A 229,617-nucleotide genomic window follows, 5' to 3' on the forward strand; every position below is an offset into this window, starting at 1 on the left:
GTCCGGCCGGACCGGTGTAGGCGTCGGCGCGTCGGTAGGCCGGGTCGCGCATGGCTTCGTCCAGGCCGATGAAGCGGTAGCCGCGCTTGTGCACCATCTTGACCAGGTCGCCGTAGGCGTCGGCGTTGAGCAGGTTGGCGTGGATCAGCCAGGTCTGCGGCAGGTTGTAGCCGAGCAGGTCGATCGACTGCTGTTCGTAGTAATCGAGTTTCGCGCCCATGTAGGCGACGTATTCGCGGCGCAGCCGGGCCTTGAGTTTGGCAGCGTCCTTGGCGTCGGCCGCATGCAGGTAGGCGCCCGCCCAGATCCAGTCGGAGTTGTCGACCGTGACCGGCGCGATGCGGTAATCGTGCTCGCTCAGAAAGCGCTCCAGCGCGGCCTTGTCCTGCGCGCTGCGTCCGGCGCGCAGATAGGGATGGCGGAACCAGTGCGGTTGTTGGCCGCGCGCCTGCAGCAGCGGTCGCAGCTGCCGTTCGCCGCGCAGGATGTCGTCCTGATACGCCGGCAGACCGACCGCGTGCAGGTCGGCGTGAGCGTAGGTGTGATTGCCCAGGGTGGCGCCGGCGTCGAGCCAGTCGCTGAGCATCGCCAGGCGTTCGGGCTGCAGCTGGCCGTCGTGTTCGAGTTTGCCTTCGTTGACGAAGCCGATCACGGGAATGCCGGCGCGCTTGATCGCCGCGATCAGCCGGCGATGGCCGGGCAGGGCCTGCGCGGTGCTGATGCCGGGCAACTGCACCCAGGGCAGATCGTCGATCGTCATGACGATGCGGCGATCGGGCGTGGCCTTCTCAGGCTCGGCGTTCGCGTTGGTTTTCGGGTCGGCGTTGGGACTGGCGATCGCGGCGCCCAGTGGCTGCGCGGCGAGCAACACGGAGGCCAGCAGCGGCGCCAACAGGCGGCCGGGCAGGCGAGGGAGCGAGGCGGACGGGCGCATGCGCGGTTCCGGGACGGGAAGCGGCGATCATCGCCGCCTGCGCGCCGCCTGCAAACCGCCTTGCGGCCCGGATCGGGCGCGCAAGGCGTGGAGTTGCGACGTCAGTCCAACTTGCGCGAGATGAAGTAGTAGGCCAGATTGCCGAGCCCGACCGCGCCGAGCAGCACCGCGATCGTGCCGGGCGTCGCATCGTTCCAGCCGGTGCCTTCGATGATGCCGAAGCCGACCGCGAGCAGGACCATGACGATGCCCCAGCGCAGGGCGCCATGGCGGCGGCGGATGTCTTCGTCGCGGGCCATCGAGCGCAACAGCTCTTCGGCGCCGCCGGTGGCGAGCAATTTGCTGCGGAAACGCGCGTCGACGACGATCTTGATCGCGAACACGATGCAGACGAACAGGGTGATGGGGACAAGGATCTCAGGCATGGCGGCAGTCTCGGTGGGTTCGGGTCTCGGTGCAATGGATACGGGGCCGCGGCGATCGGTTGCAGCCCGTTGCCGGGGCCGCCGGGACCAGGGGCCGGGGCGTTCCCGGGCCGCCGCGACCCCGGCCCGGCGCCGGCCAGGGCCGGGAAGGGGTGACAGGTATCATTCGCACGCGGGTGCGAGCGCCACTGCAACCGGTTTCGCCTCCGCTGCATCCTCAGTGCGATGACCGGTCCTACACCATGAACGACGACCGCAGCCTGGTTGCTGCCGTGCTCGCCCAGACGCCGGGCGCTTTCGAGCGCCTGGTCCGCGAGTACCAAGGGCTGTGCTGGCACATCATCCAGCGCATGGTCCGCCACCCCGACGACACCCGCGAACTGTGTCAGGAGGCGTTCCTGCGCGTTCACCAGTGCCTGCACCAGTACCGCCACGAAAGCGCGCTCAAGTCCTGGATCGGCCAGGTCGCCTACTCGGTGGCCAAGCGCCATCTGGAACGCAAGCGCATTCCGATCGTGGAAGTGGCCGACGACGAGGACGCGTTGTCGCCGCTGGACATGGTCAGCGACGGCTTCGACCTGGAGGCGGCCTGCGCCGACGAGGAAGTCGCCGCCGGCCTGCATGCCGAGATCGAGGCCCTGCCGCCGTTGCAGCGCACGCTGCTGACCCTGTATCACCTGGAAGAAGTGCCCATCGGCGAGATCGCCGCCATGACCGGCCTGGCCGAGGGTACGATCAAGAGCCACCTGTTCCGAACCCGCGCGCGACTGCGTCAGCGCCTGGAAGCCCGGCTGGGAGAATTCGCATGAACCGCAAGACCTTCGACGACAAGAACGCCAGCGACCGCGCCACCGCGCCGGGCTTCGACGACCCGCGCATGGAACGCGAATGGCAGTTGCAGGAGCGCGCCCAGCGCGAGGAACGCGCCGGCGCGCCGATGGCCGCCGACGATCCGCGCCTGGCCCAGTACCGCCTGCTGACCCGCGCGTTGCGCGCGCCGGTGATGGAGCCGATCCCGTTCGGTTTCGCCGAACAGGTCGCGCGCCGCGCCCAGGCCGTCGCCGCCGGCAACGACCGGGTCGAACGCTATCTGCAGCAGTTGTTGCTCGGCGGGCTGGTCGTGCTCGGCCTGTTCTTCGCCTGGTCGAGCAGTGCCGGCTGGGCGCCGGCGCTGCTGCAGGAGTTGCCGCGCGGGATGTGGTCGTGGGGCCCGGTGGTGGCCGCCTGCTGCGCGGTGACCTGGGGCTGGGACGGGCTGGCGCGCATGACCGGCCTGGATCGCGGCCGCGGCGGACAGGCGGCCTGAGGTCCGCGGTCCGCATCGCCTTGACTGATCGCCGCGGGCCCGCGGGCCCGTAAGCCCGATACGGCCGGACGTTCCGGCTCTTCCATCCAGACGCCTCGCGCGCGGTTCGATCGCCTCGATCGCCGCGTGCGACGGCTGTCGCGCGTTCGCCGCGCCGCGCCGCGCGCGCCGCCTGATCCGCCGCGCAAGCCCCGACACACGAACCGCGACGCACGAACCGCGACAAGCACCGCGCGCGCGTCGCGCGTGAACAGCCGCGCGCTTCGCACACGCGCGCGCAACGCGATAAGGCGCTCGCACAGGACGCGCGCGCGTTCGCGAACGCGCGTGGAGCGGCGAGAAAACCACTTGTATTTCGGTATAGCGACGGGGTGCGCAGTTCGCCGCGCTTAGCCGTCGGCGCGTGTCACCCAAGTAACAGCCATCGTCGGACCCCCTCACCAGACTCGCCTGCACATGCTTCAAAACAGGAGAGACGACAGATGGAACGTCCCAAGATGGATCGCGGCGAGTTCAAGGCCGCCGATGAAATGTTCGCCAACGCATGGCGGGTGAGCCAGCCGGAACTGGAAGCGCGCGCGCGCCGTTTCGCCGAAGGCCAGCGCGATCGCGCCGAGGAATTGCTGGCCAATACCGCGATCAAGGCCTTGCTGTTCATGCGCCGCTCGCCGCAGACCATCACCGACCCGTGCGGGTTCTTGTTCGTGGTGCTGCGGCATGTGTTTCTCGACAGCGTGCGCCGGCGCGGACGCGACCGCGAGGTGTTCGACCATCACCGCGATATCGACAGCGACGGCAACGGTTTCGCCCACGACGGCCTGTCGGCCTTGCAGAAGCTGGAACTCGACCAGCAGCTCGGCCGCGTGATCAACGCGGTCGCGCGCCTGAACCGCGATCAGCGCCGCCTGTTCGCCTACCGCTTCATCGACGACCTGCCGTACCCGGTGATCGCCGAGAAACTGCACATCAACCAGCCGCTCGCGCGCAAGCGCGTGGAGCTGCTGCGCAACCGGATCAAGTCGGCGATGGCGCGCGACTGACGCGGCGTCGCGCCGATCGATTCGCTTCGTATCGGGTCCTCGCGCCGTGGCCGTGGTCGCCAAATCGCGATTCACAACGCCGACAGGACCGCGTTCCACCGTTTACACCGATAACGAAAGCCGCACCGATCAGCGCCAACGGGCGCCGGTGGTGCCGATTCCCTCACCACCGCTTCTTCAAGGACAGGCTCATGGCCGACACACCCGTCAACTCGCAGATCACCGACGCCGTCACACAGACCAACGTCAAGGTGGTCGCCGAAGCGCCCGCGCAGGCCATCGCCTCGCTGTACCAGGTATCGAGCCACTCCACCGGACTGGCCCTGCAGAACGCGGTCCACAGTCAGCAGGTGCTCAACCAGATCTCCAGCGCGGTGGTGTCCAAGGCGGTGCAAATGATCATGGCGGTCGGTGACAAGCCATGACCATCGCGGCGGCATGCGAGCGAACGGGCAGTGAGCGGATGCGTCCGCACGGACGCGCAGGAGCGAGGCGATGAGACGGTTCGGCAGAAGCAATAATCCCACCACGACGGCCGCCGTCAACGCGACCGCGACGCCTGCCGCCGGCGAGCCGGCGAGCGCGGCGCCCGCCGCCACGCCCGCGGCCCCCGCCGCGACAACGGCCGCAGTCGCGCCGGCTGCGCCGAAGGCGCCCGCGACCACGACCACGACACCGAGCGATGCGGACGTAGCCAATACCGCGTCGGCGGCCACCATTCCCAACGACGTCGCCGCCGCCGTGCCGGCGGGTGCGGCTACCGATGCGGCCAATGCCGCGCCGGCATCCTCATCCACGCCCGCCGCGCCTGCCGCGCCAACCGCAACCACCACCGCCGCAGCAGCGCCCGCTTCGCCCGCCGCCGCGTCGACCGCCTCGGATCCGTCGCCATCGTCCGCCGCATCGGCACCGACATCGGCAACGCCGGCCGCCGCCGCGCCCTCGCAACCGCCGCCCTCGCCGCTGGCCGCCTCGCGCAGCATCGCCATGGCTCAGGCCAGCGGCGGCAACGATGCGCCGACCGATGCCTTGAACAAGCAGATCGTGCAGGCGGTGACGTTCACCAACGCCGAGACCGCGTCGTACGCGCCGTCGCAGATCGCGACCGGCCCGGACATGATGATCAGTCAGGCCGCCGGCCTGGTCGCGCAATCGGCGGCGGCGTATTTCGACGGCGTCACCAAGATCGCGCTGGCCAGCCAGGGCGTGCTGATGAAGCAGATGACCCAGGACCTGGTCGAGGGCAACGTCGAGCAAGCCGCCGAAGATGCCCTGGGCATCCTCGCCACCGACATCTTCATGGGCGCGGCCGCGGCCGTCGCCGCCGCGGCCGGCGCAATGGAAGCCGCATCGGCGAGCTTCGCGATCGACCGCATCGACCAGAGCATCGCCAAGTACTCAACGCTGTTGCAGAACCGCAAGAGCCCCTGACCGACTTCGTTCACCCACACAACTCGCCGCAGCGCACGCGCGGGCCTCGCCGGCCCGCGCAATGGCCCGGTGTTGCCGCGATAACCGCAAAGGATCCCGATCATGGCTTATTTCTCGCTGCCGCCGCTCACTCTGCCGAGCTATCGCTTCGACTACCACAGCCACTTCGGCGGCATTCTGCCGGTCGAGGAAGAGGGCTCCGTCGCGACCGACACCGTCCCGCTCGACATCAAGTACCAAGTGCAGGACCAGGGCGTCACGGTCGATACCAAGGTCACCGTCACCGTGACCAAGGGTCAGCAGCTGAGCTTGGCCGGGCTGTTCGGCGGCACGCTCGACGAGCAGCAGCCCGAACGCGGCGGGCTGTCGCTGTTCCTCAAGGCGTTGATGTTGATGGAGGAGAGCAATCCGCTGGCCGCCCTGGCCGCCAGCCGCAACCGTTCGCGTTACGAGCGGGGTGAGTGCATCGCCGAGGACATCTATATCGCCTGCGTCTGCCTGGCGAACCAGCTCAAGCTCGACGCCGTGCGCGATGCCACCGCCACCGATCCGGTGTTGTACAAGACCGTGCGCAGCGCGCTCGAACGGCTGGCCTTGGCGCCGTCGCTCGACCAGAAGCGGCCGATCGAAGCGCTGATGCCGCTGTTGCGTTACTTCAACGACAAGATCTACAGCGCCAGCAAGTACACGCCGTTCGACGATGCGTACCGCATGCGCTCGTTCGCGATGAAGAAGTTGCGCGCCGAGTCCGGCGGCGAGGAGCGCTATCTGCAATGGATCGCGATGAGCCTGCGTTATCTCGAGCAGGAAGGCATCGCGCACGCGCAGCTGGCGATGGGCGAAGACGAAGTGCGCGTCGCCAACGCGGTGCTCAGCGCCTACAACCAGACGCGCGAGACCTGCTACAAGCTGCTCGCGCACACCGCGATGGTGTATGCCGGCGACAATGCGCTCGAGTACGAACTCAACAACAAGATCCTGCCGCTGTTCCAGGACACCAGTTTGAAGGAACTGATCGGCATCGACCTGCTGGGTAGCGAGAACAAGGTCGGCAACTACACCGAGCTGTTTTCCTTCCTCACCACCCAGAAGAACGTCCAGTCCAATCAGCTGACCCAGTTCTTCGGCAACGTCGATCAGTCGCGCGCGCTGCAACTGGTCAGTCACATCCATTGCGGCGAAGGCATGGGCGTGGCGGCCGACAACCGTTCGGCGATCGGTTATGCGATGGCCTATTCGCGGCACCTGCCGGGCCTGCCGTTCTACCGCGCCTACGCCGAGTACGTGCTGGCCTGCCAGACCGCCGCGCAGGGGCGCCGCGCCGACAACACCCGCGGCACTCCAGGCACGCATGCGCACAAGGACAATGGCGTGTCGGGCCTGTTCGACGAAATGTTCCGCAACGATTCGCTGACCATCGACGGCCTGACCCTGCGCCGCTACGACGGCAACAGCGCGCGCACCCAGGAACTGGTCGCCTACTCCGGCAAGCGCAACATGATGGCGCTGTGCGAATCGCTGGATAAGTCCTCGGTGAAGCCCGCCCAGCCCGCCGAAGCCCCGCCGGCGAACTCGAGCTATTACGACGTGCTGACCGCCGACGGCAGCCTGTTCGCCTTCCGCCTCGGTCACGCCTACTACTACCGCAGCTTCGTCGCCGCGCGCTATCCGCGGATCGTTTTCGACACCAACCTGGGCAGCAACTCCATCACCGGCGCCTCCGGACTGTTCGCCTCCGCCGAGGGCTATCGGCTCAATCGCGGCTTCCGCCACCTCGACGGTTATGTCGACACCGATGTGCTCACGACGGTGAGCGACAAGGTGATGTTCATGGGCCCGGAGGTGTTCGATGAGTCGCAGCTCAGCGCCTTGATGACGCTGGCGAGGACTTCCAAGAGCCTGGCTGACCTGCTGAACAATGGCCAGCAGACCCTTTCGGGCCTGATCACCGCGGCAATGCCGCCGGCGATGAAGTCCGCCGCCAACTACGACGCCTTCAAGGCCCTGGTCACCGCGATGGTCGGCAGCAGCACCTCGCCTGCTGTGTGGTTCGCGGCGCTGACGGGGGCGCTCAACGTATTCATCAACTGGCGTTCCTACCTGCTGGGGTCCGATGCGCAAGGCGTCGAACACACCAACGTCCAGGACGAATTCCTGCGCTGCGTGCTGCTGCTGATCTACAACCTGGCGCCGTTCGGTACCTCCCCGGCGGACGCGGTCGCGGTCGGCAAGCAGTTGCAGGCCCTGGTGACCGGCATCTCCGAGACCTATTGGCAGACCACGGTAGGGCCGCTGGCGGGCAATGACAGTGGGCCGCAGACCACCGCGACGATCGCCGGTTACAAGGCGCCGGCCTCGGTCGTCACCGTCACACGCCCCCTCCCCCCCAAGCCCGCTTCGGCCTGATCGGCGGCCGCATTGCGTATCGCATCCCTTGTAAGACCGGAGTTCGCAATGGACGAGAGCCTGCACTATCTGCTGCACGAGGAACTGGAAGGTCTGTTTGATCGGCCGGCCGCCGAAGCCGTGCAGGTCCCGCCGGGCGAGGCCTCGGCGCCCGCGCCGGCATCAGGATCGGCAGCGCCGGCGGCCGGCGAGCCCGCGCCGCCGCCAGCCACGGCGACCGCGGCGACCGCGCCGGTTTCGGACCGCACCTTCGAAGAGTTGATCGCGCGCCTGGCCGATCCGAAGGTGTTGCAGGCGCTGGCGCGTCTGCTGGGGGGGCGTTGAATGTCCGCCACCGCCTCCACGCCCGAGTCCTCATCCACGCCCGCGGCCGCACCCGCGCCCACTCCCGCGCCCGCGCCCGCGCCCGGCACCGACCCGGCCGTCACCGCGCTGGACGCGCAGCTCACCGAGTTCGCGCGCGATTGGCTCGGGATCGAATTGGGCGCGGAGGAACGCGCCCGCGTGCGCGGCGCGATCGCCATGCTCGAAGCGCAGCAGCGCATGCAGGCCAGCCAGGCGGCGCAGGCGTCCGCCGGCGGCGCGGCGCGGCGCCCTGCCGGCAGCGTGATCGACCTGGACCGGCAGCGCATCCAGAACCTGATCGATCACAACCTCAGCCGCACCCAGGCCACCGTGCTGGGCAACGCGCGCGCCGAGCGCGCCGCCGAAACCGCGGTGCTCGGCGCGGTCGAGCGCGCGCAATCGCTCGACGACCTGCGTCCGCCCAAACCCGCGGCCGGCGCGAGCGCCGGCGCCAACCAGGCGTCGCGCACCGATCCGCTGATCGCGCAGATCGCCGATCAGCTGACCGGCCTGATCAAGCGCGAAGTCGATGCCTGTTTCCAGCAACAGTTCGGCCCGCTCGCGAACCAGCTGCAGGCGGTGATCGACGCCGCGCAGGACAGCGGGCTGCTGGCCAGAAAATCCGATTCCGCGTCCTCGGACGAGTCGCGCGGCACTGCGGAAAACAGCGGAAAACCCGCTCAAAAACCCGATCAGAACAACAACCACAACAACGCCGCCACGGCGCCTGCATCGGCTTCACAACGCGATTGATGACTCGTTCTTCAGCTACGTACGGCATCGGCCGTACCCCACTACTCCAAGGAGCTTCACATGGCATTCCCTACCGCTGTCAATGACCAGATCACCGATGCCGTCACCCAGTCCAACGTCAAGGTCATCGGCGAAGCGCCGGCCTTTGCGATGGGTTCGATCTACCAGTCGATGGCGCACTCCACCGGCATCCTGTTCGAGAACGCCGTGTCCGCGCAGCAGCAGCAGAACACGCTGGCGCAGGCCGCGGCCAACCAGGGCGTGATGCAGATCTACAGCCTCGACACCACCGCCGCCGCCGGCGCCACCGAGAAGGTCGCCCAGACCGGCGTGTCCGACAACCTCACCAGCCTGCTGACCGTGCTGCAGGCGTTCAAGCCCTGAGCCGCGCGCGGCGGAGATCCGGCCGCGTCGGTCGGGTCGAAGATGCCGGCTCGCTCATGACCTGAGTCGAGCCCGCATCTCCGCCCGCAGGTTTTCCGATTACCGTAAACGAGGATTTTCCCCATGGCATATCCCACCGCCGTCAACAACCAGATCACCGACGCCGTCACTCAGTCCAACGTCAAGGTCATCGCCGAAGGTCCGGCCTTCGCGATGGGTTCGATCTTCCAGGCTTCGGCGCATTCCACCGGCATCCTGTTCGAGAACTCGATCGCCTCGCAGCAGCAGCAGAACACGCTGGCGCTGGCCGCGACCAACCAGGGCGTGATGCAGATCTACAGCGTCGACACCACCGCCGCCGCGGGCGCCACCGAAAAGATCGGTCAGACCGGCGTGGCCGACAACCTGACCAGCCTGATGACCGTGCTGAAGTCGTTCAAGTCGCCTCCCAATCCGTACGGCCCGTAAGTCGCGCAGCACCCGATGCCGGGCCGCCGCGAGGCGCCGGCATCGTACCGGCTCCGCCGAGACGCGCATCGTGGCAATGCCGCCACAACTGCAGACGAACGCTCCGCTCGCCGGACGTCGCACTCGCCGCAGACCCCGAACGCAGACGTCCACAGGGGGCGTTATGGAACGTGCCACCGGCCGCGGGCGCGGCCGTCATGATCGCCGCGACCGCATCGGTCGCTCTTATTCCACCGCCTGCCGCGGCACGTGGCCGCCGCTATGTGCCTGACATCCGACGACAGCATCGCGGTACGCCGGCGACGTTGGGGCCTGGACCGCTGCGGCTTGTTGCGCGGCCTGCCGTCCACGCTGCTCGATCACGTCGCCCGCCACTGCACCGAATTGAATCTGGAAGAAGGCGATGCGCTGTTCTTCAAGAACGATTCCAGCGACTTCCTCGCCTTCGTCGTGCACGGCCGCATCTACAAGCTGCTGTACGGCCCCGACGGCCAGGAACTGATCGTCGACACCATCGAAAGCGGCGAGACGGTCGACGAAATGCCGCTGCTCGACACCCACGCGCACACCTTCACCGCGGTGGCCTACAGCCCGACCCGGGTGTTGCTGCTGTCGCGCCGGCATTTCGCCAGCCTGATCGCCGACCCGGTGGTGATCGAACGCGCGCACACCTCGCTGTGCGTGCGCCTGCGCCAGGCGGTGGAGAGCCTGGAGACGATGTGCCTGCATCGTCTGGAATCGCGCCTGGCGCGTTATCTGCTGTCGCTGATGCGTTCGCAATCGCGCCAGCGCGGCGACGATTTCGAAGTCGCCCTGCCGCCGACCCAGAGCATTCTGGCGGCGATGGTCAACGCCAGCCGGCCGAAGTTGAACGCGCAGCTGCAGACCTGGCATCGCAGCGGGCTGGTGAGCCGCAAGCGCAACATCCTGCGCATCAACGACATCGACCAGTTCCGCTGCAAGGCGTACCTGGGGCGCGATGCGCAGCGGCCGAACCTGCGCGCGCGCTCGGCGGTGACTCGGCATAACGCTTGAGTTTTACTGGCGCGAAGGTCGGTGCGCCTTCGCGTCGAGGTGCCGGGGTTGGGGCGATTCGGTTTGCGGTCGCTACGCGTGAGGTTGCCGCATTCAGGGGTGGATGATCGTGCAAGCTTTGGTCATGCGGGTCATGCGGGTCATGCAGATCGTATAGATCATGTGGGTCGTGCGAACCATGCGGGTAGCGCGGGTAGCGCGGGTCGTACCCAATGGCCGAGGCCCGATTTACGGCCGGTCTAACCGGAGCATCCCGAAGCACTCCCCCCCCTTTAAAAAAGGGGGGCTAGGGGGGATTAGCTTTTGCTCCTGAAAGAAGCAACAGCAAAAGCAAATCCCCCACGTCCGCTGCGCGGCCGTTCGCTCCCTTTGTCAAAGGGGGCAAAAGCAAGAGCTGTCGCGACAGTTCGGAATCGATGGCTGTCAATGTGCTGTCAGTCTTGATTTCGGCCCGGTCGCGATTACGGCTGCGATTCCAATTTCGATTCCAGCTCCAGCTCCAACTCCAACTCCAACTAGAGCTAGAGCTAGAGCTAGAGCTCCGGTTCCGATTCCGGTTCCAGCACCAATGCATTCGCATCTGCTGTTCCCCCCCTTTGCAAAAGGGGGGTAGGGGGGATTCGCTTTTGCTCCTGAAACAAGCAGCAACAACAACCCTCCCACGTCCACTACACGGCCGTCCGCCCCCTTTCGTCAAAGGAAGCAACCACAAAGGCGAACCCCCGCAGCCAGCGCCGCTGCGCGACTACCGTAAGCGCGATGCGCTCCCGCCGATCTCAAACGCATCCCAACAATCGACGCAAGCTCACTTCAACATCGGCCCAAGCTTCGTCCACACATGATCGCGCAGCTTGGGCTGCGCGCTCGCGATCGGATGCAGGTTGTCGGCCTGGAACGCGGCGCGGTCCATCGCCACCGGCTCGAGCAGGAACGGCAGCAACTGGGTGGCGTACTTCTGCGACAGCTCGCGGTAGTTGCGTTCGAAGCCCTGGGTGTACTCCTTGCCCAGGTTGGGCGGCATGCGCATGCCGACCAGCAGCACCTGCGCCTTCGCCGCCTGAGCGGCCTGGATCATGCGTTCCAGATTGGCCCGGCTCTGCGCCAGCTGCAGGCCGCGCAGGCCGTCGTTCGCGCCCAGCTCGATCACCACCACCGCGGGCCGGTTGCGCTGCAGTTCGCCGGCGATGCGCGAGGCGCCGCCGGCGGTGGTTTCGCCGCTGATGCTGGCATTGACCACACGCCAGCCCGGCTTGGTCTTGGCGATGCGCTCGGCGGTCAGCGACACCCAGCCTTCGGACGCGGCCAGGCCATAACCGGCCGAAAGCGAATCGCCCATGAACAACACCGTGCGCGCGGCCTTGGTCGCCGCCGCCGCGGCGGGCCGGGCAGCGGCCTTCGAGGCCGCGGCGGGCTGCGCCTGCAAGGGGGCCAGAGCGCTCAACAGCAGGGCCGAAGCGAGCACTGCCGCGCCCAGGCCAGGACCGATGGCCCATTGAACCGGGCCGCGCGATGCCGCATATCCTTGTTTCGTGGCCGCGATTGCGCGGCCGCGGGCATGAGCAGGCGAACCTGCGTGGATCGCCGATGCGGATGCGTGGCCCGCGCCATCGCGGCGCCGCAGCGTCGAGTCGCGCAAATCCCGGCTCTTAAAATCCCAGCTCTTAAAATTCATTTAATAACGTCTCCCGACACTACGGCGAGGCAAGCAGAAGGACGATCATGGCAGCTTCCAACCTGGCTGATTCGATCATGGCCGACAGCATCGTGAAAGACCACGACGAACCGCAGGCTGAAGCGCCGGGCGCGAAAGCGCGCGTGGCGATGCTCGAAGTCGAGGGCCTGGGCAAGCACGTGCCCCTGCCGTCGGGCGAACTCGTCATCCTCGATGGGGTCGGTTTTTCGATCGCCAAGGGCGACACCGTCGCCATCGTCGGCGCCTCGGGTTCGGGCAAGAGCACCTTGCTGTCGCTGATGGCGGGCCTGGATTCGCCGAGCACCGGCACGGTCAAGCTCGACGGCGACACCATCTCGGCGCTCGACGAAGACGGCCGCGCGCGCGTGCGCAGCGAGAAAGTCGGCTTCGTGTTCCAGAGTTTCCAGTTGCTGCCGTCGCTGACGGCGCTGGAAAACGTGATGCTGCCGCTGGAACTGCGCGGCGACCGCGATGCGCAGGCGCCGGCGAAGGCAATTCTCAGCAAGGTCGGCCTCGGACAACGCCTGGATCACTACCCGCGTCAGCTGTCGGGCGGCGAACAACAACGCGTCGCGCTGGCGCGCGCGTTCGTGACCCGTCCGTCGCTGTTGTTCGCCGACGAACCCACCGGCAACCTCGACACCCACACCGGCCAGGCGATCATCGAATTGCTGTTCGAACTCAACGCCGACGCCGGCACCACCCTGGTGCTGGTGACCCACGACGAGCACCTCGCCGAACGTTGCCATCGCCGCATCCGCCTCGACAGCGGCCGCCTGGTGCAGGGCTGAGGCATGGGCCGCACTCTCTCGATGGCATGGCGGCAACTGCGCCGCGACCTCAAGGCCGGCGACGTCCGCATCCTGCTCGCGGCGCTGATCCTGGCGGTGCTCGCGGTGACCGCGGTCGGTTTCGTCACCGATCGCGCCGAGCGCGCGCTGGCGATCGAAGCCAACCGTCTGCTCGGCGGCGATGCGGTGATCCGCGCCGATCAGCCGATCAAGGGCAAGCTGCGCGAAGCCGCGTCGGTGCCGCAGCTGCGCCGCGCCGAAGCGACCGAACTGCAGACCATGATCCGGGTCGACGAGCGTTTGCAGCTCGGCGATCTGCGCGCGCTCGGCGCGGGGTTTCCGTTGCGCGGCAGCTTTCGCATCATCGATCGCGCCGGCGCGGCCGAGCGCGACGCGCCCGGCGTGCCCGCGCCGGGCACGGTGTGGATGAGTCAGGTCGGCGCCGATACGCTCGGCGCTCAGGTCGGGCAGGAGATCGCGCTGGGCGACGCGCGTCTGCGCCTGGCCGCGCTGGTGACGCAGGAACCCGATGCCTCGCTGGATTACTTCAACATCGCGCCGAAGGTGTTCCTCAATCTGTCGGATCTGCCGGCGACCGGTCTGATCCAGCCCGGCAGCCGGATCCGCTATCGCATGGTCGTCGCCGGCCCGGCCAACGCGGTCGAACGTTTCGTCGCCGACGCCAAGCCCGCGCTCGGCCGCGGTCAGCGCTTGGAAACCATCGCCGACGCGCGCCCGGAAGTGCGCTCGGCGCTCGATCGCGCCGGCCGTTTCCTCGGCCTGGCCGCGCTGGTGTCGGTGGTGCTCGCGGCGGTCGCGGTGGCGATGGCCGCGCGTCGTCATAGCGAGCGACATCTGTCCGGCACCGCGGTCATGCGTTGCCTCGGCGCGAGCCAACGCACCCTGGTCGGCATCCATGTCGGCGAACTGGTGTTGCTTGGTCTGATCGCGAGCGCGATCGGCGTCGCGCTCGCATTCGGCCTGCAATGGGCGATCGGCGGCTGGCTGGAGCAATCCTTGAAGATGTCGATTCCGGCCGCGGGCGTGATGCCGGCGGTGCAGGGCTTCGGCGTCGGCCTGGTCGTGCTGCTCGCGTTCGGCGCGCCGCCGGTGCTCGCATTGCGACGGGTGCCGGCGCTGCGCGTGTTGCGCCGCGACCTCGGTCCGACCGAACCGAGCGCATGGCTGGTCGCCGCGGCCGGATTGATCGGCCTGGGCGCGCTGCTGTGGTGGAAGGCCGGTTCGGTCACGCTCGGCCTGACCATGCTGGCCGGCATCACCGCGACCTTGGCGGTGCTCGCGTTGCTGGCGTTGTTGATGATCGTGCTGGTGCGGCGCCTGCGTTCGCGCCTGCGCGGCAGCCTGCGTTACGGCCTGGCCAACGTCAGCCGTCGCGCCGGCACCAGCATCGCCCAGGTCTCGGCCTTGGGCCTGGGTTTGATGGCCTTGTTGCTGTTGACCTTCGTGCGCACCGATCTGCTCGATCGCTGGCAACTGGCGCTGGCCGCCGATGCGCCGAACCGTTTCATCATCAACGTGCAGCCCGATCAGCTCACGGACGTGCGCGGTTTCATTGCCGAGCAGAAACTGCCGGCGCCGACCTTGTTTCCGATGATCCGCGCGCGCCTGGTGTCGTACAACGGCAAGCCGGTGACCGGCGAGAGCTATGTCGAACGCGGCGATCGCGCCAAGCAACTGGCCGAGCGCGAGTTCAATCTGTCGGTGGCCGATACGTTGCGTTCGGACAACAAGTTGGTCGACGGGAAATTCTGGGCGCCGCGAAAACTTGCCCAACCGGAAGTGTCGGTCGAAGAAGGGTTCGCTGAGACGCTTGGCTGGAAGCTCGGCGATACGATCGGTTTCGATATCGCCGGACAAAGCTTCAAGGCCCGGATCACCAGCCTGCGCAAGGTCGATTGGGAAAGCTTCAGGCCGAACTTCTTCGTGATCGCCTCGCCCGGGTCGATGGATGGTTATCCGGCCAGCTACATCACCGCGATCAGCGTGCCGGCGCAGCAGACCCGCTTCACTTCGCAATTGGTCGAGCGCTTCCCGAATCTGTCGGTGATCGATGTCGAGGCGGTGCTCAAGCAGGTGCGCAGCACCGCCGATCAGGTCTCGACCGTGGTCGAGGTGGTGTTCTATTTCTCGCTGGTGGCCGGCGTGCTGGTGTTGATGGCCGCGGTGAGCGCCAGCCAGGACGAGCGTCTGCTCGAAGGCGGGGTGATGCGCGTGCTCGGCGGCAGCCGTCGGCAGTTGCGCTTGGCGCAGGCCTCGGAATTCGCCGCGATCGGTTTGTTGTCTGGATTGACCGCGGCGATCGCCGCGTCGGTATTGGCCGGCGTGGTCGCGGTGCAGGTGTTCGTCCTGCCGTGGGAATTCGACTGGCGCATGGCCGCGGTTGGCGGCGGCGCGGGTGTATTCGCGGCGTTGGCGGCGGGCATGTTCGCCACGCGCAAGGTGCTGGATGCGCCGCCGTCGGTGACGTTGCGCGAGTTGCAGGGGTGATGGCTAGCGGCGCGTATTGCATCGGCGCTGCGATCTGGCGTGCCCTCATCCGGCCCTTTCGGGCCACCTTCTCCCGCTCTGCGGGAGAAGGGATCTCTGCGGGAGAAGGGAATCAAACCCAGCGACTTCGATATTTCGCTACTTGAAGCCCCCCTCTCCCACCTGCGGGAGAGGGGTTGGGGTGAGGGCCGCAAGCCGACGTATCAAATCCCCAACTGCGGCTCCGCCTGAAACCTGCGCGCGTACCCGCGCTCCTCGGCCACCCGTTCGACTTCGCCATCGGCCAGCTCCGGCGCGGCATACACCGCATACACCGTGGCGCCCTCGCGCAAACCGATATGGTGCAGGCGATAGCGCGGCTGGCCGCTGCCGGTGTTGGGCGGGTAATGGTGCGGCGGCTCGCCGCCTTCGAGATCGAGTTCGCTGTTGTCGACGGTGCCGCCGATGAAAAGGGCTCGCATCGTGATTCGCTCCTTGGGCTGGACCAGACTCGATCGTCGCCGTTGCGACGTTGCGCGGCGATGAAGCCGATGTTGTCGCGGCGGCAAGCGGCTTCGATCTCCCGCGTGCGTGCCGCCATCGCGAAGGAAACCGCGCCCGCCCGCGCCGTCACTCGCCCGGCGACAGATGCCCGGAAAACACCCGATGACGCGGATGCAGCCGCAGCCACAAGGTCTGCACCAGCACCAACGCGGCGATCGACGCCGCGCACCAGGCCGCGGCCTGCGCGCCGTTCAAAGCCGATTCGGACTGCTTGAGATACACCCCGATCAATCCCCACAGCGCGGCCGCGGCATACCCCAGGTTGCCGCGCATGCGCCCGTTCAACAGCAACACCAGCAGCGCCGCCGCGGCGAACAGGACCAGACTCCAGCCGAGCATGTCGTCGACCGGCAACAGTCTGTACGCGACCACGACCTGGGCGGTGTTCAAGAACGCCGCCAGCGACAGCCAGCCGGCATGCAGCGAAATCGCGAACTTGGCCCACAACGCTTGACCGGGCGCCGGCGTGGGGTCGCGCGACAGCAGCACCGCGCTCCAGGCCATGCAGGCCAGGGCCAGCCAGATCACCGCCAGCGCCAGCCAGAACCATTGCTGGGAGAAGATCGGCATCCACAGCGCGGTCAGGGTGAAACCGGCCGCCGCGGCCGGGCGCAGCCGCTGCAACGTGTCGTCCTCGCGCAAGCTCGAACGCAGCTGCCACAGCGCGAACGCCAGATCGAGCAGGAAGATCACGCCCCAGATCGCGAACGCATAGCCGGCCGCGACCAGCAAGGTGGGATAGCGATCGGAGATCGCGCCGTTGTCGGGACCGAAGTAGCCGCGTTGGGAACACCAGGCCACCACCGGCATCAACACGGCCGCGAACACGACGGGCAGGCGCACGATGAACACTCCGGCATAGCGATACCCACACCCTAACGCGCAGCCGCGTAAAATCGGCGCGATGATCTCCTTCGAGCCCTTCCGCCATGCCCTCTCCCATGCGCGTTGACGCCTCCGACGACGCGCTCGACACCCTGTTCCAACCCTTCGCCGACGGCGTGCTGTCATGGCCGGAACAAGGCGGCGCGCTGTTCCTGCGCGCGCGCGACGGCGTCGGCCTGCGCCAGCGGCCGCGCCCGGGCCTAGTCTGCGAACAGGACTACAAGCCGGCGATCGACGCCCTGCATCGCGGCGGCCTGGACACCGTCGATCTCGACTCGCTGCCGGCCGACCAGCGTTATCCGCTGGTGCTGGTGCTGCCGCCGCGCCAGCGCGACGAAGCGCGCGCGCTGTACGCGCAGGCGCTGGCCCGCACCGCGCCGGGCGGGCGCGTGGTCGCCTGCCTGAGCAACGACGAAGGCGCGCGTTCGGGCGAGGACGACCTGGGCCGGATCGCCGGCAAGGTCGGCAGCCTGTCCAAGCGCAAATGCCGGGTGTTCTGGACCGCGCCGCTGGACGGCCCTGCCGACCCGGCCCTGGCCGCCGCCTGGGCCGGCGGCGACCGGCCGCGCGAGATTCTCGGCGGGCGCTTCCTGAGCCGGCCCGGCGTGTTCGCCTGGGACCGGGTCGATCCGGCCTCGGCGCTGCTGGCCGAGCACCTGCCGGCCGACCTGGCCGGCCGCGCCGCCGACCTCGGCGCCGGTTACGGCTATCTGTCGGCCGAACTGCTGGCGCGCTGCCCGCGCATCACCGCGCTGGACGTGTACGAAGCGCAGGCGCGCGCGCTGCAACTGGCGCGGACCAACCTGCAACGCGTGCCGTCATCGGTGCCGCTGGAGTTCTTCTGGCACGACGTCACCGCCGGCCTCGGCGATCGCGGCTACGACGTGATCGTCAGCAACCCGCCGTTCCATGCGCAAGGCCGCGAGGAGCGTCCTGACATCGGCCGGCGTTTCATCGCCGTGGCCGCGCAGGCGCTCAATCCCGGCGGCCGCCTGTGGCTGGTCGCCAATCGCCACTTGCCGTACGAAGTGGTGCTGGACGAACGCTTCGGCGAGGTCCGCACCGTGGCCCAACAGGGCGGCTTCAAGGTGGTCGAGGCGATCAAGGCCAAGGCCGCGGGCAAGCCTGCCGGCACGACGACCGCAAAGCCTGCCGGCAAATTCGCCGGCAAGCCGGGCGGCAAGGGCGGAGCGCGCGCATGAAGCTGGTCAAGCTGATCGGCAACCTGGGCTACGGCAGCCGCAAGGAAGTCAGCGCGATGTTCCGCGAGGGCCGCATCACCGATCCCGACGGCGAGGTGCTGTACGCCGACGACAAGGTCGAACACGCCGCGATCCGCATCGACGGCGAGCCGCTCGATCCGCCGGCCGGGCTGGTGCTGATGCTGCACAAGCCGACCGGGTACACCTGTTCGACCAAGGACCCCGGCCGCATCGTCTACGACCTGCTGCCGCCGCGGTTCCGCCTGCGTTCGCCGTTGCTGTCCACGGTCGGGCGGCTGGATCGCGACACCAGCGGCCTGTTGCTATTGACCGACGACGGCGGCCTGCTGCACCGGATCGTGTCGCCGAAGGCCAACCTGGCCAAGGTCTACGAGGCGCAGTTGGCCGAGGACCTGCGCGGCGACGAAGCGGCGATCTTCGCCAGCGGCGAGCTGGAACTGGAATCCGAACAAACCCCGCTGGCGCCGGCGATCCTGGAAACGATCGCGCCGCGTCAGGCGCGACTGATCCTCACCGAAGGCCGCTATCACCAGGTGCGGCGCATGTTCGCCGCGGTCGGCAATCACGTGCAGGCGCTGCATCGCAGCCGCATCGGCGGTCTGTCGCTGCAGGATCTGCCGGCGGGTCAGTGGCGAATCTTGAATGCCGCCGACCTGGAGACCTTGTTCCGTGGTTGATCCGGTCGATTCGCGCGGTCCGATTGTGATTGATCCCACGCCGATCGATTTCGTTCCCGCCGCGGTGCTGTTCGACATGGACGGGCTGATGCTCGACAGCGAGCGGGCGATGCTTGGCACCTGGCGCGCGGCGGCGCTGGCCGAATCGATCCAGGCCGACGACGCGCTGTGGCTGTCGATGGTCGGCGTCCACGACCGCGCCAGTTTCGCGATGCTGTCCGAACGCCTGGGCGAAGACGCGGCGACCCGGCTGCGCGCCGCCGGCGATCGCTTGTACGACGCCCAGGTCGCGGCGGGTTTGCCGCATAAAGACGGCTTGATCGCGTTGCTGGATCTGCTCGACGCGCATGGCATCGCCAAGGCCGTGGCGACCTCGACCCGGCGCAAGCGCGCTGTGGCCAAGCTCGAGGCCAGCGGCTTGATCGATCGGTTCGCGGTGATCGTGACCGGCAGCGATGTCGAGCATCCCAAGCCGGCGCCTGACATCTATCTGTCGGCGGCGCGGCAGCTCGGCGTCGATCCGCGCGATTGCCTGGTGCTGGAGGATTCCGAACCCGGCGTGCGCGCCGCGCTGGCGGCCGGCGCGACGCCGATCCAGGTGCCCGATCTGGTCGCGCCCAGCGCGGAACTGCGCGGATTCGGGCATCGGATCGCGGGGTCGTTGGTGCAGGTGCGGGGGATGTTGGAGGCGGTGTTGGGTGAGCGCGGTGGTGTTCGGGCTGTGTCTAGGGCTTGAAGCAAAAGCGAATCCCCCTCAATCCCCCTTTTCCAAAGGGGGAAGCAGATAGGTTGGATGCGTAGCTGTGAACCGACGCGAAGATCACCAAGCCCTGAATCACTTTCCCGAAGGATTCCCCCCTTTGGAAAAGGGGGATTGAGGGGGATTCGCTTTTGCTCTGCTTCTGCGTTGCGCTGCCTCTACCCGCAACCCACCCAGCAGCAACTCACTTAGCCAACAACGCCCGCCACCCCTCGAACCCGAGCTTCTGCAGCGTCTCCAGATTCCGCTCCACGATCACATCCGGGTCCGGAAACGCCGCCACCGCGCGTTCGACGCTGGCTTCGCGCAACAGGTGCAAGGTCGGATACGGCGAACGATTGGTGCAGTTGCCGACCTCGTCGAACCCGGCGCCGGCGAACTGATAGTCGGGATGGAAACTGGCGACCTGGATCTCGCCCTCCAGGTCCAACGCCGCGACCGCGCCGTCGGCGAGGTCGAGGAAATCGTTGAAGTCGAAGAAGTCCTGCAACACCTGCGGATGGATCAGCAAGGTGGTGTCGATGCGCTCGGGGTCGCTTTGTTCCAGCAGCACCAGCTCCGAGGCGAGTTCCTCCAGCAAGGCCTGCGGCGTGCGCGCATCGCTCAGCACGAAGCGCACCTGGCCCTTGGCCAGCACCGCCTTGGCGAACGGGCACAGGTTCAGGCCGATCACCGCGCGTTCCAGCCAGCGCCGGGTCGCGGCGATGGGTTCGGCCTCGTGCGACGAGGCGTCGTTGGGCGAAGCATGGCCGGGCAGGGTATCGCTCATGGTCGCGGGCTCGCTGCGCAAGGGGTGGTCGCGCTGATCAATCGCGGAAATTGTCGAACTGCAAGGGCCGCTCGAATTCCAGGCTCTTGAGCAGGGCGATCGCGGTCTGCAGGTCGTCGCGCTTCTTGCCGTTGACGCGCAGTTTGTCGCCGTTGATCTGGGTGTCGACCTTGAGCTTGGCGTCCTTGATCGCCGCGGCGATCTTCTTGGCCAGCTTCTGCTCGATGCCCTGCTGCACGGTGATCTTCTGCCGCGCGCCGGTCAGGTTGGTGTCGACGTCGCCGAATTCCAGGCAGCGCGCGTCGATGCCGCGGGCGGCCAGGCGGGCGCGCAGGATCTGAGTCATCTGCTCGAGCTGGAATTCGCTCGGCGCGGACTGGCTGATCGCCTTGTCGTCGAGCTCGAACTTGGCCTCGACGTTCTTGAAATCGAAGCGGGTAGTCAGCTCGCGGTTGGCCTGGTCGACCGCGTTGGTGAGTTCGTGGGTGTCGACTTCGGACACGACGTCGAAGGAAGGCATGGCGCACTCGCAGTGAAGGGGGAACGGCGCAAAGGGTAGCGCAAGCGCCGTGGCGATACGCAGCGTTGCAGCGACGCGGGGTCGAAAAGCCCGCCAATTGACCGCGCCGGAACGCCGCATCGATAGAATCGAGCGCTTCCACGCCACCTGGACCCGCCCCCATGCTCAAGACCGCCGCCTACGCTGCCCAAGACGCGCGTTCGCCCCTGGCCCCGTTTTCGATCGAGCGCCGCGAACCCGGCCCGGACGATGTGCTGATCGACATCCTGTATTGCGGTGTCTGCCATTCCGATATCCACCAGGCCCGCGACGAATGGGGCGGTTCCCGCTTCCCGATGGTGCCGGGCCACGAAATCGTCGGCCGGGTCGCCCAGGTCGGCGCCAACGTGCTCGGTTTCCAGCTCGGCGACGCGGTCGGGGTCGGCTGCTTCGTCGATTCCTGCCGCGAATGCCCGCAATGCCATGCCGGCGAAGAGCAGTACTGCGACCAGGGCATGACCGGCACCTACAACTCGCGCGAACGCGGCACCGGCATCGCGACCCAGGGCGGCTATTCGACCCGGATCACCGTCGACCAGGCCTATGTGCTGCGCATCCCGGCGTCGATCCCGCTCGACCGCGCCGCGCCGCTGCTGTGCGCGGGCATCACCACGTATTCGCCGTTGAAGCATTACGGGGTCAAGGCCGGCGACGAAGTCGCGGTGGTCGGCCTCGGCGGCCTGGGCCACATGGCGGTCAAGCTGGCGGTGGCGATGGGCGCGCGGGTGACCGTGCTGAGCACCTCTGAATCAAAGCGCGAAGCCGCGCTGGCGCTGGGCGCGCACGCGTTCGCCGCGACCCGCGACGAGAGCACCTTCAAGACCCTGGCGCGTTCGTTCGATTTCATCATCGACTCGGTGTCCGGCGATCACGACTACAACGCTTACCTGGGCCTGTTGAAGTTCGACGGCACCATGGTGCTGCTCGGGATTCCGGAAACCCCGTCGACGGTCGCGGCCGGCGCGTTGATCATGCAGCGGCGCAAGCTCGGCGGCTCGCTGATCGGCGGCATCCGCGAAACCCAGGAAATGCTGGATTTCTGCGCCGAACACGGGGTCGCATCGGATATCGAGCTGATCGACATCGCGCAGATCAACGAGGCCTACGAGCGCATGATCAAGGGCGATGTGCGCTATCGCTTCGTGATCGATATCGCGAGCTTGAACGAGGCGGCTTGATGCATAGCCGCGGTCGGCCACGATGACGACCGCTGGGCCGCTACGGGGGCCGCAGCTGCTTGTGTGTTTCTTGCAGGCGATCGTGGCGCTGCGGTTTTGTTTGGATACTTTTCTGTAGGAGCGTCGCAAGCCGCGACCAATCGAAATTGCGCGAAGTGAAATGGTGTGCGCAAGGGCCGGAGTAACGCGGTCGCGGCTTGCGCCGCTCCTACAGGCAGCCCACGCGAAATCACCGCTCGGGCTGTTTGCTTGGCCGCCGAGGGCTTGTAAAACCATCCGCGCCTTGGTCCTGGCTGGTCATCCCCAGCTCGTCATCCCCGCGAAGGTTTGGGATCCAGAGACTTCAAAGCTCAGTCGCGGTGAAGCCCTGGATCCCCGCCTTCGCGGGAATGACGAACCAGGGAATGACGAACCGGGGGATGGCGACGTCATGCGATGACGGCAAAACCTGACGCATGAAAACGCGATCGCACTTCCCTGCATCGAGCCTCTTGTCACCGCCATCGCGCGCACCCGCTAAGCTGCGTCCATGCCCCTGCTGCTCCTCATCCCGCTCGCCCTGCTGGCCCTGGTCCTGCTATGGGCCCTGCTGCTGCCGATCGGCCTGATCCAGCGCTACCGTTACGGCAAGGCGCGGCGTCGCGCCCTGCCGTGGGCGGTGCATCTGGCCGCGGCGCTGTCGCTGTTGTCGCTGCTGATCTTCTTCTTCAGCGCCTGGCTGGTCGGCCACTGGATCGACGATGCGCCGCTGTACGCCGGCGGCGGTCTGCTCGCGGGCCTGTTGCTCGGCGCGCTCGGCCTGGCCCTGACCCGGTTCGAGCACGAACCCAAGGGCCTGTATTACACGCCTAACCGCTGGTTGATCCTGGGCCTGACCCTGATCGTCGCCGCGCGCATCGTCTACGGCCTGTGGCAAGGCGCGCAGGGCTGGAGCGGGCACGGCGCATGGTTGCCGCGCCAGGGCAGCCTGTTCGCGGTCGGCGGCCTGTTGCTGGGCTACTACCAGCTCTACACCCTGGGCCTGCGCCGTCGCCTGCGTCGGTTCGCGCTCGCCGCGAACGCATGACGCAGCGCAGATGACGCGCCCGGCGCGGCGCGGCATGATGAACGGTCCAGTTCGCGGCGCCGCCATGACCTTTCCGTGCCAATCCCGCCGAATCATCGTCCGTCACCCGGTTGCGGTTCGCAGCGCGGCGCGCGCGCCATGACCGCGGCCCACCCGCACCGGGGCCGCGCCATCGTCACCATGCTGGTCGCGGTGCTGATGTTCTCGTTGATGGACGCGCTGCTGAAGCTGTTGTCGGATCACTATCCGCCGTTCCAGGTCGCGACGTTGCGCGGCCTGTCGTCGTTGCCGTTCGTGCTGACCTGGGCGCTGGCCAGCGCCGGTTGGCGGCCGCTGCTGCGGGTGCGCTGGCCGTTGCATCTGCTGCGCGGCGTGCTCGGCGTCGGCATGATGGCCAGCTTCGTCTACGGCGTGAATCGCCTGCCGCTGTCGACGACGTATTCGATCTTCTTCATCGCGCCGCTGCTGATTACCGCGTTGTCGGTGCCGATTCTCGGCGAGCGGGTCGGGCCGCGGCGCTGGATCGCGATCGGCATCGGCATGCTCGGCGTGTTGGTGCTGCTGCGCCCGAGCGGCCAGGGCATGCTCAGCCTGGCGGCCTTGGCGGTGCTCGCCGCGGCGTTCGGCTACGCGGTCAGCGCGATCACCGTGCGCCTGCTCGCGCGCACCGACAGCACCCAGGCGATGATGGTGTGGCTGATGGTGATGATCACCGTCGGCGCCGGCGCGCTGGCCTGGTCGGGCTGGGTGCCGCTGCGCGGCGAGGACCTGTGGCTGATCCTCGGCCTGGGCGTCGCCGGCACCATCGGCCAGTACGCGGTCACCGAGGCCTTCCGCCTGGGCGAAGCCTCGCTGATCGCGCCGCTGGAATACACCGCGCTGATCTGGGGCGTGATGCTCGACCTGAGCCTGTGGGGCGTGCTGCCCGACTCGGTGACCTGGATCGGCGCGGCGATCATCGTCGCCAGCGGCCTGTACCTGATGCGCCGCGAGAGCGTTCACGCCGAAGCTGAACATCCCTAGCCAGCACGGCCATTCGCGCGACCAACCCGGCACCTCTCCCGCTCGCGGGAGAGGTCGGCGCGCGCAGCGCGCCGGGTGAGGGCGGGCCCCGCCACACCGCCCCAGCCGACGCCGCATTCATTGGATTCAAGCTTTTCGCCGCAGCGCGCCATGACGACCGGGTTGCCTGCGCGTAGTGTCGAGGCGTAGTCCGCAGTTCAGGGGGAAACGCCACATGACCGCACTCGTCCATGCGCCCGGCGCGCCGTGCTGGTTCGAGCTGGCGACCGACGATCAGCCCGCGGCCGACGCTTTCTACAGCGCCTTGTTCGGTTGGACCATCGAACGCACGCCGATGCCGGCCGGCAGCGCCTACACCATCTTCAAGCTCGCCGGCCGCGATGTCGCCGGCAGCTACCCGCTGGTGCCCGGCGCCGCGCCCGGTCCCGACGGCAACAGCACCTCGCACTGGGGCGTATATTTCCGCGTCGCCGACTGCAACGCGATGACCGCGCGCGCGGTCGCGCTGGGCGGGCGCATGATCGCCGCGCCGTTCGAACTGATGGAGCACGTGCGCATGGCGGTATGCGCCGATCCCGAAGGCGTGGTGTTCTCGCTGGCCCAGCAACGCGCGCATCCCGGGGTGGACGCGATCGGCGTCGACAACGCGGTGTGCTGGGCGGAACTGGCCACCCGCGATATCGCACGCGCCGAGGCCTATTACCAGCGCCTGTTCGGCTGGCGCATGCAGGCGCATCCGACCACGCCATCCGGCTACCGCGTCTTCGTCGATCAGCAGCGCATGCTCGGCGGTCTGTTGCAGATGACGCCGGACTGGGGCAAGTGCGCGCCGCATTGGTCGATCTATCTGCAGGTTGCCGATGTCGACGCCTGCGCCGCGCGCGCGCTCAGGCTGGGCGGCAGCATCGCGTTTCCGCCGTTCGATGCGCCGGGCGTGGGACGGATCGCGCGGGTCTGCGATCCCGGCGGCGCGGCGTTCTATCTGATCAAGTTCATCTGACTGGGATCGGGCGTGGCCCAAAAAACAACGGGCCCCGCGAGGGGCCCGTCGTTGTCGCACGGTGGTTGCGAAGCTAAGCGTGGAACTTAGAAGCGCGCGCCCAGACCGATACCGATGGTCACCGGATTCAGCTCGGCTTCGCCGACCTTGACGCCGTCGAGCTTCACGTCCGGCTTGCCCTGCATGTAGCGCACGTCGGCGCGGGCGAACCAGGTCGGGTTGATGTTGAGATCGACGCCGGCGGTGGCCATCGCGCCCTTGGCGTTCTCGATGCCCAGACGGTTGCCGCTGCTCAGCGTTTCGTTGCTGTAGTTGGCTTCGTAGTAGCCCAGGCCCACGAACGGACGCACGATCGTGTCGGCGCCGCGGAAGTGGTACTGGCCGCTCAGCGCGACCGGCTGCGAATCGACGCTGCCGATCTTGCCGCCGCCGGTGTTGACGCGCTGACCGAGCTTGTCGGCCGCGCCCCACGCTTCGATGGCGATATTGTCGTTGATGTACCAGCTGGCGCTGAGGGTCGGGGCACCGCCGCCGTCCACGTTGGTGCGCACGCCGCCGATCTGCGGATTCTTGGTCGGTTCGCTGAGCGAGTAGCCGCCGACGACGGCGAAGCGCTTGCCGCTGGCGCTGTCGGTGGAGGCATCCTGAGCGAAGGCGGCCGGGGCGAAGGCCAGGGTGCCCAGCAGGGCGAGGGTCAAATGAGAAATGCGGATCATGGAGTGGACTCCTGTTGTTGTGGTGTTGCACGACGCCTTGGGGGAGGCGGAGCGCAAGGTAGCAACGCATGCATGAACCGAACTTGCCGCGCGAATGCGCGTGAAGGAACTTTTCACGGACGACACGTGCTAGACCCGTATTTTCAAGGGGAAAATGAATGAAATGAACGAATGTTGAAACCAACGAATCGAGCGAAATTCGTTCATGCGAGGATGGTTTATGAACGAGCGGAAGAAATTCGTTTTAAGTGGAAGTCGGTAAAAACGCCGTAAAACAAGCGGTATTTGAACTAAGCGGAGAATTTGATCGGATCTCGTGCCGAGTCGATCGAGACGAATGGCGCATCGAAACATAGGCGCGATGCGCGAAGTCGTTCCGCCTGAAGCGGATCGAAATCGCCGGAAAAACCGCGTTTACACCGATGGCGTCATCGATGCGTTCCACTGCCGAAACGTCGATCGCGGTGTTTGCGTCGCGTTTGAGCCGTTGTTGCGCGGCGGTTGAGCACGCGATGCGCGTGCGGCGATCGATTACGGCAGCCGATCGCCCCGCCAGCCGCCCGATTGCGCACGGTCAACCGCCATGACAAAGGTCACGCCACCCATCGGCACACGAAATTCGGACGCCGCGACCGCACTGTGGTCGCCATTGAACCGTCCAGGAACCGACGATGCGCCTGTCCCGCCCCGTACTGATCGCCGCCATGGCCGCCACCGCGCTGGCCAGCGGCCCGGTCTTCGCCGCCAACGTCCATGTCGATGCCAGCTGCGAGATCGACAGCGCCTTCGACCTGACCCTCAACGAGCGCAGCCTGATCCTGACCCGTGAGGACGGCGCGCCCAAGGCGATCGTGATGCGCCAGGGCCGGCTGTTCGTCGACGACCGCTGGGTCGAACTCGGCCGCGACGACGCGCGCCGCATCGCCGAGTTCGAGAAGGGCGCGCGCGCGGCGATGCCCGAGGCCCAGCACATCGGCCGCGAAGCCGCCGATATCGCGTTCACCGCGCTCGGGGAGGTGGCCGCGGTGCTGGGCAACCATCCCGACCGCACCCGCGGCCGCATCGAGCAGATGCGCAAGGACCTCGACAAGCGGCTGAGCAACGTGGTCACTCCGACTCATTTCAGCGGCAAGGTGCTCGGCGACGGCATCGCCGACGCGCTCGGCGAGAACGTGCCGATCCTGGTCGGCGAACTGGTCGGCGGCGCGGTCACCGCCGCGCTCAGCGGCGACGCCGAGCGGCTCAAGCGCCTGGACAGTCTCGACGCCAAGATCGAGGCCGCGGTGCAGCCGCGCGCCGACGCCCTGGGCCGCCGCGCCGACAAGCTGTGCCGGCAGATGGTCGAGCTGGACGCGATCGACAATGCGCTGAGCTACCGCTACGACGGCCGGCCGCTGGAGTTGCTGCGGGTCGAGCTCAAGGACAACAAGTCGAGCGGCGCCGACAAGCCCTGATTCGCCGGGCCCGGACGAATCGGCCAGCCCACGCCGATCGGCGGCCCGCGTCTTGCCAGCGCGGGCCGCGACGTCCATCCCAATACCTGGGCGTACGTAGCGCCTCGTCAGGCCGCCGGCGTTGCCGCTTAGGTCTTTAGTACTGCATGGGCCGCTGTGCGGTTGGCGTGACCGGCCGCAACCGCCACAATAGGGTTTTCGCGCATTGCGGAGCCCCACGAACATGGCTGATCTGAAGGAAGCACGCGTCCCCGACATCGGCGACTACGACGGCGTACCCGTCATCGAACTGCTGGTCGCGGTCGGCGACACGGTGACCCAGGACCAGGGACTGGTCACGCTGGAATCCGACAAGGCCACCATGGAAGTGCCCGCGCCGTTCGCGGGCGTGATTCGCGAACTCAAGGTCAAGATCGGCGATCAGCTGGCCGAAGGCAGCGTGGTGGCGTTGATCGAGCCACTCGAAGGGGACGCAAAGGCAACGCCGGCGAAAGCCGAAGAACCCGCCAAGCCGTCTGCGCCCGCCGCTCCCGTCAAGGCCGAAGCCCCCGCGCCCGCGAAGCAGGAAGCCGCCAAGCCCGAAGCGCCGGCCAAGTCCGAAGCCGCTCCGGCTCCCGCTCCGATCGCCGCCGCCAACGCCGGCACCGACCCCGAAGCATTGCCGCCGCGCACCCCGCCGGTCGCCTTCACCGCCGAAGAGCTGATGCCCGACAAGGTGCCGTACGCCAGCCCGGCGGTGCGCCTGTTCGCGCGCGAGCTCGGCGTCGACCTGAGCCGCGTCACCGGCAGCGAGCGCGGCGGCCGGATCAGCAAGGAAAACGTGCAGGCCTTCGTCAAGGGCGTCATGCAGGGCGGTGGCGGTGGTGGCGCGGCCAACGCCGGCGCGGCGCCGAGCCTGGGCGGCGGCCTCAACCTGTTGCCGTGGCCGAAGGTCGACTTCAGCAAGTTCGGCGAGACCGAAATCAAGCCGCTGTCGCGCATCCAGAAGCTCTCCGGCGCCAACCTCGCGCGCAACTGGGCGATGATCCCGCACGTCACCCAGCACGACGATGCCGACATCACCGATCTGGAAGCGCTGCGCGTGGCGCTCAACAAGGAAAACGAAAAGGCCGGCCTCAAGCTGACCATGCTCGCGTTCCTGATGAAGGCCTCGGTCTCGGCGCTGCAGAAGTTCCCGACCTTCAACGCCTCGCTCGATGCGAGCGGCGAAAACCTGACGCTGAAGAAGTACTTCCACATCGGCTTCGCCGCCGACACCCCGAACGGCCTGGTCGTGCCGGTGGTGCGCGATTGCGACAAGAAGGGCGTGCTGCAGATCGCCAAGGAAACCGGCGAACTCGCGGCCAAGGCGCGCGACGGCAAGCTCGGCCCGGCCGACATGAGCGGCGGTTGTTTCTCGATCAGCTCGCTCGGCGGCATCGGCGGCACCGCGTTCACCCCGATCGTCAACGCGCCGGAAGTGGCGATCCTCGGCGTGTCCAAGTCGGCGACCAAGCCGGTGTGGGACGGCAAGCAGTTCGCGCCGCGCCTGATCCTGCCGCTGTCGCTGTCCTACGATCACCGCGTCATCGACGGCGCCGCCGCCGCGCGTTTCACCGCGTATCTGGCGCAGTTGCTGGCCGACATGCGCCGCGTGTTGCTGTAAGCGCGGTTCGCGGTCGTCGCGGTCGGTTTACCGCCGCGATGACCCGCGCATTGCCGCCGGTGTCGGCGGCGATGCGCGAAACGCACCGATCGCCACGCCGTTGCCTTGCCAGTACGTTCCCTGCCAGTACGCCCCCGACGCCAGCCGCCCACACAGGATCGCCCGCTGCAATGAGCCGCATGCCCTTCGCACGTTCTGGTTCCGCTTCGCGCCGATGCGCATGGTTCGGTCTGGCCTTGATCCTGGCCGCGCCGCTCGCGCAGGCCGCCGACGGCTGCACGTTCGCGCTCGGTCGCGGCTGGCCGCCGGCCACCGAAAACCACGGTTCGGCGGTGGAGCAGTTGCTCGCGGCCAAGGCCGCGCCGCGGTTGAGCCTGACCTATCTGCCGCAGCGCGGCGTGGAAAGCGGCCTGATGCTGATCGCCGGCGAAGGCGACTGGACGGTGCGGCACGCGGTGCCCAATGAGCGCGTGCAGAGCTGGAGTTCCTCGCGCAGCGGCGGCGCCCTGCAACTGCGCGTGGAGCAGGAAGTCGACCAAGAAGAAGCGCCGATCCCGCAAGCACTGGCGGTGCGAGTGGTCAGCGCCTGGAAGCGCGCGCTGACCACGATGGCGCCGGAAGACAAGCCGGCCGAGTTCCACGACAAGGATCAGCTGCTGTTTCTGGTCGACGGCGTCCGCGTCAGCGGATTGCGTCCGGACTGCGGCGTCGGCGAAATCTTGATGGAGCAGGCCGGGCTGATGACCGAGGCCGCCAACGAAAGCATTTCCAAGCGCGAACGCCGTTGGCGCGCGCTGGGCGAATCGCTGGACCAGCTCGACACGCAGCTGGCCCAGGCCGGCGCTGCCTCGGCCGGCGAATGATCGTTCCGGCCGCCGCGCGCATGCCCGCACGCGACGGCCCCGTATCGAACGCGCACGTCGCCCCGACGCACGCGCACCGCACGGCCCCGCCGCGCGACCCCACGACGGATGCGCGCGGCGCGTTCGCCAGAAACAGATCAGAACCGGAGGACACGGCGTCATGGCCAACAGCATCGAAGTAAAGGTTCCCGATATCGGCGATTACGACGGCGTTCCCGTCATCGAGCTGCTGGTCGCGGTCGGCGACACGGTCAAGAAGGACCAGGGCCTGGTCACGCTGGAATCGGACAAGGCGACGATGGAAGTCCCGTCCTCGGCCGACGGCGTGGTCAAGTCGATCAGCGTCAAGATCGGCGACAAGGTGGCCGAGGGCGCGGTGATCGCGATCCTGGAAGCCGCGGGCGATTCCGCCGCCGCCAGCGACACCAAGGCACCTCTCCCGCCTGCGGGAGAGGTCGCCGCGCCTCGCGCGGCGGGTGAGGGCACGCCGGCCGGCGCGCCCCCATCCCAGCCTTCCCCCGCCAGCGGGGGAAGGAGCGAAGCAACGGCAAGCGCGGCGACGAATGCTCCGGCCACGCCCGCGCCCACCGCCGCCAGCGCGAGCGGCCGCAAGGCCGACGTCGAATGCCGCATGCTCGTGCTCGGCTCCGGCCCCGGCGGCTACACCGCCGCGTTCCGCGCCGCCGACCTCGGTCTCGACACGGTGCTGGTCGAGCGCTACGCGAGCCTGGGCGGCGTCTGCCTCAACGTCGGCTGCATTCCGTCCAAGGCGCTGCTGCACGCCGCCGCGGTCATCGACGAAGCCCAGCACGCCAGCGACTACGGCGTCAGCTTCGGCCAGCCGACGATCGATCTGGACGCGCTGCGCAAGTACAAGGAAAAAGTCGTCGGCCAGTTGACCAAGGGCCTGGCCGGCATGGCCAAGCAGCGCAAGGTGCGCGTGGTCGCCGGCACCGGCAGCTTCATTTCGCCGAACGAACTGGAGGTGACGGGCGAGGGCGGCACCCAGCTGATCCGCTTCGAGCAATGCATCATCGCCGCCGGTTCCCAGGCGGTGAAGCTGCCGAACTTCCCGTGGGACGACAAGCGGGTGATGGACTCGACCGACGCGCTGGAACTGGCCGATATCCCGAAGAAGTTGCTGGTGGTCGGCGGCGGCATCATCGGCCTGGAAATGGCCACCGTATACCGCGCGCTGGGCAGCGAAGTCACCGTGGTCGAATTCCTCGACCAGCTGATGCCCGGCGCCGATCCGGATCTGGTCAAGCCGCTCGCCGATCGCCTGAAGAAGCAGGGCGTGGCGGTGCATCTCAAGACCAAGGCCGCCGGCACCGAAGTGGTCAAGGACGGGATCAAGGTGTCGTTCGAAGGCGACAAGGCGCCCGATGCGCAGGTCTACGATCGCGTGCTGGTCGCGGTCGGCCGTTCGCCCAACGGCGGCAAGATCGGCGCCGACAAGGCCGGCGTCGGCGTGACCGATCGCGGCTTCATTCCGGTCGACCGGCAGATGCGCACCAACGTGCCGCATATCTTCGCCATCGGCGATCTGGTCGGTAACCCGATGCTCGCGCACAAGGCCACTCACGAAGGCAAGCTCGCCGCCGAAGTGGCCGCGGGCGAGAAGAAGGAGTGGGTCGCGCGGGTGATCCCGTCGGTGGCCTACACCGATCCGGAAATCGCCTGGGTCGGCGTCACCGAGACCGAAGCCAAGGCCAAGGGCCTGAAGGTCGGCGTCGGCAAGTTCCCGTGGGCTGCCAGCGGTCGCGCGATCGGCATCGGCCGCACCGAGGGCTTCACCAAGCTGATCTTCGACGAAGCCACCCACCGCATCGTCGGCGGCGGCATCGTCGGCGTGCATGCGGGCGACCTGATTTCCGAAGTGGGCCTGGCGATCGAAATGGGTTGCGAAGTCGCCGACATCGGCCACACCATCCATCCACACCCGACTCTGAGCGAGTCGATCGGCATGGCGGCGGAGGTGTTCGATGGGACGATCACGGATTTGTACATTCCGAAGAAGAAAGCCTGAGTCGGAATCCGGCGTCGCGTGTCCCCGATGGACGCGCGGCGCTGGGCGTTCGGCCGGCGGGAGTCTCGAATGACCGGCCTGTTGCCGCTGTTCGAAGCTGAAATGGCGGACCCGGATCATTTCGAGCTCATCGAAGCTGTCGATGAATTGGTCAGTCACATCGGTTGGGCGCTTGTGCAGGCCGAGGCGATGCAGATTCTTGCAAATTCCGAGCTGCTACGGTTCTGGCATCAGGCGATGTGCGTCGTCTTTTGGTCCTCAAGCAGCGAGGTGCGCATCCCGCCCTGTGGCGACGCCATGGACTGCGTTGCACGGCTTTACTTGTGCCTGGAGCGCGATCGTCGATTGGACGAGAACCTCGTTTGGAGCATCGCGCATCAGCTCAAGGGCGTGAGCTACCTGTCGGCGTGGAATCCGCTGCTCGATCGCGAAGTGGTGATGCGCATGGCCGCCATGAGGCTGACGCGTTAGGGATTGGTTTGTCGCAGCGTTCCGATGCGGCGTTGAACTCGTAGAAGCGGTCGTGTCCAAACGAAAGCGCCGCTGTTTCCGGTGGCGTTTCGTTGCCGCGGCATACATCGCCACGGCGTACGTCGATCGGATGCGATGAAACCGCGAGGCAATCGGGTACAAGAGCGTCGGGGCTGAAACCCCTCCCACAAAAGACCTCGGCACGGCGCAGCCAAGTGCGCGCCCTCGCTTGAATGTCTGATCTTGGGGGCGGTGCCTCGATGCGCTGCCTCGATGTGTTGTCTTGACCGGCCCGCTGCGAGCTCTTTTGTGGGCGGGTCTTCAGGCCCGACGCTCTTCGATCAGCCGCGATGAAACTACGCGATCGATCTGTTCCAACAAAAACGCCGCCCTCTCAGGCGGCGTTTTTGTTATCGCGACACAGATCGCCGCGACGTTCTTAGAACGAGAACGTCACACCCGCCATCGGCCCCTTGAAGCGCTGATCCAGCCCGACCGAGGCATCGCCGCCGTTGCGCTTGGCGTCGATCTTGAACCAGTCGTAGCCGACGAAGGCGCCGACCGCCGGGGTGAAGCGGTATTCGACCAGGGCATTGGCGCGGCTGATGTCGCCTTCGTAGTCGCCGAAGTCGCCCCAGTCCGCGTCCAGGTACTGGCCCTGCACGATGAAACGCCACTTCTCGCCCGGCGAGAACTGCAGGCGCGTGCCGACCACCGGCGCGAAGCCGTCTTCGCTCTGCTTGTCGCTGTAGTTGGCGGTGCCGGCCTGGGCGCGCAGCTTGCCTTCGATCTTGGCGTACTCCACGCCGATCTGCAGACCCCAGCTGACCGTGTCGGTCTCGACCACGGCGTAGTCGTACATCACGCTGGCCAGTTCGAACTTGGCCTTGGCGCGGGCGAAGCTGCCGGCCGGAATCGTGGTGTCGTCGAACGAGATGTCCTCGCTCAGCGTGGCGGTCTTGCTCTTGTCGTAGCCGAAGTAGTTGAACAGCAGGCGATGGCGTTCGCCGAAGTGGAACTGGCCTTCGATGCGCGGCACGGTTTCCTTGCTGCCGAAATCGAAGTCCTGGCTGAACTCGTAGGGGCGGCCCTGGAAGGTGGTGCCGGCGGTCAGTTCGCCGCTGGTGTCGACCGACATCGCACCCAGTCGTACCGTGAATCGATCGTCTTCTGCGTGCGCGGGCAGGGCGTAGGCGGCGCTCGCGGCGGCCAGCGCTAGCGTCAAGGGAAGCAGTCTGGAAATCACAGGTGTACTCCGTAAAGGCGGGGGAAAGCAGCACATTCATGTACTGGTGCGTACATGAATGCCGTCTTCGCGGTGGAGTGACCGTGAAAAAATCGGGAGCGACCGATTCGGCAAAGCCAAAACGACTGATGAGTGATGCGTGTCACGAAAAGGCGAAGCCCCGGCGGATCATGCCGGGGCTTCGGGGTGCCCACCGCAGCTTTGCCATTGACGAGGAGAGAGTGGCGGCGGGCGTTCCCAGATACTGACCGGTGCTTTCGCGAAAGGTTCCGCCGTGCGTCAAAGATTTTCGATCACGTCGTCAACGGCGTGCCGGCGACGGCCTGGGCGGCGCGACGGGTTTCGATGCGCTTCCAGACTTTCTCGTGCAGATGGAAGGCCACGGTGTTGCAGGCCGGTTCGACCAGGGCCAGCGCCCCGCCGACCCAGACGCTGCCGGTCATCAGGTAACCGACCAGGAAGGCGACCGAGAAATGCACGCAGGCGAAGCTGAGGGTCTTGCTCATGAGAGGCGGCCTGGATGAGAATTGTTCTCAACAATACGCTTAGCTGTTGCGGAATCAAATCGAATGATCCGACGGTTCCGATAGCTCATGGCTATCGACAGCCGTGTCGGCACGGCGTCCGTTACCTGACGGGTAATTCAGCGCAAGCGCGCCGCGCCGCATAGTTGCGGCCATGAAGTCCCCTGTCGCCGACCCGGCCGCCCGCTCCCGATCGCCCCATGGCAGGTCCGTGACTGCCGCCGGTTGCCGCAAAGTCGCCCGCACTCTATACTTTTGCGGCTCTACCGGGCGCTTTGCGCCAACCCCAGACCGACGAGACCCGCGTGCACGATCCATTGTCCGCAGGCCGCCGGCTGGCGTCGCGCGCGATTGCCTGGCAAGCCGGCGCGACGGCGCTGGTCGCGCTGGCCTTCTACTCCAAGGGCGCGTCCTTCGCGCTCGCGGCTGCGGTCGGCGGCGGCGCGGCGGTAGCTGGCAGCCTCGTGGCGGCCAGGATGGCACTGGGGGGAGGCGTGCAACCGGCCGGGATGGCTGTAGGACGGTTGTTGGCCGGCGTCATATTCAAGTGGGTGGCGGTATTGACGGTATTCGGGCTGGGACTGGCCTGGTGGCGTCTGCCTCCACTCCCCATGCTGGTGGGTTTGCTCGCGGCGACGCTGGCTTTCGTACTGGCTAATCTTTTGAAACAACGATGAAGGTGTCTTTCGTGAGTGAACAGACCGGTTCGGGCGGCCTGAACGAATACATCAAGCACCATTTGACCCACAACACCAGTGAGGTCTTTGGCAGCGAGGCGTTGTCGAAGTTCAACTTCGACTCGTGGATCGTCGCCCTGGTGCTCGGTTTGCTGTTCATCCTGTGGTTCGGCCTGGCGGCGCGCAAGGCCACCGCGGGCGTTCCCAGCAAGGGCCAGGCGTTCGTCGAGATCATCCTCGAGTTCATCGACGGCCAGGTCAAGGACACCTTCCACGGCGACCGCCGCACGGTGACTCCGCTGGCGCTGACCATCTTCATGTGGGTCGTGTTCATGAACACGATGGACCTGCTGCCGCTCGACCTGTTCGGTTGGCTGGTGCACGTCACCGCCGGTCCGGAAGCGGCGCACCACACGTATTTCCGCGCGGTTCCGACCGCCGATCTCAACACCACCTTCGCGATCTCGGCCTCGGTGTTCTTCATCCTGATCGGCCACGCGATCTCGGCCAAGGGCGCCGGCGGCTTCGGCAAGGAACTGGTCACCGCGCCGTTCCACGCGCACGGCGTGATGAAGATCGTGCTGGTGCCGGTCAACCTGGTCATGAACATCATTGAGTGGCTGGTCAAGCCGGTTTCGCTCGCGATGCGACTGTTCGGCAACATGTACGGCGGCGAGCTGGTGTTCATGCTCATCGCCGGTCTGATGGGAAGCATCTACACCTTCGTGCCTGGCGTTCTCGCCAACGCCGCCTGGGCGATCTTCCATATCCTGATCATCCTGTTGCAGGCCTTCATCTTCATGATCCTCACGGTCGTCTACATCGCAGGCGCCCGCGAAAGCCATTGATTCAAGCCGCGTCACCCGCTGCATCCCAGATTTCTAATTCGTTTTCCCTTCACCGCTTAGCACTACCTCTACCAGGAGAAGCACCATGGAGTACATCGCCAACGTTCAGGGTCTGACCGCGATCGCGATCGGCATCATCATCGGTCTCGGCGCGCTGGGCGCCTGCCTGGGCATCGCGCTCATGGGCTCGAAGTTCCTCGAATCCGCCGCGCGTCAGCCGGAGCTGGTGCCGATGCTGCAGGGCCGTATGTTCCTGCTCGCCGGCCTGATCGACGCCGCGTTCATCATCGGCCTCGCCGTTGCTCTGTTCTTCGCGTTCGCCAACCCGCTGATCAGCGTCCTGCAGACCGCTGGCTGATCCGCGTCGGCCCGCGCCCCAGGCGCGGGCCAGGCAATCCGGGCCGGTTCCGGCCGGCCCAACGTAAGTAACGTCGAGGACCCGTCATGAATCCCAACATGACTTTCTTCGGTCAGATGCTCTCCTTCGCGATCCTCGTATGGTTCACGATGAAGTTCATTTGGCCGCCGCTGAACGCAGCGATCGAAGCGCGCCAGAAGAAGATCGCCGAAGGTCTGGCGAACGCCGAAGGCGCCGAAGTTCTCATCCAGCAGGCGCAAGCGCAGGCGGACGAGGTCGTGCGCGAAGCCCGTACCAAGGCCAACGAGGTCATCGAACAGGCCCATCAGCGCGCCAACCAGATCGTCGATCAGGCCAAGACCGATGCAATGGTCGAAGGCACGCGTCTGAAAGCGCTGGCCGATGCCGAGATCGCCGCCGCCGCCGATCGCGCTCGCGAGGAACTGCGCAAGCAGGTGTCCGCGCTGGCCGTGAGCGGCGCCGAAAAACTGCTCAAGCGCGAAATCGACGCCAACGCCCACAAGGCGCTGCTCGACGAGCTTGCCGCAGAAATCTGATCGGATAGCCCAACGCGATGAGCCAGAACCTCACCCTCGCCCGACCGTATGCACGCGCCGCGTTTTCGCTGGCGCGCGATGCCGGCCGTTCCGCGCAATGGTCCGACGCGCTCGCCTTCTCGGCGCGCGTCGCCGCCGATCCGCAGGTGTCCGCGTTGCTCGGTCACCCGCAGCTGAGCGCCGCCGACGCGATCGCCCTGATCGCGATCGACGGTGCGGACGAGTCGGTGCAGCGCTTCCTCGCGCTGCTGGCCGACAACCGCCGCCTCGCGCTGCTGCCGGAAATCTCCGGTCTGTTCGAAGAGCTGCGGGCCGAGGCCGACCGCGTGGTCAAGGCCAAGGTCACCTCCGCCAACGATCTGCCGGCGGCCGAACTCGATGCGATCAAGGCCGCGCTGACCAAGCGCTTCGGCCGCCAGGTCGACATCGAAACGGCGGTCGACGCATCGCTCATCGGCGGCGCGGTGATCGACGCGGGCGACGTGGTGATCGACGGCTCGCTCAAGGGCAAGCTCGCGCGCCTGCAGACGGCATTGGCCGGCTGAAGCCGGGAATAGGGAATCGAGAATAGGGAATCGTCGAAGGCCAGCTCTTCCGACTCCCGACTCCCGATTCCCGACTCCCGAACCAAAAGAAAGCACCCGCGCGTCGCCCCATCGCGATGCAGGACCAAGGAAACGACAATGGCAAGCACCCAGCTCAACCCGTCCGAAATCAGTGAACTGATCAAGACCCGCATCGAGAAGGTCAAGCTGGCCGCCGAAGCGCGCAACGAAGGCACCGTCACCTCGGTGTCCGACGGCATCGTGCGCATCCACGGCCTGGCTGACGTGATGCAGGGCGAAATGATCGAACTGCCGAACAACACCTTCGCGCTCGCGCTGAACCTGGAGCGCGACTCGGTCGGCGCCGTGGTCCTGGGCGATTACGAACACCTGCGCGAAGGCGACATCGCCAAGACCACCGCGCGCATCCTGGAAGTGCCGGTCGGTCGCGAACTGCTCGGCCGCGTGGTCAACGCGCTCGGCGAGCCGATCGACGGCAAGGGTCCGATCGGCGCGGCGATGACCGCTCCGGTGGAGCGCGTCGCCCCGGGCGTGATCTGGCGCAAGTCGGTCGATCAGCCGGTGCAGACCGGTTACAAGACCGTCGACGCGATGATCCCGATCGGCCGCGGCCAGCGCGAGCTGATCATCGGCGACCGTCAGACCGGCAAGACCGCGCTGGCGATCGACGCGATCATCAACCAGAAGGGCACCGGCATTAAGTGCGTGTACGTCGCGATCGGCCAGAAGGCCAGCTCGGTCGCCAACGTCGTGCGCAAGCTGGAAGAAAACGGCGCGCTCGCCCACACCATCGTGGTCGCCGCGACCGCGTCGGAATCGGCCGCGATGCAGTACATCAGCGCCTACTCGGGCTGCACCATGGGCGAGTACTTCCTCGACCGCGGCGAAGACGCGCTGATCGTGTACGACGATCTGTCCAAGCAGGCCGTGGCCTACCGCCAGATCTCGCTGCTGCTCAAGCGCCCGCCGGGTCGCGAAGCCTATCCGGGCGACGTGTTCTACCTGCACAGCCGCCTGCTCGAGCGCGCCGCGCGCGTGTCGACCGAGTACGTCGAGAAGTTCACCAACGGCGAAGTGAAGGGCAAGACCGGTTCGCTGACCGCGCTGCCGATCATCGAAACCCAGGCCGGCGACGTTTCGGCGTTCGTGCCGACCAACGTGATCTCGATCACCGACGGCCAGATCTTCCTGGAAACCGACCTGTTCAACGCCGGCATCCGCCCGGCCGTGAACGCCGGTATCTCGGTGTCGCGCGTCGGTGGCGCGGCCCAGACCAAGATCGTCAAGAAGCTGTCCGGCGGTATCCGTATCGCCCTGGCCCAGTACCGCGAGCTGGCGGCGTTCGCGCAGTTCGCTTCCGACCTCGACGAAGCCACCCGCAAGCAGCTCGAGCGTGGTCAGCGCGTCACCGAGCTGATGAAGCAGAAGCAGTACGCGCCGATGTCGATCGCCCTGCAGTCGCTGTCGATCTACGCGGTCGACAAGGGCTTCATGGACGACGTGCCGGTGAACAAGATCGGTGCGTTCGAAGAAGCGCTGCACGCGCACTTCACCAATACCGCCGGCGAGCTGGTCGACCAGATCAACGCCACCGGCAATTGGAACGACGACATCGAAGGCGCCTTCAAGAAGGGCATCGAAGAGTTCAAGCAGACCGGGACCTGGTGAGAGGCCGGGATTTGTGATTAGGGATTCGGGATTCGGCGCAGCCGATCCCGACACCCGCAGCGAATCCCGAATCCCGAATCCCCAATCCCACGAGCGGAGCGAGCAATGGCCGGCGGCAGAGAAATCAAAACCAAGATCAAGAGCGTGCAGAACACCCGCAAGGTGACGCGCGCGCTCGAAATGGTCTCGGCTTCCAAGATCCGCAAGGCGCAGGATCGGATGAAGACCTCGCGCCCGTACGCGCGGGTCATCAAGCAGGTGATCGGTCATCTGGCCCAGGCCAATTCCGACTACCAGCATCCGTACATGATCGAGCGCAAGGATCCCAAGCGCGTCGGCTATGTGATCGTGTCGTCCGACCGCGGTCTGGCCGGCGGCCTCAACAACAACCTGTTCCGCAAGCTGCTGGGCGAAATGCGCAAGTGGCAGGAGCAGGGCGTCGAGGTCGACGTGGTCACCATCGGCCAGAAGGCCTCGGTGTACTTCCGCCGGGTCAAGGTCAACATGCTGGCCTCGGTCACCCATCTGGGCGACAAGCCGCACCTGGAGCAACTGGTCGGCGTGATCAAGGTGATGCTCGACGCGTACAGCGGCGGCAGCATCGATCGCGTGTTCCTTTGCTACAACGACTTCGTCAACACCATGACCCAGCGCGCGGCGTTCGATCAGCTGCTGCCGCTGCCGGAGCCGGAAACCCAGGTCGCCAAGCACGATTGGGACTACATCTACGAACCCGACGCGGAGACCGTGCTCAACCACGTGCTGACCCGCTACATCGAGTCGCTGGTGTACCAGGCGGTGCTGGAGAACGTGGCTTCCGAGCATGCCGCGCGCATGGTCGCGATGAAGTCGGCGAGCGACAACGCCAGCAAGCTGATCGGCACCTTGAACCTGGTCTACAACAAGGCCCGTCAGGCCGCGATCACCCAGGAAATCTCCGAAATCGTCGGCGGCGCCGCGGCGGTTTAAGCCGGGAATGGGGAATCGAGAATAGGGAATCGACGAAAGCCCAGGCTTTTGACTTCCCATTCCCGACTCCCAATTCCCCATTCCCGACAAACGAATCAAACAAGTTAGCTGGAGTTACAACCATGAGCCAGGGCAAGATCGTTCAGATCATCGGTGCGGTCGTCGACGTCGAGTTCGCACGCGAGTCGGTTCCGCGCGTGTACGACGCGTTGAAGGTCGAGAACACCGCCATCACCCTCGAAGTGCAGCAGCAGCTGGGCGACGGCATCGTGCGCGCGATCGCGCTCGGTTCCACCGACGGTCTCAAGCGCAACCTGGTGGCGATCAACACCGGCAAGGGCGTGTCGGTGCCGGTCGGCGCGGGCACCCTGGGCCGCATCATGAACGTGCTCGGCGAGCCGATCGACGAAGCCGGTCCGGTCGAAGCCACCGAGCATTGGGAAATCCACCGCGCGGCGCCCGATTACGCCGACCAGTCCTCGGGCAACGAGCTGCTGGAAACCGGCATCAAGGTCATCGACCTGATGTGCCCGTTCGCCAAGGGCGGCAAGGTCGGCCTGTTCGGCGGCGCCGGCGTGGGCAAGACGGTCAACATGCTCGAGCTGATCAACAACATCGCCACCGAGCACGCCGGTCTGTCGGTGTTCGCCGGCGTCGGCGAGCGCACCCGCGAAGGCAACGACTTCTACCACGAGATGGCCGAAGCCGGCGTCATCCAGCTCGAGAGCCTGAAGGACTCGAAGGTCGCGATGGTGTACGGCCAGATGAACGAGCCGCCGGGCAACCGCCTGCGCGTCGCGCTGACCGGCCTGACCATGGCCGAGTACTTCCGCGACGAGAAGGACGCCGACGGCAAGGGCCGCGACGTGCTGTTCTTCGTCGACAACATCTACCGCTACACCCTGGCCGGCACCGAAGTGTCGGCGCTGCTCGGCCGCATGCCGTCGGCGGTGGGTTACCAGCCGACCCTGGCCGAGGAAATGGGCGTTCTGCAGGAACGCATCACCTCGACCAAGACCGGCTCGATCACCTCGATCCAGGCCGTGTACGTGCCCGCCGACGACTTGACCGACCCGTCGCCCGCGACCACCTTCGCCCACCTCGACGCCACCGTCGTGTTGAGCCGTAACATCGCTTCGCTGGGTATCTACCCGGCGGTCGATCCGCTCGACTCGACCTCGCGTCAGCTCGACCCGAACGTGATCGGCGCCGAGCACTACGACACCGCGCGCCGCGTCCAGGCCACCTTGCAGAAGTACAAGGAGCTCAAGGACATCATCGCGATCCTCGGCATGGACGAGCTGTCGGAAGAAGACAAGCAGGCCGTGTCGCGCGCGCGCAAGATCGAGCGTTTCTTCTCGCAGCCGTTCCACGTCGCCGAAGTGTTCACCGGCGCCCCGGGCAAGTACGTGTCGCTGAAGGACACGATCCGCGGCTTCAAGGGCATCTGCGACGGCGAATACGACCACCTGCCGGAGCAGGCGTTCTACATGGTCGGCGGCATCGAGGAAGCGGTCGAGAAGGCCAAGAAGATGGGCGTGGGCTGATAGAACCCCACGGTTCCCTCTCCCGCATCGCGGGAGAGGGTTAGGGTGAGGGCGCTTGTTGTTGTTCGTTTGTCCGATCGCAACGACGTTTCGCGCTTCAGCCCCGTGTGCCCTCACCCCTGCCCTCTCCCGCGACGCGGGAGAGGGGGACAATGAATAGAGGCGTTTTTTTATGGCCACCACGTTCCGTTGCGACATCGTCAGCGCCGAGGAAGAAATCTTCCATGGCGAGGCGACGCTGCTCGTCGCCACCGGCGAGATCGGCGAACTCGGCATCGCGCCGCGCCATGCACCGCTGATCACGCGCCTGAAGCCGGGCAAGGTCGTGGTGACCCTGCCCAACGGCGAGCAACTGGATTTCGCCGTGTCCGGCGGCATTCTCGAAGTGCAGCCGCAGGTCGTCACCGTGCTGGCCGACACCGCGATCCGTGCCCAGGACATCGACGAAGCCGCCGTGCGCGCCGCCAAGGAAGAAGCCGAGCGCGCGCTGGCCAACCGCGGTCCGCAGATGGACATCGCCGAGGCCCAGAGCAAGCTGGCCGAAGCGATGGCGCAGCTGCAGGCGCTGGAGCGTCTGCGCAAGAACATGAAGCACTAAGCCGGCCGCTTTACGCCGCTTACGAAAACGCCGGCCTTGCGCCGGCGTTTTTCGTTTTGGCTTCGCGTCATAAGCACGGCAGGTAACGGCTGCGCGCTTGTGCCGTTCCCCCCTTTGAAAAAGGGGCAGGGGGGATTTGCTCTTGCCGGCAACCGCTATGGCTTCCACAAGCAGAAGCAAATCCCCCGGCGCATTCCTGATCAGCCACTCAAGCGATAACGCAGGCGCCAGCCCCCTTTTTCAAAGTGGGCGAATTCTCTGCATTGCGGCGAAGATCCGAATTCGCGCTCGTGCTCGCGCGCCGACCTGGTGCGACTAAGCCGCGGCGCAAGCGCAGTCTGGTTCTCAGCGCCAACGCACCCGACCACGGCGCAAGCGCCGTCGGGTTCTCAGTCCCGATACACCCAACCACGGCGCAAACGCCGCCGAGCTCTCAGCGCCGATACACCCAATGCCGCGACATCACGAACCCGACCCCGCCGAGGATCACCTCGATCACCGGCTTGGCCGCCCAGGTCCATTGCAGGCCGGCATACGCATCGACCGCGCTGATCGCCCAGGTGCTGAGAATCGTCGTGCAGATCCACATGGTCACGAAGCGCGCGAACTGCCGGCGCCCGACCCGGGTGTCTTCGCTGGCGAAGGTGAAGCGGCCGTTGAGCCAGAACCCGAGCAGCGCGCCGCAGATGCGGCCGGTCAGGTTGGCCGCTTCCACCGGCATGCCCAGATGGCTGAGCCCGACCATCACGCCCCAGTCCAGGAAGTACTGCAGGGCGCCGAACAACAGATAGTTGCGGCCTTGCCGGCCCAGGCTCACGCGCGGGTTCCCGGGCGAATGAAGCGCGGGCCATGCGGCCGGACAGGGGGGAGTGCGGTCATCCGCGCATTCTAGCCAAGCCAGGCTGTACCATCGCGGCCATCATCCACCGGCACGACGGAGCGGCGGTTTGCGCAGCGCGGTTCTGATCCCCTGTTACAACGAAGCCCGGACGGTGGCCAAGGTGGTCGCCGACTTCCGCCGTGTCCTGCCGGACGCCCAGATCTGGGTGTTCGACAACGCCAGCACCGACGACACCGCCGCGATCGCGCGCGCCGCCGGCGCGCGGGTGCATCGGGTCCCGGCCAAGGGCAAGGGCAACGTGGTGCGCACGATGTTCCGCGAAGTCGATGCCGACGTGTACCTGATGGTCGACGGCGACGACACCTATCCGGCCGATCACGCGCCGCTGCTGCTCGAGGACATCGTCAACGGCCATGCCGATATGGTCGTCGGCACGCGCCTGGAATCGCACGATTCGGGTTCGTTCCGACGCTTCCACGGCTTCGGCAACCGCCTGGTGCGCTGGAGCATCGGCAGCCTGTTCGGCCAGCCGGTGCGCGACGTGCTGTCGGGCTATCGCGCGTTCTCGCGCCGTTTCGTCAAATCCATGCCGGTATTGTCGCGCGGCTTCGAGATCGAAACCGAGATGACCGTGTTCGCGATGGCCAACGCCTTCGTGCTGAGCGAACGCACCGTGCCTTACGGCGTGCGTCCGGAAGGCAGCGTGTCCAAGCTCAACACCTTCCGCGACGGCTTCCGCGTGTTGCGCACGATCGGGTTCCTGTTCAAGGACCTGCGCCCGTTGCGGTTCTTCGGCATCGCGGCGCTGATCGCCGCCTTGGCCAGCCTCGGCTTCGGCGCGTTCGTGGTCCACGAATTCAGCCTGACCGGCGCGGTGACCCATCCGTCGACCGCGGTGCTGGCCGCGGCGCTCGCGCTGACCGCCTTCATCCTGCTCGCGACCGGCCTGATCCTCGACACGGTGAACCGGCGCAGCAACGAAATCCTGCGGCTGATCACCGACCAAGTGGTGCGCTACAAGTCGGAGTGACCGACGCGTCCGGCCGGGCGCACAGTCGCGCGCGCTCAGGCGACGGTGAGCGCGAATCCATCCGGCAACGTCTCGCGACGTTCCCGCCAGGTCGGCGGAATGCCGTCGCGACCGACGAACAGCGCCACCACGCCGCCGACGATCGCGCACAGCGTGTCGCGGTCGCCGCCGGCCTGGACCGCCAGCCACAACGCGTCTTGGTAGTTGTCCAGCGATTGCCCGCAACACCACAAGGCGTAAGGCACGGTGTCCTGCGCGGACATCTCGCTGCCGTTTCCGAGCAGGGCGACGGCGTGGTCCAGCGAGCCGACTCGCGACAGCGACTGCGCGCGGATCAGCTTCGAGCGCACTTCGCCAGGCGGCAGGGATTCGAGGATCGAGGCGAGAAAGGACGCGTGCTCGGGGCGTCGGCCTTCGCTCCGACACCGCCAGGCCCAGGCCGCGGCCACCGCGACCGCCACCGCGCCGGCGATGCCTTCGGGATGAGCGTGGGTGACTTCGGCCGACGCGCGTGCCTGGGCGACGACCGCGTCCAGGTCCCCGGAAAAATAGCCGCCCACCGGCGCGGCGCGCATCGCCGCGCCGTTGCCGTGCGAACCCTGGCCGCCGAACGAGGAACCGGCGACCTCGCGCCACGGCTCGCCGTTGCCGATGCGTTCGAGCACGCGGTGCATCGACGGTCCGTACGCCCGGTCGTATTCGTAGTGCTTGGCCAGGCGCATCGCGAGACGTTGCTGATCGATGGCGCCGCCGTCGGCGAGCACCGCGACGATCGACAGCGACATCTGGGTGTCGTCGGTGTACGGCCAGGGCCCGGGCGGCACGATGCGCTGCGCGAGCCAGCTGTCCGACAGGGCCGGCTCCTGGAAGAAGCACTGCCCGAAGGCATCGCCGATCGACAGGCCGTCGAGCGCGAGTCGGGCACGCTCGATCGGGGTCGCATCCACACTCATGGTGCCGCCTTGACGCAAATCGGCGCGAACGGCGCGCGCGCCAGCGGACACAGCTCGAGCTTCGCCAGGGTGTTGTGCAACGGCCGGCAGGCGCCGTTGACCGTCAGTCCGTACAAGGCCATGCGTTCGGCGGCCGGCGGGTCCACGCGCACCGGGCGCAGCAGCCACAACGGGCCGGCATTGGTGGCGACGGTGCGTTCGACGCGTTCCTGCAGCCGCGTGCAGCGCTGCGGGTCCATGAAGTTGTTGTGGATCGCCATCGCCGGCACGTCGCGCGGCAGGAACGCGAGCGCGTGCCCGATCGGGTGATTGGTGCTGGTCAGGACCACGCTGTTCTTCGGCAGCGCCGGATAGCTCACTTCGATCATCGGCGAACGAAACGGGTCGCGGCCCCAGCTCGGATGCTTGGTCGGCGCGACCACCAGCACCATCGCGACGAGCATGGCGGTACGCGTCCGGCGCTTGGCGAACAGGACCGACACCACGCCGACGATCAGCATCGAGAACAACAGCTCCAGCGGCAGCAGATAGCGGTAGATGCTGTACATCGCCAGCCAGCCGACATAGCTGACCAGCACGAAGGCCAGCAACGGCCAGCGCAGCGCGAGGCGGATCGAGGCCTCGTCATTCGCGTCGTTGGCATCGCTGGCATCGCTCGCGGTTTGCGCGGCGTGCGCGGACGGCGGCGCGACCGCGTCGCCGCGCGCGCGGCCCCGCCACACCCAGATCGCGAGCGCGATCATGCCCAGCAAGACCCGCGGATCGGCCAGCACCACCTCGGAGAAATCGCGGCTGCGGCGCAGCATGCGCAACGGCGCGTTCAAGTACTGCAGTGCGCCGTCGGGCAGATAGCGCAGGTCGCGCATGGATTCGGGCAGGGCGTCGGGCGATTGGAACCACTGATTGAAATACGGGAACAACGGGTTGCCGTGGTGCTGCCACAGGTACCAGCCCCACGGCCCCCAGCACAGCAGCGCGGCGACGCCGCCGCCGAGCGCCAGCGCGCCGATGCGCGCGGGCAGCTGCCGCGCCGGGCCGGCGAACAGCGCCGCGGCGATGAAGCCCAGGCAGTAGGTCGCGGCGGTGAGCTTGAACCCGGCCGCCGCGCCGGCCAGCAGGCCGATCGGCAGCCAGGTCGCGAACGGTCCGCGCCGCCGCGGCGAGGTGGCCAGCCAATACAGCGCGGCCAGCATCAGGGCGCCGACGATGTGGTCGTTGAAGATCGCCGCCGTGCTCGGATACACCGCCGCGCCGGTGATGGCCACGAAACCGGCGATCCAGGTGCGGGCGCGGCTGCGCTGCGCCGGCATCAGCGTGTCGAGCAGGCGCAGGCCGAAGAACAGCGCCAGCACGCTCGGAATCGCCAGCCACGCGGTGATCGGCACCCCGCCGACCCCGGCGCGGACCATCAGCGCGAACGGGATGTCGACGATCGGGTTGTGCCAGGTCTGCAGCTGCGCCACCGCGATATCGCGGTCCAGCCGCCCCTCCATCCAGGCCAGCGGCGTATACAGGTGATAGTTGCGCAGGTCCCAGTTCGCGTCCTGACGCAGTGCCACGATCGCGATCACGGTAAAGAACAGGGCTACCAGTGCGGCGGTTCGCCGTGCAGCGCGGTCGATGGGCATACAGGGTCCTTCAACGGTGAGTTGCTAAGATTCGTCCTCGACGGGGGGCCCACGTCAAGCAACCGAATGTAAGGAAGATTTCATACATGGCTCATGAGTCGATGAACCAGCTGCACATCGTGATTCTCGCCGCCGGCGAGGGCAAGCGCATGAAGTCGGCGACGGCCAAGGTGCTGCAGAAGATCGCCGGCCGGCCGATGCTGGCGCACGCGATCGAAACCGCGCGGGCCCTGAGCCCGGCCGGTATCCATGTGGTCTACGGCCACGGCGGCGAGCAGGTCCGCGCCGCGTTCGACGGTCAGAGCGATCTGCACTGGGCCGAGCAGGCGCAACGCCTGGGCACCGGCCACGCCGTGCAACAGGCGATGCCGGGCGTGCCACAGGACGCACGCGTGCTGGTGCTGTACGGCGATGTGCCGCTGATCACCGCCGATACCCTGCGCCGGCTGCTCGCCGCGCCGGGCCGACTGGCGGTGCTGGTGGCCGACATGGATGATCCGACCGGTTACGGCCGCATCGTCCGCGACCCCGAGGGCCGGGTCGGCCGCATCGTCGAGCACAAGGACGCCGACGAAGAACAGCGCGAGATCCGCACCGTCAACACCGGCATCCTGGTCGCCGACGGCGAACCGCTGCGGCGCTGGCTCGATCGCCTGGGCAACGACAACGCGCAGGGCGAGTACTACCTCACTGACGTGTTCGCCGCGGCCGCGGCCGAGTACAGCCCGGCCGAGATGGTGCATGTCGCCGATCCGGTCGAAGTCGAAGGCGCCAACGACCCGTGGCAGCTCGCCCAGCTCGAACGTGCGTATCAATTGCGCGCCGCGCGTGGCGTGTGCGTGCAGGGCGCGCGCCTTGCCGATCCGTCGCGCTTCGATCTGCGCGGCACGCTCAGCGTCGGCCAGGACGTGGAGATCGACGTCGACGTGGTGCTCGAAGGCCGGGTCGAACTCGGCGACGGCGTGCAGATCGGTCCGTTCTGCCGGCTCAAGGACGTCAAGCTCGCCGCCGGCACGGTGGTGCGCGCGCATTGCGATCTCGACGGCGTGGTGGTCGAGGGCGCGGCGGTGATCGGCCCGTATTCGCGCCTGCGTCCGGGCACGGTGCTCGCCGACGGCGCGCACGTGGGCAATTTCGTCGAGACCAAGAACGCCCGCATCGGCGTGGGCAGCAAGGCCAATCATCTGACCTACCTGGGCGACGCGGTGATCGGCGCCGGCGTCAACGTCGGCGCGGGCACCATCACCTGCAACTACGACGGCGTGAACAAGTCGGTCACCACCATCGAGGACGGCGCGTTCATCGGCTCGAACTCGGCGCTGGTCGCGCCGGTCACGATCGGCAAGGACGCGACCATCGCCGCCGGTTCGGTGATCACGCGGCCGGCGCCGGCCGGCGAGCTGAGCATCGGACGCGCGCGCCAGTCGACGGTGGAAGGCTGGAAGCGGCCGGTGAAGAAAAAGCCGCAAGACTGATCGGCGGCGGTGCGGGTAAAGCCGGCACAGAGAGTTTGGGAAGCCGGCCGGCTTCCCAAACTCGGATAACGCCCCGCCGATCTCACGGCGGGCGATGCATCGGACCGCTACGAACCGCGGCGATCACATCCCGCCGCGTTCGCAGTCACGGAACGTATTCCACCGACGCGGTGCTGCCGGCCTGGGCCTTGATGATCTGGGTGTAGTAACTGGCGGCGGCGCTGGTGCTGAGGAAGGCGTTGGGCGCCCAGATCATCACGCCTTGGTAGCCGCCGCTGGCGACGTTCGCCGCGATGGTCCGCGCCTGCGTGGCCGAACTGAACTCCGGCGAGATGCCGAGGAACAGGTTGCTCTTGAGCATGCCGTAGCCGACATACGGGGTGAGATAGCTGACGCTGCCGCCGTAGGTCATCTCATAGCCCTCGGTCAGCTTGGTTGCCGCGTTGTAGGGCGCGGAAAAATACTGCGAGTCGGACCAAAGCGCCTTGCTCAGGGTCTTTCCGGAAAAGCCCGAATTGCCGCGGATCGCGCTGAGCACGGAATAGAACGCGCTGGCGTTGCCCGAACAGGTGGAGTACTCATCGTCGACGTTGATGCCGTCGAGCCCGTACCTCACCACCTCGGCGACCATCGCGTTGCCGAGCTGGGCCGCCGCGCTGGCGCTCATGTTGCACGACCAGCCCGCGTTCTGGTGATTGCCCAGGTAGGAGATCTGCACCTTGATCCCCTTCTGCTGCAGTGCCCTGACGATGGCGATGTTGTTGTCCAGGATCGTGCTCATCTGCGAGTTGTAGAACAGCACCGGCGTGTTGGGGGTGCTGCCGTTGATGTTGGCGGCGAACAGCACGAGATCGGAAAAGAACGGCTTGCCGGTGCCTTTGACGATGAAGCGTCCGACATTGCTTACGTCCTGCGGCGAGGGATTGTTCAGAAATACGACGTTACGCGCGTCGGCGGCGGAACTGGCGATAAAGGCCATTAAACCGGCGGCGAAAAGCGTAGATTTGCTAAGCATTGGCGAATCTCCTCTTCCATTGTTTGGAAAACACATTCGATTTGACGGACGCGCACGTGCCGTGCCGATTGAGGTTCGTGGTCGTCGTTTCTAGAAACGAATGCGAAGGCCACTCCCCTACCGTCGCCAAGCATCGTCGTCGCGCTTGCGTCTCGATGTGATCGCGCGAGCAACTTCGAACAGATCGCGAACCAAAGCGCTGTCGATGAAACCCACCGTCGCAGCCATCCGCGCGCCGCGATGCGACAGACATTCTTTTTACGTACGACACAACGCGCAACGCCACGGCTCGAGCCGTGGCGTTGTGCGTTGCTTCGATCGTTCGCCGCGTTCGCGGCGACGCGTCGTCGTTCGCTCGGACTTAGCGCGTACCGCCGCCGGCCAGCAACTGCTCGCCGGTCAGCCAGTACGAATCGTCCGAGGCCAGGAACACCGCGATCGAGGCGATATCGTCGGGCTGGCCGATGCGGCCCAGCGGCGTCTGCGAGACCGCCCAGTTCTGGAAATCCGAACCGATGAAGCCGGCCGAATGGGTGCCTTCGGTTTCGATCATGCCGGGGTTGAGCGAATTGACTCGGATCTTGCGTGGGCCAAGTTCGCGCGACAGCACGCCGGTGATCGCGTCGACCGCGCCCTTGGTGCCGGTGTAGACCGCGCTGTCGGGCGGGGTGATGCGGCTGACCACCGAACCGATGTTGATGATGCTGCCGCCTTCGCCCAGGTGCTTGGACGCGGCCTGGGTGGTCAGCAGCAGGCCGAGCACGTTGACGTTGAACTGCTGATGGAAGCTTTCTTCGGTGATCTCGGCCAGCGGCGCGAACGCGTAGACGCCGGAGTTGTTGACCAGCACGTCGAGGCGGCCGAACTGCTTGACCGTGGCATCGACGATGGCCTGGGCATCGGCGCCTTTGGACACATCGCCCTGGACCGCGATGGCCTTGCCGCCGGCGGCTTCGATCGCCGCGACCACGGCGTCGGCGCCGGCCTTGCTGCTGGCGTAGTTCACCGCGACCGACGCGCCCTGCGCGGCGAGCGCCTTGGCGATGGCCGCGCCGATGCCCTTGGATGCGCCGGTGACCAGCGCGACTTTGCCTGCGAGTTTGTTGCTCATGATCGATGAAGTCCTTGTGGGAGGATGAAGCGGGGGTTAATTCCAGTAGTTCAGAACATATGAACTATAGAACTTGAAGTCAAGGGCCTCTAAGATGGCGGCATGAAACCCCTGGTGCATCCCGCGATCGAGGACATCACCGTGGAGGGCATCCTCCACGCCCTGTCGGACCCCGTGCGCGCGGCGATCTATGCGCAGATGGCCGGCGCGAGCTGCGCGATGAACTGTTCCAATTTTCTCCAGGTCAGCGACCGCAGCATTCCCAAGTCGACCCTGTCCCTGCATTTCCGCGCGCTGCGCGAAGCCGGGCTGATCCGCAGCGAGCGGCGCGGGGTGGAAATGCATAACACCACCCGTTGCGCGGACGTCGAGCAGCGTTTCCCGGGCCTGATCGGCGCGATCGTGTCGGCGCACGGCGCCCAGGCGGTCGAGCGCGCCAAGCTGGCCAAGCGCAAGGCCGCCGCGGCCAGGTCCAAGGCGGTTTAGGCTTACTCGCCCGCAGCGTCGTGCCGGAACGCGGCGCGCGATAAAAAGACGCTTGAAACCATTCGCGATGAGTGTGTGCCGGCGATGATCCGCGCCGCCCGCGGCGGCGTCTATCCGGATCGTGCGCGCTGCCGCCTCACGCGGCGCGGACGGCCCGGCTCAGTCGGGCAACACCATCGACACGCACAGACCGCCGCCTTCGCGATTCAACAACGCGATACGGCCGCCGTGCGCCTCGGCGATTTCCCGCGCGAGCGCCAGACCCAGGCCGGTGCCGTTGCGCTTGGTCGAATAGAACGGCAGCAGCGCATTGGACAGGACCGAGTCGTTCATGCCGGTGCCGCGGTCGAGGATGTCGATGCGCCAGGCGTCCTGCACCCGGCGCAATTGCAGGCGCACTTCCTCGGGCGCCGAACCGGATTCGTGCGCGTTCTTGAGCAGGTTGATCAGGCATTGCTCGAGCTGGGCCACGTCCACGCGCGCGATCGCGTCGCCCTGGATGCCGTCGAAGGCGAAGTCGACCTGGCTGCGCAGTTGCTCGACGAAGCGCGACCATTCGATCGGCTCCAGCCGCGGCGCCGGCAGCTTGGCGAAACGCGCGTAATCGCGAATGAAGCCTTCCAGATGGCGCGCACGGTCTTCGATGGTGGCCAGCGCGGTCGGCAGGCGATCGTACTGGCCGCGGCGCAGCAGCTCGGCGCCCGAATGCGCCAGCGAGGCGATCGGCGCGAGCGAGTTGTTAAGTTCGTGGCTGATGACCCGGATCACTTTCTTCCAGGTCTGCACTTCCTGGCGGCGCAGTTCGGCGGTGAGCTGGCGCAGCAGCACCAGTTCGTGGGCGCGGCCGTTGAGGCGGAACACCCGGCGCGAGAGGTGGTAGATCTCCTCGTTTTCGATATCGCCGACGGTGAACATGCCGTCGCCGCCGCGATCGAAGGCTTCCTGCATCGGCACCGGCGCGCGCGCGAGCAGGGCGGCGAAATCCTGGCCTTCCAGGCGCTTGCCTTCGCCCAGGGCTTTGCGCGCGGCGAGGTTGCCGTGAATGATCCGGCGCGAGGGATCGACCAGCAGCATCGCCACCGGCGTGTTCTGGACCATGGTGTCGAGCAGCAGCTCGCGCTGGACCAGGCTCAGGCGCTGTTCGCGCAAGGTGTCGCCCAGGCGGTTGTGGCTGGCGACCAGTTCGCCCAGATCGCCCTTGCCGTCCCAGTGGAAGCTGATCGAGTAATCGCCGTCGCGGTAGCTGGCGACCGAGCCGGCCAAGGCGCGGAACAGCGAATTCATCGGCGCGAACGCGCGCCGCACGTGATAGACCAGCAACGGCGCCAGCACCGCGAGCACGATCGCCAGCACCAGCCAGCGGTTGCCGATCCACTGCGACAGCCACGCCGTGGCCGCGGCGCCGGCCGCGAGGTAGGCCATCGCGATCGCGCTGAATACCAGACTCAATGGGGGGCGGCGCATGCTCATGTCCTCAGTCGCGCTTGATGCCGAGTCTTTCAAGACGTCGGTACAGCGCCTGACGTGACAGGCCCAGTTCGCTCGCGGCCTGGGCCAGCACGCCGCCGGCGCGTTCCAGCGCGGCTTCGATGGTGGCGCGGTCGAGTTCGTCGCCGCCGATCGCGATCGCCGGCTGCGCCGCCGCCGCGGGCAAGCCGAGGTCGGCCACCCCGATGCTGTCGCCGCGCGCCAGCAGGGCCGCGCGCTGCAGGGTGTTGCGTAGTTCGCGCACGTTGCCGGGCCAGGCGTGCTGCAACAGCGCGCGCTCGGCGTCCTCGCTCAGGCGCTTGCCGGCGGCGAGCGGATTGTCCTGGAGGAAATGCCGGGCCAGCGGCAGCACGTCGTCGCGGCGCTCGGCCAGCGGCGGGATGTCGATCTGGATGGTGTTGAGCCGGTAGTACAGGTCTTCGCGAAAACGGCCGTCGCGGATCATCGCCGGCAGGTCGGCGTTGGTCGCGCTGATCACCCGCACCTTGACCTGACGTTCGCGGTTGGAGCCCAGGCGTTCGAAGCGTCCGGTTTCCAGCACCCGCAGCAGCTTCATCTGCCCGGTCGGCGGCAGGTTGCCGATTTCGTCGAGAAACAAGGTGCCGCCGTCGGCGGCTTCGAACTTGCCTTCGCGCATCTTGTTGGCGCCGGTGTAGGCGCCGGCGTCGGCGCCGAACAGCTCGGCCTCGATCAGTTCGGTCGGCAGCGCGCCGCAGTTCAAGGTCACGAACGGACCGGACTTGACCGAGGAATTGGCCTGCACGATCTCGGCGATCTTTTCCTTGCCGGCGCCGTTGGGGCCGGTGATCAGCACCGGCACGTCGGCGCGGGCGACGTGTCCGGCCAGTTCGACCACGCGCGCGAGTTGTTCGGAACCGAACACCAGCCCGCGCAGGTCGTAACGCGCTTCCAGGTCGCGATGCAGCTTGCGGCGTTGCTCGTGCAGGCGCGAGATCTCGCGCGTGCTGGCGCCCAGTTCGAGCAGGTTCTCGACGCTGGCCAGCAGTTTCTGATCGTCCCAGGGCTTGGCCAGGTAATCGGCGGCGCCGGCCTTGGCCAGGTCGACGGCGATGTCCAGGTGGGTCCACGCGGTCAGCAGGATGATCGGCAGGTCCGGGTGGCGCGCGCGGATCGCGCGGAACAGCGCCACGCCTTCTTCGCCGGAGGTGGTGTCGGCGGTGAAGTTCATGTCCTGCAGGACCAGGCCGATGTCTTCGCGCGCCAGCGTGTCCAGCCCGGCTTCGGGCGATTGCACGGCGATCACCTGGATCTCGCGCAAGCCGAACAGCAGGTCCAGCGCGGTGCCGACCGCCGGGTTGTCGTCGATGACCAGGACCGTGCGCATCTGGATTCCGTTTGCGGTGGGCCGCGGTGACGGCGGCCGAGTGCGGTGAGTATGCCAGCGAGGGCAGGGGACGGTGAATTGCGCGTGGATCGCGCGCTGCGTGGTGTGTGGCGTGTTTGTTGGGGTTGCGGCCCTCACCCCGGCCCTCTCCCGCGGGGCGGGAGAGGGAGAGGTACGCGGTAGCTTGTTGCGATTATTTTTTGCTGTCGGCCTGCGCCGGCACCGAGGCGATCCAGCGATCGATGCGCAGTTCCAGTTCCTTCAAGGGCAAGGCGCCGCCGCCGAGGATCTGGTCGTGGAAGGCGCGGATGTCGAACTGCTTGCCGAGTCTGGCTTCGGCGCGCGCGCGCAGTTCGCGGATCTTCAACTGGCCCATCTTGTAGGCCAGCGCCTGTCCGGGCCAGGCGATGTAGCGATCGGCTTCGGACTGGATGTTGGGTTCTTCCATGTCGGAGTGATCGCGCATCCACTGCACCATCTGCTCGCGGCTCCAGCGCTTGTGATGCACGCCGGTGTCGAGCACCAGGCGATTGGCGCGGATCAGTTCCTCGGACAGGCGGCCGAAATCGCTGTATGGATCCTGGTAGAAACCGATCTCCTTGCCGAGTTCTTCCGAATACAGGCCCCAGCCCTCCATGAAGGCGGTTTGCCCGGTCAAGGTGCGGAATTTCGGCAACGCCGGCAGATCGCGCGCGATCGACAGCTGCAGATGATGGCCGGGCACGCCTTCGTGATAGGCGACCGCTTCGATCCGGGTCAGCAGACGCTTCTCCGGTTCGCCGGTGTTGACCGTGATCAGCCCCGGGCGCTTGCCGTCGGGCGTGCCGGGCATGTACTGCGCGGCCGAGGCTTCCTTCTCGCGCCAGGCCTCGACCGACTGCACCTGCACCTTGGTGGTCGGCAGCTTGCCGAACAGCTCGGGCAGGCGCTTGTCCATCTGCGCCAGATAGTCGCGGTACAACTGCAGGATCTGCTCGCGCGAGCCGGCGTGGCGCTTCGGATCGGCGGCGACCGCGCTGCGCATGCTCTTGAGGTCGGCGTAGCCCAGGCGCTTGGCGATTTCGGTCTGGGCCTTTTCGATCCGCGCCACTTCGCTCAGGCCGAGCTGATGGATCTGCTCGGGCGGTACGTCCAGCGAGGTGAACTGCTCGATCGAGAACCGGTACAGCGCCTCGCCGTTGGGCACCGACCACACGCCGTATTCCTTGCGGCCCTGGGGCGCGTACTCCTTGCTGACGAACTCGGCCAGTTGGCGATACGCCGGACGCACTTCGTCGTTGACCGCGGCGAGGATCTGCTTGCGCAGGCGCTCGCGCTCGGCCGCCGGCACGCTGTCGGGGAACTTCTTCAGCGCGCCTGCGAACACGTTGTCCTCGCCGACGCTGTCGGCGATGCCGTTGCATTGCGCGGCGACCTTCTCCAGCAGGTAGGACGGCTGCATCAGCCCGTCCTTGGCGCCCTGGCGGGCGACCTCGGTGACCTGCCGCAGGATGCGCGGGATCTCGTGCAGGCGCTTGAGGTAATCGTCGTACTGCTGGGTGTCGTTGAACGGGAACGACTTGACCATGATGGTCAAAAACAGATGGGTGCCGTTGAACTGGTCCAGCGGCATTTCATGGAACTTGAGCGCATAGCCGCGCAGGTCGTCCTCGAGCCAGCGCAGCATCAGCCGATGGTTGAGCAGGTCGCTTTCGGCGAAACCGCGGGTGTCGACAGCCTTGAAGCGCGCGAGCAGTTCCTTCGTATCGCGGTTGTGCCTGGCCGCGCCGGCCAGCGAGAAATCGCCCCAGGCGGCGTTGTAGCGGTAGTCGCCGAAGAAGCTGGCCTGTTCGGGCTGCTCGCGCATCAGGCTTTCCCATTGCTCGTCGATCAGTGCGTTGAAGGCCTTCAGGCGCGCGGCGACATCGCTGGCCTGCGCGGCGTCGGCGATGGTGGCGTCCGCGTCGGCGGTCGCGGTGGTCGCTGCGGCCTGCGCGGCCGGCAGCAGCGCGGCGCCGAACAGCGCGGCGGACAACAGCGTCGACAGCGCGGTGCGCGACAGCGAACGACGTGGCATGCGATGCGGGGACGAAGGGCTCATGAAGGGCTCCGTGTGGTGTTGGGGGCGAGACGAGGACACATCGTCCCGATCCCGTCCGGCGCGAAGCCGGACGGGGCGTTAGGTCTTGCAACGTGAGCAGATAAGGCAAGCGCGGAATCGGTGTCGCAGCTTGCCTGAGTCACCCCCGCCGGGCAGCTGACATTTGCGAGCGGCGAGGGGTGACGTTCGTAACGCGCGGCGCGGGCGCTCAGGCCGAGCGCGTCGCCAGCGCCGGCGGCACCATCGCCGCGCGCTTGGCCGGGCCGTACACCGCGATCTGGCCCAGCGCCCACAAACACAGCGCGCCCAGCGGCAGGTACAGCGCGGGCAGGCGCGGCAGTTCGTAGTACTTCATCAGGGCCAGGTTGATCGCGAACGCCATCGCCATGCCGAGCACGATGCCGATGCTGGTCAGCAGGAAGTTCTCGGTCTGGAAGTAACGCAGGATTTGGCCGCGGGTCGCGCCCAGCGCGCGACGCACGCCGATCTGGCGGGTGCGCTGCTGCACCCAGAAACTGGCCAGGCCGACGATGCCGAGCGCGGTGACGATCAACAGGGCGATGCAGACCGCGCTGAGCAGCCAGATCATCGAGCGGTCGGTCTGGTAGAACTTGTCGGCCATGTCCTCGACCCGCGCGTTGCGTTCGCTGAGGATGCGCACCGGGCCGTTCTTGACCAGGGCCTCGCCGGCGCTCTTGAGCACCTGCTCGCGTTGCGAGGGATCGACGCGCAGCAGATAGATGCCGGCGTCGTAGCCCATCTCGATCGGGAAGATCACCGAGAATTCGCCCATGCCTGGCTTGATCCAGTCGTTGGGGCGCAGCAGGTGCTCGACCACGCCGATCACGCGGGTGGGTTCATCGCCCCAGGAATAGAACACTTTGCCGACAGGGTCCTGGCCGGGATAGAGCTTGTCGGCCAGTGCGCGGGTGATGATCGCCGAGGGCACCGCGACGTTCGCGCCCGGCTCGCGCAGCTTGGCGTAGCTGATCATCTCGTCGGCATTGAAGTCGCGGCCGGCGACCAGCTTCAGCCCCAGAGTCTTCACGAATTGCGCGTCGCCCAGGTAGGTGGACACGCTGGCGTTCGGAATCTTCTGGTCGGTGGTCAGATTGATGCCGCTGTTCCAGGACGAATCGCCGTAACGCACCTGGTTGGCGATGCTGACCGACTTGACCCCCGGCAGCGAACGCAGCAGCGCGAGATCCGAACGGGTCAACGCTTCGTTTTCGCCGTGTTCGTTGATGCCGCGCACGCCGACGCGAACGAGTTCGTTCTCGACCATGCCGCTGGGGCTGTTCATGCGTGTGATGCGGCTTTGGATCAGGAACACGGCATTGCAGATGATCGCGCAGGTCAGCGCGACTTCGAACACGATCAGGGCGGCGGCGGTCTTGTGCCGGCGCAACGTGGTCAGGATGGGGCGGATGTCCATGCGTGGTCTCACTGGCTCTTGAGCTGGATGGCGGGCGTGACCTGACAGGCACGCCAGGCGGGCAACAGCCCGGCCAGTACGCTGGCGACGATGGCCAGGGCGAAGGTGGTGAACAGCATGGTCGGGTCCAGATGGGCCAGTGCGGCATAACTGACCGGTTGCTGACGTACCGCCCACAGGCCGAACTGGGCGAGCACGAGGCCCAGCAGGCCGCCGGCCAGACCGATCGTGCCGGCCTCGACCAGGCACTGGGCGAAGATCGCGCGGCGGGTCGCGCCGAGCGCGCGGCGCACGCCGATCTCGCCGGAGCGACGCAGGAACTTCGCCAGCAGCAGGCCGACCGTGTTGAGCAGGCATACCAGCAGGAAACCGAACGCCAGCCACACCTGCAGGCGCACGTCGCCGGGCACCGCGCGCTTGAAGTCCAGCCACTGCATCACGTTGTCGAGCTTGGGCGCGGTCGGGCGTTCGAAGCGGCCGGAGGCGCGCTGCTGGGCGCTGTAATTTTCCAGATACTGCTTGTACGCGGCGACTTTTTCCGGCGTGTCCAGTTCGACCCAGTACTGCAGCCAGGAACATTTGGCGTTGACGCTGCGGTTGCCTTCCTCGTCGAGATTGTTGTCGCCCCAGCAGTCGATGTTGCCTTGCGGGTTCATGCGCACATCGCGCGAGGTGGTGAAAGGTACGAACACTTCCTCCGGTTCGCCGAAGCCGCGTTCACCGGAGGTCAGATCGTAGAAACTGGGCTGCGGATGCCAGTCGTCGATCACCCCGACCACGCGGAATTCGGCCCGGTCCAGCCAGATCGATTTGCCGACGCTGTTGCCGCCGCCGAACAGACGATCGTTGAGCTTGGTGCCGATCACCGCCACCCGCGCGCGACGCTCGTCGTCCTCGCGGCTCCAGGCCGCGCCGTACTTGAACGGCACCTGGAACATCGGGAAGAAATCGGCCGAGGTCAGGCGCGAGTCCTGGCGGAACGGCGGCAGGTTGTCGCGACGCGGCTCGATGGCGATGTTGCCCGACGACATCATCGCCTGACGGTCGCCGCGCGCTTCGCGCAACAGCATTTCGGCGTCGAAGCGGCTCATGTCGTCCTGAGGCTCGTCGCCGGGGGTGTAACCGTTCATGGCGCGGGCGTCCAGGCGCGGATGGAACACCTGATGGCTCTTGCCCGGCAGCGGATCGCCGGAGAGCACGTAGAACACGGTCAGCGTGGTCATCGCCGCGCCGATGCCGAGCGCGATGGCGAGCACCATCAGCGCGGTCAACACGATGTTGCGCCTGAAGCTGCGCAAGGCGAGCTGCAGGTAATAAGCGAACTGGCTGTTGCCGGACATGGCCGCGACCTCAGGCGTGGGTGGTGTCGACGGCGCCGGCGGACGCCGCGTCGTCGGTCGCGTGGTCCATCGTGCTGCTCATCGGCGTGGGCGCGCGGATCAGGCTGGGTTCGGCGGTCAGGTCGGTGGCCATGCCGTCGACGATATGCACGTTGCGCTGCGCGCGCGCGGCCAGTTCCGGGTCGTGGGTGACCATGATGATGGTGGTGCCGGCGGCGTTGATCTCCTCGAGCAGCTCCATCACCCCGCGCGCCATCTGCGAGTCGAGGTTGCCGGTCGGTTCGTCGGCGAGCAGCAGGCGCGGGGTGCCGGCCAGGGCGCGCGCGATCGCCGCGCGCTGCTGCTGGCCGCCGGACAGTTCGGCCGGGTAGTGCTTCATGCGCGAGCCCAGGCCGACCTGGGTCAGCGCCTGCTCGATGCGCTGCTTGCGCTCGGCCGCCGGCATGCGCCGGTAGCGCAGCGGCACGTCGCAGTTGTCGAACAAGTTGAGGTCGGGGATCAGGTTGAAGCTTTGGAAGATGAAGCCGATCTTCTGGTTGCGCAGGCGCGAACGCGCGTCGTCGGACAGGCCGCGCACGTCCTCGCCGTCGAGCTTGTACTCGCCGCCGGTGAAGGTTTCCAGCAGACCGGCGATGTTGAGGAAGGTGGTCTTGCCCGAACCCGAAGGCCCGGTCACCGCGACGAATTCGCCGTCGCGCACATGCAGGTCCAGCGAGCGCAGCGCATGGGTTTCGACGAGTTCGGTGCGGTAGACCTTGGTGACCTGGCGCATGTCGAGCATGAGGGTGGGTTCCTTGAACTTGAAGTAGTGCGGGTAGTGGGTGCTTCGGATTTTTGATGTTGGTTTGCTTTTCGCTCGTCATTCCCGCGAAGGAGGGAATCCAGAGACTTCAGAGTCATACCTCGGTGAAGCCCTGGATGTTCGGCTATGCCGAAGTGAAGCAGGGCCCGCCTTCGCGGGAATGACGAGCTAAAGCAAGAGCGGTGAAGCGATGCGATGCCGCACCCCCTCAACGCACCACGAACATCGGCAACGCGCACGCCGCCAGATAACGTTGGATCCGCGGCGCGCGGCGCGTAACCGTCTCGGCATTGGCGCTGCGCGCATCGCCGGCATCGCGGACCTGATCGAAATCGATCAGCTGGTGCAGGCGCAGCGGCACCGCGTCGGCCAGCTCCTGCGAGCTCCACTGCGGGTTGAAGGCGTCGTTGCGGTCGCTGCGGGTGTCGGTGCTGTGGTTGGCTGCGTTCATGATCATTCTCCAGAGATACGGATGGTTTCGGCGTTGGCGAACTGGTCGCTGCCGGAGACGACGATGCGGTCTCCCGGCTGCAGACCCTCGAGGATTTCCACATTGCTCAGGCTGCTCACCCCGGTGCGGATCGCGCGCTTGGTGGCGATGCCGTTGGCGACGACATAGGCGCTGGTGCCGCCGGACTGTTCCAGGAACGGGCCGCGTTCGACCATCAGCGCGTTGCGGCGGGTGTCGAGCACGATGCGCGCGCTCAGACGCTGGCTCTGGCGCAGGCCCGGCGGCTGCTTGTCCTTGAAGCGCAGGCGGCTGACCACTTCGCCGTTGACCACTTCCGGCGACACCGCGGAAATCTGCGCCGCGAACGGCTGGCCGTTGCCGCTGGTGATCTGCGCCGGGATGCCGATGGCCAGATCGCGGGCGAAGCTTTCGGGCACCTTGATCTCGACTTCGAACACGCCCAGGTCGACCACGCTGAGCACCGGATCGTTGATCGCCACGTTGGCGCGCTGGGCGACCTGGACCTGGCCGACCTGGCCGTCGAACGGCGCGCGCAGGGTCAAGGCTTCGACCTGACGCTGCGCTTCGACCGCGATCGCGCGCTGGCGATCGGCGAGCAGGCGCTTGTTGCGGGTGTCCAGGTTGGCGCTGCGGTCCTGACGATCGATATCGCCGCGCGCCTGATTCAAACCGATGTCGGCCTTCTTCAATTCGTCCTGCGCCTTGGCCACGTCGACCGCGGCCATCGCGCCGCCCTCGAAGGCGCGCTGATAGCGTTCCAGATCGCGCTGTGCGGCGACGCGTTCGATCTGCGCCTGATCGAGTTCCTTGCGCGCGGTGGAGCGCGCCAGTTCGCCGTCGAGTTCGGCGCGGCTGGCCTCGGCTTCCAGGCTGGCCAGGGTGGCCTGCTCCTGGGCGAGCTTGCTGCGCAGCTCGGGGCTGTCGATCTCGGCCAGCACCTGGCCCTTCTTGACCACGTCGCCGGCGACGACCTTCAGATCGACCGAACCGCCGGCGATGGCGTACAGGATCGGGCTGTTGGCGGCGATCACCCGGCCGTCGGCGGCGATGTCGCGGACCAGATCGCCGCGGGTCACTTCGGCGATCCGCAGGCGATCGGCGCCGATCGACTGGCTGCCCGCGCTCCAGCCCGACAGCAGCCACGCACCCGCGCCCAGGGCGATCACGCCGGCGCCGGCGCCGAGCACCCAGCGCCGGCGATTGCGGCCCTGCACGGTGGCGTCGGCGACGCGGTGGTCTTGGGCGGCGGTGTCGCGGATGCTCATGTCGGGTCGGCTCGGCGGTAGGTGCTTGCCTATACCCAAGCACAACCCGTGCCAACTTTAACTTGTTGATTTATATGGGCGGACACCGCCGTCCGGGTGTCCGTCCGGACGGACGCGGTGTCCGCCGGACGTGCCGGTAACCACGCCCGGATAGAATTGGGGTTCCCCCCTGTAGGAGCAGCCCCAGCATGTGCGGAATCGTCGGAGCGATCGCGGATCGCGATGTGGTACCGGTCCTGATCGATGGCCTCAAGCGCCTGGAATATCGCGGCTACGACTCGGCCGGCATCGCCGTGTTCGACGGCGCGCAACTGCGCCGCGTGCGCCGCACCGGACGGGTCAGCGAAATGGAGGGCGCCGCGCAAGCCGAAGGCTTCCGCGCACAGGTGGGCATCGGTCACACCCGCTGGGCCACCCACGGCGGCGTCACCGAGGCCAATGCGCATCCGCACATCAGCTTCGGCGAACTGGCGGTGGTCCATAACGGCATCATCGAAAATCACGAAGAGCAGCGCGAACGCCTGCTCGCGGTCGGCTACGCCTTCGAATCGCAGACCGATACCGAAGTCATCGCCCACCTGATCCATCATCATCAAAAGCAGGGCCTGGACCTGCTGGCCGCGGTCCAGGCCGCGGTGCACGAACTGGTCGGCGCGTACGCGATCGCGGTGGTCAGCAAGAGCGAACCCAACCGCCTGATCGTCGCGCGCATGGGCTGTCCGCTGCTGGTCGGCCTGGGCGAGGGCGAAAACTTCGTCGCCAGCGACGTGTCGGCGATCCTGCAGGCCACGCGCCGGGTGATCTTCCTGGAGGAAGGCGACACTGCCGAGGTCACCCGCGAGCAAGTGCGCGTGTTCGATCAGCACGGCAAGCCGATCAGCCGCGAGGTCCACGTCTCGGACGTGTCGCTGGCGTCGCTGGAACTCGGCCCGTACCGCCACTTCATGCAGAAGGAAATCCACGAACAGCCGCGCGCGATCGCCGACACCATCGAAGCGGTGATGGACAACGGCGCGTTCTCGGCGTCCTTGTTCGGCGACCAGGCCGAATCGGTGTTCGCCGGCATCGAGGGCGTGCAGATCCTGGCCTGCGGCACCAGCTACTACGCCGGCCTGACCGCGCGTTACTGGATCGAAGCCATCGCCGGCCTGCCGTGCCAGGTCGAGATCGCCAGCGAATACCGCTACCGCGCCGCGGTCGCCAACCCGAAGCAGTTGATCGTGACGATTTCGCAGTCCGGCGAAACCCTCGACACGATGGAAGCGCTGAAGTACGCCAAGTCGCTCGGCCACGACAAGACCTTGTCGATCTGCAACGTGCCCGAGAGCGCGATCCCGCGCGCGAGCCAGCTGGTCTATTACACCCGCGCCGGCGCCGAGATCGGCGTGGCCTCGACCAAGGCCTTCACCACCCAGCTGGTGGCGCTGTTCACCCTGACCGCGACCCTGGCCAAGCTGCACGGCAAGCTGTCGCCGGAAAAGGAGGCCGAGTTCATCGACGCGCTGCGCCACCTGCCCGGCAGCGTGCAGCACGCCCTGAACCTGGAGCCGCAGATCATCGGCTGGGCCGATCGTTTCGCGCCCAAGCAGCACGCGCTGTTCCTCGGCCGCGGCGTGCATTACCCGATCGCATTGGAAGGCGCGCTCAAGCTCAAGGAAATCTCCTACATCCACGCCGAAGCCTATCCGGCCGGCGAGCTCAAGCACGGTCCGCTGGCGCTGGTCGACGCGGCCATGCCGGTGGTGGTGATCGCGCCGAAGGACAGCCTGTTGGAGAAGGTCAAATCCAACATCCAGGAAGTGCGCGCGCGCGGCGGCGAGATGTTCGTGTTCGCCGACCTCGACAGCCACTTCGGCGAATCCGAGGCAGTGCACGTGATCCGCACCCCGCGCCACGTCGGCGTGCTGTCGCCGGTGGTGCACGCGATTCCGGTGCAGTTGCTGGCGTATCACGCCGCGTTGGCGCGCGGGACCGATGTCGACAAGCCGCGGAATCTGGCCAAGGCGGTGACGGTGGAATAACGCGGGCGCCGGTCGCGACTATCGGCGCGTCGAACTGGCCGATAGTGCGTCCGGCAACTCGGTGCGGGTTGGGGGACTCTCACCGATGGCGCCTTCGATACGCCGGCTCGCCCATAGCGGGCTCGCCACGACGCGCATGACGAAAGGGCTCTTCGGAGCCCTTTCGTTTGATGGTCGCCGCGGCGAATGCCCCACGGCTTGCGAGCGGGGTTCCTGTTGCTCAGCGATCAGCCGGCGTAATAGCCCGGCTGATCGATATCGGCCAGCAGCTCCGGGCCTTGCGGCGTCCAGTCCAGCAGTTCGCGTGTGTAGGCACTGGATACCGACATGTCCGCGCCGGCCATCATGGCGAACCAGCCGAAGTGCTCGCGGTCGCGCGACTCGACCGGGACGCCCAGGCGTTTGCCGATCGTTTCCGCGATCGCCTTGAAGGCGACGGCTTCGTCGGCGACGGCGTGGTAGACCGGCGAGGTCATGCCGCTCTCGAGCGCCAGGCGATACACGCGCGCCGCATCGCGGCGATGGACGCCGGACCAGCGGTTGCCGCCTTCGCCCAGATACGCCGACACGCCGGTCTGCTTCGCCATGCGGACCAGAATCGGAACGAAGCCGTGATCGCCGAGGCCGTGCACCGATGGGGCGAGGCGAACGGTCGCGGCGCGCACGCCTTGCTCGGCCAATGCGCGCGCGGCGCTTTCCGATTTCCTCGGCGAGGCCGAGTTCGGCAGATCGGTTTCGTGCGCGCCGGGGGCAAGTCCCAACAGACCCGAGGTCACCAGCAGCGGTCGCGCGGAGCCTCGCAATGAAGCGCCCAATGCCTCGATCACGCGCCGGTCCTGCTCGCAGTTTTCCGCGAATCGGGAAAAGTCGTGTTCGAACGCGGTGTGGACGACGGCGTCCGCGGCATCCGCGGCGCGTCGCAGAACCTCGATGTCGGCCAGCGTGCCGCGAACGACACGAACGCCGCTCGCCGCGAGCGCGGCGGCCTTGTCTTCGCTGCGCACAAGGCCGGTCACTTGGTGGCCGGCGCCGATCAGGTCGTCGACCACCGCCGAGCCGACCCAGCCGGTGGCTCCGGTTACGAATACGTGCATGTGCAATCTCCGGACAGGAAAGGGTCAGCGCAGCCGCATCGACAGTTCGACGTCGTCGGCGAACGGCACCGACAGATAGCCGCTGCCCGGCGCGCGCACGCGCTGCAGGTAGTCCGGGCAATAGTCGGCGTTGTCGGCGACGATCATCGCGCCCGGCGCGAGATGCGGCTCGATCAGGTCGAGGATGTCCGAATACAGGGACTTGGCGCCATCGAGCAACAGCAGGTCGATCGACGGCGGCAGATCGATGCTCAACGTTTGCAGCGCGTCGCCCTGGCGAATCTCGATCAGGTCGCCCAGCCCGCTGGCGTCGAAATGCTCGCGCGCCTTGGCGACCTTGGACGGTTCGAATTCGCTGGTGATCACGCGTCCGCCGCCGTTGTCGCGCAACGCCGCGGCGAGGTGCAGGGTCGAGATGCCGAACGAGGTGCCGAATTCGACGATGTTCTTCGCGCGAGTGCCGCGTGCGAGCATGTACAGCAAGGCGCCGGTTTCGCGCGAGACCGGAAGCCACAGGTCTTTCAGGCGACCGTACAGGTCGAGGTATTCGGTCTTGCTGCGCATCAGGCGCTCGCGTTCGTCGCGCGAAATGCCGCTGAAGGCCGTGCTGGTCACGGCATCGGCCTGGTCGAACAACTGCTCCAGCAAAGGCGCCAGAGGGGAAGCGGTCAATGTGCTCATGGGGGTTCTCGGGTCGTGATTGGGCGTCTTGCGGCGCGCCTTGAAAAATGCGACTAATTCGTCGTGTTGATAGAATACGATTGATCCATCGCATTCACTATTCGCATTTCCCCGCCACCATCCGAGCGCCATGACCGACCGACCAACCCCCAGGATTTCCTCGAGAAAACAGCCGAAACAGACCCGCTCGGCCGGGTTGGTGGCGGCGGTGCTCGAAGCGGCCACTCGCGTTTTGGCCGAGGAGGGCGCCGCCCGTTTCACCACCGCGCGGGTCGCCGAGCGGGCCGGCGTCAGCATCGGCTCGCTGTATCAATACTTCCCCAACAAGGCCGCGATCCTGTTCCGCCTGCAAACGGACGAATGGAAGCAGACCACCGACTTGCTGCAACTGATTCTCGAGGACGCCGAACACGCGCCGCTGGTGCGATTGCGCGCGCTGGTGCATGCCTTCATCCGCTCGGAATGCGACGAGGCGCAGATGCGCGGCGCGCTCAACGACGCCGCGCCGCTATATCGCGATGCCCCCGAGGCGCGCGCTGCGCGCGCCTCCAGCGAAAAGACCTTTCAAAAATTCATGCGCGAGGCCCTGCCCGACGCCTCGGCGGCGAAGCGCAAGCTCGCCGGCGATCTGATCACCTCGACGCTCAGCACGGTCGGAAAGCGATTCTCGACCACCGCGCCGACGGCCGCGCAGATCAAGGTTTACTCGGACGCGATGGCGGACATGTTCTGCGCGTATATCGCGAAGATCGCGCGCGACTGAGGTTGCGCGCGGTCGATCCGCTGGCCGGTGCCGGCGGCGATGGCGACCGTTCGGCCATCGGCGATTTCGCCCACAACTCGCCGCATAGGTGACGCCCATGGCGGATTGCGTTAGCTGCGGCGAGCGCGGCGGCTTTTCCCCAAAGGTTTCTGCAAAAATCCGGGCCACGGCGGATGCAAGTCGATTACGTCGCGATCGCGACGTCGGCGCATGCACGGCGTGATCGGCTCATCGTTCGAATGTCGGCGTGTGCGATCGGGCCGGCCGAAACTGCATCGTCCCTCATCGCCGCCGGGCGCCTTCGCGTCGCCGGCTGCATCGCCTGTTTGTTCGAGTCACCCAGGAAGGAGTACGAAATGGAATTTGAATCGACCCTGCAGCGATCGCGCACCTACACCGGTGTGCTCGCGGCGTTGCAGGAACAAGGGATCGACGGACGCAGCCTGGCGACCCTGGAGCAGTCCGGCGCGCGCGACACCGGGCGCGTGCTTAGCCTGCTGCGCGATTTCCCGGGATTGGCGGCGAATGGTCTGGTCGACGCGCCGCGGGTCAGCTTCGCCTTGAGCCGTTCGTTCGGCGGCGCCTATATCCAAATGAACGCCGCGCTGGCCGCGATCGATCTGGAGCCGCGGCGCGACGACAGCCGATTCCGGCGCGGCGCGCGGCCGCCGGCGAATTCGCCGTGGCAGATCGGCAATGCGGTGCCGCTCGACGATGCCGGCGCGACGACGGCGAGCGCCGCGTATCCGCGGGTCGGCCAGATCGCGCCCCTGGATGTGCGCGCCGGTCTGCCGTGGCCGGTGCGCTATCAGGGCAATCGCGGTACCTGCGTCGCGTTCGCGGTGGCGGCTTTGGTCGAACTGGAACGGTGCCGGCGCGGCGAGCGCATCGATCTGTCCGAGCAGTTCCTGTACTGGGCGATCAAGACCCATGGCAACGACGGCCTGCCGAATCAGGACGGCACCTGGCTGCAATTCGCGCTGGCGGTGCTGGCTTCGCACGGCATCGCCGAGGAAGCGCTGTGGGAATACGAGCAGCGCCTGGACCCGGACAACATCAGCCACGGCGGTCCCGACCGGCCGTCGGCCGCAGTGCTGCGCGATGCGCTGACCCGCGCGATCGGCGCCGGCGTGCATGTCGACGCGCCGGTCGCCGCGGCCGTCCCGGTGCTCGACCTGCTGCGGCAGGGACGGGCGGTGGCGGCCAGCCTGCCGGTGTTCGTCGATCCGATGGGGCGCGGGCGCAGCAACTGGGATGCCGCGATCGCAGTCAACCTGGGACAGGTGCTGGACCCGCCGCCGACCGCGGTCATGGACGGCGCGCACGCGGTCTGCCTGACCGGGTTCGCGGCCGATCCGGACGAGCCGGCCGGCGGCTATTTCATCCTGCGCAACAGCTGGTCCGAGCGCTGGGGCGCCAATCTGCCCGCGCCTGGGGTCCACGGACCGGAGCCGGGTTACGGGCAGGTGTCGGCGAGTTATGTCGACCGCTATCTGTTGGAGTACGCTGCGCTCTAGAAGCCGGTTCAGCTTGTCATCTGCCTCGGAGGTAGGATAGGCCGCATGAAAATCGTCAGCGACAGTCTGCTGCACACCACCTCCGACGACCTTGGCGTCAAGGTCGTCGACGAGGTGCTGCACGCGCCTCCGGAGCTGGTCCGGCTGTTGAACCGCATCGGCATCAAGGACGCGGCCTATCTGCCGTCCGTGGTCGAAGACATGCCCAGTCTGTTCGTGCAGGAACTCGGCATCAGCCGCGGCAGCCTGCGTTCGATCCAGGAGGCCTTGTCGGATCAGCTCGAACAACTTACCGGGCCGATTCGCAACGACTTCGTGATGCCGCCGCTCGGGGCGATGATTCACCGGGCGAAGAAAGTCTAGGCGCGGTCCGTCGCGGATAACGCGGTCAAGCGGTGCATGCCAGGGTTCGGATGAACCTTCGCAGCGGGCGTCGCCCTCGCGCGATGCAAGGCATCGATCGCGAATGCAGCTGAGCCGTCGCTGCACGACCCTACATTACCTTCACGCGAGTATTGCCCGACGCTTACGCGCGTCTGGCTAGGCTGAACCATCACCCGTGATGGAGAGCCACGATGCACATCATCCTCGGCGGCACCGGACATGTCGGCTCGGCCTTGGCCGAGACCCTGCTCGAACGCGGCGAAGCGGTCACGGTGGTGTCGCGCAACGCGTCGGCGCGGCCGGCCTGGGAGCGCAAGGGCGCGCACTTCGCGGTCGTCGATGTGCGCGACGTCGATGCCTTGCGTCGGTTGTTCGAACGCGGCCGACGCCTGTTCCTGCTCAATCCGCCGGCCGATCCCGCAACCGACACCGATGCGGTCGAGAAAGCCAACCTGCGCGCGATCCTCACCGCGATCGAGGGCTCGGGCCTGGAGAAGATCGTCGCCGAATCCACCTATGGCGCGCAGGACCGCGAACGCAGCGGCGACCTAGGCATCCTGTACGCCATGGAACAGGCCTTACGCGCGCAGCCGATTGCGTTCAGCGTCATTCGCGCCGCGTACTACATGAGCAATTGGGACGAATCGCTGCGCAGCGCGCGCGAACACGGCAAGGTGCTCAGCTTCTATCCGGCCGACTTCGCCCTGCCGATGGTGGCGCCGCGCGACCTGGGCCGAGTAGCGGCCGATCTGATCACCGCGCCGCTCGCCGATACCGGCATGCACCATGTCGAAGGCCCGCGCGCGTATTCGCCCGCCGACGTGGCCGACGCATTCGCGCAGGCGCTGGGTCGCGAGGTCGACGTCGAGGTGGTGCCGCGCGCGCAATGGGTGGCCGCCTATCGAAAGCTCGGCTTTTCCGAGGCGGCGGCGAAGTCGTATGCCGACATGACCGCGGTGACCCTGGACGAGGACTATCCGATTCCCGGCGAACCGATTCGCGGACGCATCACGTTGCAGGCCTACATCCAGGATCTGGTCGACAGGCGCTGAGGCTGGGCGACGGCTCGCACGCGACCGCGATCCTGCCGTTCGATTCGCATCCCGGCGCCGCATGCACATCGCGCGCGCCGACGACAGCTCATTGCCATGGCGTCGTGGCCGTCGCGCCGGTCCGCGTTCGTTTCAGTCACTAAGGGGGCGCGTCGTCCCGCGCCGGTAGGTCGAGCCATGGACGGCGGAAAACGTGTGCTTGCCGCATCAATCCCGCAACGCACTGGCCCCTCGGTCGCGACGGCGAGAGGTGCGCTCATGCTCAGGGAAAATCGTTCGCAACATCGCCGCCGCGCGTTCCGCGCGCCGCTGGCATCGCCGATCTGAATATCGGGACGCGGCGGACTGGCTTTGCGTTTGTTCGAAGGCTATCGCGGCCCACCGCGGCGGCGATCGTAGCAATTCAGGGGGAAGCATATGGCGAACACAAGCGTTCCGCGCTTCGCATGCGCGGTCATGGTCATCGTGCTGTGCAGCGGTTGCATGAATGCGATCCGCGGCGGGCCCGGGTCGGTGCTGGACGAGAAATTCGCCGACGATTCCGAGCATGTCAGCGATACCGCCAGGGAGTTGAACGAAAAAGGAGACAACAAGGTCGAGCGCAACAAGATCATCCGGCAACGGCTGATGATGATCGACATGGCTTACCACCAGTACGTGCGGAAACTTCAGCAGGAACAGACCACCGGGAATCTGTTCTCGGACATCGCCGACCTGGCGCTGGGCGTGGCCGGCACCTTGACCGGTTCGTCCCAGGAAATGACCCGCTATGCGGGCGCCAGCGCCTTGTTGGCCGGCTCCAGCGCGGCGGTCAACCGGCGAGTGCTGTTCGAACAGACCACCACCGCGTTGGTGTCGGCGATGGATGCGTTTCGTTCGCAGGTCAGGTTGCGCATCGTCGAATCGGCGAAGCAGGAAACCGAGCAGTACCCGCCGCAGGAGGTGTATTACGACCTGGCCGCCTACGAGTTCGCCGGCACCTTGCTGGGCGGAATTTCCTATGTGCAGTCCACGGCCGAGAAGCAGAAGAAGATCAACGAGGCGGACATAGACAGTTCGGTCCGCGAAATCTACGCATTGAATGTCTCGCAGCGCGCGCTCAAGCGCTGCCTGACCGCGAGCCTGGCCGGCAGCAACGCCAATCGGACCCTGGTCGGCCTGAATACCGCCGGCGCCAAGCTGGCTCCGCCGATAACCGCCGATGCCTCCGCCACCGCCGACCAAGTCGCGCAGACCCTGCAGAGCCGGATTCGCGACGCGAAACCCGACGAGCTGGTGCCGATCAAGCAGGCGTTCGTCGACGCCCAGTTGATTTCCGACTGCAAGGAGGAGTGAGGCCATGTACTTCCGAATCATCCCGGGCAATCTGGATCTGGCCGGCATCCGCGACCGGATCAGCGATGAAGAGCTCGGCGCCTCGCGCTTCGTCGAATCGAAAATGGCGCAGGACAAGGAGAGCGGCGCGACCAAGATGGTCAACGTGGTGAAGTTCGTGCCGCTCGCGCCCGGGCAGATTCCGCCCGATCCAACCGTCACGCTCGCGTCCGGCCAGTCCGCGCCGCCGCCGGAATGGCGCGGCGTCATGGTGGTGAAGGGGGAGGCGGTGGTCATCGAGTTGCGTCGCTGACAAGCGCGATGCAGCAGGCCGCGCGCGATCGCGCCGGCACGGCGGACAAAATCTTCGAGCCGGTGGTCAAGCCGCTGGCGGGCGCGATCGGCTATGTGGCCGTGCCGGGGTTTTCAGGCGGCGACGACGCCGGCCGCGACGCGTTCGCGCGCGGGATCGTCGAACGCATCGCCGCGCGCGCGCCGAGCGCGTCCGCGGGCTGGATCGTCGATCTGCGCGGCAACAGCGGCGGCACGATGTGGCCGATGTTGGCCGGCCTGCGGCCGCTGCTCGGCGCCAGCGAGATCGGCGGCAATGTGTCGGCGCCCGGCCAGCCGATGCGGCGGTGGCGGCCGGAACAGCTCATGCCGAACGCGGCGACCTGGCCGCAACCGGATTTGCGCGCGGCCAAGGTCGCGGTGTTGATCGGGCCGCGCACCAGCAGTTCCGGCGAAGCGGTGGCGATCGCGTTCAGCGGTCGCGCCCGCACGCGCTCGTTCGGTCAGCCCAGCGATGGTCGTTCGACCTCCAACGAAACTATCGCATTGCCCGATGGCGGCGCCCTGCTGCTGACCACGGCCGTGTTCGCCGATCGCAGCGGCAAGCTGTTCGGCGGCAGGATCGAGCCGGATGTGGTGGTGCCAGCTGGCGACGGCGACGGCAATTCCGATGCGTCCGATCCGGCGCTTGCGGCGGCGCAGGTGTGGCTGGCCTCCGACGAGTAGGGCGCGCTTTGATGCGACAGTGACTCGGCGGTGACTCGGTACTGATCCCGTATTGACCCGCGTCCGAACCCGCCGTCCGGGACAAAGCGATCGACGCCGAAAGCGACTCGGCGCTTGCGCCGCGCACTCGCACTCACGCCCCCGCCCCCGCCCCCGCCGCGAGCCAGCGAGCAAAAACGTTTCATTCCTGAAATGTCCTGCCCCGCGTTGCACGCTCGTTTACTCGGGGGTGATCGGCGCGGACAGCGCATCGATCCACATCAAGGACCGGACCGGGCGCTGCTGCGTTCGGCCGAACAGCGCGCCGCGCTGAACTTTCAAGGAGAAACGCATGCCGCTGGGTCGACTGCTCAATATCAACCAGGTCCTCGCCGGCATCCGTCCGGCGCCGGCCGCGCAGCCGATCAAGCTGCCCGGCGGGATCGTGGTGCCGGCGCCGGTGACGCCGGCCGTGGTGGTCGCGCCGCCGGCCGCGCCGCCCGCCGCCGCGCCGCCCGTCGCTGCGCCTGCGCCGGCCGTGCGCGTGGCGCCGCCGTTCATTCCCGGCGCGGTGCGGGTGAACCCGGCGATCCTGCGCGCGCAGCCGGCGATCGTCGCGCAACTGGAAGGCCGCACCCTGCGTCCGCGCTTGAACGACCTGCGCCCGGACCTGTTTCCGATCAAGACCGGCGGCGGTTTCGGCCGCGGCGAATCGCAGCATCCGATCAGCCCGACCCAGACCCCGGACGATCGTTGCCTGTATGAAAGCCCGAACAACCCGCAGCAACGCTACTGGCTGCCGCGCTATCGCCTGCGCAACGCCAACGGCCGCTACGAGATCAACGTCGCCGAAGGCCAGAACGGCTTGTGGGCGGTGAGCCTGGGCCTGGAAACCTATCCCGCGCCGGAGATCGCCGATGCCGCGCGCACCGCGCAGATGCTCGAGGTCACGCGCAGCGCATCGGTGACCTATCGCGTGCCCGGCACCGCGATCGAACAGCGCCTGCCCGCCGGCGAAGTGCAGAAGGACGCGACCGGCTGCGTGGTGATGCTGCAGCTCAGCCTGGCCGATCGCGACGGCCTGCTGCGCGCGTTCATGAGCAACGACGCGCAATGCAAGCTGGTGCTGTCGCGCGGCTTCACCGTCGCGGTGCCGTTGCCGGCGGGCACCTCGCCCGACGTGCCCAAGCGCCAGCTGATGATGGTCAAGGGCCAGATGCAACTGGCGCGCGCGCCGCTGGAAAGCGCGCAGCTGATGTCGCGCGCGGCGGTGGTCGATGCGAGCATGGTGGCGAAACCGGCGGTGACGCTCGATCCGGGCATTACCGCCAAGATGACCGCATCGATGGCGCCGATGCGCGCGGTCGGGGTCAAGCCGCCGGTGTCGCGCATTCCGATCTCGACGATCAAGGCGCGCCGTTTCGACGGCACCCCGATCATCGTCCAGCCCGAGCCGATGCCCGACGACGTACCGCCGCCGCCCGCGCCGGAAACGCGTTACGAAATCTCCAACCAGGTGCAGGACTGGGCGGTCGCGTTGTTCTTCGAACCGCAACTGCATCCGTATCTGTACCCGGCCGGCAGCGCCACCGGCCCGCAGGCCAGCCGCTGGGTCGTGCATGCGCTGCGCTATCCGGCCGGCAGCGGCCGCAGCCACGCGTATTTCCAGGACTTGAACGATCCGGCGCGGATCTTCTACCTGCCCGACGCGTTCAAGCTCGCGCGCCGCAGCGAAGCGCCGCACGCGCCGTCGCTGGTGTTCCAGGTCGACCAGGGCGACAACGCCGAACAGGTGATGGTCGATCTGACCTGCGAAGTGCGTCCGGTCACCGACGGCGAGCGCCTGCTCGCCGCGCGCCGCGAGCTGGCCGACAAGGTGCCGGCCAGCGCGGCCAATCCCAATCGCGAATTCGAACTGCGCCTGCTGCGCGCCAAGTCGAGCCTGCAGATGGCGGTGCTGCGCAACGGCGCGGTGCGTTCGGAAACCGTGGCCGCGACGATCGACTGGGACAACGGCTTCACCGTCAACGAGCGCTTCGAGTTCAAGGATTTCCAGGACGTGTTCGGCGTGCTGATGGCCGCGTCCAACTCCAACCTGCTGCAGGGCAGCGTGGTGGTGACCACCGGCATCAACGAGAACGTGATGGTGCCGGTCAAGCTCAACTTCGCCGACATGGAAGGCGAGTTGTTCCAGTCGATCGAAACCCCCGATCCGCAGACCGGCGCGGTCGCGGTCAAGCTGCTCAACGCGACCGAGAGCAAGCTGCGCATCACCCAGTTGCCGACCTGGATCACCCGCGGCGAAGGCCTGGTGGTCGGCCGCATCGAAGGCCTGGACCTGAGCCAGCCGGTCGAGGTCGAGCCCGAACAAAGCCTGCAGTTCACCGTGCAGCCCACCGATACGCTCAGCGGCAACGCGCCGGCCGATGCGATCTTCAACACCGCCTCGGTGCGCAGCATCCCCGACGGCGAGGCGATCCTCAAATACACCCTGGACGACACCATCGATCAGGAAACCTTCCGCGCGGTCACGGTGATGACCGCGCCGGAAGTGCTGGAGAACATCGCCACCGGTTCGTCCGGCGGGCCGATCCTCAACATCATCGTCGAGTTCCGCGGCAACCGCCGGGTGGTGCTGGGCGAGGCCAACCAGAGCGTCGACATCGACGTGCCGGTGCCGTTGATGGACATCCTGTTGCGCAAGGACAGCGAAGGTTTCTACGAATACCGCCAGACGGTGGTGTTCAAGTCCGGCCAGAAATCGCCGACGACGCCGTGGCGCCGCGACGATGCGGGCGTGCTGTTCGTGACCGCGGTCTGAGCCATGTCCTTTTCCGGTCATCCCGATTGGCGCGCGCCGATGCAGATCGGCGAACGCATCGCCTATGCCGCCTACGATCGGCCCGGCGCGTTCGCGCTGCCGCCGACCCAACTGGCGGCGCAGACGCTCGACGAAACCCCGCCGCTGCGCCTGGACATCTTCCAGCAGGACCGCGGCAGCGCCGGGCTGGAGCGTTACTCGATCCTGTCGCTGGCGTTCGCCGCGCAGTTCGGCCTCGACGCCGCGCGCCAAGCCGCGTTCGACGCCGCGCAGAACGTGCGCCTGTCGCCGTTGCCGGTCGAAGGCGGCTGGCTGCGCTTGAACGCGGTGCAGGCGCTGGACTTGCCGGCATCGCTCGGCGAACTGCTGCCGCTGGATGCGGCCAGCCTGGGCTCGATGGGCCTGGCGCTGCGCATGGACAGCGCGGCGACCGATCTGTTCGTCGCCGCCCTGCAGCGCGGCCTGCTCGCGGTCAGCGCGCAAGCCTGGCTGCGCGTGCGCGGCGTCGCCGACCGCCTGCCGCTGACGATGAGCTTCGATCCGGCCGCGTTGCTGGCGGCGATCAAGTCGCTCGGCAACGGCGCGGCCACGGTCGATCATGCGCTGCTGCGGCAACGCCTGATCGACGCGCCTCAGACCTTGGGTCTGGGTCTGGCCGCGACCTCCGGCGACATCCTCAAGCAACCGCTGGCCGATGCGGTGCTCGATCGCATCGTCGCGCGCTTCGCCTCGCCACAGCCGTCCGCGGCCGATGCGCCGAGCGGCGTGCGCCTGGTGTTCGACGAAGCGGCGATGCGCAGCGGCACGGTGCAGTGGAATCTCGCCGAGCCGCTGTTGACCCCGCGCCTGTTCGTGATCGAAGCCGATCCGCTCGGTCCGCTGCGCACCTTGCCCGGCGGCGAACTGCACGACACCGTCGTGCGCCGTCACGACGTGCGCGCGCTGGCCAGCGGCTGGCGCACGGTGACGGTGCGGCCGAACCTGCCGCAGCGGCGCATCGGCGTGGTCTCGACCCAGGTCGAGCTGCAACTGCCGGCCAAACCGCCGGCGCGCATGTTCACGATCAAGACCAGCACGCCGCTGGCCGCGTCGGATCGGCCGATCACGGTCGATCTGCGCCTGAGCCCCAAGGAAGCGCTGAGCTATCAGTGGCAGACCACCGCGGTCGTGCTCAGCGACGGTCGCGCCGAATCGATCAAGGGCCCGGTGCGCAAATCCGAGCGCGAGCATCTGCTGATCGAAGCCGAGGATTTCGGCCTGCGTTTCGTTCCGATCGAAGCCGAGCCGGCGTTTCTGGCCCAGGCCGACGTCGAGGTCGAATGCGCGGGCACACGCAAGGGTCGGGCCTGGTCGGTGCGCGGCGTGCTCGACGATGTGTCGCCGAGCCTGGCGTTCGCGATCCCGGCCGATGTCCAGGACGCGAAGCTGCGCGCGAGCGCGCGTTCGCGCCAGGACGGCCGCGCCTGCGCGATGGCGCCGGTCGATGCCGACAGTCTGCGTCTGGATGCTTTCAGTTTCGAAGGCGCCGGCTCGCGCGAACTCGAAGCGGTCTGCGACTTCGACGACGCCGCGGCGCAGATTCTGATCGAGATCGCGCCGGAAGACGGCACCGAGCAGCCGGCACGACGCCGCCTGCTGAAATTCACCCGCAACACCCCGCGCGCGCATTGGACCTGGCTTGCGCTGTCGCCGTTCCGCTCCGGCTATCGCTGGCGCTGGACCGCGCAGTCGCCCTGGTCGGACGTGCTGCAACCCGATACGCCGCTGCGACTGCGCAGCAGCGATGCCTCAAGGACGAACAACGGAGCAGGGACATGAGCTCGAACGAATCCCCGACCGCCGACACCGGCGCCGGTTACGAAAACCTTCGCGGGGTGCTGGTCGCGCCGGGCGATCAGGCGACGACCTGGTATTACCGCGCCGCCGCGCCGACGCTGGCGACCGATGCGAACGGACGCGTGCAGTTCACCTTGATCAACGCCGGACCGATGACGATGTTCGCCTGCACCGGCATGTGGGGCGTGGCGACCGCGACCTTGGACGCGGTGCGCGCCGATCTGGCCGCGCGCGCCGGCGTGCCGGTGGCGCAGTTGAACCTGCTGCCGGCGCCGGTCGAAGTCGGCGAGGTCAGCCTGATGCTCGGCGACGGGCAGGGAGGATATGTGCAACTGGGCAAGACCCGTTCGTCGGGCGCGCCGCCGTACCACGCCGCGTTCAACATCATGCTCGACGCCGATCAGGCCGCGCGCGTCCGCAAGGCCTTGAGCGGCGAACGCGGCTGGCTGGAGCTGCGTTACGCGATCACCGCCGCCGCGCCGAGCCGGCATACCGCGAGCACGACCACGAGCGACGCGGTCGATGTCGAGGTGTCGCTCCGCGCCGACGGCGAGCAGTCCGATGCCGGCCTGAGCCTGCGCAGTCAGGTCAGCACCTATGCCGAACGCGGCCAGGAACAACAGCAGACACAACACGTATCGGCGGACGCCGCGGACTGGGGATTGCCCAAGCCATGAACGTGGGATCTTGATCGTGTCGCGACCGGGCGCGAGCTGAGCGAACGCCGCCCGCGGCCGCGCTGCGAATCGTAACGGCGCCATCTTGCGCCAGCGGCGCTTGCCGCGCGATGCAACGGAAACGTTCGCGACCGGTGGATCGGTCGCGACGGTAGCCGTCTCTTCGGGAACGACGATGTGGGTCTATCGCAGGCCCGCAGCGGGCGAGTATTGCCTTGTCGTTTTGTTGGAAACAGCTGAAAAATAGCACTTTTAACGTGTCCGGTACGAAGCGGTGGTGGCGTTCTAAAGATTCGAACCGCACAACGTTCGCCGCGGAACATCGTCGCTGTAAGCGCGCAAGCCAACGCGCGAGGCAATCAAACGAACTCAGGATTTATCAGGATAAGGAGCAAGTCCATGCTTAAGATCGACAACGTTGACACCATCCTCGACCACGTGGTTTACGGCGACGATGCCAACGACTTCACCTACTACATCATGCCGAACACGCCGAACTTCGCGCGCATGGCCAGCGGCGGCCTGGCGCTGCGCTTCGTCGAGTACGGCCAGATCCGCGAGGACGGCGGCAAGAAGTTCGGCGGCTTCATCGCCTTCGACACCGAGCTGGCGGTCGCCGCCGACGTGCAGACCAAGATCACCGCCGAACTGCAGAAGAAGCTGGCCGAGAAGTACAAGGGCAAGAACGTGCCCAAGGTCGCGATCGCGCCGGTGACCTGGACCGACGGCACCGTCGAGCTGCTGCTGACCGAGGGCGGCGCGCTGGTCGAGAAGATCCGCGGCGCCGGCAAGCCGTCGATCTACGGCAAGAACGTCGCCTCGTTCATGGTCGAGCTCAGCGAACTGGGCACGGCGATCTTCAAGGAAACCCTGAGCACCGGTTCGGCCTCGGCGGTGCAGGTCGTCTACAAGATGAACTGCTACATGCGCCTGCCGGAAATGAAGGCCTGGGGCACCTGGAACGCGTCGGAGTTCTACAGCTTCTTCCAGGACATCAACACCGAAGACCGGATGTGGCACGAGGACAGCTACACCGAGGTGATCAGCTCCAGCCGCTGGAAGAACGACATCACCAAGACCCACTTCGAGTTCGTGCAGGCGCCCAACCTCAGCGCCGAGGACAACGCCAAGCTCGAGGCCGACATCCGCGCGATCATCAACAAGCAGCTCGAAGCGGCGGTGCAGCGCAACTTGCTCAAGGAAATCGCCGAGGTCGATCCGAACACCAAGGACCTGCGCGAAGAGCAGGACATCGAGGACATCCGCCGCACCATCAACAAGAGCCAGATCGCCAACGTGCGGGTGGAGTGGAGCGAGGCCAAGGCGGTCATCGTCAACCGCAACCCGCAGGGCATGCTGCCGACGATCACCTCGCTGACCGACGACAAGAAGAAGCCGCTGAAGTGGGAGGACTACTACTCCAAGATCAACCTGGACGAGTTCCTCAAGACCGTGCAGGTGGTGATGCGGGTCAACGCCGATTTCGCCAACCTGCCGATCCACAGCGTCGAGGTCAAGATCCGCTACCCGTACGGGCCGAACAAGAAGGTCCAGGAGTTCGTCTTCACCAAGCCCGACGACGTGGCCAAGTTCGAGGCCTTCGTGTTCGAGGGCAAGCGCGACTTTACCTATCAGGTCACGGTCAACTACAAGGGCGCGACGTTCAAGCAGGTGTCGGAGGAGATCAAGACCGACGACACCAACCTGACCATCAACGTCGACGACCTCGGCGTGCTGGCGCTGGACATCGGCCCGGGCGACATCGACTTCGCCCAGGTGCCGCGCACCCAGATCACCGTGCGCTACAAGCACGGCAAGCAGCCGGTCGAAGCCAAGTTCAACATGACCGCGGCGACGCCGAACTTTGCCCTGCGCAAGATCATCGGCACGCCGCGCACCGAGGACATCGACCTGGAGTTCCTGTACACGCTGGCCGACGGCCGCCAGGTCAAGAAGCTGGCCAAGCAGCAGGCCAAGGAACTGTACGTCGACGATCCGTTCTCGGCGTCCAAGACGGTCAGCTTCCGCGCCGCCGGCGATCTGTCCGCCGAGATCGCCTCGATCACGGTCGAGGCCAGCTACACCGACACGGCCAACAAGTACAACCAGAAGACCATCGTGACGCTGTCCAGCGACATGACCTCGTTCGACTGGACCTTCCCGGTGGTCGACGAAACCCTGGGCGAGGTGAAGTACGCGGTCACCACCTTGTTCGCCGACGGCACCAGCAAGGAAGAGAACGAAAAGGTCGCGACCCGCTCGACCATCATGGTCGGCAAGAAGCTCGACGCGCTGGAAGTGGCGGTGGTGCCGGACCTGCTGAACTGGGACGAGCTGAAGATGGTCAGCGTGGCGCTGTCGCACGGGACCAAGCGCATCGATCTGCGCTTCAAGCCCGGCGACGAGGAAAAGAGCTGGAAGCTTCCGCTCACCGACGGCGAAGAGCCCGAGTACAAGGCCACGGTCACCTACTTCCTCACCGACGGCAAGCGCAAGGTCGTGGGCCCGGAAACCAAGACGGATCTGTCGCTGTTCCTGGAACTTCCGGCCTGATTCCGTCGCTACGACCTTAGCCGCAAGCGCGGCGGGCCCGAACCTCGGGCCCGCCGTCGCCGACACTCATCACGCTTGACTCGGAAGGAGTCCGATCATGCTTCTCCTCGACAGCCGCACTCGCGAGATCAACGGCATCTCGGTCTTCCCCGACCATGCCGATCCCGAGCAGTGGTATTACATGCCGCTCAATCCGCACCTGACCACGGTGCGCGACAAGACCCTCGGCGTGGATGTGCCGCAGTTCCTGCTGATCGGTTTCCGCGGCGACGCGGGCACCGGCGGCTTTGTCAACTTCGACTGCAACCTCGGCGCCACCCAGAGCCAGCTCGACGATCTGGCCCGCGAGATCGCCAACTCGGAAAACCTGCGCAACAAGCCGCGGATCGCGCCGGTGCCGCTGGAAGACGGCGGCGTCAAGCTGATGATGCTCGGCAAGGCCACCGGCGATGTCGCGCCGACCGCCGGCCCCGGCCCGCAGTTCGTGCTCAAGATCGATCAGTCGGCCAAGCCGGCGCTGTACGGCGCCAACCAGGCCTCGTTCTCGGTGCGTCTGGACCAGGACGGCTACACGGTGATGGAGCAGTGCCTGGAAGGCGAGATCCTGCCGGTGGCGGTGATCTATTCGCTGGACTTCCTCGGCCTGCGCCCGGCCTACAACATCAATCTGAAGATCGATTGGGACCGTGTGCAAAAGCACATGGACGAAAGCTTCTCCGGCGGCAACATGTTCTTCTCCACCGAGATCGGCAAGGCGGTCGACGAACTGGTCGAAAGTCGCGCGATCGTGTTGGAGGCCGATACGTTTGTTGCCGAAAGCGAGGACACCAAGGGCATCATCGACCGCCGCGACGCCGCCCTGGCGCAGGTGCGCAACATGATCACCGATGCGTTCTTCCAGGCCAGCCTGCCGCCGTGGACGCCGGAGAAGAAGTCCGATTTCGAACGCGGGCTCGATGCGCTGGGCAAGTTCGCCAGCCAGTCCTCGGCGATGGCCGCCGGCGGGCCGATCGGCGCGCTGATGCCGAGCTTCAGCTACAAGCGCATGGACTACACGCGCATCGACAAGAAGAAGCTCAACGTCAATTTCTCCGAGCGCGTCGCGGTCAAGCGGTCGATCTATCCGCAGGGCCATCTGGCGGCGTTGTTCAAGACCATCCGCGAAGGCAACGTGCCGCGCGACCGCCTGGTCAAGCAGATCAGCCTGGACAACGACTTCTTCAAGAAGCGCCGGGTCAAGGTGATTTCGCGCGCCGATCTGGCCGCCGACGACATCGGCAGCCTCAACGTGCGCGTGCGCTACGGCGACAAGGCGCAGAACGCGCTGCTCGGCGCCAGCCAGGGCGACGCCAGTTTCGAATGGCTCAGCCAGCTCGACCGCGGCCAGATGAAGCGCGAGGTGCAGGTCGAGTACGAGGTCAACTTCAAGGGCGTGGACGCGGCCGAGCGGCCGACCAAGCTCAAGTCGAAGGTGCAGACGTTCGATGTGGAAAACGTCGAGATCATCCCGCGCGACCTGTACACGATCAACACCGTGCCGGTGTTCGCCGAGAACTTCCCGTGGGATCGCTACAGCTCGGTCGACGTGTTCCTGCGTTATCGCGATCCGGCCAACAAGATCAACCAGAACGACCTGGTGCGGCTGACCAAGGATGCGCAGACGGGCGCGTGGAAGATGTTCATGCTCGACCAGAGCAAGACCGCCTATGAAGTGCGCATCGTCTTCCATGGCATCAGCGGCGGCGACACGGTCCGCGACTGGACCTCGCTGGACGAGCCGCAGGTGTCGATCCGCAATCCGTTCCAGACCCGGCGGGTGGTGCAGGTGGTGCCGAACTTCAACTGGAACGAGGTGCAGGAAGCCTTCGTCGACCTGCGCTACATCGACAAGGCCAACGGCGTGCAGGAAGAAATGCAGATGTCGTTCCAGGAAGGCGCGGCCGCGCAGACCTTCGCCGTGGATATGCGCAATCCCGAGATCAAGGGCGTGTTCTACAGCGTCAGCATCCTGTACAAGGACGGCCGCGATATCGAGGAGATTCCCGAGTCGGTGACCAACAGCAATCGAATCATGCTCAAGGCCGGCATGAAGGGAAGACGCATCGTCACCGTAAAGCCGCCTTTGGATTTCGCCAAACGGAAAATGCGCAAGGCCAAGGTCTCGCTGCGCTTCGAGGACTTCGCCGGCGGCCTGTCGTTCGCCGAGGACTTCGAGTTCACCGACGGCCAGGCCTCGGGCGAGTTCGAATACGACTACCTCGACCCGGCGCGCATGCGCTACGAGTACAAGGCCAGCTATCTGCTCGAGAACGGCACCAACAAGGCCGGCAACTGGGTGGCCAGCGATGCGACCGATCTGGTGTTGAAGATGGCCTGATGTCCGCCGCCGCTGCCGCGTGCGGGTCGCTGCGTTTTTGCTCGTCATTCCCGCGAACGCGGGAATCCAGCGACTTACGGGCACGGTCGCGATAAGGCACTGGATTCCCGCGTTCGCGGGAATGACGGTGATGTGTATCGCGCAGACGGGTGGACATCAGTCGCGTAAGGAAACGTTTCCGTAGCGCGCGGCACGCCGCGCGCATGGACTCACGATCTCAGGAGTTCGTCATGCTCAGTCTCGAAAAGCCGCTTTCCATCGACGGCATCACCGTGTTCCGCGACCACGCCGACAAGGGCCAGTTCTGGTACCTGCCCGGCCCGGTCACGCTGGCCACGCGTCAGCCCGATGGGCGCAAGGAATTCAGTTTCCTCAAATACCGCGTCGCCGATGCCACCGCAGCCGACAAGGGCGGCGGCTTCGTGATGTTCGTGACCACCTTGCAGCTGTCCTCGTCGATGGAGTCGAAGATCATCGGCCGGCTCAACGCCGAACCGGGCGTGCAGTTGCCGGTGCGGCTGACCTGCGCCACGTTCGAGGAAGGTTCGGTGCAATGCATCGCCTTGAACGCGCAGGGCGGTGGCGGCACCTCGGCGCAACCGGCCGCGCCGGGCACGTTCAACGCGGTCGAACACATTCTCGGCGCGACCGTGCCGTCGATGGACGCGGCCAACCGCGCCGCCTTCAGCCTGAGCCTGTCGGCGGAAGGCGCGACGATTCTCGAATCCGCGCTCAGCGACGGCATGACTCCGATCGGGGTGATCTACGACTTCAAGTACCTGGCCATGCGGCCGGCGTTGAAGGTCACCATCACCGCCGACTTCGAACGCATCTACAACCATTTCAGCGCCAGCCTGGAAGGGCAGTACGCGTGGTTCAAGGCCGGTATCGACGCGGCGTTCGAGTCGCTGGTGCAGAACGGCGTGATCGACATCCAGGTCGAAGCGTTCACCGACAGCGAAGACAAGCGCGACCAGGAAAAGTGGGCGCTGGATTTCTTCAAGGACGATCTGCTGAGCAAGTGGTTCGAACCGACCCTGGTGCCGGGCAAGCTGGCGACCGATGCGGCGCATGCGGGAACCGGCACGGGTACGGGCACCGGCACCAATCCGGGCGGCACGGGCGGCGGTACGGGCGGAACCGGCGGCAGCACGGGCGGCACGGGTGGCAGCACCGGTGGAACCGGCGGCAGCACGGGTGGCACGGGCGGAAGCACCGGCGGAACCGGCGGCAGCACGGGCGGCACGGGCGGAAGCACCGGCGGAACCGGCGGCGGCACGGGTGGCACGGGCGGGAGCACCGGCGGAACCGGCGGCAGCACGGGCGGTACGGGTGGCAGCACCGGCGGAACCGCTCCCGGCGGTTTCAGCGGCACCAGCGGCGCAAGCAGCGGCGGAACATCCGGCGGCACCGGCACCACCACGCCGCCGACCGCGCAGATCCAGCCGGCCGCGCTGACGGTCGAATCGCAATCGCCGACGCCGCTGCCCGCGGGGCAGACGGTCACCCACACCCCGGCCGCGAACGGCCTGGCCGAAACCATCACCGTGACCGGCGCCGGCGCGGTGGTGAAGGTCGACGGACAGACCGTCGCCGCCGACGCGCAGGGCCGGGTCAACCTCACCGTCAATCCGGCTTCGGAAAAACTCATCGAAGTCGAATGGCCGGCGGCGACCCAGGAACAGACCTTCGGCCTGTTCTTCGATTTCGACAAACCCGCCGCGAGCGGCTGGATGATCAATCCGCCGTCGACGCAGTACCGCGCCTATGTCGAGAACACCACCACCGACCCGCGCTATCGCGACGCCTCGGGCACCTTGCGCATCGAAGGCGACGGCAACTGGACCGGCACCGAACGCGGCGCCGATCGTCTGGCCGCGTGGGTGCGCAGCCTGCCCGCGCCGCGCAACGTGCGGCTGGAAGCGTACGCAAGCCACGAGCACGCCAACGGCGCCACCGAGGCGCAGCGCGTGACCTACAACCGCGCGCTGTCGCAGCGTCGTCTCGACGTCGCCGCGGCGGTGGTGCGTCGCGCCGGCGGCAACTTCACCGTCACCCCGGCCAACGCGCACGGCGACGTTCCGGCGAGCAGCCGTCCGGGCACGCATTCCACGATGGGCGGCGATCCCGACAACCGCGTCGTCCACGTGATCGGCCAGGTCGCCGGCACCACGCCGAGCCGTTGGCGCGGCCGTCTGCGTCGTCCCGCGTCGGTTACGCCGACTCCGACTCCGACTCCGACTCCGACGCCTACACCCACGCCGACGCCTACACCGACTCCGACGCCCACTCCAACCCCGACGCCCACACCCACTCCGACCCTGCCCACGCCGCCGACCGCGGTCAGCCTGTCGCTCAAGCTCAAGTTCGTGCACCAGGAAGAGCGCAAGAAACTGACCCTGCGCTACAACCGCGCCGAAGCCACGCGCCGCACTTACGCGCCGCAAGGTTTCTTCGGCCTGATGCTCGGCGATCTGCGCGACAAGTCGAAGTACTTCAAGGAAATCGATCTCGACGATCCGTTCTTCCGCCAGTTCGCGGTCGAGGCGAGCATGCCGATCGCGTTCGAACCGATCGACCTGAAGTCGGCGCAGGTCGCGCTGGACTACGGCGACAAGAAGAAGCCGCGCGATCACAAGCACGCCGACTTCGTGTTCACGCCCGGCGAAACCGGGGTCAAGCGCTTCGAAGCGTTCATGAACGAGACCCGCGATATCGGTTACGACGCCGCGTTCCAGTACCACTTCGATCCGCAGTCCGACTGGGCCGCCGACCGCAGCTCGTACACGATCCCGGCGGCCAAGACCGAAGACCGCACCTTGTTCGTCAATCCCTACGAACACGTCGAGTTCCGCCAGATCACCGCGACCCCGGGCGATATCGATTGGGAAGTGGTCGAATCGATCGACGTGAAGTTGCAGGCGCGCGGCTACACCACGCCCGAGCCCAAGACCACGCTGACCCTGACCAAGACCTCAGGTCCGAAGACCTGGCGTCTGCGCGGCGCCAAGCCGGCCCCGGCCGATCGCGGCGTGACGTATCAGATCGTGCAGCGGCGCAAGGGCGTGAGCCAGGCCGATCCGGCGTCGCCGCCGATCGAAGTCGACGTGCCCGAGTTGATCGTGCACGACAGCTTCGAAGATGCGCTGCAGCTCGAGTTCATCCCGGTGTTCGATCCGGCCATGGTCAAGCGCGTCTACATCGACGTGAAGTACGAGGACGGCGCCTACAAGCGCAACGAACGCATCGAGATGGCCGGCACCCAGGCCGATCCGGTCAAGCTGCGCATCGCCTTGAAGAACGCGGACAAGCGCAAGTTCCGTCGCCGCTTCACCTTCGTCGGCATGCAGGGACAGTTCGATCAGCGCGCCTGGGTCGACGAGACCGAAGAACTGATCGCGGTGCAGTGACATGACGAACGCCGCCTACGTGATGCCGTTCGAAGTCACCGGGGCGTTGCCCGCGCCGGTCGCCGCGACCTTGCGGCGGCTGCGCGCGGTGTTGCCGGCGCAGGCCGATGCGGCGCAGACGATGTTGGGCCGCGTGCTCGCGCCGTTGGCCGAGTCGGTATGGCCGGAGATGGCCTGGCGTTTCAGCAGCCTGACCAACACCGGCGTGCCGGTGGAGTTCGCCTGGACCACGCGCGAAGCGGCGGTGCGATGGACCGCCGAAGTCGCCGCGCCGGAAACCGACGACGGCGAGCGCTTGGCGATCGCCGCGCGCGCGCTGGACTGGCCGCTCGATTCGCCGTCGGCGGATCTGGCGACGTGGTTCGAGCATCAGCGCGATTGCCGCCTGAAGTTCGGCGCCTGGGCCTCGGCGCGTCACGGCGACGGCACCGCGATCAAGTTGTACGCGGATCTGCCGTCGGGCCGTCTGCCGTCGGCATGGCAAGGTCGCCACCCGGTGCTCAACTCGACCTTGTTGTTCTGGCGCATGGCCGGGGTCAATCCGGACGGCAGCGTCGAGTTGTACGCGCGCACTCACGACCTCGACCTGAGCGGATTGGCGTCGTTGGCGCGAACGCTGCTCGGCGATGCGGCGCCGATGATGAGCCAGTTGGCGGCGTTGATGCCGGGCAGCGATCTGCCGCGGCCGTCGGGCCTGAGTCTGGCCTTGTCGGCGAGCGGCGAACCGCGCGCGCTGACCTGGTTCACCTTCGCCAAGGCGATCTACCGCGACGATGCGCAAGTCGCCTCGGTATTGCGCGGCTTCGGTCAAGGTGTTTCGGCGCAGGTATACGCAGCGTTGGCGTCCGGCCCGGACGACGGACGCTGGCGTCACGGCATGATCGGCGTGGGCGGCGATATCGCCGGCAATGCCTGGGTGCAGTGCGGGGTGCGGCCGACGTGAGGTCATGATGCGATGCGCTCGCAAGGCATCGCGGTGCAGCCAAAGATGAAATAACAAGCGCCCGTAGACGATCACAAAGACGAAAGGCCCGGCGCAATGCCGGGCCTTCGTCGTTGCAACTTGCCGCGATGTCGAACAGCGCATCGATCGGCGCGTGCCGGCCGATGCGCGAAACCTCAGTTCTTCGGCGCGTAACGCAGGGTCACGAACCACTCGCGGCCGGGCTGGTTGTAGTACGACACCGTTTCGTAGTCGCGATCGAACACGTTGGCCACGCGCGCCTGCAGGCTCAGCGCGTCGCTGATCGCGTACTCGGCGCGCAGGTCGAAGGTGCCGTAGCCGCCGACGCGGCTGCTGTTGCCCACATCGTCGTAACGCGAGCCGTAACCGACCGCGGTCGCGCCGATGCGGAACTTGCCGAACGCGCGATCCAGGTCGATGCGGCCGCTGCGCTTGGCGCGGCGCGGCAGGTCGTTGCCGCGGTAGAAGCCGACCCGGTTTTCGGTGTCGAGGAAGCTCGCGCTCGCCGCCAGCGTCCATTGCGCGAAGGTGGTGTCGACGCCGATCTCGGCGCCGCGCATGCGCGCGCGTTCGATGTTGTTGGGCAGGTTGATCGCCGAGTCGAAGGTGATCAGCTGATCGACGCGGGTGTCGAAGCCGTCGATGCGCGCGTTGAAGTTGTCGCCGCGGTAGGCCAGGCCCAGTTCCCAGGTCTTGGACTCTTCCGGCTTGAGCTTGGCGTTGCCGAAGAACGGGTAGTACAGCTCGTTGAAGGTCGGCGCCTTGAACGCGGTGCCGTAGCCCACGGTCACGCGCCAGCGCTCGGCGAAGCTCAGGCCCCACGCGGCGCCGCCGGTGGTGTGGCCGCCGAACTGCTCGTTGTCGTCGCGGCGCAGGCTGGCTTCGAACGACTGGTTGCCGAAGCGGCCCTGGTACTGGACGAAACCGGCCTTGTTGTCGCGTTCGAGTTCGTCGTAGACGGTGTCGCTGTCGACGCGATCGCGCAGCCAATCCAAGCCCGCGGTCAACGTGTTGCCTTCGAAAAGATTGAAATCGGCCTGCAAGGTCGCGCTGTCGCGATCAGTATCGAAAAACCCGATCCGCTGCCCCGGAGAAACGCCGCCGGGATAAGCGCCAAATCCCTTGAGATCGTAATTCTGCGAAGCATCGACATTGCGGCCCGCGCTCAGCTGCACATGCACCGTGTCCGACGGGCGCCAGTCGAGCTTGCCGCCGATCACCTGCTGCACCGTTTCGGAATAGTTGCCGAAGTCGCCGTCGTAGTGGTTCTCGCCTTCCACGCGCAGCGCCTGGCCTTCGATGCTCCACTGGTCGCTGATCTCGATGCCGCCGCGCAGCGACAGCGCATGGCTCTCGTAGCCGTCGCGGTCGGGCTCGTCGGTGAAGCAGCCGGCGAACACCGGGAAGCCGCCGCCGCGGCAGGCGTTGATGCCCTGGGTCTTGCGGAAGCTGTAGTCGGCGCCGAACCAGCCGCGGCCGCTGCGGCCGCCGAAGCCGGTGCCGAATTCGATGCTGTCGTTGCTGCCGCCGCCGACATGCACGCGCGGGGCGAAGCCCTGCTGCTCGCGGCGGGTGAACACCTGGATCACGCCGCCGATGGCGTCGGCGCCGTACAAGCTAGAACGCGGGCCGCGCACGATTTCGATCCGGTCGATCAGTTCCAGCGGCAGATCCTGCAGCGCGGCCAGGCCCGAGGTCGGCGAACCGATGCGGATGCCGTCGACCAGCACCAGCACGTGGTCGGATTCGCTGCCGCGCAGGAACAGCGTGGTCAGCTTGCCGGCGCCGCCCTGGTTGGCGAGGGTGATGCCGGCGCGGCCGCGCAGCAGATCGTTGAGATCGCGCGCCTGGCTGCGCTGGATGTCGCTGCGGTCGAGCACCTCGACCGGGGTCAGCAGATCGTTGACGCTGACCGCGGTGCGGTTGGCGGTGACGACCACTTCGTCCAGGTCGGTGGCCTCGCCGGCGGGCGCCGCGGCCGCGACGGTCGGCAGCGCCAGGGCACAGGCGATGGCGAAGGAAAGGTTCAGGGCACGCAGACTTGCAACCGGCATGGGGCTAGCTCCAGCGCGCGCCGTGGCGCGCGCGATTACGACAACGGAATGGGCGGTTGCGGGAGAAGGCGAGCGGGCAGCGGAAGGCGCACGAAGTGCAACAGCCGCCGCGATGCCCTCCGCATCGCAACCTGTAGCACCCCAAGGCCGGTCTCCGGACTCGCCAGCGGGCCGACGCGGGGTCGACTCCGGTCGCGGCGCCTTCCCGTGCCTTGCACAGTGGCGGATGCCGCGATCTGACTGGCTTACCGTTGCGGGGGCAGTGCCGGAATGGCGCCGGCTCGTCCGATCGGAGGAGGGCGTGTCACCGGCTTCCCGTTTCAACCCCGGCGGCGCAAGCCGTGGGGGTCACCTTGAAGCGGTGCGCAGTCTACGCGATGCGGGGGGCAAAGTCCGGGCGTGCCCTCACCCCAACCCCTCTCCCGCAAGCGGGAGAGGGGCCTTGGTAGCGGGAGAGGGGCTTTGTAGCGGTACAGGGGTTTTGTAGCCGGAAGTGGGAAAGGTTCTCTCCCATGGCGCATCAACGAGGTGATGGCCCGCGAAGCGAACAGCAAGCTCCCGGAAGCTCCCTTCTCCCGCCCCGCGGGAGAAGGTGCCCGAAGGGCGGATGAGGGCACTTGCGCTGGCGACTGCGACGAAGGCCGTTGACCAACGCCTCACACCTCAAAGCCACCGAACCGGCCGACCTCAATCGTGGCGTTCTTCGCCGTCCTGATCGCCATGCCGCCAGCACGCTCCCGGAAGCTCCCTTCTCCCGCTGTGCGGGAGAAGGTGCCCGAAGGGCGGATGAGGGCGCTTGTGCTGGCGACTGCAACGAAGGCCGCTGACCAACGCCTCACACCTCAAAACCACCGAACCGGCCGACCTCAATCGTGCAGTTCTTCGCCGTCCTGATCGCCATGCCGCCAGCAAGCTCCCGGAAGCTCCCTTCTCCCGCTGTGCGGGAGAAGGTGCCCGAAGGGCGGATGAGGGCACTTGCGCCGGCGACTGCGACGAAGGCCGCTGACCAACGCCTCACCTCAAAGCCAGCCGAACCGGCCGACCTCAATCGTGCCGTTCTTCGCCGTCCTGATCGCCATGCCGCTCATCGCCGCCGGACGCATCATCGTCGTCATGCGCCGCCGGACCACCGTCGTAGGCCGAAGCGTCGTCATGCCGTTCCTCGGCATGCATGGTCGTATGCACCGGCGCGGCGGCCGGCTTGTTGCGCGGCGCCGGCAGCAGCGCGGTCGCCGCTTCGGCGGCCAGGATCAGTTCCTGGCGGCGTTCGTCGCTGATCTCCTGCCAATGGCAGTCGAGCAGCGCGCCTTCGATCGCGTAAAGCAGGTTCAAGGTCGGCTTGAAGCCGGCGCGCTTGACCCGCATGAACGCCTCGACCGTGCCGATCGCGGCAATATCTTCATGCGTGCGCAAACCCACTTGGCGCAGCCAAGCCGCACTTTTAGGGCCGATGTTGCGCATCTTGGGTGCCGCGGTCATGCCAAAGACTCCAGGTAGACCTGCGCCAGGGCTTCCAGGCCCGCCTGGTCGTCGGCGTCGAAACGGTTCGGTACCGGGCTGTCGAGATCGAACACGCCGATCAGCCGCTCGCCCTTGAACAACGGCACCACCACTTCCGAACGCGAGGCCGCGTCGCAGGCGATATGGCCGGGGAAGTCGTGGACATCGGCGACGCGCTGGGTCTGGCGGCTCGACGCGGCCGCGCCGCACACGCCCTTGTCGAGCGGTATACGCACGCAGGCCGGCAGGCCCTGGAACGGTCCGACCACCAATTCGGCGCCATCGTAGAAATAGAAGCCGACCCAGTTGAGCTGCGGCAGCGCCTGATTGACCAGCGCCGACAGGTTGGCGGCATTGGCGATCGGGTCGCGCTCGCCGTCGAGCAGGCCGCGTGCCTGATCGAGCAACTGGGCGTACTGCTCGGGCTTTCCGCCCGAAAGTGTGGAGGCTGTAAACATTCAGGGAGTGTAACAGCGGGGCCTGCCGCGACTACCATGGCCGGCTGGCATCGCTGGAAAGCGCGAGATGAGTCACATCCACGGTGACTTGAGCGCCCACGCCGCCTGCATCTTGGCCACCTTGCCGCATCGCCTTACCCATCTCCCAGGACCCTGCGCTTCCCGCATGACCGACTCCCTCCGACTTCCGCGCGGCCCGCTTCCCAACGGTGTGTTCGTCACCGGCACCGACACCGGCATCGGCAAGTCGCTAGCCAGCGCCACGTTGCTGCACAGCCTGCGTTCGCTCGGCGCGCGCGCGGTCGGGATGAAGCCGGTCGCCAGCGGCTGCGACGCCACCGCCGACGGCTGGCGCAACGAGGACGCGCTGCTGCTGCAGGCGGCCAGCAGGCCGACGCCGCGCTACGACGACATCAACCCCTACGCGCTGCCGCAACCGCTGGCCCCGGAGATCGCCGCCGCGCAGGCCGGAGTCGAGATCGCGCTCGCGCCGATCCACCAGGCCTATGCGCGGTTGTCGGCGCAGGCCGATACGGTCGTGGTCGAAGGCGTCGGCGGCTGGGCCGCGCCGATCAGCGCCGAGCTCGATCAGATCGACCTGGTGCGCGCCCTGGATCTGCCGGTGGTGCTGGTGGTCGGCGTGCGCCTGGGAGCGATCAACCACGCGCGGCTGAGCGCGCGCGCGATCCAGGCCGACGGCGCGCGGCTGGTCGGCTGGATCGCCAACGGCATCGATCCGCACATGGCGAGCGCCGAGGAAAACTTCCAGATCCTGTGCCGGCGCCTGCCGGTGCCGTGCTGGGGCCGGCTGCCGTATTCGCCGTCGCCCGATCCGGCCGCGATGGCGGGACTGTTGACGCCGGTGTTCTGAAAACGCGGCATTCGCGACGCGGGCCGAGCGAAGTTCGGCGTTGCGAGGGTGGGCGTGGCGTGCGGCGAGTTCGAAAGAGCGGTTCGCGCTTCGGCCACGGAGGCTTGCGGCGACAGCCGCACGGCTCTTTCCATGCACCAGTGAAGACGTGGCAGCGAAGCGGTCGAGGCGAGCGGCCGCGATCGCCGATCCGGCATTCCTCATTGACCCACCCGCGCGACGACTTTCACGCAGACAACAAAAAACCCGACAGCCTGCGCTGCCGGGTTTTTGTATCCGCGTTACCCGCCGGATAGAGAAACGGTTGCGATTACTTCGCAGCGGTCGCCTTGGTCGCGGCCTTGGTGGCCTTCTCGACGTTGGCCTGGGTGGCCTTGGCGGCGGTTTCGATCTGCGACTTGGCCAGCTCGGCGATGGCTTCGTTGGCCTTGATGGTGCGGCCGAACGCTTCCTGACCGGTGCTGACAGCGCGCTCGACGTTTTCGCGAGCGATCTGCACGCCCTTCGGCCACAGGGTCTTGAACGCTTCCGGATCGCGCGCTTCGGCGGCTTCACCGAAGAAAGCGAAGGTCGCGTTGACGCGCTCTTCGATCGCGGCGATCTGCAGACCGAACACGGCGCCGGCGTTGTCGAGGGCCAGGCGGTTGACCTGAGCGGCCGTGTCCGCGAACTGGCGCGTAGCGGCGGCGAACTGTTCGTTGAATTGCTGGTACATGGCTGAGCTCCTGAGTAAGGGTCCAGACGAAGAACGACTGGATTGTGCGGTGCAGCATAGGCCCGACTTTGTTGCGATGCAACATCGACCCGACGAGCGGTCGCCAACCGTTCAGAAAGCTCGCCTATTCAGCTAGTTAGCGCCGAGGCAGCTGTTCAGGCAAAGCGTCGCGACACGGTGGAAACCGGGCCCGAATGCGCCGGTTGGGCGCGCATCGGCCGGCGGTCGCGAGTGCGATCGGCCGACCGTGGGCACCGTGCATGGGCTGGGTTACAGATGGACTATTCGCGGCCCGGTTTGCTGGCGGCGAAAGATGGAATTGCGCGCGCGGTCCAGGAACGCATCCTTGCGTTCCGGCGCAGCAGTCGCGTTTGCGCGAGGTTGCGATGCCGCATGGCGAGCGGACGCCGTCAGGCCTGGGGCCGACGCGCAGACATAACGGCGATACGTTCGCGACCGCGCCGATCGGCGGGCCGTCAGGCCGAATCAGTCCCGGATCCGGGCCGCGGCCTCAGCCGCGATAACGACAACCCGCGGTGCAGGTCTCGTGGACGACGATTTCGCTCAACAGCGGCAGCACCGGCTTGAGCTGATCCCAGACCCACACCGCCAGACGCTCGCTGGTCGGGTTTTCCAGGCCTTCGATGTCGTTGAGGTAATGATGATCGAGGCGGTCGTAGATCGGCTGGAATGCCTTCTTGACGTCGGCGTAGTCCATCACCCAGCCGGTGTGCTCGCCCAGTTCGCCGCGCAGATGCACCTCGATCCGGAACGAGTGGCCGTGCAGGCGCGCGCACTTGTGGCCTTCGGGCACGTTCGGCAGCCGGTGCGCGGCTTCGAGGGTGAAGACCTTGAAGATATCGACGGCAGTCATGGCGGTAACCGGTGGCGGTGCGGACGCGGCGCGGCGTCGGTGAGTGGGGCGGCAGGCGCGTCCGGCGCCGGAAACGAAAAGGCCCGCAGCGCGGGCGGGCCTGGGTCTTGCTGCGCGGGTATCCATGGTGGCTATGGGTGGACTCGAACCACCGACCCCAGCATTATGAGTGCTGTGCTCTAACCGGCTGAGCTACATAGCCATGGGGAACCGCGAATTCTTCATGCCGGACGGGCGCTTGTCAATCGTCTGAGCGCGGCTTTGCCCGACTTGTCGTCTGCGCCACCCCGTGGCAGAGTCGGTCTCAGTGAATTTGGAGTCCGCATCGTGATCGATCCGGACGGCTATAGGCCTAATGTCGGCATCGTGCTCATGCACCCGGACGGCCGCTTGTTCTGGGCCCGGCGCGTGCATCGCGACGGCTGGCAATTCCCGCAAGGCGGGATGAACACCGACGAGACGCCGCTCGAGGCGATGTACCGCGAGTTGCACGAGGAAACCGGCCTGCTCCCGCAGCATGTCGAAGTCCTCGGCTCGACCCCGGGTTGGCTGCGTTATCGCCTGCCGCGGCGGGCGGTGCGTCGCAACGACCGGTTGGTCTGCATCGGCCAGAAACAGGTCTGGTTCCTGCTGCGCCTGACCGGCGAGGAGTCCGACCTGCGCCTGGACCTGACCGACAAGCCCGAGTTCGATCACTGGCGCTGGGTCGATTTCTGGTACCCGGTGGAACACGTGGTCATGTTCAAGCGCGGGGTCTATGCCAGTGCCTTGCGCCATCTGGCGCCGTTCGCGCGCCAGCTCGCCGGTCCCCAGGCGGTTCCCGTGCCCAGCCCGGAAGCGCGTCTGCGCGAGGCGCAGATGGGCGGCTGCGGCCACCCGCCGCGTGCGCGGGCGTTCGGGGGCGGCAATCCGGCCCGCGGCAGCGGGTCCGATTCGGGCGGCTGAGCCGGGTCGGGCCTGTCCGGGCAAGCGTTTGCGGGCTTGTTGGTCGCGGTTAATTGACAATCATTCGCATCCGTGGCGGAATGGCGCTGCAGCCAGTTGGCTGCATGACCGAAGACCTGCGCCGTGTACGTCTGCATCTGCAACGGAGTCACCGACCGCGATATCCGCCAGGCCGCCGAAGCCGGTTGCCGCAGCGTGCCCGAGCTGACCATGCGCACCGGTGCCGGCGCCAATTGCGGCAGCTGCCTGGAACTGGCCAGCTCGCTGCTGGAGCAGGCGCGCAACGTGCGCGAGCTGCCGTTGAACGTGCTGCAACAGGCCGCCTGAGCCGTCGCAGCGTTGTGTGATTCGGGCTGCGCCCGACTTCGAGTTTCCCCCTGTGATCTTCGCCGCGGCCCCGACGCTGCGGCCCGGCCTTGTTCCGCGGGCCGACTCGCCGTTTGATCGCGTCATCGACGCGACCTTCCAGTAACGCCGCGCGCCGCTTGCGAGCGACGCCGTGGCGGCGCCAACGACACTGATTCTCGGCTCCCGTTGCGCACGATTCGCGTTTCGTCATGGCGCGGGCGAAACCGTTAGAGTGCCGCCCATTGCAACGTCGGAGCACGGCCATGAAAGGCGACCCCAAGGTCATCGAATACCTCAACAAGGCGCTCTTCAATGAGCTGACCGCGATCAACCAGTACTTCCTGCACGCCAAGATGCTGAAGAACTGGGGCCTGAAGGAACTGGCCGAGCACGAGTACCACGAGTCGATCGACGAGATGAAGCACGCCGACAAGTTGTCGGACCGCATCCTGTTCCTCGACGGCCTGCCGAACTTCCAGGCGCTGGGCAAGCTGCGCATCGGCGAAAACCCGCGCGAGTTGCTGGCCTGCGATCTGGCGCTGGAACTCGAGGCAATCCCGCTGCTGCGCGAGGCGATCAAGTACTGCGAAACCGTCAGCGACTACGTCAGCCGCAAGCTGTTCGCCGACATCCTGGATTCCGAAGAAGAGCATGTCGACTGGATCGAAACCCAGTTGGCGTTGATCGAGCGTCTGGGCGAGCAGAACTATCTGCTGACCAAGATCGAGGAGTGAGTGGACAGGAGTGAGGAACGAGTGGTTCGGTGTCTGCCGCTTACCTGATTTCGGTTCCAGCCAGCCAGCGACGTGGATGACGTAGCCAGCCCGCCAGGATCGCGATCGGCCGAGCGCTTATGAGCGCCTTTCGTTTCTCGCTTTTACGCTTGCCTTCAATGCAACAAGAAAAAGCCGCCGGCGATGAGCTGGCGGCTTTTTTCGTTGTTGCGATCGCAGTGCACGCTCAGGAATGCGTCGATGACATGAGTGGGAGGGGCGTGATCGAAGCGTCAGCCACGGAGACTTCGTGACATCGCCGTGACGTGCTGGAGCGCTGTGGCCGGCGGCGTTTTCCGACTCGACGCTCTGGGTTCAAATCATCATCGCGGTTCGGCCGAAGAAACAATCCGCGCATCGACGTGGCGAACGATCCCGCCTGTCTGCCGCAACGAGGCCTTACCCCGAAGCCGCGGCCCCGGCCTTCGGTCTGCGACGGAACAGCTTGCGCCACAGCCACCATAGCGCCATCGCGATCACCACGCTGATCAGCAGCACGACGCCGAGCACCACCCACGGGTAGGCGAACACCAGCGACAGGCCGCCGAGCACGGCGACGTCTTCGGTCACCGAGGCGGTCCAGTTGCTGACCGGTTCGGGCGAGGTGTTGAGCACGGCGCGCGAGCCCGACTTCAACAAGTGACTCGTGAGTGCCACACCGGCACCGGTGGCGAGCGCGCCGGCACCGAGCTGGCCGTCGGGCGACATCGCCGCGGCCGCGAGAAAGGCGCCCACCGGCACCCGCAGCAAGGTGTGCAGCAGATCCCAGCCCGAGTCCACGCCGGGGATCTTGTCGGCGAAGAATTCGCCCACCGTCAGCAGGCCACAGACGCCGAGCACCCACGGCGACTGGGTCGCCTGCAGCGCGGTCGGCAGCTCCAGCCAGCCCAGCGCGCCGGCGATGCCGACCCCGAACACGGTCAGATAGACCCGGACCCCCGACAGCCAGGCGAGAACTACGCCAACTGCGAACAGGTGCGCATCGGACATCGTGGCTTTCCCGTTAAGATTTAGGGTTGAGTATAGGTAAAGCCGGCGGTGTGAGCCGTCGTTGTCGAGTATGGCCAAAACCCCGCCGCCGCGTTTCGTCATCGTCCAGCAGCAGCCGGACAAGCGCCCTTATATCTGGACCGCCGTCGGCGTGGCGTGGGCGTTGTCGCTGGTGGTGGCGTGGATGTGGTCGCAGTCGCTGGCCGCGCCCAGGCTGCCCAAGCTGACCGCCGAGCTGGAGACCACCAAGCGCGAGTTGCGCGACCGCCAGAACCAGCTCGACCGGCTGGCCCAGCGCGAGGCCACCTTGCAGCGCTCCGACCAGATCAGCCGCGCCGCCAACAAGCAGGTGCAGGGCTCGCTGGCCCAGCGCGAAGAGGAAATCTCCGATCTGCGCGCCGATGTCGCCTTCTACGAACGCCTGGTCGGCGCGACCGCGCCGGCCAAGGGGCTCAACGTGCACTCGGTCGAGTTCACGCCCGAAGCCGGCGGCACCTGGCATTACCAGATCGTCCTGACCCAGAATCTCAACCGCGGAGCGGTCAGCAGCGGGGGGCTGCAGTTCCAGGTCGAAGGCGTGCGCGGCGGCAAGCTGGCCGCGATCGGCTGGGACGAGTTGCACCAGAAGTCCAAGGCGCCCGCCCAGGACTATTCCTTCCGCTACTTCCAGCAGGTCGACGGCAGCGTGATGCTGCCGGCCGGGTTCACTCCGCAACGCGTGCGCATCTCGCTGCGCGGGGAGAACGCCTCGATCGATCAGCACTTCGCCTGGAAGAGCGGCGTCACCGTAAACGGGGAAACTTAAACACCATGTTCAAGACCAACAGCAAACCGACCCAAATGCGCGAAGGCCAGGTCGATACCATGATCGGCCCGCAGGTGGTGATCCGCGGCGACCTGCACTTCAGCGGCGGGCTGTACATCGAAGGCCGCATCGTCGGCAAGCTGGTGGCGCTGGACGGTCAGCCGGCCAGCCTGACCCTGGCCGAGAACGGCAGCATCGAGGGCGAGGTGCGCGCGCCGGTGGTGATCATCAACGGCGAACTGACCGGCGATGTGTATTCCAGCGAGCGGGTGGAACTGGCGGCCAAGGCGCGGGTCCAGGGTAATGTGCATTACCGGGTGGTCGAGATGACGGCCGGTTCCCAGCTCACAGGCCGTCTGATTCATGCAGAGTCCGCCGCTGCGTTGCCGGCGCCTGAAGCCCTGATTACCGCCGACGCCCTGATGGATTGAGGGCGAACGCCCCAGCCCCCAGACGGTGCGGATGAGCGAAGAATCTTCCCAGTCCGCGCCGAGTTCCGCCGAACCGGCGACCGCCGGCCCGGCGGCGTCCACGGACCAGCCCGCACCCGCCGGCGACGGCCGCCACCCGTGGCGGATCCCGGCCGCCGTGCTGCTGACGGCGGCCCTGGCCTTCGGCGCCTGGGGCCTGTGGCGCAACCTTTCCCAGCCCGAACAGGCCCCGCCGCCGCCGAGCGCGGACGGCGCCGCCCTGAGCCCGCGGCAGATGCAGGCCGAACTCGAGCAACTGCGCCAGCGGGTGACCACCCTGGGCCGCTCCGACGCGATCAGCCGCCAGGCCAACCGCGACCTGCAAAGCGCGCTGGCCGAACGCGACGAGGAAATCGCCGGCCTGCGCGCCGACGTGGCCTTCTACGAGCGCCTGGTCGGCGCCACCGGCCAGCGCCGTGGCCTGACCGTGCACGCGCTGAAGATGCAGCCGCAGGACGGCGTGCCCTCGGCCTGGCACTTCACCACCACCCTGACCCAGAACCTCAACCGTGGCGCGGTCAGCGCCGGCCGGCTGACCCTGGCCCTGGAAGGCACCCGCGCCGGCAAACTCGAAAAACTGGCCTGGGCCGATCTGCGCCAGCAGCCCGCCGCGCCCGGCACGGCGTATTCGTTCAAGTACTTCGAACAGATCGAAGGCGACGTGTTCGTGCCGCAGGGCCTGACCCCGGTGCGGGTCACGGTGCGCCTGACCCCGCAATCGGGGCCGGCGGTCGAGCAATCCTTCAGCTGGGCCGACGCCACCCGCGACACCGCGGGCGCCGGCAACCCCGGCAGCTGATCGCAGTGTTCGCCTGGCGCGCTTGAATGCGAGGGCCGCGGCCCTCATCCTTTCGGCATGGAAACCACCACTCTCACCGCGGCGCCTGGCTACCAGTCGCTGGATCGGCCGTTGCAGTTCAGTTCCTCGGCCGCCGGCAAGGTGCGCGAGTTGATCGCCGAAGAAGGCAACGACGCGCTCAAGCTGCGGGTCTACATCCAGGGCGGCGGCTGCTCGGGCTTCCAGTACGGTTTCGAATTCGACGAACAGCAGGGCGAGGACGATCTGGCCGTGCAGACCGACGGGGTGACCTTGCTGGTCGATCCGCTCAGCCTGCAGTACCTGATGGGCGCGGAAGTCGACTACACCGAGAGCCTGCACGGTTCGCAGTTCGTGATCCGCAATCCGAACGCGAAGACCACCTGCGGCTGCGGCTCCTCGTTCGGCGTGTGAGCACGGCCCCAGCCTTCGCGTTCGTCGAAGCCGATTCGGCCTGGCGCGCGGCGCTGGACCGCGCCGATCATCTGCGCGACCAACCTCAGGCCCTGGCGGCGTTGTGGCCGCAGGCGCGGGTGATCGTGCTCGATGCCTCCGGCCAGGCTTATGCCGACGACGACGACAATCTGCTCGCGCCGCTGGGCCATGAGCTCACCGACGGCCCGGGCGGCACCGGCGCATCGATTTTTCTGGGACTGGCGGCGGACGGACAGGCTTGGTTCGCGATCGAATCCGGGCTGGTCGCGTTCCAGGCGCCGCGTCGGGTCGATCTGCGCCGCGCCGCCGCGCAGTGGTCCTTGCTCGACGCCAGCGTGTTCGCCCAGGCCCGCGCGCTGCAGCACTGGCGCAGCCGGCATCGCTATTGCGGCGTGTGCGGCGGCGAAATCGCCTTCGCCCGCGCCGGCTGGACCGGCCGTTGCGGCCAGTGCGGCACCGAACACTACCCACGCACCGACCCGGCGGTGATCGTCGCGGTCAGCGACGGCGAGCGCCTGTTGCTCGGTCGCCAGGCCGGTTGGCCGGCGCAGCGCTATTCGGTGATCGCCGGTTTCGTCGAGCCCGGCGAATCGCTGGAGCAGACCGTGGCCCGCGAGGTGCTGGAAGAAACCGGCGTGCGCGTGCGCAGTTGCCAGTATCTGGGCTCGCAGCCGTGGCCGTTCCCGAGCGCGCTGATGCTCGGTTTCGCCGCCCTGGCCGAACCCGACGCGCCGCAGGTCGGCGACGAACTCGAAGAAGCGCGCTGGTTCACGCTCGAAGAGATCCGCGCCGCGGCGGCGCGCGGCGAACGCAAGGCGGCCGCGCCGTCGGCCGAGGCCGCTGCGGGCGACGACGACGGTCCGTTGCTGTCGCCCAGTATCTCGATTTCGCGTTGGCTGATCGAACATTGGCGCGTGGCCGCCGAGGCGCGCGCGGGGCGTTGAATCGAGCGAGGGCGCGGTGGTGAATCGCGCTGCCTGGATCTGAGTGGCGACCGCGCCGCGACCTTGATGGCGCTTGGGTGATTAGCTGATCTGCTCGGTTGTGTTCGGAACGATCGAAAACGTCGTGTCGACCCGGGGCTGTGTGAGAGGGCTTCCGCGCCTTTGCGGTTCGATCCGAGGTCGGTGGTGCTCAGTCCGCCTGGCGTTATCGCGAGCCGAGCGGAACGCGTCGGCGCTCAAGCCCGACCACAACCGCAGGCCTCGCACCGGAACGGTCTCGCGAATCCACTCGCCATGCCATGCGCCCGCGACCGCGCCTGCACGCGGTCGCGCTAGAATCGCGAGAGTTTGATGCTTGCCTTCTTCGCCTCGCCAGGAGCGTCGCCCCGATGTCCGTCACGCTGATCGCCGCCGTCGTCGCACTCGTGCTCGGCCATCTCGCGCAGTCGCTGGCCGCGTCGGTGCGTCACTACGGCTGGTACAGCGACTGGCTGCGCTGGATCGACAGCCGCTTTCCCGAAGGCAGCTTCTGGCGCGGCCGCTGGGGCCTGCTGATCGCGCTGGTGCCGCCGCTGCTCGCGGTCGGCCTGTTCCAGCTGGCGCTGGACGAACCCCTGATCGGGCTCGGCGGTCTGGTGTTCGGCATCTTCATCCTGTTCTACGCCTGGGGGCCGCGCGACCTGGATCTCGATGTCGAGGCGTTGGCCTCGGCGCGCGATCCGGCCTCGCGGCGCGAGGCGGCGGCCAAGCTGTGGCCCGAGGGCGTCACCCCGCTGCTCGACGGCGGCTCGCTGGTCGAAGCGGTGTTCCGCAGCGCGTTGCGGCGCTGGTTCGGCGTGCTGTTCTGGTTCCTGCTGCTCGGGCCGATCGGCGCGCTCGGCTATCGCCTGGTCGCGCTGGCCGCCGAGGGCGAAGCCTCGCGCCACCTGCCCGGCGAGACCCGCGCCGGCGCGCACACGCTGCTGGCCCTGCTGGACTGGCCGGTCGCGCAGTTGTTGACCCTGGCGCTGGCCCTGGTCGGCAATTTCGACACCGTGCTCGGCGCCTGGCGCGAGGCCGGCGGCACCCGCTTCAACCTCGACAACCGCTTCCTCGGCGCGGTCGGGCGCGCCAGCGTCAAGTGCGAGCTGGCCGAGGAAGCCGCCGATTACAACGACGAATCCGGGGTCGCCGCGCCGGCCCTGTCCGGCCCGGGCACCGCCCTGGTCGCGGCCGAAGTGCCCGAACTGCGCGACGCGATGAGCCTGGTCTGGCGCAGCCTGCTGGTGTGGCTGGCGGTGCTGGCGCTGTTCGTGATCGCCGGCTTCGTCGCCTGACCCGCCGCGGCGCCTGCGCGCCGCCCGCCCGGCGCCGAACTGAGACCGCCTGAGCGGAAACCCAACGCCGCCGCATGGATGGGGTAGGGAGGCGGCGCGCGAGCTGCGTTAGTAGGGACAGGTTCCGCGCAATCCGCGAGCCGCGCGACTCCGTCCGTCCCCGGCCACCCCGGCGTCGAACGGTTGTCCTGTCGCAGGGGGTTGGACAGGGCCCGCGCGCCGCGGATGTGCCGGAACCGGTTCGCACGCTCGCGCGTGCGTTCGCGTCACAGCAGCCAGAAAGCGGCAATCGCGACGAAGAAGCGCCGGTTACGCATGCACGGGAGTCCAGCGATCAAGAACTGAGCCCCGTGCATCGCGTAAGCGGTCGCCTCGCGTCCATGCGCCATCACGCTTGCGGAGGATTCGATTTGGGCAATCGCTTCACGTCTGTGATCCATGCCAGTTTTGCGCCGGCAATCGCCGCGCATGACGGCCTTGGCTTCGTTCAATCCCCGGCGCCGGCTGGGCTAGTATCGAAGCAGGTGACCGCGACGTGGGCGAAAGTGGACGTAGGCCAGGAATCTTCAGCGGCGAATCAGCCCGCGGCGACGCGCGAGGGCGACGATCATTTCGTCGTGTTCCTGCGCGAGCACCGCGAGCCGTTGATCGCGTTTCTGCGCAAGTCCGCGGCCTCGCACGAGGACGCGCAGGACATCGCCCAGGAAACGATGATGCGCATGCTGCGTTATCGCGATCAGCCTGTCGATGCCTTGAAGATCCTGATGTACCGCATCGCGATCAACGCGCTCAACGATCGCGGCCGGCGTCAGAAGACCCGCCACGCGCCCGAGCACGTGAGTCTGGATGAGGACTATCACGCGTTGCCGTCGCACGAACCGGCGCACGATCAACGCGTGGCCACCGAGCAGGAACTGGCGCTGGTGCGCGCGGCGATCATGCAATTGCCCACGCGCAGCCGGCAGATTTATTTGCTCAATCGCATCAATGGAATGAGTTACACGCAAATCGCTCGCCACTGCGGTATTTCTGTAAAGGCAGTGGAGAAGAATATCGGCCGGGCGCTCGCGCTGTTGCGCGTGCGTATGAAGGAAAGCGGCTACGAGAGCTTGCAAGAACCATGAAGACCACACTGCTCACATCCACGGCCGATCATTCCGCCGATTCCGACGACGAACGCGCGAGCGCGTGGGTCGCGTTGCTGGATTCGCCCGAATGCACCTCGCACGATCGCGCCGAGTTCGACCGCTGGCTCGACGAATCGCCGCGGCACGTTCTCGCCTATGTCGAGGCCGAGCGCGCGCATCAGGCGGCCGCGCAACTGAAGGACGACGAACTGTTGCAGGCCGCCGCGCGCATCGCCTGGCGCGCGACCGGGCGCGACAGTTCACGCACGCGCTGGTGGGTGCCGACCACGCTGGTCGCCTCGCTGCTGGTCGCGACCGTGGTCGGGGTCAGCTGGCTGCGCGCGCCGGGCGAACCGACCGTGCAGCACTACGCCACCGCGATCGGCGAGCAGCGTTCGCTGCGTCTGGCCGACGGCACCCAGGTCATGCTCGACACCGACTCGGCGATCGTCGCGCGCTTCGGCGACGACCGCCGCGAGATCGAACTCGATCGCGGCCGGGTCCAGTTCCAGGTCGCCGCCGACGCGAAGCGTCCGTTCTCGGTCAAGGCCGGCGACGGCGTGATCCGCGACATCGGCACCACCTTCCAGGTCAGCAAGCACGCCGACTCGATCAACGTCGGCCTGATCGAAGGTTCGGTGATCGTGTCCAGCGGCGTGGCCCAGGCCGGCAGCACGCTCAATCCCGGGCAGCAGATCAGCTACGACCGCAGCGGGCGCATGACCCCGGCCGAGCCGCTCGATCTCAACGTCGCCCAGGCCTGGCCGACCGGCGACCTGGTGTTCAAGAACAGCCGCCTGGACACCCTGCTCACCGAGATGAACCGCTACTCGTCGACCAAGCTGTTGCTGGCCGAACCGGCGCTGGGCGAGATCACCATCAGCGGCGTGTTTCACATCGGCGATCAGGCGTCCTTGCTCAAGGCGCTCGAGCAGGGTTGGTCGTTGCGCGCCGAGCAGGGCCAGGGCGGCGAAATCGTGCTCCATCGCAAGTCGGGCTGAGTCCCCTGGCCGCCACGGCGATGCTATGGTTGGACCGCGCCTGCATACAGGGGGCGTATGGGTTCAGCAGTAGCCTGATCGATGCGGTTGGTGGATGGCCAAGATTTCCTATGCGTTCATCGTTTCCGTCGCGCTGACGTTTGCGTCGCAAGCCGGGGCCTTCCCGGCCGCTGCGGACGATTTTCCAGCCGATGGCTACAACATTCCGGCCGGCGCGCTCGACGACGCGCTGAACGAGTTCGCGCGTCGGCATCACCTGCAGATCTCCTATTCCCCGGCCCTGGTCGCGCGTCGGCGCAGCCGCGGCCTGCGCGGCGCCGGCTCGGTCCGCGAAGGCCTGGCCCGCCTGCTGGAGGGCACCGGCCTCACCGCGGTAGCCGTAAAGCCCAATGTTTACTTGCTACAGGCCTCGCCGCGCCCGGCCCGGCCTGAGCCCGCGCCGGTGCCGGCAGCCAAGCCGATGGCCACCGCCAAGCCGCCTGTGCCGACCGAATTGGACACGGTTCATGTGACCGGGACGCGCATTGGACGTGCCGATTTCGAAAGTTCGCTGCCGCTGACCCTGATCACCAACGAACAGATCCGCGCCAGCGGTCACCAGACCCTGTTCGACCTGCTGCGGCTGATGCCGGGCATGACCGGCCACCACCCGCGCAACGTCGCCACCGAGGGCGGCGCGACCCAGGTGCCCTCGGCCGCGGCGGCCTCGGCCAGCCTGTATTCGCTAGGGCCGCGCGCGACCTTGTTCCTGGTCGACGGCCGGCGCATGGCCAACTACGGCCTGGTCTCCACCGACATGGGCGCGCTGACCGATCTCAACGGTATTCCGCTGAGCATGGTCGACCATATCGAGATCGCCCACGGCGGCGCCTCGGCGATCTACGGCGCCGACGCCATGGCCGGCGTGGTCAACATCATTCTCAAGAAGGATTACCGCGGCGCCGAAGTCGGCGGCAGCTTCGGCGTGTCGCAACGCGGCGACGCCGAACAGCAACGCGCCTACGCCAGCTTCGGCGAACGCACGCCCGGCGACGGCAGCATCTTCGTCAGCATCGATCACTACACCCGCAATCCGCTGATCGGCAGCCAGCGCCGCTGGAGCACGCTGGACCAGCGCTTCGACGGCCAGCGCGACCTGCGCGTGCCGTCGGGCTTTACCTTCGGCAATTTCGTCGTGGCGCCGGCGCCGGGTTGCGAGGGCGGCGAAGCGGTGCAGGAAAGCGCCGCCTGCAGCCTCGACATTCCGCGTTACGTGAGCCTGCAGCCGGGCATCACCAGCAACGCGTTCTACACCCACTTCCGCCAGCCGCTCGGCGACAACGCCGAGTTCTACGCCGACCTGCGCGCGACCCGGGTCAGCCTGGAGATGCAGAACGCGCCGTTTTACGCCTCGGTGCAACTGCCCGAGGGCCATCCGGATTCGTTCAAGCCGTTCCCGTTCCTGAACCTCAATTACTGGTTCTCCGAACTCGGTCCCGTGCGCAACCGCAGCGTCACCACCACCCGCGACTACACCGCCGGCATCAAGGGCTATCGCGGCAAGTGGGAGTGGGACGTCAGCCTGTCGCGCCGTCGCAACAAGGTGGTCAACCGCATCGACGGATTGATCGACGAATCGGCGCTGTTCGGCACCGAATCCGATCCGGCGGTCAGCACCTTCCGTTTCAGCAAGACCGAGGAAAACCCGCCCGAGGTGCTCGCCGCGATCTCGCCGCGCACCACCCTGGGCGGCGAAGTGGTGCTCGACACCGTGTCGGGCAGCATCGAGGGGCCGCTGTTCGCGCTGCCCGCGGGCGATCTCAAGGTCGCCGCTGGCTTCGAGGCGCGGCACGAACGCGTGCGCAACCGGCCCGACGACGCCTTCATCAAGGGCAAGATCGCCTTGGCGCAGGAAGCCGACTCGCGCGACGCCAGCCGCAACACCTCGGCGATCTACGCCGAATTCAACGCGCCGCTGCACGAGAAGCTGTGGGTCAACGCGGCCTGGCGCCTGGACCGCGATGCCGGCTACGGCAACCAGATCTCGCCGATGTTCGGCGTGCGCTGGCAGCCGTTGCGTTCGCTGGCCTTGCGCGGTTCCTTCGGCGAGGGCTACCGCGCGCCGACCCTGGCCGAACTGCGCCGTCCGCTGGTGGTCGACAACCAGGCGTTCGTGCGCTCAGACGCCACCACCCAGCCGTGCCTGATCGATTACGGCGATTACTGCCAGGTCGTCCAGCGCGCGGTGATCAATCCCGACCTGCGCCCGGAAACCTCGACCAGCCGCAGCCTGGGCCTGATCTGGACGCCGAACGAAGACTTCACCGTCACCGTCAATCGCTACCGCATCCGCCGCAACAACGAGATCCTGGCGATCGACGCCGCGTCGCGCCCCGACCTGTTTCCGAAGGCCTTGATCCGCGACGCCGACGGCTATCTGGACACGGTCGAGACCTACCTCGACAACGTCGGCAGCACCGAAGTGCGCGGCTGGGAAATCGACGCCGAATACCGTCACCAGACCCAGCGCTGGGGCAACCTGTCGTTTCGCATCAACGGCCACTACATGGACCATCTGCTGCGCCGGTTGCATCCGAAGGAACGCGAGTACGACTTTTCCGGCTACGGCACGCCCAACAACACCGTGCTGGGCAGCGTGCGCTGGAGCTATCGCGACTGGATCGCCACGCTCAACCTGCGCTACATGGGCCACGCCACGGTCGGCATCCAGCCGGGCCAGGACTGCGTGCTGCTGGGCGAGCCCGGGCGTTGCCGCACGCCGAGCGCGACCCTGGTCGGGTTCGACGTCGCCTACGGCGGTTTCGACAAATGGCTGATCGGTTTGAACGTCAGCAATCTCAACGATCGCCGGCCGGTCAATTACGACTACAGCTTCGGCGGCTACAGCATCGTCGACGACGACCCGGTCGGCCGCTATTACCTGGTCAGTGCGGTGTACCGCTTCTGAGATCGCGGCGCGGCCGCGATCGGCCCGACCCGAGCGGCCAGGCGCTCAGCCCGGCGCGAGCCACGAGAACGGCGGCCACGGCAGATTGCGCAGCACCCAGAACGCGCCGAGCCCGATCAGCCAGAGCTTGCCGTCGACCAAGGTGGCGATCGCGCGCCGCGGCAACGGCAGCCGATAGCCCAGGCCGTGCAGCACGATCAGCGGCAAGGTCAGCATCGCCACCGGCAGCAACGCATTCATCGCCAGCATCTGGGCGATATCGCCATGCACCAGCGCGTGCAGCGCGCGGGTGATGCCGCAGCCCGGGCAGTACAGCCCGGTGAAGCTGTGGAACACGCACGCCGGCAACGGACTGCCGGCGGCGTTGGGATCGAAACGGCGCAGCACCCACACGCCCGCCGTCGCCGCCGCGAGCGCGGCGGTGGCGGTCGCCGCGAGGGCGAGATGACGCGGGTGGGTGCCGGGCTGCACGTCGAGCGCTTAGCGCGACTGCGCCTGCTGCAGCTGCTGCAGGAAGTCTTCCGACATGAACGACATGCCGTTGACGAAGAACGACAGGATGTTGAGCAGCAGGCTGATGGCGACCAGGGCGGTGCCGACCCAGCACCAGATCTTGGCGTTCTCCGAAGCCTTGCGCGCGCCGGCATCGTCGCCGGCATTGAACTTGGTGTTGACCTGATTGCCGAACACGATCGCGACGATGCCGGGGGCGGCACCGATCAGGCAGCAGAAACAGGCGCCCAGCACGGTGATGGTGATCGACCAAGCCAGGTAGGTGGGATACGGCGAGGCCGCGGTGGTGATGGGCTGATTCATGGTGTCCTTCCCCAAGACAAACGTCGGCCGCCGACGCGGCGACCGTTCGCGGGCATCCTAGCAGCGCGTCGCGACGAGGGCACGTCGCGGCGATGCGGGCGGACGTGCCGATCGCGGCCGATTACGCCCGGCCGCGGCCGATCATGGGCACCTGAGGCGATCGGCGACGGTTCGCGCCGCCGCCGGCCCGACGCCTCGTGCGGCGATCAGGCGCGGTCGCCGCGCAGCGCGCGGACCTGCGCTTCCAGCGATTGCGCGCTGACGCCGGCGGCGTCCTGCGGCGGATCGGCGACCACCTCGATCGCGGCGCGGAACCGGCGCGGCACCCGCATGCGGTCCAGCCGTCCGCCTTCGGCGCGGTTGCTGCGGCGGCTCCACATGCTGGCCCACATGCCGCGCAGCGCCATCGGGATCACCGGCACCGGATTTTTCTCCAGCACCCGCTCGACCCCGGACTTGAACGCCGCGATCTCGCCGTCCTTGGTCAATGCGCCCTCGGGGAAGATGCCGACCAACTGACCGTCGGCGAGCGCGGCCTCGATTTCCTCGAACGCGCGCTGCATCACCTCGGGGTCTTCCTTGGCCCCGGCGATCGGGATCGCCTTGGCGGTGCGGAAGATCCAGCTCATCACCGGGATGTTGAAGATCTTGTAATACATCACGAAGCGCACTGGCCGCGGGATGCTCGCGCTGAGGATCAGCGCGTCCATGTAGCTGACGTGATTGCACACCACCAGCGCCGCGCCTTCGTCGGGAATCTTCTCGACCCCGGACACGCGCAACCGGTACAGGGTGCGCACCAGCACCCAGCTGAGGAAGCGCATCAGGAACTCGGGCACGATCGTGAAGATGTAGATCGCGACCAGCGCGTTGGCGATCGCCAGCGCCAGGAACACCTGCGGGATGGTCCAGTGCAGGAAGCGCTGCACGACCACGCCGAGCACCGCCGCCGACACGATGAAGGCCGCGTTCTGGATGTTCATGCCGGCGATCACGCGCGACAGCTCGTTCTTCGGCGAGCGGTTCTGGATCAGCGCGAACAGCGGCACCACGAAGAAACCGGCGAACAGGCCGATCCCGACCAGGTCGATCATGATCCGCCACGAACCGGCGCCGCGCACGAACGCGGCCACGTCCAGCCCGGTCGCGGTGGCCGCGCCGGTGCGGGCGAAATACAGGTCGATCATGAAGGCGCTGATGCCGAACGCGCCCAGCGGCACCAGGCCGATTTCGACCGTGCGCGCCGACAGGCGTTCGCACAGCATCGAGCCCACGCCGGTGCCGATCGAGAACAACGCCAGGGCGAAGATGTACAACGTCGGATCGCCGCCGAGATTGGTCAGCGCATAGCCCGGCAACTGCGAAGTCAGCACTGTGCCGACGAACCAGAACCACGACACGCCCAGCACCGAATTGCGCACCGCCGGCTGCCGGCGGGTCATGCGCATGATCTTCACCGACTCGGGAATCGGGTTCCACTGGATCTTCAGGTCCGGCTCGCCCGCATCGGCGCGCGGGATCATCCGGCTGACCAGATTGCCGGTCACCGCCAGCACGATGATCGCGGTCGCCGCGACCACCGGCCCGTGGGTGCCGGCGAGGGTGAAGATCAGGCCGCCGAAGATCATGCCGGTGAGGATCGCGATCGAGGTGCCCATCTCGACCAGGCCGTTGCCGCCGGTGAGCTCCTCGGGCTTGAGTACCGAGGGCAGGATCGAATACTTGACCGGCCCGAACAGGGTCGACTGCAGGCCGGTGCCGAACAGCGCGATCAGCAGGATCGTCATGTTCTGGGTGACGAAGCCTACCGCGGCCAGCGACATGATCGCGATCTCCATCGAGGTCGTGATCCGGATCAGCTTGTGCTTCTCCAGCTTCTCGGCGATCTGCCCGGCGGTGGCCGAGAACAGGAAATACGGCAGGATGAACAAGGCCGGCGCGAGGTTGGTATAGAGCGTGCGCTGCGCGTCGTCGACACCGAGGTAGAACAACAGCCCGATGATCGCCTGCCGATAGACGTTGTCGTTGAAGGCGCCGAAGGCCTGAGTCAGGAAGAACGGCAGGAACCGCCGTTGGGTGAGCAACGCGAACTGGTTGTGCGCCATGCCGTCCTGCTTGTCGGTTCGTGTCCGCGCGTGGATGCGCGGCTCGGGCGAAGGATTCGCGTGGGGAGCCTAACAAAAGCCGACTGGCCGGGTGTAGCGGCATGAGCGAGGTAGCGCAAAAGTAGCCCCGGCAACGCACGCCCCTAGACCATCCGCTCCCGCCGAACCCCCGAACCCATCCAACCGCCGCCACCCGCCGTTGCCTTTAGCCTTTGCTGTTGCTTTTCCCCCCTTTGCAAAAGGGGGGCAGGGGGGATTCGCTTTTGCCCTGTGCATCACCCTGCCGGCTCTCATCCCGACCTAAGCACTTATCCCCAATCCGCCGCACGGACTCTGGTCGCCACCCCAGACGGACACGCCGCATTAGCCACACCTCTAAAACCCTTCTCCCGCTCGCAGCGACCGCGGCAGGCGCAGGCCGAACGATTCGGGGCGTGAGCCGCGCTCGCAGCCTGACGTCCCGCCCTTCAACGCACCGCCGGCTCCTGCCAATCCGATCCATGCGGCCCGTCCGCGGCCTTCTCCCGAGCCGTCCGGCTCCACTCGGGCTCCTCGCGCCAACGCCGCGTACTGCGCTGGAAGAACTGGCTGTTGGGCACCTGCAGCACCGTGTCCTCGCCGCTGGCATGGCTTTCCTGCAGCGTGGTGAAGATGAAATTGATATCGACCACCCGCCCGCGCAGCCCCGGCTTGTCGCCGCCCTCCAGCACCTCGATGTAGTCGTACAGCCGGAACGGCCGCGTGGTCAAAATCAGCAACGCGCAGAAAATATTCGACAGCACGCTCCACGCCGCGAAGAACGCCACCGCGCCGACCGCGACGAACCCGGTCAACGTCGTCCACACCACCGAGCCCTCGATCCCCAAGCGATTGAGCAACAACAGCAACGCCGCGATATAGATCAGCGTGTTCAATACCCGCCGCACCCCGATCGCGAACGCCGGCGCCAGCTCGTAACGCGTCGACAGCCGCCGCAGCAGATGCCGCAGCAGCGTGGTCAGCAGCCACGCCCCGGCCAGAATGGCCAGCGCTTCGCCGAGTCTCGCGGCGATGTAGGCGGCGTGGGCGATGGTGGGGGACATGCGGGTTCGGCCTTTGACTGCGGATACGGCCGAGCAGTGTACGAAGCCGGGAGTTAGCGCGCCGTGCCGGAGTGGGCAGGAGCCTGATGGCGACGCGTCTGCACCTGAGCGCCGTCTTCGTGTCGCCAAGGCGGCGCCGATGGCCTATGAGTCGCTCGGCCGTTTAGCCTGGACCCGGCGACCTATCGGCAGCGTCATGCGGATGCTGGTTCATTGCCCGCATGAAACCCGCGGCCCGCCATGGCGCGAGCTGCGCCGGATGGCTATTGGTCGATACGTTGATAGGCATCCAGAATCGCGTCCCTGAATTCCGCAGGCAGGGCGTCATAGTCCTGGGCGCGGTCCGCCAGCTTCTGGTCCAAGTCGGTATGCGTATCGAGCCCCGAAGCCACCGCGCGCAGCACCAGCAGGGTGCAGGCGGTGAATTCTCGTTCGTGCCCTGGTTTCAATGACTGCGCGCACAGCTCGATCACCTCGTAGGGATGCCAGTGCTGCCCCCGCGTCAGGACACCGTGTTGTACGTCGATAAGCTGTTTCAGCGCGTCCCGATGCCGCTCGACATCGCTGCCGTAGTCGCTTTCGGCAATGAAGCTGAGTTCGGCGTGGTTGAGCGATTTCAAGAGGTCGTCGAGCATGGTTTCGAACGTCTGTGTCCAAGGTCAAGCGGTTGATGGCACGGCATCGGATCAAAGCAAGGCTCAAAGCTGGTTTGTCGTTACCAAGCCATGTTGAGCGAACGCTACTCGATCCTGCAAAAATTAACCGATGCAACCCTCATTCGAGCCGAGGCGTTTGCGCGGGTCGATGGCGGACCGGGTACGCGGCGGCGGGCGGATGGTTCGCGTGCCGGCCGCGGCGCACGGGCCTTTACGACTCATGGCCCGGCACCCGAACGTCCAGGTAGTGCAGCAGATCGCCGGCCGCGTCGTTCGCATGGCCTCGCACATAGGCGCTCTCGTCCTGCAGCGCGGCGGCTATCAGGGGAACGACGGTTGCCGCGTCGATGCGGCGGCAAGTACGCGCGAGATGGCCGAATCCCAGGACGGCGTTGCCCCTGACATTGACATGCGGATGCGATGCCAACGAGATGCAGATCGCCTGAGACCACTGGAAGTCCGGCGGGTCCATGCTGATCACGATGGGCACGTACAAAAGTTCATCGGGTACACCGCGCGCGATCACTGCGGCGACGTCCTGCTCCGTCCATCCGTCTTGAAACGGGCCCATTGTTCGATCGCGTCCTGATGCGGGACCGAGAGGTCGTTTGGTCTCAGGTGCTTGTGAGCATTCTGGCATGGGTCGGATCCGGCGTTCGACATTGTCGGCGCCGAGTGAAGATTCGGCGTTTATCCCATGCGTGCTGCGCGGCGTATTTCAGGTCCAGCTAGCTTTCCTTCGATACCCTGGGACCAACCTTGCGAAGTGGAGGTCTGTATGTCCGCCGACACCAAGACGCCGTTGGATCATGTCAACGCGACGCTGAATCAGCTCAAGGAAATGCGGCATTACTCCAAGAACTATGTGGAGCAGTTGACCGCGCAGTGGCTGCTGTTCGATGGGGAACTGTCGAAGTTGAAGCAGGCCGAGCGGATCGAGGAACTGATGACGCGCCAGGGCGAGTTGTACGACGCGCTGGAGGCGGAGATCGCGGAGCTGGAGGAAGTCGCGGTCTCATTGCAGCCGATGGCTGAGGACGCGGCGGGGACGGTGCATTAACAAGCCCCGCGCTTGCTTGCCTCGGTGGCTAAGCCATGCCTTTGGATCGAAACCACGACGGCCGGAACAGCGCGAGCTTTTCCGGCCGTCCTGATGTGGGCCAAGCGGGCGCGGGATCCGGACTTTTGGTTAGCGTCGATACGCTCACGCATCGGCCGAGCTCGGCGCCACGCAAGCCGCATCGGCGACCGCATCGGTAAGTTTGGGAGTTCGCCCGGATCGAGTGAGTCGCCGTTCGCGGCGCTCCGGGGCTGCGCGGCAGCCTGTTCATCCGGGCTGGGCGAACCGAGAAGAAAAACATCGGTCCCTGCCCCTACCAACATCTTACTCCCCTGGGGGCTTGCGGCAAGCCCCGGGGCGTGGTGCTCAATCGCCCACCTGACTTGGCCGGTGGATCGGGAGGGTGCGATGAACAGGTTGTCGTTGAAGTACGGGCCGCGTGGGTGGGTTGAGGTCGCGGCGGGAGGAGTGCGACGGTCGCGGGCGGTCGACGCCGTGGCTTGCGAGGTTCGGGCGGCGCGCGCCGCGCTGTTTACGGGAGCGTCGCGATGAACGTGCATGCGGTGGTGATCGTGGGCGGCGGCCCGACCGGGCTGATGCTGGCGGGCGAGTTGGCGCTGGCGGGCGTGGATGTCGCGGTGGTCGAGCGGCGCGCCACGCAGGAACTGGCCGGGTCGCGCGCGGGCGGGCTGCATGCGCGCACGCTGGAGATGTTCGATCAGCGCGGCATCGTCGATCGGTTTCTCGCCGAAGGGCAGAAGGCGCAAGTCGCGGGGTTCGCCGGGGTCAAGCTGGACATCAGCGCGTTTCCGACCCGGCACAATTACGGGCTCGGGCTGTGGCAGAACCATATCGAACGCATTCTCGCCGGCTGGGTCGGCGAGTTGCCGGTGACGTTCTATCGCGAACGCGAGGTACTGGGGTTCGCGCAGGACGACAGCGGGGTCGACATCGTCATGTCCGACGGCAAGTCCTTGCGTTCGCAGTACATGATCGGTTGCGACGGCGGACGCAGCCGCGTGCGCAAGATCGCCGGCATCGATTTTCCCGGTTGGGACCCGACCATCAGCAGTCTGATCGCCGAGGTCGAGATGACCCAGACGCCGGAATTGGGCGTGCATCGCAGCGAACTGGGCGTGCATGCGTTCGGGCGGACCGAATACGAGATCCGCGACGGCCAGGTGATCTACAAGGACGAGGGGCCGATCAAGGTGATGGTCACCGAGGCGAGCGTCTCGGCGACGAACGATGAGCCGACCTTGGACGATCTGAGCCGGGCGTTGATCGCTGCATGCGGGACCGATTACGGCGCGCACAGCCCCACCTGGATTTCGCGTTTCACCGACGTGAGCCGGCAGGCGGCGACGTATCGCAGCGGACGCGTGCTGTTGGCGGGCGATGCGGCGCATGTGCATGCGCCCGATGGCGGTCATGGCTTGCAGACCGGCGTGCAGGACGCGATGAATCTGGGCTGGAAGCTGGCTCAGGTGATCAAGGGTACGTCGCCGGACAGTCTGCTCGACAGCTATCACGCCGAGCGGCATCCGGTCGCGGCGCGGGTGCTGCGCAATACGATGGCCTCGACCGCGTTGCGCCCGGCGGATGCGCGCACGACGGCGTTGCGCGACACGGTGGCCGAACTGCTCGGCATGGATGAGCCGTACCGGCGATTCGCCGCGATGATGACGGGGCTGGATATCCGCTACGACTTCGGCGAGGGGCATCCCTTGCTTGGGCGGCGCATGCCGGATCTGGATCTGGTGACTGCCGGGGGGCCGTTGCGTGTTTACCGCTTGCTGCACGGTGCGCGACCGGTGCTGATCAACTTCGGCGAGGCCGGTGGTTTCGATAGTTCGGGTTGGGCCGATCGGGTGCAGGCGATCGATGCCGGGTACGCGGGGGCTTGGGAGTTGCCCGCGCTTGGCGTGGTCGCCGCGCCTACGGCCGTGTTGGTTCGACCGGATGGGTATGTGGCCTGGGTAGGCGAGGGAAGTTGGCGGGGGCTGGCGGATGCGTTGACCGCGTGGTTTGGGGCGCCTGCGGCCGTTTAGTGAGATCGGTCTGGCCGATGCGTGCGGTTGTTGAGATGCGTGTCGCTGCAGGCTAGATCTCATGCATAGGGCACAGTTCCGACTGTAGGAGCGGCGCGAGCCGCGACCGCGACATCGCGCTTACGTCGCATCTGTGGTGTCGCGGTCGCGGCTCGCGCCGCTCCTACAGGGGGAAACGAAACGGCCGGGAACGTGGAGGTGCTTCCGGCCGTGCGGGCTTGAGGTTCTCGGTAAAAGTTGAGGCCATGGTGCCGACTGTAGGACGGCGTCTTATTGGATTTCTTCGGTCATTAGCCGCGAGCGGACATCGCGCCTACGTCGTATTTGTATTGTCGCGGTCGCGGCTCGCGCCGCTCCTACAGGGGGAAACGAAACGGCCGGGAGAGCGGGGCTCTTCCGGCCGTTTTTTTGTCGCGATGGATGGGGCTCAGGATTTCGCGGCTTGTTGCTCGCGTTCGATCGCGCGCCAGCCGATGTCGTTGCGGTGGAACTCGCCATCCCAGCCGATCTTCGCCAATGCGGCGTAGGCTTCGCGCTGCGCCTGAGCGACGTCGTCGCCCAGCGCGCACACGCACAGCACGCGGCCGCCGGCGGTCAGCACTTCGCCGTTCGGGCCGAGCTTGGTGCCGGCCTGGAAGACCTTCGCGTGGGCGGGCTGCGCCGCGTCCAGGCCGTGGATGACGTCGCCGGCCTTCGGGGTGTCCGGGTAGTTCGCCGCGGCCATCACCACGCCGAGCGAGGGACGCGGGTTCCATTGCGCTTGCGTGGTGTCGAGCTTGCCGTCGAGCGCGGCTTCGACCAGGTCGAGCAGGTCGGAGTCCAGACGCAGCATCACCGGCTGAGTTTCCGGGTCGCCGAAGCGCACGTTGAATTCGATGACTTTCGGCGCGCCGTGCGCGTCGATCATCAGGCCGGCGTAGAGGAAACCGGTGAACGGCACGCCGTCGGCGATCATGCCGTCGACGGTCGGCATCACCACTTCGCGCATCACGCGCGCGTGCACTTCGGGCGTCACCACCGGCGCGGGCGAGTAGGCGCCCATGCCGCCGGTGTTGGGGCCGGTGTCGCCGTCGAACACGCGCTTGTGGTCTTGCGAGGTCGCCATCGGCAGCGCGTGCTTGCCGTCGACCATGGAGATGAAGCTGGCTTCTTCGCCGTCGAGAAATTCCTCGATCACCACGCGCGCGCCGGCGGCGCCGAAGGCGTTGCCCGAGAGCATGTCGGTGACCGCGGCTTCGGCTTCGTCCAGGGTCATCGCCACGATCACGCCCTTGCCGGCGGCCAGGCCATCGGCCTTGACCACGATCGGCGCGCCTTTCTCGCGAACATAGGCCAGCGCGGCGTCGACGTCGGTGTGCACGGCGTAGTACGCGGTCGGGATGCCGTGGCGGGCGAGGAAGTCCTTGGCGTAAGCCTTGCTGCCTTCGAGCTGGGCGGCGGCGGCGGTCGGTCCGAAGATGCGCAGGCCGGCGGCGCGGAAGCGGTCGACCACGCCAGCCACCAGCGGGGCTTCGGGGCCCACTACGGTCAGCGCGACGTTTTCGTCGGCGACCAGCTGGAGCAGGCCGTCGATGTCGGTGGCGGCCACGGCGACATTGCGGCAACGTCCCTCGTGCGCGGTGCCGGCGTTGCCGGGCGCGACCAGCACTTCGTCGATGCGCGGCGACTGGGCGAGCTTCCAGGCCAGCGCGTGTTCGCGCCCGCCGGAACCGATGACGAGGACTTTCATGGATGCTCCTGGCCACGACGGGCCGCGATGGCGTGGGGTACGCGGATTGGAGATTTTACGCGAGTGTGGGTGGGGTTGAGTGTCGGGCATCGGGAATGCGATGTGGGCGAGGTGGCGCGGTCGCGGCTTGCGCCGCTCCTACAGGGGGCGGTTGTAGCCGCGAAGTCCGACTGTAGGAGCGGCGCGAGCCGCGACCGCGACACTCGCCAGCGACGCGATCAGGATGTCGCAGCCGCAACTTGGATTACCGGATCGTCGACCCGGACACGATCACGCCATCCTTGCGCATCCGCCCGATCGCCAGATCCGCCAGGCTGTCCCACAACGGCGGCGGCAGCCGGTTCTTGCGCAGATGCCACAGCAAGGCGATGGACTGCGAACGACCTTCGCGCCAGGTGAGCGTCGCGCGCCAGGACGGTTGCAGGGTTTTCGGGTCCAGCAGTTCGACCCGGTAATGCTGCTCGCTGACGCTGCGGCCGTCGTACTGCAGGTCCTGCAGCGCGACCCGCAGCACCGGCGCGTTGAATTCGCGCAGGCGCTGCATGGTTTGCGCCTGGTACTGCGCGGCGGCATCGCGATCGGCGGCGCGGGTGGTCTGGCCGAAACGTTCTTCGTCGCTGCGCGCGGCGAATTCGCGGGTGGTGTAGCCCAACTGGTCGAACCGTCTGGCCAGCGCGCGCGCGACCTGCACGGTGTAGTCGCGGCGCAGGCCGGCGCCGATTTCCAGCGACACGTCGGGTTCGACCACCAGCACCGCGACCGACGATCCATCGATGCGATAGTCGCCGAGCGTTTCGCTGTCGACCGCCTGCCGGCGCGTGTACTGCCATGCGCCCCAGATCGCCATCACCGCGAGCAACACCGCGATCACCGTGAGCTTGCGCGCGATCGAACGGCCGAGATTGCGGCCCAACGACGGCCGCTCGCTCAGGCCGGTCGCAGCATCGAGCTCGGCCCTGGGCCCGGCGGCGCCCGACCTGGACGCGCCGGGCTTGGAGGAGTCGGAATCAGAAGGATCGGACATAAGCGATCAAGCGCCGCCGCGAGCGCCGAAGCGATCGCGGCCGCGCCAAGCTTCAACCTCAATGACGGAAATGACGCACGCCGGTGAACACCATCGCCAGCCCGTGCTCGTCGGCGGCGGCGATCACTTCGTTGTCGCGCATCGAGCCGCCCGGCTGGATCACCGCCTTGATGCCGGCCGCGGCCGCGGCGTCGATGCCGTCGCGGAACGGGAAGAACGCATCCGACGCCATCACCGAGCCCGGCACGACCAGGCCGGCTTCCTCGGCCTTGAGCGCGGCGATCTTGGCGCTGACCACGCGGCTCATCTGGCCGGCGCCGATGCCGATGCTGCGGTGATCGCGCGCATAGACGATGGCGTTGGACTTGACGAACTTGGCGATGCGCCAGGCGAACAGCAGGTCGCTGAGCTGGGCCTCGGTCGGGGCGAGCTTGCTGACCACTTTCAACTCGTCGCGGCCTACTTCGCGCAGGTCGGCGCTCTGCACCAGCAGGCCCGAGCCGATGCGCTTGATGTCCTGCAAGTTGCGGCCGGCGCCGTGCGGGATGCGCAGCACGCGCACGTTGGCCTTCTTCCTGGCGTAGTCGATCGCCGCGTCGTCGTAATCCGGCGCGATCAGCACCTCGACGAACTGGCGGTCGAGGATGACCTTGGCGGTGGCCGCGTCGAGCTTGGTGTTGAAGGCGATGATGCCGCCGAACGCCGAGGTCGGGTCGGTCGCATACGCCAGCTCGTAGGCGTCGCCGCAGGCCACGCCCTGGGCCACGCCGCAGGGGTTGGCGTGCTTGACGATCACGCAGGCCGGGGTTTCGAACTGGCGAACGCATTCCCAGGCCGCGTCGGCGTCGGCGAGGTTGTTGTAGCTCAGCTCCTTGCCCTGCAACTGGGTGAAGGTGGCCAGGGTGCCGGGCAGCGGGTTGACGTCGCGGTAGAACGCGCCGAGCTGGTGCGGGTTTTCGCCGTAGCGCAGGTCCATGACCTTGACGAAGCTGGCGTTGTGCTGCGCAGGGAAGGCCTGCGCGCTGCCGTCCTCGGCGATCGCCGAGAGGTGATTGCTGATCGCCGCGTCGTACTGGGCGACGCGGTTGAACGCGGCCACCGACAGGGCGAAGCGGGTCTTGCCGCTGAGCGCGCCGTCGTTGCCGTTCAATTCCTCGATCAGGCCGGCGTATTGCGCCGGGTCGGTCGCGACCGCGACCCGGGCGAAGTTCTTCGCCGCCGAGCGCAGCATCGCCGGGCCGCCGATGTCGATGTTCTCGATGATGTCGTCGAAGCTGCTGGCGGGGTTGGCGGCGACTTTCTCGAACGGGTACAGGTTCAACACCAGCAGGTCGATCGCGGCGATGCCGTGCTGGGCCATCACTGCGTCGTCGGTGCCGGCGCGGCCGAGCAGGCCGCCGTGGACCAGCGGATGCAGGGTCTTGACCCGGCCGTCCATCATTTCCGGGAAGCCGGTGACCTCGGACACGTCGCGCACGGCCAGGCCGGCGTCGCGGATGGCCTTGGCGGTGCCGCCGGTGGACAGCAGTTCGACCCCGCGCGCGGCCAGGGCCTGGGCGAGTTCGATGAGGCCGGTCTTGTCGGACACGGACAGCAGGGCGCGGCGGATGTGAACCGGCGTGCCGGTCGAGGTATCGGAGGTCATTCGGGGAAGGGGGCAGCGGAAGGCGCGGGAATTATAGCGGGGGTGGGCCGCCGGGCCGGCCCGTTCAGGCCCGGATCGCGCATCTTCGGCCACCGTGGCCCGGCAATCGCGACGCCGACGGCGCCGCGCGGCCGGCGTCGGCACCGCCACGCTGATCCGGCGGGCCAGTATTTCGATACCGCGCGCATCCGTGGGCACGGGGACCGCGATCGTTGTCCGCAGCCGCTAAGCTGATCGGCGATGCCCGCGAGGGCTTTGGGAACGCACAGGGAATGGCTTCGATCTACGCTTTGAAAGGACGCTTCCAGGGGCTGCTGCGGCCGCTGGTGCGACGCCTGCACGCGCTGGGCGTCACCGCCAATCAAGTCACCACCGCGGCGGCGGCGGTCTCGCTCGGCGTGGCCGTGCTGGTGTACTGGGCCGCGCCGGCGCGGCCGTGGCTGTTCGCGCTGCTGCCGTTGTGGATGTTCGCGCGCATGGCGATGAACGCCATCGACGGCATGCTGGCGCGCGAGTTCGGCCAGCAGTCGCGGCTGGGCGCTTACCTCAACGAACTGTGCGATGTGGTGTCCGACAGCGCCTTGTACCTGGCCTTGTTCGCGGTCGCCGGCCTGCATCCGGCGCCGTTGCTGGCGTTCGTGCTGCTGGCGGCGTTGACCGAATACGCCGGCGTGCTCGGGCCGATGATCGGCGCGCCGCGTCGCTACGACGGGCCGATGGGCAAGAGCGACCGCGCGTTCGTGGTCGGTTTGCTAGGCGTATTGCTCGCGCTGGGCTGGATCGGCGCGCGCGGTACGGAACTGATGTTGATCGTCGCCGGTCTGCTGTGCGTGTTGACCGTGGTGCGCCGCGTGCGCGCCGGTTTGCGGCATGATGCCGCGCAGGACGCCGCAGTACCGCAACAAGGAGAAGGTTGATGAGGGAAGTACAGGAACGCCAGTTCGCCAGTTTCGACGGCACTTCGTTGTTCTATCGCTATTGGCCCGCGAGCGCGCCGGCCGCCGGCCAGCCGCGCCGCGCGATCGTGCTGCTGCATCGCGGCCACGAACATTCCGGCCGGGTCCAGCATCTGGTCGCCGAGTTGGGCATGGAGGACGCCGATTTCTTCGCCTGGGACGCGCGCGGCAACGGCCGTTCGCCCGGCGAGCGCGGCGATGCGCCCGGTTTCGATGCGCTGGTGCGCGACCTGGACCGCTTCGTCGCCCATATCGGCGCCAGCCACGGCATCGCGGTCGAAGACACCGCGCTGATCGCGCAGAGTGTCGGCGCGGTGGTCGCCGCGACCTGGGTCCACGACTACGCGCCGCGCCTGCGCGCGCTGGTGCTGGCCTCGCCGGCGTTCAAGGTCAAGCTGTACGTGCCGCTGGCGGTGCCGGGCCTGAAGCTGATGCAGAAGCTGCGCGGCAATTTCTTCGTCAACAGCTATGTCAAGCCGCAGTGGTTGACGCACGATCCGGAGCGGGTCGAGAGCTATCGTACCGATCCGTTGATTACCCGGCCGATTTCGGTGCGGGTGTTGTTGGGGCTGTACGAGACTTCGGACCGTATCGTGGCCGATGCGCAGGCGATCACGGTGCCGACGCAACTCTTGGTCTCGGGTTCGGATTTCGTCGTCCACCGCGGCCCGCAGGACCGGTTCTACGAGCGGCTGGGATCGGAAATCAAGGAACGCCACCTGCTGCAGGGCTTCTATCACGACACCCTGGGCGAGAAGGGCCGGGTCGCCGCGATCAACCGCATCCGCGCCTTCGTGCAGGCGCGTTTCGCCGAGCCGCTGCGCCGCGCCGATCTGCTCGACGCGCACCGTCACGGCCCGAGCTTCGAGGAATCGGAAAAACTCTCGTGGCCGCCGGAACGCTGGTCGCTGGCGGATCTGCGCTGGCGCTTCACCCGCGCCGGGCTGCGCTTCGGCGGCAAGTTCTCCGAGGGCATCAAACTCGGCCTGGACACCGGCTTCGATTCGGGCAGCAGCCTGGACTACGTCTACCGCGACGAGGCGCGCGGCAAAGGGCCGCTGGGCCGGATGATCGATCGCAATTATCTCGACGCGATCGGCTGGCGCGGCATCCGCGTGCGCCGCACCCATCTGCACGAGCTGTTGCGCGAAGCGATGCGGCGCCTGCGCGCGGCCTCGTTGCCGGTGCATGCGGTCGATATCGCCGCCGGTCACGGCCGCTATGCGCTCGAAGCGCTGGCCGGCGGCACCGAGCGCGCCGATTCGATCCGTCTGCGCGATTACAGCGAGCTCAACGTCGACAAGGGCCGCGCCTTGATCGACACCCTCGGCGCCCGCGCGCTCGCGCGCTTCGATCAGGGCGACGCGTTCGACCGCAACGCGCTGGCCGCGCTCGATCCGCGCCCGACCCTGGCGGTGGTGTCGGGCCTGTACGAACTGTTTCCCGACAACGCGCTGGTGCGGCGCTCGCTCGAAGGCCTGGCCGCGGCGGTGCCGCCGGGCGGTTTCATCGTCTACACCGGCCAGCCCTGGCATCCGCAGCTGGAGTTCATCGCCCGCGCGCTGACCAGCCACCGCGGCGGCGAGGCCTGGGTGATGCGCCGGCGCAGCCAGCAGGAAATGGACGATCTGGTGCGCGCGGCGGGTTTCGTCAAGATCGATCAGCGCATCGACGCCTGGGGCATCTTCACCGTATCGCTGGCGCAGCGGGTCGACGCATGACCGCTGCGACCGCGCGGCGTCCGTGGGGGCGGGCGCTGCTGTGGCTGATCTTCCTCGGGCCGCTGTTCTTTCTGAGCTACGGCTACGCCAACTCGGTCGCGGCCGCGCGCGTCGTCGTGCCCAGCATCGTGTTCGACTGGGAACGGGCGATGCCGTTCTGGGCCTGGACCATCGTGCCGTACTGGTCGATCGACCTGTTCTACGGGATATCGCTGTTCGTCTGCCGCGACCGGCGCGAGCTCGATACCCAGGCCTTGCGCCTGCTGAGCGCGCAGGTCGTCGCGATCTCGTGTTTCCTGTTGCTCCCGCTGCATTTCAGTTTCACCCGTCCGGAGACGGGCGGCGTGTTCGGTTGGTTGTTCGATGTGCTGCTGGGCTTCGACAAACCGTTCAATCAGGCGCCGTCGCTGCACATCGTGCTATTGATCGTGCTGTGGGTGCGTTTCGCTCAGCACCTGGGCGGCGTGTGGCGCTGGATGTTGCACCTGTGGTTCGCGCTGATCGGCTTGTCGGTGTTGACCACCTATCAGCATCACTTCATCGACCTGCCCACCGGTGTGCTGGCCGGTTGGCTGTGCGTGTGGCTGTGGCCGGAACGCGCCGTCGCGCCGTGGCGGCATGCGGCGCTGACGCGCGATCCGCAGCGCTGGAAGCTCGCGCTGATCTATCTGGCCGGCGCCAGTGCCTGTGCGTATGCCGCGATCGCGCTGGGCGGGGCCGCGTTGTGGCTGCTGTGGCCGGCGCTGTCGTTGCTGCTGGTGGCGCTGAACTACGCGGTCCTCGGCGCGGACGGCTTCCAGAAACGCGACGACGGCCGTCTGAGCACGGCCGCGTGCTGGCTGTATGCGCCGTACCTGCTGGGCGCGTGGCTCAATTCGCGCTGGTGGACGCGCAACGCGCCGCAGCCGGTGTGGGTGATCGACGAAGTCTGGCTGGGTCGGGTGCCCGGCCGCGACGAACGCGATGGCTATGCGCGGGTGATCGATGTCAGCGCGGAACTACCGTTGCGGTCGTGGCGATCGGGCGACGTGGTCAGGCCGATGCTGGATCTGGTCGCGCCGAGCGCTGAGCAGTTGCGCCAAGCCGCCATCGATATTGAATCGCTGCGGGGGCACGGCGAGATTTTGGTCTGCTGCGCCCTGGGCTACTCGCGCAGCGCCGCCGCGGTCGCGGCGTGGCTGCTGCACAGCGGACGCGCGGCCACGGTGGACGAAGCGATCGCGATCCTGCGCAAGGCGCGGCCGGCGATCGTGCTGCGCGACCGGCATCGGCGCGCGCTGGGATTGATGACGCGCGCAGCGGCGACGGCGCGTACGCAGGTTCCAGACGGACACATCGCATGAGCGATCCGCAAACGCCGCCGCCTTCGAGTGGCGATCCCATCGCGACGACGGCTTTCGACCTGCGCGCGATGGCCTCGCTGCTGGCGCAGGGGCGGCATCTGCGCAACGTCTCGCTGATCGTGCTGGCGGCCACGCTGCTGGGTCTGGTGTGGCCCGACGCGGGCGCGGATGCCATGCCGGCGTGGTGGCTGCTGAGCCTGTGCGCCGGGCTGGCGCAGTTGTATTACGCGGTGCGGGTGGATTTCGACGCGAGGTTGCTGGCCGCGTTGGCCGATCACGGCGATGACGCCAACGCCGACCTGCACGCCGCGCGACGCCTGGACGCGAGCTTGATCGCGCTGGAGCTGTTGCCGCGCGACCGCGCCGGTCGCGACTGGCCGGCGCGCTGGCGCGGCGCGCGCGGCCTGCTGCGCAATCAAGCGTTGTGCCTGCTGGCCCAATTGGCGATGCTGGTCGCGGCCTATGGGCGAGTGTGGCTATGAGCGAAACGGGGATGGACGATAACGTGTGGACCGCGCCGCGGCGCGCGCTGTGGCAACGCCTGCACCAATACCAATTCGGCGGCGAACACCACGAAGCCTTTCTGACCTGCGTCGCCCACGCCTGCCAGACCACGCGCGAGGGCGCGCAGGCGGCGCTGGAGGAATACCGGCGGTTCTGTTTTCTGGCGATTTCCGCCGGCCATCCGGTCACGCCGAGCGAGCTGATCGATCAGGTCTGGCACGCGCATATGACCGACACCCGCGACTACTGGCAACGCTTTTGTCCGCAGGTGCTCGAACAATCGCTGCACCACGCGCCCTCGCTCGGCGGCGCGCAGGAACAAGAACGGCATCAACAGCAGTACCGCGAGACCTATATCAGCTACGAGCGCTTCTTCGGCGATCCGCCGGCGGCGCAATGGCCGTATCCGACGCTGTCGCGCGCGGCGCAGGTCGCCACTCACGAGCCGCAATCGGGCCGGCGCACGCCGTTGCGGTTCGTCACGCCCTGGACCTTGCCGCCTCGCGGGGTCGGCCGGTGGGCATGGATATGGAGCGGCGCCTGCGCCGCGGCGTATGTGTGGGGTGTATCGGTGTCGGCGGACTACGACCCGCTGCAATGGCGCGGCTATCAGTTTCTCGCGTTCTACATCGCCGCGATCGGCTGCGTGTTCGCGGTCGGCGGTGCATTGGAGCGACGCGTGCGCGGCGCCAACCGGCGCGGCAGCGTCCAAGGCGGCGACCCGGTCGAACTGGGTTTTCTTGCCGCGGGCACCGAACGCGCCGCGGACGTGGCGATCGTCGAACTGCTCGACCGCGATGCCTTGCGCCTGGATTTCGCCGGTCACGCCCGCGATGCGGCGCGCACCGGCGCCTGGCTGCGCGCGAACCCGGACGGCGGCAAGCAGCCTCTTCCCGAATCGCTGCGCGAGGCGATGTGGATCGTGCAGCGCCGGCAGAATCTCGACGATGCCCTCGGCGCGCTCAAGCAGCATTACGACGGACTGGGCGAGCACCTGCAGCGCAAGGGCTGGTGGATGAGTTCGGGGCAGGCCTTAGGCGCGCGACTGGTCGGCACGCTGCCGATCATCGCCTTGGCCGGGTTCGGCCTGTGCAAGATTTTTATCGGCGTGGAGCGCGGCAAGCCGGTGGGCTTCCTGGTGGTACTGACTGCGTTCGCGGGTGTGTTGGCGTTGGTCCGCTGGGCCTTCGCCAAGCGGCGTTCGCGCGCCGGTGATTGGGCGCTGCACGATGCCGACCGCGCCTTGGCCAAGCGCCGCGAATCCAGCGACGTCGAGGCCGGCGCGCGGGTCGCGTTGATGGGCACGGCGGGCCTGCTCGACAGCGCGCTGGCCGATTACCACATCCTGCGCACGCCGGTGTCCAGCAGCAGCGACGGCAGCGGCGGCAGCAGCAGTTGCGGCAGCAGTAGCAACAGCAGTAGCAACAGCAGCGACAGCGGCGGCAGCAGTTGCGGGTCCAGCGGCTGCGGCGGTTGCGGCGGCGGTGGCGATTGAACGGAGCGACAGCATGAGCGACCCCCACGATCCCCGGCCGTCCGATGACGTCGCGCCGTTGCCGACCGCGCCGGGCGAACCGGCGCGGCCCGACTGGCGCATACGCCTGGCCGCGCGGCTGCGTTCGCGCGGTGCCACGCCCAATGGCATTTCTTTGTTCGCCATCGGTCTGGCCGCATTGGCCGGGCTGTCGTTCTTCTTCGCCCTGCGCGATCCGCCGCTGGCCGGCGTGGTGCTGCTGTTGTTCGCGGCCGTTTGCCTGCAAGGGCGGATGCTGTGCAATCGGCTCGACGGCCTGCTCGCGCGTCGCGGCGGCATGGTCGGCAAGGCCGGCGAGGTCTATAGCGATGCGCCCGATCGGCTCGCCGACACGCTGATTTTTCTCGGCGTCGGCTACGGCCTGGCGCCGTGGCTGAGCTGGGCCAGCGACTTGGGCTGGGCCGCGTCGCTGCTGTCGGTCGGTACCGCTTACGTGCGCGTGCTCGGCTTGGCCTGCGGCTTGCGCGAACATGCGCAGGGCCCGATGTCGCGGCGCATGCGCATGATCGCGATGAGTCTGGCCGCGCTGCTGTCGGCGATCGGTCTGGCGTTGGGATGGACCCAGTGGGTCGAGGCCTTGCTCGCCGCCGCCCTGGCCGCGGTCGCGCTCGGCGCGGCCGTGACCATCGGCTTGCGCCTGCGTTCGATCGTGCGCGAATTGGAGGCCAGATGATTTCGAACTTGCTCGCCAGCAGCTTCAGCGGCGCGATCCGCGCGCTGACCGGCGCGCGCGCGCTGTGGCGCTGCTCGCCGTCGTCGGATCACCGCGTGTACTACGGCAACCACGTCAGTCACGGCGATTTCGTCATGATCTGGTCGGCCTTGCCGCCGGCATTGCGGCGTCAGGTGCGGCCGGTGGCCGGCGCCGATTACTGGCAGCGCGATGCCTTGCGTCGCTATCTGATCCGCGAAGTCTTCAACGGCGTGTTGATCGAACGCGACCCGGCCCAGCGCAAGCGCGACGCCATCGATACCTTGTGCGACGCGGTCGACGGCGGCAGTTCGCTGATCCTGTTCCCCGAGGGCACGCGCAACCAGGGCGACGAGCCGCTGCTGCCGTTCAAGAGCGGGCTGTATCACCTCGCGCATTGCCGTCCGGAGCTCGAATTCGTGCCGGTATGGATCGACAACCTCGCCCGGGTCATGCCCAAGGGCAAGGTCTTGCCGCTGCCGTTGCTGTGTACCGCGACCTTCGGCGAGACCTTGCGCCTGCATGCCGACGAAGACAAGCAGGCGTTTCTCGATCGCGCGCGCAACGCCTTGCTGGCCTTGTCCGAGCACGGCTCGGGCCATGCCGCGGGCAACGGTACGACGGGCGGCGCGAACCCCGGCCACGGAGCGGCGGAATGAACGATTTGATCGGTTTCGTGCGCGAATGGCCGCACTCGGTGCTGCTGTTCGCCGGCGTGGCCTGCGTGTTGGTGATCGCGACCGTCATCGCCGAATGGCTGCGCTGGAAGACCCGCGATGCGCCCAGCCAAGTCGTGGCCAATCTGGTCGCGCGCATTCGCGCCTGGTGGGTGATGGCGATCGTGGTCGGGCTCGCGTTCGCGATCGGCCGGGTCGGCATGATCGTGTTGTTCGCGATCGTCTCGCTGTTCGCGCTGCGCGAGTTCATAACGCTGACCCCGACCCGGCGCAGCGATTACTACGCCTTGCTCGCGGCGTTCTACCTGGCGCTGCCGTTGCAGTACTGGCTGGTCTATATCGACTGGTACGGGCTGTACACCTTGCTGATCCCTGTCTACGCGTTCCTGCTGTTGCCGATCCTGTCGACCATCGGCGGCGACACCACGCGTTATCTGGAACGCACGGCCAAGGTGCAGTGGGGGCTGATGATCTGCGTGTTCAGCATTTCCCATGTGCCGGCGCTGATCAATCTGCATATTCCTGGGTACGAAGGACGCAATCTGCTGCTGATCGCGTTCCTGGTGATCGTGGTGCAGTCCTCGGACGTGTTGCAGTACGTCTGGGGCAAGCTGTGCGGCAAGCGCTTGATCGCGCCGAAGCTGTCGCCGTCGAAAACCGTCGAAGGCTTCGTCGGCGGCGTCGCTTCGGCGACCGCGCTGGGCGCGGCGCTGTGGTGGATCACGCCGTTCACGCCGTTGCAGGCGGCCGCGCTGGCGCTGGTCATCAACCTGATGGGCTTCTACGGCGGCCTGGTGATGTCGGCGATCAAGCGCGATCGCGGAATCAAGGATTGGGGCCACATGATCGAAGGCCACGGCGGCGTGCTGGACCGTCTGGACTCGGTGTGTTTCGCCGCCCCCGTCTTCTTCCATTTGATTAGGTATTGGTGGGTCTAGCCGGACCGCTCTGCGCGCACTGCGCGCAGGTCCGGCTAGACGACCGGCCAAGGATGGCCGGGCCGGGCAATCCGAAGCCCGCGCATGTCTCGCCATGGATGGCAACGCGTTCTGGAAAGAAGCGCCGTACGCGCGCACCACGCACGCGAGCAGGTCCGCCTACACGACCGGCCAAGGATGGCCGGGCCGGGCAATCCGAAGCCCGCGCCAGTTGCGCCATGGATGGCAGCGCGAAGTCGAAAGAAACGCCGTACGCGCGCACTGCGCGCAGGTCCAGCTACACGCCCGACCAATCCGAAACCCGCGCACATCACGCCACGGACCGCAACGCGATAATCGCAAACCCGTCGTACGCTAGCTGCCCGCCCGAGCCAGAAACGCGGACCGTTCCTCCGGCGTTACACCCACCCAACAGCACCCCGCAGAGCCCCCAATGACCTCACCCCCACTACAAATGGACGACGCCGTCTACGAACGCCTGAGCCGGCTGTGCGAGGCGGGCAACGCGTTGGTCGCCGAGAAGCGCTTCGACGCCGCGGTGACCCGCTTCAACGACGCCTGGGAATGGGTGCCCGAACCGAAGAAAGATTGGGAAGCGTCGACCTGGATCCTCACCGCGATCGGCGATTGCTATTTCCGTCTGCGCGACCTCAAGTCCGCGCGTCCGGTGCTGGAATACGCGTTGCGCTGCCCGGGCGGGCCGGGCAATGCCTTCATCCATCTGCGTCTGGGACAGGTGCTGCTGGAAGCCGGCGAGCACGATGCGGCCGCCGACGAATTGATGCGTGCCTACAAGGGCGGCGGCGCGGACCTGTTCGCCGAAGACGATCCCAAGTATCTGGCGTTTCTGGCGACCCGCGCGCAGCTGTGACCGCCGACGGGCCGAGACGAGCGGCGCCGCTTATTCCGACTCGGACTCGCGCAGCTTCTTGCGCGGACTCGCGCGATGAATGCCGAGCATCGCCGTAGCTGTGGTTGCCGTCGCGATGCCGAAGCACTTCGGCGAATAACGGAATCAGCGATTCGCGCAGCGCGATCGAAAGCCGGCAAGCGAACCGCGCGATGCAGCCCGCACGCTCAACTCCAATCGAAGGTCAACAACGCCAGCTGTTCGACCGGTTCGTAGAACAGCACGATCAAGTCCGCGCCGGTATGCCGGTAGTGCCAACCCGGCACCGAGGCCACGTGTTCGAAACGACGGCCGCTCGGACTCAGCGGCCACACCGCGTCCTCGCCGTTGTCGCCCGCGCCGACGCCGTGCTCAAGCGGGAACTCCACCGTTTCTTCCCAGTTGTAGCCCGACTCGGCGACGCCACCGAACTGAGTAACCAGTTGCTGCGGCGTCGCGTCTCTGGACGGGCCGTTGCCGAACCGGTTGAGCCGTACCAGCCGACCGTGCTCGCGGTAGTAATCGCGCGATGCCTGGTAGGCGCGGTTTTCGATTTCGTAGTGCCGCTCCAGTTCGGCGCGTTCGGCGTGCAGCTCCGCGGGTGTCTGTTCGAGGCTGCGTTCGAGCAGGAAATAGCGCGGGTCGCCGAGCAGGCGATAACGTCCGTCTTCGACCGCGAAACCGATCCAGTTGCTGCGCAGCAGCGGTGCGTGGAATTCGTCTTCGGTGTACTGACCGACCAGGCCATCGCAGGGCTCCAGCGGGCTGAGCAGATGCAGCCAGCCCGACCATTGCGGCCGCACCGCGGCCAGGTCGATCGATACCAGCGGGTGCAGGTGCCGGGCCAGGTTTTCCTGGCCGGGCGCGAACACGTCCTCGGTCGCCGGAAACGGGCGCAGCACGCTACCGGGCTGGGTGAGATCGCGCATCGGCAGGCATTCCACGGGACGAAGTCGTGGCGATGATCGCATGCGACCGATGACCTGAGCCGTGGTGCGCCGCCGCCAGCGAAACAAGGCGGGTTCGGCAAAGCGAACGGCGCGTCGCGGCGTGTGCCTGGGTGGAAACGATGTGGACTTCGGCGCAGGCAGCGAAGTCGGACGGGCGCTTATTCCAGCCCGTACTCACGCAGCTTCTTGCGCAGGGTCGCGCGATGGATGCCCAGCATCGCCGCGGCGCGGCTCTGATTGCCGTCGCAATGCTGCAGCACTTCGGCGAACAGCGGGATTTCCAGTTCGCGCAGCGCGATTTCGTACAGGTTTTCGGTGCCGCTGCCGTTGAGGTCGCCCAGGTAACGACGGATCGAAGTCGCGACATGATCGCGCAGCGGCACCCGGGGTCCGGTGCGGGCGGCTTCGTTGCGGTCGTTGAGTGCGTTCAAGTGCTTCCCCGTAGCAGGTTTCCGTCGGCCGGGATGTGCCAATTGCGCACTGCGCGCAGTGACGACGGGATCGGGAGTCTAGCGCGCCGGGGTCGCGGCAGACAACGCGACGGCGTTAATTTCAACGGAAATCGAAGGTGAACGCGACCACGTGCGGGGCCGGTTCGAGCACGTCGAACTGCACCGCGGCGCTTTGCCCCGGCGCGATCCGTTCCTCCGCCCGATACCCCTTGCGGTAGTCCTCAGGAGAGAACGCGCGCTGGCCGACCCGGCGGCCATCGACGTCCTCCAGGCTCAGCACCAGCGTCGGCCACGGCTGCGCCCAGCGCGCGTCGTTGCGGAAGCTAGCATTGACGCGCAATACCCCGGCGCGGTCTGCGACCGGCAGCACGTTGCGGTTGAGCATGGTCAGCGCGGTCGGTTCGTGCCACGGCGGAATCTCGCAGGCGAGCACGCCGCACAGTTGCGCGAGCAGCGGCCGCCAGCGCGCGTCGGCGGCGAGTTCGTCGCGCTGCGCGAGCAGCAATTGCAGGACCAGCGCGATCGTCAACACGCCGATCAGTAGCGGGCCGCTCCAATGCAGCCGCGCCGGCGCCGCGGCCGCGCGCGCGTGCTGACGGGCGAAGCTCGGCGCGCGTCGGGCCGAGGTCACCGCGGTTTCGGATTTGCCGGCGCGCTTGGCCGGTCGCTTGCGCGCGATCGGCACCGCGGCGTTGAGCGGGGTCAGCGCGGCGTCGGCCGGTGGCGACGCGGCAGCCGGCGTTGCCGGTTGCGTGGACGCAATATCGTCCGCGGCGATGTCGCTGCCCGGCGCGGCGTCGGTGCTCGCATCGGTAACGGAATCGGTAATGGAATCGGCGGTTTGATTACCGACCTCGACCGCGGCCGGAGCATCGATCGCGCGCGTCGATGCCGAAGGCGCAGCGGGACTCTCGACAGGACTCTTGTGCGGCTTCTTGCGCAACACGCTGGCGATGTCGTCGATGTCGGTAGCGGCGACAGTCGTTGCGGCCGCGATCGATTTGCTCTCCGCCGCGACGGCGTGCGTTTCTTCGTTCGACGTCTGCGCCGCATTCGCCGTGTCGTCGCCGCCGTTCGCCGCGCCCTGCGATTGCAGCGCGCCGGCGCAGCGCGGACAGGTCCGGGTCGGACCGTCCTGAGCCACGACCAGCGCAACCAGATAACCGCAGTGAGGGCAGGCGACGAACATTGGCCTTATTCCATCATGCCGTCGCGCTCAGCGCCGACGCATGCCTGTGACGCGCATCCAGTCTTCGAGACGGTCGGCGCGCAATTGTTCGAAGTCGGCGGCGTAACGCGCGAGCACCTCGTCTTCCTGGCCGGCGAGGATGCCCGACAAGGCGATGCGGCCGCCCGGCGCGACCCGCGCGGCCAGGGTGTCGGCCAGCGCGATCAAGGCCGAGGCGAGGATGTTGGCGACCACCACCGGGTACTGCGCGAGCGGTTCGTCTTGCGGCAGATGCACCTCGATGCGCTCGGCCACGCCGTTGCGCTGCGCGTTGTCGTCGGTGGCGAGCAAGGCCTGCGGGTCGTTGTCGACGCCGACCGCATGCGCGGCGCCGAGCTTGAGCGCGGCCAGGGCGAGGATGCCCGAGCCGCAGCCGAAATCGAGCACGCGCCGGCCGTCGAGTTCGCCTTCGTCGGCGAGGCCGTCGAGCCAGCCCAGGCACAGCGCGGTGGTCGGATGGGTGCCCGAACCGAACGCCAGGCCCGGGTCCAGCCGCACCACCGCGGCGTCGGCCGCGTCGGCGCCGTCGGGCAGGTCGTGATTCCACGGCACGATCCAGGTGCGGCGGCCGAACTGCAGCGGCACGTACTGGTCCATCCACGCGCGTTCCCAGTCCTGGTCCTCGACCTGACGGAAACGCACCTGGGTCCATTCCAGGCCCGGGTCGAACGACTCCAGCGCGGCCAGCAGCACCAGCGCGTCGGCGTCGTGCGGGAACAGCGCGCTGAGCACCATCGACTGCCACAGCGGGATTTCGCCGACGCCCGGTTCGAGGATGGCGTGCTCGTTGCTGGTGTCGGCATCGGCGTCGAGCATGGTCACCGCGAGCGCGCCGACGTCGTCCAGCGCGGCTTCGTAGCGCGGTTGTTCGGCTTCGCTGCAGCGCAGGGTCAGTTCAAGAAAGGGCATCGAGCGGGCGGCGGATGAAAGCGGCGGCCATTATTGACCCGTTTCGCGGCGATCAGATAGCGTGCGCGCACATTCAAGGAGCAATGCGCCATGGAATCCACGCCGATTCGCCGTTCGTTCGCCGCCGCCGGGCGTGTTGTGCCGTCGCCGCGGCCGCTGGCCTGGGCCGTGGCGGCGCTGATCGCGCTGGGCGGGTCGGCCTGCAATCGCGAAGGCGCGGCGACTCCGGCGGCGCCCGCCCCGGCCGCACCCGCGACGCCAACGCCCGCGACGACGCCCGCCGCCACGCCGCCGGCCGCCAAGGCGCTGACGGTCAAGGGCGAGGTCGGCAGCCTGCGCCTGCGCCTGATCGACGCGCTGCCGCCGCTGCCCAAGGCCACGGCCGACAGTGGCGAAGCATCGGGCGATTGCGCGCAGGCGCCGGTCTCGGCCGAGGCGCGCGCCGCCGATGCCGCCGGCTGGACCGTATTCGGCGAGCGCGACTGGGCCGGTTACCGCGCGGTCGGCGTGGCCCGGGTCGGCACCCATCTGGCCGGCATGGGTTGCGTGTTCCCGGACGGACAGGTGCTGCTGTTCCGCGACGGCCGGCCGGTCGCGCAGGTGGTCGACAGCCATGCGGGCAAGGAGGATTCCGATGCCGGCCTGCAGTCGCTGGAGGACGGCGTGCCCGCTCCTTCGGCCGAACCGAGCCAGTTGGCCCGACGCGACGGCGCCGATGCCGAACTGCGGCTCGGCGACTGGAACGGCAGCCAGCTCGCGCGCCTCGTGGTCGGCGCGGACGGCGGCCTGGAGCTGGCTGCGCTGCCGGCGATCGACAGCTACTGCGGTCAGCGCGCGAAATTGCCGCGGCTCGAGGCGATGGCGCTGCCGGCCGCGCGCGAGCGCCTGCTCGCCCAGGGCTGGCAGGGCCGCCAGTCCGATCCCGACGCCGACGAAGGCGAGGACGGCATGCGCGACGCTCTGCGCAAGCTCGGCTTTCCCGAGGTCGAAGGCTGCTCGGGCACCGGCATGGGCTACTGCAATTACCACTATCGCAACGCCGCCGGCGACGCGCTGCAGCTGACCAGCGCGGGCGAGTACGTGCCGCCCGGCGTCGACCAGGCCGAGGCCAACTGGCCCCGGGTGGCCGGTTACAGCGTGCGCTGCGCCGCGCCGAAGGCCGACTGAGCCCTGTTCAGGTGGTCGGGCATCGGTCCCGGCCCGTGCCTGGGCGGGTCGAGTGCCGGGCATCGCGAATGGTGATTGAAGTCACGGTTCGAGTGGCCGTGGGCATCTACGCGGCGCTTGACTTATCATCGACGCCTTAACGATGCGCCGCCGGCGCCGGACAGGTCCTCGCGACCGGTCCGACGGGGCGGGCATCGCGTCCGCGACGCGGACGATCGGCATCGCGCCGGTCGCTCGCGCCATGGCTACGCCAACCCGGGTCGCGAGTCACGCACTTGATGTCCGATACCTACACGTCCGGCTACAAGCAAGATCCGCGCGGGCCGCGTGCGGTCTGGCGCGTGGGCGGGCGTTCGCTGGTCGCGATCCTCGGCCTGACCTTGCTGGCCGGCGCGTTCGTCTATGCCAGCCGGCGCGGTCCCGACGAGGGCGCCGGCGTCGAGTCCACGGCCGACGCGCGCGTCCACGCCGCGCCGACGCCTTCGTCGGCGCGCGCCCGCGATGTCGGCCGCGACGATTCGATTCCGGTCGCCGGCCCGCGGCGCGCGCCGCAGGGCATCGCGCAATCGCCGTTGCGTCAGCAGTTCGAGCAGGCGCGCGATCTGTACTCGTTCGCGCAATCGCTGCGTTCGCGCGCCGATGCCGGCGAGCCCGAGGCGATCTGGCTGCTGACCCGGGTCTACGACTACTGCGCGAATTACGCCAACGCGCCGGTCGATTACGGCAACGACACCCGCGCGATCGAGGCGATGAAATTGCGCACCTCGGCGGCGATGGTCGCCGCGCGCAGCCGGGTGAGTTCGCGCTGCGCGCGCTTCGTACCCGAGGACGAGCTGAGTTTCTCGATGATCCTGGTCAAGCGCGTGGAGGCGGCCAAGAGCGGCAGCCTGCCCGCCGAAGCCTCGCTGCTCGCGGCCGGCAAGCCGTTGGAGAAGACCGAGGAATACCGCAACGACCTGGTCGAACGGGTCGTGCGGTCGAAAGACCCGGAAGCGTATTCGGCGCTGTCGCCGGGCATGGGCATCGCGTCCAGCGGTCGCAGCGCGGGGTTCACCCGCGCGGCCGGTACCCAGTTCGCCGAACTGGCGTGGCAATTGGCCGCGTGCAGGCTCGGCCAGGATTGCAGCGCGAAGGGGTCGTTGATGACCTCCTATTGCGCCAACGGCGGCATTTGTTCGCAGGACCCCGAGCAGGATTTCGCCGGGTTCGTATACGACGCGGCGATCCCGCGTCAGGGGGCACAAGTGGTTGAAGAAATGGTCGATTCGCTGACTGGCGAAAAGAGGATGGTGCAATGAAACGCGAGCACTTCATGAAAACGGCCAAGATCGGCTTCTGGGCGCTGTTGTTGAGCGCTTACTCGGTCGGCGCGGCCGGGGTGATGATCGACGTGTTCGGCGAGGAGTATCGCGACCTGTCGCAGGTGGCGGTGACCTCGGTGGACTCCAAGGCCGAACAGCGCTCGTTGAGCGCGGCGCAGATCGCGGCGGTCTATCGAGCGCGCAGCGGCGCGCCGTTCTCGACCTTGCCGCCGGGCAGCACCTTCAAGGTGATGTGGCCGGACGGTTCGAGCGAGTACGTGATGGTCGTCAGCGCCTCGTCCACCGGCGGCATCCAGCCGATTCCGGGCACCCAGGTGCCGGCGCCGGGCAAGGCCAAGGGCAAGACGGCCACGACCGCGCACCGCAACGTGCCCGGCGCGGCCGAGCTGACCGAAGCCGACGTGCTGGAGATGGCGGCGTGGGTCGAGCCCACCTTGCGTTGAGGCGGGGCGCGCGGCTGTCGTGCGTGCGCCGGTGGGCGCTGCGCGGCGGCGGTGCGCGCGCGGGTCGCGTGTAGCGCGGGCGTCGCGTGGAAGGTCGCTGCGCGGCCGAGTGGTTGAATCAGTCAAAACCCGCGTCGACGACGTGGGTTTTTTTGTGGCCGGCGATGCCTGCGGTTCATTGCGAGGCGCCGGTGCATGCGGCGCGGTTGCCAGGTGTGTTGGTCGTCCGCGGGGGTTCCCGGAGCATGCTTTGGCATCGGACGTTCGCCGGGGGTTGAGGTTTCGCGGTCGCGGCTTGCGCCGCTCCTGCATGAAGCGGTATTCGTGCGTTGTTGAAACGACGAAGGCCTGCGTGGTCGACGCGGGCCTTCGTGTTGTTGCGGCGGAACTCAGACGATCGAGATCGTCGGCACAAGGTCTCAGACGATCGAGATCGTCTTCTCCTTCTGCTCCTTGAGCCGCTTTTCCAGGTAGTGGATGTTCATGCCGCCCTGCTGGAAGCCGGCATCGGACAGGATGCGCTGCTGCAGCGGGATGTTGGTCTTGATGCCGTCGACGACCATTTCGCTCAAGGCCACGCGCATGCGCGCGATCGCGGTGTCGCGGTCGGGGCCGTGCACGATCAGCTTGCCGATCATCGAGTCGTAGTTCGGCGGCACGCGATAGCCTTCGTAGATATGGCTGTCGACGCGCACGCCGGGACCGCCCGGGGCGTGGAAGTGCTGGATCAGGCCCGGGCAGGGCATGAAGGTTTCCGGGTCTTCGGCGTTGATGCGGCACTCGATCGCGTGGCCGTCGAGCACGATGTCGCTTTGCTTGATCGACAGCTTGCGGCCGGCGGCGATCATCAGCTGCTCGCGCACCAGATCGATGCCGGTGACCAACTCGGTGACCGGATGTTCGACCTGGATGCGGGTGTTCATTTCGATGAAGTAGAAGCGGCCGTTCTCGTACAGGAACTCGAACGTGCCCGCGCCGCGATAGCCGATGCGGATGCAGGCCTCGACGCAGACCTTGCCGATTTCCGCGCGCTGTTCGACGGTGATGCCCGGCGCCGGCGCTTCCTCGACGACTTTCTGGTGGCGGCGCTGCATCGAGCAGTCGCGTTCGCCCAGATGGATCGCGTTGCCCTGGCCGTCGGCGAGCACCTGGATCTCCACGTGGCGCGGGTTTTCCAGGAATTTCTCCATGTACACCATGTCGTTGCCGAACGCGGCCTTGGCTTCGGACTTGGTGGTCTGGATCGCGGCGTTGAGATGCGCTTCGGTGTGCACCACGCGCATGCCGCGACCGCCGCCGCCGCCGGCGGCCTTGACGATGATCGGGTAGCCGATCTCGCGCGCGATCTTGATGTTGGCGGCGTTGTCGTCGCCGAGCGGACCGCCGCTGCCGGGTACGCAGGGCACGCCGGCTTCCTTCATCGCGCGGATCGCCTCGACCTTGTCGCCCATCAGGCGGATGGTCTCGGCGCGCGGACCGATGAAGATGAAGCCCGATTGCTCCACGCGCTCGGCGAAGTCGGCGTTCTCGCTGAGAAAGCCGTAGCCCGGATGGATCGCCTGGGCGTCGGTGACTTCAGCCGCGGCGATGATCGAGGCCATGTTGAGGTAGCTGTCGGACGACGGCGCCGGCCCGATGCAGACCGATTCGTCGGCCATGGCCACGTGCTTGAGGTTGCGGTCGACGGTGGAATGCACCGCGACCGTGCGGATGCCGAGCGCGTGGCACGCGCGCAGGATGCGCAGCGCGATTTCGCCGCGGTTGGCGATTACGACTTTATCAAGCATGAGGTGGCCGGTCGGGAATGGGGAATTGGGAATCGGGAGTCGGAAGAGCGGGGTTGCGGGCTCTGGATGATTCGTCGCGCTTCTCGAGTACGTTCATCAGGCCCGTCAGCTTCGCGAACACTCGATCGATGAGGTCGTTGAGCGGCGAAGACGGTTCGGTGAATCCCAGGCGCACGGCGATTTGTTGCTGGGTGTCCAGCTCGGCCAGCGAGCCGCGCGCGATCGAGAGAAAGCGCAGGTACTCCCGGGTCGAGCGCCGCGCGGCGCCCTCGGCGATGTTCGACGGCACGCTCGCGGCGGCTTTGCGCATCTGGGCGGTCAGTCCGAATCGTTCGGCTTCGGGAAACGAGACAGAGAACCGATAAATCGCCACGACGAGATCCATGGCATCGCGCCAGACCTCCAAGCCCTCGTGGGGCCGCTTTGACGATTCCCGATTCCCCATTCCCGATTCCCGTCGTGATCGGCAATCAGCCGATCACGAACAGCGGCTGATCGAATTCGATCGGCTGGCCGCTCTCGGCCATGATCTTGAGCACGGTGCCGGACACGTCGGCTTCGATCGGGTTGAACATCTTCATCGCCTCGATCACCGCCAGGGTGTCGCCGGCCTTGACCGACTGGCCGACCGCGACGAACGGCGGCTTGTCCGGCGCGGGCGAGGAGTAGAAGGTGCCGACCATCGGCGCGCGCACGACGTGGCCGTCGGGCAGGTCGCTGGCGGGCTTGGCGCTGCCGCCGGTGGCCGCTTCGGTCGGCGAGCTCATCGGCATGGCCTGAGCCGTCGGACGCTGTTCCGGCGCCGGCGCGTACATCGGCTGCGGCTGGGGCATCGCATAGCCGCCCTTGGGCGTGCGGGCCAGGCGGACGGATTCTTCGCCTTCCTTGATCTCGATCTCGGCGAGGTTGGATTCCTCGAGCAGATCGATCAGTTTCTTGATTTTGCGCAGGTCCATGGAGCGGGCCTCTGATGTGGAGCTTGGTTTGCAGGTCGCGCGGACGCGGCCCGGACGGATACGGGTAGGGCGGTGGCCGCTCGCTAGCGTGCCAGGCGCTTGATTGCGGCTTCGAGTGCGTAGCGGTAACTGTCGGCGCCGAAGCCGCAGACCACGCCGAGGGCCAGATCGCTGAAATAGCTGTGGCGGCGGAAGTCTTCGCGGGTGTGCGGGTTGGACAGGTGGATCTCGATAAAAGGGATCGCCACCGCCGCCAGGGCGTCGCGGATCGCCACGCTGGTGTGGGTGAAGGCGGCCGGGTTGATCAGGATCAGCGCGGTGCCGTCGCCGCGGGCGGCCTGGATGCGGTCGACCAGGACGTGCTCGGCGTTGGACTGCAGGCTCTCCAGGGCGTGGCCGGCCGCCTGCGCGCGCTCGCCCAGATCGGCGTCGATCTGCGCCAGGGTGGTGCGGCCGTAGACCTCCGGCTCGCGGGTGCCGAGCAGGTTGAGGTTGGGGCCGTGCAGGACCAGGAGCTTGGCCATCGGGACCGCGCGGTTGCCTTCAAAGGGCGGCAGTTTGCGCGATGGCCGCTCAGCTGTCCAGAAGTTGGCCGCCAAATCGGCGAAGTTGTCGCGATTTAAGCGGTTGTTTGAGTGGCGGCTCTAGAAATGCGGCCGCGGGACGGTCTTGTCGCGTTTTTAAGCGCAGCTCGGCGCCTGTAGCCGGACGATAGCAACTTCGCGTTGCATCGTTCAGGGCTGGCGGTGACCGGGTCTGCGTTCGCAGGATGAACCAGGCCCGACAGTCCTGCGAACTCTTGGCTACGCGGCCGGCGACCTGGCGTGGCCTTGGAGTGGTCGATCCTCGCCTGTCGGAGCCGCTGGGGAAAGCCGGTGCCGTCACGCATCCGCTGCGCGTCGGACCACGGGTCCGATGGATCGTCGGGGTTGTGATGAAGGGCTGCGCGGTTGGCTGAACGCGGTCGCGGCTTGGAACTGTGCGCTGGTGCGCAGGTGGCGGCGGCATGACGCGATCCGCCGCAGCGGGCACCTCGTCGCGCCGCGGTCAATCCACCCAGCCGTCGAGTTCACCAGCCTCGAACGGCCCGATCCGTTGCTTGAGCAGCTTGCCGTCGGCGCCGATCAGCACGGTGTAGGGCAGCACGCCCTTGGGGTTGCCGAGCTGGATGCCGGCGTCGCGCGGGCCGGGTCGGTCGAGCAGGATCGGGTAGCCGACCGGCACGCGCTGCAGGAACGCGGCGACGTCTTCGGCATTGTCCAGGGCGATGCCGACCACCTGGGTGCCGGTGGCGCCCTGCGACTGCGCGTAACGGTTGAGTTCGGGCATTTCCTTGATGCACGGGCCGCACCAGCTGGCCCACAGATTGATCAGGATCGGCCGGCCGGCGAAGGCCTGCGGCAACTGCATCGGCTTGCCGTCCAGGCCCGGCAGTTGCAGCGGCGGCATCGCCGCGCCGCGGCTGGCGACGACCAGATCGGCCGGCGGCTTGGGCGCTTCACGCGCCATCTGGTCCTGCAGCACGCGCTGGCCCAGTTCGGTGCGCATCAGCCAGCCGCCGCCGCCGACCAATTGCCCGGCGAGCACGCCCAGGGTGCCGGCGGCTACCGCGATCAACACGATTTTGAGCGTAGACGACCAGGCCATCGGTGCTGTCCTTAGCGGTGGGCGGCGCGCGCGCGATCGATGCGCGCGGCGAACGCGGGGGCTTTCTCGAAACCGAACAGACGCAGCTCGCGGCGTTCGGCGCCGTTGCTGTAATAGAGCGTCGCCGGCGGGCCGATGATGCCCAGCCGCTTCATCAGCGCCTGATCGAGTTCGTCGTTGGCGGTGACGTCGGCCTTGAGCAGGACGAAGCCGTCGAGCGCGCGCTGCACCTGCGGTTCGGGGAAGGTGTACTTCTCCATTTCCTTGCAGGCCACGCACCAGTCGGCATAGAAGTCGAGCATCAACGGCTTGCCGGCGGCCTGGGCCGCGGCGAGTTCGCGGTCGAGGTCGGCGCTGGACTTGATCGTGCGGAACGGCAGCTCGGCCGGATGCGCCGCGGCGCCGCCGCGCAGACCGGCGAGCGGGCGCAGCGGGTCGCTGCCGCCGGCCAGGGCGCCGAACAACTGCGCCGCGCCGAGCACGCCGAACAGCAAGGCGCACAGCCAGCCGATCGCGCGCGCGCCGTCGCCGCGCGCGGCGCGCAGCGACAGCGCGATCAGCACCGCCGCGCCGAGCGCCAGCGCGCCCCACAGGGCGAGGGTGACCGGGCCGGGCAGGATGCGCGACAGCATCCAGATCGCCATGCCGATGAAGATCAGGCCGAACACGCGCTGCACCGCGACCATCCACGGCCCGCTGGTCGGCAGGCCCTTGCCGGCGGCGACGCCGAACACCAGCAGCGGCACGCCCATGCCCAGGGCGAGGGTGAACAGCACCAGCCCGCCGAACAGCGGGTCGCCGGTCTGGCTGATGTAGAGCACCGCGCCGGCCAACGGCGGCGCCACGCAGGGGCCGACGATCAGCGAGGACAACGCGCCCATCGCCGCCACCCCGAGCCACGAGCCGCTGCGCTGGCGGTTGCTGACTTCGCTGAGCCAGTTGCGCAGGCCCGACGGCAGCTGCAGTTCGTACAGGCCGAAGCTCGACAGCGCCAGGGCGACGAACACCAACGCGAACACGCTGATCACCCACGGGGTCTGGAACAGGATCTGCACGTTCGAACCGGCGCCGAGCAGGCCGACGATGACCCCGGCGACGGTGAACACCGCGGCGTTGGCGAGCACGTAGATCAGCGACAAGGTGAAGGCGCGGCGCGCGCTCAGGCCCGGGCCCTGGCCGACGATCAGGCCCGACAGGATCGGGATCATCGGCAGCACGCAGGGGGTGAAGGCGAGCAGCAGGCCCAGGCCGAAGAAGGTCAGCAGGGCGAGGTAGCGGTTCGGGCCGGCCAGCGAGGCGGCGAGCAGGCTGTCTTCGGCTTGCGGCGCGGCGGTGTCGGCCGCTTGGTCGGCGGCATTCGGCGAGCCGGCGACGCTTGCGCCGGCCTGGGTGGTGCCTGGGTCGGCGCTGGCGGCGCCGGTGGCGGGATTGGTGGAGTCGGTGGACGCAGCCGGGGTGCCCGCGGCGGTATCGGCGTTGCCGGCAGCGGCCGTTGCGGCGGCGGCCGCGCTCGCAGCGCTCGCAGTCGTAGCCGCGGCGGTGTCGGCCTTGCTCGCATCAATTGCGGCGGTCACCGTGCCGCGCGCCAGATCGATCGTCACCTTGCGGGTCATCGGCGGATAGCAGATGCCGTCGGTCTGGCAGCCCTGAAAACCGGCGGTCAGGGTGATTTTGGCGGCGTCGGCGGTCTTGCGGATCAGCGGCAGCGGCACGTCGATCTGGTCGAAGAACACCGTGACCTGGCCGAAGTGTTCGTCGCGATGCGCGGTGCCGCGCGGCCATTGCGGCTTGCCGGCGGCGATGGCCGCGTGGTCGGTCTTGAGCGAGGTCTTGTCGCGATACAGGTAATAGCCGCGCGCCGGGGTGAAGCGCAGCAGCAGGCTGTCGCCGTCGCGGGCGATGGCTTCGAAACCGAAGGCCTGTTCCGGCGGCAGCGGCAGCGCGTCGGTGGCGCCGGCGCTGGCGGCGCTGGGCGCGCTCAGCGGCGAACCGCCGCCGAGCAGCGGATTGCTGGCGCCGCCGCGCGGTCCGAACTGGACCAACGGCGCGGATGCCGGCGCCGGGTCCATGGCCGGTCCGCTCGCGGCCGCGACGGCGGCGGCGGGCAGGGCGACGTTGAGCGTGCGGGTCTGCGGCGGGTAGCAGATGCCGGCGTCGGCGCAGCCTTGGTACTTGACGGTCAGCTTGACGCTCGCGCCCTGCGCGCTGCCCGGCAGGCTGGCGCTCAGGCGGTCGCGGTAGGTCTCCACGTCGCCGAAGAATTCGTCCTTGTGCGCCTCGCCCTTGGGCAGTTGCAGCGGCCGCGCGGCGTAGCCGGCGTCGGTCTTGACCGAGATGCGGTGCTTGTAGAGGTAGTAGCCCTTGGCGATCTTCCAATCGATCGCGATGCGCTCGGCGCTCGGCGCGCTGGCGCTGACCGCGAACGCATCGTCGACCGGCAGCAGGTCCTTTTCGTCGACCGCCAGCGCGGGCGCGGCGAATACGGCGGCCAGGCCGGCGGTCGCCAGGGCGAGGGCGAAGGCATGGCCGGCGCGTCGGCGCCGGCCTGGAAGCAGGTCGTCAGTCATCGTTCTCGGGTCTGTTCGGCGATCCAGTGCAGATACGGATCGAGGCCGTCGCGGACTTCGACCACCAAGGCTTCCGGCAGTTCATACGGATGCAGCGCTTGAATGCGTGCGAGCACCGCGCCGACCCGGTCGGGCTGGGTCTTGATCATCAGCTGGACTTCGGTGGCGTGCTCGACCCGGCCCTGCCAGCGGTAGGTCGAACGCACCCCGGGCCAGCGGCTGACGCAGGCGGCCAGGCCGTCCTCGACCAGCGCCAGCGCGATCGCGTCGGCCGTGGCTTCGTCGGGGCAGGTGCTGAAGATCAGCCGGGGCAGGGGCGCGGGGTCGGTCGGGGGCATCGCCGCAAGTGTAATGCGCGCTCATGGCCCGCGACCCGGCCGGGTCGGGCCGGAACGTGCCGAATTGGGGGATGCAGCGTTGCGGCGGTCGCGGAACGTGGCGTGTGTCGCCGAACCGGAAGGGATCGCAGCGTGGCGGCGGGGCGGCCTCGGCTCCGACGCTCGGCGGTCCGACGCGGCGATCCGGGCCGAAGGCGTCGGGGCTGAGGCTTCCCCACAACGGCAGCCCGCGTCGTCGCGACCAGCGCCAGAAGGCCGATCAGCTCAGCCGGTCGATGCGCGCGCCGACGATCGCGCCTGCTCGCGCAAGAAATCGACGAACACCCGCAGCGGCTCCGGCAGCTGGCGCCGGCTCGGGTAATACAGATAGAACCCGCGCAAGGCCGGGGTCCACTCCGGCACCAGCTGCAGCAGGCGGCCGGCGGCGAGGTGCTCGCGCAAGCGGAAGTCGAGCAAATACGCGATGCCGCCCCCGTCGAGCGCCGCGCGCATCGCGACCTCCGGCTCGGTCACGATCAACGGCCCGTCGACCGCCGCTTCGAGCTTGTCCGCGCCGCGTTCGAATTCCCAGTGATACAGGCTGCCGTCGGTGGGCCGACGGAGGTTGATGCAGCGGTGCTCGCGCAGCGCGCGCGGGTCGGCCGGGCGGCCGTGGTGTGATGTTCGGGGGCGAAGATGCCGGTGCGTGGGTAGGTCGATGTTGGCGCGGCATGCGGTGCGGCAAGCGGGCGCTGTGGGGTTGGTTGGATGATGTCAGCTAGATGGCATGGGCCGGAGGTGTGAGGCAGGCATCGTGAGACCGACGGTGTCAGACCGTGGACTGAGGTCACGGTGAAGCCCTGGATCCCCGCCTTCGCGGGGATGACGAGCAAGAGCGAGACGCGCGGTTTATCAGCCCACGCGAGTCATCGACCTGCCGGATAGTCGCGAATCTTTCCTGCCGTCATCCCCGCGAAGGCGGGGATCCAGAGACTTCAGCGTCATATCTGGATGAAGCCGCGCATCGACGGCGCCGCGCGGGAATAACGAGAAAAGCGGCCCAAGCCGTCGCCCCTCCCACCTCGCGCGTTCCCACCCGAAGCGTTCCGCCTTTGCAAAAGGAGGCAGGGGATTCGCTTTTTTGCTTTTTGCTTTCGCATAGACAACAACGCACCCGACGCATTCTCTGCACGCCGACCCAGGTATAAGGTGGCGCATCGAGGAGACCTTATGCGCGTTTCGATTCTGGGTGGTGCGGTGGTCGCGGGCTGCTTGTGGGCCGCGTGCGGGCCGGTGTTCGCGGCGTCGGCGGCGGGCGCTTCCGATGCGTCGCTGCGGTTAGCCAGCGAAATTTCCCACGGCCGCTTCCAGCGCACGCCGGTGCGCCTGCCGCAAGGCGAGGTGAAGCGCTTCGTGCTGTGGTTCGCCGACGGCGTCGATGCCGCGCAGCGCAAGGCGCGCGTGGATGCGCTGGTCGCCGACGGCGCGATGGTCGCCACGGTCGATGTCGCGGCATTGGAAACGCTGCTGCGCAAGGACGGCGGCGCCTGCAATTTCTCCTCCGGCGATGTCGAGAATTTCTCGCGCTACGTGCAGGCCTACTACCGCCTGCCGACTTATCACTTGCCGCTGCTGCTCGGCGACGGCGAAGGCGCCGCGCTGACGTACGCGATCGCCGCGCAGGGCGATTCGACCCTGTTCGCCGGCGCGGTGTCGAACCGGTTCTGCCCGACCCTCGAACTGCCGCGTCAGCTGTGCGCGTCGGCTTCGCTCAAGCTCAACATCGACGGCAAGCTCGCGCGCCTGCAACCGGCGCCGTTGAAAGTGCCGTGGCTGGTCGCCGCGCCGCAGGCCGACGAACGACGCTGCGAGGCATCGGCGGCGCAGGACTTCGTCAAGGCGATTCCACAGGCGCGCAGCTTCGCCCGCGATGCGAACGGCGACGCCACGCCCGGCCTGCGCGCGGCCTTGAACGTGCTCGGCGCGCAACGGCATGCGAGCCTGCCGCCGCCGCCGTCGGACCTGCAGGGCCTGCCGATCACCGAAGTCGCCGCGATGCCCGGCGGCAACGCCGACACCTTCGCGATCTTCGTTTCCGGCGACGGCGGCTGGGCCGATTTCGACAAGAGCGTCGCCGCGCGTCTGGCCAAGGCCGGCGTGCCGGTGGCCGGGGTCGATTCGCTGCGTTATTTCTGGACGCCGCGCACGCCGCAGAGTTTCGCCGGCGACCTCGACCGCATGGTGCGTTACTACCGCGCCCACTGGCATCGCGACAACGTGGTGCTGATCGGTTTCTCGCAGGGCGCCGACGTGTTGCCGGGCGCGTACAACCGCTTGCCGCCGGCCACCCGCGGCACGGTGCGGCTGACCGCGCTGATTTCGGCCGGGCAGAAGGCCGAGTACGAATTCCATCTGTCGAACTGGATCGGCGGCAGCGGCCGCGGCCTGCCGATCGCGCCGGAAGTGCTGCGCATGCCGCCGGCGCGCACGCTGTGCCTGTACGGCAGCGACGACGGCGATGCGCTATGCCCGCACTTGCCGGCGAAAGCCGCCGGCATCGACAAGATGCCCGGCGACCATCACGTCGGCGGCGATTACGACGGGGTCGCGGCGCGGGTGTTGTCGGCGGCGGGAATCGCCTCGCGTCCCTGAGTCGCCGCGACCGGCATCGGCGGCGCCGACACCGGGAACCTGGCGACGTGGCGTTCGCTTTCTTCGTTGCGGTGCGGGTCGAGCGAGATCAGCCGGGTCACGTCGATCAACGCGCTCGGCAAATGCATGCCGCCGGGCGCGGCGAGATAACGGGTGCGCCAGACCGGGTCGTACTTGGCCTTGAACCGGCGCAGGCCGACGAAACCGTAGAAGCGTTCGCCGTGACGCGCGATCAGATTGGCGAAGCGGTTCCAGCGGCCGGCCAGGCGATGCTGCGACAGCCCCGACAGCGGCGCCATGCCCAGCGAGAACCGTTCGAAGCCGTTGGCGCGGCCCCACAGCATCAACTCGGCGAACAGGAAATCCATCGTGCCCTTGGGCGCGTCGCCGCGATGACGCATCAGATCGACCGACAACTCGCGGCCGTTGGTCGCGTTCCACAGGTTCGCGAACGCGACGATGCGGCCTTCGTGTTCGATCAACGCCACTGGCAGGCGGCGCAGATACTCGGGGTCGAAATTGCCCAGCGAAAAACTCTTCTCCTCGCCGGCCTTGTGTTCGAGCCAGTCGTCGGAGATCGCTTCCAGTTCGGGCAGCAATGCGTCGATGTCTTCGCTCGGCGCGATGCGGAAGCTCAGACCCGAGCGCTTGCCGCGGTTCCAGGCCTGACGCAGGTCGGCGCGGGTCGGGCCTTGCAGGCTGAAATCGGTCAGCGGCACCAGCGCTTCCTCGCCGAGCTTGACCAGGGTCAGGCCCATGTCGAGGTAGGTCTGCCAGTACTGCTCGCCGACCTGATAGAACACCGGGCGCATGCCGAGGCGATCGGCTTCCTCGCGGAACCGCCAGATCAGCGCGCGCGCGACTTCGGGCGGGCCGACCGGATCGCCCATCGCGATCAGCGAACCGCCGTAGCGCTGCATCATCGTGAAGCCGCGGTTTTCGCTGTCCAGCAGCAGGGCCTTGTCGCCGGTCAGGGCCAGATGCGCCTGACTGTCGTCGGCGCCGGCGAGGATCGGTCGGATCGCCGCCAGCTGCGCTTCGTCGGCCGCCGGCAGCGGCGCGCGCGCGGCGTGCAGCAGGCGCGCCAGGCCGAACGCGATCACGGTGACGCTGACCAGCAGCATCGCCCGCAACGCGCGCGGCGCGTTGCCCGAGACCAGGAATTCCCACCACAGCTCGTTGCGGTATTCGACGTGGCTGTAGGCGAAGAACATCAGCCAGATCGCCGCGATCAACACCAGGCCGAGGTTGCGCAGCCAGCGCCACGACCAGGCTTCGTCGAGCAGCGCGCCTTCGCGGTAGAACTCGCGCCGCGCCGCCCACAACGCGACCGCGACCAGCGGCGGCATCAGCGACAACACCCAATGCCCGCCGCGCAGCCAGGCCGGCAGCGGCAGCAGCAGGCATACGCCCAGCGCCAGCGCCCAGGCCGCGTGGCTGCGTCGCTGCAGGCCCTGGCCGATCAGCAGCAGGCCGACACCGCCGAGGCTGGCGAGCAGTTGCGAGGTTTCGATCAACGGCAGCGGCGCGCCGACCAGGCGATGCTTCGGCTTGGGCAAGGTGCCGTCGAGAATCAGCGCGGCGCCGAGCACGAACGCGGCCAGCGCGATCACATGCGGCAACCACGGGCGGATCGCCAGCCACGCGGTGCGCAGCGCGCCCGCGCGCCGCGCCACCGGCCCGCGCACCGCGCCGAACAGGCCCAGCACCGTCGCCAGCACCAGCGGCAGCGCGTAGTAGGTGATGCGATAAGCGACCGCGGCCGCGAGCAGACTGGCCGGCGCGACCCCCGGCAGCAGCTTGAGCAGGCTCCATTCGAACACGCCGATGCCGGCCGGCACGCTCGACACCAAGCCCGCCAGCACCGCCACCAGATACAGACCGACGAAGCCGATGAAACCGGTGCCCGATTCCGGCGGAATGGACGGCGCCAGCAACACGTACAGGGCGCCGCCGGCCAAGGCCAGTTCGACCACGCTCAACGCGGTCACGCTGAGCACGGTGCGGCGATCGGGCAGCCACAGCGCATGCCCGCGCAGGCGCAGGGTGCGGCCGTCGCGGCCGACCGCGAACAGCAGGCCGAGGAAGCCGATCGCGATCGCCGCGCCGATCGCGCGGATCGCGCTTGCGCTCAGCGGCAGCAACAACGTCGCCGGCGCGGGTTCGAACATCAGGGCGCAGGCCAGCAACACCCAGGCGCCGAACACGAAGCCCAGCGTGCTCATCAACACGACCTGGCCGATGTCGGCCAGCGACAACCCGGCCGCGCCGTAGCCGCGCAGGCGCACCGCGCCGCCGGTCAGCGCGGCGAAGCCCAGGGTGTGGCCGACCGCGTTGGCGAGGAAGGCGGTGACGATCAGCCGCAGCGGCTTGACCTTGCTCGCGTTGCGGCGCAGGCCGATGGCGTCGAATCCAACCAGGCAGGCATAGCTGGCGAGGGCCAGCACAAACGCCAGGGCGATACGAACAGAATCGATCTGCGCGAAGGCGTGCTTGATCGACCGATACCCCTGCTCGCTGAACTCTCCCGCGAGCGCATGCAGCGCCAGCGCGAGGATCGCCAGGCTGGCGAGCATCGACAAGGCGCGGCGCCACGACGGCGACGGGCGCTCGGCGGCGGACGATGGGGTGGACGTCGGGGTGGTCATGCGGCGCTGCGTGTGGGGGACGGGGAAGCTTTCAGCAAGCGATGCGAAAGCGGAATGAGGGTGGGCGGCGGCATTTTAGGCGACGGGCTTGGGTGAGGGGCGTGGGTGGCAAGAGCAAGAGCAAATCCCCCCTGGCCCCCCTTTTTCAAAGGGGGGAAGTCCTCGGGTTGGTGGAGCGCAAGTTTGCGGGCGCGACGGCTTGGGTGGGGCGGCGTGCTTTTCGACGCGAGAGTGCGAGGTGGGCCTGCGGAACGAGGTGACTGCAGACTGCGCAGTCAGAAGTGTCCCGCGTTCAAAAGCCGCGTTCAAAAGCGTCGCTCAAAAGCCTCGGCTGGTCTCCCATCGTCACCAACCCGATCCGTCTAAACCAATCGAACCCCATGCCCACTTTGGATAGGGGGACAAGCGCCCGGCGCAACCTTGAAGCATGTACATCGCCCAGCGCGGGGGATCGCTTTGCTCTCAATCCCCCGCCACCCCACCCACCCCGGCCCCGATCACCCGATCCCACACCGCCGGCTGCCCGATCGTCTCCTCGACGAAATCGATGAACGCCTCGACCTTGCGCGGCCGGTACTCGCGTCCGGGGTACACCGCGTAGATCCCGATCGGCACCAGGCTCCAGTCCGGCAGCACTTCCACCAGCTGCCCCGAGGCCAGTTCCTGCGCCACCGCGAAGGTCGCGCTCTGCACGATGCCGCCGCCGGCCACCGCCGCTTCGACCAGCGGCACGCCGTAGTTCGCCTTCAAGCGGCCGCGCACCGGCACCCGCAGCGGCTCGCGCTCGCGCTGGAACTCCCAGGTCGGGGTATCGCGGAACAAGGTGTAGTGCAGGCAGTCGTGCTCGATCAGCTCGGCCGGCGTGGACGGCGCGCCGCGGCGGGCGAGGTAGTCGGGCGAGGCGACCAGGATGCGCCGGGTCTGGGCGATGCGCCGCGCCACCAGCCGCGAATCGGTCAGCGCGCCGATCCGGATCGCCGCATCGAAGCCGTCGCCGATCAAGTCGACGAAGCGATCGTCGAACTGCAGGTCCAGGTCGATGCCGGGATGGCGTTCGAGAAACGCCGACACCCGCGGCATCACATACAGGCGGCCGAAATTCATCGGCAGCGACACCCGCAGTTCGCCGCGCGGCTGCAGCGACAGGTCGTGGACGCGTTCGCCCGCGGCCAGGATCTGCGCCAGCGCCGGCGCGACCTCGGCGTAGTAGTGGCGGCCGGGTTCGGTCAGGCTCAAGCGCCGGGTCGAGCGGTTCAGCAGCTTGGCCCCGAGCCTTGCCTCCAGGGTGTTCAGCCGGCGCGTGATCGCCCCCGGCGTGACCTGCAGCTGCCGCGCCGCGGCGGTGAAACTGCCGTGCTGGAGGATGGCCTCGAAGGCTTCGAGTTCGGAATACAGTCCACCGATCATTATTGAGCCATCCTCAATGATGAGTTGCCGGTCCGATCCTATATCAATGAATGGCGCAACAATAGTCTGGGCTCCCCGAACCAGCCGGTCCGCGCGACGGACCTCAGGAACCCCGATGGACGCCTTCCAATTGCAGGGCCACGACCTGGACAGCCTGCGCCGTGTCGAATTGCCCGAGCCCCGCCCCGGTCCCGGCGAAGTACGCATCCGCGTCGCCGCGGCCTCGGTCAACTACCGCGACTACGCCCTGGCCACCGGCCGCTACCAGCCCGAATTGCCGCGGCCGTTCGTGCCGCTGTCCGATGGCGTCGGCCGCATCGACGCGCTCGGCGAGGGCGTGGAGGGCTATGCGCTCGGCGAACGGGTGATCGGGCACTACACGACCAAGTGGATCGACGGCCCGTTCCAGTCGGCCAACCACGCGAGCAAGCTCGGCGGCCCGCTCGACGGTTGGCTGGCGCGGCAGATCGTATTGCCGGCCAGCGCGATCGCGCGCGCGCCCGAGTTTCTCGACGATGCCGCCGCCTCGACCTTGCCGGTGTCCGGCCTGACCGCCTGGGCCGCGTTGCAGCGCATGGCCCTGCCGGCCGGCGCGAGCGTGCTGGTGCAGGGCACCGGCAGCGTTTCCTTGATGGCGCTGCAACTGGCGGTCGCGCGCGGCCTGGACGTGATCGCGACCACCGGCGATGCGGGCAAGGCCGACTGGCTGCGCTCGATGGGCGCGCGCGCGGTGATCGATTACAAACAGCGCCCCGACCTGTCGGCCGCGGTGCGCGAACTGACCGGCGGCCGCGGCGTGGACGGCATCGTCGACGTGGTCGGCGGCCCGCAGTTCCTCGACCTGCTTGGTGCGGCGGCCGACAACGCGCATATCGCGGTGATCGGGTTCCTGCACAGCATGCAGGTCGACGGCAATCTGATCGGCCCGATCATGGCGCGCCAACTCAACATCCACGGCGTCAGCGTCGGCAGCCTGCGCGATCTGCAGGCGTTCCTGGCCGAGGTGGATGTGCGGCGCATCGTGCCGATCGTGGGGGCGCGGTTTTCGTTCGAGCAGGGCGCGCGGGCGATTGCGTCGATTGCGCAGCAGCGGCAGGTGGGCAAGCCGGTGGTGATTTTTGATTGACCGTGCAGTGATGCGATGCGCAGGGACGCAGTGATGTGAGTCGTGGACGTTGGGCAAAGGGCGAAAATGCGAGCCGGCAGGATGCTTCGCACTTTCAAGACGTCATCCCCGCGAAGGCGGGGATCCAGAGACTTCACAGTCATGCTTCGGTGAAGCCCTGGATCCCCGCCTTCGCGGGGATGACGGTAGGGCAGTGACGCGGATGTTGGTTGGTCTCGCGCCGGTCGATGGTCTTTCGCTCAAAGTCGCTGGATTCCCGCGTTCGCGGGAATGACGGTAGGAGGAGGCGTGGCTGTGTGGGCTGTGTTGGTCGATGGTCTTTCGCTCAAGTCGCCGGACTCCCGCGTTCGCGGGAATGACGCGCAAAAGCGGGGCATGCAATTCGCCGGCCGAAGAAATAGTCATGAACCCTTCCGGTCGTTGCGAAGCCTTCCTACCGTCATTCCCGCGAACGCGGGAATCCAGCGGCTTTCGCCCCGGCCGCGTGAATCTGCATTTCAGGCGAATGCGAACCAAGCAGCCAAACCAGACTGCATCGAATCGCACACATCGCAGCCACAGCAACGCGTCACATCGAGTCGCAGCCGCCGCACCACACCGAATCGCAGCCACCGCATCTCACCGAATCGCACGCACAACACAGCCCATCACACGCCGCACCACACCGCGCCACATCGAGCTTCATCTCTCAAAGCCCCATCGCCAAACCCCGAAAAAACAAAGGCCCGCATCCGCGGGCCTTCGTCTCGAAACACTAAAACGCAATCAACCAGCGCTTACGGAATCAACTGACAACTAGCCGGCTTGACCGAATTGAACAACGAAGCCGTCGCCCATTCCGGATGATCGATGAACGGGTTGCGGTTGCCCTGGAAGCTGTAGATCACCTCGTTGCGCGCCTTCTCGGCCGCGTCCGGCGGATCGGCCTGGTGCCACGACAGCAGCGTGGTCAGCAGACCCATGTAGGCCGGCGAGGAGGAGGTGATGACGATCTTGCTGCGGTCGTCGGTCAGTTCCAGGTCCGGCTCGCTCTGTCCGGTGTTCGGATCGGTGCCGCCTTCGTAGCGGATCGCCATGTACAGCACCGCGCGCGCCATGTCGCCCTTGCGCTTGCCCCAGACCTGGAACGAACCGGCGTTGCCGTCGGGCGTCTTGAACCAGTTCGAATTGCCCGGGTACACGCCGCTGCCGCCGCCCTGGCCGTTGTTGACCTCGGTGACGCGCTCGCCGCAACCGCTCGACAGCGAGCAATCGGCGAACGGCTTGTTGCCGCGGTCGGCGTTGTAGGCCGAGTCGGTGAGATACAGCATGTGCGTGTCGGTGTACGGCGCGTACGGCAGGCCGAGGTTGCCGGTCGCGGTGCCGAAGCCCAGCGAGTTCGGCCAGGTGTGTTCGCGGTTGTACTTCACGCCGCTGCCGCTGCCCGCGCGATCGGTGACCTTGAGGTAGCTGCGGTTCTTGTACGCATCGAGGATGCGGCCGGAGTTGTTCGGATCCTCGTCGGCGATTTCCAGGATCGTCCAGGTGTTGGTGGTGCCGCCGCTGTACGGGTACGCGGTGTGGCCCTTGATCGTGGAATGCAGCGAGCAACGCAGCTGGCTGGCGCTGCTGGTGTTGACGTGCGAGTAGTAACCCGTCGGCGTGCCGCCGCCGCTGGCGACGTTGAAGTTCACCACCGTGTTCGCGGCCGGGGTCGCGCCGCCGGCGTCGGTGACCTTGCTGGCGACGACGGTGAAGGTGCAGCTTTCGCCGGCGTGCAGCGCGGTGCCGGTCGATGCGGTGATCGCGGTGCCGCTGGACGGGTAGCTCAGCGCGACCGTGCCCGAGGTGGCGCATTGCAGGGTCAGCGCGCCGCTGGCCAGGGTGACCGCTTCGCTGAAGTTCGCGATCAGGTCGCCCGCCGCCGGGAAGGTGCTTGAGCCGTTGGCCGGGGTGGTCGAACTCACGCTCGGCGGGGTATTCGGCGAGGAGCCGGTGAAGGTCTGGCCGTTGTTGCAGGCGCCGAAGGTCTGGGTCGCCGAGTTCTGCCAGGTGAACTGCGAATACGCGCTGCCGCTGCCCGACAGCTGCAGCGAGGTGCCGGCCGCGGTCGAACCCGATTCGGACACCGGCAGGTTGACGCTGGTCTGACCCGCGGCCGGGCCGCCGCTGGCGGTGATCTGGCCTTCGTAGCTCAGGAACTGGACCACGTTGCCGCTGCCGTCGACCAGGGCGAAGCCGTCGTTGGAGCCGTTCTGGATGCCGTTGGTGGGGTAGCTCAGGGTGGCGATGCGCGCGCTGCCGCTGCCGCAGCTGACCACGCTGCCGGCCGGGACCAGGTCGTTGTCGTAGCTCACCGCCGACGACGGCGAGCTGCCGTTGTACAGATAGATGCGGTAGTTGCTGAGGGTTTCGCCGGCGGTGGCGACGACTTCGATCCGCTCGCCGGTGTCGCCGGCCGAGGTGGCGTCGTCGTAATGGAATTCGTTGATGAACACCGCGGCCGAGGCCATCGACGGCAACAGCGCGGCGATGGCGAGCGAGAGAACGGCGGCGCGGCGCACGCGGGGCGTGCTTGCGAACAGCATGGCGGAACAGTCAGTGACTGACTTGCGCATCGAAACGACTCCTTGTGAGTGGCGTGGCGTCCGGCCGCATGAAAGCGCGAGGCCGGCGCAGCTCAGGCGCCCTCCCCGGGCGCACCGGTCGAGTCTAGACGCGGTTTGTGACCACGCCGGGCATGCGCCGGCGAATGGAGGGGCCAAATAGAGACGTTGGTCGCGGTTATGCGGGTTATCGCCGTAGATCGGCTGCGTTGCGGTCGCGAGACGTCATGGCGGGCCGACGGTCGCGGTGGCGATCGGCCTGTGAGAGGACGCTTCCATGGGGCGGGTTTGTGCCGGCGACTTCAGCCCCGAGGCATTCCGATCGGCTCGTCTGGAAGCCGCTACCTGCTTCGGCGCTCAGCCCTGAGCCTTGCCGCCGCCGCGGGTCTTGCCGGTACGCAGCTCCGCCAGTTGCTCGGCGACTTCCACCAGCGGCGCCTTGGAGCGGGTCGGCGCCTCGCGGAACGCCGCGATCAGACGCAGCTCCAGCGGGTCGTCGATCAGCAGCGCGTCGGCGGCGGCGACCGAGTCCATCGCCGTGTCCAGCGACAGCCCCATCTTGCCGCGCCCGGTCGCCAGCCATTCGAACTGCACGCCGGTGACCAGGGCCAGTTCGCGCAGGTGGGCCATGCTCGGGAATTTGCCCTGGGCGGCTTCCCAGTGCCCGACTGCGCTGCGTTGTACGCCCACCGCCGCGCCGAGGGCGGCCTGGGACAGGCCGGCGTGGCGGCGTGCGAGTCGAATGCGCTGTTGGGGCGTCATAGGATGGTTTTGGCACTTTTATAGCGGAAAAACCGGCAAATGCTACCTATAGTCACCTAGTGAGCGATAGACGCCGTACCTAGTGCGCTTTAGCTAGCGTCGAGCGCTTTCGCTTGCAATAACTACAGCAAGTTATGTGATCGAACAAGCGTTCGCGATACCGAAAGTGGCGGCATCCGGCCGGCCGACATGTGGCAACCGTCGCAAGGACTTCGCAAGATGCTCACACGCTGATATGGACTTCGGCTGGACACGAGGTCGGTTCGGGGGACGGGCGCTGGATTGCGCCGTGCGTAGGACGGCCATCTCCGTACCAAAGAGCGCGTTCCACGGGACGCGCTCTTTCTTTTTGTGCGGGCCGTCGAGCCCGAGCCGCGCAATGGCCGAGGGGCCGCGCGCTCAGGCCACCGGACGCAATTGCTCGTCGAGCGAACGGGTCTTGTCGGTGACCACGTCCCCGGTGTGCCGGGTGCTCTTACGTTCGATCAGCAGGATGTGGCATTCCTCGTTGGCGACCGGGTTGTGGCGTACGCCCTTGGGCACCACGAACAACTCGCCCGCGCCCAGTTCGACGGTGCGGTCCTCCATCTCGATCGCCAGCCGGCCCTTGAGCACCATGAACAATTCGTCCTCGTCGGCATGGCTGTGCCAGGCCAGCGTGCCGTGCACGCGCGCGACCTTGATATAGGCGTCGTCGACTTCGGCGATCACCCGCGGCGACCACAGTTCGGTGAGCGTTGCGGCGATCTGGGCGGGTGAGGTCACGGACGACATGCGAAATCCTGGCGACGGCTGGGAATCCCAGTCTAGTACGCCGGTTGGCACGCCGCTGATGCGGCGTGTCCGGTCATCCAGATGCCGCAAGCGCGTCGCAGCGCCGCGCGCGTCAACTCAATGATTCGATCCATGCGCGCAGCCTGGCATCGCGAATCTCCAGCACCTCGAACAAACCCACCGCGCGCAAGGCGGGCAGCGCTTCGCGGATGTGCTGTTCGGCCTCGGCGCGCATGGCGTCGTCGGTCCGCGGATCGCTCAGGCTGCGGGCGTTGGCCAGGAACGCGGCGACCGAGCCTTTGCGTACGGCCACGCCGTCGATCCGGGCTTCGTCGAGGTGGTCGGGCAGGATGTCGTGAGCGCGCATCGGAAACTCCATCGGGACGGTCGGAAAGGTGCGTCCATGCTGGGTGGGCCGGGCCGGCTCTGCTACGTTGCCCCGGCCATCCCATCGCGCGTTCCGGCCATGTCCGATCCTTTGCTTGCTCCGGCCCGCGCCGATTCGGATGCGGGGCCGTTCGTGATCGCGGTGACCCTGGCCGCCGACGGCGTGCGCGACACCGCGCCGCACCAGCACGCGCGCGGGCAATTGCTGGGCGCCCATCGCGGCCTGCTGTCTGTCGGCACCGGGCGGGGACGCTGGCTGGTGCCGGCGACCGATGCGGTGTGGCTGCCGCCGCACGCGCCGCATTCGCTGCGCTCGCACGGCGAGGCGTTTTCCGGCTGGAGCGTGTATGTCGCGCGGGCCGATTGCGCGACGTTGCCGGCGCAGCCGTGTGCGCTACGGGTGTCGGCGCTGCTGCGCGAAGCGATCGCCCGAGCCGCGAGCTGGCCGGCGTCGCAGCCGTTGGACCCGGCCCGCGACCGGCTGGCCCGGGTGCTGCTCGACGAGATCGTCGATTGCCATGCGCACAGCCGGGCCGGCGAACGCATCGGCCTGCCGATGCCGGGCGACCCGCGCGCGCTGCGCGTGGCCCAGGCCCTGATCGACGACCCGGCCGATCCGCGCGGTCTGGCCGAGTGGGCGGCCTACGCGCATTTGTCCCAGCGCAGCCTGAGCCGCCACTTCAGCGCCGAGACCGGCTACAGCCTGCTGCAATGGCGGCAACGCGCGCGGCTGATGCGCGCGCTGGAGCGGCTGGCGGCCGGCGAACCGGTGACCACGGTCGCGCTGGAGATGGGGTACGACAGCGTCAGCGCGTTCACCGCCATGTTCCGGCGCCACCTCGGCGCCGCGCCGACCCAGTACCTCAAGCCCTCGCGGGGCTGAGCCGGCTGGACGTGGCAGGCCTGGCCTGGCGTTCGGCCGTGCCCAGCGTCGACCCCTTCGGCCCAGGCGTCGCTGACCTTCAATGAGCTTTGCCTCGCGCGTGAGGCATCGGCGCCGCGAGTCCGCGCCGGGCGGCATCGAGAATTTCTTCGCCCCGCCCCTTGAAAGGCGATCAGGACGCCTCATCTTCCGTCCAGTCCCGGTTCGCCCGGGCGCTTTTGTCCCCGGCGTTGGCACTCGACGGGGGCGACTGCTAAAATTCCCGTTCTTTCTCCACCCATTCAATCACTTACAGAGGGTCGCCATGAATCTCAAGCCGCTTTACGACCGCGTTGTGGTCAAGCCGATCGAAGCCGACGAAGTCTCCGCCGGCGGCATCATCATCCCCGACGCCGCCAAGGAAAAGTCGACCAAGGGTGAAGTCGTCGCCGTCGGCGAAGGCAAGGCCCTGGACAACGGCAGCCTGCGCGCGCCGAAGCTCAAGGTCGGCGACAAGGTCATCTACGGCCAGTACTCGGGCAGTTCCTACAAGCAGGACGGCGTCGAGTACAAGATTTTGAAAGAAGACGACGTGCTGGCGATCGTCGGCTGATCGGGCCGGGAATCGGGAATGGGGAATCGGGAATCGTAGAGCGCTTGCGCTGACGGACCCGCCCCGACCGATTCCACCCGCTTTCGCTCTTCCCATTCCCTATTCCCCATTCCCAATTCCCGGAGTTTCACCATGGCTGCCAAAGAAATTCGTTTCGGTGAGGACGCACGCGCCAAGATGGTGCGCGGCGTCAACATTCTCGCCAATGCCGTAAAGGCCACCCTCGGTCCGAAGGGCCGCAACGTCGTGCTCGAGAAGAGCTTCGGCGCGCCGACGATCACCAAGGACGGCGTGTCCGTCGCCAAGGAGATCGAGCTGGCCGACAAGTTCGAGAACATGGGCGCGCAGATGGTCAAGGAAGTCGCTTCCAAGACCTCCGACAACGCCGGCGACGGCACCACCACCGCGACCGTGCTGGCGCAGGCGCTGATCCGCGAGGGCATGAAGGCGGTCGCCGCCGGCATGAACCCGATGGACCTCAAGCGCGGCATCGACAAGGCCGTGGTTGAAGCCGTCGGCGAACTCAAGAAGCTGTCCAAGCCGTCCTCGACCAGCAAGGAAATCGCCCAGGTCGGCGCGATCTCGGCCAACTCCGACGCCGACATCGGCAACCTCATCGCCCAGGCGATGGACAAGGTCGGCAAGGAAGGCGTGATCACCGTCGAAGACGGTTCGGGCCTGGAGAACGAGCTCGACGTGGTCGAGGGCATGCAGTTCGACCGCGGCTACCTGTCGCCGTACTTCATCAACAACCAGCAGTCGATGTCGGCCGAGCTGGACGACCCGTACGTGCTGCTGTACGACAAGAAGATCTCCAACGTGCGCGACCTGCTGCCCGTGCTGGAAGGCGTGGCCAAGGCCGGCAAGCCGCTGCTGATCGTCGCCGAGGAAGTCGAAGGCGAAGCGCTGGCGACCCTGGTGGTCAACACCATCCGCGGCATCGTCAAGGTCTGCGCCGTCAAGGCGCCGGGCTTCGGCGACCGTCGCAAGGCGATGCTGGAAGACATGGCCGTGCTCACCGGCGGCACCGTGATCTCCGAGGAAGTCGGCCTGCAGCTCGAGAAGGCCACGATCAAGGATCTGGGCCGCGCGAAGAAGGTGCAGGTCTCCAAGGAGAACACCACCATCATCGACGGCGCCGGCGACGGCGAGACGATCCAGTCGCGCATCAAGCAGATCAAGGCGCAGATCGAAGAGACCTCGTCGGACTACGATCGCGAGAAGCTGCAAGAGCGCGTGGCCAAGCTGGCCGGCGGCGTCGCGGTGATCAAGGTCGGCGCGTCGACCGAGATCGAGATGAAGGAAAAGAAGGCACGCGTTGAAGACGCGCTGCACGCCACCCGCGCTGCCGTGGAAGAAGGCATCGTCCCGGGCGGCGGCGTCGCGCTGCTGCGCGCCAAGGCCGCGATCAGCGGTCTGAAGGGCGCCAACGAAGATCAGAACCACGGCATCCAGATCGCCCTGCGCGCGATGGAAGCGCCGCTGCGCGAGATCGTCACCAACGCCGGCGAAGAGCCGTCGGTCATCCTGAACAAGGTCCAGGAAGGCACCGGCGCGTTCGGCTACAACGCCGCCAACGGCGAATATGGCGACATGCTCGAGTTCGGCATCCTGGACCCGACCAAGGTCACCCGCACCGCGCTGCAGAACGCCGCGTCGATCGCCGGTCTGATGATCACGACCGAAGCGATGGTCGCCGAGCTGCCGAAGAAGGACGAGCCGGCGATGCCGGGCGGCGGCGGCATGGGCGGCATGGGCGGCATGGATTTCTGATCCCCCGATCGCCGTGAAGCAACACAAGGAACCCCGCCGAAAGGCGGGGTTCTTTTTTGGGCGTGGCTTGCGGCGCCGATCTTTCGCGGCGCCGATCGCGCCGTCGTGGATGCGCGATTGCGGCATGGATTTGTGAGCCGACGTTCGCCGTCGCGCGAACGAAAAACCTCGCCGGGAAGCGGGTTTTTTTGTGTCGATCCGGGTCGCGGCGCGCGCGAACGCAGATTAGAGAATCGCGCCCAGCAGATCGCGATTGAACGGCGTCACGTAAGCGGCCATGTCCAGCACCGTGTGCTCGGCACTGGCGCCGGAGCGGGCGAATTGATCGATCACGCTGACGCAGCGGTCGCGTTGCCGCGGCGGCAGGAAGCGCAGGATCGGCACCAGCCGGCGATGGCCGATGGTTTCCCACAGTTCCACCGCGTCCAGTCCGGCCATCCATTCCAGGGCCCGCTCGTCCGACAGGCCCAGCGCCGGATGCCCGCCGATGGTGCGGATGCTCTGCTCGCGCAATTGGCGGATGTGGCGGTGCGTGGACAGTCGGCTGTCGCCGCGCGCGTAGCCGATGTCGCCGCTGGCCGGGCCGAAACGGGTCGGCACGTCCTTCGCGGCGGCGCCGAAACCGAACCCCGACAGCAGCTGCTCCTGTTCCTGCAGGTCTTCGCTGATCGTGCTGAGCGTGCGCATGCGGGTGCCGCCGAGCAGCGACTCGCACGGGAAGAAATAGCCGAAGGCGGCGAACACGCGCTCGTGCAGCGCTTCGTATTGTCCGGCCCGGCCGGGTATCGCCAGCGCGCGGTCGACCGCTTCGACCAACTCCGGCGCGACCTCCAGGTCGGTGTCGGGATCCAGCATCAGCACGACCTTGGGCGCGATCATCTCGTCGACCAGATGGATCGCGGTGACTTCGTTGCGCCGCAGGCGTTCGAGGTCGCGACGGAAATCCGCGGCCAGGCCGAAGCCGTTGACGCCGCCGCCGGCGTTGGCGTTGTGGATGCTGCGCGTGTGCAACTCGTGCAGCACCCGGCTGGCGGTGGCGCTGATGGTCCAGCGCGAGGTGAACGAGACCCCGCCCGAATGCGGCGGCCGCTGGGGATGCCGATAGATCACCGGCGAACGCGGCGAGCGCGCGCCGAACAAGGCGTCGTTCGGCGCGGGGCCGAAACGCAGGCCGCGGTCGAGCCGGCGCGCGGCGAACAGCGCCTGCACCGTCGCCAGCGGCAGCGCGGTGAATTCGTCGGGCGTGCGCACGCTGAACCCGGCCAGCCGGCCCTGCAATTGCGCCAGCAAGTCCGGCGTTTCGTCTTCGCCGCGCAATCCCCAATTCGCTTCGCCGGGCCGCGCCGTGGGCGCGGTCGGGCGCAGCGCCGGGCGTGGCGGCGCGGGCGCCGGTGTCGGCTCGGGCTCGGGTTCCGGCTCAGGCTGAGGTTCGGGCGCGCGCGGCGGCGGGCGCACGCTGAGCACGCCGTCCTCGCTGATCACTTCCTTGAGTTTGGTGTCGGCTTCGATCGACGGATCCATGCGGACATTGCCGAAAAGGAAGCGATCCGCCGGCGCCATCGCGTCCAGGGCCGCGAGTTGTTCGCGAACCTGGCGCAACGACGCGTCCGGCTGCAGGCGCACGACGAGGTTGCGGTCGGGTTCGCCGGCGAATGCGATGGTGACGAGCATGCTGAGCCCTCGGTTGCGCGATGAAGCGGGCGCGGCGCGCGGCCGCTCAATCCGGATCGACGACGAAAAAATGCACGCGCAGCTGCGCGGAGAAGTCCCGATCCGGATCGTCTTCGGCCTGTACCTGGATGCGCTCGAAGGTCTGCTCGGCGCTGCCGTCGGCCCAGATCACCCCGGCGTTGACCTGCAGCGTCGCGCCGCCGATCGCGTCCAGCGCCGCGCCGCGCCGGGTAGGCACCGGCCCGGCGGGCCGCGTCGGCGCGAAGCGCGGGTGGTTGCGGGTATAGACCCGCGCGCTGATCGGGTCGAGAAACTGATGCACGTCCCAGATGGTGATGTCGCAGGTCCACAGCTGTTGCAGCGCGTCGAGCCGGTGCGAATGGCCGAGCCGCGCGCGCATCAGGTCGATGGTGATCAGATTCGCATCGCGCTGGAACCGGCGCACGGTGACGTTGCGAAAGCCCCACGCATCGGCGCGGTGCACCGCGTACAGGCGATCGACCACCGGCTCGGCGCCGGTGGCGATGCGGAAACCGAAGCCCAGCGGCCCGCGCGGCCGCGCGCGGATCTGGATCGACAGCGCCGCGCCGCGGCTCACCGCGACCACATTCGGAAACACCCGATCGGGCGCGACCCGCGGCAGGCGCGCGTCGGTGAACATATGCACCTGCGCGCCGCGATTGCGATGGCGCGCGTCGGCATCCTCGTCGTTGAGGCCGAAGCGGACCAGCAGATCCTCGTTGTCGCTCAGCCAGTCGGCCGGTTGGCCTTCCAGCGCGTGGGACGTGGCCATGGACGGATGCCTCAGATGCGGTTGACCGAGAAACTCAAGGTAGTGCCGCGCACGCTGAAGGTCGCGGTGTGGCCGTTGGGCGCAAAGGCCACCGACGGGCCGTCGCGGCGCGTCCCGCCGATCGCGCGCGCGCGGATGCGCACGCGGTCGCCCACGTCCAGCGCGTGGCCGTGGAAGCGCAGCGCGGACAGATCGACGCTGCGGGTCTGCCCGGCCGCGAATGCGCCGCCGGCCGGGGTCTGGCTGATCACCCGGTCGCCGTCCAGGCGCTGGACGACGAAACGCAGGACGAACGCGGCGTTGTTGACGCAGGCGACGTGCTGGACGTGCAGTTCGGGCTGGCCTGACTCTGCGGGATTTCCGAGCGGGTGCATGGTGGGGCGCCTCGTGCGCGCAAGAAGGAAAGCGGAAGGGTCGACACGGAAAACGCGCGGATGAGCCTGGTGTGAAGACGCGTTGGTGTTTACGTCTGGGCGGGCGCGCTCGACAATGCCAACGGTTTCCGCCCGGTGGATAGGACATGCGTGGTTTGGTCGGCTTGTTGGCGGCACTGGTGTTGCTCGGCGGCAGCGGTTGCGCCGTGGTCAAGGTCAAGGAACGCGCGTTCGGCGATATCGCCGCCGAGCGCAATCTCGATGCGCTCAACGGCGGCAAGCTCAGCACCGCGTCGGCGACCGCGCTGGGTTCGGCCGGGCTCGACCCGGAGCTGTGCGCGCGCGACCCGGCGCCGTGCATCGAACAATTGCGGCCGCTCGCGTCGAGCGAATCGTGGCTGGCGACGGCGTCGGAACTGCAATTGCTGCGCATGAACGCCGCGCCGGCGACGGTCAGCAAGGCCGCCGAGAGCGCGGGCCTGTCGCGACGCAAGGCCGCGGCGGTCGAAGCCGGCGAAGGCGACGCCAACGCGGCCGCCGCGAGCCAGGTCGCCACCGACGAGCGCACCCGCGCCGCGGTCGAAACCGCGCGCTACGCCTACGCCTATCTGTTCCTGACCGCGCGCACGCCCGAGCAGCGCGTGTTCGAAGCGCGCCAGCAACGCGTGCTGCAGTACTACAACCGCGCGGTCGACGTCGTCGCCCAGGCCGCGTTCGAAGCCAGCCGCGGCCAGGTCGGCGCCTCGCCGCTGCGGGTCGGCGGTTTGAATCTCGGCATCGGCCTGCATGGCTACGAAGCTTCGGAGATCAGCCTGCAACCCGAGGCCTTGCTCGCCTCCGACACGCTCGGCTTCGACAACCTGCGCGCGGTGTATCGCCGCGACGGCTTCGGTACCGGCCTGGTCGCGGTGTTTCCGCGGCGCGCGCCGTCGCCGGCGCCGATCACGCCGGCCGATGAAGCCAGCGCGGACGACACGCCGTATCGCGACACCCGCTATCTGCCGGTGACCGCGACCCTGCGCTTCGACGGCGACAGCCTGGACGCGGTGCTGGCGAGCGATCAGGCCAGCATGGACGTCTACAACCCGTATCGCATCGACAGCGAAACCATCGGCGGGCGCAAGGTGCCGCTGGCGGCGAATTACTCGGCCGCCTACGGCGTGTGGCTGGCGCGTTCGGAACTGGCGCGCTTGAGTCTGTCGAGCCTGCTGCGGCCCAAGCAGGCGCGCGCGTTCAAGCCGCGCATCTACCTCAACCAACCTTACGATCCGAACAAGCGGGTGATCGTGCTGGTGCATGGCCTGGCCAGCAGCCCGGAGGCCTGGGTCAATCTCGCCAACGAGATCCTCGGCGACGAGGCGCTGCGCAAGCACTATCAGCTGTGGCAGGTGTTCTATCCGACCAACATCGGCATCCTGGCCAATCGCGCGGCGATCGCGTCGGCGCTGGACAAGACGTTCAAGCACTACGATCCCGAAGGCGACGATGTCGCCAGTCGGGATGCGGTGTTGGTGGGGCATAGCATGGGTGGAGTGATTTCGCGGCTGTTGGTCAGCGACAGCGGCGAGCAGGTGCTCGACGAAACCCTCAAGGCCTTCGATCCGGCGGTCGCGCAGCGCTTGCGCAAGGAACCGCTGGTGCGCGCGCTGACCGTGTTCCAGCCGATGCCGCAGTTCGGCCGGGTGGTGTTCCTGGCCTCGCCGCATCGCGGCGCGGTGGTCACCGACGGCTGGCCGCTGCGGATGGTACGCAAGCTGATCCGCCTGCCGTTCGATGTCTTGCGCGAGGCCGCCGAACTGGCGCAGCGCACCAAGGTCGATCAGGACGAGTTACAGAAGGTCGGTTTCCGCAAGGGCCGCCCGCCGACCGGCCCGGACGATCTGAGTCCGAATTCCTTGTTCATGCGCAGCACCGAGAAGTTGCCGATCGAAGCCGGCCTGCCGTACCACACCATCGTCGGTCAGCGCGATCCGAAGATCGCGCTGCTGCAATCCAGCGACGGCGCGGTGCCGTACCGCAGCGCGCATCTGGATGGCGCCTTGTCGGAGAAGGTGATCGTGTCCGGCCACAGCGTGCAGGAAACGCCGCAGGCGATCCTGGAGTTGCGGCGGATTCTGCGCGTCGATATGGCGCAGTACGGGAAGAATGCGAAGCGGTAACGGCGCGGTTGGCGAGGTTGCGCGGTCGCGGCTCGCGCCGCTCCTACAAGGGGCTGTCGCGTTATCGCTGTGGGCTGGGGGTGTCGCGTTTCCGACTGTAGGAGCGGCGTGAGCCGCGACCGGCGAGGTTGGCGGAGTTGCGCGGTCGCAGCTTACACAGCTCCTACAGGGAGCCATCGCGTTATCGCTGTGGGCTGGACGTCGCGACGTTTCCGACTGTAGGAGCGGCGCGAGCCGCGACCGCCATGCCCGACTAACCGCGCGATCGCGGTTCGGACGTCATCGCCGAATGCGGCCCACCGCTGCCACGGCAGGCCGCATCTTCAACCTTAGTGGTGGCTGGTGGTCGAAATCCCGCCGCCCTTGCCGTCGGGCACCAGCACGCGCACGTTCTGCATCATCCCCTGGTCCTCGTGATCGAGGATGTGGCAATGCAGGACGTATTCGCCGATATAGCGCTCATAACGGGTGCGCACGTACAGGTTGTAGCCGTCCTTGACGAACAAGGTGTCCTTCCAGGTGCCTTGCAGGTTGGCGTACTGCGGATCGGTGACATTGCCGTCCTTGTCGAGGTCGCCGGTGACGCTGACTTCCTTGCCGTTCTTGTCGAGGATGCTGACGATCTGGAACGGATTGACGTGAATGTGGAAGGGGTGGCCGCCGCGCTGCGACGTCAGGTGCCACTCCTCGGTCTGGCCGAGGATCAGATCGCGCGCGGCGCTCGGATCGTAGGGCTTGCCGTCGACCAGGTAGATGTCGCCCACCTTCTTGCCGTCGACGATCTTGTCCTTGATGTCGAACACCACCGTCTGGCCTTTGCCGTTCACCTCGCTCTTGGTAATGGTCTTGTGCGGGACGAACGCATCCAGGCGCAGATGATCGCGCAAGCCGGCGACGATCGAATCGCGCACGCCCTCGGGCATGCGCTTGTGCGCCGAGGCGACCAGCGCATCGGTCACGTAGGCTTCGACATCGGCGACCTTCGCATCGCCGGTGACGTCGGCGATACCGAGCAGCTGACGGTCCTCGGCGGCGTTGGTGATGCTGGCGCTGGCCGGCGCGAAGGCGTCGAGCACGCAGTACCGGCCGGCCTTGGGAAACACCACCAGCGCATCGCTGCGGTAACCGGGCTGCAGCATGTTCTCGCTCTTGACGATGGTCTTGGCGTGGGTCAGGCCGTCGCTGGCGACTTCGAACTGCTTGAGCGGCGCGCCGGTGCAGTTCTTGGTTACCCAGTTGTCGAGGGCCTTGCCGGACAGACCCTCGATGCTGGCCGAGGCCGCCTTCATTTCGCGGAACTGCAGGTTGACGGTGTCGCGCACGCCGGCATGCAGCAGGCGCCAGCGTTCGATGCGGCCGGCGACCAGGTCGTCGAAGGTCGGCAGCACGGTGCCGTTAATGCTGGTGTGGCGACCGGATTTCTGCCACACGCCGAAGCCGAACTGGTCGTCGTATTTCTCTATCTCGCCGACGTCGTTCTCATCGCAGGTCCAAAAGCCGGTCTCAACATCGGTCCTGATCTTGCCTTTGCTGTCGCGGCAGGCATACGCGACCTGCTGGAAGATCAGCAGCCGTTCGTGCATCGCCGCGCCGTCCGGATCGCGCAGCAGGGTGTCGATGTCGCCGGTGCGGTCGCTGGCGGGCAGGCGCTCGCCGCGTACCAGCAGCGCGCCGGCCATGCCGCTGGACACCTGCAATGCAGTGGAGCCGTGCAGATGTGGGTGATACCAGAAGGTGCCGGCCGGATGGTCGGCGGGCAGGTTGTATTCGTATTCGAACTTCACTCCGGGCCGCAGCGTCAGCAGCACGTTGTCGCTGTTGCCGGTCGGGCTGACCCACAGGCCGTGCGAATGCAGGTTGGTCGAGTTGAAGCAATGCGGGACGTTGATGTCGGCCGGATGGCAGTCGGGCTGCGGCGGCAATTGATTATCGAGCGCGATGCGCACGGTTTCGCCGGGCGAGGTGACGATGGTCGGCGCGAGGAACGGCACCTCGGGATTGGTGCCCGGGCTCTGGTAGGAACGCAGCTTGACCGTGTCGAACTTTTGGCCCTTGGGATCCCAGATTTTCGAGGTGGTGAAAGCGATGCGCAGGTCGAGCTTGGCTTCGCGCGTGTCCAGCGGCTTGGCGCCGGCCTCGGTCAGGCTCAGCAGCGGTTTGGCGCTGTCGCCCGAGCGCAGCATGCGCGCGAACACTGGCTGTTCGAGTTCGCGCGGGGCGGGTTTTTCCTGCGCCGGCGCGGTCATGGGCGCGGCGATGAGCACGCACAGCGCGAGCGCGAGCGGACTGCGCGGACGCGATCGCGATTGAACGGCGGGAATCGAAGAAAGGCGTTCCATGCTGGGCTCCTGATGGATTGAGAGGAATGCGGTGACGGCGCCGGCGATGGCCGCGCGTGAATGACACGCGCCTGCGCGCGCCGCGCCGTCGCGTGCGGCTCGGATGTTGCGGTTCGGTCATGGCCCCTGTTGCCCGTCGTCTACGGCTGCCCGATCGCGGAAAACCGCGCGGCGGCCGCTTCGACGGTGCTGCTGATGATTCGCTCCGTTCGCACGGCGGCGGGATCGCTCGAACTGAGAACGCGATCGCGCTGCGCCGTGCTGCCGGATCGGCATTGAGAACGGCGTCTCCTTCGCGGAGTCGGCGTGCTCGCTTGATCAACGGCGAAAGCCCGCGCGGCAGGCCAATGCGGCGCAAGGCACGGCGCCCCGCGTCGCCGCGGGGGCCGAGTGAACTCAAAGCAATTGCGATGCCGGCTTAGTGCTGCATCGTCTTCGCGGCTTGCGGCGCGGCCTGCGTCGGACCGGCCGGACCGATCGCGTCGAGTTGGCGCAGCGATTCTTCGGTCGCCGGCGCCTGTTGCGGCGAGGCGCTGACCCGCGTGTGCGAGGGGCTGTCGAGTTCGCCCTTGACCAGGAACACGGTCTTGCCGACTTCCTTGGTCGCCGGGTCGACGCTCAACACCACATGGTCGCCGCTGCCGATGCCGGCGGTCTTGCCTTGCACCGCCAGGGCCGCCGCGACCCGCTCCGCGTCGGGCTCGGACAATGGACTGCCGTGACGCGCGAATTCGGCCTGGACCTTGTCGCGGATGTCGCCGATCAGCGCTTGATCGCGATGGCCCGCGCTCGCCGGCGCGGCGCGTTCGGCTTGTGCCGTCGCCGTCGCCTCGACGCCCGGCGCGATCGGATCGCGCACCGGCAGATGAGTATCGATGGTGTGGTGGAACCGGGCCTGGGTCGGCGGCGTGGTGCTGGTGTCGTAATACGGCTGCACGGTCGCGGCCGCGCCGAGGTTGAGGCCGTTGGTCTCCATGATTTCGCGATCCAGGTGCAGCGCTTTCATGTCGATGTGGACCTGCGGCTTGCCGCCTTCGGCGGTGCGGCCGTGCGCCTGCTCCCATTGGCTGATCATCGGCACGTAGATCGAGCCGTGATAGTTGGGGTAGTCGGAGTTGCCGCCATGGCCCAGCCGGGTCTGCGCCGGCGGCAGGTCGTAGAAATGCTTGGCCATGCCGGCGGTGTTGGCCGGATTGACCGCGATGGTCAGGTCCGCGCTCAAGGTCAGGCCGTCGCGCGCGGCGTAGGCGTAGTTGGGCGCGGTGCCGGTGCGGGCGATGAAGTCCGAGGCGCGGCCGGGCTGCAGGTTGTAGACATCGCCGAGGGTGGCGGTGGGCTTGGCTTCCTTGGCCGCGCTGACCAGCGCGTTCCAGCCGGCGATGTTGGCGGTGGATTCGTTGACCCGGTCGCCTTCGATCACCTTGTTCAACAGCGGGGTGTAGTCGTGCACCGCGGCCGGGTTCTTGGCCAGCGCTTCGGCTTCGGTGTAGAAGGTCGAGCGCACCGCGTCGCGCGCGCCGCGGTTGTAGCCGTGCTGCACTTCGTGGCCGAGCACGAAGGTGATTTCGCCCTTGTTGAAATTCGCGTCGAGCCCGGCGACCGGCAACGACATGGCCTGGGTGCCGCCGTTGTACGAGCCGCCCATGTTCGGGTCGGTCAGGGCCTTGAACGATTTGAGATGGCCCGCGGCGACCGCGCCGTTCAACTGGTCGGTCAACACAGGCGAGCCCTTGATGGTGTCGCTGAGGTTCTTCACCGCGTTGGCGCTGACGCCGGGCTGCTTGCCGAAATCGTCGATCAGTTTCTGCAGATCGGCGCTGATGGGTTTGGGCGACATGGCGGCCTCCTGGCCTGCGGACCGCTGGTCTTATTCGACGGTGATGGTTTTGACGCAGCGATGGCCGATCGCTTCGGGCGAATCGTTGGACTCGCCTTCGACGAACACGCGCAGCGTGACCGGGCCGCGGAAGTTCCAATAACTCAGACGGCCGTGCTCGGCGTAGGTCGGGCTGTCCTGAAAGCCCATGTCCTTGAGCGCGCGCGCGTACGCGTCGAAATCCAGCGCGCATACCGCGGTCATCGGCGCGGCCGGGTCGCCGGTGCGGGCGAAATCGAAGGTCAGTTGCTGGCGCGGTTCGCCCAGCTTGGGACTGACGAGCAGGTTGTACGACCAGTTGGCGTCGATCGCCGCGCCGGCGCCGAACGAGCCGTCGCCGCTGTCGGCGCGCTGCATGCGCAGGCCGGTGTGCCGCTCCAGGTGCTCGGCGGTCAGGTCGGCGTTGGACCGCAGGCTGCCGATCAGCTTCAACACGCGCCGGCTGACGTCTTCGCCGGACAGCGGGGTCGATGGAGAGGCGGTGGTGGTCATGGGGAACTCCTGGGTGGATCGGGTGTTGGCGTCGGTAGTGGCGTCGGACGGAGCCGGCAGGCTGGCGCAGGCGCTCAGCAGGCCGCCGCACAACGGCAGCCACCACGCGCGGCGAGGGAGGGAATGCGACGGACGGGGCATGCGTCTCCTCCTTGGAACGCTGGGGCGGCCGCGGGGGCGGTTCGCTCCGTTGGGGTCGCGCTTGTGTGGCGGCTAGCGAGTTAACGCAGCCAGCATGCCGCTCAGGCCATCGCGGCCACAAGCGCGGGCCGGTGATGTGCGCGTCGTGGGCGGCGTTCGGCGCAAACCGGGGTCGGCTTCGCCTGTTCAGTTTTCTCGCGGCGAACGTGGCGAGCCGGCGCCGCGTCACAGCGGCGAATTCGATGTCATCGGTAACAGCCCTGCCGTTATTAGCTTTCGGCATAAGCGCCCGGGATCGGCTCAGGGCGTTTCAAATGAACCGGTTAGTTCTGTTTTGCAGTGCAGCGTGCAAAGGGGATAACGCTTCCTTCACGATCGCCCCGCATCCCGACGTGGGGGAGGGAGCAAAGCCCGCTACCGGTTCTACCGGAAGCGGGCTTTTTTATTGGCTGGGGTTTTGTGCTGGGTTTTGGCGTGTGCGGCGTGAGGGTCGCTCGGTCATTGAGCGCGGCGTCGCAATCGCGGTAGCGCGGTCGCGGCTTGCGCCGCTCCTGCAGGAAGCGACTGTAGGAGCGGCGCAAGCCGCGACCACGACACGACGACTGCGTCGAAACACCATCGCAGCCGCGTCCGCATCAGCCGCCACCAGCGTCATGCGATCATCCATGCACACCCGCATCCGCATCGTTGATGGCTTCTCCCGACCGCACCATTTTCGAATCCGCCCACGTCGAACGCGCCGTCGCCCGCTTGCGCGCCGCATCGCCGCGGATCTCCGCCGCGCTCGATGAGCCATCGTTGCTCGCGCGGCTCGCGCGCATCGCCGTGGTCAGCGATTTCGCCATCGACACCTTGGTGCGCCAACCCGAGTTATTGCTGGCGCTAGCGGCCGACGACGGCGCCACGCCGCTGCCGCCACCGCGACTCGATACAGAACATCGCGCCGACTGGGGCACGCGCCTGCGCCGTTACCGCAGCGCCGGTTCGACCCGCTTGATCTGGCGCGACGCGCTCGGCCTGGACAGCGTCGAGGACACGCTCGAGGGCAGCACGCATCTGGCCGAGGTTTGTCTGCGCACCGCGCTGCGGGCATTGGAGGACGAATTCGCCCAGCGCCACGGCGTGATCCGCACGCCCGATGGACAACAGGTGGGATTGGTCGTGTTCGGCCTGGGCAAGCTCGGCGGCGGCGAACTCAATTTCAGTTCCGACGTCGACCTGGTCTACGCCTACGAACACGATGGCAGTACGCAATTCGATGGCCGTGATCCGGCGCGCGCGCTCGATGCGGAAACCTATTTCGCCAAGCTCGGCCAGCAGCTCGCGCGGTTGCTCGACGAACTCACCGCCGAAGGCTTCTGCCATCGCGTGGATCTGCGTTTGCGCCCGTACGGCAATGCCGGCCGCGTGGCCTGGTCGTTCGCGGCGATGGAGCAGTACTTCCAGCGCGAAGGCCGCGATTGGGAACGTTACGCCTGGCAGAAGGCGCGTCCGGTCGCCGGCGATGCGCAGGCCGGCGAACGTTTCCTCGATAGCCTGCGTCCGTTCGTGTACCGGCGTTATCTGGATTTCGGCGCGCTCGACGGCCTGCGTTCGATGAAGGCCGCGATCAGCGCCGAGGTCGCGCGCAAGGAACTGGCCGACGACATCAAGCGAGGGCCCGGCGGCATTCGCGAAATCGAATTCCTGGTCCAGGCCTTGCAGCTGATCCGCGGCGGGCGCGAGGCCGAACTGCGGGGCCGAAGTCTGCTGCCGGCGCTGCGCGAACTGATCGCGCAGCGGCAGATCAGCGACGAGGCCGGCGCGGCGCTGGGCGAGGACTACCGTTTCCTGCGTCGCCTGGAAAACCGCCTGCAGATGCTGCGTGATGCGCAGACCCACGCCTTGCCGAGCCTTCAGGCCGATCGCGAACGCATCGCCGCCGGCCTGGATTATGCCGACTGGGCCGCGTTGCTGAGCGATCTGGAACGCCGCCGCGAACGCATCACCACCGAGTTCGACGCCTTGCTCGCGCCGCGCCGCCGTCGCGCCGCGCCCGATGCGCTGACCGCGTACTGGAACGCGCTGCCCGATGCCGGCGACGCGACGATACTGGCCGATGCCGGGTTCGACGCCGCCGCCGATGCCGATGCGGTCTTGCGCGACTTCGCCCGCAGCCCCGGCGTGCGCGGCCTGTCGGATGCGGCGCGCACGCGCCTGGACCGGGTGTTGCCGGCCTTGCTGCAAGGCACCGCGTCGTCGTCGCAACCGATGCTCGCGCTCAAGCGGCTGCTCGCGCTGCTGCACAACGTCTTGCGCCGCAGTGCTTATCTGGCCTTGCTCGACGAACAGCCGGCGGCGTTGTCGCGCCTGATCGAAGTGGTGTCGCGCAGCGCGCTGTTGGCCGAGCGCCTGGCCTCGCATCCCTTGTTGCTGGACGAATTGCTCGACGCGCGCGTGGTCGGCCCGTTGCCGCGACGTGAGGAGTTGCTGGCGGCCTGCGCCGAGGTCGATGGCGACGACGACACCGAACTGACCTTGCAGGCGCTCAACGAAGTGCGCCAGTCGCTGAGTTTCCGCATCGCGATGGCGCTGCGCGACGGTCGCCAGTCGGCCCAGGACAGCGCGCGCCAGTTGGCCTGGCTCGCCGATGGCGTGGTCGCGCGGGTGTTGCGCCTGGCCGAACAGGAAGTCGCCGCCGCTCACGGCCGGGTGCCGGGCGCGCGTTTCGCCGTGCTCGGTTACGGCAGCCTCGGTGGCGAGGAGCTGGGCTTCGGTTCGGATCTGGATCTGGTGTTTCTGTACGAAGTGCCCGCGGCCGAGGACGGCGCCGAAGCGGCAAGCTCCGACGGCGCGCGCGCCCTCGACGCGCCGCGCTGGTTCGCGCGGCTGGCGCAGAAAATCGTCGCCTTGCTCGGCGCGGTGACCGCGGGCGGGCGTTTGTTCGATATCGACGTGCGGCTGCGCCCGGATGGCGCCAAGGGCCTGCTGGTGTCGTCGCTGGCGAGTTTCGCCGACTACCAGCGCGAGCGCGCCTGGACCTGGGAACATCAGGCCTTGGTGCGCGCGCGTTTCGTCGCCGGCGATGCGGCCCTGGGCGAACGCTTCGAAGCGGTGCGCGCGCAGACCCTGGCGAGCGCGCGCGATCCGGCCAAGGTCTACGAGGACGTCGGCGCGATGCGCCGGCGCATGCGCGCCGAACTCGATCGCAGCGATGCGGCGGCGTTCGACTTGAAACAGGGCGAAGGCGGATTGGTCGATCTGGAGTTCCTGTTGCAGGCGCTGGTGCTGCGCGATGCGCGGCGGCACGCGGCGCTGCTGGGGCCGCGCGATACCGCTGGGTTGATTGGCACCGCGCACGCGATCGGCGCCTTCGACGACGCGGTCGCGGCATCGCTGCTGGCCGCGCACGCGACCTTGTTGTCGCGCGGATTGGATTGCACCCTGGATCGGCGCGCGCGGCGGATTGCGCCGGATGCGGCGGTGGAAACGGCGCGCGCGGCGATTGGCTCGGCGGTGGCAGGGCAGGGGCTGGTGTTCGAGTAGGCATCGGATTCGCACAGGCATCGCGGCTTCCGCCGCCACGCCGCCACCGCGCGGATCGCGATCGATGCCGCGGCGATGCTAAGGTCACGCCGCCCGAGCCCCAGGACCCAAGCCATGATCGACGACACCACCCGCGGCGTGATTTCGGTCTGGATGGGGACCTCCACGCAGTCGCTCGCGGCCTTCAACCGCTACACCGAAGGCATGGAGTCGCGCGGCTCGGGTTGCCCCGCGCACCGCGATTTCGGTTGCGACTTCATCGACTCGGATTTCTTCGTCGCCTGGCGCACCGCCGGCGACAAAGTGATTCCGGTCGAACAGCTGGTCAAGGAAGTGGGCGTCAACGCGATCGAGACCGAACAGGCGATCCTCGCGCGCTGCCATGCGCTGGGCGTGACCGAAGGCAATGCGCTGTACTACTACGATCACTGCAGCTTTCGCGAAGACGCGCCGGGCCGGCTGTACAACGAATTGCGCTTCATCGGCAGCTTCGCCGACCCGCGCCGCCGGATCGGTTGAGCCACCCCGATGGCGTAACTACGTACGCCCCCTGTAGGAGCGGCGCGAGCCGCGACCGCGAAACCACGCATTCGACGCAAGCATGTTTCGCGGTCGCGGCTCGCGCCGCTCCTACAGGGGGCTTCGTGACGTTGTCGATTAGCCGGTGGGTTGTTCGATCGACAAGCCGCGATCAATCCTGCAGCGCGAGCCGTTGCCGAACCTCCTGCGCCACCCGCGCGGTCTCGCGCAGCGGCACCACCGGATAGGCCAGCAGCGACTGATCGAACACCCGCACCCGGCCCAGGCTCAGCAGGCTGTCGATGAAACGCCGCGGCCGGCCATCGACGCGCTCGACGCCGAAGGCGAACACCGGCGCACAGGTGGCCGCGGCCTCCGACAGCATGTTGACCGAGTCGGCGGTGCAGACGATGCGGTCGGCCCAGCCGAGCAGGCCGGGATAGGGATTGGTGCCTTCGCCGGGCTCGTACCACGACACCCGCGGCAGCCGCGCCAGGCGTTCGCGCAGGCGCGCGCGGATTTCGGCCGGGGTGCGCCGCGAGGTCGTCGCCAGCAGGCTGCCGCCTTCGCGTTCGAGCAGCGCCTGCAACTGCACGGCCAGGGTGTCGAACGCGGCCTGGTCGAACGCGGCATGCGCGCTCGGGCCGCCGAGCAGCAAGGCGGTGCGCGGACCGGGCAGGGCGCCGAACGCCGGAAACGCCTTGCGCGCGCCGGCCAGCCACAGGTCGTCGACCGGATTGAGGCTGCCGAGCAGGGTGATGACGTTGCTCCCGCGCAGGCCGTCGTGTTCGGGCGCGATCACCAGGTCCCAGTGCGCGGGGTCGATGCGCGGATCGAGGATCTGCACCGCCGCGCAGCCCGGGCCGCGCAGCAGCCGGGTGGCCAGCGCGGCCTGGCGGCCGCAGCCGATCGCCAGGCGCGGGCGCGCGCTCAGGGCGCTCACGAAGTCGGGACCGAAGGCGCGCTCGGCGCCGATCAGCTGCCGCGGCGCCAGCCAGCGCCAGGGCGCGCGCGGGTGCAAGGTCCAGTCGGTGGCCGCCCGCCCCAGCGCCTGGGACAGGGCGCTGGCCTGGCGTTGGTTGCCGGCATGGCCGTCGGTCAGGATCCAGGTTGCAGAAATGGGGTCAGTCTTCGCAGAAAAGCCGTTTCGTTGCACAGATGCAGTCAATCCGTTCCGGGAGTGGCGGTCTAGCGGTCCGATCGAGACTCTACACTTCCGACTCCCGACCACTTTGCCAAGCATGGCAGCCCCACGGAGAAGACGATGTCCAAGGCTCTTGACGACCAGACGCTCGATCAGCTGTTCCGCACCGCCCGCACCCACAACGTGCTCGGCGGCGAGGTCAGCGACGAGACGCTGCGCCAGCTCTACGATCTGGTGAAGTGGGGCCCGACCAGCGCCAACGGTTCGCCGGCGCGCTTCGTCTTCGTCAAATCCCAGGAAGCCAAGGAAAAGCTGGCCCCGGCCCTGTCGCCCGGCAACCTGGCCAAGACCCTGGCCGCGCCGGTCACCGTGATCGTCGCCCACGATCTGGAGTTCTACGAAAAGCTGCCCTACCTGTTCCCGCACGACGATGCGCGCAGCTGGTTCGCCGGCAACGACGCGGCGATCAACATCACCGCGTTCCGCAACGGCAGCCTGCAGGGCGCGTACCTGATCCTGGCCGCGCGCGCGCTGGGTCTGGACACCGGCGCGATGTCGGGCTTCGACAACGCCAAGGTCGACGAGGCGTTTTTCGCCGGCACCAAGATCAAGTCGAATTTCCTGATCAACCTTGGCGCGGGCGATCACGCTCAGTTGTTCCCGCGTTCGCCGCGCCTGCCGTTCGACGAGGCCGCGCGCATCGACTGAGGCGTGCCGCCGGACACGGTTTCGCGGCGCGGACACTTCGGGTTCGCGCCGTTTGCGCGATAGTGCCGCCGGCGAATGTTCATCCGATGTTTGTTGGTTTTTTCAGCGACACACCCCGAGCAAGTCCCTTCCCAAACCCAGATCCAGGAGTTCCCTCATGAAGCGTATCCTGCTCGCCGCCGCCCTCGGCCTGGCTTTCGCCGGCACCGCCAGCGCCGCCGCACTGACCTACAAGATCGATCCTAACCACACCGACGTGGTCGCCAGCTGGAGCCACTTCGGCTTCTCCAACCCGGTCGCGCATTTCGGCAAGGTCGACGGCAGCATCACCTACGATCCGGCCAAGCCGGCGGCTTCGAAGGTCGAAGTGACCATCCCGCTCGACGGCCTGGATTCGCACGTCGCCGACTTCGACGAGCACCTCAAGAGCGCGGACTTCTTCGACGCCGCCAAGTACCCGACCATCACCTTCAAGAGCACCAAGGTCGAAGCGGCCGGCGCCAAGAAGCTCAAGGTCACCGGCGATCTGACCGTGCACGGCGTGACCAAGCCGGCGGTGCTGGACGTGACCGTCAACAAGATCGGCGAGCAGCCGATGGCCAAGCGCGCGGCGGCCGGTTTCGACGCCACCACCACGCTCAAGCGCAGCGATTTCGGCATCGCCAAGTACGTGCCGAACGTCAGCGACGAGATCAAGATCCGCATCACCACCGAAGCGATCGTGCCCAAGCCCTGAGCCGTCGCCAGGCCGAACCGATAAACTGTTCGGCATGATCATCGAACGACCCTCCAGCGCCCGCGGCCGCGTCCAGGCCGGCTGGCTCGACAGCCGCCACACGTTTTCGTTTGGCGGCTATTACGATCCGGCCTGGATGGGCTTCGGCTGTCTGCGGGTGATCAACGAAGACCGCGTCGATCCCGGCGCGGGCTTCGCGCCGCACCGCCACGCCAACATGGAAATCCTCAGCTACGTGCTGAGCGGCGCGTTGGCGCATCGCGACAGCAGCGGCGGGGGCGGCGTGATCGGCCCTCGCACCTTGCAATGGATGAGCGCCGGGCACGGCGTGGAGCACAGCGAGTACAACGCCTCGCAGGCCGAGCCGGTGCATTTTCTGCAGATATGGGTTCAATCCGACCGCTTGAACGCGCAGCCGGCGTACGCGCACAGCGATGCGTCGGTGGAACGCGACGGCGAGTTCGTGCTGCGCGCATCGCGCGATGGCGCGCGCGGCGGTCTGCCGATTCGTCAGGATCTGTTGCTGTATTCGTTGACGCTGGGCGCTGGCGTCAGCGCGCGGCGCACGCTCGACGGCGGGCGCTGGTATTGGCTGCAGGTTGCGCAAGGGCGGGTCGAGGTCGACGGGCGCGTGCTCGAAGCCGGCGATGCGTTGGGGTTCCGTGAGGAATCCGGCGAGCGGGTGCTGACCGGGCTGGGCGATGCGGCGGCGGATGTGCTTTGGTTTGATTTGCCTGCGGGTTGAGTGAAGGCAAACGCAAAAGCAAAAGCAAAAGCAAAAGCAAAAGCGAATCCCCCTGGCCCCCCTTTTGCAAAGGGGGGAACCCGGTAGGTGGGGGCAGCGTTGCTGAGAGTTCGCCAGGATCCGCAACCACCTCATTGGCAACCATCTCATCGAAATAGCGGCCATCGACCCGTAACACGGCCCGTCGCCACCATCCCGACCGCTCCTGCTATGGCTTTTCCCCCCTTTGGAAAAGGGGGGCAGGGGGGATTCGCTTTTCACCCCACTCCCCAGCGAACCCACACACCGCCTGCACCCGGCCCAGCCCCCCAACACTGCTAAACTGCCCGCCCGCGTCGCCATCCGTAGTCCCCCCATGACCACCGCAGCCAACGCCCATCCCACCCAGGCCAGCGCCGATCTGCGCTACACCGTCACCCGCGCCGATCTACCGCTGAGCTGCCCGCTGCCGTCGATGGCGCTGTGGAACTCGCATCCGCGCGTGTACCTGCCGATCGAAGCCGAGCGCGAATGCCTGTGCCCGTACTGCGGCTCGCATTTCACCCTGGTCGACGACTGACCCAGCGGCCATGACGCCCGAGCAGCCGACCCACGCGCGCCGGCTGACGGTGATGCAGTTGCTGCCGGCGCTGGAATCGGGCGGGGTCGAACGCTCCACCCTGGAAATCGCCGACGCGCTGGTGCGCGCCGGCCATCGCGCCATCGTCGTGTCCGCCGGCGGCCGCCTGGTGCCGCGGTTGCTCGAATCGGGCGCCGAACACATCGAACTGACGATCGGACGCAAGTCGCCGTCGACCTTGCTGCACGTGTTCACGCTGCGCCGGTTGTGGGCGCAGCTCGGCGTCGACCTCGTACATGCGCGCTCGCGCCTGCCGGCTTGGATCGGCCTGATGGCCTGGCGCGGCCTGCCCGAATCGGCGCGGCCGCATTGGGTCACCACCGTCCACGGCTTGAATTCGCCGTCGCGCTACAGCGCGGTGATGACCCGCGGCGAGCGGGTGATCTGCGTATCGAACACGGTCCGCGACTATGTGCTGCAGCATTACCCCGACACCGATGCCGACACGCTGCGGGTGATTCCGCGCGGCATCGATCCGGCCGCGTTCGCGCGCGCGCCAATGCCCGATCCGCAGGCGCGCGCGTGGGCCGCGTCCCTGCATCCGGCCCTGGCCGGCGACGGCCCACTGCTGCTGTTGCCCGGCCGAGGCACTCGCCTGAAAGGCCATGCCGATGCGCTGGCGCTGCTGGCCACGCTGCGCGCCGACGGGCGCGATGCGCGCCTGTGGCTGCCGGGCGCGCGCGCCAGCGGACGCGAGGCCTACATCGCCGAGCTCGAAGCGCAGGCGCAGGCCTTGGGTATCGATGCGGCGATCGCCTTGACCCCGCCCACCGACGCGATCGCGCGCGCCTACGCCGCCAGCGATCTGGTGCTGCAGCTGTCGCGCAAACCCGAAGCCTTCGGCCGCACCGTGATCGAAGCCTTGTCGGTCGGTCGGCCGGTGCTGGGCTGGAACCACGGCGGCGTCGGCGAATTGCTCGCGCGTCTGCAGCCGCGCGGCGCGGTCGCCGCGTTCGATGAGCGCGCCTTGCGCGAGGCGGCTTGCGAATTGCTAACGCAAGCGCCCGCGGCAGTGGATACGATGGCGTTTTCCCTGCGGGCGATGCAGGAGGCCACGCTTGCCGTCTATGCCGAACTCGTCGACACCCCCTGACGCGGCCGTCGCGGCCGCGACCGGCGAGAGCGTGGCCGATCCAGTGCATTGGGCCGGATCGCGGCCGCCCGAACTGCCGCCGGCGATCGTCGGTTGGCGTTGGGCGCCGGCGTGGATCCTGGCCTATGTCGCCTTGTTGTTCGCGCCGGGCATCGCCGAGACGGTACTGAGCCTGGGCGCGATCACCATGCTGGTGAAGCTGGTGCTGGCGCGCTTCAACACCGGCGCGCGTCTGCTCAGCGATCCGGCCTGGGCCTTGACCAGCGTGTTGTTCGCGGCCTATTGGCTGCCCGAACTGATCTCGGCGATCGATGCGGTCGATCCCGCCCGCGCCCTGCGCGAAGCGGCGGTGGACCTGCGTTATCTGCCGTTCCTGTGGCTGGTCGCGGCCGCGGTCGCCTCCGCGCAGGGACGGCGCACGACCTTCGGCGGGCTGGCGATCATCGTCGGTGTCTGGACCGTGGACGCGCTGCTGCAGGCCATCAGCGGCACCAGCCCGTTGTTCTTCGCGATCGACTCGCTCAAGGTCGCGATCAGCGGCCATCGCACCTGCAGCGCCGAGGAAATCGCCGCGGTCGATCGGCTCGGCGGCATTCTCGGGCCGTGCAATCTCAAGCTCGGCCAAGTGATTGCGAGTTTCTCGCCGTTCGTGCTGTACGCGGTCGGTCGGCGTTTCGGCCGCGGCGGCTGGATCGCCGCGACCGCGGCGGTCGGCATCGTGGTGGTGTTGGCCGGCTCGCGCGCGTCGTGGATCACCTTCGCCCTGGTGCTGTTGCTGTCGGGCTGGCGCATGCTCGGCTGGAAGCGGCTGCTCGGGCTGTTCGCCGCGGGGCTGCTGGCCCTGGTGATCTTGAACCAGACCTCGACCCAGGTGCATCAGCGCCTGGAGCGCACCGCGCAGATCGTCGGCGCCGACCTGGCCGGCGTCGATACCGCGCTGTCGGGACGCACCCGGATCTGGCGCGCGGCGCTGTGCATGGTCGCCGAGCATCCGGTCAACGGCGTCGGCGCGCGCGGTTTCCGCGAAGCGTTCCCTGCCTGCGATCCGCAGCCCGGCGTGACCACGTCCTGGGGTTACGGCCCGGCCTTGCACGCGCATCAACTGCTGTTGGAAGTGCTCAGCGAGACCGGCGCATTCGGCTTGCTGATGTGGCTGGCCGGCGCGGCGCTGGCCTGGCGCGCCTGGACCTTCGCCGACGGCGCCGCGCGCGAACGCGCCCGGCCGGCGATGGTGGCGTTGTTGGTGACGGTGTTTCCGTTCAACACCCACCTGGCGTTCTATTCGACCTTCTGGGGCGGGCTGACCTTGTTGTTGGCGGCGCTGTATACCGGCAGCTTGCTCGCGCAACCGCCGCGGGATGGAACGGTGCTCGACAGCCGTTAGCGTTGTGCGAAGTCAATCAGCGATAGTCGCGGGCGCCCCCTGTAGGAGCGGCGCGAGCCGCGACCGCGAAACCTCGTTTACGTCGAAGCGATGAAGTCCTGATCGAGAATCGGCATTTGCGCCGTAGACGCGATGTCGCGGTCGCGGCTTGCGCCGCTCCTGCAGGGGGCGGTCGCGGCTTTCTATGGGCTCAGGGCTGTTTCTGATACGGCGACACCATCCCCGCCGGCCGCCGCTTGAAACGGCGATGAATCCACAGGTACTGGGTCGGCGCCTGACGCACCATCGCTTCGATCTGCGCATTGACCCGCGCGCTGTCCTGCGTCGCATCGCTGGACGGAAACTCGGGCAACGGCGCGCCGACGCGCAGGATGTAATCGGCGCCTTCGCGACGATGGAAGAACGGCACCACCGCGCAGCCGCTCAGGCGCGCGAACTGGTGGGTCGCGGTGATCGTCGCCGCCGGCACGCCGAAGAACGGCGCGAACACGGTGTCCTTGCCGCGCATGTCCTGGTCCGGCGCGTACCACAGGAAGCCGCCCTGCTTGAGGTGGCGCATCGCCGGGCGGATTTCCTCGTTGGTGAACATCGCCGCCGCGTAGCGCAGACGTCCGCGCTTGACCGCCCATTCCATTACCGGATTGCGGTGCTTGCGGTACATGCCGGCCAGCGGCAGGTGATCGCACATCAGCCGGCCGCACATCTCCAGGGTCATGAAATGGCCCGAGATCATCAGCACGCCGCGTCCGGACGCGCGCACCTCGTCGAGCAGTTCCAGCCCTTCGATCCTGACCGTGCGCCGCATCGGCGCGACCTCGCCCCACCACGCGCGGGCGAATTCGAAGAAACCCACGCCCAGGTCGCGAAAGCTCTCGCGCAGCAGGACCTCGCGTTCGGCCTCGCTTTTCTCCGGGAAGCACAGCTTCAGGTTGATCCGCGCCGCGCGCCGGCGCTGGCTCGCCGCGCGCAGCGCGAACGCGCCGATCAGCGCGCCCAGCGCGCGTTGCAGGCCCCAGGGCAGGCGCGCGCCGGCGCACATCGCGGCCAGCGCGAGCCACATGGGCCACAGGCGCGGCGAGAGCAGGGACGGACGTGGGGGCAGGGTCGATTCGGCCATGGCGCTAGTTTATGCGGTGAGGCGATGAATGCCGCGGTATCGGCGCAAGCCGCGCGCCCGGCCGCTTCGGGCCGCATTGGCCCAGGCCGACGCGCGCGCGGCGCAGTGGGCCGTGGTTCGCCTTCTCGCCCTCGCGGTCACCGCATCGCCGCCGCAGCCTTTATCCTTACGCCCATGCGGAAGGATTTGATCGAGCGCCTGTTGCGCGGCCTGTATTCGGTCGCGCTGTACCTGTTGGCCCCGGTCACGGTGTATCACCTGATCTGGCGCGGTTTCCGCCAGCCGGCGTATTTCCAGCGCTGGCTGGAGCGTTACGCGATCTACCGCGGCCCGGCGCAGACCCGCACCTTGTGGCTGCACGCGGTCTCGGTCGGCGAGGTCAACGCGGCGATTCCGCTGGTGAACGCCTTGCGCCGCGGCCGTCCGGACCTGCGCCTGCTGGTCAGCACGATCACCCCGACCGGTTCGGACCGCGCGCGCGCGGCCTGGGGCGATTCGGTCGAACACGTGTATCTGCCCTACGACCTGCCCGGCGCGGTCGGGCGTTTCCTGCGCCATCACAAGCCATGCGCGGCGCTGATCATGGAAACCGAGTTGTGGCCGAACCTGTTGTTCGGCTGCCGCGATCGCGGCATCCCGGCCTACATCCTCAATGCGCGGCTGTCGGAGCGTTCGCTGCGCGGCTATCGCGCGCTGGCGCCGCTGGTGAGCCGCGCGCTGCGCACGGTGCGCACGGTCGCGGCGCAGTCGCGCGCCGACGGCGAGCGTTTCATCCAGCTGGGCGCGCGGCCCGAGCAGGTCATCGAGACCGGCAACTTGAAGTTCGACGTCAACGTGCCCGATGCGCTGGAGGAGTTCGCGCTGGAATGCCATCGCCACACCGGCGAGCGGCCGGTGTGGATCGCGGCGAGCACCCACGAGGACGAGGAAGCCGCCACGGTCGGCATGCACCGGCGTCTGCGCGAGCGTTTTCCGGGTTTGTTGCTGCTGTGGGCGCCGCGTCATCCCGAACGCTTCCGGGTGGTCGCCGAGACCGCGCGCAGCGCCGGCTGGCAAGTGTCGACGCGTTCGCGCGCGCGCTGGCCGCAACCGGGCGACGACGTGTTCGTGATCGACACGCTCGGCGAATTGATGAGTTTCTACGCCTGCGCCGACGTGGCCTTCGTCGGCGGCAGCCTGCAGGCGATCGGCGGGCACAACCTGCTCGAACCGGCCGCGACCGGCACGCCGATCGTCACCGGCCCGCATCTGCACAACTTCGTCGAGATCGCGCAGCGGCTGGAAGATGCCGGCGCCTTGCGTATCGGCCTGGATGCGGACGCGGTCGAGGCGGCGGTCGAGCGCTTGCTCGACGATCCGATCGAACGCGCGCAGATGATCGACGCCGGTCGCGCGCTGGTCGAACTGGGACGTGGCGCGCTGGCGAGGACGATGGCGTTGTTGCAGCCGGCGTTGCCGCCGTTGGGGCCGTAGCGCTGGGTTTCGGCGCTTGCGTTGCGGTCTTCGTCTTCTTTTCTGCTTTTCTCGTTGCTGTTGCCTTTCCCCCCTTTGGAAAAGGGGGGCAGGGGGGATTCGCTTTTGCTCTGCTTAATGCCTTGCCCTTTCGAACAGCAACAGCAACAGCAACAGCGCAAAGCAAAAGCGAATCCCCCCCAACCCCCCTTTTCCAAAGGGGGGAACAGCGAAGGCGCGGCAAGACCAAGCGAACGGAACTCAGCAAAACAAGCCGACCCAACAAAGCCGACCCAACAAAAAACCGCCGGACATGCCGGCGGTTTTTCGTATCGCGAATCCGTCGCGAGCGTCAATCCGTCGCGAACGTATCGGAATCTGTCGCGGACCTATCCGACCAAGCGTTACCCAATCACTGCATCCCCGGCGGCGGCGCGAGGTTGGTCGCGGCGTCGGCGGTCAGCAGGCGATTGATGTCCTGCACGTCGGAGACGTCGAGCGAACCGGCCGACTGCTCCAGCAGCAGGCGGTTCTGCAGGAAGTTGTACTTGGATTGGGCGTAGGCCTGCTGCGCCTGCAGCAAGGTGCGCTGGTTGTTCAACACGTCCAGCACGGTGCGGGTGCCGACTTCCAGGCCGACCTGCGAGGCGTCGTACGCGGCCTGCGCCGAGACCACCGCCAGGCGGCGCGCTTCGACTTCGCTGATGCCGGCGACCAGGGTCTGGTAGGCGTTGCGGGTGTTGCGCACCAACAGGCGCTTCTGCCGTTCGAGTTCGTCCTGCGCGGCGTCGCGGCGGGCCAGCGCCTGACGCACGCCGGACTGGATCGCGCCGCCGGAATACAGCGGCACCGACAAGGTCAGGCCGATGCTCGGGCCATGGCTGGCGCTGCCGCTGAGCGCCTGGGTCTGGCCGCCGAAGGTGCGGTCGCCCCAGCTCGCGTTGTCGCCGTAGCTGCCGCTCAAGGTCAGGGTCGGCCAGTGGCCGGCGCGCGCGGTTTCCACGCCGATGTCGGCGGCGCGCACCGCCAGCTCCTGCGCGCGCAGCGAGGGATTGCCCTGCACCGCGTTATTGACCCAGGTCTCGACCTGCTGCGCTTCGGGCAGCGCCGGCTTGAAGTCGGCCGGCAGCGCCTTGAGCGTGCGCACCGGCTGGCCGGTGATTTCGCTCAGCGCCTGATACGAGTCTTCGACCGTGTTGCGGGTGGTGATGGTGCGCGCGCGCGCATCGTCGTACTGGGCGCGCGCTTCGTGCACGTCGGTGATCGGCGCCAGGCCGACTTCCAGGCGCTTGGAGGCGTAGTCGAACTGCTTCTGCAGCGCGGTTTCGGCCGCCTCGGCCGCGGCCAGGTTTTCCAGCGCGACCAGCACGTTGAAATAGGCCTGCGAGGTGCGGGTGATCAGCGCCTGGCTGGTCGATTCCAGGGTGAAGTCGCTGGCTTCGCTCAGCGCGTTCTGGCTTTGCAGGTTCTTGATGCTGGCGCGGTTGTAGATCGCCTGGCTGGCGCTGATCGAATAATTGCGCGAGGTGGTGTCCGAACGCACGTTGGTGCCCGGCGCGATGCCGGACGTGGGATCGGTCGGGTCGACGAGGCCGTTGGCTTCGCTGTCGTTGCGGCTGCGGGTCAGGCGCGCTTCGCCCGACAGCGACGGCAGCAGCCGGGCGCGGGCCTGGATGCGGTCTTCCTGGGTCGCCAGCCGGTTGGATTCGGCCGCCGACAGCACCGGGTCGCCCTGGCGCGCGAGCTCATAGGTCTGCAACAGATCTTCCGCCGACGCGGCGGCCGGCAGCAGGACGAGAGCCAGGGCAAGAGCGAGCGGACGGCGGATCATGCGGCTTCCTTGGACTTGCTGGTATTTGAGAACCCGCATGCTGGCACGCGGGTTCTTACGAGGGACTGACGGTTGACTGACAGGATCGTCAGAACTCGAAGGCCGGCGCGGGCGCCGCGCCTTCGAGGTAAGGCAGATCGGTTTCGAACAACGATTGGATGCGCGAAGCGTTGACTTCGTTGCGCTCGGCCGACGCGGTGACCACGATGCCTTCCATCGCCGGCGAGCGGCCGCGCATCACGAACAGGCGTCCGCCCGGCTGCAGCCACTGCAGCCACTGCTGCGGAATCTGGTAGACCGCGCCGGTCACGCAGATCGCGTTGAAGCGGCGGTCGGTGCTGTAGTTCAGCGCGTCGGCCTGAATCACCTGGGCGTTGAGCACGTTCTGCGCGGCCAGGCGCGCGCGCGCGGTCGCGGCCAGGTCGGCATGGATTTCCAGGCTGACCACTTCGCGCGCCAGGCGACCCAGGCAGGCGGTGAGATAACCGCTGCCGGCGCCGATCTCGAGCACGTCGTCGGTCGGGTCCACCGCCAGCGACTGCAGGGTGCGGCCTTCCAGCACCGGCTTCATCATGAACTGACCATGCGCCAGCGGCAGCGAGATGTCGGTGTAGGCGAGGTTGCGATGCGCGTCGGCGACGAAGGCCTCGCGCGGCACGGTCGCCAGCACATCGAGCACGCGAGGGTCGAGCACATCCCACGGCCGAACCTGTTGTTCGACCATCGTTTCGCGTGCCTTGGCGTAATCGATCGTAATCATGAGCAGTCTTCTGAATCGTGCGCGGGAACCGCGAATTCTACCGGGACCGCACGGCCCCCGGCGGAAAAAGAATCAACCACGGCGGGGGCCGGGCTTAGTGCCGAAAGTCACCGGAACTCCCGGCACCGTGCCGTTTGGCGGCGCGTTCGCCGCGTCGGCGCGGGCGGCCAGACCCGGCGCAGTCATGGCTCGCGCCGGGCATAGGCGCGCAGGAACATCGCCACCGAGGCCTCGATGTGGACGGTCAGCTCGGTTGGCGCGGTGACGCCGCAGCCGAACATCAGCATGGCGTGCGGCTCGCCCTTGATCAGGGCGAAGAACTGGGTCGCGGCGCGGGCCGGGTCGTTAATCTCCAGTTCGCCGGCCTCGACCCGCCGCTGCAGCAGCGCGGCGAATTCGTCGTGCAGGCGTTGCGGACCGGCGTCCCAGAACATCTTCGACAGCGGCGATTCGGCCAGTTGCGGCGAGCACAGCAGGCGGTGGATCTGGATCGCCTCGGGCGTGCTGATCATCTCGTAGAAGGCGGTGGCGATCTCGATCAGGCGCTCGCGCAGCGCGGTGGCCGGGGCCGGCTCGAACAGCGGCGGCGGCAGATGCTGCTCGCAATAGGCCTGCACGGCCGCGCTGAACAAGGTCTCCTTGTCGCCGAAATGGCTGTAGACGGTGAGTTTGGAGACCCCGGCGCCGGCCGCGATCTGGTCCATGCTCACGCCGTCGTAGCCGTCGCTCAGGAACAGACGCTTGGCGGCTTCCAGGATCGCGTTGCGCTTGCTGAGGTCTTTCGGGCGGCCGGGGCCGGCGGGCTTGGTCGAAGCGGCCGGCGGTGCGGACGCAGCCGATTTGTCCGCGGTGGCGCTCGCGGTGGGCTTGGGCGGGTCCTGGGCTGCTGTGGATGGGGGCACGGTGGGCTTGGGCTGGTCTGTGGCGGCGGGTGTGGTGGGCTTCGGCTGGTCCTGCGCTGCTGCGGATGGCCCCGCGGTCGGCTTCGGCTGGTCCACGGTGGCGGGTGGGAGCGCGGTGGACGTGGTGTCAGGCGTCGGCATAGTTGCAATACTGGACTACGTGGTTCGATATTTATACAGTACTGCCAAGTACATTAATTCCCTATGAGGCCATCCGCAATGCGTAGCCGGATTTTTTCCGCCTCCACCCCGGTACCGGCGCTGCTGGCCGCGGGCCTGGCCCTGAGCCTGGCCGCCTGCGGCGACGGCAAGCCGGTGGTCGAGGCGCCGCGACCGGTGCTGGTCGCCCAGCCCAGCGGCGCGATCAATGCGGTCTCGGCGTACGCCGGCGAGGTGCGGGCGCGCGAAGAGAGCCCGCTGTCGTTCCGGGTCGCCGGCAAGCTGATCGAGCGCAAGGTCGATGTCGGCGCGCACGTCGCCGCCGGGCAGGTGCTGGCGGTGCTCGATCCGGGCGATCTCGACGCCCAGGCGCGCGCGGCCCAGGCCCAGTACGCGGCCGCCGAGGCCGAATACGCGCGGGCCCGCGCCGATCAGCTGCGTTTCGCTCAGCTGGCCAAGGACCAATTGGTCAGCCGCTCGGCCCAGGACGCGCAGGACGCCGCGGCCAAGGCCGCGCAGGGCCAGCTCAATTCGGCCCGGGCCAATCTCGAAGTGGCCAAGAATCAGTCGGCCTACACCCAGTTGCGCGCGCCCAGCGCCGGCGTGATCGCCTCGCGCAACGCCGAAGCCGGGCAGGTCGTCGCCGCCGGCCAGCAGGTGTTCGCGCTGGCCGCGGACGGCGCGCGCGAAATCGCCTTCGCCGTGCCCGAAGGCGCGATCGCGACCTTCAAGCCCGGCCAGGAGGTGTTGATCGAACTGTGGTCGCAGGCCGGCAAGCGCTGGCCCGGCCGGGTCCGCGAGGTGTCGCCCGCGGCCGATCCGGCCTCGCGCACCTACGCGGCGCGGGTCACCGTCGACGCGCCGGACGGGACCCTCGAACTCGGCCAGAGCGCGCGCATCTACCAGGCCGACGCCGCCGCCTCCGGGCTCAGCGTGCCGCTCGCGGCGGTGCAGCGCACCGGCAACGGCACGGCGGTGTTCGTGGCCGATATCGGCCGTGGTGTGGTGAAGCTCAAACCCATTGTCGTCGGACCTTACGGCCAGGAGCGCGTACCGGTCATCAAGGGACTGGGAAGCAACGACTGGGTCGTCACCGCCGGCGGCCATCTGCTGCGCGACGGACAGAAGGTGGTCGCGGTCGATCGCGAAAACCATCCGGTCGGGAAGTGATCGCGGTGCGCGGGGCCGGACGGTCCGCGCATCACTGAATTCTAGTTTGCCGGCGCTTGCGCCCTCACCCCTGCCCTCTCCCGTAAACGGGAGAGGGGGACAATGAAGTGGGTTTATTTATGCGCTTCAACCTTTCCGAATGGGCCCTGCGCCATCGCAGCCTGATCGTCTACGCGATGCTGGTGCTGGCGATCGCCGGCGCGATGTCGTACCTGCGCCTGGGCCGCAGCGAAGACCCGGCGTTCACCTTCAAGGTCATGGTCGTGCGCACGCTGTGGCCGGGCGCGACCGCCGAGGAAGTCTCGCGCCAGGTCACCGAGCGGATCGAGAAGAAGCTCATGGAAACCGGCGAATACGAGTTCATCCGCTCGTACTCGCGGCCGGGCGAATCGCAGGTGATCTTCGCCGCGCGCGACTCGATGCATTCGGGCGATATCCAGCCGCTGTGGTATCAGGTGCGCAAGAAGATCGGCGATATCCGTCCGACCTTGCCCAGCGACGTGATCGGCCCGTTCTTCAACGACGAATTCGGCGACACCTTCGGCAACATCTACGCCTTGACCGGCGAAGGTTTCGATTACGCCGTGCTCAAGGACTACGCCGAACGCGTCCAGTTGGCCCTGCAAAGCCAGACCGACGTGGGCAAGATCGAACTGATCGGCGTGCAGGACGAAAAGATCTGGGTCGAGCTGTCGAACGTGAAGCTCTCGACCCTCGGCGTGCCCGCGCAGGCGGTGCAGGACGCGCTCAACCAGCAGAACGCGTTGGCCCCGGCGGGTTTCTTCGAAACCGCGTCGAGCCGCGTGCCGCTGCGGGTAGGCGGGCAGTTCACCTCGGTCGAACAGATCAAGCAGTTCCCGATCCGGGTCGGCGACCGCACCTTCCGCCTGGGCGATGTCGCCGAGGTGCGTCGCGGGTTCTCCGATCCGCCGCAGCCGCGCATGCGTTTCATGGGCGAGGACGCGATCGGCATCGGCGTGTCGATGAAGCAGGGCGGCGACATCCTCAAGCTCGGCAAGACCCTGGAAAGCGAATTCGCCGCCCTGCAGAAGACCCTGCCGGCCGGCATGCAGCTGCGCAAGGTCGCCGATCAGCCCGCCGCGGTCGAGGAATCGGTCGGCGAGTTCGTGCGCGTGCTGGCGGAGGCGGTGGCGATCGTGCTGCTGGTGAGCTTCTTCTCGCTGGGGTTGCGCACCGGCCTGGTGGTGGCGCTGTCGATTCCGCTGGTGCTGGCGATGACCTTCGCGGTGATGGATTTCTTCGGCGTCGGCCTGCACAAGATTTCGCTCGGCGCGCTGGTGCTGGCGCTGGGGCTGTTGGTCGACGACGCGATCATCGCGGTGGAGATGATGGCGATCAAGATGGAGCAGGGCTTCGATCGCCTGCGCGCGGCCGCGTTCGCCTGGGACAGCACCGCCTTCCCGATGCTGACTGGCACCTTGATCACCGCGGCGGGCTTCCTGCCGATCGCGACCGCCGCATCGAGCACCGGCGAATACACCCGCTCGCTGTTCCAGGTGGTGACGATCGCGCTGTGCGTGTCGTGGATCGCCGCGGTCGCGTTCATCCCGTTTCTCGGCGACAAACTGTTGCCCGATCACGGCGCCGCGGCCGCGTTGCCCAAGCCCGGTTCGCTCGCCGCCCGCTGGCGCGATGCGCGTAGCCGCATGGCCAGGCGCTTGCCGATGTTCGAAAGCGTGCTCGCGCCGAAGGAGCCGGTGGGCCACGCGCACGATCCCTACGAAACCAAGTTCTATGTGCGCTTCCGCGGCTGGGTGACCTGGTGCGTGCGCCGGCGCTGGCTGGTGATCGGCATCACCATCGCCGCGTTCATCGGTTCGATCTTCCTGTTCCGTTTCGTGCCGCAGCAGTTCTTCCCCGACTCGGTGCGTCCGGAACTGATGGTCGACATGGAACTGGCCGAAGGCAGCTCGCTGCGCCAGACCACCGAACAGGCCAAGCGCCTGGAAGCGATGTTCAAGCAGCGCAAGGACCTGGGCAATTACGTCGCCTACGTCGGCACCGGTTCGCCGCGTTTCTACCTGCCGCTGGATCAACAGCTGCCGGCGGCGAACTTCGCCCAGTTCGTGCTGATGCCCAAGACCCTGGCCGATCGCGAAGTCCTGCGCACCTGGATCATCAACGACGTGGTGCCGCATTTCCCCGAGCTGCAATTGCGGGTGACGCGCCTGGAGAACGGCCCGCCGGTCGGTTACCCGGTGCAGTTCCGCGTGTCCGGCGAACACATCGACGTGGTGCGCAAGATCGCCTACCAGGTGCGCGAAAAGATCCGCGCCAACGCGCACGTGGCCAACGTCAATCTGGATTGGGACGAACCCAGCAAGGTGGTGCGCCTGCAGGTCGATCAGGAACGCGCGCGCGCCCTGGGCATCAGCTCGGCGCAGTTGTCGCAGTTCCTGTCCAGTTCGCTGTCGGGCTCGCACATCAGTACGTATCGCGAGAGCAACGAGCTGATCGAGATGCTGCTGCGCGGGCCAGACCAGGAACGTCTGCAGCTGGACATGCTCGGCAGCCTGATGGTGCCGACCAGCAACAACCGCAGCGTGCCGCTGACCCAGATCGCGACCCTGGAGTACGGCTTCGAGGAAGGCATCATCTGGCATCGCGATCGCCTGCCGACCATGACCGTTCGCGCCGACATCTACGACGGCACCCAGCCGGCCTCGGTGATGGCGCAGATCTCGCCGACCCTGGACGGTCTGCGCGCGAAGCTGCCCTACGGTTACTCGATCGAGGTCGGCGGCAGCGTCGAGGACTCCGCGCGCGGGCAGAAATCGATCAACGCCGGCATGCCGCTGTTCCTGTTCGCGGTGTTCACCTTGTTGATGCTGCAGCTGCGCAGCTTCTCGCGTGCGTTCATGGTGCTGTTGACCGCGCCGCTGGGGCTGATCGGCGTGACCTTGTTCCTGCTGATCTTCCGGGTGCCGTTCGGTTTCGTCGCGATGCTCGGCACGATCGCGCTGGCCGGCATGATCATGCGCAACTCGGTGATCCTGGTCGATCAGATCGAACAGGATCGCGGCGAAGGCCATGAGCCGTGGAAGGCGATCGTCGATGCGACGGTGCGACGATTCCGTCCGATCGTGTTGACCGCGCTGGCGGCGATCCTGGCGATGATTCCGTTGTCGCGCAGCGCCTTCTTCGGGCCGATGGCGGTGGCGATCATGGGCGGGTTGATGGTGGCGACCCTGCTGACCTTGTTGTTCCTGCCGGCGTTGTATGCGGCGTGGTTCAAGGTGAAGGTGCCGGAAGAAACCTGAGCCTGAGTTTGTCAGCCTTGCTTGTCTCCCTCTCCCGCGCAGCGGGAGAGGGCCGGGGTGAGGGCACGTGGCATCGCAGAGGCGGCGTCGTCTTGAAGTCGCGCGCGCCCTCACCCCAACCCCTCTCCCGCACGCGGGAGAGGGGCTCAGAGCGGCTTTTTAGTCACGCGTGCTCGACGCTGAAAGCCAACGTCGCCTCGATCGCCCGCTTCCAGCCGGCATACAACCTCTCGCGCTCGTCCGCGAGCATCCGCGGCTCGAAACTGCGTTCGACCTGCCACTGCTGCGCGATCTGCTCGCGGCTTTCCCAGAACCCGACCGCCAACCCGGCCAGATACGCCGCGCCCAGCGCGGTGGTTTCGTTGACCCGCGGACGGTTCAACGGCACGTTGAGAATGTCGGCCTGGAACTGCGCGGTGAAATCGTTGGCGATCGCGCCGCCGTCGGCGCGCAATGCCTTGAGTTCGATCCCGGAATCGGCCTGCATCGCGCTGAGCACGTCGCGGGTCTGGTAGGCCAGTGATTCAAGCACCGCGCGAATGAAATGCTCCTTGCTGGTGCCGCGGGTCAGGCCGAACATCGCGCCGCGCACGTCGCTGCGCCAATACGGTGCGCCCAGGCCGACGAAGGCCGGGACGAAGTACACGCCCTCGGTCGAACGCGCGCGTTCGGCGTAGGCCTGCGAGTCGCCGGCCTTGCCGAGCATGCGCAGCCCGTCGCGCAGCCACTGCACCGCCGAACCGGCGACGAAGATGCTGCCCTCCAGCGCGTACTCGACCTTGCCGTCGATGCCCCAGGCGATCGTGGTCAGCAGGCCGTTGTCCGAACGCACCGCTTTCTCGCCGGTGTTCATCAGCAGGAAACAGCCGGTGCCGTAGGTGTTCTTGGCCATGCCGGCCTCGAAGCAGGCCTGGCCGAACAGCGCCGCCTGCTGATCGCCGGCGACGCCGCAGATCGGCACCGAGTTGTTGAAGAAATGACGCGCGCCGGTGTGCGCATAGACCTCGCTGCTGGAGCGGACCTCCGGCAGCATCGACGCCGGCACCCCGAGCATCTCCAGCAGTTCCGGACACCACTGGCGCTTGTGGATGTCGTACATCAGCGTGCGCGAGGCATTGCTGTAGTCGGTGACGTGGGCCTTGTTCTCCGACAGGTTCCAGATCAGCCAGGTGTCGATGGTGCCGAACAGCAGATCGCCGCGCTCGGCCTTTTCGCGCGCGCCCTCGACGTTGTCGAGAATCCACTTGACCTTGGTCCCGGAGAAATACGCATCGATCAGCAGGCCGGTGCGTTCGCGCACCATCTGCGAATAGCCGTCGGCCTTGAGCTGATCGCAGATCGCCGCGGTCTGCCGCGATTGCCAGACGATCGCGTTATGCACCGCCTGGCCGGTGTGGCGGTCCCACACCACCGTGGTCTCGCGCTGATTGGTGATGCCGATGCCGGCGATCTGCGAGGCGCTGATCTGCGCCTTGGTCATCACCTCGATCGCGGTGGTCTGCACGCTGGCGAGGATCTCGCGCGGATCGTGCTCGACCCAGCCCGGCCGCGGAAAGATCTGTTCGAACTCGCGCTGCGCCACGCCGACCACCGCGCCGCTGCGATCGAACAGCATCGCGCGCGAACTGGTGGTGCCTTGGTCGATGGCGAGGATGTATGACTTGTCCATGGGAGTCTCTCGGAATCGGGAATCAAGGGGGCCAGGATGCTGGGATTCGCTGGTCAGGAGCCGTCGCGACGAATTACGACTCCCGATTCTCGATTCCCCATTCCCGGCTTTTAGCCGTAAACAGCCACGAACGCGAACGCCCCGATCAGTGCGCCAATGATCGGCGCGACCACGGGCACCCACGCATAGCCCCAGTCCGAGCCGCCCTTGCCGGCGATCGGCAGCAGGGCGTGGGCGATGCGCGGGCCGAGATCGCGCGCGGGGTTGATCGCATAACCGGTCGGGCCGCCGAGCGACATGCCGACGACGACCACCAGCAGGCCGACGCCGAGCGGCCCCATCCCGGGCGCCAGCGAATTGGCGCCGACCGCGAGCGCGCCGAAGGTCAGGGCGAAAGTGCCGATGACTTCGGTCAGCACATTGGCCTTGGTATCGCGGATCGCCGGCGCGGTGCAGAAGATCGCGAGCTTGGCGGCGGGATCGTCGCTGACTTTCCAATGCGCGAGATAGGCGAGCCAGACCAGGGTCGCGCCGGCGAAGGCGCCGGCGATCTGCGCGACGACGAAGCCGGGCACCACCGCCCACGACAGCTTTCCGATCGCGCCCAGGGCGATGGTGAGCGCGGGATTCATGATCGCGCCGCTGGTCGGGCCGGCGATGAAGATGCCGATCAACACCGCCAGGCCCCAGGCCGCGGTGATCACCCCCCAGCCGGCGCCCTGCGCCTTGGATTTGTTCAACAGCGCGCCGGCGACCACGCCGTTGCCGAGCAGGATCAGCATGCCGGTGGCGATGAATTCGCTGAGGTATTGCGACATCGGTGTGGCCATTGCGGTGGATCTCCCTGGTGCTGGGTGGTGCTTATTGTTTTGGGTGCTGCTGGGTGGTACTGGGTAATGCGAATGCCGGTGGGTTGTTCTATTTTTCTTATCGCTTATCGCTTATCGCTTATCGCTTATCACCCGACACGCGCGAATCCCCCCAGCCCGTCATTCCCGCGAACGCGGGCTCAGCCTTACTTCGGCGCAGCCGAACATCCAGTGCCTTTCGTGCGAGAACGCATGAAGTCTTGCAGTACAAAGTCGCTGGATGTTCGGCTGCGCCGAAGTAAGGCTGAGCGCGTCTTCGTGGGAATTACGGACAATTGGTCGATACATTGGCGGGGATATTGAAACACCCGGCATTCCGGCAGGTTCGTATCGACCTGTAGGAGCGGCGCAAGCCGCGACCGCGACATCACGGTTACGACGCAATCGCGAGGTCGCGGTCGCGGCTCGCGCCGCTCCTACAGGGGATGACCGTGGCTGGCGTGGAAGCGGGTTCATGCGTCGCCAACGCGTTGCGCCACGTAGCGCTGCAAGGCTTCGCCTTGCGCCGGGCTGAAGCGCAAACCAAGCTTTGACCGGCGCCACAAAATATCCTCCGCCGTCCGCGCCCACTCGCAATCGATCAGGTAATCCACCTCGGCGCGATACAGATCCGCGCCGAAGCATTCACCCAACTCCTCCAGACGCACGCAACTCTCGACGATGCGCAACGCGCGGCTGCCGTAGTTGCGGCACAGCCGCAAGGCCAGCGCATCGGGCAGCCACGGGCGGCGCAGGCTGAAATCCTCATGGAAGGCTTCGAAGTCCGCGCCGGGCAGATCGCCGCCCGGCAGCGGCGCGTCGCCGGTCCAGGCCGCGCGCGGCGCGCCGAACAGCGGCGACAAGGTGTCGCAGGCTTCTTCGGCGAGCTTGCGCGAGGTGGTCAGCTTGCCGCCGAAGATATTGAGCAGGGGCGCGCCCTCGCGGTCGAGCAGCAGCAGGTAGTCTCGGGTGATCTCCGAGGCCTTGTCGCTGTCGTCGTCGAGCAAAGGACGCACGCCGCTGTAGGTCCACACCACATCGCTCGGCTGGATCGGCTGCTTGAAATAGCGCGAAGCCGCCTCGCACAGGTAGGTGGTTTCGCTGTCGTCGATGCGCGGCGCCGACGGATCGGCCTGGTAGTCGACATCGGTGGTGCCGATCAGGGTGTAGTCGTGTTCGTAGGGGATCGCGAACACGATGCGCCGGTCGGGCTGCTGGAAGATGTAGGCGTGATCGTGATCGAACAGCCTGGGCACGACGATGTGGCTGCCCTTGATCAGGCGCAGGTTGTGCGAATGCGCGACGTGCGCGACCTGGTCGAGGAAGCTCACCGCCCACGGGCCGGTGGCGTTGACCAGGGCGTGCGCGCGCACGCGGCGGGTCGCGCCGTCGGCGCCGCGCAGTTGCACGTCCCAGTGGTCGGCGCCGCGTTGCGCATGCACGCAGGCGGTGCGGGTCAGCACGCGCGCGCCGCGTTCGCTCGCGTCCATCGCATTGAGCACGGCCAGGCGCGCGTCCTGCACCCAGGCATCGGAATAGACGAAACCGCGGAAGAATTCGTCGCGCAGCGGCCGTCCGGCGATGTGCTTGCGCAGGTTGACCGAGCGCGAACCCGGCAGGTCGCGTCCGCGCCGGCCGCCGAGGCGGTCGTACAGGAACAGGCCGATGCGGATCATCCACGCCGGGCGCAGATGCGGCTGATGCGGCAGCACGAAGCGCAGCGGCCAGATGATGTGCGGCGCCATCCGCAACAGCCGCTTGCGTTCGGCCAGGGCCTTGCCGACCAGGGCGAACTCGAACTGTTCCAGATAGCGCAGGCCGCCATGGATGAGCTTGGTGCTGGCGCTGGAGGTGTGCGAGGCGATGTCGTCGCGTTCGCACAGCAGCACCGACAGACCGCGGCCGGCGGCGTCGCGCGCGATCGCCACGCCGTTGATGCCGCCGCCGACGATCAGCAGATCGACTTCGGGCAGATCGACAACGGGCTCGACGGCGCCAGGCTGGTCAACAGCGGGCGGGTCGACGCCGGATACTTCGTGCTCGGTCATGCGCTCCCGCGACTGGCTGCGGGTCGCGCGTCGCCGACCCAGGACACATCAGGATGATGGCATACGGTTACCGCGCGATTGTTGCCTGGGTTCACATCAATGGCGGGTGAGGGGATTGTGTCGGATGCGCGGGACGCGACGCCGCGGGCCAGGCAAAAAAATCCCGGTGCCTCTCGGCACCGGGAAGGGGTATACCACTGCATGGATCGCTCTTATGACGTGCTTGTTTTACAGCGGGGCACTCACGGGGTTTGCTTTTCGATAACGGCGCGGTCGCGTGGTCTGCCGGGCCGGCTCAGTCGCGCAACTCGGCGATCTGGCACGGCAATTCCAGCTGGGCCAGCACCGCCGCGGTGACGTCCGCGGTGGTCGCGGCCTGACCGGCGGGCGCCAGGTCGGCGGTGAGCACGCCGGCGTCCAGGACCGCGGCGACCGCCTGCTCGATGCATTCGGCTTCGGCCTGCAGGCCCAGCGAATGGCGCAACAGCATCGCCGCGCTGAGGATGGTGCCGCAGGGGTTGGCGATGCCGCGGCCGGCGATGTCCGGGGCCGAGCCGTGGATCGGTTCGTACAGGCCGACCTTGCCTTCGCCCAGCGACGCCGACGGCAACAGGCCCAGCGAACCGGCCAGCATCGAGGCCTCGTCGGTGAGGATGTCGCCGAACATGTTCTCGGTGACGATCACGTCGAACGCGCGCGGCTTGGCGATCAGGTGCATGGCCATCGAGTCGACCAGCTGATGCTCCACGGTGACATCGGGGAATTCGTCGCGCGCCAACCGCGTGGCGACTTCGCGCCACAGCCGCGAGGTTTCCAGCACGTTGGCCTTGTCGACCGAGACCACGTGGTTGCGGCGTCCGCGCGCGAGTTGGCAGGCGCGGCGCACGACCCGTTCGATTTCCTCGACGCTGTATTCGCACAGATCGCTGGCGGTGGTTTCGCCGCGCTGCTTCTGGCCGAAATAGATGCCGCCGGTGAGTTCGCGCACCACGATCAGGTCGACCCCGGCCAGCAGGTGCGGCTTGATCGGCGAGGCGCCGAGCGTCGCGGCATGCGGCTGCACCGGGCGCAGATTGGCGTACAGGCCCAGCCCCTTGCGCAGCGCCAGCAGGCCTTGCTCGGGACGCACCTTGGCCTTGGGATCGGACCACTTCGGCCCGCCGACCGCGCCGAGCAGCACCGCGTCGGCGCGGCGGCAGGCATCCAGGGTGGCCGCCGGCAGCGGTTCGCCGGTGGCGTCGATCGCGGCGCCGCCGATCGCGTGTTCGTGCAGATGGAATTGATGGCCGTAACGGGTCGCGACCGCGCGCAGCACTTCGACCGCGGCGGCGGTGACTTCCGGACCGATGCCGTCGCCCGGCAGAACGACGATGTCAGCGCGCATGGGTTTGCTCCTGTGTAGTGTTCCGCGCCGCCTCGCGACGCTGTTCGAAATGGTGGATGGCGTCGATCTGACGCAGCAGATAACCGAGCTGATCGACGCCTTCGATCAGGCAGGTCTGGGCGAAGGCGTCGAGCGGGAACTCGACCGCGCGGCCGTCGGGCAAATGCAGGCTGCGCGTGCGCACATCGATGCGCAGTTCGATCCCGGGTTGGTCCAGCAGCTCATCGAGCAGGTCCTGCGCGACCACGATCGGCAGCAGCCCGTTCTTGAGCGCGTTGCTGCGGAAGATGTCGGCGATCTCGCTGCTGATCACCGCGCGCAGGCCGAGGTCGGTCAAGGCCCACGGCGCGTGTTCGCGCGAGGAGCCGCAACCGAAGTTGCGCCCGGCGACCAGGATCGCGGCGCCGGCGTTGTGCGGTTTGTTGAGCTCGAACTCCGGATTGGGCGAACCGTCGGCGAGGTAACGCCAGTCGTTGAAGGCGAACCGGCCCAGGCCCTTGCGTTCGGTGGTGGTCAGGAAACGCGCGGGAATGATCTGGTCGGTGTCGATATTGCGTTCGCGCAGCACCGCGGTGCGCGAGATCAGTTCGACGAAGCCGGCCTCGGCGGACGCGGCATGGATGGATGCGGACATCACGCGACCTCCTTGATCGACGGGTTGAACGCTGGGTTGAGGTAATCGCGCGGATCGACCACGTGCCCGGCGACCGCGCACGCGGCGGCGGTCAGCGGCGAGGCCAGCAAGGTGCGCGCGCCCTTGCCCTGGCGGCCTTCGAAGTTGCGATTGCTGGTGGACACCGCCAACTGGCCGGCGCCGACCAGATCGCCGTTCATGGCGATGCACATCGAGCAGCCCGGCTCGCGCCATTCGGCGCCGGCCGCGCGCACCACCGCATCGATGCCTTCGGCCTCGGCGTCGCGCTTGACCTGCTCGGACCCGGGCACCACCAGCATGCGCACGCGCGGATGCACGTGGCGGCCGCGCAGCACCTCGGCGGCTTGGCGCAGATCGGACAGGCGCGAATTGGTGCAGCTGCCGACGAACACCACATCGACCGGTCGACCGGCCATCGCCGCGCCGCCGTCGAAGCCCATGTAGGCCAGCGCCTTGGCTTCGTCGGCGTCGCGTCCCTGCGGCAGGCGCGCGTCGATCGCCGCGACCTGGCCCGGATGCGTGCCCCAGGTCAGGGTCGGCTTGATCGCGCTGGCGTCGATATGCACTTCGCGATCGAAGCTGGCGCCGTCGTCGGTCTTGAACTCGCTCCAGCGCGCGACCGCGCGGTCCCAGTCGGCGCCGCGCGGCGCGCGCGGGGTCTTGGCCAGATAATCGAAAGTGACTTGATCGGGCGCGATCAGGCCGGCGCGCGCGCCGGCTTCGATCGACATGTTGCAGACGGTCATGCGTTCGTCCATCGACAGCGCGCGGATGGTCGAGCCGCGGTATTCGATGACGTGGCCGGTGCCGCCGTTGACGCCGATCTCGCCGATGACGTGCAGGATCAGATCCTTCGCGCCGACGCCGGGCGCGAGTTCGCCTTCGACGTTGATCGCCAGGGTCTTGGCGCGGCGTTGCAGCAGGCACTGGGTCGCCAGCACGTGGCCGACTTCGCTGGTGCCGATGCCGAACGCCAGCGCGCCGAACGCGCCGTGGGTGGCGGTGTGGCTGTCGCCGCAGACGATGGTCTGGCCGGGCTGGGTCAGGCCCAGTTCGGGGCCGATCACGTGGACGATGCCGCGGTGTTCGCTGTCGAAATCGAACAGCTCCACGCCATGGCGTTCGCAGTTGCGGCGCAGGGTCTCGACCTGATGCTCGGCCTCGGCGGTGTAGTAGGGCAGACGGCCGTCGTTGCCGGCGGGCAAGGTCGGGGTGGAGTGATCGAGGGTGCCCTTGGTCAGCTCGGGCCGGCGCGGCGACAGGCCGCGCGCTTCGAGTTCGGCGAAGGCCTGCGGCGAGGTGACCTCGTGGATCAGGTGCAGATCGATGTAGAGCACGGCGGGCGCGGCGTCGCTTTCGGGCGCGACCAGGTGCGCGTTCCACAGTTTTTCGAACAAGGTGGTGGGTGTGGTCATGAGTTGAGTTAGTTCGCTTTGGCGTTCGGCTTGAGCATGGTTTGGCTGTTGTCTTTGGCTCCTTCTCCCGCTTGCGGGAGAAGGCTGGGATGAGGGCGCTTTGGCTGTCGCGTTGTTGGATTCGCGGCGATCCTTAGGCCCTCACCCCAACCCCTCTCCCGCAAGCGGGAGAGGGGGCTCGATCAGGCGGTTGCGGCTAGTCGCTTCTGCGGTGCCTGTTGCGTGCGATGCATCCGATTGGCCAACTCCAGCCAGGCCAGCGCGCTGGCCTCGATGATGTCGGTGCTGGTGCCCGAGCCGGTCAGTTCCACGCCGTCCACGCGCGCGGTCACGCTGGCCTGGCCCTGGGCGTCGTCGCCGGTGGTCACGCTGGACACGTTGTAGCTGTCGATGCGCAGCGCCACGCCGGTCGCGCGCGCCAACGCGGCGAACAGCGCATGCACCGGGCCGTCGCCGACCGCGGCTTCGCTGACCGTCGCGCCTTCGGGATCGACCAGTTGCACGCTCGCGGTCGGCAGGCTGCCGTCGGACACGCCGGTGCTGACATGCGCGCGCACCAGGCGATAACCGCGCGCGGCCTTGGCGTCGGCGCCGAGCACCAGCGCTTCCAGGTCGGCGTCGAATACTTCGCGCTTCTTCTCGGCCAAGGTCTTGAACGCCGCGAACACCGCGTTCAAGCGCGCTTCGTCCAGGGTGAAGCCCAAGGTCTGCAGGCGATCGCTCAATGCGGCGCGGCCGCTGTGGCGGCCCATCACCATCTGCGACTGCGCCCAGCCGACGGTTTCCGGATGCATGATCTCGTAGGTGCCGCGATGCTTGAGCATGCCGTGCTGATGGATGCCCGACTCGTGCGCGAACGCGTTCTGGCCGACGATCGCCTTGTTGCGCTGGACCACCATGCCGGTGATGCGCGACAGCAGACGCGAGGTCGGCACCAGACGGCGCGTGTCGATGCGGGTGCCGACGCCGTAGTAGGCGTTGCGCACGCGCAGCGCCATCACCAGTTCTTCGAGCGCGCAGTTGCCGGCGCGTTCGCCGATGCCGTTGACGGTGCATTCGACCTGACGCGCGCCGCCTTCGATCGCGGCCAGGCTGTTGGCCACCGCCAGGCCCAGGTCGTTGTGGCAGTGCGCGCTGAATACGGCTTGGTCGGCATCGCGGACGGTGGCGCGCAGGTATTCGAACAACGCGCGAATTTCGCTCGGGGTGGTGTAGCCGACCGTGTCGGGGATGTTCAAGGTGCGCGCGCCGGCGGCGACCGCGGCGCTGCAGATTTCGGCCAGATAGTCGTGTTCGGTGCGCAGCGCGTCCTCGGCCGAGAACTCGACATCGTCGACGTACTTGCGCGCTTGTTCGACCGCCGCGACCGCGCGCTCGAGCACCTGCTGCTTGTCCAGGTTCAACTTGTGCTGGCGGTGCAGCGGGCTGGTCGAGATGAACACGTGGATGCGCGGCTTGGCCGCGCCTTCGAGCGCGCGCGCGCAGGCTTCGATGTCGCCCGGGTGGCAACGCGCCAGAGTGGCAAGGGTGGAGCCGCGCACTTCGCGCACGATCGCGCGGGTGGCTTCGAGGTCGGCTTCGGAACTGGCGGGAAATCCGGCTTCGATCACGTCCACGCCGAGTTCGCTGAGGGCGTGCGCGAAGCGGAGCTTCTGCGTGGCGCTCATGCTGCAGCCGGGCGACTGTTCGCCGTCGCGCAGGCTGGTGTCGAAGATCGTGACGTGGGGCTGGGCGTCGGTAATGGGCGTTACCGGGCCGGACGGATCGTTCATGCGGGCAGTTCCTCTGTTGCGTCTGAATGCTGCGGGGAAGGGCTTGCTGTGTGCGTCCGCGCCGGTTGGGCCGCGGAGTCGAAGGAAAGATTGGCGAGCTTGTAAATGTCCGCCTCGACGGCGGTGTCGCGGCCGAGCGCTTCGCGGGCGCGGCGGCGCGGACGGCGCGGCGCGCGCGGACGCACTTCCGACAGCAGGCGCGCGAGCACGCCGGCATCGAGATTGCCGCCGGAGACCACCGCGCATTTGCGCTTGCCGGCGATGCGCCGGCCGGCGGCCAGCGCCAGCGCGCCGGCGCCTTCGGCGATGATGTGTTCTTCCAGGGCCAGACGGACCAGGGTTTCGCGCAGTTCGGCTTCGCGCACGATCACCACGTCGTCGAGCAAGGTGCTGAGCACGCGTTCGGTCAGTCGGCCGGGATCTTTCACGCGCACGCCGTCGGCCAGGGTCGCGGCCGGTTCGATCAGGCGGCGATCGCCGCGCAAGGCGCGCGCCATCGAGTCGACGCCTTCGACCTGCGCGCCGATCACCCGCACGCGCCTGGCCGCGGCCGAACCCGACAGCAGTTCCGACTTCAGCGCGATCGCGACGCCGGCGGCCAGGCCGCCGCCGCCGATCGGTACCAGCATCACGTCGGGCGCGAACGCGGCCAGTTCCAGCGCGACCGTGCCTTGTCCGGCGATCACGTCGGGGTCGTCGAACGCCGACAGCAAGCGGTAGTCGTGCTGATCGGCCAGTTCGATCGCGAAGGCCTTGGCTTCGTCGTAGGTGTCGCCGTGCAGACGCACGGTCGCGCCCCAATGGGCGACACCGGCGATCTTGGTCTGCGGCGCGCAGCGCGGCATCACCGTGATCACATTGACGCCCAGGCGGTACGCGGCCCAGGCCAGGCCTTGCGCGTGATTGCCGGCCGAGGCGGCGATCACCGTGCGGTGATCGCCGCGTTCGCGCGCGGCCAGCAGCGCGTTGAGCGCGCCGCGCACCTTGTACGAACCGGTGCGCTGCAGGTTCTCCAGCTTCAGCCAGCAGCCGAAGCGCTCGGCGTGGTGCAGCGGCGTGGGGTCCAGGTAACGGCGCAGCCGCGCCTGCGCCGCCAACAAGTCGGCGGCGCTGATCTGGGCCAGGCTGGCTACGTCGCAGTCCATGATCAGACCGGGGTCAGCCAGGAGGCGTAGCGGCTTTCCTGTCCGCGCACCACGCGCGCGTACAGCGCGGCCAGTTCGCGGGTGACCGGGTTGTCGCCGAATTCGCGGCGGTCCAGCACCGCGATCGCGGTGGCTTCGGCGGCGGTACCGCAGACGAACACTTCATCGGCGTCGAGCAGTTCGTGCAGGGTCACTTCGCGCGATTGCGCCCCGGACAGTTCGATCATGGTGTCGCGGGTGATGCCGGGCAGCGCATCGCGATGATCGACCGAGGTGATCACCGAGTTCTTGACCATGAACACATTGGCGCCGGTGCATTCGACCACGAAGCCCTTGTCGTCGGTGAACAGCGCTTCGTCGAAACCGCGTTGCTTGGCTTCGCGCTTGGCCAGGATCGAATTGACGTAGGCGCCGCTGAGCTTGAGCGGAGGCATCGAGGTGGCGGGATTGCGCTTCCACGGCGAGACGGTCAGGCGGGTGCGCGCGCCGCCCAGATGCACGACCTTGGCCAGGGTCGCGATCATCAGGTGCTGGGTCAGCGGATCGACGTCCAGGCCGATGCTGCCGGTGCCCATCCAGGTCAGCGGACGGATGTAGGCGTCGCGATGGCCGTTGGCGCGCAGCGTGGCGAGCGTGGCCTGGGTCGCGCGTTCGATATCGAAGTCGATGCCGAACATGTCCGCGCCCTTGCGCATGCGCTCCATGTGCTCGGGCAGGCGGAACACCGCCGCGCCGGCGTCGGCGGTGGCGTAGCTGCGGATACCTTCGAACACCGCGGTGCCGTAGTGCATGGCGTGGGTGGTCAGCGGGGCTTCGGGCGCGTCGCCGGCGATGAAGCGGCCGTCGAACCACACCAGGGGTTGATCCGTGGCCGCCGGGATTTCGCCACGCGCGCGGGACTCGGAACGCTCAGTCGCGGTCGAAGCCGTTTCATTGCGCGAAGGCGTGTAGCTGCGTTCGCGAACCGCGGCGGCCGCGAAGCCGCCATGCGCCGCTTCGGTAGCGGCCGGTTGATTGACGATTTCGGTGGTCAGCTGCATGGAGAAACCTCAACGGCAAGACAGTCGTAAAGCTTGGCGAGCTGGCTTTGCAACGCGGTGTCGGCGCGATCGCCTTCCACCGTCATGCGCAGATGCCAGCGATCGCCGTCGGGTTGCGCTTCGCCGTCCACCGACAGGGGACGGAAACCGCGGCGTTCGGCGGCGCCCAGTACGCGAGCCAGCGCGCCTTCGGCCTGGCGCAGGGTCAGTTCAAGCTGGTATCGCATGGGCGTCCTCCTTTTCGGCGGTGGTGGGTGGCGTGAGACTCGTGATGGCATCGGCATCGCCCGCTTCCGGGTCGAGCATCTGCGCGTTGTTGTGATTCGGCGGAACCAGCGGCCAGACGTTGGCGGCCTGGTCGATGGCGACGTGCAGCAGCACCGGACCCGGGGTCTGCAGCATGTAGTGCAGCGCTTCCTCGACCGAGTCGGCGCGGTCGACGTACATCGCCTTGACTCCGAACGCGGCGGCCAATGCGCAGAAGTCCGGGTTGTCGGACAGGTCGACTTCGGAATAGCGGCGTTCGAAGAACAGTTCCTGCCACTGCCGGACCATGCCCAGCGCCTGGTTGTCGAGTAGCACGATCTTCACCGGCAGGCGGTAGCGCGCGATGGTCGCCAGCTCCTGCACGTTCATCAGGAACGAGCCGTCGCCGCTGACGCAGATGACCTGCGCGTCGGGGCTTTCCAACTGCGCGCCCAGCGCGGCCGGAACGCCGAAGCCCATCGCGCCCAGCGCGCCGCTGGTCAGATGCTTGCGCGGGTTGTTGAACTGCCAGTGCTGCGCGACCCACATCTGGTGCTGGCCGACATCGCACGAGACGATGGCGTCCGGCGCCAGTTCCGACAGGCGCCGCAGCAGCGCCGGCGCGTACACGGTTTCGCCGGGCGCGTCGTAACGCGGCGCGCAGTCGCGCTTGCGTTGCAGGCAGGTGTCGCGCCAGGCGCGGCGCGCGCCGCCGTTGCGGGCCTGCAGTTGCGCGGTGACCGGCGGGGTCAGCGCATCCAGCGAACGGCGCAGGTCGCCCTGCACCGCGGCATCGGCATAACGCAGCTTGCCGATCTCGCAGGCGTCCAGGTCCATATGCACCACGCGCGCGTTCGGCGCGAACTCGGCCAGCTTGCCGGTGGCGCGATCGTCGAAACGCGCGCCGACCACGATCAGCAGATCGCATTCCTGCACCGACAGATTCGCCGCGCGGTTGCCATGCATGCCGAGCATGCCCAGGTTCAAGGCGTGCTCGGCCGGCAGCGCGCCCAGTCCCTTCAAGGTCAGCACCGACGGGATCTGGCTGCCCTCGACGAAGGCGCGGAACGACTGCACCGCATCGCCCAGCGCGATGCCGCCGCCGCCGTAGATCAGCGGCTTCTTCGCATGCGCGATCAAGGCCGCGGCTTCGTGATAGGCCGCGTCCGGCGCGGACGCAACCGGGTCGGTCGGCAGCGGCACGTGCGCGGCCAGGTGCGAGGCATCCTGGTTCTGCACGTCCTTGGGCAGATCGATCAGCACCGGACCGGGACGGCCCGAGCGCGCCAGGCGGAAGGCTTCGGCGACGATGCGCGGCAACTCGTCGACGCTGCGAGCGAGGAAGCTGTGCTTGACGATCGGCATGGTCATGCCGAACACGTCCAGTTCCTGGAACGCGTCGGTGCCCATCAGCGAGGTCGCGACTTGCCCGGTGATCGCCACCATCGGCACCGAGTCCAGCATCGCGTCGGCGATGCCGGTGACCAAGTTAGAGGCACCCGGTCCGGAAGTGGCTACGCACACGCCGACTCGCCCGCTGGCACGGGCGTAGCCGTTCGCCGCGAAAGCCGCGCCTTGCTCGTGACGGACCAGAATGTGTTTCAGGTCCGACCCGTGCAGGGCATCGTAGAAAGGCATGATCGTGCCGCCCGGATAACCGAACAGCACGTCCACCCCTTCTGCGGCCAGTGCTTGCACCAGCCAGCGGGCACCGTTCATCAGGCAGCCTCTTCCTGTCGTTCGCCCTGGGTCGCGGCGGGAGCGGCCTGCGCGGCCGCCGGTGTTTTCGGCGCGTTGTCCAGCCACTTCATGTTCGCGCGCAGCTTCTTGCCGACCGCTTCGATCGGATGTTCCAGATCGCCTTGCTTGAGCGCCTTGTAGTTGGCGTTGCCGGCGGCGTATTCGGCGATCCACTGTTTGGCGAAGGTGCCGTCCTGGATCTCGGTCAGGACTTTGCGCATCTGCGCCTTGGTGTGATCGTCGACGATGTAGGTGCCGCGGGTCAGCGCGCCATACTGCGCGGTCTCGCTGATGAATTCGTGCATGCGGGTCACGCCGCCTTCGTAGAACAGGTCGACGATCAGCTTCAGTTCGTGCAGGCATTCGTAATAGGCGACTTCCGGCTGATAGCCGGCTTCGACCAGGGTTTCCCAACCGGCCTGGACCAGCTTGGTCGCGCCGCCGCACAGCACGGCTTGCTCGCCGAACAGATCGGTTTCGGTCTCTTCCTTGAACGTGGTCTTGATCGCGTTCTGACGCGCGCCGCCGATGCCGCCGCAGTAGGTCAGGGCGAACTCTTCGGCGCGACCGGTCTTGTCCTGATGCACGGCGTAGACGCTGGGCACGCCGCGGCCGATTTCGTATTCGCGGCGCACCAGCGCGCCCGGACCCTTCGGTGCGACCAGTACGACATCGAGATCCGCGCGCGGGGTGATCTGGCCGTAATGCACGTTGAAGCCGTGCGCGAACAGCAGGCAGGCGCCTTGCTTGATGTTGGGTTCGATCACGTCGCGATACAGCTGCGGCTGGACCATGTCGGGGGTCAGCACCGCGACCAGTTCGGCTTCGGCGACGGCTTCGGCCGGGGTCTTGACGGTGAAGCCGTCGGCCTTGGCCTTCAGTTCGGTCGGGCCGCCCGGACGCAGGCCGACGGTGACGTCGAAACCCGAATCGCGAAGGTTGAGCGCGTGCGCGCGGCCCTGGCTGCCGTAGCCGACGACGGCGATCTTGGGGCGGGAGGTGGTAGCGGTCATGTCGATGGTCTCTGGGGAGGTGAGGTTTTGCTTTTGGGGTAGGAGCGGCGTGAGCCGCGATTCGTCGTTGCAGAAGTCGTGAATGTCTGGTGGCCTTCGCGTTCGCGGCTTACGCCGCTCCTACAAGGGCGGGTTCTTCGATTAACGTGGCTTCGATCTTTTTCGCCGGCGGCGATTGCAGCGGGCCGGGCGCGGTGACCGCGCCTTGCGAGGCCGAACCAACCAGCTTCGCGTACTTGGCCAGCACGCCGGTGGTCACGCGCGGCGCGATGCGCGCGGGTTCGCGCGTGGACAAGTCGGCGGCGACGTTCAACGCGCGCGTCTTGACGTCGATGCTGACCCGGTCGCCTTCGCGCAGACGCGCGATCGGACCGCCGTGCGCGGCTTCCGGCGAGATGTGGCCGACCATGAAACCGTGGGTGGCGCCGCTGAAACGGCCGTCGGTGATCAAGGCGACGTCGTTGCTCAGGCCCTGGCCGACCAATGCCGCGGTCACCGCCAGCATCTCGCGCATGCCCGGGCCGCCGGTCGGGCCTTCGAAGCGGATCACCACGATGTCGCCGGCCTGGATCTGCCGCGCCTGCACCGCGGCGAACGCGGCTTCTTCCGAATCGAACACCCGCGCCGGGCCTTCGAAATATTCACGGCCGTGGCCGGCCAGCTTGAGAATGCAGCCTTCCGGCGCGAGGTTGCCGTAGATGATCGAGTAACCGCCGCGCGGCTTGATCGGATCGGCGACCGGACGCACCACGTCCTGTTCGTCGGCCATCACCGCTTCGGACAGCTCGGCGAAAAAGGAACGGCCGGTGACCGTCGGAATATCCTCGATCAGACCGGCCGTCTTCAGCTCGCGCGCCACCAGCGCCGCGCCGCCGAATTCGAACATTTCCGCGGCGGTGTAGCGTCCGCCGGGTTTCAGGTCGGCGATCACCGGCGTGCGCGCGGCGGCTTCGAACTCTTCCAGGTCGAAGGCGACGCCGGCTTCGTGCGCGATCGCCAGCAGATGCAGCGCGGCATTGGTCGACCCGGCAGTGGCCGAGACCGCGCGCGCGGCGTTGCGCAGCGCGTTCGGGGTCAGCAGCGTGCGCGGCGTGGGACCGCCGTTGCGCAGCTGCTGCATGACCAGTTCGCCGCACAGGCGCGCGGCTTCGGGCTTGTCGTCGTGGATCGCGGGGATGTCGTTGTAGCCCAGCGGCGACAGGCCCAGGAAGGTCAGCACCATCGCCATGGTGTTGGCGGTGAACTGGCCGCCGCAGGCGCCGGCGCCGGGACAGGCGTGCGATTCGATGCGATGCAGTTCGCTGTCGTCGATGCGCCCGGCCGAATGCGCGCCGACCGCTTCGAACACGTCCTGCACGGTCAGCGGCTTGTCGTCGCTGGCGCCTTTCTTCGACGGGCAATGGCCCGGCATGATCGTGCCGCCGTACAAAATCACGGTCGGGATATCCAGGCGCGCCGCCGCCATCGCCGCGGCTGGGATGGTCTTGTCGCAGCCGACCAGCAGCACCATCGCGTCCAGGCAATGGCCGGACACGGCCAGTTCGATCGAATCGGCGATGGTTTCGCGCGAGGCCAGCGAGGCGCGCATGCCGTCGGTGCCCATCGCGATGCCGTCGGTGACGGCGATGGTGTTGAACTCGATCGGCGTGCCGCCGCCGTCGACGACGCCGCGACGCACGTGCTGGGCCAGGTCGCGCAGGGTGATGTTGCACGGCGACACGTCGGACCAGGTGTGGACGACGGCGACCAGCGGTCTGGCGATGGCCGCGTCGTCCAGACCCGTGGCGCGCAGCATCGCGCGCGCGGGGGCTCGGGCCGGGCCTTGCTTGATGGCGTTGCTTCTCACGAACGGTGATTCCTTGGCCGCGAATCCTTCGCAGTGCCCGCACGTCCGCGTGCGGTGTTTTCAGGAACCCGAGGCCGTAAAACGAAAAACCCCGCGCCTTTTGGGCGCGGGGTTGAGGTTCTTTCGACCTTGGATTGTGTGGTTTTCTACACGAACCCGACTCCCGCGCTGGTAAGCCCGGTAATAAGTACGAGGACGAGAATAATCGTGGCGATCAAAGGCGCGGAGCGAAGCGCGACGCGCGCGGCGTCGTTCGAGGCCGGAGCCTGGAGCGAAGTCGTCTGCGAGTGGTTGTTGCGCTGCGTCATGGGGTCGAGAAGAGCATGCCCGTTTGCGGCTTGTCAATAGTTTCTGAAAAAACCATCGCGAACTGTGGCCTGCGCCTCCGCTTGGGCGCGGATCGAAGGCGCGGGCATGCGGCGCGCCTTCGGGCTTGCCTGTGCGGCGGCGGCCGGCCGCGCGGGATCGATCAGGACGGCGCCATCCTGAATTGAAATATTTCTCCGATATGAGATCGTGTCCTCCTTTTTAACCGGGGCAACCGGATCGCACAGGGACGCGGCATTCGATTCGGGCGCGAGGCAGCGGGGTCGGCCCTGGGTGCCGCGTGTTTCGACCTGGATGCCGCGCGCGCCGGATGCGCCAGCAGGGGGGAAACACAGATGCACGGCTCGAGCAGCAACTGTCTTGGCGCGCTGTCGTCGCGGCGGGCGGATGTCCGGCGCGCGGTCCGCCGGGGTGCCTTCGCCTTGCTCGCCTGGGCGGGGCTGACCTGGTTCTCACCGAGCGTGTTCGCCCAGGCCGGTTCGCGCGTGATCGTCAACGGCGACCTGGAGTTCGGCGTGGCGAACGGCTCGGGGGCGATGGTGGACACCGATTTCGGTATCGGCGCCACGTTCGACGGCGGCGCGAACGCATCGAATCCCTGGTTCACTTCGCACCCGACCCAGGCCGGGCAGTGCGATCCGGCTTTCGGGGTGGTCGGCGTCTGTCATCCGGTCGAAACCTGGGTATCCAACAACAACCCGGACCTCACCGGCCCGGTCGCGGCCAACACCGGGAACAACTTCGTCGAACTCAACGCGTTCGTCGGTTCGATGATTTACCAGAATGTCTGCCTGGTCGCCGACGAGACCTTGACCTATCGCTTCGCCCACCGTCGCCGCGTTCTCGGGGGCAGCAGAAGCAATCCCGACAGCGCGGCGTTGCGGATCAAGGATCAGGCCAACGGGCTGGTGCAGACCGTCACCACCTCCAGCGTCACCGGCAGCAGCTGGAACATCCGCAGCGGCAGCGCGACGATCGGCGCGGGCGTTTCCGGCATCCTGCGCCTGGGCTTCGAGGCCATCTCGACCTCGACCGGCAACATCAGCGCCGGCAACTTGCTCGACAGCGTCAGCATCAGCCTGCGTCCGCTCGTCGATCTCGGGGGCACGACCTCGTCGGGTCCGCAACCCGAAGGGCAGGACCTGGGCGATATTTTCATCCGCCTCAACGGCACCTCGCAGGCCGGCGGCACGGTGATCGCGCTGCAGCGCGTCGCGCCGGTCAACGGCGACGCGGCGGCGCTCGATAGCGATTTCATCCTCACCGTCGGCGCGGGCGCCAGCATGACGCATACCGCCGGCAGCGATATCTGGCTGATCGCGATCCCGGCGGGCGCGGAATTCGACGGCGGAATCGCGCCGGGCGCCGCCGGCGCGAGCAATCCGCCCGACGGCATCAGTATCGATGTCGATGCCGCGACCGATGCGTTGATCGAGCCGCGCGAATCGTTCCGCTTCCAGATCGTGAATCCCGGCGCCTCGGGTTCGAGCAACAACTGGCTCAGCAGCGCGCCGACCTGCGGCACCCAGACCACCGCCAGCGCGGATTTCGTCATCGTCGGGCAATCGCAGGTGCGGCTGGCGAAGATCAGCGACGGCGCCACCGGCAGCTTCGACTACGTCTTCGGCAATGCCGATACCGATCTGCTCGCCGCCGGCACCCAGAGCGCCGCCGTCGTCACCACCAGCGCGAGCGGCACCGCGGCTTTCCACGACGCCGATGCCGGCGCGGCCGGCGCGCAAGGCAGCGCCGTCGTCGTGCCGGGCGCGGCCGTCACGATCGCCGAAACGATCCCGGCCGGGTGGGTGCTGGATTCGGCCACCTGCGTGGACGCCGCCAATGCGCCGGTGGCCGGCACCAGCGTCGCCGGAGGCACGCTGACCATTCCGGGCGCGGCCACGGCGGCCGGCGCGTCGCTGACCTGCACCTTCCGCAACGGCCGCTCGCCGATCGTGCGCCTGGGCAAGCGCCTGCCGAACGGACGCTTCGCCGCCGCCGACCAGTTCGTGTTGAGCATCGCGCCGCCGGGCACGGGAGCGGCGGCGTTCACCACCACCGGCAGCGGCGACGCCGCGGCGGGGCAGGCGGTGGTCGATCCGGCCGTCGCCGGCACGAGTTATACGCTGTCGGAAACGGCGGCGGCGGGGGCCGATCTGGCCAACTATGCGAGCAGCTATGCGTGCACGAACGCCAACGCGTCCGGCACCGCGGGACCGTCCGGCACCGCCGCCACGTTCGACCTGGTGCCGGCGGCCGGCGACGATTTCACCTGCGCGTTCGTCAACACGCGCAATCCCTTGTCCGCGTTGTCCATCACCAAGACCAATACGCCGGCCGCGGGCGCGCTGGATCAGGCCGACGATGTGGTGATGCGCGAAACCAACACGGTCTATCGCATCGTCGTGACCAATCACGGTCCCGATGCCGTGACCGGCGCGCTCGTGCGCGATCCGGCCTCGGCCGGCCTCGATTGCACCGCGGTGACGTGCTCTGGCGCCGCGTGCCCGGGCGCGGTGACGGTGGCGTCGCTGCAAGGCGCGGGGATCGCGCTGGGTCCGTTGGCCGACGGCGAAGCGGTGAACTTCGACCTGACCTGCATGCCGCGATGACGAACGCCGGTGCCGCGATCGGATCGCGATGACGCGTGCGAACATCGGCTCCGGGCCGGTCGCTTCATGACCGGCGGCTCGGGCACAGCTCAGGCCAGCAAGCGCGCGCGCAACGCCGCATAGTCCGCCGCCATCGGCTCGGCCGAGGCCGGCCGCGCCAGCGATTCGGCCAAGGCCGGCGGCGGCTGCACCGCATGTCCGATCAGCGGCTCGACGATGCTGTCGAACTTGGCCGGATGCGCGGTGGCGACCACCGCCCACGGCCGCTCGTCGCCTTGCGCGCGCAGCGTTTCCAGCACATGCAGGCCGGTCGCGGTGTGCGGGCAGGGCACGATGCCGTGGCGTTGCGGCGCGGCGCGTATGGTGTCGACGATGGTGGCGTCGTCGACGCCGTCGGCGCGGATCGCCGCGCGCAGTTGCGCATCGTCGCGATGCCAGTGGCGCAGGCGTTCGAAGTTGCTCGGCGCGCCGACGTCCATCGCGTTGGCGAGGGTGGCGCGGGTCGGCTGGGCGGCGTATTCGGCGCCGGCGAAGTAGCGCGGCAAGGTGTCGTTGGCGTTGGTCGCCAGGCGGATCTCGCCGATCGGCAGGCCCATGCGCTTGGCCACGAACGCGGCGCAGGCGTTGCCGAGGTTGCCGGTCGGCACGATGAAGTTGAGCGGCTCGCCGCGCTGCGCGTAATGACGCGACGCGGCGTGCGCGTAGTAGGCCGCCTGCGGCAACAGACGGCCCAGGCTGATGCTGTTGGCCGAACTCAGCGGGCGTTGCGCGCGCAGGTCTTCGTCCGACAAGGCCTGTTTGGCGAGACGCTGGCAGGCGTCGAAATCGCCGTCGACGCGCAGCGCCTGCACGTTGTCGCCCCAGCAGCCCAGGCCGTGCGCCTGACGCGGCGAGACCCGGCCGTCGGGGTAGAGAATGATCACGTTGAAGCCCGCGCGGCGATGGAACGCGGCGGCGACCGCGGCGCCGGTGTCGCCGGAGGTGGCGACCAGGATCGTGGTGGCTGCCTCGGACTGCGCCTTCAGTCCGGCCAGCGCTTCGGCCAGAAAGCGCGCGGCGTAGTCCTTGAACGCGGCGGTGGGGCCGTGGAACAGCTCCAGCAACCAATCGTCGGCGCGCGCGAGCGGGCGCAGCGGCGCGTCGAACGAATACGCGCGCGCGCAGATCTCGGCGAGGTCCGGCTTCAGCGCGGAGTGTTCGAAGTAGGGCGCGAGCACGGCGTGCGCGGTGTCGGCGAGGGTGTCGGTGTCGAGCGGTTGCGCCAATGTCGCGAATCGCTCGGGGACATACAGACCGCCGTCCGGCGCGAGGCCGGCCGACAGCGCCGCGTCGATGGCGGTGGGCGGCGTTCGTCCGCGGGTGCTGAGGAAATTCATGGTCGGTCTCTTGGGGGAGGCGGCGTTGGGGTGGGGGCTTGGAGCTAAGAGCTAAGAGCAAAGAGCAAATCCCCCCCTGGCCCCCCTTTTTCAAAGGGGGGAAGCGTTAGGTGGGGTGGTGATGATGTGCCGTTGCGCAAATGCGCTTGCGGCGTGGAGTGCGGCGTCAGATAGCTGAGGAACTCCAGATGCGCGCAGAGCCGTTCCCCCCTTTGAAAAAGGGGGGCGAGGGGGGATTTGCTTTTCCCCCAAGCCACCGCGCCCCACCCACATCAACCGATCACATCCGCGCGCGGCCCGCTCACCGCCGTGACATAAGCGCGCGAATCGAAGCCGGCCTCGGCGAACGCGGCGCGCATCGCCGGCGCGGCGACGCTGGCCTGCGCCCTCGATGCGAACCAGGCGAAGCAGCTCGGACCGGCGCCGGAGATGCTCGCGCCGAGCGCGGCGTGATCGAGCGCGGCGGCCTTGACCGCGGCGAATCCTGGAATCAACGGCGCGCGGCGCGGTTCGACCAGCAGGTCGACCAGGCCTTCGCGCAGCAGTTGGGTATCGCCGCGCTGCAGACCGGTCAGGAACAAGGCCAGATGCGCGCTTTGCCTGACCACCAGCGACAGCGGATACGGGTCGCTGAGCACGGCCCGCGCGCGGCGCGTTTCCAGCACCTGATCGGGATGCACCACCACCGCGTGCAACCAATCGGGCACCGACAACGGAATCATCCGGGTCGAGGTCGCCATCACCACGCCGCCGAGCAGCATCGGCGCGACGTTGTCGCCGTGACGGCTGCCGCTGGACACCGATTCGCCGTCGAGCGCGAATTCGTACAGCGCATCGCGCGACAGCGGCTTGGCGAGCAAGGCGTTCGCCGCGACCAAGGCCGCGACGCACGACGCCGCGGAACCGCCAAGCCCCGAACCCAGCGGAATGCCCTTGTCGAGTTCCAGCTCGAACCCATGCGCAAGCCCGAGCTTGGCGCGCAGGCTGATCAAGGCCTGGCCGGCGGTGTTGCGTTCGGCCTCCAGCGGCAGCGAATCGGCGCCGGGCACATCGCCGCGGATCGCGCGGATGCGCACCACCGGCTCGTCGATGCGCCGCACCGTGGCGATATCGCGCGGCCCATCGATCGAATGACCGAGCACATCGAAGCCGACCCCGATGTTGCCGACGCTGGCGGGCGCGAACGCGCGCGCCTGCTGGGCGCCGTCGGCCGCGGCATCGGAACGGGCGGGTGAAGCGGGCGAGGCTGCGCTCATGCACGGGCTCCGAGGGTTTGCGCGATCGTCAACAGGTCGCCGAACACGCCGGCGGCGGTGACATCCGGGCCCGCGCCGGGGCCCTGCACCACCAGCGGATTATCCGCGTAACGGCGGGTGCGGAACTGGATCAGGTTGTCGGTCAGCGCGCCGTGCAAGGAGGCATGCCCCGGCGGCGGCGAGACCACGCCGACGCTGGCGCGGCCGTTGCGATCGAGCCGCGCCAGATAGCGCAGGCTCAGCCCGGCCGCGCGCGCGGCGTCGAAGCGCTGCTGCAGCGGCGCGTCGAGTTCGTGCAGGCGTTCGAAGAACTCGTCCTTCGATACCTCGCGCAGCGATTCGGGCACCAGGCTTTCGACCTCGATCTGATCCAGCGACAGCGAACGCCCGGCCTCGCGCGCCAGGATCACCAGCTTGCGCGCGACGTCGGTGCCGGACAGATCGTCGCGCGGATCGGGTTCGGTGTAGCCCAACGCATGCGCCTCGCGCACCAGTTCGGAAAACGCGGTCTGGCCGTCGTAGCGGTTGAACAGCCACGCCAGCGTGCCCGACAGGATGCCTTCGACCTCGGTCAGCTCGTCGCCGGTGTCGAGCAGCGAACGCAGGGTCTGGATGATCGGCAGGCCGGCGCCGACCGTGGCTTCGTAGCGGAACTGGCCGCCGTTGCGCGAGGCCTCGCGGATCGCTTCGTAGCGTTCCAGTGGGCCGGCGCCGGCGTGCTTGCTCGGGGTGACGATGTGGATGCCGGCGGCGATCCATTGCGGGTAATACGCGGCGACCGCGTCGCTGCCGCTGCAATCGACGATCAACGCATGCGGGATGTGCTCGGCGCGGACGTGTTCGGCGAAGCGTTGCAGGTCCAAGGCTTCGGCGTCGGCGGCGAAGTGCTCGCCTGCTTCGTCGAACGGCATCGCGCGCGGCGCCAGATGCATGCGGCGGCTGTCGGCGAGCGCGCGCAGGCGCAGGTCCAGACGCGAATCGCGCTGGAAACGCGGCTGCGCCGCGGCCAGTTGCGCGAGCAATGCGCGCCCGACCTTGCCCGGCCCGATCAGGCCGAGCGAAATGCATTGCGGCGACAGCCAGAACGCCGAGTGCGCCGCGCGCAGCGCGCGGGTCGCGTCGCGCGCGCCGATCGCCACCGAGATGTTGCGTTCGCCCGCGCCCTGGGCGATCGCGCGCAGGTTGATGCGCGCCTTGGCCAGGCCGTCGAACAACTGCGCGGCGACACCGGGCAGGCCGACCATGCCGTCGCCGACCGCGGCGAGCACGCAGATGTCGGGGGTGATGGTGACGTCCTGCGCCTGGCCGTCGGCCATCGCATCGGCGAACGCGGCGAGGATCGCGGCGCGTCCGCGCTGCGCTTGATCGGCGCGCACCGCGCAACAGATCGAATGCTCGGACGAGCCTTGCGAGATCATCGTCACCGACACGCCCGCGCCGCGCAGCGCGCCGAACAGACGTTCGGCGGTGCCGGGCACGCCGACCATGCCGTTGCCGACCAACTCAAGCACGGCCAGGTCGTGCACCAGACTCAAGCCCTTCACCGGCGCGCCGTCGGCCTGCGAGTGCAGGCTGATCAGCGTGCCCGGCGAATGCGGGTTGCGGGTGTTGCGGATGCGCAGCGGAATGCCGCGCTGCTGCACCGGCGCGAGCGTCTGCGGATGCAGCACCTTGGCGCCGAAATAGGCCAGTTCGCAGGCTTCGGCGTAAGACATCGACGGTAGGCAGACCGCGTCGGGCACCAGTCGCGGATCGGCCGACAGCACGCCGTCGACATCGGTCCAGATGGTCAGCGCGTCGGCGTCGAACAGGTTGGCGAAGATCGCCGCGGAGTAATCGCTGCCGTTGCGGCCCAGGGTGGTGTCGCGGCCGTGGCTGTCGCGGGCGACGAAACCGGTGACGACGACGTTGCGGCCGGCGTGTTGTTTGCGCCACGCATCCAGGCGTTCGCGGCTCAGTGCCCAGTCCACGCCGACGCCCATTTCGCCGGGATGCACGACCAATACCTCGCGTGCGTCGAGGCGGGTCCAGCCGGCCGCTTCGCCGCCGAGCGCGGCCAGCATCAGATGCGACGACAACACTTCGCCCAGTCCGGGCAGGGCGGCGGCGAACTGATCGTCGGCTTGCGCCGCGACCCGTTCCAGCGCGCCACGCAAGGCGTCGAATTCGGCTTCCAGCACCGCGCGGGTGCCGTGGCGGCGATGCGGGTCGAGCGAATCGGCGGTGTCCAGATGACGGCGGCGCAACGCGGCCCAGGCCGGCGCCCAATCCTGGCCGTCGCGCGCGGCCGCGACCAGCGCGACCAGCGCATCGGTCACGCCCTGCATCGCCGAGACCACGGCGATGCGATGCGGCGAACCATCGTCGAGCAGGCCGACCGCGACCCGGTAGCGATCGGCATCGGCGAGGCTGCTGCCGCCGAATTTGTGGGTGTGACGCGCCGGCGCCAATGCGGCGGTGGATGCGAACGGGGCGACGGCCGCGGCGGCGGGCGTCAGGGCGGCGGAAAGCTCGGACTGGGCTTCGGACGGATCGGCCTCGACCACGTCGGGCTGGGCATCGAAAGCGGCTTGGTGCGGTGCGGACGACATGGAAAGCTCCTGGTGGAGCTCCGCGTCTCGACTCGGGTGAGGCCAGCGGCCCGCACCCTGGTCGGGTGCGGAGCGGCGTGGTCTGTTAGCTGGACACGCCCGTCCGCACCCCTGTGGGAGTGGTACCGGTACCGGTGGTGGTAATCGACATCGACGCTACGCGCGATACCCAGCCGCAGGGCTGGGTCGAGGCGTTGCGGTCGATGGCGAAGGCGGGGTGCATGGGCTAGCAATAACCCGCCGTTGTGCGGCGCGTCAAGAGGCAATCGAGAGGAATGTGGCGGGCGGCGGGTTCGGCGGTCGATCGGCGGATCGGGCCGTGGCGCGGGCCGATCCGCGTTGGGAGGTCGATACGGGACTGGTGCCGGGCGATGGGTGCGATGCGCCGTAGTCGCGGTGTCGCGGTCGCGGCTTGCGCCGCTCCTACAATCGCTCCCTGTAGGAGCGGCGCAAGCCGCGACCGCGCCATCTCGCTTACGACGAAATCAACCGATCAATCGTCACGCACGCGCGACCGCCTCGCGCACGCGACTTATCCGCACGTTCGCCCATGCCTCAACGACTGTAAGTCGCCGTGATCTTCGCCTGCCCCAACGCATTGCCCTTGATCATGAAAGCCGCCAGCGCGGCATTGGCTTTCGCGTCGATCTTGAGCTTGTCGCTCTTGAGCGCCCACACCGAAAACTCGTAGCGATGGGTCTTGCCCGGCAGCGAGCACGGGCCGCCGTAACCGGGGCGGCCGTAGTCGTTGCGGGTCTGCACCGCGCCGGCCGGCAGGCCGGCGGCGCCTTCCTTGAGCTCGGTGGTTGCCGCCGGCAGATTGACCACGATCCAGTTCCACGCGCCGTTGCCTCCGGGCGCGTCGAGGTCCTGCACGGTGACCGCGAAACTGCGCGTGCCGGCCGGCGGATTGCGCCACATCAGCATCGGCGCGAGGTTGCCGCCGCTGCAACCCAGCTCGGCATAGGCATGGCGGATGCTGATGCGGTCGCCTTCGTGGATGTCGACGCTTTCCAGCACGAAGTCGGCGGCGTGTACGAACGGCGACAGCAACAACAGCGACAGTGGAAGTACGAGACGGCACAGCGATTTCATGGCGATCCGATCCGTTGGAAGGTAGGGGGAACAGCGCGCGCGGGCAGGGCGCGAGGGGCGGATTATGCCGGGCCCGCCCGCGGTTTCGACCCATCGCGGCGACGCGGCGCCGGTCCGCTGTGACCCGCGCATCCATCGAAAACCGACGCGGCGAATGCGCGAGCGGTGAATTTCATACTGAATTTATGTGGTTTATCAACCCGACATCGGCATGTGTCGATGCCGCCGCGGATTCCATCCCGCGGCGAATGTTGCAGCGGGATGTCAGAACTGGAGAAACAGTCTCACTTGAAACCATCGGAACGGACCTGCGTCGCGCGACACGGCATGCCCCCGCCTCCAGAGTTTTCGCTGCTCGCATCACCACAGAGCGACGGATGCGAACGATCGACCACCACGCGACCCGACCCGACGACGATTCGGAGCGGCGCGCGACGCTCGCTCATTCAATCATCGGGAGCTAAGGCAATGAAGGCGATTTCGGGAGCAAGAATCACGCTGTTGGCCGGTTGCGTGTTGATCGCGATCTGCGGCGGGGCGGCAGCGGCGGAGCGCGGCGGGTTGTCGGGCGAGGATCTGGTCTATTCCTACGACGAGATGTTCGACTTCGACACCGACACCTATCTGGCCAAGCACGCGCCGCATCTGCGCAAGCATTCGGAAGAGATTTCGCATTGGGCCGGCTACAGCGGGATCAGCCCGAAAGTGCTGATCGCGTTGATGGAGCAGCAAAGCGGCGCGGTCAGCGCCAAGCGCGCGTCGAACCGTCCGTTCGGCAAGCTGGCCCGCGCCGACGGCTTCGGCGCGCAGACCCGCGAAGTCGCGCTGGCGCTGCGCGAGTCGTTGTACGAGCGCGATCCCGACGGCGCCAAGGGGCCGGTGACGCTGGCCCGCGCCAACCCGTTGCAGGCGCTGTTCGAACGCGCCGGCGACAGCGAGCCGGCGGCCGCGCTGCGCGGCGACGGCGAATTCCAGCTGATTTACGGCCGTTTGTTCAACGAACCGCGGCAGGCCCGGCCGACCTCCGATCGCTTCGCCAAGGCCGGTCCGGACGTGCAGCCGCTGTCGCCCAACGGCCTGCTGCAGTTCCCGTTCCCGCGCGGCGCGCGCTGGCACGTCGGCGGCGCGCATACCAACACCGGCTCGGGCAATTACCCGATGTCCTCGCTCGACATGTCGCTGGGCGGCGGTTGGGGCAGCAACCAGAGCGGCACCTGGGTGTCGGCGTCGGCGGCCGGTTCGTTCAAGCGCCACTCCTCGTGCTTCGCCGAAGTCGTGCATTCCGGCGGTTGGTCAACGACCTACTACCACCTGATGAACATCCAGTACAACACCGGCGCCAACGTGTCGATGAACACCGCCATCGCCAACCCGGCCAACACCCAGGCGCAGGCGCTGTGCAACGGAGGCAGCTCGACCGGTCCGCACGAGCATTGGTCGCTCAAGCAGAACGGCAGCTTCTACCACCTCAACGGCACCTACCTGTCGGGCTATCGCATCACCGCGACCGGCAGCAGCTACGACACCAACTGCAGCCGGTTCTACCTGACCAAGAACGGTCAGAACTACTGCTACGGCTATTACACCAACCCAGGCCCGAACTGAGGTCGGCGCGTATCGCCCGCGTCCTCAGTCGCCCCACGGCGGCGGAGGCGCGGGCACCGGCCGGGTCAGGTCGAATTCGACCCGGAACAAGCGCCCGGGACGGGCGAGTTCGTAGACGAAACGTTCATCGTCGATCTCGATCGCCCATACGTTCGCCATCGAGACTTCGCGACCAAGATCGCGAAACATGGCCTTGCTGTAATCGTCGCCCGGGAATTCGTAGCGGCCGCTGTGCTCGCCGAGCCTCAGATCGCCGCCGTACATCGTCATCGCATCGGAGCTGCCGTCGCGGTGGCGATGATCGTGCTTGAGACGCGCGCCGTCGGACAGGCGTTGAAACACCCAAGTGCGCGAGTGGTCGTCGCCCACGTGGAACGGGACGCGAATGGTGTCTGGTTGCGTGCAGTCGCGCACATGCATGACCAACTGGCGACCTTGGAAGGTATCGTCGGTATTCGCCGGCGTATCGGCGACGATACGGCCGGCGAAGGCCTTGCCGCATAACGGCCTCAAACGTCCGAGAAGTTCCGCGCCCTGAGCGGCGGTGGCTTCGGTGCCCGGCGCGGGTGGGTCGAGCGGTGGGTGACTCATGGTGGCGCAGCTCCCGAGCATGAAGGTAAGGGCGAATGCGGCGAACGCACAGGGCGGACGATTTGTCATGCCGGCACGCTAGCCGCTCGACGCGCGCGCGGCAATGACGGACGGGTCAAACCTGATTAGCGCGTCTGATTTCGGTAAGCGCTGCACGCTGGCTCGCGACCGCACCGGGTAAATCCGCGTCTCGGGGGCTTTTGCGCAAAGGGCTTGAGCCCCGATGCGACCGGTCGGATCACAGCGATCTGAACGAAAGGCGCCGGGGCCAGAGCCCTACCCGCAAAAGATGCCGCGACTTCGTTCGCCGCCGCCTGCCGCCGCGATCCCCGGCCGAATTGGCGCCCACGCCCGTTTCCATGTCTAATGTGCCTTGAAGCGGGGGTACCGCGGCCCAGGGCCGGCGGTTGAGACAGTCCCTTCGAACCTGATGCGGTTGACACCGCCGTAGGGAAGCTTCGCCGGACACGGCCTCGCCGTGGCCGTGCGCCGCCCGCTTCGTCCCTGCTCGCCAGAGCGCGCTCATGAGCCCACGCCATGAGTTTTTACCAGGACGAATGCCAATGAATGCGGTGCCCTCGAGCAAGCAAGACCTGATCCAGCAAGCCGAGAAGCTGTCGGCCGACGTGACCCGCCCGATTCCCGGGTCGCGCAAGATCCACGTGCAAGGTTCGCGCCCGGATCTGCAGGTGCCGATGCGCGAGATCGAACTGGCGCGCACGCCGACCATCTTCGGCGGCGAAGACAACATGCCGCTGGCGGTGTACGACACCTCGGGCATCTATACCCAGACCGGCGCGAACATCGATCTGGTCGCCGGGCTGGCGCCGCTGCGCGCGGCCTGGATCGCCGAGCGCGGCGACACCGAGGCGCTGAGCGGGCTGTCGTCGGAATTCGGCCGCAAGCGCGAGCACGACCCCAAGCTGGCGCACGTGCGCTTCGGCAACCGGCCGCTGCCGCGCCGCGCGATCGGCACGGCCAACGTCACCCAGATGCATTACGCGCGCCGCGGCATCGTCACCCCGGAAATGGAATACATCGCGATCCGCGAGAACCAGCGGCTGGAGTCGATCCGCGAAGCGCATCTGCTCAGCCAGCATCCGGGCCAGAGCTTCGGCGCCAACATCCAGAAGATCATCACCCCCGAATTCGTCCGCGACGAAGTCGCGCGCGGCCGCGCGATCATTCCGAACAACATCAACCATCCCGAAAGCGAGCCGATGATCATCGGCCGCAACTTCCTGACCAAGGTCAACGCGAACATCGGCAACTCGGCCGTTTCGTCCGGCATCGCCGAGGAAGTCGAGAAGCTGGTGTGGTCGATCCGTTGGGGCGCGGACACGGTGATGGACTTGTCGACCGGCAAGCACATCCACGAAACCCGCGAATGGATCCTGCGCAATTCGCCGGTGCCGATCGGCACGGTGCCGATCTACCAGGCGCTGGAAAAGGTCGATGGCCGCGCGGAAGAACTCACCTGGGAAATCTTCCGCGACACCCTGATCGAACAGGCCGAGCAGGGCGTGGATTACTTCACCATCCATGCCGGCGTGCTGCTGCGCTATGTGCCACTGACCGCCAAGCGGGTGACCGGCATCGTTTCGCGCGGCGGTTCGATCCTGGCCAAGTGGTGCCTGGCGCACCACAAGGAAAATTTCCTCTACACCCACTTCGAAGACATCTGCGAGATCATGAAGGCCTACGACGTGGCCTTCTCGCTCGGCGACGGTCTGCGTCCGGGCTCGATCGCCGACGCCAACGACGCGGCGCAGTTCGGTGAACTCGAAACCCTCGGCGAGCTGACCAAGATCGCCTGGAAGCACGACGTGCAGACCATGATCGAAGGCCCCGGCCACGTGCCGATGCAGTTGATCAAGGAGAACATGGACAAGCAGCTCGAGGTCTGCGGCGAAGCGCCGTTCTACACCCTCGGGCCGCTGACCACCGATATCGCGCCGGGCTACGACCACATCACCAGCGCGATTGGCGCGGCGATGATCGGCTGGTTCGGCACCGCGATGCTGTGTTACGTGACCCCGAAGGAACACCTGGGCCTGCCGAACAAGGAAGATGTGCGCGAAGGTTTGATGGCGTACAAGATCGCCGCGCACGCGGCCGACCTGGCCAAGGGTCATCCGGGCGCGCAGGCGCGCGACAACGCGATGAGCAAGGCGCGTTTCGAGTTCCGCTGGGAAGATCAGTTCAACCTGGGCCTGGACCCGGAACGCGCTCGCGAGTATCACGACGAAACCCTGCCGAAGGACGCGCACAAGGTCGCCCACTTCTGCTCGATGTGCGGCCCGCACTTCTGTTCGATGAAGATCACCCAGGACGTGCGCGACTACGCCAAGGAGCACGGCGTGGAAGAGGTCGCGGCCTTGAGCGAGGGCATGGCGGAGAAGTCGGCGGAGTTTTTGGCGCAGGGCGCCGAGGTTTATCGGCGGGCTTGAGTCGTGGCGGACAGGGCGCTGCCTTCGAGGCGGCGCCCGGTGGGTTTGCTGTCTGCGTGTTGTTTACGTTGGGTCGTGCAGCAAAGAGCAAATCCCCCTCGATCCCCCTTTTGCAAAGGGGGAAGCGCTTCGGGTTGCGGCACCGGTGACGGGCAGCGGTGATGCGTAAGCGGGCATCATGGGTCGCCGATACGCCGATACGCCGATACGCCGATCACGCCGATCACGCCGATCACGCCGATGTGCCGATGTGCCGATGTGCCGATATAGCGTTCAAGCTACCCGTGACCGTTGCCTCACAGGCGACAACTCAACAGCGTTGACTCGATAACCCGGCGAAGCCGCTTGTCTTCCCCCTTTGTAAAAGAGGGATTGAGGGGGATTCGCTTTTCGCGACGGGACGACTGCCGCCACCTGTCCGTCGCCTAGGCATGCAGGGAGCCGTCGGAGAAGGCCAAGGACCGAGCGAAGAAAATCGAAGAGTGAGAAATGCCCCAAACCAAGGCATGCTTGCCTCGCTTTTACTACCTCCTCACTCCTCTCCACTCACTCCTCGCCTCCACCCATGCCCCAATACGCCACCCTGAAATGGCGCGTCATCGCGCGCAGGCATCCGTCCGCGTTCCTGCTCGCGGCGCAGTTGCTGAGCATGCTGGCCTATCCGCTGTTCGATCCGGTCGGCGGCGGGCGCGTGGTGTTCGGCGCGTTCGGCGTGCTGGTGCTCGCGTTGGCGGTGTGGGTGGTCAATCGCAGCCCGGCGATCAAGTGGATCGCGTGGCTGATCGCGGTGCCGGCGTTCGCGCTGTCGATCCTGTCGGTGGTCTACGCCAGTCCCGGCCTGCTGGTCCTGTCCTCGGCGCTGGAGGCGGCGCTGTATTTCTATGCGGCCTTCGCCCTGATCGGCTACATGATGAGCGACCACAAGGTCACCGCCGACGAGCTGTTCGCGGCCGGCGCCACCTTCACGCTGCTGGCCTGGGGCTTCGCCTATGCGTTCCTGGTCTGCCAGGCGTGGTACCCGGGCAGCTTCGTCGGCACCGAGCGGCCGGGCGAGCCGCGGACCTGGATCGAGCTGCTGTTCCTGAGTTTCACCAACCTGTCGGCGGTCGGCCTGGGCGACATCCTGCCGATGAGCCCGGCGGCGCGGGTGCTGACCATGTTCGAGCAGTTCGCCGGGGTCGGCTATATCGCCGCGGTGGTGTCGCGGCTGATCGGCCTGACGATTCTGCGGCATGAACGGCGCTGAAACGATGCATGGCTTTGTTACAGATAAACACGCCTGTGGCACAGTCTTTTGGAACGATACGTTTCGGCGTTTTGGCGCCTGAAACCGCCCGCGCGACGTTCCGACAGGTCCGACCCCGGCCGGCGGGCGCTAGAATGGGCGGCTAAAACACCCAGCCGCGGCGCGCTTTTCCGATCGCGCCACCGCGCCGTGCCGGATTTGTCGGTTAGTCATTGGTGTGCCCTATGCGTTCAGGCACATGACCGGCATCGCGCCATTGCGCACCATCCACAGGATTCATGCCCCGCATTCACGACCCAGCGACCTCGCCTCTGCCCGCCGAACATCTGCGGGTAGGCGATTGCGTGGTCGATATCCCGTTGCGCGAGATCCGCGCGCCGGGCGCGCGGCGGCCGCGCCGGATCACGCCGAAGACCATGGGCGTGCTGCTGGTGCTGGTCGACCACGCCGACCGGGTGGTCAGTCGCGATGCGCTGCTGGCCGAGGTCTGGCCGGACACGCTGCCGACCGACGACGTGGTGACCCAGGCCATCACCCAGTTGCGCAAGGCCTTCGACGAAGACCGCGGCAACCCGCGCTACATCGAAACCATCGCCAAGAACGGCTACCGGCTGCTGGCCCAGGTCGAGTGGCTGGTCCGCGAGAGCGCGCCGCGCGAGGCCGAGGCCGCCTCGGCCGGCGACAGCGATGCCTTCGCGGCCACGGCCGCGCCGACCCCGGCGCCCGCGCCGCTCGCGCCGGTGCCGCTGCCGTTGCAGCCGCAGTCGCGCGGCACCCTGGGGTCGATGATTGGGGTGATCGCGGCGGTGATCGTGCTGGTCGGCGGCCTGGTCTGGTGGTCGCTGGCGCGGCCGCCGCGTTCGGCCGATGCCGCCGCGCCGGCGGTCGACCCGACCCGGGTCGCCAGCACGGCTCGCCCGTACCGGTTGATCACCTCGATGCCGGGCTTCGAACTGGCGCCGACCCTGTCGCCCGACGCGGCCATGGTCGCCTACGTGGCCGTCCCCGACGGCCAGCGCGGCACCGCGATCCTGGTCCAGACCACCGATCAGACCCCGCCGCGTCAGCTGACCCGGCCGACCGGCCTGGCCGAAGACAGCGCGCCGGCGTGGTCGCCCGACGGCCGCTCGATCGCGTTCCTGAGGGTCGAGCCCGGGGTCGATTGCCAGGTGCTGATGATCGCGGCCAACGGCGGCGCCGAACGCGAGATCGGCCAATGCGACCCGCGCAGTCCGCCGACCTTCGAATGGACCCCGGACGGGCGCGGCCTGATCTTCGGCAGCATGCTGACCGCGCAGGGCATGGTCGGCATGCGCGTGCTCGACCTGGCCAGCGGCGAGTGGCGCGCGGTGCCGTACCGGTCCGGCACCGGCAATCTCGACCTGTCGCCGCGGTTCTCGCCCGACGGGCGCTGGATCGTGTTCCTGCGCAACAACCCGCAAGGCGATTTCTGGCGTCTGCCGGCCGAGGGCGGCACCGCCGAGCGGATGAGCCAGCTGAGCGCCGACGTGCGCGGCTGGGACTGGCTGCCGGACAGCCGCAGCATTCTGTTTGGCCGCATGATCGACGGCGATACCCGCATGTTCCGCCTGGACCTGGAAACCGGTCAGGCCCGCGACCTGGGCATCGAGTCGGCCCAGGCGCCAGCGGTCGCGGCCTCGCGGCCGGCCGCGGCCTTCGTCCAGCGCAAGCCGTACTTCGGCCTGTTCCGGGTGGTGCTCGGCGATACCTCCAAGGGCGCGGTGCACGTGGTCGACCCGCTGTTCCCGTCCTCGGCGCGCGACATGCTGCCGATGGTCGCGCCGGACGGCCGCCAGATCGTGTTCTTCTCCGACCGCTCGGGCAGCAACCATCTGTGGTGGGCCGACCTCGACCAGCCCGACTCGCTGCGCATGCTGCCGGGCGTGCAGCCGGGCACGCGCTATGCCTCATCGTGGTCGGCCGACAGCACCCGGGTCACCGTGGTCGGGCCCGACAGCGACGGCCGCAACGTGATCCACGAGATCGTCCCGGCCAGCGGCCGGGTGACCCGTCTGGCGGTGCCGGTGACCGAGCCGATCCAGGCGGTGCAGCTGCCCGATCCGGACCGGCTGATGGTCCTGGCCAGTGTCGGCGACGGCCGCCTGCGGCTGAACCTGTTCGACCGCCGCCGCTCGCCGTGGAAGCTGCTCGGCGCGATCGAGGACGTGTCCGAGGTTCGGGTCGACGGCGCGCGCAACCGGCTGCTGTTCACCCGCCAGACCCAGACCGGCCTGTGGCAGGCCGATCTGGCCCTGACCCCGGCCAGCGTGCGCCGCATCGACGACCGCGAACCGGTCGCCGAGCGCTACCGGCTGTGGGACGTGGCCACCCAGACCGGCGAATTGCGCTACCTCGACCAGCAGCCGACCTGCCTGGCGCTGCTGCGCCGGATCGCCAGCCCGGAGCTGCCGCCGTCGGTGCTGTGCCTGGACCAGAGCCGGCGCTCGGCGATCAACGGATTCAGCCTGAGCCCGCGCGGCGACACCGTGTATCTGTCGCTGGCCAAGTGGGACGGCGCTGATATCGGTTACATGGACCTGCCGGAAGAGCCGAAGACCTTCGTGCCGGGCTGGCTCAACTGATTGAATAAGAACGAAAAACCTCTTTCGGAAAAGCTTCGGTTGTGACGTCGTTCCGATTTCGGGTAACTCTCCGTCAAATTTCCGGCGCCGGCAGTCGTTGCGTAGGCAAATAAAAACCTCATTACCTGCAAATGAGGTGGACCAATGGAGCAAGCATTGTGGGCGGATCGTGGACAGCTGGTGCAGCTGGACGCGCAGGACCCCGCCATCCAGGCCAGTTGCGTCGGCGTCTCGCGGCTGGGCAGCGCGCAGCTGTCCGGTAGTCATTTCTCGATCTGGGTCCAGCTGCGCGGCAGCTCCTGGGTCGAAGCCAAAGAAGGCAAGTTCCGGCTCAAGCGCGGCGACTGGATCGCGTTCGAGCGCGACTCCAAGCCGGTCCTGCAAGCCGACCGTTACGGCGTGTGCATCGGCCTGAACCTGACCGCCGACGCGATCAAGGCCATGGCCCGTCTGGCCGACGCCAGCCTGTATGCCGGCCGCGGCCGCATGAGCCGTCACGACGCCCGCATCGCCCTGCGTCTGTGGCGCCAGGCCCATACCCGCAACGGCGAGGCCGACCTGGGCTTCGATTTCAACGCCCTGCGTCCGATCCTGCTGCACCTGGCCGGCGTCCAGCGCGAGCTGACCGCGCGCATCCAGCGTTGCCCGGGCCGCTCGCGCAGCCGCAAGCGCCAGGTGTTCGGCCGTCTGCAGCGCGCCCGCCTGTACCTGGAAGGCAACTGCGACCGGGTCGTGCGGATCAGCGAACTGGCCGAGCTGACCAGCTTCTCCAGCTGGTACTTCTCCAAGACCTTCCACAGCCTGTACGAGGAAAGCCCGCAGGCCGCTTCGGCGCGGATGCGTCTGGAGCACGCGGCCGACCTGTTGAAGAGCACCTCGATGATGGTCGGCGAAGTCGCCGCCGCCAGCGGCTTCGACAACTGCTGCAGCTTCGCCCGCGCGTTCCGCGCCCGCTTCGGCACCTCGGCGACGCGTTACCGCAGCGCCGCGGCCAACGCCAAGCTCGAAGCGGTTCGCGCGGCGGCGCCGGTGCACAAGCTGGCGGCTTGATGGCTGGCGGCGCGGTTCTTCGTCGCCGGGCATCGAGATTCGTCGGGCCGTCGGGTCTGCGAGGACCGAGCCGCTTGAAGTTGCGCCGATCGCCGGCGTTGGTGTCGCGGATGCAAGCGTTGTAAAGCGAAAGGTCGTAAAGCCAGACGTCGTAAAGCGAAACGTTACAGAGCAGTACGTTGCAGGCGGCCACGGCCTTTGCCGTGGGTACACCGCCGTACCGGCGCCGTTGGACGGAACCGCTTCGCAGTCGCGAGGTTCCGCCGGCGCCAGGCAGGCCGTGGCAACAGACCCACGCGAGCGCGGTTGCGGCGGCACCCTCGAACAACCCGCCCTCTCCCACGCAGGCAAGGTTCCGGCTTCATCCCACGCAGGCACCCCGCGTCGCGCATGACACGCCGAGGTTTCGCAAGCGCCGCTGGCGCTGTGAACCTCGGCGTTGTCGTTTGTGGGATGGGGTTGCGGGGTGGTTGCCTCGTGTTTCTCGCGTTTGCCGTGCGACGGCCGACCGCCATGCGCAGCCATGCCATCGCGACTGTCTCCCACGGCCGTCATTCCCGCGAACGCGGGAATCCAGCGACTTTGCTCTAGGCGCCGACCTCTCCGGGGGGCGGCTGTCACATCGGACCGAAAGCCACTGGATTCCCGCGTTCGCGGGAATGACGGTGTGAGAGTGCGCGGACGCGTGAGGGTGGGCGTCGGCATGCGCGAAAGTCGAAGCAAAGCGAAGCGTAAGTGGCTGCGCGCGCAGCAGCGGTGCCGATCACGATTCGATCGCCGTCCCATGTGGCTGCTCGAGTGGATTCCATGGCTCGCGACCACTGCGACCATCGCGACCATCGCGACCATCGCGACCATTGCGACCATTGCGACCATTGCGACCATTGCGACCATTGCGACCATTGCGACCATTGCGACCATTGCGACCATTGCGACCGCGCACGCATCCGCCGCATCAGCGAATTCCACGCTCGCGCAACTTCACGACTTCATCAACCTCGCATCCATCGCAGCGCATCCAGGCATGCAGCCAAATCCACGCAACCCATCGCGGGAATGAACGACCACATAACGCGTCATGCAAGTTCCAGCGAAAAATATCGACTCGTTTAAGTGCTATTTACGCTGGCTAACGAATACGCATGCGCGCGATGAACGCACTCGCGCGCCATCGCAAACGATGAAGTCAGATTCGGCAAAGCCGGCGATGAATTCGCCGATCGTCGCGCACGCGTATCGCAAAAACAAAAATTATTTGCAAGTCGCAACACGCGAATGCAACGCGATGCGTATCGACATTTCATGACGCGTATGCAGTGCGTTGCTAGGGCCGATTCGGCAAATTTTCCCGGCCCTCACCGCAAAGCAGCATCGACGCTTCGAACGTAATTTTGCTGGGCGTTTTAACACGCTCATAACGAGATCACTGGAGAGAGATAGATGAACCATCGCAGTCTGCGCCCGACGGCGCGGTACGGCTTGCTGCCGTCCGCTATCGCTGCGGCGTTAGTGTCGGCCTTCGTCCCCGCCATCGCGGGCGCACAGGAAGCCGACGCCTCCAATCAGGCGACCACCACGCTCGATCGCATTGAAGTCACCGGTTCGCGCATCCGCCAGGCCAGCCTGGAAACCGCGCAGCCGGTCGTCACCATGTCGCGCGCCGAAATCCAGAAGCAGGGTTTCACCAGCGTCGCCGACATCGTCCAGAACATCACCGCCAGCGGCTCGCCGGCGATCTCGCGCGCCGACGCGCTGTCCTCGGGCGAAGAAGTCGGCGGTCAGTACGTCGACCTGCGCAACCTCGGCCCGCAGCGCACCTTGGTGCTGATCGACGGCAAGCGCATGGGCATCAGCTCGGCTGGTTACTCCGACCTGGCCGCGATTCCCAGCTCGATCGTCGAGCGCATCGAAGTGCTGACCGACGGCGCGTCCGCGCTGTACGGCTCCGACGCCATCGCCGGCGTGATCAACATCATCACCCGCAAGCGTTTCGACGGCCTGGAAGCCAGCGCCTACCTCGGCCAGTACGGCCAGGGCGACGGCAACAAGGAGATCTACAACTTCGTCATCGGCCAGACCGGCGAGCGCGGTTCGATCACCTTGGGCGCGGAATACAGCAAGGAAGATCCAGTCCTGGCCAAGGACCGTTCGATCACCCGTTACCCGAATGGCCCGCGCCATCCGTTCCCGACCGCCGACGACACCAACGGTTGGAGCCCGATCAACCAGTGGGGCACGCTGTTCGATTCGGCCGGTAATCCGCTGACCGCCAACCGCGGCACGACCGACACCAAGAACCCGAACAACTTCCACCCGACCGACGCCATCCTCGACCAGGCCAACGCCAACGAGCAGATGTACCTGTCGACCGGTCTGGAGCGTCGCTCGGTGTTCGCGAACGCCGAGTTCGACATCACCGACAACGTGCGCGCCAAGGCCGACGTGCTGTACACCGATCGCGAAGCGACCCAGCAGATCGCCGGTTATCCGTTCCGCTCCAACGGCTTCAGCAGCCGCTACGCGGGTGACCTGCGCCTGGACGGCAACAGCGCGTTCAACCCGCTGGGCTACGACGCCGACTTCTACCGCCGTGGCTGGGAAGTGCCGCGTCAGACCAAGTCCGAGCTGACCACCTACCGCTTCAGCGGCGGCCTGGAAGGCACGTTCGAGTTCGCCGGCAAGCCGTGGGATTGGGACATCGGCTACGTCTACAACCAGAACAAGGGCGTCAAGACCCAGACCGGCAACCTGTTCCTGCCGAACGCCGAGAAGGCGCTGGGCCCGTCGTTCATCGACGCCAGCGGCGTCGCGCGCTGCGGCACCGCGGCGGCTCCGATCGCCGGCTGCCTGGCCTGGAACCCGCTGCTGGGTCCGGACGTCAACGCGCCGGGTTCGATGAACAACAAGGAACTGCAGAAGTACCTGTTCCTGCCGACCCACGACACCTCGACCACCGAAACCCAGGTCTACAGCCTCAACCTCAGCGGCGTGCTCGCCACGCTGCCGGCGGGCGACCTCGGCATCGCGGCCGGTTATGAACACCGCAAGGAATCGGCGCATTACTCGCCCGACGCGCTGCTGCAGTCCGGCCTGAGCACCAGCCTGGCCGGCAGCGAAACCCAGGGCGGCTACTCGCTCGACGAGTTCTACGTCGAACTGGCCGTGCCGTTGCTGTCGGACGTGGCCTTCGCGAAGGAACTGTCGTTCAACATCGCCGGCCGTTACTCCGACTACAACACCTTCGGCGACACCACCAACGGCAAGTTCAGCCTGAAGTGGAAGCCGATCGACGACCTGCTGATCCGCGGCACCTACGCGACGGGCTTCCGCGCCCCGACCGTGGCCGACCTGTACGGCGGCGTGGGCGAGAGCTTCGACAACTACACCGATCCGTGCGACACCGTGTTCGGCGCGGTCCGTGGCAACGCGCGTTGCGCCGCCGCGGTGCCGGCGAACTTCCGTCAGGCCGCTTCCGGCGGTTCGGCGGCGACCGGTCCGAACGCGCAGTCCAACACCGCGTTCCTGTCGGGTTCCAACCCGAACCTGATCCCGGAAACCTCCAAGTCGACCACGATCGGTTTCGTCTACAGCCCGAGCTGGGTCAGCGGCCTCGACGTCAGCCTGGACTGGTGGAAGATCAAGATCGACGACGTGATCGCGGCCGAGACCGTGACCTCGCTGTTGAACAACTGCTACGTGCTCGGCATCGACGAAGCCTGCAGCCGCTTCGTGCGCAGCACCAACCCGCGCAGCCTGGGCCAGGTGGTGGGCGTGACCCGCACCCTGATCAACGGCGGCTACCAGGAAACCGCGGGTTACGACCTGGGCATCTCCTACCGTCTGCCCGAGACCCGTTTCGGCAACTTCGCGTTCAACTGGAAGACGACCTACGTCGACTACCTGGAATACAAGCGCGACAGCGAGTCGACCACGCCGGTCGAGCAGCGCACCAGCTGGGTCGCCAACGACAGCGCCAACTTCCGCGTGCGTTCGAGCTTCAATGCCGACTGGAGCATGGGCGACTTCGGCGCGAGCTGGAACGTGCGTTACTACTCCGGTCTGAAGGAAGAGTGCGCGTACGACCTGGACGGCGGCCCGGAATGCGACATCCCGGATTACCGTTCGGCGTACAAGGGTCAGGTGGGCGTGCGTGAAGTGGGTTCGAACACCTTCCACGACATGCAGGTCCGCTACAACACCCCGTGGAACGCCACCGTGGCGGTCGGCGCGAACAACGTGTTCGACCACCTCGGCCAGACCATGTACAGCCAGCCGAACAGCAGCTTCAGCTACAACGGCAGCTTCGACATCGGCCGCTTCGTGTACATGAAGTACACCCAGCGTTTCTGATTTCGAATCAGGCGGTAATGTTGTGAGAACTACGGCTCCGAAAGGGGCCGTAGTTTTTTGTTGTTCGGGGTTTGAGTCCGGGAAGCCAAGACTTGGATCGTTAGCTGCGGCGTTATATCGACGCGCACGAATCGCAAGGTGATGTCGTGCGATCGATACCTGAAGTGTCGGACTTTTTTCTCCCTCTCCCGCTTGCGGGAGAGGGCCGGGGTGAGGGAAGCGCCGCAGGCACGAGTGCTCTCGACGCAGTGCGAGGCCCAGCGCCCTCACCCCAACCCCTCTCCCGCAAGCGGGAGAGGGGCTCTGAAGGGCCGTCGCGATCTGTTCGCTCAACCGCTCAACGCCGCGATGCCGTAAATTCGCAAAAGCAAAAGGCCGCCCTGAGGCGGCCTTTCGCGAATCGCGATACCTACGCAGCGATCAGAAATTCGGCTTCTCGACCTCAGCCGCATACCGCTCGATCGACTCGACCAGGATCTTCTTGGCCTCTTCGGCGTTGCCCCAACCGTCGAGCTTGACCCACTTGCCCTTCTCCAGGTCCTTGTAGTGCTCGAAGAAGTGGCCGATGCGCTCGAGCCAGTGCGGGCTGACCTGGTCGATGTCGTGGATGTGGCTGTAACCGGCGAACACCTTGTCGACCGGCACGGCCAGGATCTTCTCGTCGCCGCCGGCCTCGTCGACCATGCGCAGCACGCCGACCGGACGGCAGCGGATCACCGAACCGGGGATCAGCGGCAGCGGCAGCACCACCAGCACGTCGGCCGGGTCGCCGTCGCCGCAGACGGTGTGCGGGACGTAGCCGTAGTTGCACGGATAGCGCATCGGGGTCGAGAGGATGCGATCGACGAAGATCGCGCCGGAGGTTTTGTCGACCTCGTACTTGACCGGCTCGGCGTCCTTCGGGATTTCGATGATGACGTTGAGCTCGTGCGGCGGATTATTGCCGGTGGGAACGAGGTCCAGACCCATGTGTGCTCCGACTGCTGAGGCCCGCGCAGGTGCGGGCCGTGAAAGAAAGGGGTGGGGCATTCTACGCGGCTGGGTGTTGCATTGCAGCACACGCGATCGGCGGCGCCCGGCCCGGCCGGGACCCGGCGTAAATGTCCAATCGTCGGCAAAGCCACGGCTTCGTGCATCGATCTGCGGTGAACCGCGGGCCAGCGGCGCAGCAGCGCCGGCCCGTCCAGGGCGCGTCCAAAAAACGCCAAGTCGCCGTCCAATGTGCGTCCGGTCCGGTGGCCGCGTCCGCCTTGCCGGCGCCCGCGGTCGGTGTTAATCCTGCATTTAGATCGATACAAATGCAGGGGCCGCGATGCAGTGGTGGCAGCACGTACAACACGAGGTGATCGGTTTCTTCGGCCTGGGGGCCTTGCTGCAGTTGCTGGCCGAACACGGTTACCGGGCGCTGCTCAGCGCCGACGGCGCCGCGGCGCTGCTGTACCCGGTCATCCCCTTGCTGCTGGTGTACGAGCTGCTGCGCACCGTGGCCGCGCGCCGGTTCAAGCTGGAGGACTACAAGCTTCCGTTCCTCACGATGCTGGCCAACCGGCTGATCGCCGGGTTTCTGACCTTCGGCGTGGTGACCTTGTGCATCGGCCTGTTCCAGCCGTATGCGCCGTTCCAGGTCGGCATCGGCGTGGTCGGGCTGATCTACGGCTATCTGGTGTGGGAGTTCGCCCACTTCGTCTACCACTTCCTCGCCCACAAGGTGCGGCTGCTGTGGTGCCTGCATTCGACCCACCACGCGCCGACGGCGATGAACCTGTCGGTCAATTACGCGCATTTGTTTTTGGAAGCGCCTTACGCCGATCTGGTGCGGACTACGATCTGCATCCTGGCCGGGGTCGAGCCGCCGCTATTGCTGCTGATCATGTTCATCGACGGACTGTGGGGGCAGTTCATCCATCTGGGCGAGCACGCGCTCAAGGACGGACGGCTGGGCGCGCTGCACCGGATCATCCTGACCCCGGCGCACCATCGTGTGCATCACGCGCGCAACGTGCTCTACATGGACACCAATTTCTGCAATCTGCTCAATGTCTGGGACCGCGTGTTCGGCACCTATCAGCCGCAGCGCGACGATATCCGCATCGAGTACGGCATCACCCGGCCGATGAAGCCCGGCAGTTTCCTCGATGCCTATGTCGGCGAGTTCCACGCGCTGGGGCGCGACATCGTCAAGGCGCCCGGATGGCGCAACAAACTGCTGTACCTGGTGATGCCGCCGGGCTGGAGCCACGACGGCGAACACAAGACCGCGCAGGCCAGCAAACGCGCCTGGCTGGCGCAGCAGGAGGCGTCATGAAGTCGCGGATCACGTTGGTCGCGATGCTGTTGTGCGTAGCGTCGTTGCCGGTCGCGGCGGCCACGGCCGCGGACGCGGCGCCGGTCAATTTCGCCCTGCATCGTCCGACCACCGGTTCGGCGATCTGCAAGCCCGGCGAAGAGGCCGAGAAGGCCGTCAACGGCCTGCTCGCCAGCAAGACCCACGACAAGTTCTGTTCGCTGGCGCGGCCGGCCTGGCTGCGCGTCGATCTGCAATCCGAACGCAAGCTGCGTGGCTTCACCGTCAAGCACGCGCAAGCGGGCGACGAGCCGGCGTCGATGAACACCCGCGCCTTCGCGTTGTCGGTGTCGCGCGACGGAGTGAACTGGCGGCAAGTGGTGAACGTCGACGGCAACATCGAAGGCGTCAGCGTGCATCGCATTGCGCCGGTGCGGGCGCGTTATGTGCGCCTGGACGTAAGCCAGCCCGCGCAGGACCCGGCCGATCCGGCCACGCGGATCTACGAGCTGGAAGCGTGGTGAAACCGCGCGGCTGACCCCGCGAGGGGCGCATGACCGGGCCTGGGGCCGACCCTAGCGTGGGGTACGCCCTAGCTTGGACGGGCTACATACCGTGGCGTATCTAAGCCATTCGATCCCGTCAACGCAGGTCTGCCATGTCCGCTTCGCTCGACGCCGCCCGCTCCGCGACTTCCAACCCGACCGAGCAGTACTGGGACAACCCGGCTTCGACCGATCCCAACCGTCTGGCCGATCCGTCCTCGCCCATCGCCCCGCTGCGGGCCATGGCCGAGCCGCAGCGCGAGGCGATCGACGACGCGGTCGCGATCAACGGCGGCGATACCAATCCGCAGCAGCGCACCCAGGGCCAGACCCCCGACGGCAAGACCATCCAGATCGACCCGCTGCATCAAGGCGCGGAAGTCAGCATCGCGCGCGAGCAGACCCTGGCCGATGCCGGCCTGGGCCGCACCTACGTCAGCACCGATCAGGTTGTGCTGACCACCGGCGCCAAGAACGACGACGTGCAGATCAGCCAGCGCGACGACGGCACGTTGGATG

At 67.5% G+C, this 229,617-nt stretch carries 196 protein-coding genes, 1 tRNA gene, 1 pseudogene and 2 riboswitches (2 of these 200 running past the window's edge); of the genes and pseudogenes, 108 read left to right on the plus strand and 90 right to left on the minus strand.

Annotated features, from left to right (window positions below):
- Together IEQ11_RS03250 and IEQ11_RS03255 are read right to left on the minus strand one after the other, a co-directional pair.
- Positions 1–934, minus strand: the 5' portion of a protein-coding gene (locus IEQ11_RS03250) for a polysaccharide deacetylase family protein (protein ID WP_191821759.1). 113 nt of this gene lie to the left of the window's left edge; only the first 934 of its 1,047 coding nucleotides appear in the window; the start codon lies at positions 932–934; its stop codon lies beyond the left edge, outside the window.
- 101 nt (positions 935–1,035) lie between these two features.
- Entirely contained in the window at positions 1,036–1,359 is a 324-nt protein-coding gene (locus tag IEQ11_RS03255; protein WP_096412679.1) for a DUF6249 domain-containing protein, read from the minus strand.
- A 242-nt stretch (positions 1,360–1,601) separates the two neighbouring features.
- On the opposite strand from IEQ11_RS03255, the gene IEQ11_RS03260 reads away from it, so the two are divergent.
- From IEQ11_RS03260 to IEQ11_RS03310, 11 genes are all read left to right on the plus strand, one after another.
- Positions 1,602–2,168, plus strand: a complete 567-nt coding sequence (locus IEQ11_RS03260; RefSeq protein ID WP_036109036.1) for an RNA polymerase sigma factor — start codon at positions 1,602–1,604, stop codon at positions 2,166–2,168.
- Positions 2,165–2,665: a hypothetical protein gene (locus IEQ11_RS03265; RefSeq protein WP_191821760.1), complete on the plus strand. Its 501-nt coding sequence runs from the start codon at positions 2,165–2,167 to the stop codon at positions 2,663–2,665. Before IEQ11_RS03260 ends, IEQ11_RS03265 begins: the two co-directional genes overlap by 4 nt.
- Positions 2,666–3,147: 482 nt before the next feature.
- The gene (locus tag IEQ11_RS03270) at positions 3,148–3,705 is read left to right on the plus strand and encodes an RNA polymerase sigma factor (protein WP_198338971.1); all 558 of its coding nucleotides are present in this window, start codon (positions 3,148–3,150) and stop codon (positions 3,703–3,705) included.
- A gap of 191 nt (positions 3,706–3,896) precedes the next feature.
- Positions 3,897–4,130 (plus strand): RebB family R body protein, encoded by a 234-nt coding sequence (locus IEQ11_RS03275; protein ID WP_036109032.1) that lies wholly within the window; start codon positions 3,897–3,899, stop codon positions 4,128–4,130.
- A gap of 562 nt (positions 4,131–4,692) precedes the next feature.
- Positions 4,693–5,136, plus strand: a complete 444-nt coding sequence (locus IEQ11_RS03280) for a hypothetical protein (protein WP_096412687.1) — start codon at positions 4,693–4,695, stop codon at positions 5,134–5,136.
- Positions 5,137–5,238: 102 nt separating this feature from the next.
- A complete protein-coding gene (locus IEQ11_RS03285; RefSeq protein WP_191821761.1) occupies positions 5,239–7,542 on the plus strand; it encodes a hypothetical protein in 2,304 nt (767 codons plus the stop codon).
- A gap of 48 nt (positions 7,543–7,590) precedes the next feature.
- Entirely contained in the window at positions 7,591–7,866 is a 276-nt protein-coding gene (locus IEQ11_RS03290; RefSeq protein ID WP_191821762.1) for a hypothetical protein, read from the plus strand.
- Entirely contained in the window at positions 7,867–8,640 is a 774-nt protein-coding gene (locus tag IEQ11_RS03295; RefSeq protein ID WP_191821763.1) for a hypothetical protein, read from the plus strand.
- 60 nt (positions 8,641–8,700) lie between these two features.
- Positions 8,701–9,024: a RebB family R body protein gene (locus IEQ11_RS03300; RefSeq protein WP_036109022.1), complete on the plus strand. Its 324-nt coding sequence runs from the start codon at positions 8,701–8,703 to the stop codon at positions 9,022–9,024.
- Between the two features lie 123 nt (positions 9,025–9,147).
- Entirely contained in the window at positions 9,148–9,492 is a 345-nt protein-coding gene (locus IEQ11_RS03305; RefSeq protein ID WP_036109018.1) for a RebB family R body protein, read from the plus strand.
- Between the two features lie 261 nt (positions 9,493–9,753).
- The gene (locus IEQ11_RS03310; protein ID WP_051547506.1) at positions 9,754–10,527 is read left to right on the plus strand and encodes a Crp/Fnr family transcriptional regulator; all 774 of its coding nucleotides are present in this window, start codon (positions 9,754–9,756) and stop codon (positions 10,525–10,527) included.
- 805 nt (positions 10,528–11,332) lie between these two features.
- Here IEQ11_RS03310 and IEQ11_RS03315 read toward each other — a convergent pair.
- A complete protein-coding gene (locus IEQ11_RS03315; RefSeq protein WP_228464596.1) occupies positions 11,333–11,968 on the minus strand; it encodes an arylesterase in 636 nt (211 codons plus the stop codon).
- Between the two features lie 278 nt (positions 11,969–12,246).
- Here IEQ11_RS03315 and IEQ11_RS03320 point away from each other — a divergent pair, with 278 nt between their 5' ends.
- Together IEQ11_RS03320 and IEQ11_RS03325 are read left to right on the plus strand one after the other, a co-directional pair.
- The gene (locus tag IEQ11_RS03320; protein WP_425477361.1) at positions 12,247–13,011 is read left to right on the plus strand and encodes an ABC transporter ATP-binding protein; all 765 of its coding nucleotides are present in this window, start codon (positions 12,247–12,249) and stop codon (positions 13,009–13,011) included.
- 3 nt (positions 13,012–13,014) lie between these two features.
- Positions 13,015–15,519: an ABC transporter permease gene (locus IEQ11_RS03325; protein WP_191821765.1), complete on the plus strand. Its 2,505-nt coding sequence runs from the start codon at positions 13,015–13,017 to the stop codon at positions 15,517–15,519.
- A 203-nt stretch (positions 15,520–15,722) separates the two neighbouring features.
- Here the strand turns inward: IEQ11_RS03325 and IEQ11_RS03330 are convergent, their stop codons facing one another.
- Together IEQ11_RS03330 and IEQ11_RS03335 are read right to left on the minus strand one after the other, a co-directional pair.
- Entirely contained in the window at positions 15,723–15,980 is a 258-nt protein-coding gene (locus IEQ11_RS03330; RefSeq protein ID WP_191821766.1) for a hypothetical protein, read from the minus strand.
- A 148-nt stretch (positions 15,981–16,128) separates the two neighbouring features.
- Positions 16,129–16,905 carry a hypothetical protein gene (locus tag IEQ11_RS03335; protein WP_191821767.1) on the minus strand — a complete coding sequence of 259 codons (777 nt, stop codon included), beginning with the start codon at positions 16,903–16,905 and terminating at the stop codon, positions 16,129–16,131.
- A gap of 98 nt (positions 16,906–17,003) precedes the next feature.
- Here IEQ11_RS03335 and IEQ11_RS03340 point away from each other — a divergent pair, with 98 nt between their 5' ends.
- Genes IEQ11_RS03340 through IEQ11_RS03350 form a run of 3 tightly spaced genes read left to right on the plus strand, consistent with a single transcriptional unit; the run spans position 17,004 to position 19,583 of the window.
- Positions 17,004–18,149 (plus strand): class I SAM-dependent methyltransferase, encoded by a 1,146-nt coding sequence (locus tag IEQ11_RS03340; protein ID WP_096412712.1) that lies wholly within the window; start codon positions 17,004–17,006, stop codon positions 18,147–18,149.
- On the plus strand, positions 18,146–18,847 hold the full coding sequence (locus IEQ11_RS03345) for a pseudouridine synthase (RefSeq protein ID WP_036109004.1): 702 nt from the start codon (positions 18,146–18,148) through the stop codon (positions 18,845–18,847). Before IEQ11_RS03340 ends, IEQ11_RS03345 begins: the two co-directional genes overlap by 4 nt.
- A gap of 25 nt (positions 18,848–18,872) precedes the next feature.
- Complete coding sequence (locus IEQ11_RS03350) at positions 18,873–19,583, plus strand: HAD family hydrolase (protein ID WP_281439942.1); 711 nt, start codon at positions 18,873–18,875, stop codon at positions 19,581–19,583.
- Positions 19,584–19,791: 208 nt separating this feature from the next.
- Here the strand turns inward: IEQ11_RS03350 and IEQ11_RS03355 are convergent, their stop codons facing one another.
- Entirely contained in the window at positions 19,792–20,376 is a 585-nt protein-coding gene (locus IEQ11_RS03355) for a DUF1415 domain-containing protein (RefSeq protein ID WP_191821769.1), read from the minus strand.
- Between the two features lie 37 nt (positions 20,377–20,413).
- Entirely contained in the window at positions 20,414–20,896 is a 483-nt protein-coding gene (locus IEQ11_RS03360) for a YajQ family cyclic di-GMP-binding protein (RefSeq protein ID WP_191821770.1), read from the minus strand.
- A gap of 161 nt (positions 20,897–21,057) precedes the next feature.
- Between IEQ11_RS03360 and IEQ11_RS03365 the strand changes: the two genes are divergently transcribed.
- The 4 genes from IEQ11_RS03365 (at position 21,058) to IEQ11_RS03380 (ending at position 25,202) form a co-directional block, all read left to right on the plus strand.
- On the plus strand, positions 21,058–22,113 hold the full coding sequence (locus tag IEQ11_RS03365; RefSeq protein WP_046659992.1) for an NAD(P)-dependent alcohol dehydrogenase: 1,056 nt from the start codon (positions 21,058–21,060) through the stop codon (positions 22,111–22,113).
- Positions 22,114–22,642: 529 nt separating this feature from the next.
- Positions 22,643–23,179: a CcdC protein domain-containing protein gene (locus IEQ11_RS03370; RefSeq protein WP_191821771.1), complete on the plus strand. Its 537-nt coding sequence runs from the start codon at positions 22,643–22,645 to the stop codon at positions 23,177–23,179.
- 138 nt (positions 23,180–23,317) lie between these two features.
- Positions 23,318–24,202, plus strand: coding sequence for a DMT family transporter (locus IEQ11_RS03375; protein WP_228464597.1), 885 nt, complete (start codon positions 23,318–23,320; stop codon positions 24,200–24,202).
- A gap of 214 nt (positions 24,203–24,416) precedes the next feature.
- Entirely contained in the window at positions 24,417–25,202 is a 786-nt protein-coding gene (locus IEQ11_RS03380; protein WP_096412728.1) for a VOC family protein, read from the plus strand.
- Positions 25,203–25,288: 86 nt separating this feature from the next.
- On the opposite strand, the gene IEQ11_RS03385 is transcribed toward IEQ11_RS03380, so the two are convergent.
- Positions 25,289–25,918, minus strand: a complete 630-nt coding sequence (locus tag IEQ11_RS03385; protein WP_191821772.1) for an OmpW/AlkL family protein — start codon at positions 25,916–25,918, stop codon at positions 25,289–25,291.
- Positions 25,919–26,589: 671 nt separating this feature from the next.
- Here IEQ11_RS03385 and IEQ11_RS03390 point away from each other — a divergent pair.
- From IEQ11_RS03390 to IEQ11_RS03410, 5 genes are all read left to right on the plus strand, one after another.
- The gene (locus tag IEQ11_RS03390; protein ID WP_096412731.1) at positions 26,590–27,372 is read left to right on the plus strand and encodes a DUF2884 family protein; all 783 of its coding nucleotides are present in this window, start codon (positions 26,590–26,592) and stop codon (positions 27,370–27,372) included.
- A gap of 223 nt (positions 27,373–27,595) precedes the next feature.
- Positions 27,596–29,017, plus strand: coding sequence for a dihydrolipoyllysine-residue acetyltransferase (locus IEQ11_RS03395; protein WP_191821773.1), 1,422 nt, complete (start codon positions 27,596–27,598; stop codon positions 29,015–29,017).
- A 170-nt stretch (positions 29,018–29,187) separates the two neighbouring features.
- Positions 29,188–29,880 (plus strand): hypothetical protein, encoded by a 693-nt coding sequence (locus IEQ11_RS03400; protein WP_191821774.1) that lies wholly within the window; start codon positions 29,188–29,190, stop codon positions 29,878–29,880.
- 160 nt (positions 29,881–30,040) lie between these two features.
- Positions 30,041–31,909, plus strand: a complete 1,869-nt coding sequence (gene lpdA / locus IEQ11_RS03405; RefSeq protein WP_247024713.1) for a dihydrolipoyl dehydrogenase — start codon at positions 30,041–30,043, stop codon at positions 31,907–31,909.
- 69 nt (positions 31,910–31,978) lie between these two features.
- The gene (locus IEQ11_RS03410; RefSeq protein ID WP_191821776.1) at positions 31,979–32,380 is read left to right on the plus strand and encodes a hypothetical protein; all 402 of its coding nucleotides are present in this window, start codon (positions 31,979–31,981) and stop codon (positions 32,378–32,380) included.
- Positions 32,381–32,819: 439 nt separating this feature from the next.
- On the opposite strand, the gene IEQ11_RS03415 is transcribed toward IEQ11_RS03410, so the two are convergent.
- Together IEQ11_RS03415 and IEQ11_RS03420 are read right to left on the minus strand one after the other, a co-directional pair.
- Positions 32,820–33,662: a hypothetical protein gene (locus IEQ11_RS03415; protein WP_191821777.1), complete on the minus strand. Its 843-nt coding sequence runs from the start codon at positions 33,660–33,662 to the stop codon at positions 32,820–32,822.
- Between the two features lie 257 nt (positions 33,663–33,919).
- Positions 33,920–34,132 carry a DUF2061 domain-containing protein gene (locus IEQ11_RS03420; RefSeq protein ID WP_046660003.1) on the minus strand — a complete coding sequence of 71 codons (213 nt, stop codon included), beginning with the start codon at positions 34,130–34,132 and terminating at the stop codon, positions 33,920–33,922.
- A gap of 323 nt (positions 34,133–34,455) precedes the next feature.
- Here IEQ11_RS03420 and IEQ11_RS03425 point away from each other — a divergent pair, with 323 nt between their 5' ends.
- The 9 genes from IEQ11_RS03425 (at position 34,456) to IEQ11_RS03465 (ending at position 41,938) form a co-directional block, all read left to right on the plus strand.
- Positions 34,456–34,827: a hypothetical protein gene (locus tag IEQ11_RS03425; protein WP_036109156.1), complete on the plus strand. Its 372-nt coding sequence runs from the start codon at positions 34,456–34,458 to the stop codon at positions 34,825–34,827.
- Positions 34,824–35,675 carry a F0F1 ATP synthase subunit A gene (atpB, locus tag IEQ11_RS03430; protein ID WP_096412750.1) on the plus strand — a complete coding sequence of 284 codons (852 nt, stop codon included), beginning with the start codon at positions 34,824–34,826 and terminating at the stop codon, positions 35,673–35,675. Before IEQ11_RS03425 ends, atpB begins: the two co-directional genes overlap by 4 nt.
- 85 nt (positions 35,676–35,760) lie before the next feature.
- Positions 35,761–36,033 (plus strand): F0F1 ATP synthase subunit C, encoded by a 273-nt coding sequence (gene atpE / locus IEQ11_RS03435; protein WP_036108959.1) that lies wholly within the window; start codon positions 35,761–35,763, stop codon positions 36,031–36,033.
- A gap of 86 nt (positions 36,034–36,119) precedes the next feature.
- Positions 36,120–36,590, plus strand: a complete 471-nt coding sequence (locus IEQ11_RS03440) for a F0F1 ATP synthase subunit B (protein ID WP_036108956.1) — start codon at positions 36,120–36,122, stop codon at positions 36,588–36,590.
- A 17-nt stretch (positions 36,591–36,607) separates the two neighbouring features.
- Positions 36,608–37,135: a F0F1 ATP synthase subunit delta gene (locus IEQ11_RS03445; protein ID WP_036108953.1), complete on the plus strand. Its 528-nt coding sequence runs from the start codon at positions 36,608–36,610 to the stop codon at positions 37,133–37,135.
- 138 nt (positions 37,136–37,273) lie between these two features.
- Positions 37,274–38,824 carry a F0F1 ATP synthase subunit alpha gene (gene atpA, locus IEQ11_RS03450; RefSeq protein ID WP_036108950.1) on the plus strand — a complete coding sequence of 517 codons (1,551 nt, stop codon included), beginning with the start codon at positions 37,274–37,276 and terminating at the stop codon, positions 38,822–38,824.
- 105 nt (positions 38,825–38,929) lie between these two features.
- Entirely contained in the window at positions 38,930–39,793 is an 864-nt protein-coding gene (gene atpG / locus IEQ11_RS03455; protein ID WP_036108947.1) for a F0F1 ATP synthase subunit gamma, read from the plus strand.
- A 122-nt stretch (positions 39,794–39,915) separates the two neighbouring features.
- Positions 39,916–41,340: a F0F1 ATP synthase subunit beta gene (gene atpD / locus IEQ11_RS03460; protein ID WP_046660007.1), complete on the plus strand. Its 1,425-nt coding sequence runs from the start codon at positions 39,916–39,918 to the stop codon at positions 41,338–41,340.
- A 172-nt stretch (positions 41,341–41,512) separates the two neighbouring features.
- Positions 41,513–41,938: a F0F1 ATP synthase subunit epsilon gene (locus IEQ11_RS03465; RefSeq protein ID WP_036108942.1), complete on the plus strand. Its 426-nt coding sequence runs from the start codon at positions 41,513–41,515 to the stop codon at positions 41,936–41,938.
- A gap of 433 nt (positions 41,939–42,371) precedes the next feature.
- Here IEQ11_RS03465 and IEQ11_RS03470 read toward each other — a convergent pair whose 3' ends face one another.
- Positions 42,372–42,755 (minus strand): GtrA family protein, encoded by a 384-nt coding sequence (locus IEQ11_RS03470; protein ID WP_046660010.1) that lies wholly within the window; start codon positions 42,753–42,755, stop codon positions 42,372–42,374.
- 130 nt (positions 42,756–42,885) lie between these two features.
- On the opposite strand from IEQ11_RS03470, the gene IEQ11_RS03475 reads away from it, so the two are divergent.
- On the plus strand, positions 42,886–43,809 hold the full coding sequence (locus tag IEQ11_RS03475) for a glycosyltransferase (RefSeq protein ID WP_096412758.1): 924 nt from the start codon (positions 42,886–42,888) through the stop codon (positions 43,807–43,809).
- 35 nt (positions 43,810–43,844) lie between these two features.
- Here IEQ11_RS03475 and IEQ11_RS03480 read toward each other — a convergent pair whose 3' ends face one another.
- Together IEQ11_RS03480 and IEQ11_RS03485 are read right to left on the minus strand one after the other, a co-directional pair.
- A complete protein-coding gene (locus IEQ11_RS03480; RefSeq protein ID WP_191821778.1) occupies positions 43,845–44,762 on the minus strand; it encodes an ADP-ribosylglycohydrolase family protein in 918 nt (305 codons plus the stop codon).
- Positions 44,759–46,390 (minus strand): hypothetical protein, encoded by a 1,632-nt coding sequence (locus tag IEQ11_RS03485; RefSeq protein ID WP_191821779.1) that lies wholly within the window; start codon positions 46,388–46,390, stop codon positions 44,759–44,761. Before IEQ11_RS03485 ends, IEQ11_RS03480 begins: the two co-directional genes overlap by 4 nt.
- 101 nt (positions 46,391–46,491) lie before the next feature.
- Between IEQ11_RS03485 and glmU the strand changes: the two genes are divergently transcribed.
- Positions 46,492–47,865 carry a bifunctional UDP-N-acetylglucosamine diphosphorylase/glucosamine-1-phosphate N-acetyltransferase GlmU gene (gene glmU, locus IEQ11_RS03490; RefSeq protein ID WP_191821780.1) on the plus strand — a complete coding sequence of 458 codons (1,374 nt, stop codon included), beginning with the start codon at positions 46,492–46,494 and terminating at the stop codon, positions 47,863–47,865.
- Between the two features lie 145 nt (positions 47,866–48,010).
- On the opposite strand, the gene IEQ11_RS03495 is transcribed toward glmU, so the two are convergent.
- On the minus strand, positions 48,011–48,880 hold the full coding sequence (locus IEQ11_RS03495; protein WP_148650189.1) for a glycoside hydrolase family 18 protein: 870 nt from the start codon (positions 48,878–48,880) through the stop codon (positions 48,011–48,013).
- A gap of 361 nt (positions 48,881–49,241) precedes the next feature.
- Positions 49,242–49,991 (minus strand): glucose 1-dehydrogenase, encoded by a 750-nt coding sequence (locus IEQ11_RS03500; RefSeq protein ID WP_046660015.1) that lies wholly within the window; start codon positions 49,989–49,991, stop codon positions 49,242–49,244.
- Between the two features lie 102 nt (positions 49,992–50,093).
- On the opposite strand from IEQ11_RS03500, the gene IEQ11_RS03505 reads away from it, so the two are divergent.
- Positions 50,094–50,477 carry an ArsR/SmtB family transcription factor gene (locus IEQ11_RS03505; RefSeq protein WP_036108924.1) on the plus strand — a complete coding sequence of 128 codons (384 nt, stop codon included), beginning with the start codon at positions 50,094–50,096 and terminating at the stop codon, positions 50,475–50,477.
- Between the two features lie 159 nt (positions 50,478–50,636).
- Here the strand turns inward: IEQ11_RS03505 and IEQ11_RS03510 are convergent, their stop codons facing one another.
- The 8 genes from IEQ11_RS03510 to IEQ11_RS03545 form a co-directional block, all read right to left on the minus strand.
- A complete protein-coding gene (locus tag IEQ11_RS03510) occupies positions 50,637–51,941 on the minus strand; it encodes a sensor histidine kinase (RefSeq protein ID WP_425494660.1) in 1,305 nt (434 codons plus the stop codon).
- Positions 51,942–51,951: 10 nt separating this feature from the next.
- Positions 51,952–53,310, minus strand: a complete 1,359-nt coding sequence (locus tag IEQ11_RS03515; RefSeq protein WP_191821782.1) for a sigma-54-dependent transcriptional regulator — start codon at positions 53,308–53,310, stop codon at positions 51,952–51,954.
- A 193-nt stretch (positions 53,311–53,503) separates the two neighbouring features.
- Positions 53,504–55,390 (minus strand): DUF885 domain-containing protein, encoded by a 1,887-nt coding sequence (locus IEQ11_RS03520; RefSeq protein ID WP_228464599.1) that lies wholly within the window; start codon positions 55,388–55,390, stop codon positions 53,504–53,506.
- Positions 55,391–55,598: 208 nt separating this feature from the next.
- On the minus strand, positions 55,599–56,825 hold the full coding sequence (locus tag IEQ11_RS03525) for an ABC transporter permease (protein WP_191821783.1): 1,227 nt from the start codon (positions 56,823–56,825) through the stop codon (positions 55,599–55,601).
- A gap of 8 nt (positions 56,826–56,833) precedes the next feature.
- Positions 56,834–58,165, minus strand: a complete 1,332-nt coding sequence (locus tag IEQ11_RS03530; RefSeq protein ID WP_191821784.1) for an ABC transporter permease — start codon at positions 58,163–58,165, stop codon at positions 56,834–56,836.
- Between the two features lie 10 nt (positions 58,166–58,175).
- Positions 58,176–58,946, minus strand: a complete 771-nt coding sequence (locus IEQ11_RS03535; protein ID WP_051547498.1) for an ABC transporter ATP-binding protein — start codon at positions 58,944–58,946, stop codon at positions 58,176–58,178.
- Positions 58,947–59,175: 229 nt separating this feature from the next.
- Positions 59,176–59,418: a hypothetical protein gene (locus IEQ11_RS03540; protein WP_157753783.1), complete on the minus strand. Its 243-nt coding sequence runs from the start codon at positions 59,416–59,418 to the stop codon at positions 59,176–59,178.
- 2 nt (positions 59,419–59,420) lie between these two features.
- Entirely contained in the window at positions 59,421–60,704 is a 1,284-nt protein-coding gene (locus IEQ11_RS03545; RefSeq protein ID WP_096412784.1) for an efflux RND transporter periplasmic adaptor subunit, read from the minus strand.
- A 188-nt stretch (positions 60,705–60,892) separates the two neighbouring features.
- Here IEQ11_RS03545 and glmS point away from each other — a divergent pair, with 188 nt between their 5' ends.
- On the plus strand, positions 60,893–62,725 hold the full coding sequence (gene glmS / locus IEQ11_RS03550) for a glutamine--fructose-6-phosphate transaminase (isomerizing) (protein WP_191821785.1): 1,833 nt from the start codon (positions 60,893–60,895) through the stop codon (positions 62,723–62,725).
- 227 nt (positions 62,726–62,952) lie between these two features.
- Here the strand turns inward: glmS and IEQ11_RS03555 are convergent, their stop codons facing one another.
- Complete coding sequence (locus tag IEQ11_RS03555) at positions 62,953–63,819, minus strand: SDR family oxidoreductase (protein WP_191821786.1); 867 nt, start codon at positions 63,817–63,819, stop codon at positions 62,953–62,955.
- Between the two features lie 24 nt (positions 63,820–63,843).
- Positions 63,844–64,500: an O-methyltransferase gene (locus IEQ11_RS03560; protein WP_191821787.1), complete on the minus strand. Its 657-nt coding sequence runs from the start codon at positions 64,498–64,500 to the stop codon at positions 63,844–63,846.
- Positions 64,501–64,630: 130 nt separating this feature from the next.
- Here IEQ11_RS03560 and IEQ11_RS03565 point away from each other — a divergent pair, with 130 nt between their 5' ends.
- From IEQ11_RS03565 to IEQ11_RS03630, 14 genes are all read left to right on the plus strand, one after another.
- Entirely contained in the window at positions 64,631–65,263 is a 633-nt protein-coding gene (locus tag IEQ11_RS03565; RefSeq protein ID WP_191821788.1) for a TetR/AcrR family transcriptional regulator, read from the plus strand.
- A gap of 356 nt (positions 65,264–65,619) precedes the next feature.
- A complete protein-coding gene (locus tag IEQ11_RS03570; RefSeq protein ID WP_191821789.1) occupies positions 65,620–66,780 on the plus strand; it encodes a C1 family peptidase in 1,161 nt (386 codons plus the stop codon).
- Between the two features lie 45 nt (positions 66,781–66,825).
- Entirely contained in the window at positions 66,826–67,143 is a 318-nt protein-coding gene (locus tag IEQ11_RS03575) for a hypothetical protein (RefSeq protein ID WP_036108894.1), read from the plus strand.
- Between the two features lie 212 nt (positions 67,144–67,355).
- Positions 67,356–68,216: an NmrA family NAD(P)-binding protein gene (locus IEQ11_RS03580; RefSeq protein WP_191821790.1), complete on the plus strand. Its 861-nt coding sequence runs from the start codon at positions 67,356–67,358 to the stop codon at positions 68,214–68,216.
- A gap of 483 nt (positions 68,217–68,699) precedes the next feature.
- Entirely contained in the window at positions 68,700–69,551 is an 852-nt protein-coding gene (locus IEQ11_RS03585; protein ID WP_191821791.1) for a hypothetical protein, read from the plus strand.
- Positions 69,552–69,555: 4 nt separating this feature from the next.
- Positions 69,556–69,843, plus strand: coding sequence for a hypothetical protein (locus IEQ11_RS03590; protein ID WP_191821792.1), 288 nt, complete (start codon positions 69,556–69,558; stop codon positions 69,841–69,843).
- A gap of 8 nt (positions 69,844–69,851) precedes the next feature.
- Complete coding sequence (locus tag IEQ11_RS03595) at positions 69,852–70,547, plus strand: S41 family peptidase (RefSeq protein ID WP_191821793.1); 696 nt, start codon at positions 69,852–69,854, stop codon at positions 70,545–70,547.
- Between the two features lie 331 nt (positions 70,548–70,878).
- A complete protein-coding gene (locus IEQ11_RS03600) occupies positions 70,879–73,347 on the plus strand; it encodes a hypothetical protein (RefSeq protein WP_191821794.1) in 2,469 nt (822 codons plus the stop codon).
- Between the two features lie 3 nt (positions 73,348–73,350).
- Positions 73,351–75,165, plus strand: coding sequence for a hypothetical protein (locus tag IEQ11_RS03605; protein WP_191821795.1), 1,815 nt, complete (start codon positions 73,351–73,353; stop codon positions 75,163–75,165).
- Entirely contained in the window at positions 75,162–75,860 is a 699-nt protein-coding gene (locus IEQ11_RS03610; protein ID WP_191821796.1) for a hypothetical protein, read from the plus strand. The genes IEQ11_RS03605 and IEQ11_RS03610 overlap by 4 nt, the downstream gene beginning before the upstream one ends.
- Positions 75,861–76,259: 399 nt before the next feature.
- The gene (locus IEQ11_RS03615) at positions 76,260–78,413 is read left to right on the plus strand and encodes a hypothetical protein (RefSeq protein WP_096412832.1); all 2,154 of its coding nucleotides are present in this window, start codon (positions 76,260–76,262) and stop codon (positions 78,411–78,413) included.
- Between the two features lie 97 nt (positions 78,414–78,510).
- Complete coding sequence (locus tag IEQ11_RS03620; RefSeq protein WP_191821797.1) at positions 78,511–80,790, plus strand: hypothetical protein; 2,280 nt, start codon at positions 78,511–78,513, stop codon at positions 80,788–80,790.
- A gap of 230 nt (positions 80,791–81,020) precedes the next feature.
- Positions 81,021–84,200 carry a hypothetical protein gene (locus tag IEQ11_RS03625; RefSeq protein ID WP_191821798.1) on the plus strand — a complete coding sequence of 1,060 codons (3,180 nt, stop codon included), beginning with the start codon at positions 81,021–81,023 and terminating at the stop codon, positions 84,198–84,200.
- A 1-nt stretch (position 84,201) separates the two neighbouring features.
- Positions 84,202–85,143, plus strand: coding sequence for a hypothetical protein (locus tag IEQ11_RS03630; RefSeq protein WP_191821799.1), 942 nt, complete (start codon positions 84,202–84,204; stop codon positions 85,141–85,143).
- Positions 85,144–85,319: 176 nt separating this feature from the next.
- Here IEQ11_RS03630 and btuB read toward each other — a convergent pair whose 3' ends face one another.
- The 3 genes from btuB to IEQ11_RS03645 all read right to left on the minus strand — a co-directional run bounded on the left by btuB (position 85,320) and on the right by IEQ11_RS03645 (position 89,176).
- A complete protein-coding gene (btuB, locus tag IEQ11_RS03635) occupies positions 85,320–87,218 on the minus strand; it encodes a TonB-dependent vitamin B12 receptor (RefSeq protein ID WP_191821800.1) in 1,899 nt (632 codons plus the stop codon).
- A 128-nt stretch (positions 87,219–87,346) separates the two neighbouring features.
- Positions 87,347–87,589, minus strand: a riboswitch (cobalamin riboswitch).
- A 673-nt stretch (positions 87,590–88,262) separates the two neighbouring features.
- Complete coding sequence (locus IEQ11_RS03640) at positions 88,263–88,697, minus strand: TfoX/Sxy family protein (protein WP_046660049.1); 435 nt, start codon at positions 88,695–88,697, stop codon at positions 88,263–88,265.
- Positions 88,694–89,176, minus strand: coding sequence for a GAF domain-containing protein (locus IEQ11_RS03645; protein ID WP_191821801.1), 483 nt, complete (start codon positions 89,174–89,176; stop codon positions 88,694–88,696). Before IEQ11_RS03645 ends, IEQ11_RS03640 begins: the two co-directional genes overlap by 4 nt.
- Positions 89,177–89,342: 166 nt before the next feature.
- Here IEQ11_RS03645 and bioD point away from each other — a divergent pair, with 166 nt between their 5' ends.
- Entirely contained in the window at positions 89,343–90,047 is a 705-nt protein-coding gene (bioD, locus tag IEQ11_RS03650; RefSeq protein ID WP_191821802.1) for a dethiobiotin synthase, read from the plus strand.
- A 310-nt stretch (positions 90,048–90,357) separates the two neighbouring features.
- Here the strand turns inward: bioD and IEQ11_RS03655 are convergent, their stop codons facing one another.
- The 3 genes from IEQ11_RS03655 to IEQ11_RS03665 form a co-directional block, all read right to left on the minus strand.
- Positions 90,358–90,762 (minus strand): phasin family protein, encoded by a 405-nt coding sequence (locus IEQ11_RS03655; protein ID WP_036108864.1) that lies wholly within the window; start codon positions 90,760–90,762, stop codon positions 90,358–90,360.
- Positions 90,763–91,273: 511 nt separating this feature from the next.
- Entirely contained in the window at positions 91,274–91,636 is a 363-nt protein-coding gene (gene queD / locus IEQ11_RS03660) for a 6-carboxytetrahydropterin synthase QueD (RefSeq protein WP_036108861.1), read from the minus strand.
- Positions 91,637–91,761: 125 nt separating this feature from the next.
- Positions 91,762–91,838 (minus strand) — tRNA-Met (locus IEQ11_RS03665).
- A 125-nt stretch (positions 91,839–91,963) separates the two neighbouring features.
- Between IEQ11_RS03665 and IEQ11_RS03670 the strand changes: the two genes are divergently transcribed.
- The 4 genes from IEQ11_RS03670 (at position 91,964) to IEQ11_RS03685 (ending at position 93,956) form a co-directional block, all read left to right on the plus strand.
- Positions 91,964–92,581 carry an RNA pyrophosphohydrolase gene (locus IEQ11_RS03670; protein WP_036108860.1) on the plus strand — a complete coding sequence of 206 codons (618 nt, stop codon included), beginning with the start codon at positions 91,964–91,966 and terminating at the stop codon, positions 92,579–92,581.
- A gap of 123 nt (positions 92,582–92,704) precedes the next feature.
- Complete coding sequence (locus IEQ11_RS03675; protein WP_036108858.1) at positions 92,705–92,908, plus strand: (2Fe-2S)-binding protein; 204 nt, start codon at positions 92,705–92,707, stop codon at positions 92,906–92,908.
- Between the two features lie 284 nt (positions 92,909–93,192).
- On the plus strand, positions 93,193–93,663 hold the full coding sequence (gene bfr, locus IEQ11_RS03680) for a bacterioferritin (RefSeq protein WP_036108857.1): 471 nt from the start codon (positions 93,193–93,195) through the stop codon (positions 93,661–93,663).
- Between the two features lie 119 nt (positions 93,664–93,782).
- The gene (locus tag IEQ11_RS03685; RefSeq protein WP_191821803.1) at positions 93,783–93,956 is read left to right on the plus strand and encodes a hypothetical protein; all 174 of its coding nucleotides are present in this window, start codon (positions 93,783–93,785) and stop codon (positions 93,954–93,956) included.
- 145 nt (positions 93,957–94,101) lie between these two features.
- Here IEQ11_RS03685 and IEQ11_RS03690 read toward each other — a convergent pair whose 3' ends face one another.
- The gene (locus IEQ11_RS03690; protein WP_096412851.1) at positions 94,102–94,692 is read right to left on the minus strand and encodes a DUF4126 domain-containing protein; all 591 of its coding nucleotides are present in this window, start codon (positions 94,690–94,692) and stop codon (positions 94,102–94,104) included.
- Positions 94,693–94,762: 70 nt separating this feature from the next.
- On the opposite strand from IEQ11_RS03690, the gene IEQ11_RS03695 reads away from it, so the two are divergent.
- The 9 genes from IEQ11_RS03695 (at position 94,763) to IEQ11_RS03735 (ending at position 104,554) form a co-directional block, all read left to right on the plus strand.
- The gene (locus tag IEQ11_RS03695; protein ID WP_036108853.1) at positions 94,763–95,497 is read left to right on the plus strand and encodes a DUF6776 family protein; all 735 of its coding nucleotides are present in this window, start codon (positions 94,763–94,765) and stop codon (positions 95,495–95,497) included.
- A 35-nt stretch (positions 95,498–95,532) separates the two neighbouring features.
- Positions 95,533–95,928, plus strand: a complete 396-nt coding sequence (locus IEQ11_RS03700; RefSeq protein WP_096418144.1) for a bactofilin family protein — start codon at positions 95,533–95,535, stop codon at positions 95,926–95,928.
- A gap of 31 nt (positions 95,929–95,959) precedes the next feature.
- Positions 95,960–96,766, plus strand: a complete 807-nt coding sequence (locus IEQ11_RS03705; protein ID WP_191821804.1) for a DUF6776 family protein — start codon at positions 95,960–95,962, stop codon at positions 96,764–96,766.
- 57 nt (positions 96,767–96,823) lie between these two features.
- On the plus strand, positions 96,824–97,198 hold the full coding sequence (gene erpA / locus IEQ11_RS03710) for an iron-sulfur cluster insertion protein ErpA (protein WP_036108848.1): 375 nt from the start codon (positions 96,824–96,826) through the stop codon (positions 97,196–97,198).
- Positions 97,195–98,163 carry an NAD(+) diphosphatase gene (gene nudC, locus IEQ11_RS03715; RefSeq protein ID WP_247024716.1) on the plus strand — a complete coding sequence of 323 codons (969 nt, stop codon included), beginning with the start codon at positions 97,195–97,197 and terminating at the stop codon, positions 98,161–98,163. The genes erpA and nudC overlap by 4 nt, the downstream gene beginning before the upstream one ends.
- Before the next feature lie 389 nt (positions 98,164–98,552).
- Positions 98,553–99,479, plus strand: a complete 927-nt coding sequence (ampE, locus tag IEQ11_RS03720; RefSeq protein ID WP_036108845.1) for a regulatory signaling modulator protein AmpE — start codon at positions 98,553–98,555, stop codon at positions 99,477–99,479.
- A gap of 410 nt (positions 99,480–99,889) precedes the next feature.
- Complete coding sequence (locus IEQ11_RS03725) at positions 99,890–100,603, plus strand: RNA polymerase sigma factor (RefSeq protein WP_343226524.1); 714 nt, start codon at positions 99,890–99,892, stop codon at positions 100,601–100,603.
- Positions 100,600–101,607: a FecR family protein gene (locus IEQ11_RS03730; protein ID WP_096412863.1), complete on the plus strand. Its 1,008-nt coding sequence runs from the start codon at positions 100,600–100,602 to the stop codon at positions 101,605–101,607. Before IEQ11_RS03725 ends, IEQ11_RS03730 begins: the two co-directional genes overlap by 4 nt.
- Positions 101,608–101,701: 94 nt before the next feature.
- Complete coding sequence (locus IEQ11_RS03735; RefSeq protein WP_191821805.1) at positions 101,702–104,554, plus strand: TonB-dependent receptor; 2,853 nt, start codon at positions 101,702–101,704, stop codon at positions 104,552–104,554.
- 45 nt (positions 104,555–104,599) lie between these two features.
- Here IEQ11_RS03735 and IEQ11_RS03740 read toward each other — a convergent pair whose 3' ends face one another.
- From IEQ11_RS03740 to IEQ11_RS03765, 6 genes are all read right to left on the minus strand, one after another.
- Positions 104,600–105,025 (minus strand): DUF2752 domain-containing protein, encoded by a 426-nt coding sequence (locus IEQ11_RS03740; protein ID WP_057920693.1) that lies wholly within the window; start codon positions 105,023–105,025, stop codon positions 104,600–104,602.
- A 9-nt stretch (positions 105,026–105,034) separates the two neighbouring features.
- Entirely contained in the window at positions 105,035–105,370 is a 336-nt protein-coding gene (locus IEQ11_RS03745) for a CD225/dispanin family protein (RefSeq protein WP_036108842.1), read from the minus strand.
- A gap of 206 nt (positions 105,371–105,576) precedes the next feature.
- Positions 105,577–107,475 (minus strand): MFS transporter, encoded by a 1,899-nt coding sequence (locus IEQ11_RS03750; RefSeq protein ID WP_191821806.1) that lies wholly within the window; start codon positions 107,473–107,475, stop codon positions 105,577–105,579.
- A 467-nt stretch (positions 107,476–107,942) separates the two neighbouring features.
- Positions 107,943–108,557 carry a mechanosensitive ion channel domain-containing protein gene (locus tag IEQ11_RS03755; RefSeq protein WP_082723579.1) on the minus strand — a complete coding sequence of 205 codons (615 nt, stop codon included), beginning with the start codon at positions 108,555–108,557 and terminating at the stop codon, positions 107,943–107,945.
- 263 nt (positions 108,558–108,820) lie between these two features.
- Positions 108,821–109,192, minus strand: a complete 372-nt coding sequence (locus IEQ11_RS03760; protein ID WP_191821807.1) for a hypothetical protein — start codon at positions 109,190–109,192, stop codon at positions 108,821–108,823.
- Between the two features lie 232 nt (positions 109,193–109,424).
- Positions 109,425–109,784, minus strand: coding sequence for a hypothetical protein (locus IEQ11_RS03765; protein ID WP_191821808.1), 360 nt, complete (start codon positions 109,782–109,784; stop codon positions 109,425–109,427).
- 207 nt (positions 109,785–109,991) lie between these two features.
- Between IEQ11_RS03765 and IEQ11_RS03770 the strand changes: the two genes are divergently transcribed.
- Together IEQ11_RS03770 and IEQ11_RS03775 are read left to right on the plus strand one after the other, a co-directional pair.
- Positions 109,992–110,273, plus strand: a complete 282-nt coding sequence (locus tag IEQ11_RS03770) for a hypothetical protein (protein ID WP_191821809.1) — start codon at positions 109,992–109,994, stop codon at positions 110,271–110,273.
- Positions 110,274–110,821: 548 nt separating this feature from the next.
- Entirely contained in the window at positions 110,822–112,324 is a 1,503-nt protein-coding gene (locus IEQ11_RS03775) for an FAD-dependent monooxygenase (protein WP_191821810.1), read from the plus strand.
- 427 nt (positions 112,325–112,751) lie between these two features.
- Here the strand turns inward: IEQ11_RS03775 and purD are convergent, their stop codons facing one another.
- From purD to purH, 3 genes are all read right to left on the minus strand, one after another.
- A complete protein-coding gene (gene purD, locus IEQ11_RS03780; RefSeq protein ID WP_046660070.1) occupies positions 112,752–114,053 on the minus strand; it encodes a phosphoribosylamine--glycine ligase in 1,302 nt (433 codons plus the stop codon).
- 244 nt (positions 114,054–114,297) lie between these two features.
- Positions 114,298–115,077, minus strand: coding sequence for a hypothetical protein (locus IEQ11_RS03785; protein WP_191821746.1), 780 nt, complete (start codon positions 115,075–115,077; stop codon positions 114,298–114,300).
- 58 nt (positions 115,078–115,135) lie between these two features.
- Positions 115,136–116,722, minus strand: coding sequence for a bifunctional phosphoribosylaminoimidazolecarboxamide formyltransferase/IMP cyclohydrolase (gene purH, locus IEQ11_RS03790; protein WP_191821745.1), 1,587 nt, complete (start codon positions 116,720–116,722; stop codon positions 115,136–115,138).
- 272 nt (positions 116,723–116,994) lie between these two features.
- Between purH and IEQ11_RS03795 the strand changes: the two genes are divergently transcribed.
- The 9 genes from IEQ11_RS03795 (at position 116,995) to IEQ11_RS03835 (ending at position 125,957) form a co-directional block, all read left to right on the plus strand.
- Complete coding sequence (locus IEQ11_RS03795; protein ID WP_191821744.1) at positions 116,995–117,639, plus strand: CDP-alcohol phosphatidyltransferase family protein; 645 nt, start codon at positions 116,995–116,997, stop codon at positions 117,637–117,639.
- The gene (locus tag IEQ11_RS03800) at positions 117,639–119,399 is read left to right on the plus strand and encodes a bifunctional alpha/beta hydrolase/class I SAM-dependent methyltransferase (RefSeq protein WP_191821743.1); all 1,761 of its coding nucleotides are present in this window, start codon (positions 117,639–117,641) and stop codon (positions 119,397–119,399) included. The genes IEQ11_RS03795 and IEQ11_RS03800 overlap by 1 nt, the downstream gene beginning before the upstream one ends.
- Complete coding sequence (locus IEQ11_RS03805) at positions 119,396–120,742, plus strand: phosphatase PAP2/dual specificity phosphatase family protein (protein WP_191821742.1); 1,347 nt, start codon at positions 119,396–119,398, stop codon at positions 120,740–120,742. Before IEQ11_RS03800 ends, IEQ11_RS03805 begins: the two co-directional genes overlap by 4 nt.
- The gene (locus IEQ11_RS03810) at positions 120,739–121,224 is read left to right on the plus strand and encodes a hypothetical protein (RefSeq protein ID WP_191821741.1); all 486 of its coding nucleotides are present in this window, start codon (positions 120,739–120,741) and stop codon (positions 121,222–121,224) included. The genes IEQ11_RS03805 and IEQ11_RS03810 overlap by 4 nt, the downstream gene beginning before the upstream one ends.
- Positions 121,225–121,235: 11 nt before the next feature.
- The gene (locus IEQ11_RS03815) at positions 121,236–122,741 is read left to right on the plus strand and encodes a TIGR04222 domain-containing membrane protein (RefSeq protein ID WP_191821740.1); all 1,506 of its coding nucleotides are present in this window, start codon (positions 121,236–121,238) and stop codon (positions 122,739–122,741) included.
- Between the two features lie 13 nt (positions 122,742–122,754).
- Positions 122,755–123,453, plus strand: a complete 699-nt coding sequence (locus tag IEQ11_RS03820) for a CDP-alcohol phosphatidyltransferase family protein (RefSeq protein ID WP_191821739.1) — start codon at positions 122,755–122,757, stop codon at positions 123,451–123,453.
- On the plus strand, positions 123,450–124,130 hold the full coding sequence (locus IEQ11_RS03825; protein WP_191821738.1) for a lysophospholipid acyltransferase family protein: 681 nt from the start codon (positions 123,450–123,452) through the stop codon (positions 124,128–124,130). The genes IEQ11_RS03820 and IEQ11_RS03825 overlap by 4 nt, the downstream gene beginning before the upstream one ends.
- Positions 124,127–125,086, plus strand: a complete 960-nt coding sequence (locus IEQ11_RS03830) for a phosphatidate cytidylyltransferase (protein WP_046660082.1) — start codon at positions 124,127–124,129, stop codon at positions 125,084–125,086. The genes IEQ11_RS03825 and IEQ11_RS03830 overlap by 4 nt, the downstream gene beginning before the upstream one ends.
- A gap of 433 nt (positions 125,087–125,519) precedes the next feature.
- Positions 125,520–125,957: a tetratricopeptide repeat protein gene (locus IEQ11_RS03835; RefSeq protein WP_191821737.1), complete on the plus strand. Its 438-nt coding sequence runs from the start codon at positions 125,520–125,522 to the stop codon at positions 125,955–125,957.
- Between the two features lie 206 nt (positions 125,958–126,163).
- On the opposite strand, the gene IEQ11_RS03840 is transcribed toward IEQ11_RS03835, so the two are convergent.
- The 4 genes from IEQ11_RS03840 to prmA form a co-directional block, all read right to left on the minus strand.
- Positions 126,164–126,904, minus strand: a complete 741-nt coding sequence (locus IEQ11_RS03840; protein WP_191821736.1) for a hypothetical protein — start codon at positions 126,902–126,904, stop codon at positions 126,164–126,166.
- Positions 126,905–127,083: 179 nt separating this feature from the next.
- Positions 127,084–127,356 carry a DNA-binding transcriptional regulator Fis gene (fis, locus tag IEQ11_RS03845; RefSeq protein ID WP_036111375.1) on the minus strand — a complete coding sequence of 91 codons (273 nt, stop codon included), beginning with the start codon at positions 127,354–127,356 and terminating at the stop codon, positions 127,084–127,086.
- Positions 127,357–127,477: 121 nt separating this feature from the next.
- Entirely contained in the window at positions 127,478–128,566 is a 1,089-nt protein-coding gene (locus IEQ11_RS03850) for a DUF3426 domain-containing protein (RefSeq protein ID WP_191821735.1), read from the minus strand.
- Between the two features lie 27 nt (positions 128,567–128,593).
- Positions 128,594–129,514, minus strand: a complete 921-nt coding sequence (gene prmA, locus IEQ11_RS03855) for a 50S ribosomal protein L11 methyltransferase (RefSeq protein WP_191821734.1) — start codon at positions 129,512–129,514, stop codon at positions 128,594–128,596.
- A 90-nt stretch (positions 129,515–129,604) separates the two neighbouring features.
- On the opposite strand from prmA, the gene IEQ11_RS03860 reads away from it, so the two are divergent.
- The 3 genes from IEQ11_RS03860 (at position 129,605) to IEQ11_RS03870 (ending at position 132,446) form a co-directional block, all read left to right on the plus strand.
- Positions 129,605–130,681: a hypothetical protein gene (locus tag IEQ11_RS03860; RefSeq protein ID WP_191821733.1), complete on the plus strand. Its 1,077-nt coding sequence runs from the start codon at positions 129,605–129,607 to the stop codon at positions 130,679–130,681.
- A 278-nt stretch (positions 130,682–130,959) separates the two neighbouring features.
- Complete coding sequence (locus tag IEQ11_RS03865; RefSeq protein ID WP_228464589.1) at positions 130,960–131,979, plus strand: hypothetical protein; 1,020 nt, start codon at positions 130,960–130,962, stop codon at positions 131,977–131,979.
- Positions 131,976–132,446 (plus strand): hypothetical protein, encoded by a 471-nt coding sequence (locus IEQ11_RS03870; protein ID WP_310980286.1) that lies wholly within the window; start codon positions 131,976–131,978, stop codon positions 132,444–132,446. The genes IEQ11_RS03865 and IEQ11_RS03870 overlap by 4 nt, the downstream gene beginning before the upstream one ends.
- 419 nt (positions 132,447–132,865) lie before the next feature.
- On the opposite strand, the gene accC is transcribed toward IEQ11_RS03870, so the two are convergent.
- The 8 genes from accC to IEQ11_RS03910 all read right to left on the minus strand — a co-directional run bounded on the left by accC (position 132,866) and on the right by IEQ11_RS03910 (position 140,440).
- Positions 132,866–134,233, minus strand: a complete 1,368-nt coding sequence (gene accC / locus IEQ11_RS03875) for an acetyl-CoA carboxylase biotin carboxylase subunit (RefSeq protein WP_036111370.1) — start codon at positions 134,231–134,233, stop codon at positions 132,866–132,868.
- Entirely contained in the window at positions 134,226–134,678 is a 453-nt protein-coding gene (locus IEQ11_RS03880) for a four helix bundle protein (protein ID WP_191821732.1), read from the minus strand. Before IEQ11_RS03880 ends, accC begins: the two co-directional genes overlap by 8 nt.
- A 25-nt stretch (positions 134,679–134,703) precedes the next feature.
- Complete coding sequence (gene accB, locus IEQ11_RS03885; protein WP_191821731.1) at positions 134,704–135,189, minus strand: acetyl-CoA carboxylase biotin carboxyl carrier protein; 486 nt, start codon at positions 135,187–135,189, stop codon at positions 134,704–134,706.
- Positions 135,190–135,272: 83 nt separating this feature from the next.
- Positions 135,273–135,713: a type II 3-dehydroquinate dehydratase gene (gene aroQ, locus IEQ11_RS03890; protein WP_036111361.1), complete on the minus strand. Its 441-nt coding sequence runs from the start codon at positions 135,711–135,713 to the stop codon at positions 135,273–135,275.
- A gap of 523 nt (positions 135,714–136,236) precedes the next feature.
- Positions 136,237–136,836 carry a TlpA family protein disulfide reductase gene (locus tag IEQ11_RS03895; protein ID WP_191821730.1) on the minus strand — a complete coding sequence of 200 codons (600 nt, stop codon included), beginning with the start codon at positions 136,834–136,836 and terminating at the stop codon, positions 136,237–136,239.
- 11 nt (positions 136,837–136,847) lie between these two features.
- Positions 136,848–139,403, minus strand: coding sequence for a protein-disulfide reductase DsbD (locus tag IEQ11_RS03900; protein ID WP_191821729.1), 2,556 nt, complete (start codon positions 139,401–139,403; stop codon positions 136,848–136,850).
- A complete protein-coding gene (gene cutA, locus IEQ11_RS03905) occupies positions 139,400–139,741 on the minus strand; it encodes a divalent-cation tolerance protein CutA (protein ID WP_191821728.1) in 342 nt (113 codons plus the stop codon). Before cutA ends, IEQ11_RS03900 begins: the two co-directional genes overlap by 4 nt.
- A gap of 264 nt (positions 139,742–140,005) precedes the next feature.
- Positions 140,006–140,440 (minus strand): LysR substrate-binding domain-containing protein, encoded by a 435-nt coding sequence (locus tag IEQ11_RS03910; RefSeq protein WP_191821751.1) that lies wholly within the window; start codon positions 140,438–140,440, stop codon positions 140,006–140,008.
- Between the two features lie 510 nt (positions 140,441–140,950).
- Here IEQ11_RS03910 and IEQ11_RS03915 point away from each other — a divergent pair.
- Positions 140,951–142,372 (plus strand): virulence factor family protein, encoded by a 1,422-nt coding sequence (locus IEQ11_RS03915; RefSeq protein WP_191821727.1) that lies wholly within the window; start codon positions 140,951–140,953, stop codon positions 142,370–142,372.
- Between the two features lie 62 nt (positions 142,373–142,434).
- Here IEQ11_RS03915 and mprF read toward each other — a convergent pair.
- Both mprF and IEQ11_RS03925 read right to left on the minus strand, forming a co-directional pair.
- Positions 142,435–145,020: pseudogene (mprF, locus tag IEQ11_RS03920) on the minus strand (bifunctional lysylphosphatidylglycerol flippase/synthetase MprF); the annotation flags it as partial.
- Between the two features lie 462 nt (positions 145,021–145,482).
- A complete protein-coding gene (locus tag IEQ11_RS03925) occupies positions 145,483–146,427 on the minus strand; it encodes a LysR family transcriptional regulator (RefSeq protein ID WP_191821725.1) in 945 nt (314 codons plus the stop codon).
- Between the two features lie 115 nt (positions 146,428–146,542).
- On the opposite strand from IEQ11_RS03925, the gene IEQ11_RS03930 reads away from it, so the two are divergent.
- Entirely contained in the window at positions 146,543–147,553 is a 1,011-nt protein-coding gene (locus IEQ11_RS03930; protein ID WP_191821724.1) for a zinc-dependent alcohol dehydrogenase family protein, read from the plus strand.
- Positions 147,554–148,329: 776 nt separating this feature from the next.
- Here IEQ11_RS03930 and IEQ11_RS03935 read toward each other — a convergent pair.
- The 4 genes from IEQ11_RS03935 to IEQ11_RS03950 form a co-directional block, all read right to left on the minus strand.
- Positions 148,330–150,120, minus strand: coding sequence for an endonuclease (locus IEQ11_RS03935; protein ID WP_191821723.1), 1,791 nt, complete (start codon positions 150,118–150,120; stop codon positions 148,330–148,332).
- A 375-nt stretch (positions 150,121–150,495) separates the two neighbouring features.
- The gene (locus tag IEQ11_RS03940) at positions 150,496–150,900 is read right to left on the minus strand and encodes a helix-turn-helix domain-containing protein (protein ID WP_096412979.1); all 405 of its coding nucleotides are present in this window, start codon (positions 150,898–150,900) and stop codon (positions 150,496–150,498) included.
- A 399-nt stretch (positions 150,901–151,299) separates the two neighbouring features.
- A complete protein-coding gene (locus tag IEQ11_RS03945) occupies positions 151,300–151,674 on the minus strand; it encodes a cupin domain-containing protein (protein ID WP_036111344.1) in 375 nt (124 codons plus the stop codon).
- 112 nt (positions 151,675–151,786) lie between these two features.
- Entirely contained in the window at positions 151,787–152,041 is a 255-nt protein-coding gene (locus tag IEQ11_RS03950) for a hypothetical protein (RefSeq protein WP_191821722.1), read from the minus strand.
- A 99-nt stretch (positions 152,042–152,140) separates the two neighbouring features.
- Between IEQ11_RS03950 and IEQ11_RS03955 the strand changes: the two genes are divergently transcribed.
- From IEQ11_RS03955 to groL, 3 genes are all read left to right on the plus strand, one after another.
- Positions 152,141–152,944 (plus strand): AraC family transcriptional regulator, encoded by an 804-nt coding sequence (locus IEQ11_RS03955; RefSeq protein ID WP_191821721.1) that lies wholly within the window; start codon positions 152,141–152,143, stop codon positions 152,942–152,944.
- A gap of 304 nt (positions 152,945–153,248) precedes the next feature.
- Positions 153,249–153,536 carry a co-chaperone GroES gene (locus tag IEQ11_RS03960; RefSeq protein WP_036111336.1) on the plus strand — a complete coding sequence of 96 codons (288 nt, stop codon included), beginning with the start codon at positions 153,249–153,251 and terminating at the stop codon, positions 153,534–153,536.
- Positions 153,537–153,668: 132 nt separating this feature from the next.
- A complete protein-coding gene (gene groL / locus IEQ11_RS03965) occupies positions 153,669–155,309 on the plus strand; it encodes a chaperonin GroEL (protein ID WP_036111334.1) in 1,641 nt (546 codons plus the stop codon).
- 225 nt (positions 155,310–155,534) lie between these two features.
- Here the strand turns inward: groL and IEQ11_RS03970 are convergent, their stop codons facing one another.
- From IEQ11_RS03970 to IEQ11_RS03980, 3 genes are read right to left on the minus strand one after another with little or no spacing between them, the layout of a single operon-like run.
- Positions 155,535–156,980: a hypothetical protein gene (locus tag IEQ11_RS03970; RefSeq protein ID WP_191821720.1), complete on the minus strand. Its 1,446-nt coding sequence runs from the start codon at positions 156,978–156,980 to the stop codon at positions 155,535–155,537.
- Between the two features lie 46 nt (positions 156,981–157,026).
- Positions 157,027–157,773 carry a hypothetical protein gene (locus IEQ11_RS03975; RefSeq protein WP_191821719.1) on the minus strand — a complete coding sequence of 249 codons (747 nt, stop codon included), beginning with the start codon at positions 157,771–157,773 and terminating at the stop codon, positions 157,027–157,029.
- Between the two features lie 11 nt (positions 157,774–157,784).
- The gene (locus IEQ11_RS03980; RefSeq protein WP_046660106.1) at positions 157,785–158,147 is read right to left on the minus strand and encodes a hypothetical protein; all 363 of its coding nucleotides are present in this window, start codon (positions 158,145–158,147) and stop codon (positions 157,785–157,787) included.
- 146 nt (positions 158,148–158,293) lie between these two features.
- Between IEQ11_RS03980 and IEQ11_RS03985 the strand changes: the two genes are divergently transcribed.
- Positions 158,294–160,306 carry an esterase/lipase family protein gene (locus tag IEQ11_RS03985; protein ID WP_191821718.1) on the plus strand — a complete coding sequence of 671 codons (2,013 nt, stop codon included), beginning with the start codon at positions 158,294–158,296 and terminating at the stop codon, positions 160,304–160,306.
- 329 nt (positions 160,307–160,635) lie between these two features.
- On the opposite strand, the gene IEQ11_RS03990 is transcribed toward IEQ11_RS03985, so the two are convergent.
- From IEQ11_RS03990 to IEQ11_RS04000, 3 genes are all read right to left on the minus strand, one after another.
- Positions 160,636–162,645 carry a multicopper oxidase family protein gene (locus IEQ11_RS03990; RefSeq protein WP_191821717.1) on the minus strand — a complete coding sequence of 670 codons (2,010 nt, stop codon included), beginning with the start codon at positions 162,643–162,645 and terminating at the stop codon, positions 160,636–160,638.
- Between the two features lie 418 nt (positions 162,646–163,063).
- Entirely contained in the window at positions 163,064–164,482 is a 1,419-nt protein-coding gene (locus IEQ11_RS03995; RefSeq protein WP_191821716.1) for an XVIPCD domain-containing protein, read from the minus strand.
- A gap of 30 nt (positions 164,483–164,512) precedes the next feature.
- Entirely contained in the window at positions 164,513–165,154 is a 642-nt protein-coding gene (locus IEQ11_RS04000; protein ID WP_191821715.1) for a hypothetical protein, read from the minus strand.
- Between the two features lie 690 nt (positions 165,155–165,844).
- Between IEQ11_RS04000 and glnE the strand changes: the two genes are divergently transcribed.
- Both glnE and IEQ11_RS04010 read left to right on the plus strand, forming a co-directional pair.
- Complete coding sequence (gene glnE, locus IEQ11_RS04005) at positions 165,845–168,679, plus strand: bifunctional [glutamate--ammonia ligase]-adenylyl-L-tyrosine phosphorylase/[glutamate--ammonia-ligase] adenylyltransferase (protein ID WP_191821714.1); 2,835 nt, start codon at positions 165,845–165,847, stop codon at positions 168,677–168,679.
- 114 nt (positions 168,680–168,793) lie between these two features.
- On the plus strand, positions 168,794–169,198 hold the full coding sequence (locus tag IEQ11_RS04010; RefSeq protein WP_046660111.1) for an immunity 22 family protein: 405 nt from the start codon (positions 168,794–168,796) through the stop codon (positions 169,196–169,198).
- A 172-nt stretch (positions 169,199–169,370) separates the two neighbouring features.
- On the opposite strand, the gene IEQ11_RS04015 is transcribed toward IEQ11_RS04010, so the two are convergent.
- Positions 169,371–170,318 (minus strand): mitochondrial fission ELM1 family protein, encoded by a 948-nt coding sequence (locus tag IEQ11_RS04015; protein WP_191821750.1) that lies wholly within the window; start codon positions 170,316–170,318, stop codon positions 169,371–169,373.
- A gap of 144 nt (positions 170,319–170,462) precedes the next feature.
- Here IEQ11_RS04015 and IEQ11_RS04020 point away from each other — a divergent pair, with 144 nt between their 5' ends.
- From IEQ11_RS04020 to IEQ11_RS04045, 6 genes are all read left to right on the plus strand, one after another.
- Positions 170,463–171,050 carry a malonic semialdehyde reductase gene (locus IEQ11_RS04020; protein ID WP_191821713.1) on the plus strand — a complete coding sequence of 196 codons (588 nt, stop codon included), beginning with the start codon at positions 170,463–170,465 and terminating at the stop codon, positions 171,048–171,050.
- Positions 171,051–171,207: 157 nt separating this feature from the next.
- Positions 171,208–171,786 carry a YceI family protein gene (locus tag IEQ11_RS04025; RefSeq protein ID WP_036111306.1) on the plus strand — a complete coding sequence of 193 codons (579 nt, stop codon included), beginning with the start codon at positions 171,208–171,210 and terminating at the stop codon, positions 171,784–171,786.
- Between the two features lie 34 nt (positions 171,787–171,820).
- Positions 171,821–172,531: a pirin family protein gene (locus IEQ11_RS04030; protein WP_191821712.1), complete on the plus strand. Its 711-nt coding sequence runs from the start codon at positions 171,821–171,823 to the stop codon at positions 172,529–172,531.
- Between the two features lie 355 nt (positions 172,532–172,886).
- Positions 172,887–173,090 carry a zinc-finger domain-containing protein gene (locus IEQ11_RS04035; protein ID WP_036111296.1) on the plus strand — a complete coding sequence of 68 codons (204 nt, stop codon included), beginning with the start codon at positions 172,887–172,889 and terminating at the stop codon, positions 173,088–173,090.
- A 10-nt stretch (positions 173,091–173,100) separates the two neighbouring features.
- Complete coding sequence (locus tag IEQ11_RS04040) at positions 173,101–174,243, plus strand: glycosyltransferase (protein WP_191821711.1); 1,143 nt, start codon at positions 173,101–173,103, stop codon at positions 174,241–174,243.
- Positions 174,209–175,627, plus strand: coding sequence for an O-antigen ligase family protein (locus tag IEQ11_RS04045; RefSeq protein ID WP_228464587.1), 1,419 nt, complete (start codon positions 174,209–174,211; stop codon positions 175,625–175,627). The genes IEQ11_RS04040 and IEQ11_RS04045 overlap by 35 nt, the downstream gene beginning before the upstream one ends.
- A gap of 190 nt (positions 175,628–175,817) precedes the next feature.
- On the opposite strand, the gene lpxL is transcribed toward IEQ11_RS04045, so the two are convergent.
- Positions 175,818–176,744, minus strand: coding sequence for an LpxL/LpxP family Kdo(2)-lipid IV(A) lauroyl/palmitoleoyl acyltransferase (gene lpxL / locus IEQ11_RS04050; protein ID WP_191821710.1), 927 nt, complete (start codon positions 176,742–176,744; stop codon positions 175,818–175,820).
- A 174-nt stretch (positions 176,745–176,918) separates the two neighbouring features.
- Here lpxL and waaA point away from each other — a divergent pair, with 174 nt between their 5' ends.
- Positions 176,919–178,217, plus strand: coding sequence for a lipid IV(A) 3-deoxy-D-manno-octulosonic acid transferase (gene waaA / locus IEQ11_RS04055; protein ID WP_036111287.1), 1,299 nt, complete (start codon positions 176,919–176,921; stop codon positions 178,215–178,217).
- Between the two features lie 391 nt (positions 178,218–178,608).
- On the opposite strand, the gene IEQ11_RS04060 is transcribed toward waaA, so the two are convergent.
- From IEQ11_RS04060 to IEQ11_RS04070, 3 genes are all read right to left on the minus strand, one after another.
- Positions 178,609–180,027, minus strand: coding sequence for a TolC family outer membrane protein (locus IEQ11_RS04060; RefSeq protein ID WP_057920732.1), 1,419 nt, complete (start codon positions 180,025–180,027; stop codon positions 178,609–178,611).
- 88 nt (positions 180,028–180,115) lie between these two features.
- Complete coding sequence (locus IEQ11_RS04065; protein ID WP_036111431.1) at positions 180,116–180,784, minus strand: protein-L-isoaspartate O-methyltransferase family protein; 669 nt, start codon at positions 180,782–180,784, stop codon at positions 180,116–180,118.
- A 185-nt stretch (positions 180,785–180,969) separates the two neighbouring features.
- Positions 180,970–181,689 carry a TetR/AcrR family transcriptional regulator gene (locus tag IEQ11_RS04070; protein WP_247024718.1) on the minus strand — a complete coding sequence of 240 codons (720 nt, stop codon included), beginning with the start codon at positions 181,687–181,689 and terminating at the stop codon, positions 180,970–180,972.
- 219 nt (positions 181,690–181,908) lie between these two features.
- On the opposite strand from IEQ11_RS04070, the gene IEQ11_RS04075 reads away from it, so the two are divergent.
- Complete coding sequence (locus IEQ11_RS04075; protein ID WP_046660118.1) at positions 181,909–183,018, plus strand: efflux RND transporter periplasmic adaptor subunit; 1,110 nt, start codon at positions 181,909–181,911, stop codon at positions 183,016–183,018.
- 119 nt (positions 183,019–183,137) lie between these two features.
- Positions 183,138–186,299, plus strand: a complete 3,162-nt coding sequence (locus tag IEQ11_RS04080) for an efflux RND transporter permease subunit (RefSeq protein ID WP_191821708.1) — start codon at positions 183,138–183,140, stop codon at positions 186,297–186,299.
- Positions 186,300–186,462: 163 nt separating this feature from the next.
- Here IEQ11_RS04080 and glpK read toward each other — a convergent pair whose 3' ends face one another.
- The 14 genes from glpK to IEQ11_RS04150 form a co-directional block, all read right to left on the minus strand.
- On the minus strand, positions 186,463–187,968 hold the full coding sequence (glpK, locus tag IEQ11_RS04085; RefSeq protein WP_096413049.1) for a glycerol kinase GlpK: 1,506 nt from the start codon (positions 187,966–187,968) through the stop codon (positions 186,463–186,465).
- A gap of 110 nt (positions 187,969–188,078) precedes the next feature.
- Positions 188,079–188,798, minus strand: a complete 720-nt coding sequence (locus IEQ11_RS04090) for an MIP/aquaporin family protein (protein ID WP_228464585.1) — start codon at positions 188,796–188,798, stop codon at positions 188,079–188,081.
- Positions 188,799–189,289: 491 nt separating this feature from the next.
- Positions 189,290–190,864, minus strand: coding sequence for a glycerol-3-phosphate dehydrogenase (gene glpD / locus IEQ11_RS04095; RefSeq protein WP_281439903.1), 1,575 nt, complete (start codon positions 190,862–190,864; stop codon positions 189,290–189,292).
- A gap of 295 nt (positions 190,865–191,159) precedes the next feature.
- Positions 191,160–192,248 carry a 3-isopropylmalate dehydrogenase gene (leuB, locus tag IEQ11_RS04100; protein ID WP_191821707.1) on the minus strand — a complete coding sequence of 363 codons (1,089 nt, stop codon included), beginning with the start codon at positions 192,246–192,248 and terminating at the stop codon, positions 191,160–191,162.
- Entirely contained in the window at positions 192,238–192,882 is a 645-nt protein-coding gene (gene leuD, locus IEQ11_RS04105) for a 3-isopropylmalate dehydratase small subunit (RefSeq protein ID WP_046660125.1), read from the minus strand. The genes leuB and leuD overlap by 11 nt, the downstream gene beginning before the upstream one ends.
- Positions 192,882–194,318, minus strand: a complete 1,437-nt coding sequence (leuC, locus tag IEQ11_RS04110) for a 3-isopropylmalate dehydratase large subunit (RefSeq protein WP_191821706.1) — start codon at positions 194,316–194,318, stop codon at positions 192,882–192,884. Before leuC ends, leuD begins: the two co-directional genes overlap by 1 nt.
- 182 nt (positions 194,319–194,500) lie before the next feature.
- Positions 194,501–196,090 carry a 2-isopropylmalate synthase gene (locus IEQ11_RS04115; protein ID WP_191821705.1) on the minus strand — a complete coding sequence of 530 codons (1,590 nt, stop codon included), beginning with the start codon at positions 196,088–196,090 and terminating at the stop codon, positions 194,501–194,503.
- Entirely contained in the window at positions 196,087–197,235 is a 1,149-nt protein-coding gene (locus IEQ11_RS04120; RefSeq protein WP_082124833.1) for a threonine dehydratase, read from the minus strand. The genes IEQ11_RS04115 and IEQ11_RS04120 overlap by 4 nt, the downstream gene beginning before the upstream one ends.
- Positions 197,236–197,237: 2 nt before the next feature.
- Positions 197,238–198,275, minus strand: coding sequence for an aminotransferase class IV (locus IEQ11_RS04125; RefSeq protein WP_191821704.1), 1,038 nt, complete (start codon positions 198,273–198,275; stop codon positions 197,238–197,240).
- The gene (locus IEQ11_RS04130) at positions 198,266–198,502 is read right to left on the minus strand and encodes an ACT domain-containing protein (RefSeq protein WP_036111253.1); all 237 of its coding nucleotides are present in this window, start codon (positions 198,500–198,502) and stop codon (positions 198,266–198,268) included. Before IEQ11_RS04130 ends, IEQ11_RS04125 begins: the two co-directional genes overlap by 10 nt.
- Positions 198,486–200,240: an acetolactate synthase 2 catalytic subunit gene (gene ilvG, locus IEQ11_RS04135; protein ID WP_191821703.1), complete on the minus strand. Its 1,755-nt coding sequence runs from the start codon at positions 200,238–200,240 to the stop codon at positions 198,486–198,488. Before ilvG ends, IEQ11_RS04130 begins: the two co-directional genes overlap by 17 nt.
- Positions 200,240–201,274 (minus strand): ketol-acid reductoisomerase, encoded by a 1,035-nt coding sequence (ilvC, locus tag IEQ11_RS04140; RefSeq protein ID WP_191821702.1) that lies wholly within the window; start codon positions 201,272–201,274, stop codon positions 200,240–200,242. The genes ilvG and ilvC overlap by 1 nt, the downstream gene beginning before the upstream one ends.
- Before the next feature lie 109 nt (positions 201,275–201,383).
- Positions 201,384–203,120, minus strand: coding sequence for a dihydroxy-acid dehydratase (ilvD, locus tag IEQ11_RS04145; protein ID WP_191821701.1), 1,737 nt, complete (start codon positions 203,118–203,120; stop codon positions 201,384–201,386).
- Between the two features lie 341 nt (positions 203,121–203,461).
- The gene (locus IEQ11_RS04150; protein WP_191821700.1) at positions 203,462–203,788 is read right to left on the minus strand and encodes a hypothetical protein; all 327 of its coding nucleotides are present in this window, start codon (positions 203,786–203,788) and stop codon (positions 203,462–203,464) included.
- An 81-nt stretch (positions 203,789–203,869) separates the two neighbouring features.
- Between IEQ11_RS04150 and IEQ11_RS04155 the strand changes: the two genes are divergently transcribed.
- Entirely contained in the window at positions 203,870–206,056 is a 2,187-nt protein-coding gene (locus IEQ11_RS04155; RefSeq protein ID WP_191821699.1) for a prealbumin-like fold domain-containing protein, read from the plus strand.
- A gap of 89 nt (positions 206,057–206,145) precedes the next feature.
- Here the strand turns inward: IEQ11_RS04155 and thrC are convergent, their stop codons facing one another.
- The 4 genes from thrC to IEQ11_RS04175 form a co-directional block, all read right to left on the minus strand.
- Complete coding sequence (thrC, locus tag IEQ11_RS04160; RefSeq protein ID WP_191821698.1) at positions 206,146–207,432, minus strand: threonine synthase; 1,287 nt, start codon at positions 207,430–207,432, stop codon at positions 206,146–206,148.
- Between the two features lie 272 nt (positions 207,433–207,704).
- Positions 207,705–208,688, minus strand: a complete 984-nt coding sequence (locus IEQ11_RS04165) for a homoserine kinase (protein ID WP_191821697.1) — start codon at positions 208,686–208,688, stop codon at positions 207,705–207,707.
- On the minus strand, positions 208,685–211,279 hold the full coding sequence (thrA, locus tag IEQ11_RS04170; RefSeq protein WP_191821696.1) for a bifunctional aspartate kinase/homoserine dehydrogenase I: 2,595 nt from the start codon (positions 211,277–211,279) through the stop codon (positions 208,685–208,687). Before thrA ends, IEQ11_RS04165 begins: the two co-directional genes overlap by 4 nt.
- 555 nt (positions 211,280–211,834) lie before the next feature.
- On the minus strand, positions 211,835–212,374 hold the full coding sequence (locus tag IEQ11_RS04175; RefSeq protein ID WP_191821695.1) for a YbhB/YbcL family Raf kinase inhibitor-like protein: 540 nt from the start codon (positions 212,372–212,374) through the stop codon (positions 211,835–211,837).
- 468 nt (positions 212,375–212,842) lie between these two features.
- On the opposite strand from IEQ11_RS04175, the gene IEQ11_RS04180 reads away from it, so the two are divergent.
- Complete coding sequence (locus IEQ11_RS04180) at positions 212,843–213,979, plus strand: M23 family metallopeptidase (protein WP_191821694.1); 1,137 nt, start codon at positions 212,843–212,845, stop codon at positions 213,977–213,979.
- A gap of 24 nt (positions 213,980–214,003) precedes the next feature.
- Here IEQ11_RS04180 and IEQ11_RS04185 read toward each other — a convergent pair whose 3' ends face one another.
- Positions 214,004–214,570, minus strand: coding sequence for a hypothetical protein (locus tag IEQ11_RS04185; protein WP_191821693.1), 567 nt, complete (start codon positions 214,568–214,570; stop codon positions 214,004–214,006).
- A gap of 370 nt (positions 214,571–214,940) precedes the next feature.
- A riboswitch (TPP riboswitch) is annotated at positions 214,941–215,042 on the plus strand.
- 91 nt (positions 215,043–215,133) lie between these two features.
- Between IEQ11_RS04185 and thiC the strand changes: the two genes are divergently transcribed.
- The 6 genes from thiC to IEQ11_RS04215 all read left to right on the plus strand — a co-directional run bounded on the left by thiC (position 215,134) and on the right by IEQ11_RS04215 (position 226,269).
- Positions 215,134–217,020, plus strand: coding sequence for a phosphomethylpyrimidine synthase ThiC (thiC, locus tag IEQ11_RS04190; RefSeq protein WP_191821692.1), 1,887 nt, complete (start codon positions 215,134–215,136; stop codon positions 217,018–217,020).
- A gap of 565 nt (positions 217,021–217,585) precedes the next feature.
- Positions 217,586–218,266, plus strand: coding sequence for a two pore domain potassium channel family protein (locus IEQ11_RS04195; RefSeq protein ID WP_191821691.1), 681 nt, complete (start codon positions 217,586–217,588; stop codon positions 218,264–218,266).
- 278 nt (positions 218,267–218,544) lie between these two features.
- Positions 218,545–220,869 carry a winged helix-turn-helix domain-containing protein gene (locus IEQ11_RS04200; RefSeq protein WP_191821690.1) on the plus strand — a complete coding sequence of 775 codons (2,325 nt, stop codon included), beginning with the start codon at positions 218,545–218,547 and terminating at the stop codon, positions 220,867–220,869.
- A gap of 144 nt (positions 220,870–221,013) precedes the next feature.
- Positions 221,014–221,919, plus strand: a complete 906-nt coding sequence (locus tag IEQ11_RS04205) for a helix-turn-helix domain-containing protein (protein ID WP_036111228.1) — start codon at positions 221,014–221,016, stop codon at positions 221,917–221,919.
- Between the two features lie 784 nt (positions 221,920–222,703).
- Positions 222,704–222,979, plus strand: coding sequence for a hypothetical protein (locus IEQ11_RS04210; protein ID WP_247024721.1), 276 nt, complete (start codon positions 222,704–222,706; stop codon positions 222,977–222,979).
- 380 nt (positions 222,980–223,359) lie between these two features.
- Positions 223,360–226,269: a TonB-dependent receptor plug domain-containing protein gene (locus IEQ11_RS04215; protein WP_057920754.1), complete on the plus strand. Its 2,910-nt coding sequence runs from the start codon at positions 223,360–223,362 to the stop codon at positions 226,267–226,269.
- 420 nt (positions 226,270–226,689) lie between these two features.
- Here the strand turns inward: IEQ11_RS04215 and ppa are convergent, their stop codons facing one another.
- On the minus strand, positions 226,690–227,238 hold the full coding sequence (gene ppa / locus IEQ11_RS04220) for an inorganic diphosphatase (RefSeq protein ID WP_036111222.1): 549 nt from the start codon (positions 227,236–227,238) through the stop codon (positions 226,690–226,692).
- A gap of 343 nt (positions 227,239–227,581) precedes the next feature.
- Between ppa and IEQ11_RS04225 the strand changes: the two genes are divergently transcribed.
- The 3 genes from IEQ11_RS04225 to IEQ11_RS04235 all read left to right on the plus strand — a co-directional run.
- Positions 227,582–228,574, plus strand: coding sequence for a sterol desaturase family protein (locus tag IEQ11_RS04225; protein ID WP_191821688.1), 993 nt, complete (start codon positions 227,582–227,584; stop codon positions 228,572–228,574).
- A complete protein-coding gene (locus IEQ11_RS04230; RefSeq protein ID WP_191821687.1) occupies positions 228,571–229,077 on the plus strand; it encodes a discoidin domain-containing protein in 507 nt (168 codons plus the stop codon). The genes IEQ11_RS04225 and IEQ11_RS04230 overlap by 4 nt, the downstream gene beginning before the upstream one ends.
- A 134-nt stretch (positions 229,078–229,211) precedes the next feature.
- Positions 229,212–229,617: the start of a M91 family zinc metallopeptidase gene (locus IEQ11_RS04235; RefSeq protein ID WP_191821686.1), read on the plus strand. The gene runs 1,130 nt beyond the window's last position; only the first 406 of its 1,536 coding nucleotides appear in the window; its start codon is at positions 229,212–229,214; its stop codon lies beyond the right edge, outside the window.

Source organism: Lysobacter capsici, assembly GCF_014779555.2.
Classification (GTDB): domain Bacteria; phylum Pseudomonadota; class Gammaproteobacteria; order Xanthomonadales; family Xanthomonadaceae; genus Lysobacter; species Lysobacter capsici.

Excerpts from the sequence above, each read along its gene's own strand:
- IEQ11_RS03255 (WP_096412679.1), bottom strand. The coding sequence starts at position 1,359 with ATGCCTGAGATCCTTGTCCCCATCACCCTGTTCGTCTGCATCGTGTTC.
- IEQ11_RS03260 (WP_036109036.1), top strand. The coding sequence starts at position 1,602 with ATGAACGACGACCGCAGCCTGGTTGCTGCCGTGCTCGCCCAGACGCCG.
- IEQ11_RS03265 (WP_191821760.1), top strand. The coding sequence starts at position 2,165 with ATGAACCGCAAGACCTTCGACGACAAGAACGCCAGCGACCGCGCCACC.
- IEQ11_RS03270 (WP_198338971.1), top strand. The coding sequence starts at position 3,148 with ATGGAACGTCCCAAGATGGATCGCGGCGAGTTCAAGGCCGCCGATGAA.
- IEQ11_RS03275 (WP_036109032.1), top strand. The coding sequence starts at position 3,897 with ATGGCCGACACACCCGTCAACTCGCAGATCACCGACGCCGTCACACAG.
- IEQ11_RS03280 (WP_096412687.1), top strand. The coding sequence starts at position 4,693 with ATGGCTCAGGCCAGCGGCGGCAACGATGCGCCGACCGATGCCTTGAAC.
- IEQ11_RS03285 (WP_191821761.1), top strand. The coding sequence starts at position 5,239 with ATGGCTTATTTCTCGCTGCCGCCGCTCACTCTGCCGAGCTATCGCTTC.
- IEQ11_RS03290 (WP_191821762.1), top strand. The coding sequence starts at position 7,591 with ATGGACGAGAGCCTGCACTATCTGCTGCACGAGGAACTGGAAGGTCTG.
- IEQ11_RS03295 (WP_191821763.1), top strand. The coding sequence starts at position 7,867 with ATGTCCGCCACCGCCTCCACGCCCGAGTCCTCATCCACGCCCGCGGCC.
- IEQ11_RS03300 (WP_036109022.1), top strand. The coding sequence starts at position 8,701 with ATGGCATTCCCTACCGCTGTCAATGACCAGATCACCGATGCCGTCACC.
- IEQ11_RS03305 (WP_036109018.1), top strand. The coding sequence starts at position 9,148 with ATGGCATATCCCACCGCCGTCAACAACCAGATCACCGACGCCGTCACT.
- IEQ11_RS03310 (WP_051547506.1), top strand. The coding sequence starts at position 9,754 with ATGTGCCTGACATCCGACGACAGCATCGCGGTACGCCGGCGACGTTGG.
- IEQ11_RS03320 (WP_425477361.1), top strand. The coding sequence starts at position 12,247 with ATGGCAGCTTCCAACCTGGCTGATTCGATCATGGCCGACAGCATCGTG.
- IEQ11_RS03325 (WP_191821765.1), top strand. The coding sequence starts at position 13,015 with ATGGGCCGCACTCTCTCGATGGCATGGCGGCAACTGCGCCGCGACCTC.
- IEQ11_RS03330 (WP_191821766.1), bottom strand. The coding sequence starts at position 15,980 with ATGCGAGCCCTTTTCATCGGCGGCACCGTCGACAACAGCGAACTCGAT.
- IEQ11_RS03340 (WP_096412712.1), top strand. The coding sequence starts at position 17,004 with ATGCGCGTTGACGCCTCCGACGACGCGCTCGACACCCTGTTCCAACCC.
- IEQ11_RS03345 (WP_036109004.1), top strand. The coding sequence starts at position 18,146 with ATGAAGCTGGTCAAGCTGATCGGCAACCTGGGCTACGGCAGCCGCAAG.
- IEQ11_RS03355 (WP_191821769.1), bottom strand. The coding sequence starts at position 20,376 with ATGAGCGATACCCTGCCCGGCCATGCTTCGCCCAACGACGCCTCGTCG.
- IEQ11_RS03360 (WP_191821770.1), bottom strand. The coding sequence starts at position 20,896 with ATGCCTTCCTTCGACGTCGTGTCCGAAGTCGACACCCACGAACTCACC.
- IEQ11_RS03365 (WP_046659992.1), top strand. The coding sequence starts at position 21,058 with ATGCTCAAGACCGCCGCCTACGCTGCCCAAGACGCGCGTTCGCCCCTG.
- IEQ11_RS03370 (WP_191821771.1), top strand. The coding sequence starts at position 22,643 with ATGCCCCTGCTGCTCCTCATCCCGCTCGCCCTGCTGGCCCTGGTCCTG.
- IEQ11_RS03375 (WP_228464597.1), top strand. The coding sequence starts at position 23,318 with ATGACCGCGGCCCACCCGCACCGGGGCCGCGCCATCGTCACCATGCTG.
- IEQ11_RS03380 (WP_096412728.1), top strand. The coding sequence starts at position 24,417 with ATGACCGCACTCGTCCATGCGCCCGGCGCGCCGTGCTGGTTCGAGCTG.
- IEQ11_RS03385 (WP_191821772.1), bottom strand. The coding sequence starts at position 25,918 with ATGATCCGCATTTCTCATTTGACCCTCGCCCTGCTGGGCACCCTGGCC.
- IEQ11_RS03390 (WP_096412731.1), top strand. The coding sequence starts at position 26,590 with ATGCGCCTGTCCCGCCCCGTACTGATCGCCGCCATGGCCGCCACCGCG.
- IEQ11_RS03395 (WP_191821773.1), top strand. The coding sequence starts at position 27,596 with ATGGCTGATCTGAAGGAAGCACGCGTCCCCGACATCGGCGACTACGAC.
- IEQ11_RS03400 (WP_191821774.1), top strand. The coding sequence starts at position 29,188 with ATGAGCCGCATGCCCTTCGCACGTTCTGGTTCCGCTTCGCGCCGATGC.
- lpdA (WP_247024713.1), top strand. The coding sequence starts at position 30,041 with ATGGCCAACAGCATCGAAGTAAAGGTTCCCGATATCGGCGATTACGAC.
- IEQ11_RS03410 (WP_191821776.1), top strand. The coding sequence starts at position 31,979 with ATGACCGGCCTGTTGCCGCTGTTCGAAGCTGAAATGGCGGACCCGGAT.
- IEQ11_RS03415 (WP_191821777.1), bottom strand. The coding sequence starts at position 33,662 with ATGTGCTGCTTTCCCCCGCCTTTACGGAGTACACCTGTGATTTCCAGA.
- IEQ11_RS03420 (WP_046660003.1), bottom strand. The coding sequence starts at position 34,132 with ATGAGCAAGACCCTCAGCTTCGCCTGCGTGCATTTCTCGGTCGCCTTC.
- atpB (WP_096412750.1), top strand. The coding sequence starts at position 34,824 with ATGAAGGTGTCTTTCGTGAGTGAACAGACCGGTTCGGGCGGCCTGAAC.
- atpE (WP_036108959.1), top strand. The coding sequence starts at position 35,761 with ATGGAGTACATCGCCAACGTTCAGGGTCTGACCGCGATCGCGATCGGC.
- IEQ11_RS03440 (WP_036108956.1), top strand. The coding sequence starts at position 36,120 with ATGAATCCCAACATGACTTTCTTCGGTCAGATGCTCTCCTTCGCGATC.
- IEQ11_RS03445 (WP_036108953.1), top strand. The coding sequence starts at position 36,608 with ATGAGCCAGAACCTCACCCTCGCCCGACCGTATGCACGCGCCGCGTTT.
- atpA (WP_036108950.1), top strand. The coding sequence starts at position 37,274 with ATGGCAAGCACCCAGCTCAACCCGTCCGAAATCAGTGAACTGATCAAG.
- atpG (WP_036108947.1), top strand. The coding sequence starts at position 38,930 with ATGGCCGGCGGCAGAGAAATCAAAACCAAGATCAAGAGCGTGCAGAAC.
- atpD (WP_046660007.1), top strand. The coding sequence starts at position 39,916 with ATGAGCCAGGGCAAGATCGTTCAGATCATCGGTGCGGTCGTCGACGTC.
- IEQ11_RS03465 (WP_036108942.1), top strand. The coding sequence starts at position 41,513 with ATGGCCACCACGTTCCGTTGCGACATCGTCAGCGCCGAGGAAGAAATC.
- IEQ11_RS03480 (WP_191821778.1), bottom strand. The coding sequence starts at position 44,762 with ATGAGTGTGGATGCGACCCCGATCGAGCGTGCCCGACTCGCGCTCGAC.
- IEQ11_RS03485 (WP_191821779.1), bottom strand. The coding sequence starts at position 46,390 with ATGCCCATCGACCGCGCTGCACGGCGAACCGCCGCACTGGTAGCCCTG.
- glmU (WP_191821780.1), top strand. The coding sequence starts at position 46,492 with ATGAACCAGCTGCACATCGTGATTCTCGCCGCCGGCGAGGGCAAGCGC.
- IEQ11_RS03495 (WP_148650189.1), bottom strand. The coding sequence starts at position 48,880 with ATGCTTAGCAAATCTACGCTTTTCGCCGCCGGTTTAATGGCCTTTATC.
- IEQ11_RS03500 (WP_046660015.1), bottom strand. The coding sequence starts at position 49,991 with ATGAGCAACAAACTCGCAGGCAAAGTCGCGCTGGTCACCGGCGCATCC.
- IEQ11_RS03505 (WP_036108924.1), top strand. The coding sequence starts at position 50,094 with ATGAAACCCCTGGTGCATCCCGCGATCGAGGACATCACCGTGGAGGGC.
- IEQ11_RS03510 (WP_425494660.1), bottom strand. The coding sequence starts at position 51,941 with ATGCGCCGCCCCCCATTGAGTCTGGTATTCAGCGCGATCGCGATGGCC.
- IEQ11_RS03515 (WP_191821782.1), bottom strand. The coding sequence starts at position 53,310 with ATGCGCACGGTCCTGGTCATCGACGACAACCCGGCGGTCGGCACCGCG.
- IEQ11_RS03520 (WP_228464599.1), bottom strand. The coding sequence starts at position 55,390 with ATGAGCCCTTCGTCCCCGCATCGCATGCCACGTCGTTCGCTGTCGCGC.
- IEQ11_RS03525 (WP_191821783.1), bottom strand. The coding sequence starts at position 56,825 with ATGGACATCCGCCCCATCCTGACCACGTTGCGCCGGCACAAGACCGCC.
- IEQ11_RS03530 (WP_191821784.1), bottom strand. The coding sequence starts at position 58,165 with ATGTCCGGCAACAGCCAGTTCGCTTATTACCTGCAGCTCGCCTTGCGC.
- IEQ11_RS03535 (WP_051547498.1), bottom strand. The coding sequence starts at position 58,946 with ATGCTCGACATGCGCCAGGTCACCAAGGTCTACCGCACCGAACTCGTC.
- IEQ11_RS03540 (WP_157753783.1), bottom strand. The coding sequence starts at position 59,418 with ATGAACGCAGCCAACCACAGCACCGACACCCGCAGCGACCGCAACGAC.
- IEQ11_RS03545 (WP_096412784.1), bottom strand. The coding sequence starts at position 60,704 with ATGAGCATCCGCGACACCGCCGCCCAAGACCACCGCGTCGCCGACGCC.
- glmS (WP_191821785.1), top strand. The coding sequence starts at position 60,893 with ATGTGCGGAATCGTCGGAGCGATCGCGGATCGCGATGTGGTACCGGTC.
- IEQ11_RS03555 (WP_191821786.1), bottom strand. The coding sequence starts at position 63,819 with ATGCACGTATTCGTAACCGGAGCCACCGGCTGGGTCGGCTCGGCGGTG.
- IEQ11_RS03560 (WP_191821787.1), bottom strand. The coding sequence starts at position 64,500 with ATGAGCACATTGACCGCTTCCCCTCTGGCGCCTTTGCTGGAGCAGTTG.
- IEQ11_RS03565 (WP_191821788.1), top strand. The coding sequence starts at position 64,631 with ATGACCGACCGACCAACCCCCAGGATTTCCTCGAGAAAACAGCCGAAA.
- IEQ11_RS03570 (WP_191821789.1), top strand. The coding sequence starts at position 65,620 with ATGGAATTTGAATCGACCCTGCAGCGATCGCGCACCTACACCGGTGTG.
- IEQ11_RS03575 (WP_036108894.1), top strand. The coding sequence starts at position 66,826 with ATGAAAATCGTCAGCGACAGTCTGCTGCACACCACCTCCGACGACCTT.
- IEQ11_RS03580 (WP_191821790.1), top strand. The coding sequence starts at position 67,356 with ATGCACATCATCCTCGGCGGCACCGGACATGTCGGCTCGGCCTTGGCC.
- IEQ11_RS03585 (WP_191821791.1), top strand. The coding sequence starts at position 68,700 with ATGAATGCGATCCGCGGCGGGCCCGGGTCGGTGCTGGACGAGAAATTC.
- IEQ11_RS03590 (WP_191821792.1), top strand. The coding sequence starts at position 69,556 with ATGTACTTCCGAATCATCCCGGGCAATCTGGATCTGGCCGGCATCCGC.
- IEQ11_RS03595 (WP_191821793.1), top strand. The coding sequence starts at position 69,852 with ATGCAGCAGGCCGCGCGCGATCGCGCCGGCACGGCGGACAAAATCTTC.
- IEQ11_RS03600 (WP_191821794.1), top strand. The coding sequence starts at position 70,879 with ATGCCGCTGGGTCGACTGCTCAATATCAACCAGGTCCTCGCCGGCATC.
- IEQ11_RS03605 (WP_191821795.1), top strand. The coding sequence starts at position 73,351 with ATGTCCTTTTCCGGTCATCCCGATTGGCGCGCGCCGATGCAGATCGGC.
- IEQ11_RS03610 (WP_191821796.1), top strand. The coding sequence starts at position 75,162 with ATGAGCTCGAACGAATCCCCGACCGCCGACACCGGCGCCGGTTACGAA.
- IEQ11_RS03615 (WP_096412832.1), top strand. The coding sequence starts at position 76,260 with ATGCTTAAGATCGACAACGTTGACACCATCCTCGACCACGTGGTTTAC.
- IEQ11_RS03620 (WP_191821797.1), top strand. The coding sequence starts at position 78,511 with ATGCTTCTCCTCGACAGCCGCACTCGCGAGATCAACGGCATCTCGGTC.
- IEQ11_RS03625 (WP_191821798.1), top strand. The coding sequence starts at position 81,021 with ATGCTCAGTCTCGAAAAGCCGCTTTCCATCGACGGCATCACCGTGTTC.
- IEQ11_RS03630 (WP_191821799.1), top strand. The coding sequence starts at position 84,202 with ATGACGAACGCCGCCTACGTGATGCCGTTCGAAGTCACCGGGGCGTTG.
- btuB (WP_191821800.1), bottom strand. The coding sequence starts at position 87,218 with ATGCCGGTTGCAAGTCTGCGTGCCCTGAACCTTTCCTTCGCCATCGCC.
- IEQ11_RS03640 (WP_046660049.1), bottom strand. The coding sequence starts at position 88,697 with ATGACCGCGGCACCCAAGATGCGCAACATCGGCCCTAAAAGTGCGGCT.
- IEQ11_RS03645 (WP_191821801.1), bottom strand. The coding sequence starts at position 89,176 with ATGTTTACAGCCTCCACACTTTCGGGCGGAAAGCCCGAGCAGTACGCC.
- bioD (WP_191821802.1), top strand. The coding sequence starts at position 89,343 with ATGACCGACTCCCTCCGACTTCCGCGCGGCCCGCTTCCCAACGGTGTG.
- IEQ11_RS03655 (WP_036108864.1), bottom strand. The coding sequence starts at position 90,762 with ATGTACCAGCAATTCAACGAACAGTTCGCCGCCGCTACGCGCCAGTTC.
- queD (WP_036108861.1), bottom strand. The coding sequence starts at position 91,636 with ATGACTGCCGTCGATATCTTCAAGGTCTTCACCCTCGAAGCCGCGCAC.
- bfr (WP_036108857.1), top strand. The coding sequence starts at position 93,193 with ATGAAAGGCGACCCCAAGGTCATCGAATACCTCAACAAGGCGCTCTTC.
- IEQ11_RS03685 (WP_191821803.1), top strand. The coding sequence starts at position 93,783 with ATGAGCGCCTTTCGTTTCTCGCTTTTACGCTTGCCTTCAATGCAACAA.
- IEQ11_RS03690 (WP_096412851.1), bottom strand. The coding sequence starts at position 94,692 with ATGTCCGATGCGCACCTGTTCGCAGTTGGCGTAGTTCTCGCCTGGCTG.
- IEQ11_RS03695 (WP_036108853.1), top strand. The coding sequence starts at position 94,763 with ATGGCCAAAACCCCGCCGCCGCGTTTCGTCATCGTCCAGCAGCAGCCG.
- IEQ11_RS03700 (WP_096418144.1), top strand. The coding sequence starts at position 95,533 with ATGCGCGAAGGCCAGGTCGATACCATGATCGGCCCGCAGGTGGTGATC.
- IEQ11_RS03705 (WP_191821804.1), top strand. The coding sequence starts at position 95,960 with ATGAGCGAAGAATCTTCCCAGTCCGCGCCGAGTTCCGCCGAACCGGCG.
- erpA (WP_036108848.1), top strand. The coding sequence starts at position 96,824 with ATGGAAACCACCACTCTCACCGCGGCGCCTGGCTACCAGTCGCTGGAT.
- ampE (WP_036108845.1), top strand. The coding sequence starts at position 98,553 with ATGTCCGTCACGCTGATCGCCGCCGTCGTCGCACTCGTGCTCGGCCAT.
- IEQ11_RS03730 (WP_096412863.1), top strand. The coding sequence starts at position 100,600 with ATGAAGACCACACTGCTCACATCCACGGCCGATCATTCCGCCGATTCC.
- IEQ11_RS03735 (WP_191821805.1), top strand. The coding sequence starts at position 101,702 with ATGGCCAAGATTTCCTATGCGTTCATCGTTTCCGTCGCGCTGACGTTT.
- IEQ11_RS03745 (WP_036108842.1), bottom strand. The coding sequence starts at position 105,370 with ATGAATCAGCCCATCACCACCGCGGCCTCGCCGTATCCCACCTACCTG.
- IEQ11_RS03750 (WP_191821806.1), bottom strand. The coding sequence starts at position 107,475 with ATGGCGCACAACCAGTTCGCGTTGCTCACCCAACGGCGGTTCCTGCCG.
- IEQ11_RS03755 (WP_082723579.1), bottom strand. The coding sequence starts at position 108,557 with ATGTCCCCCACCATCGCCCACGCCGCCTACATCGCCGCGAGACTCGGC.
- IEQ11_RS03760 (WP_191821807.1), bottom strand. The coding sequence starts at position 109,192 with ATGCTCGACGACCTCTTGAAATCGCTCAACCACGCCGAACTCAGCTTC.
- IEQ11_RS03765 (WP_191821808.1), bottom strand. The coding sequence starts at position 109,784 with ATGGGCCCGTTTCAAGACGGATGGACGGAGCAGGACGTCGCCGCAGTG.
- IEQ11_RS03770 (WP_191821809.1), top strand. The coding sequence starts at position 109,992 with ATGTCCGCCGACACCAAGACGCCGTTGGATCATGTCAACGCGACGCTG.
- IEQ11_RS03775 (WP_191821810.1), top strand. The coding sequence starts at position 110,822 with ATGAACGTGCATGCGGTGGTGATCGTGGGCGGCGGCCCGACCGGGCTG.
- purD (WP_046660070.1), bottom strand. The coding sequence starts at position 114,053 with ATGAAAGTCCTCGTCATCGGTTCCGGCGGGCGCGAACACGCGCTGGCC.
- IEQ11_RS03785 (WP_191821746.1), bottom strand. The coding sequence starts at position 115,077 with ATGTCCGATCCTTCTGATTCCGACTCCTCCAAGCCCGGCGCGTCCAGG.
- purH (WP_191821745.1), bottom strand. The coding sequence starts at position 116,722 with ATGACCTCCGATACCTCGACCGGCACGCCGGTTCACATCCGCCGCGCC.
- IEQ11_RS03795 (WP_191821744.1), top strand. The coding sequence starts at position 116,995 with ATGGCTTCGATCTACGCTTTGAAAGGACGCTTCCAGGGGCTGCTGCGG.
- IEQ11_RS03800 (WP_191821743.1), top strand. The coding sequence starts at position 117,639 with ATGAGGGAAGTACAGGAACGCCAGTTCGCCAGTTTCGACGGCACTTCG.
- IEQ11_RS03805 (WP_191821742.1), top strand. The coding sequence starts at position 119,396 with ATGACCGCTGCGACCGCGCGGCGTCCGTGGGGGCGGGCGCTGCTGTGG.
- IEQ11_RS03810 (WP_191821741.1), top strand. The coding sequence starts at position 120,739 with ATGAGCGATCCGCAAACGCCGCCGCCTTCGAGTGGCGATCCCATCGCG.
- IEQ11_RS03815 (WP_191821740.1), top strand. The coding sequence starts at position 121,236 with ATGGACGATAACGTGTGGACCGCGCCGCGGCGCGCGCTGTGGCAACGC.
- IEQ11_RS03820 (WP_191821739.1), top strand. The coding sequence starts at position 122,755 with ATGAGCGACCCCCACGATCCCCGGCCGTCCGATGACGTCGCGCCGTTG.
- IEQ11_RS03825 (WP_191821738.1), top strand. The coding sequence starts at position 123,450 with ATGATTTCGAACTTGCTCGCCAGCAGCTTCAGCGGCGCGATCCGCGCG.
- IEQ11_RS03830 (WP_046660082.1), top strand. The coding sequence starts at position 124,127 with ATGAACGATTTGATCGGTTTCGTGCGCGAATGGCCGCACTCGGTGCTG.
- IEQ11_RS03835 (WP_191821737.1), top strand. The coding sequence starts at position 125,520 with ATGACCTCACCCCCACTACAAATGGACGACGCCGTCTACGAACGCCTG.
- IEQ11_RS03840 (WP_191821736.1), bottom strand. The coding sequence starts at position 126,904 with ATGCGCGATCTCACCCAGCCCGGTAGCGTGCTGCGCCCGTTTCCGGCG.
- IEQ11_RS03850 (WP_191821735.1), bottom strand. The coding sequence starts at position 128,566 with ATGTTCGTCGCCTGCCCTCACTGCGGTTATCTGGTTGCGCTGGTCGTG.
- prmA (WP_191821734.1), bottom strand. The coding sequence starts at position 129,514 with ATGCCCTTTCTTGAACTGACCCTGCGCTGCAGCGAAGCCGAACAACCG.
- IEQ11_RS03860 (WP_191821733.1), top strand. The coding sequence starts at position 129,605 with ATGGAATCCACGCCGATTCGCCGTTCGTTCGCCGCCGCCGGGCGTGTT.
- IEQ11_RS03865 (WP_228464589.1), top strand. The coding sequence starts at position 130,960 with ATGTCCGATACCTACACGTCCGGCTACAAGCAAGATCCGCGCGGGCCG.
- IEQ11_RS03870 (WP_310980286.1), top strand. The coding sequence starts at position 131,976 with ATGAAACGCGAGCACTTCATGAAAACGGCCAAGATCGGCTTCTGGGCG.
- accC (WP_036111370.1), bottom strand. The coding sequence starts at position 134,233 with ATGCTTGATAAAGTCGTAATCGCCAACCGCGGCGAAATCGCGCTGCGC.
- IEQ11_RS03880 (WP_191821732.1), bottom strand. The coding sequence starts at position 134,678 with ATGGGGAATCGGGAATCGTCAAAGCGGCCCCACGAGGGCTTGGAGGTC.
- accB (WP_191821731.1), bottom strand. The coding sequence starts at position 135,189 with ATGGACCTGCGCAAAATCAAGAAACTGATCGATCTGCTCGAGGAATCC.
- aroQ (WP_036111361.1), bottom strand. The coding sequence starts at position 135,713 with ATGGCCAAGCTCCTGGTCCTGCACGGCCCCAACCTCAACCTGCTCGGC.
- IEQ11_RS03895 (WP_191821730.1), bottom strand. The coding sequence starts at position 136,836 with ATGGCCTGGTCGTCTACGCTCAAAATCGTGTTGATCGCGGTAGCCGCC.
- IEQ11_RS03900 (WP_191821729.1), bottom strand. The coding sequence starts at position 139,403 with ATGACTGACGACCTGCTTCCAGGCCGGCGCCGACGCGCCGGCCATGCC.
- cutA (WP_191821728.1), bottom strand. The coding sequence starts at position 139,741 with ATGCCCCCGACCGACCCCGCGCCCCTGCCCCGGCTGATCTTCAGCACC.
- IEQ11_RS03915 (WP_191821727.1), top strand. The coding sequence starts at position 140,951 with ATGCGCGTTTCGATTCTGGGTGGTGCGGTGGTCGCGGGCTGCTTGTGG.
- IEQ11_RS03925 (WP_191821725.1), bottom strand. The coding sequence starts at position 146,427 with ATGATCGGTGGACTGTATTCCGAACTCGAAGCCTTCGAGGCCATCCTC.
- IEQ11_RS03930 (WP_191821724.1), top strand. The coding sequence starts at position 146,543 with ATGGACGCCTTCCAATTGCAGGGCCACGACCTGGACAGCCTGCGCCGT.
- IEQ11_RS03935 (WP_191821723.1), bottom strand. The coding sequence starts at position 150,120 with ATGCTGTTCGCAAGCACGCCCCGCGTGCGCCGCGCCGCCGTTCTCTCG.
- IEQ11_RS03940 (WP_096412979.1), bottom strand. The coding sequence starts at position 150,900 with ATGACGCCCCAACAGCGCATTCGACTCGCACGCCGCCACGCCGGCCTG.
- IEQ11_RS03945 (WP_036111344.1), bottom strand. The coding sequence starts at position 151,674 with ATGTCGTCCGTGACCTCACCCGCCCAGATCGCCGCAACGCTCACCGAA.
- IEQ11_RS03950 (WP_191821722.1), bottom strand. The coding sequence starts at position 152,041 with ATGCGCGCTCACGACATCCTGCCCGACCACCTCGACGAAGCCCGGATC.
- IEQ11_RS03955 (WP_191821721.1), top strand. The coding sequence starts at position 152,141 with ATGTCCGATCCTTTGCTTGCTCCGGCCCGCGCCGATTCGGATGCGGGG.
- IEQ11_RS03960 (WP_036111336.1), top strand. The coding sequence starts at position 153,249 with ATGAATCTCAAGCCGCTTTACGACCGCGTTGTGGTCAAGCCGATCGAA.
- groL (WP_036111334.1), top strand. The coding sequence starts at position 153,669 with ATGGCTGCCAAAGAAATTCGTTTCGGTGAGGACGCACGCGCCAAGATG.
- IEQ11_RS03970 (WP_191821720.1), bottom strand. The coding sequence starts at position 156,980 with ATGCTCGTCACCATCGCATTCGCCGGCGAACCCGACCGCAACCTCGTC.
- IEQ11_RS03975 (WP_191821719.1), bottom strand. The coding sequence starts at position 157,773 with ATGGCCACGTCCCACGCGCTGGAAGGCCAACCGGCCGACTGGCTGAGC.
- IEQ11_RS03980 (WP_046660106.1), bottom strand. The coding sequence starts at position 158,147 with ATGCACCCGCTCGGAAATCCCGCAGAGTCAGGCCAGCCCGAACTGCAC.
- IEQ11_RS03985 (WP_191821718.1), top strand. The coding sequence starts at position 158,294 with ATGCGTGGTTTGGTCGGCTTGTTGGCGGCACTGGTGTTGCTCGGCGGC.
- IEQ11_RS03990 (WP_191821717.1), bottom strand. The coding sequence starts at position 162,645 with ATGGAACGCCTTTCTTCGATTCCCGCCGTTCAATCGCGATCGCGTCCG.
- IEQ11_RS03995 (WP_191821716.1), bottom strand. The coding sequence starts at position 164,482 with ATGTCGCCCAAACCCATCAGCGCCGATCTGCAGAAACTGATCGACGAT.
- IEQ11_RS04000 (WP_191821715.1), bottom strand. The coding sequence starts at position 165,154 with ATGCCCCGTCCGTCGCATTCCCTCCCTCGCCGCGCGTGGTGGCTGCCG.
- glnE (WP_191821714.1), top strand. The coding sequence starts at position 165,845 with ATGGCTTCTCCCGACCGCACCATTTTCGAATCCGCCCACGTCGAACGC.
- IEQ11_RS04010 (WP_046660111.1), top strand. The coding sequence starts at position 168,794 with ATGATCGACGACACCACCCGCGGCGTGATTTCGGTCTGGATGGGGACC.
- IEQ11_RS04020 (WP_191821713.1), top strand. The coding sequence starts at position 170,463 with ATGTCCAAGGCTCTTGACGACCAGACGCTCGATCAGCTGTTCCGCACC.
- IEQ11_RS04025 (WP_036111306.1), top strand. The coding sequence starts at position 171,208 with ATGAAGCGTATCCTGCTCGCCGCCGCCCTCGGCCTGGCTTTCGCCGGC.
- IEQ11_RS04030 (WP_191821712.1), top strand. The coding sequence starts at position 171,821 with ATGATCATCGAACGACCCTCCAGCGCCCGCGGCCGCGTCCAGGCCGGC.
- IEQ11_RS04035 (WP_036111296.1), top strand. The coding sequence starts at position 172,887 with ATGACCACCGCAGCCAACGCCCATCCCACCCAGGCCAGCGCCGATCTG.
- IEQ11_RS04040 (WP_191821711.1), top strand. The coding sequence starts at position 173,101 with ATGACGCCCGAGCAGCCGACCCACGCGCGCCGGCTGACGGTGATGCAG.
- lpxL (WP_191821710.1), bottom strand. The coding sequence starts at position 176,744 with ATGGCCGAATCGACCCTGCCCCCACGTCCGTCCCTGCTCTCGCCGCGC.
- waaA (WP_036111287.1), top strand. The coding sequence starts at position 176,919 with ATGCGGAAGGATTTGATCGAGCGCCTGTTGCGCGGCCTGTATTCGGTC.
- IEQ11_RS04060 (WP_057920732.1), bottom strand. The coding sequence starts at position 180,027 with ATGATCCGCCGTCCGCTCGCTCTTGCCCTGGCTCTCGTCCTGCTGCCG.
- IEQ11_RS04075 (WP_046660118.1), top strand. The coding sequence starts at position 181,909 with ATGCGTAGCCGGATTTTTTCCGCCTCCACCCCGGTACCGGCGCTGCTG.
- IEQ11_RS04080 (WP_191821708.1), top strand. The coding sequence starts at position 183,138 with ATGCGCTTCAACCTTTCCGAATGGGCCCTGCGCCATCGCAGCCTGATC.
- glpK (WP_096413049.1), bottom strand. The coding sequence starts at position 187,968 with ATGGACAAGTCATACATCCTCGCCATCGACCAAGGCACCACCAGTTCG.
- IEQ11_RS04090 (WP_228464585.1), bottom strand. The coding sequence starts at position 188,798 with ATGGCCACACCGATGTCGCAATACCTCAGCGAATTCATCGCCACCGGC.
- glpD (WP_281439903.1), bottom strand. The coding sequence starts at position 190,864 with ATGACCGAGCACGAAGTATCCGGCGTCGACCCGCCCGCTGTTGACCAG.
- leuB (WP_191821707.1), bottom strand. The coding sequence starts at position 192,248 with ATGCGCGCTGACATCGTCGTTCTGCCGGGCGACGGCATCGGTCCGGAA.
- leuD (WP_046660125.1), bottom strand. The coding sequence starts at position 192,882 with ATGTCCGCATCCATCCATGCCGCGTCCGCCGAGGCCGGCTTCGTCGAA.
- leuC (WP_191821706.1), bottom strand. The coding sequence starts at position 194,318 with ATGACCACACCCACCACCTTGTTCGAAAAACTGTGGAACGCGCACCTG.
- IEQ11_RS04115 (WP_191821705.1), bottom strand. The coding sequence starts at position 196,090 with ATGAACGATCCGTCCGGCCCGGTAACGCCCATTACCGACGCCCAGCCC.
- IEQ11_RS04120 (WP_082124833.1), bottom strand. The coding sequence starts at position 197,235 with ATGGACTGCGACGTAGCCAGCCTGGCCCAGATCAGCGCCGCCGACTTG.
- IEQ11_RS04125 (WP_191821704.1), bottom strand. The coding sequence starts at position 198,275 with ATGCAGCTGACCACCGAAATCGTCAATCAACCGGCCGCTACCGAAGCG.
- IEQ11_RS04130 (WP_036111253.1), bottom strand. The coding sequence starts at position 198,502 with ATGCGATACCAGCTTGAACTGACCCTGCGCCAGGCCGAAGGCGCGCTG.
- ilvG (WP_191821703.1), bottom strand. The coding sequence starts at position 200,240 with ATGAACGGTGCCCGCTGGCTGGTGCAAGCACTGGCCGCAGAAGGGGTG.
- ilvC (WP_191821702.1), bottom strand. The coding sequence starts at position 201,274 with ATGACCGCTACCACCTCCCGCCCCAAGATCGCCGTCGTCGGCTACGGC.
- thrC (WP_191821698.1), bottom strand. The coding sequence starts at position 207,432 with ATGAATTTCCTCAGCACCCGCGGACGAACGCCGCCCACCGCCATCGAC.
- IEQ11_RS04165 (WP_191821697.1), bottom strand. The coding sequence starts at position 208,688 with ATGAGCGCAGCCTCGCCCGCTTCACCCGCCCGTTCCGATGCCGCGGCC.
- thrA (WP_191821696.1), bottom strand. The coding sequence starts at position 211,279 with ATGTCGTCCGCACCGCACCAAGCCGCTTTCGATGCCCAGCCCGACGTG.
- IEQ11_RS04175 (WP_191821695.1), bottom strand. The coding sequence starts at position 212,374 with ATGAAATCGCTGTGCCGTCTCGTACTTCCACTGTCGCTGTTGTTGCTG.
- IEQ11_RS04180 (WP_191821694.1), top strand. The coding sequence starts at position 212,843 with ATGAAGGCGATTTCGGGAGCAAGAATCACGCTGTTGGCCGGTTGCGTG.
- IEQ11_RS04185 (WP_191821693.1), bottom strand. The coding sequence starts at position 214,570 with ATGAGTCACCCACCGCTCGACCCACCCGCGCCGGGCACCGAAGCCACC.
- thiC (WP_191821692.1), top strand. The coding sequence starts at position 215,134 with ATGAATGCGGTGCCCTCGAGCAAGCAAGACCTGATCCAGCAAGCCGAG.
- IEQ11_RS04195 (WP_191821691.1), top strand. The coding sequence starts at position 217,586 with ATGCCCCAATACGCCACCCTGAAATGGCGCGTCATCGCGCGCAGGCAT.
- IEQ11_RS04200 (WP_191821690.1), top strand. The coding sequence starts at position 218,545 with ATGCCCCGCATTCACGACCCAGCGACCTCGCCTCTGCCCGCCGAACAT.
- IEQ11_RS04205 (WP_036111228.1), top strand. The coding sequence starts at position 221,014 with ATGGAGCAAGCATTGTGGGCGGATCGTGGACAGCTGGTGCAGCTGGAC.
- IEQ11_RS04210 (WP_247024721.1), top strand. The coding sequence starts at position 222,704 with ATGTGGCTGCTCGAGTGGATTCCATGGCTCGCGACCACTGCGACCATC.
- IEQ11_RS04215 (WP_057920754.1), top strand. The coding sequence starts at position 223,360 with ATGAACCATCGCAGTCTGCGCCCGACGGCGCGGTACGGCTTGCTGCCG.
- ppa (WP_036111222.1), bottom strand. The coding sequence starts at position 227,238 with ATGGGTCTGGACCTCGTTCCCACCGGCAATAATCCGCCGCACGAGCTC.
- IEQ11_RS04225 (WP_191821688.1), top strand. The coding sequence starts at position 227,582 with ATGCAGTGGTGGCAGCACGTACAACACGAGGTGATCGGTTTCTTCGGC.
- IEQ11_RS04230 (WP_191821687.1), top strand. The coding sequence starts at position 228,571 with ATGAAGTCGCGGATCACGTTGGTCGCGATGCTGTTGTGCGTAGCGTCG.